Here is a 230,686-nt window from a genome sequence, read left to right as displayed (position 1 = left end):
ATACGGGTTTCGACGGTGATGGAGCGAGCGTCGGTTTTCCCGGCAATATGCTTAAACAACAGATCGCAGCTTTGCTCGCCGAGTTCACGTGTAGGGACGTCAATGCCGCCGGGCGGAGGGGTGAGAATAAAAGAGAGCATTTCGTTGCTGTAACCGACGACCGCCAGCTGCTGCGGAATGGCAATTTTTCTCTCCGACGCTGCGCGATACAAACTGAGGATCTTAATGCTGTCGGTGGCAAAAACAGCATCCGGTAAGGGGTGCTGGTTTAATAATGCTCTCGCCGCTTCCAGCGCACTTTCGTGCGTATAGCCACCATCAATAATCCAGCGTTTATTCTCTGCCAGTTGATGCGTCGCCAGACTGCGCTTATAGCCATTTACGCGATCAACAGAAACATGGTATTCCAGCGGTGCATGCAAACAGGCAATATTCTGATGGCCGCTGTCAATCAGGGCATCAGTCAGTGCAATACTGTCACGATAATTATCGGTATCGACTGAGTAAACGTGAGTGTATTGACCTTCTACCTTACCGATGACCACCACTGGAATATCATATTTATCCAGACGCTCGAAAAAAGTCTCATCTGCGGGCGAACTAAGCATGATAATGCCTTTGATCATCTTCTGCTTAATCTTGCTCTCGCACTTTTGCAGATCGTCTTCAGTACTACGTGACGTTTGTAGGATCACGTCGAAACCTTCCTCCTCTGCTTTTGCGGTAATGGCGTGCAAAACTTCAGAGAAGAAGGGGTTACCAGCAGTTGTTTTGGTCGAGCGTGTTGAAATCACCATGATGGCGTCAAACCCGGATGAGGTCAGGGCGCGGGCCAGTTTATTCGGCTGATACTGCAGTTCATCAATAGCGCGCTGCACTTTTTCCAGCGCTTCCGGTGAGATATTGGTTTGCTTGTTTAATACGCGCGAGACCGTCGACTTCGACACACCCGCCACGCGAGCGATATCATAAATAGTGGGGGTCATACTCCTGCAACTCCATCGGAGAGTTAATACCATACATCTTAGGGAGTTAGTCTGCGGTTGACAACACAGCGCGGTGGATTGTGCCGTGTAGCAATGAACTTCATGAATCAGCATTTCTGTGGCAGCCCGAACCTGGCGCGGCAGTTTGATTGCAGACCATTGCATGAAGTTATCGGGTTTGATAAAACCTGATATCCCATCCTTTAATAATGCGACGCTCATGATGCAAAGCCACTCTTTCCTGGTCCCTTTTCAGGGCGAAACGCTTTACGCTGAAAGTACGTTTGGCCGCAATGGACATGTCCTGATGCTACACGGCGGCGGGAAAGACAGAACCATTTTCCACAAGTATCGCGTTATGTTGGATGAGTCAGGTTTTGGAACGACGATATTCGATTTTTTAGGTCATGGAGAAACCGGCGGCGACATTCGCGATTCCTCGTTGTTGAGCCGCACCCAACAGGCAACGGCGGTGATGGATTTTCAGGGGCAGATTTTTACCGGTTGTGTGGGCGTCAGCATGGGGGCGTACAATGCGCTTCAACTCAGTAAAATGGTTCCGCTGCGCTCGTTGATTCTGATGGTGCCAGGTGTCTATGCCACGCCCGCGTATCCGGTTAAATTTGGCCCCGATTTTTCGGCCATCATACGCCAGGATCGCAGTTGGGACGCGACGGATGCGTGGGCCATCACCGCTGAATTTACCGGTGATTTGTTGGTTATCGCTGCCGAAAATGACACCATCATCCCTGCCGATATACCGAAAAAACTGGTCTCGTCGGCAGCGCAGGCCTGCCAAAAGACACTACTCACGATCGATGGGGCGGGTCATAACTCGATCTGGGAGCAGTTGATGCGTTCAAGAGCATGCTATGAAAGTGTTCGCTCGGCTTTTGAACGCTGCTTAGCTCATTAGCATACTTTTATTTCAGCCTGTCCTGTTTTCCCTTAACGGGGTCAGTCGGGTGAACATCCCACTCGACACAACCCGATTGAAAATCAACGACCTGCCCCTATATTAGAGGGATGCGTTATACTTTTTTCTGGTCTTCAGGCATAACGGGATGGCGATGAAGAGACTCACCAATGAACTCAATGCGCTGGTTAATCGCGGTGTAGACCGGCATTTGCGCCTCGCGGTCACCGGGCTGAGCCGGAGCGGAAAAACCGCATTTATCACGGCGATGGTTAATCAGTTGCTCAATATCCATGCCGGTGCGCGGCTGCCGCTGCTTAGCGCAGTACGCGAGGAGCGCCTGCTCGGGGTGAAACGTGTCCCCCAGCGAGATTTTGGCATTCCTCGCTTTACCTACGATGAAGGGCTGGCACAGCTGTATGGCGATCCGCCGACGTGGCCGACGCCCACCCGTGGGGTCAGCGAAATTCGCCTGGCGCTGCGCTATAAATCCAATGACTCTCTGCTACGTCACTTCAAAGAGACGTCGACGCTGTACCTGGAAATTGTCGATTATCCCGGCGAATGGCTGCTCGATCTACCGATGCTGGCGCAGGATTACCTGAGCTGGTCACGGCAAATGACCGGTCTGCTTACCGGGCAGCGAGCGGAATGGTCGGCGAAATGGCGACAGCTGACGCAAGGGCTGGATCCGCTGGCACCCGCCGATGAGAACCGCCTGGCCGACATTGCGGCAGCGTGGACGGACTATTTGCATCAATGTAAACAGCAGGGACTGCATTTCATCCAGCCGGGGCGGTTCGTCCTGCCTGGTGATATGGCCGGCGCGCCAGCGTTGCAGTTTTTCCCCTGGCCGGATGTGGACGCGTGGGGTGAATCAAAACTGGCTCAGGCAGACAAACAGACTAACGCCGGGATGCTGCGTGAACGCTTTAACTATTACTGCGAAAAGGTGGTGAAGGGGTTTTATAAGAACCATTTTCTGCGCTTCGATCGTCAGATTGTGCTGGTGGATTGCCTGCAACCGCTCAACAGCGGGCCGCAGGCGTTCAACGACATGCGTCTTGCCTTAACTCAACTGATGCAAAGTTTCCATTACGGTCAGCGTACGCTGTTCCGTCGGCTGTTTTCACCGGTGATCGACAAACTGCTGTTTGCTGCCACCAAAGCGGATCATGTGACGATCGATCAGCACGCCAATATGGTGTCGCTGCTGCAACAGTTGATTCAGGATGCCTGGCAGAACGCCGCGTTTGAAGGGATCAGCATGGATTGTCTGGGGTTGGCCTCCGTTCAGGCTACCACCAGCGGGCTGATTGACGTGAACGGTGAGAAGATCCCGGCGCTACGCGGGAATCGCTTAAGCGATGGCTCTCCGCTGACGGTCTACCCCGGTGAAGTGCCGGCACGTCTGCCGGGACAGGCGTTCTGGGACCGCCAGGGATTTCAGTTTGAAGCATTTCGACCGCAAAAAATGGACGTCGATAAGCCGCTGCCGCACATTCGCCTGGATGCCGCGCTGGAGTTTTTAATAGGAGATAAATTGCGATGAGCGAACCGATAAAACCGCGGATTGATTTCGCTGGTCCGCTTGACGTCGAGCAGAGCCCGGCTTTTAAAGCGCAACAAACGTTTAGCGAGACGCAAGCTCAGTCCTTTGCCCCGGCCACCGTTGATGAACCGCTGGAAGAAGAGGGACAAGCCGAAGCGGTGATTGACGCGGCGCTACGCCCGAAGCGCAGTCTGTGGCGCAAGATGGTGATGGGCGGCCTGGCGCTGTTCGGCGTAAGCGTGGTGGGACAAGGTGTTCAGTGGACAATGAACGCCTGGCAAACCCAGGACTGGGTGGCGCTCGGCGGTTGCGCGGCCGGGGCGCTGATTATTGGGGCGGGAGTCGGATCGGTGGCAACCGAATGGCGACGTCTGTGGCGTTTGCGTCAGCGTGCTCACGAGCGCGATGAAGCGCGTGACCTGCTGCACAGCCACGGTGCCGGCAAAGGACGGGCCTTCTGCGAGAAACTGGCCCAGCAGGCCGGAATCGACCAGTCGCATCCGGCGTTGCAGCGCTGGTATGCCTCGATCCACGAAACGCAGAACGATCGCGAAGTGGTCAGCCTTTACGCCCATCTGGTTCAGCCGGTGCTGGATGCTCAGGCGCGGCGAGAAATCAGCCGTTCGGCGGCGGAGTCGACGCTGATGATCGCAGTCAGTCCGCTGGCGCTGGTGGATATGGCATTTATTGCCTGGCGCAATTTGCGACTGATTAACCGCATCGCCACGCTGTACGGGATAGAGCTGGGCTATTACAGCCGTTTGCGTCTGTTCCGACTGGTGTTGCTCAACATCGCTTTTGCCGGAGCCAGCGAACTGGTACGGGAAGTGGGGATGGACTGGATGTCGCAGGATCTCGCGGCGCGCCTGTCGACCCGAGCCGCGCAGGGGATCGGCGCGGGGTTGTTAACCGCACGACTGGGGATCAAAGCGATGGAGCTTTGCCGCCCGTTGCCGTGGCTGGACGATGACAAACCGCGCCTGGGTGATTTCCGGCGTCAATTGATCGGGCAGCTCAAAGAGACGTTGCAGAAAAACGGCTCCCCGCGAGAAAAGTAATCTAATCACAGGCGTTGACCGCGTAACTTTACGCCGAACCGCCTGTTTTTCCGTCATGCTGTCAATATTTGTTGACAGAATCCTTCCTGGTTCCCCATTCCTGGCTTATCATCATATCTATAGCTCATTATTCAGTTGAAGGTTCCCCCATGCGTCTGGAAGTCTTTTGTGAAGACCGACTTGGTCTGACTCGCGAATTACTTGATTTACTGGTGCTACGCAGCATCGATTTGCGCGGTATAGAGATTGACCCCATCGGGCGAATCTACCTTAACTTTGCTGAACTGGAGTTCACTAACTTCAGCAGTTTAATGGCGGAAATTCGCCGCATTGCAGGCGTCACCGATGTACGCACTGTGCCATGGATGCCATCAGAGCGGGAGCACCTCGCGCTTAGCGCGCTGCTTGAGGCACTGCCTGAACCTGTTCTGTCGCTGGATCTGAAAAGCAAGATTGAGATAGCGAACCCGGCAAGCTGCCAGCTGTTTGCGCTTAACCCGGAGCGGATGCGCAACCATACCGCTGCGCAACTGATCAACGGTTTTAACTTCCAGCGCTGGCTGGAAGGCAATCCGCAGACGTCCCATAACGAATGGAAGGGACTTCCCCTGATTATGCGCCTGATTAACTCTTGTGCAATCATGGGGTACACATCGTCCCGGAGGAATTCGTTATGACTATCACGACTGTCGGTATCGATCTTGCTAAAAATGTGTTTGCTGTTCACGGTGTTGATCAAAATGGTAGAACTGTTCTGGTTAAGCCTAAAGTATCGCGTGCTGCACTTCCTGAGTTAATTGCAAGTTTGCCTCCCTGTGTTATCGGGATGGAAGCATGCTCCGGGGCTCACTACTGGGCAAGATTGTTTCGGCAGTATGGTCATGAGCCACGTCTGATGGCTGCTAAGTTTGTATCGCCTTATCGTATGGCCGGAAAATCAGGAAAAAATGATGCAGCTGATGCTCAGGCTATCTGTGAAGCTGTTCGTCGTCCGCATATGCGGTTCGTACCAGTGAAAGACGAAAGCCAGCAGGCCATGCAGTGTTTACATCGTACCCGTCAGGGTTTTATCGAAGAGAAAACAGCAACGTATAATCGTCTGCGAGGATTGATATCTGAATTCGGTGTCATCGCGCCACAAAGTGCTGATGCCCTGCGCCACATGGTTTCTGTGCAGAAGAGCTCTTTACCGCTTCAGGTTCAGCAATGTGTTGATGATTTGATGGAACACGTTGATCGCATTGAAGCTAACATCACTGAATATGACCGAATTTTGTCCCACATAGCCAAAACAGATCATCGCAGTCAGCGGCTGATGGAGCTAAAGGGCGTTGGTCCCACAACGGCCTGTGCACTGGTCGCCAGTATCGGTAATGCACATGATTTTAAAAATGGACGTCAACTGGCAGCCTGGCTGGGGCTGACGCCATCACAATACAGCAGCGGGGGAAAGTCGAAACTCGGCAGGATCACAAAAGCCGGTGATTCGTATCTGCGAACGCTTCTGGTTCAGGGGGCTCGTTCAGTGCTTATTGGCGCCGGGAAAAGGACTGACTCATTCAGCCGTTGGGTTTGTATGTTGGTTGAGCGCAGAGGGTACTGGCGGGCTGTTGTGGCCATCGCCGCCAAAAATGCGCGGCTGTGTTGGGCATCACTACATTACGGTGATGATTTCCGGCTGTACTCAGTCAACTAAAGCTCGAAGCTGTATAACCATCTGACCTGCAATTCGTTGATGATAAAGGGTTAGACCCCGTGAGGCCTATCTGGCTATTGTACAGGATATACGTATCCGCTTAACGAACAAGAACCTCACGCGCGTCTTTCATCAGGGCCCGAATCGATGACGATTCATCATGGCCGTTTATAGTACCGCAGTCTCTCCCCTTTATTTTTACTGAAGAGCAGACAGAAACCATAAATACCGGCTTTGACATGCCGGGGAAGTCCTTATAGTACATGTGGTGATCAACGGGCAGAATTTCCTGATGGAAATCACGCCGGTTTATCTGCAAGGGGAAACTGACGAAACCATGCTCACCGGTGCGGTGGTCATGCTGCGTTCAACACTCCGGATGGGACGTCAGTTGCAGAATCTGGCAACCCAGGATGTCAGCGCTTTTAGCCAAATCATCGCCGTCAGCGGCAAAATGAAGCATGTTGTCGAACAGGCGCGCAAACTGGCGATGCTGAGTGCGCCGCTGTTGATTACCGGCGATACCGGCACCGGTAAAGATCTGTTTGCGTATGCCTGTCACCAGGCCAGCCCGCGCGCGGGCAAACCGTATCTGGCGCTCAACTGCGCGTCGATCCCTGAAGATGCGGTGGAAAGCGAACTGTTTGGTCATGCGCCAGAAGGCAAAAAAGGCTTCTTCGAGCAGGCAAACGGCGGTTCGGTGCTGCTTGATGAGATTGGTGAAATGTCGCCGCGCATGCAGACCAAGCTACTGCGGTTCCTCAATGACGGTACGTTTCGTCGGGTGGGGGAAGATCATGAGGTACATGTCGATGTGCGCGTGATCTGTGCGACGCAAAAGAATCTCGTTGAACTGGTGCAGAAAGGGCTGTTTCGCGAAGATCTCTATTATCGCCTTAACGTGCTGACGCTGAATCTGCCGCCGCTGCGCGATTGTCCGCAGGACATCATGCCGCTGACTGAACTGTTTGTGGCGCGTTTCGCCGATGAGCAGGGCGTGCCGCGTCCTAAACTGGCTGCCGATCTCAGTACGGTATTGACCCGTTACGGCTGGCCCGGCAATGTGCGTCAACTGAAAAACGCCATCTACCGGGCGCTGACGCAGCTTCAAGGTTACGAACTGCGACCGCAGGATATTTTGCTGCCTGACTACGATGCGACGACGGTTGCGGTAGGTGAAGATGCGATGGAGGGGTCGCTGGATGATATCACCAGCCGTTTTGAGCGCTCAGTGTTAACCCAGCTTTACCGCAGTTATCCCAGTACCCGCAAGCTGGCGAAACGCCTGGGGGTTTCCCATACCGCGATTGCGAATAAGCTGCGTGAATATGGCCTGAATCAGAAGAAGGGCGAAGAGTAAAAAAATGCCTCCGAAATGGAGGCATTTTTGTATGACGGGGACCTTACGCTTTCAGGACTTCCAGCGCAGCGGCATAGTCAGGTTCGTTGGTAATTTCATTCACCAGTTGACTGAAGATGACGTTGTCATTTTCATCCAGAACGATGACCGCACGCGCAGCCAGACCTTTCAGCGGGCCTTCGGTGATTTCAACGCCGTAGTTTTTCAGGAATTCAGCGTTACGCAGCGTGGACAGCGTGATAACGTTGCTCAGACCTTCAGCGCCACAGAAGCGGGACTGGGCAAACGGCAGATCGGCAGAAACACACAGCACCACGGTATTGTCGATTTCGGTGGCCAGTTGGTTAAACTTACGTACCGATGCGGCGCAAACGCCGGTATCGATGCTCGGGAAAATGTTCAGGACTTTGCGTTTGCCAGCAAACTGGCTCAGTGCGACGTCAGACAGATCTTTTGCCACGAGGGTAAAAGGCTGCGCTTTGCTACCCGCTTGAGGAATGGAGTTGGCGACTGCAACCGGGTTGCCCTGGAAATGAACGGTTTGTGACATGGTTATCTTCCTGTTTACATATAGTTAACGTCACAGCTAGTTTATGCCAACAGCCGATAACACGGCAAACGCTATTTCGGTGAAGCGCACAAACCACCACGTCATTGCTTAAGGAGAAAAAATGCGTTCTGTGAAGGTATACGAGGAAGCCTGGCCGTTACATACCCCTTTTGTGATTGCCCGTGGCAGCCGCAGTGAGGCGCGTGTCGTGGTGGTTGAACTGGAAGAAGAGGGTGTGAAAGGGATTGGTGAGTGCACGCCCTATCCGCGTTACGGGGAAAGTGATGCCTCCGTAATGGCACAGATCATGAGCATTGTCCCGCAACTGGAAAAGGGGTTGACCCGGGAAGCGCTGCAAAAACTGCTCCCGGCAGGTGCGGCACGCAACGCGGTTGACTGTGCGCTGTGGGATCTCCAGGCACGCCAGCAGCAACAAACGCTGACGGAAACCCTTAACGTGGCGTTGCCGACGACAATTGCCACCGCACAGACCGTCGTGATTGGTAGCCCGGAACAAATGGCGGCCAGCGCAGCGGCGCTATGGGAAGCCGGAGCCAGGCTGCTGAAGGTGAAGCTGGACGATCGCCTGATCAGCGAACGTATGGTGGCGATTCGGTCGGCAGTACCGGAGGCGACCTTAATTGTCGATGCCAATGAGTCCTGGCGGGCGGAAGGGCTGGCGGCGCGCTGCCAGCTGTTAGCCGATTTGGGTGTCGCGATGCTGGAACAACCGCTTCCGGCGCAGGATGATGCCGCGCTGGAAAATTTTATCCATCCGCTGCCGATCTGCGCCGATGAGAGCTGTCATACCCGTAGCAGCCTGAAAGCGCTTCATGGGCGTTATGAAATGGTCAATATCAAGCTGGACAAAACCGGCGGACTGACCGAGGCGCTGGCGCTGGCTACCGATGCCCGCGAACAAGGATTTGCCCTGATGCTGGGCTGCATGCTTTGCACGTCACGGGCCATTTCTGCCGCATTACCGCTGACGCCGCAGGTCAGCTTTGCCGATCTTGATGGTCCTACCTGGCTGGCGGTCGATGTGGAGCCCGCATTGCACTTTACGACCGGACAACTGCATCTTTAGGATGCCAGCGCAGAAGCGTGGACATCGCCTGGAGATATTTCTCGCTGGCCTCATCTGATGAGATCGGTGGGAATTCCGCTGTGATGCAGTGTAAATTCAGATCCGCACACCAACTGCCGAAAGAGCCGGGCGTTTCGTAACCAACGCTTGTCACCAGCGGTAGTTCGAACGCTTGCGCCAGCCATTCACCGAGCTCGCTGCTTTTGGGATCTTCAATACAGGCCAGTGGGTCATGGAAAGAAACCACCCACGCGGGGTGAATGCGGTGAATGAGCTGACATAACGCCTGAGTTTCCGGTTCCGAACCCGGATGATCCCCTGTCAACAGCACCACGTCACGCGTTTCCGCAGCGCTGTTCCAGCGATAAACCGTCTCGCCGGCTTTCCAGTTTGCTGACGGAAAATTGCGATTAAGGTCGACGCCGTTAGCGTTCGCACGCAAACCGAGCTGACAGCCGTCCGGGTTCACTGCGAGGATCACATGGTGGCGGCGCAGTGAAGGCGTCAGCGTGCGCAGTGCGCAGGAGAGCGTGACCACCGATGCATTTTCGTCACCATGCGTTCCCGCGATAATCAAGCCACTGTCACGACTGGCGACGGCTGCCGGAAACCAGATCAGCGGTGCGCCCAACAGTGAACGACCATAATGTTCAGTTCCTGGCGGGAAGGCGCCGCGTTCGGCGCGAGGGCGGGTAACGGTCATAAGCGTCTCTGAATTCAGGGATTATTACTCGCAGTGTTGTGCAAATTGGGTCGATAATCAAATCGTTTTCGCATGGACGGATTTTTAGTCGTAATATCAATTTTCTGCAGGAAGATGTTTGCATTTCCTTCAGGCGAAACAAATAATTACGCCATCGTGAATAAGCCGGATTGAGGGGACTCTATGAAGCACGCTGTTTCAGTAACCTGTTGTGCGCTGTTGGTTAGCAGCATTTCTCTGTCATATGCTGCGGATGTTCCCAGCGGAACGGTACTGGCAGAGAAGCAGGAGCTGGTTCGCCATATAAAAGATGAACCGGCGACGCTTGATCCGGCAAAAGCGGTTGGCCTGCCGGAAATTCAGGTTATTCGCGATCTGTTTGAAGGACTGGTGAACCAGAACGAGAAGGGTGAAATCGTACCTGGCGTCGCCACGCAATGGAAAAGCAACGACAATCGCATCTGGACGTTTACGCTGCGGGATAATGCGCGTTGGTCAGATGGTACGCCGGTGACCGCCCAGGATTTTGTCTATAGCTGGCAACGCCTGGTGGATCCGAAAACGCTGTCGCCCTTTGCCTGGTTTGCCGCGCTGGCAGGGGTCAATAACGCCCAGGCGATCATTGATGGCAAAGTGACGCCCGATAAGCTCGGTGTGACCGCCATTGATGCCCGCACCCTGAGAGTGCAACTGGATAAGCCGCTGCCGTGGTTCGCCAACCTCACCGCCAGTTTTGCGTTCTATCCGGTGCAAAAAGCCAACGTGGCAAGCGGTAAAGACTGGACCAAACCGGGCAACCTGGTGGGGAATGGCGCCTACGTGTTGCAGGATCGCGTGGTGAATGAAAAGCTGGTGGTGGTGCCGAATACGCAGTACTGGGATAACGGAAAAACGGTGCTGCAAAAAGTGACTTTCCTGCCAATTAATCAAGAGTCATCGGCCACTAAACGTTACCTGGCGGGTGACATTGATATCACCGAATCATTCCCGAAAAATATGTACCAGAAGCTGTTAAAGGACATTCCAGGGCAGGTTTATACGCCACCGCAGTTGGGAACCTATTACTACGCCTTTAACACGCAAAAAGGGCCAACGGCGGATTCCCGCGTGCGTCTGGCGCTGAGCATGACCATTGACCGTCGCATTATGGCGGAGAAAGTATTGGGTACCGGGGAAAAACCGGCCTGGCACTTTACGCCGGACGTCACTGCCGGTTTTACGCCTGAACCGTCTCCGTTCGAACAGATGAGCCAGGAAGAGCTGAATGCCCAGGCGAAAACGCTGTTGCGTGCGGCGGGATACGGTCCGCAGAAACCGCTTAACCTGACGCTGTTATACAACACCTCTGAGAACCACCAGAAAATCGCCATCGCGGTGGCCTCGATGTGGAAGAAAAACTTAGGTGTGGATGTGAAGCTGCAAAACCAGGAGTGGAAAACTTACATCGACAGCCGTAATACCGGGAATTTCGATGTGATTCGTGCTTCCTGGGTGGGGGATTACAACGAGCCTTCGACCTTCCTGTCGCTGCTGACGTCGACGCACTCAGGCAATATTTCCCGTTTTAACAACCCGGCGTATGACAAAATCATCACTCAGGCGACGATGGAAAACACGGATAAAGCGCGTAATGCGGACTACAATGCGGCGGAAAAAATCCTCATGGAGCAGGCACCCATTGCGCCAATTTATCAGTACACCAACGGGCGCTTAATCAAACCGTGGCTGAAAGGGTACCCGATCATGAACCCGGAAGATGTGGCCTACAGCCGGACCATGTATATCATCAAGCACTAACCCTCCGTCAGCAGGCGCGGAAACGCGCCTGCCGTTCACACCGTATAAATGCGGATATCATGTTCGCGAAACGCCTCGCAATACGCCTTGCTGATATTCGCTTCAACTACCATGACATCGATCTCACTGCTCTGGGCGACGACATAGCGAGCCACCGCCGGGATCTTGTCCGCCGTCAGCGCGACAATGGTCTCATTACACTGTCGGATCACTGCGCGTTTGAATTCACAATCGGCGTAATCAAACCCGGTCAGACCGGATTCCGGCGCCATCGCGCAGCCGCCGATAAACCCCTGGTCGAATAACATCCCCTGAACCTGCGCAATCGCCGAAGCGCCGACGCAACCACCAGAAGAGCGCTGCAGCTGACCGCCGAGCATGATGACGTCATACAGGGGCTTTTTTAACAGTACGGCAGCGATTTCCGGCGAGTTGGTCACCACGGTCAGAGAAAGTTCTGCCGGAAGCGCCTCCGCCATCGCCAGGTTGGTCGTACCGGTATCGATAAAAATACAGCTACCGGATTTGACCAGTCGTGCACATTTTTTCGCGATGCTGCTCTTTTGGTCGGGCTTCTTCGTTTTGCGAATGGTATAGTCACCCGCTTCCGGCAGCATCATGACCGCGCCGCCATACACCTTCTTGCAGATGCCTTCCTTGCTGAGTTCATGGAGATCGCGGCGAATCGTGTGCTCCGAGACGTTCAGCCGGGAGGCGAGGTCACTGCATACCACGCGCCCATTCTCCTGCAGGATCTGCTGAATCAGGGCTTGTCGTTGTTCCGGGAAAGCTGCATAATCGAGCATGATAAATCCTGAAAACCATATCATCGAGCAATATAGCGCATGATCGGGCAAAACGGTCAGTGCTGTCAACATTCTGACGGGTTGAAACGAGGTGAAACATGAAAATCGCACATATGGCGTTATGGACCACAGAACTGGAAGCGCAGGCGCGCTTCTGGACCGGTTTTTTTGGCGGGACGCTTAATGAGAAATACATCAGCAAGAACAACCCCGGATTTGAGTCTTATTTTGTGCGTATCGGTGATGATATTGCGATTGAACTGATGACGAAACCCGTCCTGCGAGCCCTGCGCCCGGATAACCAGACGACCGGGTGGGTGCATCTGGCAATCGCGGTTGGCAGTGCTAAAAAAGTGGATGCGCTGGCAAAAAAAGCACGGGCGCTGGGGATCCTGGTTTCACCACCGCGCACGACCGGGGACGGTTATTATGAAGCGGTCATCAAAGACCCGGACGGGAATTTCATCGAAATTGTTGAATGAACATAAAATAACGCATTGTCTGAGTAAGGAGCCTCAGGTAAATATGTCCTGAGGCTATCACGAGTCGGGCAGGGGCGTTTTAAATTAACCCTGACTGCTATTATTGAGATAGAGTGTCTGGCTCGGGAAGGCGAAATCAGCGCCATGGCTCTGCACGATATCAATAATGTTAAGATAAACCTGTTGTTGAACCGCTAACCACTCTTCCCAGACCGTTGTTCGGGTAAAACAATACACCATAATATTTAATGAAGAGTCACCAAAGCCGTTAAAATAGACCAGCAGCGTTTGTTGCTGATCGATATCGGCATGGGTTTGTAGCATTTGTCGAATAGCATTGACGATCGTGCCCACTTTGCTGGCATCTTCGTAACGTAACCCGACAACCGTGTTGATTCGACGGTTACTCATCCGACCGGGATTCTCTACGCTAATCGAGGAAAATACAGAGTTTGGAACGTATAACGGACGGTGATCAAAGGTGGTGATTTTGGTCATCCGCCAGCCAATTTCCGCCACGGTGCCTTCGATATTGCGATCCGGGGAACGTACCCAGTCGCCGATACTGAAGGGGCGATCGAAATAAAGCATAATGCCGGAAAAGAAGTTACTCAGGATATCTTTCCCTGCCATGCCCACGGCGATGCCGCCGATGCCGCCAAAGGTGAGTAACCCCGACAGGCTCATGCCGAAGTGTTCACCATAAAGCAAAATAATGACGACAATGAGGGTGATTTTGATAATCCGCGATAAAATTCGCGCGCTGGTGACGTCTCGCCCTTTTTTAATTTGCGATTTTTCAAACTGATTAATCACCAGAAACAATTTAATAGTCAGAATCAGGGCGATCAACGACGTACAGACAAAGTCGATAATACTGGATGAAACCGCGCTGATATTATAGTAGCTAATAATGGTATTAGCGATTCGTCCTAATGTACCGATAATCAGCGCATAAATAAGAAACTGAGCCGTATGGAAGACAAACCCTTTCTTGCGTTTATGTGCATGACGAAAGAAAACATTCATCAGAATCAAGCTAAAGACGCTACTCAAAATAACCGTCAGATTGAAGATGTTTTTTACGAACAGCTCTGCAAACATATTTATCCCCGGCTTTCCGCTGCCACTGACATGAAAAAAATAAACTACAATTCGATAATGGTACTCAGGATAAACATTCAAGTCATCAATAAAAAGGGGGAATAAATAGCGCTTTTAGCGTTTTTACGCAAAGGCGCTTTCAATGTGACGGATTTGTCAGGGGAACTGATGCAGACTTTTTCATATTGTCATGGTATTGTTGCGCTAAGGTGACAAAAGTTTGGTGACAGAAGGACACTATGATGATAATGGAAAAGCTGAAGACGGCGAAGGGCAAAAAGTTTCTGCTCTGCCTGCTGGGTGTGTTTATTATTGCCGCATCGGTTGTCACGCGCGCCACGATCGGTGGGGTGATTGAACAGTATGATATTCCGCTTTCTGACTGGACGACGTCGATGTATGTCATTCAGTCATCAATGATTTTCGTCTATAGCCTGGTTTTCACTGTGCTGCTGGCCATCCCGTTAGGAATTTATTTCCTCGGCGGTGAGGACAAGCATTAAAAGAAAAGGCCCAAATCATTGGGCCTTTCGTTTTTTACACAACGCGTTAGTCGTCTTCCTCGTCGTCAAGCTCAACGGGCGTCTGGTACTGGTCGGGTTTGATGACCAGCAGGTCACAACGCAGATGATCGATGACCTGTTCTGCTGTATTCCCCAGGAAGGCAGCGGAAATGCCCGTGCGGCCCACTGTACCCAGAACCACAATCCCCGCCTGCAGATGTTCCGCTAAATCGGGGATTACCTCTTCCGGTAATCCTTTCTCAACGTGTGTAACTTTCTCGTCGATACTGAATTTTTGCCGCAGCGCTTTCATTGCCAGCAGGTGCTGACCGCGAATCGCATCGTTGTAGACGCTGGGATCAAATTCCGGCAGTTCAATCGCGATGTTGATCGGCGTGACAGGGTAGGCCCCGACCAGATGCACCTCTGTATGGTTGACCTGTTCGGCGAGTTGCAGCGTCTCTTTTACCAGCTTCTCATTCAACGCATTATGGTAGGGTTCTTCACTGGCCAGGTTTACCGCCACCAGCGCTTTACCGCCTTCCGGCCAGGGTTGATCTTTCACCATCCACACCGGACTTGGGCATTTACGCAGCAGATGCCAGTCGGTAGGAGTGAAGATCACTGCTTCCAGTCGGTCATGCTGGTGCGCCATTTTCAGCACCAGATCGTGTCCGCCGCTGATCACTTCCTGAATAATGGCTTCAAAAGGACGGTTGTGCCAGACCACTTTAATTTCAACAGGAACGCCTGCTTCAATATAGTATTTTGCTTGTTCGCGTATCCACGCCGTCCGCTGACTAATGACACCCTGACGCATTGCCGTACGCTCATCAGGCGACAACAGGGTGGTCATCTCGTAGGAAAAGTCATAGATCGGCAAAAAGGCTTTAATTTTGCCACCAATCCGTTGATGCAAATAAACCGCACGCCGTAACGCAGGTTGATCGTCCTGATTCGGATCGATAACCACCAGCATGTTTTGATACATAGCCATACAGGGTCTCCTTACAACTGTCATCGCAGTTTGTAACTAAAAGAGTAACCCAAGAATGTGAATTGAAACAGGGAAGAACCTTCTGTCAGATCAATAAATCAGGAAAATTTAACGATTCGACAGAAGGGTTTCAGAAGGGTTGCGGAAAGATTAAGCAACGTTGCGGGTGTGTCCGGCGAGAACCGCCAGCGCATCACTGTTTTCGATAGTGATGTATTTCCCTTTCACCGCCAGCATTCCGCTTTTCTGGAAACGACCCAACAAACGGCTGATTGTTTCAACAGTCAGGCCCAGGTAGTTACCGATATCGCCACGGGTCATGGTCAGACGGAATTCACGTGGAGAGAAGCCACGCTGCGCAAAGCGACGAGACAGGTTATAGATAAATGCCGCCAGACGCTCTTCCGCGTTTTTCTTCGACAGCAACAGGATCATATCCTGGTCACCTTTGATCTCACCACTCATCAGACGCATCATCTGCTGACGCAGATTAGGCATTTTGCCGGACAGATCATCAAGAGTCTCAAACGGGATTTCACAGACCATTGAGGTTTCCAGTGCCTGCGCAAAACTCGGATGATGGCCGCTACCAATCGCGTCGAAACCGACCAGGTCGCCCGCGAGATGGAAGCCGGTGATTTGCTCATCGCCTTGTTCAGTAATGGTATAGCTCTTGATCGTACCGGAACGAATGGCATAGAGCGATTTCAGCTCATCACCCGCTTTAAACAGCGTCTGGCCTTTCTGGATCGGCTTTTTACGCTCGATAATATTATCAAGCTGATCAAGCTCATGCTCGTTAAGTGTGAACGGGATGCAAAGCTGGCTGATACTGCAATCCTGGCAATGGATAGCACAACCGCCAGACTGAATGCGCCGTATAATTCGCTTTTCCGGGATCATAGGTCTGCTCAAGCCGTAATTGATATTTGTCAATTTTAACATCTTTTTGGTGAGCACGTAAGTCTGAGGTCACCCCAATAGCGGATAATTCCGACATGTGTGAATAAAATATTTCTATCCCTTTGAAAAACCTTACTTTCCCTGTGGCGTCTTTACGTAAAAGTGTGAGCAAGAAGGCACGAATTGCCTGGATACTACAGCAACAGGTAACCTTCATGGCGCAACAACCACTCTTTCCGCTGCACGCCACCGGCGTAACCGGTCATGGTGCCGTTACGTCCGATCACGCGGTGGCAGGGCACCACGATGCTGATCGGATTTGAACCGTTCGCCGCGCCAACCGCTCGCGCCGCACCAGGGCGTCCCAGTTGCTCAGCCAACTGACCGTAGTGCATCACCTGACCACAAGGAATAGTGCGTAAGGTTTGCCAGACTTCCCGCTGAAAAGGAGTGCCGCCGGTGGCGGTTGGCAGCGTATCGATCGCGCTGAGGTTACCGGCAAAATAGTCGGCAAGTTTGTCGCACAGACCGCCCGGATTGGTCGCACTAATACGGGTATAACCTTGTGCGCGGTAATGAATATCCAGCAGTTGCACCATGCGCTCACTGTACTGTTCCCACTCGATAGCGCGAAGTCTGAACTGCTCGTCGCAAATGACCCAAAGTGGGCCCAGCGGGGTCATCATTTTCTCTTCCAGTAGTGTCAGCATCGGTTGCCTCGTTGGCATGCAGTCGGTGGGGCATCAACGTATCATGGTCACTGCCAGCAGTGCTATACCCCTGATTTGGGATAAAAAAATAGAGCCTGTCGACATCCGCCAGACTCTACAGTACACACAGCAGTTTATCCTTCATCTATGCCCGTTATTTTTCCTGGTGGCGGGTAATGTCTTATAGCAAGAACCGTTTAACTATGCCAGCAAACTGGAGTGATTGATTTCACGAAAATCTAAGGTAAATCAACCAGATTAAACGGCACTGCTGCACTGTTTTACTCTGAGTAAAACCAGCGTTAATTAGTAAAGCAAAGGTATGTGACACGTGGATGTTTACTGGAAGCATCTGTAAACCGTTGTCGCCCTCCAGGGGGACGGCTATGATAGTAGCTGCCTTTAAAAAGCGGGAGGACACAGCATGAATCTTGACGACAAATCGTTATTTCTTGACGCCATGGAGGATGTTCAGCCGCTGAAACGTTGCGCCGACGTACACTGGCAGCCCGTGCGCAATGTGCGGACCCCGCAACGTATTGATACACTCCAGCTTGATAATTTTCTCACCACCGGTTTTCTGGAGATCGTCCCGCTGGCGCAACCTTTAGAGTTTCGCCGTGAGGGGCTGCAACAGGGCGTACTCGATAAGCTGCGTACGGGGAAATACAGCCAGCAGGCGAGCCTCAATCTGTTGCGTCAGCCGGTGGAAGCCTGTCGTCAACAGCTGTATAGCTTTCTGCTCCAGTCGTTACGCGATGGGCTGCGCAATGTGCTGATTATTCATGGTAAAGGGCGAGACGATAACTCACATGCCAACATCGTGCGCAGCTATCTGGCACGTTGGTTGACCGAATTCGACGAGGTTCAGGCCTACTGCACGGCTCTGCCACATCACGGCGGCAGCGGAGCGTGCTATGTGGCGTTGCGTAAATCCGCACAGGCGAAGCAGGAAAACTGGGAACGTCACGCCAAGCGCAGCCGTTAATGCAGTAAAAGCGACAACTCCTGCGCGGCTTTTTGCAGCTCGGGCAGTACGCGGCTGCGCAGTTCGTCCGCCGTCACCTGTCCGGCATGTACACCCACATTCAGCGCCGCCTGGACCTGACCCTGGCTGTTCATCAGTGGCACAGCAATGGACCGCAGCCCCATTTCCAGTTCCTGATCGTTGAGCGCATAGCCCTGCTGCCGGACTCTCTTCAGTTCGGCGCGCAGGGCGGGGACGGAATCCACAGTCTGCGAGGTGTAGCGGATCATGGTGATACGCCCGAGCATGTCGTTCAGCTTGTCCTCAGAAAGATGGCTAAGCAAAACGCGTCCCATTGAGGTGGACCACGCAGGCAGCCGACTGCCGATGTCCAGATCGATGGTCATAATGCGTGAGCTGGAGGCGCGGGCGATATACAAAATATCGTCACCGTCGAGGGTGGCGATGGAACAGGATTCATTGAGCATTTCGCTCAGATGTTTCAGAACCGGTTGAGTGGCGCGAGCCAGCGGAGTGGAGGCCAGATAGGCATGTCCCAGTGCCAGGATCCGCGGACGCAGTTCGAAATTTTTCCCATCTTCGGCATAAACGAAACCCAGTTTTCCCAGCGTATACAGACAGCGTCTGACTGCCGCGCGCGGGATCCCGGTTTTCTGGCTAATCTGCGATATCGACATAACCCGTCGCTGCGGCGTGAACGCCTGAATCACCTCCAGCCCGCGTGCCAGTGATGCCATATAGTTTGGATCGCCCTTAAACGGATCGGTCTCATTGTTCAGACGGTCATCAGGATGTTTTTCCACTGTTTTCCTCTCGTTGTTCGCCACGGATCACATTCTTCGTACAAACATAAACGATGTTCGATTATCGCACCATATTTCGATTATCGCCCTTGCCTGACTTCGTTAAGTGGGTCACATTTTGTGCGAACAACGCAAAAATGTGCGAAATCCGCACCACAAGGAGCGAGCTGATGATTGATAAAAGTGTGCCTTCGCTGGAGGAGGCCATCGCCGGGATCCCGGACGGTGCGACCATCATGATTGGTGGTTTTGGTACGGCCGGACAACCCACCACATTGATTGATGCGCTCATCGCGCAGGGGGCTCGCGACCTTACCATCATCAATAACAATGCGGGTAACGGTGAAGTCGGTCTGGCGGCACTGTTGAAGGCCAGACGCGTACGCAAAATGATCTGCTCTTTTCCGCGTCAGGTGGATTCACAGATTTTCGATGACCTGTATCGCCGTGGCGAGGTTGAACTGGAGCTGGTACCCCAGGGGAATCTGGCGGCGCGCATTCAGGCTGCCGGTGCTGGCCTGGGGGCTATCTATACGCCAACAGGCTACGGTACGCCGCTGGCTGAAGGCAAAGAAACCCGCCACATCGAAGGGAAAAACTATGTGCTCGAATACCCGATTAACGCCGATTTTGCCCTGATAAAGGCGGATCAGGCCGATCGCTGGGGGAATCTGGTGTACCGCAAAGCGGCACGAAACTTTGGTCCGATCATGGCGACCGCCGCGCAAACCACGGTGGTGGAGGTGAATCAGATTGTCCCTCTCGGCGAGCTTGATCCCGAGCACGTCATCACGCCGGGGATTTTTGTCCAGCGCGTATTTTCTCTGGAAAACCTCACCCACGCCGCGCTGCGCGCCTAAGGAGTAAACGATGAAGAAATTATCCCGTGACGAAATGGCCAGACGCGTAGCGCAGGATATCCCGGAAGGGGCATACGTCAATCTGGGGATTGGTTTACCAACCCGTATCGCCAACTACCTGCCTGCGGAAAAAGAGATTTTCCTGCACAGTGAAAATGGTCTGCTCGGGATGGGGCCAAAACCGGCGGAAGGGGAAGAAGATCCGGAGCTGATTAATGCCGGGAAAGAGTACGTCACGCTGTTGCAGGGCGGTTGCTATTTCCACCATGGTGACTCCTTCGCCATGATGCGCGGCGGGCACCTGGATATCTGCGTGCTGGGGGCGTATCAGGTCTCAGCCTCCGGGGATCTCGCCAACTGGAGCACCGGCGCGCCGGACGCCATTCCCGCTGTGGGCGGCGCGATGGATCTGGCGATCGGCGCGCGTCAGGTATTTGTGATGATGGACCATCTGACCCGCGACGGCGAGTGCAAACTGGTTGAACACTGTACCTATCCCTTAACCGGCATGGGCTGCGTCAGCCGCATTTATACCGACCTGGCGGTGATCGACATTACCGATTCGGGACCGGTTGTCCGGGAAATTTTTAATGGTCTGTCTTTTGAGGAACTGCAACGTCTGACGCCGGTGACTCTGAGCTGTGAACCGCTGGCGCAAAGCGCATAAGGAACTATGATGAATCAGGCATTTATCTGCGATGCAGTGCGCACACCGTTTGGTCGATTCGGCGGAACGCTGGCGAACATCAGGGCCGACGATCTGGCCGCTATTCCACTGAAAGCACTGCTTGAACGCAACCCAGGCCTTGATCCTGCGGCGATCGATGACGTGATTTACGGCTGTGCGAATCAGGCGGGAGAAGATAACCGCAACGTGGCGCGGATGGCGCTGCTGCTGGCCGGGTTGCCGGAAAGCGTCCCGGGCAGTACGGTAAACCGTCTGTGTGGTTCCAGCCTCGATGCCATTGGTATTGCCGCGAGAGCGATTAAAAGCGGCGAAACACAGCTGATGATCGCCGGTGGCGTGGAGAGCATGTCACGTGCGCCGTTTGTGATGGGCAAAGCGGAAAATGCGTTCAGCCGCAACATGAAAATCGAAGACACTACGATTGGCTGGCGCTTTATCAACGCGCAAATGAAAGCCCGCTATGGCGTGGATTCTATGCCGGAAACGGCAGAAAACGTGGCGCAGGAGTTTGGCATAACGCGCGCCGATCAGGATGCGTTTGCGCTGCGCAGCCAGTTGAGAACCGCTGCCGCTCAGGAGCAGGGGCTATTTGCACAAGAGTTAATTTCAGTGACAGTGTCACAAAAAAGAGGCGAGCCGCTGCTTTTTGGCAAAGATGAACATCCGCGTGCGACATCGCTGGAGGCGCTCGCCAGGCTGAAAGGGGTCGTCCGTCCTGACGGTACCGTGTCGGCGGGCAATGCGTCTGGCGTTAACGACGGTGCCTGTGCGCTCCTCATCGCCAGCGAGCAGGCGATGGCGCAGCAAAGTCTGCACCCACTGGCGCGGATTGTCGGCGTGGCAACTGCCGGCGTCGCCCCGCGAATTATGGGGTTTGGCCCGACGCCAGCGGTCCGTAAAGTACTGGCGCAGACGGGCTTAACGCTTGGCCAGATGGATGTTATCGAGCTTAACGAGGCGTTTGCCGCGCAGGCACTGGCGGTGATGCGTGATTTGGGGTTACCCGATGATGCCGCGCAGGTGAATCCTAACGGCGGTGCGATTGCCCTCGGTCACCCGTTGGGGGCATCAGGTGGGCGTCTGGCGATGACCGCCGCTTACCAGTTGCAGCGTACCGGCGGACGCTATGCACTCTGTACCATGTGCATTGGCGTCGGCCAGGGGATCGCATTGATTATTGAACGTGTGTAAGGAGCAGGAATGACCTTGCTAACCCCGTTGATGCGCGGAACGGCGCTCACGGCAGAATTTTCAGACATCCAGCTTCTTCAGGGGATGCTCGATTTTGAGGCCGCGCTTGCCCGTGCGCAGGCGGCCTGCGGCGTGATACCGGCAACGGCTGTCGGGCCTATCACCCAGGCTTGTCATGCGCAGGAGTTTGATCGACAAGCACTGGCAGAATCGGCGCGGGCGGCGGGCAATCTGGCCATTCCGTTGGTGCAACACTTAACCGCGCGGGTGAAGCGTGAGGATCCTGACGCCGCACGTTACGTACACTGGGGGGCAACCAGCCAGGATGTGATCGATACCGGACTGGTCCTGCAATTGCGAGTGGCGCTCAATCACACGCAATGTGCGCTGAGTCAATTGACGGCGGTCTTTGCTCAGCAGGCGCATCGCTATCAGCATACCGTCATGCCGGGTCGCACCTGGATGCAGCAGGCGCTGCCGGTGACCTGGGGGCTAAAACTGGCCGGTACGCTTGATGCGCTGCTGCGCTGGCAGGAACGCCTGCAATCGCTGTTGCCGCGTGTGCTGGTGCTGCAGTTTGGCGGTGCGGCGGGAACGCTGGCGTCACTTGGGCAGAACGCGCTACCGGTGGCAGAGCGACTCGCGCAGGAACTGGCGTTGACGTTGCCAGATACGCCCTGGCATACCCAGCGCGATCGGCTGCTGGAAGTGGGGGCATGGTACGCCGGTGTCGGCGGTACTCTCGGTAAGTTTGCTCAGGACTTCGCGCTGCTGATGCAGACCGAAGTGGCGGAAGTGAGCGAACCCGCCGTCGCGGGTCGGGGCGGATCGTCGGCGATGCCGCACAAGCGAAATCCGGTGAGCTGCGCGGCGATCCTCACTGCCATGCAGAAAACGCCGGGACTGATGGCCACACTCTACAACAGTCAGTTACAGCAGCATGAACGTGCGCTCGGCGGCTGGCAGGCAGAATGGGAAGTTCTGCCGGAGATCGTCATGCTGGTCGGGCACGCAATTGAGGAAACCCAATCGCTCGTCCTGAATATGCAGGTCTTCCCGCAAAAGATGCGTGACAATCTGGATATCACTCAGGGCCTGATGATGGCGGAATCGGTCACGCTGGCATTGGCGGCGTTTATCGGCAAGCAGGATGCCCATCATCTGATTGAAAGGCTGTGCCATCTCGCGGTGACAAGCGGTCATTCCCTGCATTCGGTACTCGTTGAGGAGCCGCAGGTGATGGCCCATCTTAATGAATCTCAACTGGTGGCGTTACTGGACCCAGGCACGGCAACGGGCTGCGCGGCGCAGTTTGTGCAACGCGTGCTTGCACGTTATGAGGAACAACAGCATGGAACTGAATTACCAGATTGATGGCCCGGACGACGCGCCGGTGGTAGTGCTATCCAATTCTCTCGGTACGACGCTTGCGATGTGGGCGCCACAGCTTGCGGCGCTGAGCGCGCAATATCGAGTGCTGCGTTATGACACCCACGGACATGGCGCGACGAACAATATGGGGCCAACCGATCTCGCCCGGCTGGGGCAGGATGTGATTGCGTTACTCGATCACCTGGATATCCCGGCAGCGCATTTTTGCGGGATCTCAATGGGAGGACTCACCGGGCTGTGGCTGGCCTGTCATCAGCCGCAACGAGTGCTGAGCGTAACAGTGATTAACAGCGCTGCACGTATAGGCGACGAGGCGAGTTGGCGCGCCCGCGCGCAAAGCGTTCGTCAGAATGGACTGCGCGAGATTGCCGCCAGCGCCCCGGAACGCTGGTTCAGCCCTGCTTTTCGTCAGTCGGCACCGCAAACGGTCGCTGCATTGTGTGAGCAACTCGCCGCGTCGTCAGCCGAAGGGTACGCCGCCTGCTGTGAAGCGCTGGCAACGGCCGATTTGCGTGAGCAAATTGCCGGGATCACACGGCCAGTGCTGCTGATTGCCGGTGAAAATGACCCCGTCACCACGGTGGACGACGCTCAGTTTATGCACCAGCGTATTGCCGGTTCTGTACTGGCTGTGGTGAAGGCGTCCCATTTATCCACTATTGAAGCGCCGGGTGCGGTGAACGCGGCGTTGTTATCGTTTCTGGGAGGACAATATGCAGGATGAAGAACGTTATCAGCAGGGAATGGCCGTACGCAGGGCGGTTCTGGGCGATGCGCATGTTGACAGGACGGTGGAAAACCTGACGCCGCTGAATGAAGAATTTCAACACTTTATTACCCGTTATGCCTGGGGCGATATCTGGAGCCGCCCCGGACTGGATCGGCATACGCGCAGTATGATAACCATTGCGATGCTGATTGCGTTAAACCGCGAAGCGGAGCTAAAAATGCATCTCAATGCCGCGTTCAACAACGGCGTGACGCGTGAGGAGTTGAAAGAGCTGATCATGCATTCGGCACTTTATTGCGGTCTGCCCGCCGCCAATGCGACATTGCATCTGGCACAGCAAGTTTTTGACCAGCGCGACGCCGACGGGAAGTAAATCAGGCCCCCGGCGGCGGTGCGTGTCGTCGGGGACGCTGTTTCTCAGGCGGCCAGTACCCGGTTTCTGCCATCATTTTTGGCCCGGTAAAGCGCAGCATCCATCCGCTTAAACAGTTCATCGATACTTTCGTTCGGTTCGCGGTGGGCCACGCCAATGCTCACGGTAAAGCGCGGTAGGCCGGGAAGCCCGATTTTCGCGACCGACGCGCGGATGGATTCGGCTAACTGCAACGCGGTCTCCAGCGGCGTGCGCGGTAACAACAGGACAAACTCCTCGCCGCCCCAGCGAAACACTAAATCCCCTTTGCGTGCGCAGGACTCCAGGTTTCGCGCCAGCTCGCAGAGAACCTCATCGCCTTTCAGGTGACCATACAGGTCATTAATGCTTTTAAACCGATCGGTATCAATGAGCAGCAGGCTGTAGTCCTGTGCCAGGGTGAGATGCTGCATCTGCCCCTGTTCGGTCAGTTGATAGAACTGGCGGCGATTGAGCAGTCCGGTGAGTGCGTCATGCAGGGCGGCGCGCTCCAGTTCCTGTTCAAGACGTTTCTGCTCGGTAATATCGTGAATGATGCACAACATCAGTCTGTCGCCGTAGATTTCAATCGGCCCGGCATAGGTTTGCACATGGCGGGTGGTGCCATCGGCAATTTTATGGACAAAATTCAGCGGCTTATGCCCACCCGGCAGTCGCGCAATTTCATGCATAACAGGCAGAACCTGGCGACCCAACATATTGATTTCCCATGTGTGTTTTTGGCACATCGCCTCCAGGCTGTAGCCGTAGAAATTGAGCGCCGCCAGGTTGGCGTCGACAATCAGACCATCTCTTGACGGATCGATCAGCAGCATAGGGGCGGAGTTCGTGAGAAAAAATCGGGCATAAAATCCCTGCTTTTTACGCTGATAGGTGGCAGACCGGCTGGCTTTCAACCCCTGTACCGCCGGGATATCAATGCCTTCGAACAGAATGACTTCACCGGTTCCTGGCAGATCGTTAATCGATAACCGACAGGTGAGTGCGGCCTGATGATTTTCACGGGGCACCGTCAGAATCTCGACAATATCCCGCTGGCGGCGAAGATCGGTAATATAGTTCGGCAACGTATTCTGCGCATGGGTGGAATACACCCCTTTACGCAGCTGGCTGAAGGTGTACCCTTGCATCACCTCTCTGGCGATACGATTGGCAAAAACTAATTCTTCGGTACAGGGGGAGACGATCCAGACCGGCTGTGTTAATAAATCCAGTGCATTCAGGTTGTGCGAAATCATCAGTAATCCTGTTCTTTTTATTAATTATTGTGCGACCATGCCGATGAAATGCTTTGACCAGATCCCCATACCAAGCGTAATACCGCCCGATAAGCGCCAGAATGCCGATTCTCGCCGCACAGAAATAGCCACTTTACACGCGCACGCTGTCGAGGGAGACAAATGCAGCGATGAACGCAACAAGAAACGAGATGCTGATTCAAACGGGCGCCCATGATACGTGCAACATCTGGCTTTCCATCGAATGTCTGTCGTGCAGTTAAATTTAGCAGGGATTCATCCATTCGCATGAGAAATGAAAGGTCAGCTACTGGAATTTTTGCCCACCTCATTAACGTCCAGAGGCGAAAAGCGGCAAGAGCACGAGTGCGCTTATTAACACGTTATGAAATCTAATCATTTAAGCCAGATTAAACGTTCATCAATGATGAGTGTCGTATCACTTAATTGTTAAGCAGTAGAATCGCTTGGGAGGGTAAGGGAAAGCGGCCTCACCTCATGATGAACAATAAGAATAAGGTAAACTTAATCGGCAATATCCTTCTTTAAGGTAAATTTTATGGATCTCTGCGTGAAGTTTGGACAGAGAGCGGAACGAGAAGAATATATGCTTTTCTGATGCTATATAAATATGACCTGCCATATTAACCTCTAACAGGTTTAAAATGTTAAAACACATTAGCGTCAGAACATTTATTATCGTATTTCTGCTATTTACCTTTGGCCTGATTAACACTGTGCAAATAATGTACTCGGTCAGGCTGCCGGTTATTATTTCAATGAACGTGATTTTTTTGTTGGCGTTATTCGCCTTATGGTGCTACATGACAATATATCTTGTCACGCCCATTAATACCGTAAAGAAAAGTATTGAACAGGTGACAGCGGGAAATCTCGCCGTTTATATTCCCGAATTTGGTAATAACTGTGCCGGGAGACTGATTCCGGGTATCAACAGCTTATCCGGCAGTATCGCGACGCTGGTACGTGAGATCCGACTTTCCTCGAAGACGGCGCTGTTGTTGTCAGAGCAACTGGCCGCCCGTAGCGCTGAATTATCCGTAAAAACGGAGCAGCAGTCTGCCTCTTTAATTCAGACGGCGGCCAGCATGGAACAGATGGCGGCCAGCACGCGTAACAACGCTGACCACACGCGACTTGCTAACCAGCAGGCCAATAGCGCGATGCAATGTGCATACAAAGGCAGCGAATTAATGGTTCAGGTTGCCAGCAACATGCATTCGATTACGACTTGTACCCAGCAAATGACAGAAATAATTACCCTGATTGATGATATTGCGTTTCAGACCAATATTCTGGCCCTGAATGCCGCAGTCGAAGCGGCGCGCGCCGGTGAGCAGGGAAAAGGATTTTCCGTGGTGGCGACGGAGGTGCGAAATCTGGCGCACAGAAGTGCCGAAGCCGCAAAAAATATTCGGGGGCTTATCGACGTCACCCATCAAAATGTGCAGCAAGGCGCAACGGTTGTGGGCGAGACAGAAAAGAATATGCAGGAAATCGTCCAGGGCGCTGGGCAGTTAAGTCAGTTGATGCATGAAATATCAACCACCACGGCGGAACAGGAAAAAGGAATAAATCAGATAACCCAGGCAATGAATGAACTGGAAAAAGTTACTCAAAGTAACGCGTTGATGGTGGATGAATTATCCGGATTGTCGGATGTACTGAAATCACAGGTTGTCGATCTCCAGTCGAAAACCCATCAGTTCCGTTTAAGTGATGCAACAGAAGCGATTTCTCCCTCAGCGCACAAGCGCTACGCTCGCGGGTTTTCATAAGCCCTGATAACACATTGGGAGAATGAGTGGTTGCTTAACATTCGTCGACAGCTAGACTAACCAGAAAAGCGCGAAGTATGGGAGGCAAAATGGAAGCCATTAAAGGGTCTCAAGTTAGTGTGCCGGATGCCGTATTTGCCTGGTTGCTGGATGGCAAGGGCGGTGTGAAACCGCTGGAAGATGATGATGTGATCAGCCGTGAGCATCCGTGCTGGCTGCATCTGAACTACACGCATCCGGACAGCGCGCAATGGCTGGCGACGACGCCGCTACTGCCGAATAATGTCAGGGATGCGCTGGCGGGGGAAAGCCTTCGTCCACGCGTCAGCCGTCTGGGTGAAGGGACGCTTATTACGTTACGCTGCATCAATGGCAGTACGGATGAGCGCCCGGACCAACTGGTGGCGATGCGTCTGTATATGGATGAACGGCTGATTGTCTCCACGCGTCAGCGGAAGGTGCTGGCGCTCGACGATGTCGTCAGCGATCTCCAGGAAGGCACCGGACCAGTTGACTGTGGCGGTTGGCTGGTGGACGTATGCGATGCGCTGACCGATCACGCCAGCGAATTTATCGAACAGTTACACGATAAAATCATCGATCTTGAAGACAATCTGCTCGATCAGCAAATCCCGCCGCGCGGCTTCCTCGCGTTATTACGAAAACAATTGATTGTGATGCGCCGCTATATGGCACCGCAGCGCGATGTCTATTCGCGACTGGCTAGCGAGCGTCTGGCGTGGATGACGGACGATCAGCGACGCCGGATGCAAGATATTGCCGACCGACTGGGCAGGGGGCTGGATGAAATTGATGCCTGTATCGCCCGCACGGGCGTTATGGCGGATGAAATTGCCCAGGTAATGCAGGAGTCGCTGGCAAGACGTACCTATACCATGTCATTGATGGCGATGGTTTTCCTTCCCAGCACGTTTCTGACCGGACTGTTCGGCGTCAATCTCGGCGGCATACCCGGTGGAGGGTGGCAATTTGGCTTTTCACTCTTTTGTATTCTGTTAGTGGTTCTGATTGGTGGTGTTACTTTATGGTTGCATCGTAGTAAATGGTTGTAAAAACGGGTGTTTTAAGAGATTTCTCTGCCTAAAAACGGCTTTAAGATTGAGCGAAGTCAATAAATAGCACGCCTGTTCGGGGCAATATCACTCTTGCAGGTGAATGCAACGTCAAGCGATGGGCGTTGCGCTCCATATTGTCTTACTTCCTTTTTTGAATTACTGCATAGCACAATTGATTCGTACGACGCCGACTTAAATAAGTCGGCTTTTTTTTGCCTGTACGTTTTCAGCGACTACCCTGAAAGGGAGCCAATGAAATCCCGGAGGCAAAAATGTTCCATCTGTTAACTCACCGCCAACAAGACATTCATTTCTCGGATCCCGTTCCCACCGATCCCGTTCCTGTGCCCGATCCAATCCCACGTCCACAGCCGATGCCCGACCCGCCGCCCGACGAAGTACCGATTAAGTTGTCGCATCACAGCCGCAGATCTGCGAGGATACGCGCCTGCCGACTGTGAGTCGTTTACCGTGAGATTAAATTGTGACTGCTTTTGCTACCCTGAATGTATTACCCGCCGCCCAGCTCGAGAATCTGAACGAGTTGGGGTATCTGTCCATGACCCCTGTCCAGGCGGCGGCGCTGCCAGCGATCCTTGCCGGGCAGGATGTGCGGGTGCAGGCAAAAACCGGCAGCGGTAAAACGGCAGCATTTGGTCTCGGTTTGTTACAGCATATTGATGCCACTCTGTTTCAGACGCAGTCGCTGGTTCTGTGCCCGACGCGCGAACTGGCGGATCAGGTGGCCGGTGAACTACGTCGTCTGGCGCGTTTCTTACCGAATACCAAAATCCTGACGCTTTGCGGTGGTCAACCCTTCGGAGCACAGCGCGATTCTCTTCAGCACGCGCCGCATATTATCGTCGCCACGCCTGGTCGTTTGCTCGACCATTTGCAAAAGGGCACCGTTTCGCTGGACGCGTTGACCACGCTGGTGATGGATGAAGCAGACCGGATGCTGGATATGGGATTCAGTGACGCAATCGACGAGGTGATCCGTTTCGCGCCCGCGTCGCGTCAGACGCTATTGTTTTCGGCCACCTGGCCGGAAGCGATTGCCGCAATCAGCGGTCGCGTGCAGCGAAATCCGCTCGCTATCGAAATTGACACGGTGGATGCGCTCCCCGCCGTCGAACAGCAATTCTATGAAATCTCTGCACACGGTAAGATACCGCTGTTGCAAACGTTGCTCAGTCAGCATCAGCCGGCTTCCTGCGTGGTGTTCTGTAATACTAAAAAGGATTGTCAGGCGGTGTGCGATGCGCTCAATGAGGCCGGGCAAAGCGCGCTGGCGCTTCATGGCGATCTGGAACAGCGAGACCGCGATCAGACGCTGGTGCGTTTTGCCAACGGCAGCGCGCGGGTGCTGGTGGCGACGGATGTTGCGGCCCGCGGGCTTGATATCAAATCGCTGGAGCTGGTGGTGAATTTCGAACTGGCGTGGGATCCGGAGGTGCACGTCCACCGGATTGGCCGTACCGCGCGCGCCGGGAACAGCGGTCTGGCTATCAGTTTTTGTGCTCCGGAAGAGGCGCAGCGGGCGAATATTCTCTCTGAAATGCTGCAGATCCGCCTTAACTGGGTCCCTGCGCCAACGCAACGCAGCGTTACGCCGCTGGTCGCTGAAATGATGACATTGTGTATCGACGGTGGCAAGAAAGCCAAAATGCGTCCAGGCGATGTGCTGGGGGCGTTAACCGGAGATATGGGGCTGGATGGCGCGGACATTGGCAAAATTACCGTGCATCCGGCGCATGTCTATGTGGCGGTCCGTCAGTCGGTCGCGCATAAGGCATGGAAACAACTGCAGAATGGGAAGATTAAAGGTAAAACCTGTCGGGTGCGTTTACTGAAATAAACCCGAGTTGGGCCGGAGATGAAAACGATCCGGCCCATGGCTATTACTTCACTTCGACAACGTTCAGGCGAAGTTCATCAAGCTGATTATCGTCTTCTTCCGGTTGCCAGCCTGCAGGCTGGAGCGGGATCTCTTCACGATCAAATGCCAGATCGCCGCCATCAATAACGTCAGAACCGTGCTTAATCCCTTTGAAGTCGAAAAGGTTAATGTCGCTCAGGTGTGAAGGCACCACGTTCTGCATGGCGCTGAACATGGTTTCAATACGGCCTGGATAACGCTTATCCCAGTCACGCAGCATATCGGCAATCACCTGACGTTGCAGGTTTGGTTGCGAACCGCACAGGTTGCAAGGGATGATCGGGAAGCCTTTGGCTTCAGCAAAGCGTTCGATATCCTTCTCACGGCAGTAAGCCAGTGGGCGGATCACGATATGTTTACCATCATCGCTCATCAGTTTCGGCGGCATCCCTTTCATTTTCCCGCCGTAGAACATATTCAGGAACAGGGTTTGCAGAATGTCGTCGCGATGGTGACCCAGCGCAATTTTAGTCGCACCCAGCTCCGTCGCCGTGCGATACAGAATACCGCGACGCAGGCGTGAACAAAGAGAGCAGGTGGTTTTGCCTTCCGGGATCTTATCTTTCACGATCCCATACGTGTTCTCTTCAACTATTTTGTACTCAACGCCCAGTTGCTCAAGATACTCAGGCAGAATGTGTTCAGGGAAACCGGGTTGTTTCTGATCCAGGTTAACGGCAACCAGCGAAAAGCTAATCGGGGCGCTTTGCTGTAGATTGCGCAAAATTTCCAGCATGGTGTAGCTGTCTTTACCACCGGACAGGCAGACCATGATCCGGTCGCCATCTTCAATCATATTGAAATCGGCAATCGCTTCGCCGACGTTACGGCGCAGACGTTTCTGCAATTTATTCAGGTTGTACTGTTCTTTCTTCGTCGCTTGTTGATTTTCTAACATTATTTACTGTCTCGAACACCGGAAAGGGGCATGTCACGACACGCGTATCACCGTGCCAGTTTTGCGTTTCGCCTGGCAGTCTGCTCGTCGTCAATACGTCGATTCAGGCTACGTCAATTTCATATACCACCTGCGCGCGTTTCATGCCCCATCGGGTTTGCAATAAAAGACGTGAACGCTTCGGTTGAGCGAAGCCTACAGGCAAAAGTATGTCGCGTATGGTACGGATTACGGCGACGAATACCAGCACCTTTTACACGTCCGACGGTAAACGGCTTAAACTTACTTCTGAAGTCTGGTCAGGCAATGATTTTCTGTCACTGGTGCGACGCTGACGATGATTAGCCTGGTCACGGTGCGACGGAATCAGGGCATTACGGAGCCCGCAAAAAGTCAATACGCCATTCTGGAGCGTAATGATCATATTTCCGTTATTCCTGATGAAAGCTAAGGAGAAGAAGGATGAATGAAGCAGCCTATAACGAAGCGAAAACCACCGGCGAACTCACGAAACAGCTAGCCAATGTGTTCATTGACCGAGGATTATCGTTAACCACCGCTGAGTCCTGCACCGGCGGTAATCTGGCGACGGCACTCTGTGCGGAATCCGATACCGCCGCCTTTTATGATATTGGCGTTATTACCTTTAGTGACAGGGCGAAGCAGACACTGCTCGGCGTACAGGCCAGTACGCTGGAAAAATATACCGCAGTGAGTGAACAGACGGTCAAAGAGATGTCCACGGGCATACGCGAGCGTGCCGGGACCGATATCAGCATTGCCATCAGTGGGTACGCCGGTCCGGACGGTGGGGAAGACGGAACGCCCGCCGGAACGGTCTGGTTTGCGTGGAATCTCCGCGGGGAGGTTGTCACAAAGCGCGAGCTTTTTTCTGGTGAGTGTCAGGATGTTATCGAAAAAGCAGTCCGTTTCAGCCTTGCAGTACTCCTGGAAGAGATCTCTGCCTGGGAGGGGCGTTGACCCCAGTGATCAATACGCTCTGCGATCTGACGCTCAATGATAGCCTTCACCCCCGGAAACCTTGCCACGGAAAACAAAGTAGCTCCAGGCGGTGTACATCAAAATGACCGGGATAATCAGCAGGGTCCCCACCAGCATAAACCGTTGACTGGCAGGCGGTGCTGCCGCCTCCCACAGCGTGATATGCGGTGGGATAATATGCGGCCATAAGCTGATGCCCAGCCCGCTGAAGCCGAGGAAAATCAAACCCAGCGTCAGAATAAAGGGGCGCGCATGGCTGTTCATCTCTGCGCTCAGTCGCCAAATCCACAGGCTCAATACCAGCACAAGAATGGGCACCGGGACAAACCAGAAGAAATTGGGCAGGGTAAACCACCGTTCGGCGATAGCGGGCCAGCCGAGCGGCGTCCAGACGCTCACCACCGCAATAACCCCCAACAGGGCGAGGAGGACTTTACGGGTCAGGACGCGCATTCGCGCTTGCAGCGAACCCTCGCTTTTCATAATCAGCCAACTGGTGCCGAGCAGCAGATAGGCGACGATCAGGCCGACGCCGCAAAAGAGGTTGAAGGGGGTGAGCCAGTCCAGTGCTGAGCCGGCAAAACGGCGTTCTGTCACCTCGAAGCCGTTAATCACCGCTCCCACCACAATGCCCTGGCTGAATGTCGCGAGCAGCGAACCGCCGGCAAAGGCGTAATCCCAGAATGGTCGGTGGGAAGGTGTCGCCTTAAAGCGAAACTCAAAGGCCACACCACGAAAAATCAGGCCGATGAGCATCATTGTCAGCGGAATCGCCAGTGCGTCGGTGATCACCGCATAGGCCAGCGGGAACGCGCCAAAGAGGCCCGCGCCGCCGAGCACCAGCCAGGTCTCATTACCGTCCCAGACGGGTGCCACGCTGTTTACCATTACGTCACGCTCACCAGCGTCGTGAACCACGCTGAACAACATCCCAATACCCAGATCGAAACCATCCATCACGATGTACATCAGCGTGGCAAAGATAATGATGACAAACCACATTACGGTGATATCGATACCCATTACGCCTTCTCCTCTTCATCCGTCACCGGTTCTGCCGCCGAGAGGGGGCGAGCCGGGGTGCCATCCGTTTGTGACGTCAGTTCACTGACAGGTTGCGGACCTTTGCGAATGAGCCTGAAAATGTAGTAATAACCCACGCCAAAAACAGCACAGTAGACGATGATAAAGACCAGCAAGCTGATGACCATTTGCATCGTGCTGTGTAATGACACCGCATCGCGGGTGCGTAAGAATCCGTAGATCACCCACGGTTGACGTCCTGCTTCCGTCGTGACCCAACCCGCCAACAGCGCCAGTAGTCCGGCAGGGCCCATTCCCAGCGCAAACCACAGGAACGGGCGAGACTGATACAGGCGCTGGCGCCAGCGCAGCCAGACGCTACAGAGACCCAGCGCAATCATGAGTAAACCTATGCCTACCATGATACGAAACGACCAGAAGACAACAGGGGAGTTAGGGCGATCTTCTTTGGGATAATCCTTCAGCGCAGGAACCTGTTTATCCAGACTGTGGGTCAGGATTAAACTACCCAGCGCCGGGATCTCCAGACCGTATTTTGTGCGCTCCTCTTCCATGTCCGGCATCCCAAACAGCAAGAGCGGTGTAGCCTCGCCGGGCGCGTTTTCCCAGTGGCCTTCGATAGCGGCAATTTTTACCGGCTGATGCTCAAGGGTATTGAGACCGTGCATATCGCCGACCACCGCCTGAATCGGCGCGACGATTAACGCCATCCACATCGCCATGGAAAACATTTTGCGGATGGCCGGCGTGTCGTTGCCGCGAAGTAAATGCCAGGCGGCAGAGGCTCCCACAAACATCGCGCTACTCAGGAAGGCGGCGATCGACATATGGAACAGACGATACGGAAAGGAGGGGTTGAAAATGATCGCCATCCAGTCCTGCGGGATCACATGACCGTTTTCAATGCTGAAACCTTGCGGCGTCTGCATCCAGCTGTTTGACGCGAGGATCCAGAAAGTGGACATCAGCGTTCCCAGTGCCACCATGCAGGTGGTGAAAAAATGCAGCGCTGGAGAAACTCTGTTCCAGCCAAACAGCATCACGCCCAGAAAACCCGCCTCCAGGAAGAAGGCGGTGAGCACTTCGTAAAGCAGCAGTGGGCCGGTAATACTGCCGGCAAACTGGGAAAATCCGCTCCAGTTTGTGCCGAACTGGTAGGCCATCACCAGACCGGAAACGACGCCCATGCCAAAATTGACGGCAAAGATTTTTAGCCAGAAGTTGTAAAGCGAACGCCAGAGGTTGTTGTGCGTGCGCAGCCACATTCCTTCCAGTACCACCAGATAGCTGGCCAGCCCGATGGTAATCGCCGGGAAAAGAATGTGAAAAGAGACAGTGAAGGCGAACTGAAAACGGGCCAGATGAAAAGCATCAAGTTCAGGCACGGTATGCTACCCCATGACAAAGCGCTGCCATAAGCAGAGCGCAACAAAACTGTTTTTTCTTACCAACCAATAACCTCGGGCGCGGTTATCGTTTCTCCGCACTTTTATTGATATTACCGACCGCCAGGTCAGTTAATTTCAAATCGGTTTCTTTTTCTTCTTCAAGCGTTTGCGCCAGAAGTTTTACCGCGGCGGGATAGCCCAACTGTTCGGCGAGGGTTGCCAGCGTGCCGTAACTGGCAATTTCATAGTGCTCAACTTTTTGGGCGGCCGCAATTAATGCAGCATCACGAACTTCATTTTTTTCTGTACTTTCGATGACCTCATTGGCTTCTTCAATTAAGCCTTCCATCGCTACGCATTTCATGCGTTTAATCTTAATCTTCGGTTCCTGTTCGATTATCTGGTCTATACGCGCAATTTGCCCTTGAGTTTCTTCCAGGTGCGCATTAAACGCGGCGCTGAGTTTTTCGTCAGAGGCCGCGCGGGCCAGTTTCGCCAGACCACGGGTTAATTGTTTTTCCGCGCTATAGGTGTCTGAAAGTAAATGGATGAAAACATCCTCGAGCGTTTTCATATTCATAACATCCTCTCCCGGTTCAAAAAAAATAACTGCGAGTCTACAGACAGACCCGCAGGACACTTTATTTATTAAAGGCTAAAGCAGTCTTACAATCAGGAGTTATCAGACTTACGTCCGCCACTATGGCTGTTCTGACCGCCTTTTTTTCCTGCTTCGGATGCACGCTGCGGATCGTTTTTGAAGTTCCCGCCGCTGTGCTGACCGCCTTTTTTACCCGCTTCAGATGCTTTATCACGGTCTTCTGCGAAATTACCGGAACCACCACGATGCTCTGCCATATCTCACCTCTTGTATATCGGTTATGTCAGTCAGATACAAAAATGTAATTTGTATCCGTCGTTGTTCAGGGCTTAAAGTTAGCGGCTATCCGCGAGGAGTCAAATTTCCACAAAAAATCAGAAAAAATTGACGGGTTACTTTTCAATATATTATCGAAAACACCCGCCTCGCTTATTTTATGGGGGTTTTGTAAATGTTGGTATGTAACTGTCTGAGCGCAGGGCGATTAAAAAAATAGTCTTCAGAATAAAACAGTATTCATTAAGAGGCGGCGTTTGAATGACCGAAAATTAATCACTCAGACGGCTTTGAGAACCTTCTCGCCAATTTTGTTCTACGCTTAAAAGTCCGTAGGAAAAATAACGAGAGGTAAACGCATGGCTGACCAGAATAATCAAAAGCAGATCACCAATAAAACGCATTCTGAGCATTTTCCGGCTCCGCCATTTCCGCACCAAAAACAACCTTTTCCAGGACTTGCCAGTAAAATGCAGCCCCGTCCCGATCATGGCGAAGAGAGCTATCAAGGGAGCGGCAGGCTTAACGGCAAGAAAGTCTTAATCACCGGGGGCGATTCCGGTATTGGTCGCGCGGTGGCGATTGCTTATGCGCGGGAAGGTGCCGATGTGGCAATTAATTATTTACCTGATGAAGAAGAAGATGCCCGTGAAGTGGTTGAACTGATTAAAAAAGCAGGCAGGAACGTGGCCGCGATTCCGGGTGATATCCGCGATGAAACCTTCTGCCAGACGCTGGTTAACCAGGCGGTAGATGCGTTAGGCGGGCTGGATATCCTGGTGAATAACGCGGGGCGCCAGCAATTCTGTGAGTCAATTGACGATCTCACTACCGAAGCGTTTGATGCCACGTTCAAGACCAATGTTTACGCGACATTCTGGATTACGAAGGCTGCACTTCGTCATCTCTCATCGGGCAGTGTGATCATTAACACCACCTCAGTCCAGGCGTACGAACCGAGCGATATCCTGTTGGATTATGCGCAAACCAAAGCGGCGATCGCCGTCTTCACCAAATCGCTGGCGAAACAACTGGCGCCGAAGGGGATTCGGGTTAACGCCGTCGCGCCGGGTCCCTACTGGACGGTGTTGCAGTGCTGCGGAGGTCAGCCACAGGAAAAAATCGAGAAATTTGGCGCGCAGTCCCCGCTTGGTCGACCCGGTCAACCGGCGGAGATCGCACCGCTGTATGTCACGCTGGCGGCACCAGAGAACAGCTACACGTCCGGTCAGGTCTGGTGTTCAGACGGTGGCACCGGGACCTTATAAAGCGCGGTTTGCCAGCCAACAGGAGAAATGTGAATGAAAGCACTCACTTATCATGGCCCGCATCACGTTAGCGTTGATTCTGTGCCCGATCCGGGCCTTGAGGCGCCGGACGATATTATTCTTCGCGTGACCGCCACCGCCATTTGCGGATCGGATTTGCATCTTTACCGCGGCAAAATCCCTGGTACGCATCATGGCGATATTTTTGGTCATGAGTTTATGGGCGAAGTGGTGGAGACCGGTCCGGAGGTGACGGCAGTCAGTAAAGGCGATCGGGTGGTGATACCTTTTGTCATCGCCTGTGGTGAGTGCTTTTTCTGTCATCTGCATCAATATGCCGCCTGCGAAAATACCAACAGCGGTAAAGGTGCAGCCCTGAACCGTAAAAACATCACGCCGCCCGCCGCGCTGTTTGGCTACAGCGATCTCTACGGCGGGATCCCTGGCGGGCAGGCAGAATTTGTCCGCGTCCCGAAGGCGAATGCCGGCCCCTTCAAAGTGCCGGATACATTGCCGGATGAAAAGGTGCTTTTTCTGTCAGATATTTTGCCAACAGCGTGGCAAGCGGTGAAGAATGCCGACATCAGGCAGGGTTCAAGCGTGGCTATCTTTGGCGCGGGCCCGGTGGGTTTACTCTGCGCCGCCTGTGCCCGGCTGAACGGTGCGGAGCATATTTTTATCATTGATCATAACGACTACCGGCTCGAGTTTGCGCATCAGCGTTACGGCGCGATCCCGATTAATTTTGATAAAAACGACGATCCGGCAGAATGGATCATTGATAACACGCCCGGACATCGCGGTGTGGATGCGGTGATTGATGCTGTCGGTTTTGAGGCGAAGGGCAGTCTGACAGAAACCGTGCTGAGCACGTTGAAAATTGAAGGCAGCAGCGGTAAAGCGCTCCGGCAATGTATCGCCGCTGTGCGCCGTGGTGGGATCGTCAGCGTCCCTGGCGTGTATGCCGGTTTTATTCATGGATTCATGTTTGGTGATGCCTTTGACAAAGGACTGACCTTCAAAATGGGTCAGACCCACGTGCATGCTTATCTGCCGGATCTGCTTAGTCTCATTGAACAGGGGCTACTGACACCGGAAGAAATCGTGACTCACCATATGCCACTCGAAGAGGCCGCGCGGGGTTACGAAATATTTGAAAAGCGTGAAGAGGCGTGTCGAAAAGTGATTCTGGTGCCTGGTCTGACGCAAGAAAAGGCCACCGTCTGAGGCGTGGATTGATCAGCAACACCGGTTATGGCACAACGAAAAGCCCGCAGCGATGTGCGGGCTGAAAATGTTAGCGTACGACCAGAACGGAACACTCTGCATGGCGTACCACGGCAGCGGCGTTCGACCCTAACAGATAGGTGGTAATGTCCGGACGGTGGGATGCGATAATCACCATATCCGCAGGCAGTGTTTTCGCCATTTCCAGAATCTTATCTTTTGGCGAGCCTTCAACGACATGGATCTGCACTCTGTCCGACGGGATAGTGAACTTCTTGATAATCTCTTCCAGTTGAGATTTCGCTTCGGCTTTCAGATCGTCCATGGCAGGCAACTCCGCAGAGTAGGCCAGGCCCAGTGCAGAATAGTAAGGCAGAGACGGAATGACGGTCAGGAAATGAACCTGAGCATCGTCAATTTTCGCCTCGGCTTCGACATGATTAATCACACGTTGAGTTAATTCTGAGTCTGAAATATCGATAGGTACAAGAATTGTTCTGTTCATTAAACCTCCTGTTTGAGTATCCCTATAAAGTGTAACGTCTTATCACCGATTCAGTACAATGACAAAGATCACAATTCAACATTATTTGCTTTTGATTTCCGGGTACTTTCCCTTAATAACCCCGTCATAAAATCGGCCTTTTGAGACCACAGAAAGAAAATTTCGGTATATATGCGCAGGAACTCCGCGATATTGCAGAACACCGGTCTGGTAGAAACGAATTTCAAGCGTAGAGGATTTCTCGTCATAGCCGACGGAGGCAATTCGTGATGATTTTACAGGCTGATGGTTCATGGCGGCATCCTCGACGGCAGGTCATACCATGAATATATCATTTAACCTACTGGGATTTTAGTCTTCGTGATATCGCATTTTGTTATAGGCAAAACGAATGGGTTATGACGGTGAGGGAAAGGGCAGAAGCCCGCCGTTACCAGCGGGCAGAAGGGCTTAGAACTGATAGACCATACCGAGTGCGACGACGTCATCGGTATTAATATTGTTACGAGAATAGAAGTTGTCGTCGTTATCCAGCAGGTTGATTTTATAATCAACATAGGTGGACATGTTTTTGTTGAAGTAGTAAGTCGCGCCAACATCCGCGTATTTCACCAGATCTTTGCTGTCGTCATTGCCCTGACCGGTCAGATCTTTACCTTTTGACATCAGGAAGGACACCGCCGGACGCAGACCGAAGTCGAACTGGTATTGCGCCGTCACTTCAAAGTTCTGGGTTTTGTTTGCTACGCCGTCATCACCGTACGGGGTCATGTTACGGGTTTCAGAGTACATGGTAGCCAGATAAATGTTGTTAGCGTCATATTTCAGACCCGCTGTCCAGGCATCTGCCTTATCGCCACCCGCGACGCGGCCACCCGCATTGACTTGCTCGTTGGTACGGTCGGAGGTGGTGTAGGCTGCACCGAAGCTAACGCCCATTCCGAAGTCATAGGTCGACGAGATACCGAAACCGTCGCCGTTGGAGTTCTGGACAGTACGATCGCCGCCGTTGCCAGTACCTTCCTGCTCATTGGTGATTTGATCTTCGTTGGCACCCTGATACTGCAGTGCGAAGTTCAGACCGTTAACCAGACCGAAGAAGTCCGTGTTACGGTAAGTGGCAACACCGTTGGTGCGACCTACCATAAAGTTATCGGAATAGGTGTAGGAGTCGCCGCCGAATTCAGGCAGCATATCGGTCCAGCCTTCCACGTCATACATCACGCCGTAGTTACGACCGTAGTCGAATGAACCGTATTCACCAAATTTCAGGCCAGCAAAAGCAAGACGCGTGAAGCTGTTGCCGTGGTCGCCTTCGGTGGTGTTGGCGTTAACCTGATATTCCCACTGACCGTAACCGGTCAGTTGATCATTAATTTGTGTTTCACCTTTAAAGCCCATACGAACATAAGTTTGATCGCCATCACTGTTGGCATTATCAGAGAAATAATGCAGACCATCAACTTTGCCATAAAGATCTAATTTGTTGCCGTCTTTATTATAAACTTCAGCAGCATGTGCTGCGCCTGCTGCTAACAGGGCAGGGATGACAAGGGCCAGTACTTTTCTTTTCATCGCAGTAATCCTTTAGTTTTATATTTAGCTTTCACTCCCTCTGTTGGGGAGTAAAAACATGCTAAAGGAGAAGTTCCGTAAAGAGATAAGTATCAATTGTTACGTCTTAAGTGAAACCTTAAATAAATAATTCCATCGAAATGACAATAATTGGTGTGAATATAATTGCATAAAGCATATAAAATAAAAATTATACAAAATAAATCCAGTGCGATATTCTTCGTTCGTTATATGCCTTTATTGTCACATACTGCTTTTTTGTTGGTCCAATGCAACGCGTACTGATTTGCCGACAAAGAAATTGACAAGCCCGAACAGATGTTCGGGCTTTTTTTTTGGCCGACGCGAACCCTCCGATCAGTCAGTACTGGTCTTCTCCGCTTTACCGGCCAGTTGCGCCAGGAAGTCATAGCGTTTTTGCAGATCGGCCGCGGCGTCCTTCCATAACTGCTCTGCCACTTCTGGTTGCTGCGCATTCAGGCGACGGAAACGCTGCTCGTTGAGTAATGTCTCTGCCAGCGCATCTGACGGTGGGCGAGAGTCCAGCGCCAGCGGCAATTTGCCTTCATCCGCACGACGTGGGTCAAAGCGGTAGAGTGGCCAGAAGCCGGTCGCCGTCAACTGACGCATCTGATCGTGACTCAGTGCGAGGTCATAGCCGTGTTCTTCACACGGGCTGTAGGCGATGATCAGCGACGGACCAGGATACGCTTCCGCTTCCTGAATCGCCTTCACGGTCTGGTTGAGTTGCGCCCCGAGCGAAATCTGTGCGACATAGACATGACCGTACATCATCATGCTGACGCCCAGATCTTTACGCGCCTTCCGTTTGCCGTGCTCTCCAAATTTCGTTACCGCGCCAAGCGGTGTGGCTTTCGAGGCCTGACCGCCCGTGTTGGAGTAGCACTGCGTATCCAGCACCAGAATATTGACGTTTTCAGTCAGGCTCATTACATGATCCAGCCCGCCGAAGCCAATATCGTAGGCCCAGCCATCGCCGCCGATCAGCCAGATGGATTTTTCAACCAGCGCATCGGCGTCGGTGAGCAGTTCACGTGCACCATCGACATCCTTCAGATGCTGACGCAGCGCGGCAACTTGCTCACGACGCACGTCAGGGGTCGCATCGGTATGTAAAGCGTCGTTCAGTTCAGCCGGGATCTGGTCGGCAAACTGTTCGAGCAGACGCAGCACGCGTAAGCGATGCTGATCGACCGTCAGACGAAAGCCCAGACCGAACTCTGCGTTATCCTCAAACAGCGAGTTTGCCCATGCGGGACCGCGCCCATTGGCATCGGTTGTGTACGGTGTGGAAGGCAGGTTCCCACCGTAAATTGACGAACAACCCGTGGCGTTGGCAATCAGCATTCTGTCGCCATAGAGTTGGGTCAGTAACTTGATATACGGCGTTTCGCCACAGCCGGAACAGGCACCGGAATATTCAAACAGCGGTGTAATCAACTGAGAGGTACGAATATCGATACGTTCGAGTTTATTGCGGTCAATTTCCGGCAGACTGAGGAAAAAGTCATAATTCACTTTCTCTTCTTCGACGTGCTCAAGGCGCGACAGCATATTGATGGCCTTGATTTCCGGATTCTGACGGTCTTTCGCCGGGCACACTTCCACACACAGATTACAGCCGGTGCAGTCTTCCGGCGCGACCTGCAGAACGTATTTCTGTCCGCGCATATCGCGTGATTTCACATCCAGCGAATGCAGGCTGGCGGGAGCATTCTCCATTGCTTCCGGCGAAACCACTTTGGCACGAATAGCCGAGTGCGGGCAGGCCGCAACGCAGTGGTTACACTGAGTGCAAAGCTCCTCTTTCCAGATGGGGATCGCTTCGGCGATGTTGCGTTTCTCCCAGCGGGTGGTACCCATAGGCCAGGTGCCGTCGGGCGGCAGCGCAGAGACGGGAAGGGCATCGCCGAGCCCCGCGAGCATTGCCGCGGTCACCGTCTTCACAAAATCAGGCGCGGCGTCAGACACCACCGGAGGACGGTGGGCGCTGTGCGGATCAACCGCCTGCAGCGGCACTTCAGCAACAGACTCGCGCGCCAGCGCCAGTGCCTGCCAGTTGCGTTCCACCAGGTCCTGACCTTTGCTGCTGTAACTTTTAGCGATTGCCCCCTGAAGTTCAGCCAGCGCGCTATCGCCCGGCAGAATTTGAGTCAGATGAAAAAACGCCATCTGCATGACGGTGTTAATCCGCGCCGCCAGGCCACATTCACGGGCGATTTTCGCCGCATTAATGACGTAGAAACGCGCTTTCTTCTGGTTCAGTACCGCCTGCACTTCCTGTGGCAAGCGTGACCAGACCTCATCTGCGGGATACGGCGTATTCAGCAGGAAAATACCACCAGGCTTCAGTCGTTCAGCCATCTGGTATTTATCGATAAACTGCAGCTGGTGACAGCCGACAAAATCGGCCTGTGAGATCAGGTAAGCAGAGCGGATCGGCTGTTCACTCACGCGCAGGTGAGACACCGTCAGACCGCCTGCCTTTTTGGAGTCATACACGAAGTAGCCCTGGGCATACCACGGCGTTGAATTACCGATGATCTTGATGTTGTTCTTGGTCGCCGAAACGCTGCCGTCACTGCCGAGACCGTAAAATAGTGCTTCCAGCTTCGCCGTCGTCGGCAAGGTGTTATCAGGCAGTGGCAACGACAGGTTGGTGACATCATCGTAGATACCAACGGTGAAGCGCGGTTTGGGTTTTGCCTGGCACAGTTCATTAAAGACCGCGAGCACGCAGTCCGGGCCAAACTCTTTTGACGAGAGACCATAACGGCCGCCAATCATGCGCGGCAACGTTTCACGCTCACCGCCGTTGAATGCTTCCGCCAGCGCGGTCATCACATCGAGATACAGGGGTTCGGCCTGGGCACCCGGTTCTTTGGTGCGATCGAGCACGGCAACCGCGCGGACGGATTCAGGCAAGGCCCGCAGCAGATGTTTAGCTGAGAAGGGGCGGAACAGGCGGACTTTCAGCACCCCGACTTTCTCGCCGCGCGTCAGCAGTTCGTCAACCACTTCTTCGCTGGTGCCGATAGCAGAACCCATCAGAATGATGACCCGTTCGGCCTGCGGATGACCGTAATATTCGAACGGCTGATACTGACGACCGGTTGCGGCAGCGAAATCATTCATCGCCTGTTCGACATGATCGTATACCGCGTCATACCACGGGTTGGTCGCCTCGCGGGACTGGAAATACGTATCGGGATTCGCTGAGGTGCCGCGGATCACCGGGTGCTCTGGGTTGAGCGCCCGGGCGCGATGTGCATCAATTTCAGCCTGCGGCATCAGGCCGCGTATCGTGTCATCTGCCAGCGGGATGATTTTGTTGATTTCATGCGAAGTGCGGAAACCATCAAAGAAGTGAATAAAGGGAACCCGGCTTTTCAGGGTCGCGATTTGCGAGATCAGCGCGAAGTCCTGCGCCTCCTGTACGCTTGCGGCGCACAGCATGGCGCAGCCGGTCTGGCGGACCGCCATGACGTCTGAATGATCGCCAAAAATCGACAACGCGTGGGTTGCCACGGTACGGGCGGCGACATGCAGTACAAAGGGGGTTAATTGTCCCGCCAGTTTGTACAGCGTGGGGATCATCAGCAGTAACCCCTGTGAAGAGGTAAAGGAGGTGGCAAGCGCGCCGGTTTGCAGCGCACCGTGAACGGTCGCTATTGCACCGCCTTCCGACTGCATTTCGACGACGCGCGGCGTATCTCCCCAGATGTTTTTCAGCCCGTTGCCTGCCCAGGCGTCAGCCTGTTCAGCCATCGTTGAACTGGGCGTAATGGGGTAGATGGCGATAACTTCACTGGTACGAAACGCCACCGAAGCGACTGCACCATTACCGTCAATAGTAATCATATGACACCCTTACATTGCGCAAAAAAGAGGGACGCAGGAAACCACTTAGCGTCCTGATAGTTATTTCTCTAGTATAGGACTTTCCTGTATTCCCTAGAAGTTGTGCCACTTTCGAGTGCACAAATTGACACAAAGCTCGCAAAAACAATGACAATTTTATTGCCCGGTAGGTAACACCGGGTTGTATATTTAATTGTGCTTTTTTGTTATGAGTTGGTTATTGCCTGCGAGGCAGGCGATATTAAAAACATATTGTCCAAAAGTGGAGTGAGATTTTCTTTAAGGATTTCCTTAATGAATTTATTATCCTCGCCATTATCGTCATGATGTGAATTTCTTAATAAGACTTTTTAAGTTCGGTGTCAGGCCGCCCGCGCCTATACTGAGCGCAATTCAGGACGGGAAGAGCCTGTAAACCTTTGCGTTATTGAAGGTCGATACTCTTGTTATCGTGAATAGACGTTAAAACAAAAATAACTCTTTTATTTATCATTATTGATAACTTTTTTCGTGCGCCAAAAGTATGGATGTGTTCAGGTATTTAATTGTTTTGATTAGGTTATGTTACGAATTTTATTACTTACTTTACTTATTTCCGCCTCATCGTCGTCATTTGCCTTTGTGAAAATTCAGACCAAAAACTGGGGAGCCAATACCTTTTCGCCACTCTCTTATTCTGAAGGGCACTTTTCACAAGCGCCTGTTCAGAATAAGAAAGCGCAGCTTAAGCATCGCATTATGAGTGAATTTGCGCAGTGGAGAGGAACCGATTACCGCTGGGGAGGTGACAGTCGCAATGGTATTGATTGTTCGGCGTTCACGCGCAGAATTATTGCCTCGGTTATCCATAGACGCTTGCCGCGTACCGCGCAGGAGCAAAGTCGTATGGGGCAGAGAGTCAGTCAGCGTGAGCTGAAAGTCGGCGATCTGGTGTTTTTTAAGACGGAGCCGAACGTGCATCACGTTGGCGTTTATATCGGCAATGACTCCTTTATACATGCCTCCAGCTCGCAAGGCGTGACAATGTCACATTTGTCGAATCAGTACTGGCAGGCGCACTATTTGACTGCTCGCCGGGTGAGCGCATAACGACAGAACAGGCCTATGGGATCCCAATCCAGGGGAAAAAGCGCAATAAAATGCGGCGAGGCCGCATAATTGCGCGTTTTGACTCTCGACGCGACGGATTCGGATGCCTATTATTAGTGCGGCTTGTTTACGCTTACAGAATATGAGGGGAGTCAAATGCGCGCAGCGTTTTGGGTAGGATGTGCCGCGTTATTGTTGTCGGCTTGCAGCAGTGACAATGAACCTGTTCAGCAGGCGACAGCAGCGCATGTCGCACCGGGTTTAAAAGCATCGATGACCAGTTCCGGTGAGGCAAATTGCGCCATGATAGGCGGTTCACTTTCCGTTGCCCGTCAGTTAGACGGTTCGGCAATTGGTATGTGCGCGCTTCCCAACGGCAAACGTTGCAGTGAACAATCCCTCGCCGCGGGAAGCTGTGGTAGCTATTAAGCACCCATTACTACATTAAATCGGCAAGCTTATAGCTTAACGTATGTTCCGCTGTGGCCAGGGTGAGCTGGTTGGCGGTCAGGTCTACTTGTGCGCCCTGTTTCAGCATGGTGCTGAGGGTATTGTCCAGCTCGTTGAGCTGGGGATCGGCGCACATCATTCGGGTCATCGCCATCTCTTTTACTTTCAATGCACCGTCAGAAAGTGATGCCTGACCGTTGAAGCGATTACACATATTGCCCGAAATCATCATCTTTTCGCCAAAACTCAGTTCAAGCGGATGACCCGTTGCATTGACCGGTTTACCGTCTACGCTCTCCAGCACAAAGCGGTGATGCTGTAATTGCTCACGGCTGACCGATACTTTTCCGTTGCTTACACAACCTGCAACCAGCAGGCTCAGCGCAACCAGCGCTATGACCTTCTTCATGTTAACTCTCTGCATTTAAACGTAATCGCCACCGACAGCATACCGATCTCATCGCCAGTGGCTTTGGGGAAATTCTGAAATGCCCTCCTGCGAACAGGAAGGCGGCGGATCAGAACAGGGCGTTAGGGCAGGTTTCTCCGTTCGCTAACTGTTGTAAATTTTGCAGCGTAGTCTCAGAAATACTGGTCAACGCTTCAGCGGTGAGGAAAGCCTGATGCCCGGTAAACAGGACGTTATGACAGGCCGACAGGCGACGGAAGACATCATCCTGGATAACGTCGTTCGACTTATCTTCGAAGAACAGATCGCGCTCGTTTTCGTAAACGTCCATCCCCAGTGAACCTATTTTCTGATTTTTCAGCGCTTCAATCGCCGCCTGAGAATCGATCAGGGCGCCACGACTGGTGTTGATGACCATCACGCCATTTTTCATCTGATCAAACGCGGCATGGTTCAGCAGGTGATAGTTTTCCGGCGTTAACGGGCAGTGCAGCGAAATCACATCGGATTCGGCGAACAGCGTCGGCAAATCAACATACTCCACGCCGAGTTCGAGCGCAGCTGCGCTGGGGTACGGATCAAACGCCAGCAGACGCATTCCAAAGCCTTTCAGAATACGCAGGGCCGCGATGCCGATCTTCCCGGTACCAATCACCCCCGCCGTTTTTCCGTGCATCGTGAAGCCGGTTAATCCTTCCAGTGAGAAGTTGGCATCACGGGTACGCTGATAAGCGCGGTGAATACGGCGGTTCAGCGTCATCATCATGCCCACCGCATGTTCCGCGACGGCTTCCGGAGAATAGGCCGGGACACGAACGACCTGCAGACCTAACTCTTTTGCCGCATCCAGATCGACGTTATTGAACCCCGCGCAACGCAAAGCAATGTACTTAACGCCATGATTTTTCAATTCTTCGAGCACCGGGCGACTGCCATCATCGTTCACGAAAATACAAACCGCCTCGCAGCCATGAGCGGTTTTAGCCGTTTTCTCCGTCAACAGAAAATCAAAGAATTCAAGTTCAAAACCAAAGGCTTCGTTAACCTGCTGCAGGTACTTTTTGTCGTACTGTTTTGTACTGTAGACGGCGAGTTTCATAAGTCTTTCTCCAGTGATATCGAATCACAATTATCGAATTCAAATTATTTTACAAAACATAAAATATTATTGAAAGTGATACCTATAATGAATAATTCTAGAGCATCAATAGATTGTTCGTTCAGTGTATCGATTGCAGATTTCAGCAGGTGACAGTGCTGCTCCACACCTCTGTTTCGGTGACACAAACAGCCCGCTGTTCGTCAGGATACGACTGATATGGCGTCAACATCGATTAATATCAATATGTTCCTGTGCAACAGTCTGCATTTCAACCGAACGATTTACTCACTTTCTACGGCCGTTGACTTTCACATTATCCGGGCCAGATTGCAGAATAGAGGGCAATAGTTTGTCGGCTATTGCCCGCTATTAATCTTTAGATTTATCTGATAAGTCTCTGTAATTTATCTGACTTTCTGATCTTAACGATGGTGAAAAGTTTGTGTGTCACCCTGGAGCATCTATTCTTAATCTGGGCATGGTTAACTAAACATGACACAATAACGGCCTAATTCGGCTTAATTTTTCGCTAAATCAGGATATTAACTGCCCATGAAGGGTAAATATAAAGCCGTTCTGGCGCTTCTCTTACTCGTGATCCTCGTGCCGTTGACTCTGGTGATGACGCTGGGGTGGTGGGTTCCGACGCTGGCGGGCATCTGGCTGCCAGTTGGAACGCGCATTGCACTGGATGATAGTCCCCGATTCACGCGCCACGGTTTACATATTCCTGAACTTCGCTATCTGGTTGATGATTGCCAGTTGGCCAGGGTCAGTCAGGCCTGGTTGTCGCATCCCAGCCGTTGGCAACTGGATATTGGCACACTGGAACTCGATTCTGCCTGTCTGGCAAAACTGCCGCAAACGGAACAATCTCCCGCGGCGCCGCGCACTCTCGCGGAATGGCAGTCCATGCTGCCCAATACCTGGATCACCATCGACAACGTTATTCTTTCACCCTGGCAGGTGTGGCAGGGCAAACTGAACGTTTCGCTGACCCCTTCGCTCCAGCAACTGCGTTATCAGGGCGATAAAGTGAAGTTTCAGGGGCAGTTGCGCGGTCAGGCGCTGACGGTGAGTGAGCTTGATGTCATGGCGTTTGAAGGCCAACCGCCGGTCAAACTGGTTGGTGAGTTCACGATGCCGCTGGTGCCGGATGGACTGCCGGTGAGCGGACACACCGTTGCCACGCTCAGTCTGCCGCAGGAGCCATTGTTGGTCGATGCGGAACTGGAGTGGCGTGAGAATGCCGGGCAGCTCATCGTAATGGCACGGGATAATGCCGATCCGCTGCTTGACCTGCCGTGGGAACTCACGCGTCAGCAGTTAACCATCAGCGACGGACGCTGGTCGTGGCCTTATCAGGGGTTTCCCCTCAGCGGGCGTCTGGGCGTGAAGGTGCAGAACTGGCAGGAAGGCACCGAGAACGCGGTGATCAGCGGACGGTTTAATGTGCTGACCCAGGGGGAGGCGGGGAAAGGGAACGCCGTGCTTTCGTTTGGGCCGGGAAAACTGAGCATGGACAACAGCGCGATGCCGCTGCAACTGACTGGCGAAGCCAAGCAGGATGATCTGATTTTCTATGCCAGATTACCTGCCCGGTTGACCGGCAGCCTGACCGATCCGGAGCTGGCGTTTGAACCAGGCGCGCTGCTGCGCTCGCGAGGACGGGTCATCGACTCACTGGATATTGACGAAATTCGCTGGCCGCTGGCGGGCGTGAAGGTCACGCAGCGTGGCGTGGACGGACGATTGCAGGCGATTCTGCGCGCCCATGAGAATCAGATGGGGGATTTCGTTCTGCATCTGGACGGGCTGGCGAATGATTTTCTGCCCGATGCGGGGCGCTGGCAGTGGCGCTACTGGGGCGAGGGCAGTTTTACCCCGATGCACGCAAAATGGGATGTGGCAGGCAAAGGTGAGTGGCATGACAACACCATCACGCTGACCGATTTGTCTACAGGATTTGACCAGCTTCAGTACGGCACCATGAAGGTTGAAACACCCCGTTTAATCATGGATAAACCGGTCGAATGGGTGCGTGATGCCGCACATCCCCGGTTCAGTGGGGCGCTCTCGTTCGATGCCGGAGAAACCCATTTCTCCGGCGGCAGCGTTTTGCCGCCCTCAACGCTCAAGTTCAGCGTGGAGGGGCGCGATCCAACTTTTTTCCAGTTCAAAGGCGATTTGCATGCCGGGGCGATCGGCCCCGTGCGGTTAAACGGTCGTTGGGATGGCTTACGTTTACGTGGCCAGGCCTGGTGGCCAAAACAGTCACTGGAGGTGTTCCAGCCGCTGGTGCCGCCAGAGTGGAAAATGAAATTACGTGAGGGCGAACTGTATGCTCAGGTGGCGTTTTCGGCAGCGGCAGAACAAGGATTCGAGGCCGGTGGTCACGGCGTCTTGAAAGGCGGCAGCGCCTGGATGCCGGATAACCAGATCAACGGCGTCGATTTTGTATTGCCGTTCCGCTTTAGTGAGGGCGCGTGGCAACTGGGCACGCGCGGACCGGTGTCGCTACGCATTGCCGAAGTTGTCAACCAGGTGACTGCTACCAATATCACCGCCGATCTGGAAGGTGCTTATCCGTGGAGTGAAGCCGAGCCGCTGCTACTGACTGACGTGAATGTGGATGTGTTGGGCGGTAAGGTTTCCATGCAACAACTGCGAATGCCGCAGCACGATCCGGCGCTGGTGCGGGTGCAAAATATCTCCTCAAGCGAACTTATCAGCGCAGTAAATCCGAAACAGTTTGCCATGTCCGGGCCGGTGAGCGGTGCGCTCCCTCTGTGGCTGAACGATGAGAAATGGATTATCAAAGATGGCTGGTTAACCAATCCGGGTCCGATGACGCTGCGCATCGATAAAGACACCGCCGATGCGGTGGTAAAAGACAACATGGCAGCAGGGGCGGCCATCAACTGGTTGCGGTATATGGAGATTGCCCATTCATGGACCAAAATCAATCTGGACAATCTGGGCGTATTGACGATGCAGGCGCAAATTCGTGGCAACAGCCATGTGGATGGCAAGGTCGGTACGGTGAATCTCAACTATACCCACGAAGAGAATGTCTTTACGCTGTGGCGCAGTCTGCGCTTTGGCGACAATCTCCAGGCATGGCTTGAACAAAACGCGGCGCTGCCGGAAAAAACCTGTCAACAAGGCAAGGAATGTGAGGAACCCCAATGAAAACAATGATAGCCGTGCTGGCGCTTCTCCCGCTGTGGTTCGTAACGGGCTGCACGCCGCGCATTGAAGTCGCGGCGCCAAAAGAGCCCATCACCATTAATATGAACGTCAAAATTGAGCATGAGATTCATATCAAAGTGGATAAGGACGTTGAAAGCCTGCTCAAATCCCGCAGCGACTTGTTCTGAGGTGATGATGAAAAGAACCTTTATTCTGGCGGCGCTCATTCTGAGTTTGCTGAGTAGCAGTGCCTTTGCGCTGACGTTAAATGAGGCCAGAACCCAGGGCCGGGTCGGTGAAACGTTCAATGGTTATCTGGTGGCGCTGAAACAGGATGCGCAGACGCTGGCGCTGGTCAGTGAGATCAACAAAGCACGCAGCGCCAGCTACCAACAGTTGGCCGAGAGTCATAACATCCCGGTCGATGAAGTGGCGAAAATGGCCGGACAGAAACTGGTCGAGCGGGCGAAACCAGGAGAATATGTCCAGGGCATTAACGGGAAGTGGTTGCGGAAATAATCATTTCACATTGCCGTCTGCGGTTTTTCCTTTTTGTTGGGTGACGCGTAATAATTTGCAGGGTAAGTTTCTATACTCTGTTTTCTTACGCGCTATTCAGCAGAAGGGGCAGTTATGGCAAGTCACGGCATCACAGAAACGCTTACTCTCGGTTCCCGGCAGGTCAAACGCATAGGGTATGGGGCGATGCAACTGGCGGGGCCTGGGGTTTTTGGTCCACCGCGCGATCGTCATGTTGCCTTGACGGTGCTTCGGGAAGCGATCGCGCTGGGCGTCAATCATATTGATACCAGCGATTTTTACGGTCCGCACGTTACCAATCAAATCATTCGCGAAGCGTTGCATCCTTATCCGGACGATCTGGTGATTGTCACGAAAATCGGTGCCCGCCGTGGAGACGATGCCTCCTGGCTACCGGCATTCTCGCCAGCGGAACTCAGGCAGGCGGTTCACGATAATCTGCGCAATCTGGGTCTGGATGTACTGGATGTCGTTAACTTACGCATTATGCTGGGCGAGGGGCACGGCCCGCATGAAGGTTCCATTGAAGAGAGTTTCAGCGTGCTGGCTGAGCTTCAGCAGCAGGGGCTGGTCAGACACATCGGTCTGAGCAATGTGACTGCCAGCCAGGTGGCGCAAGCGCGCAGTATCGCAGAGGTGGTCTGTGTGCAAAATGAGTACAATATCGCCCATCGTCAGGATGATGCGCTGATCGACGCGCTGGCGGAAGACGGCATTGCTTACGTTCCCTTTTTTCCGCTGGGCGGGTTTACGCCGCTACAGTCTTCAACGCTCTCCGACGTGGCCGCAAGCCTGAATGCAACGCCAATGCAGGTTGCGCTGGCATGGTTGCTCCATCGCTCACCGAATATTTTGCTGATACCGGGTACCTCTTCAGTGACGCATCTGCATGAAAACATGGCGGCAGGGGATCTGACACTTTCAGCGGAAGTGCTGGCGACCCTGGACAGTATTGCGCAAAAGGCATGAGGCGGAGGTTGACCATGACTGAAAAACGAAATGCACAATGTCACTGCGGGGCTGTCAAATTTACCGTTCAACTTAGCGATGGGTTTAATACCATCCGGCGTTGTAACTGTTCATTTTGTCGGATGCGCGGTGCGGTGGTTGTTTCTGCGCCGTTGATGGGGATAACGGTTCTCTCAGGGCAGGATAAACTGACGGAGTATCGTTTCAATACCGGCACAGCAAGGCACTTTTTCTGTTCAGTGTGTGGGATTTACACTTTCCACCAGCGACGTTCCAGTCCGGATCAGTATGGCGTGAACGTGGCATGCATTGAGAATGTGTCGCCGTTTGATTTTGCCTGCGTGGAAGTCACTGACGGGGTGAATCATCCGAGTGATGGTGCGAGTAATGGCGTGGTGGGATATTTGCGTTATCAGGCGAAGTGATAAAAAAACCTCCCGCCGGAGCGGGAGGGGGAGAACTTACGCTGCAACCACGCTATCGATGGCGGCTTTGGCGTCAGACTGCGCTTTAGACGCCACTTCCGGGCCGTAGGCAATCCCTTCTGCGAACACGAAGTTCACATCGGTGATGCCGATAAAGCCGAGGAAGACTTTCAGGTACGGCGCAATCAGGTCAGTTGGGGTGTCTTTGTGGATACCGCCACGGCTGGAGAGGATCACTGCACGTTTACCGGTCACCAGACCTTCCGGCCCTTTCTCGGTGTAGCGGAACGTCACGCCAGCACGTGCAATCAGGTCGAAATAGTTTTTCAGCTGCGTCGGGATGTTAAAGTTGTACATCGGCGCGGCGATAACGATCACGTCGTGTGCTTTCAGTTCAGCGATCAGCTCATCAGAGAGCGCCAGTGCGTCCTGTTGACGAGGCGTCAACGGCGCGTCGCTCGGGCGCAGGGCACCCACCAGTTCGCCATCCAGTACCGGGATCGGATTAGCAGCCAGGTCACGGACGGTGATTTCGTCAGCAGAGTGCTTTTCACGCCACTGTTCAACAAAATAATCAGACAACTGACCAGACTGAGAGTACCCTGCCAGAATACTGGATTTGAGAACTAATACCTTGCTCATGGGGGTTTCCTTATAGGTGTTTGAATGGGCTGTGCCCCGTTGCTTGTTGACACTTTATTCACAATCCTGTCGCAGAGAAAGCGCAATATATCGAATCCTATGTTCGAATTTATTGAACAACACACAAAATGTGCTGATGTGGTACTCTATACCTATCATTTAGAAGAGATTTAACCAGGCAGTGCTCTGCCTTTTAACGCTATGACAGAACAACAAAAATTATCCTTTCATGCCTTACAGCAGCAGTTAGATTCATTAATGCTGCGCGATCGGCAGCGCTTTTCGCGCCGCCTGCACGGTGTGAAGAAGGTTAAAAATCCTGATGCACAACAAGCCATTTACCAGGAGATGGCGAAAGAGATTGAACAGGCAGCAGGTAAAGTTGTGCTACGTGAAGCGGCGCGACCAGAGATTACTTACCCGGAAAACCTGCCCGTCAGTCAGAAAAAACAGGCGATCCTCGACGCCGTTCGCGACCATCAGGTGGTGATCGTGGCCGGGGAAACCGGCTCGGGGAAAACCACTCAGCTCCCGAAAATCTGTATGGAACTGGGGCGTGGGGTGAAAGGGCTGATTGGCCACACCCAGCCGCGTCGTCTGGCGGCGCGAACGGTGGCGAACCGTATCGCGGAAGAGCTGCAGACAGAGCCGGGCGGGTGCATTGGTTATAAGGTGCGCTTTAGCGATCACGTCAGCGATAACACGATGGTGAAGCTGATGACCGACGGTATCCTGCTGGCGGAAATTCAGCAGGACCGTCTGCTGATGCAGTATGACACCATCATTATCGATGAGGCGCATGAGCGTAGCCTGAATATCGATTTTCTGCTGGGCTATCTGAAAGAACTGCTGCCGCGCCGTCCGGATCTGAAAATTATCATCACCTCCGCGACCATCGATCCGGAGCGTTTTTCGAAGCATTTCAACAATGCGCCGATTATTGAAGTGTCTGGGCGCACCTTTCCGGTGGAAGTCCGCTATCGACCGATCGTTGAAGAGGCCGATGACACCGAACGCGACCAGTTGCAGGCCATTTTCGATGCGGTAGATGAGCTGGGGCGTGAAAGCCCCGGCGACATCCTGATCTTCATGAGCGGTGAGCGCGAGATCCGCGATACCGCCGACGCACTGAATAAACTCAACCTGCGCCATACGGAAGTGCTGCCGCTGTATGCGCGACTGTCGAATAGCGAACAGAACCGCGTCTTCCAGTCGCACAGCGGGCGGCGCATTGTGCTGGCGACCAACGTGGCGGAAACCTCGCTGACGGTACCGGGGATCAAATATGTGATCGACCCTGGTACGGCGCGTATCAGCCGCTACAGCTACCGCACCAAAGTACAGCGTTTGCCGATCGAGCCCGTATCGCAGGCCTCCGCCAACCAGCGTAAAGGGCGCTGCGGTCGTGTATCCGAAGGCATCTGCATTCGTCTTTATTCTGAAGATGATTTCCTGTCGCGTCCGGAGTTTACCGACCCGGAGATTCTGCGCACCAACCTGGCGTCGGTCATTTTGCAGATGACGGCGCTGGGGCTGGGCGATATCGCCGCGTTCCCGTTTGTCGAAGCGCCGGATAAGCGCAACATTCAGGACGGCGTGCGTTTGCTGGAAGAGTTGGGTGCGATTACCACTGATGAACAGGCGACGGTCTATAAACTGACGCCGTTGGGGCGCCAGTTGAGCCAGTTGCCGGTGGATCCGCGCCTGGCGCGCATGGTGCTGGAAGCGCAAAAACATGGCTGCGTGCGCGAGGCGATGATCATTACCTCGGCGCTGTCGATTCAGGATCCGCGCGAACGCCCGATGGACAAACAGCAGGCGTCTGATGAAAAACACCGTCGCTTCCACGATAAAGAGTCCGATTTCCTTGCCTTTGTGAATCTGTGGAATTACCTCGGCGAACAGCAAAAAGCGTTGTCGTCCAACGCGTTTCGTCGCCTGTGCCGGACCGACTATCTGAACTATCTGCGCGTGCGTGAGTGGCAGGATATCTACACCCAACTGCGTCAGGTGGTAAAAGAGCTGGGTATTCCGGTGAACAGCGAACCGGCGGAATACCGCGAGATCCATATTGCGCTACTGACCGGGCTGTTGTCGCATATTGGCATGAAAGATGCCGATAAGCAGGAATATACCGGCGCGCGTAATGCCCGTTTTTCGATTTTCCCCGGTTCCGGCTTGTTCAAAAAGCCGCCGAAGTGGGCAATGGTTGCGGAGCTGGTGGAAACCAGCCGTCTGTGGGGGCGCATTGCAGCACGCATCGATCCCGAGTGGGTGGAACCGGTCGCTCAGCATCTGATTAAACGCTCGTACAGTGAACCGCACTGGGAGCGGGCGCAGGGCGCGGTGATGGCGACGGAAAAGGTGACCGTCTACGGTCTGCCGATCGTCGCAGCGCGTAAGGTGAACTACAGCCAGATTGATCCTGCGCTGTGCCGTGAACTGTTTATCCGCCATGCGCTGGTGGAGGGCGACTGGCAGACGCGTCATGCTTTCTTCCGCGAAAACCTCAAACTGCGTGCCGAAGTGGAAGAACTGGAGCATAAATCGCGTCGCCGCGACATTCTGGTGGACGACGAGACGCTGTTCGAGTTCTACGACCAGCGCATCAGCCATGATGTCATTTCTGCCCGTCACTTTGATAACTGGTGGAAGAAGACCACCCGCGAGACGCCGGACCTGCTCAATTTTGAAAAGAGCATGTTGATCAAAGAGGGCGCGGACAACATCAGCAAGCTGGATTACCCGAACTTCTGGCATCAGGGCTCGCTGAAACTGCGGTTGAGCTATCAGTTTGAACCGGGGGCGGATGCGGACGGGGTGACGGTACATATTCCGCTGCCGTTGTTGAATCAGGTCGACGAAAATGGTTTTGAATGGCAGATCCCGGGCTTACGTCGCGAACTGGTGATTGCGCTGATTAAATCGCTGCCGAAGCCGGTGCGGCGTAACTTTGTTCCGGCCCCAAACTATGCCGAGGCGTTTTTAGGCCGCGTGACGCCACTGGAGCTGCCGCTACTGGACGCGCTGGAGCGTGAGCTGCGTCGGATGACAGGCGTGACGGTTGACCGCGAGGACTGGCACTGGGATCAGGTGCCCGATCATCTGAAAATCACCTTCCGGGTGGTGGATGATAAAAACAAGAAGCTGGAGGAAGGGCGCTCGCTACAGGAGCTAAAAGACCGGCTGAAAGGAAAAGTGCAGGAGACGCTCTCGGCGGTGGCCGATGATGGCATTGAACAGAGCGGGTTGCACATCTGGAGTTTTGGGCAACTGCCGGAAAGCTACGAGCAAAAACGTGGCAATTACAAAGTCAAAGCGTGGCCTGCGCTGGTGGATGAGCGCGACAGCGTGGCGATCAAACTGTTTGATAATCCGCTGGAGCAACAGCAGGCGATGTGGTCTGGCTTACGCCGTTTGTTGCTGTTGAACATCCCGTCGCCGATCAAATATCTGCACGAGAAGCTGCCGAATAAAGCCAAGCTGGGTCTGTACTTCAACCCGTACGGCAAAGTGCTGGAGCTGATTGACGACTGCATTTCCTGCGGCGTGGATAAGCTGATTGATGCTAACGGTGGTCCGGTCTGGACGGAAGAGGGTTTTGCCGCGCTGCATGAGAAGGTTCGTGCCGAGCTGAATGAGACGGTTGTGGAGATTGCGAAGCAGGTCGAACAGATCCTGACCGCCGTCTTTAATATCAATAAACGCCTGAAGGGGCGCGTGGACATGACGATGGCGTTGGGGCTTTCCGACATCAAAGCGCAGATGGGCGGACTGGTGTATCGCGGATTTGTCACCGGCAACGGCTTCCGTCGTCTTGGCGATACGCTGCGTTACTTGCAGGCGATTGAAAAACGTCTTGAGAAACTGGCGATTGATCCCCATCGCGATCGCGCGCAAATGCTGAAAGTCGAAAGCGTACAGCAGGCCTGGCAGCAGTGGTTCAACAAGCTGCCGCCGGCGCGACGCGAAGACGAGGAGGTGAAAGCGATCCGCTGGATGATTGAGGAGCTACGGGTTAGCTATTTTGCTCAACAGCTGGGAACGCCGTATCCCATTTCGGATAAACGTATCCTGCAGGCGATGGAACAGATTAGCGGGTAATTCAGTACCGGATGGCAATGTATTGTCCGTAGGCCCGATAAGCGCAGCGCCATCGGACGCAGGTGAGACGTTCGAGTCTGTACCGTATTGTTACAGAAGCGGCCAGAGGATCTGGCCGCGAAGAGATTACAATTCGTTAGGCTGAGCGTTGATCGCCGGGCTACGTTTCACCCGACTGGCAAAGAAAATGGCAACCAGGGATATCGCCACGGTGGTAAGCAGATACCACGCCACGGGCACCCAGTCACCGTCATATTTCGCCAGCAACCCGGTAGCGATGAGGGGAGCGGTACCGCCCGCCAGCGCTGCGCCAATCTGGTAACCGAGAGTGATGCCGGTGTAGCGAACGTTAGCGCTGAAAATTTCCGAGCACAGCGTCCCCAGCACGGCGGTGACCGGTGCCCACAGCACGCCGAACATCACGATGGTCGCCAGCATAATGCCCCAGGTGGTGCCGGTATTCAGCAGCAGGAACCATGGCACGATAAACAGGCCAAGCAGGGCGACGCTGATGGCATACATCCGTTTGCGGCCAATTTTGTCCGACAGCAGCCCCATCAGCGGGATCATCACCGTAGCAATCAGTGCACCCACGGTGACGGCTTCCAGCTCCTGGGACTTCTGATAACTCAGTGTGCTGGTGGCATAGCTGACCACAAAGGTCGAGAAAATATAGAACGGCGCGGTTTCCACCACCTTCAAACCTGCGGCAATCAGCACTTCACGCCAGTGATGAGTCAGCGTATCGCGCAGCGGTGCTTTGGCAACCTGACCCGTCGCTTTGACCTTTTTGAAGTCTGGCGTTTCATCGATATCCCGACGGATCCACAGTCCTAACAGCACCAGCACGGAGCTCAGCAGGAAGGGAATACGCCAGCCCCAGGAGAGGAAATCTTCCTCGCTAAACAGGGTCATCAGCGAGACGATAAACGTCGCCATCAGCATGCCAATAGTCACGCCCGCCTGTGGAATACTGCCGAAGAAGCCTTTGCGTTTTTCCGGCGCGTATTCATAGGCCAGCAGGAGTGCGCCACCCCATTCGCCACCAATGCCCATCCCCTGAATGATGCGCATCAGGATAAGCAGAATGGGGGCCCAGATACCGATCATCTCATAGGTGGGCAGTAGACCGATCATCACCGTCGCGCCGCCCATCAGGGAAAGCGTCAGCACCAGCGTTTTCTTACGCCCGATGCGATCGCCGATGTGGGCGAAAATTACCCCGCCAATCGGGCGAATAAAAAAGGTCAACGAGAAGGAGAGGTACGAGAGGATCAGACCGATTACCGGGTCAACCATCGGGAAGAAAATCTTGTTAAACACCAGCGCAGCCGCGGTGCCATACAGAAAGTAATCGAACCACTCAATCGCACTGCCGGTCAGACTGGCGACAAGTACCTTCTTATTTTTCTTCAGAATAACCGTACTGCTTTCATGGGTCGTCATTAACTGTAAACCTCCGCCAGAGAACAAAAAAGGTGTCACCTGGCAGTGCGGCAGGTGCAACCTGTTACGTTAAAAGGTTGTGAAATTGTTAATCAAACTAGGTGTGTTAGTAACATTTAACAAGAGGAGGCACGCCGTAATGGGCTAAAAAGAGAGCATTTTGCCAGGATTAATTTCTGTAATTTCAGAATAAATGACGTTAATTATTCATATTATGATAATTAAACAGGATAATGTGCAGGTGCAACCGCCCGATTTTTAGACGTTTTGTGTTATTTCACTGAGATGACAAAAAAAGCGTCGAAATATCAATCATCAGCCTTTCAGAGAGATCTACTGTTTATTCAGCGTGGGTGCGGTACTCTGCTGAAATAAGAGGAGGAGCTTAATGATGCAACCGTTCCCGAGACTTTCCGCCACCACCCTTGAGGCGATCAACACGGTGGGGCAGTGGCTGGCGCAGGATGATTTCTGCGGCGGGCCTGCTTACCCGGCAGACTGCGTGGTACTGGCGGGCAATGCCGTCATCCCGACAATTGACGCGGCCTGCCAGATAGCCCAACAGCAAGAGGTTCCGCTGCTGATCGCTGGTGGGATTGGTCACTCCACGACCTTCCTGTATGCCGCCGTTGCCCAACATCCCCGTTACAACACGATCCAGACGACCGGACGCGCCGAAGCCGCCATCCTGGCGGATATTGCCCGGCAGTTCTGGCACATTCCCGCAGACAAAATCTGGCTGGAAGATCAGTCAACTAACTGCGGAGAGAACGCCCGTTTTAGCGCGCAAATGATCGCGCAGGCCGCAACACCGATTAACACGGCCATTGTGGTACAGGATCCTACGATGCAACGGCGTACCGTAGCGACCTTTCGCCGGGTAACCCGTGACGATCCGGACGCACCGCGCTGGTTGAGCCATCCGGGATTTACGCCTGTCTTGTGTCAGCAGGAGGACGATATTGTATTTGCTAATGACCCTGGCGGCCTGTGGAGCATCGATCGCTATTTAGCGCTGGTGGTGGGCGAAATCCCGCGCTTGCGCAATGATGACACCGGCTATGGACCTCGGGGGCGTGACTTCATTGTGCATGTGGATTTTCCGCCGGAGGTCGAGGCCGCGTGGCAGATCCTGCAACAGGATGCGGCGTTGAATGAGGCGATGAACCACCGTTCGTTACGCTAACACCTGCCCGTTTGGGAGTGTTTTCTCTCAAACGGGCAAAACAAAAATGCCTGCGTTTTCGTTCTCCCCAGCCTGACCCCTCTCTTTTATGAAGCAGTTCACAGAATTACGACACCAGCCGGGATCGCTAAGGCATGATTGATATTTTTTAACAATAGTTTCACTTGTTAAAAACAATTCAATCACAGGAGTAGCGCATGTCAGTACCCGTACAACATCCTATGTATATCGATGGACAGTTTGTGACCTGGCACGAGGATGCCTGGATTGATGTCATCAACCCGGCGACGGAAGAGGTGATTTCGCGTATTCCTGATGGTCGTGCAGAAGACGCGCGCAAAGCCATTGCAGCGGCGGACCGTGCGCAGGCTGAGTGGGAAGCGCTGCCAGCGATCGTTCGTGCTGGCTGGCTGCGCAAAATTGCCGCCGGGATCCGTGAACGTGCTGGCGAAATCAGTGCCTTAATTGTGGCTGAAGGAGGAAAAATTCAGCAACTGGCCGAGGTGGAAGTCTCTTTTACTGCCGACTATCTCGACTATATGGCGGAGTGGGCTCGTCGCTATGAAGGCGAAATTCTGCAAAGCGATCGCCCTGGCGAGAATATCTTGCTGTTTAAGCGCGCGCTGGGGGTCACCACCGGGATCCTGCCGTGGAATTTTCCGTTCTTCCTGATCGCCCGTAAGCTGGCTCCGGCCCTGTTGACCGGGAACACCATCGTGATTAAACCCAGCGAATTCACGCCCAATAACGCGATTGCGTTTGCCAAAATTGTTGATGAGATTGGTCTGCCGCGTGGTGTGTTTAACCTGGTGCTGGGGCGTGGTGAAACCGTCGGCCAGGAACTGGCCGGTAACCCGAAAGTGGCGATGGTCAGCATGACCGGCAGCGTGGCAGCAGGTGAAAAGATTATGGCGACTGCGGCGAAAAATATCACCAAAGTGTGCCTGGAGTTGGGTGGCAAGGCGCCAGCGATTGTGATGGATGATGCCGATCTTGAACTGGCGGTCAAAGCGATTGTGGATTCCCGGGTCATCAATACCGGACAGGTTTGTAACTGCGCGGAGCGTGTCTACGTACAAAAAGGGATTTATGACCTGTTCGTGAACCGCCTGGGCGAAGCCCTGAAAGCGGTACAGTTCGGGAATCCAGGCGAGCGTAACGATATCGCCATGGGGCCGCTGATCAATGCCGCGGCCCTGCAACGTGTGGAGCAGAAAGTGGCGAGGGCGTTACAGGAGGGGGCGCGGGTGGCGCTCGGCGGCAAAGCCGTTGAGGGCAAAGGTTACTTCTATCCGCCAACATTGCTGTTGGATGTTCGCCAGGAGATGGCCATCATGCACGAAGAGACCTTTGGCCCTGTGCTGCCTGTGGTGGTCTTCAACACGCTGGAGGAGGCTATCGCGATGGCTAATGACAGTGATTACGGCCTGACATCGTCTATTTATACGCAGAATCTCAACGTCGCGATGAAAGCCATTAAAGGGCTGAAGTTTGGTGAGATTTATATTAATCGCGAGAACTTTGAAGCAATGCAGGGCTTCCACGCGGGATGGCGTAAGTCGGGGATTGGCGGCGCAGACGGCAAGCACGGGCTGAACGAGTATCTGCAAACCCAGGTGGTTTATTTGCAGTCCTGATCGGCAAAGCAGGGCGGAGGTTTCACTCCGCCTTTACGCTTAAAGTTTGACGAACTTATCAAGGGTACGGATCAGTTGCGTCACGAATCCGTATTCGTTGTCGTACCAGGCCACGGTTTTTACCAGTTGCAGATCACCCACCTCGGTAATTTCGGTCTGGGTGGCATCAAACACAGAACCAAAGTGCGAACCGATAACGTCTGAGGAGACAATTTCTTCATCGGTATAGCCGAAAGATTCATTGTTGTGCGTGGCTTTCTTCAGCGCGTTGTTAACCTCTTCCGCCGTCACTTTCTTAGCCAGAATCGACACCAGTTCAGTGACAGAACCGGTTTTCACCGGCACGCGCTGAGCATGACCTTTCAGCTTGCCGCTGAGATCCGGAATAACGAGACCAATTGCTTTTGCCGCGCCTGTGGTATGCGGAATGATGTTTTCAGCGGCCGCACGCGATGCGCGCAGATCTTTGCCACGCGGACCGTCCACCAGCGACTGCGTGCCGGTGTAGGCGTGAATGGTGGTCATGGTGCCCACTTTAATACCAAAGTTGTCGTGCAGCGCTTTCGCCATCGGCGCCAGGCAGTTGGTGGTGCAGGAAGCCACCGAAACAATCACATCACTGGCATTCAGCGTGTCATCGTTAACGTTGTAGACAATGGTCTTCATATCGCCAGCCGGCGCGGAGATCAGCACTTTTTTCGCGCCAGCATCAATATGCGCCTGAGACTTTTCAGTTGAGGTATAAAAGCCGGTGCATTCAATAATGACTTCCGCTCCTTTCGCTTTCCACGGGATATTTTTGGCGTCTTTTTCTGCATAAACCGCGATCGTTTTCCCGTCAACAATCAGCGCGTCTTCGGTAAAGTCCACGCTCCAGGGGAACGGACCATAGTTAGAGTCATGCTTTAGCAGATAGGCAAGGATTTTAGGGGAGGTGAGGTCGTTGATCGCGACCACATCAACATCGCTTTTGACTTCGAGTAACCGACGCAACACCAGGCGACCAATACGACCAAAACCGTTAATGCCAATTTTACTCATGATTAACTCCTGTGAGGATGTAGCGGACATTCTTTTTTCCCTACCAGGCATAGTCCAGGATGCCGGGGTGAGCAATCGCACATCTTGCCGTTAACCCTAACTGTCTGAAATGCGGCGTAGAAAAGTTAATGAATTTTTAAGGAAAGATCGCTATGTTGTCGCTTTATTGTTTTTTACTCAGGAAGTGTTATGGGCAATAAGTACTCAAGCCTGCAAATTGGCATCCACTGGCTGGTCTTTTTACTGGTGATTGTCGCTTACTGTGCGATGGAGTTTCGGGGCTTTTTTCCTCGCAGCGATCGTCCCCTCATTAATATGATTCACATTTCTAGCGGGATAGCGATTCTGGTGCTGATGGTGGCGCGTCTGCTGATCAGGCTGAAATATCCGGCTCCTCCTATCGTGCCCAAACCGAAGCCGATGATGACCGGACTGGCGCATCTGGGGCACCTGGTGATTTATCTGCTGTTCATCGCGCTGCCATTGATCGGTATGGTGATGATGTACAACCGAGGTAATCCGTGGATGGCCTTTGGTCTGGTGATGCCGCACGCGGCAGAAGGGAACTTTGACCTGGTGGATACGCTGAAATCCTGGCACATCACGCTGGCCAATCTGGGCTATTTTGTGATTGCGTTGCATGCCGCCGCCGCGCTACTGCACCACTATTTCTGGAAGGACAACACGCTGCTGCGCATGATGCCGCGTAAACGCTAGCGTGATTATACCGGCGCGGGGAACGCTTCCCGCGCCTGTATTCTGCGGGCGACTTTGCAAAGTTTAGCGGTAATAGGCAATGACCTGTATCACGGTACTGATCGGCCCAGGAATTTCGTCACCGGAGGTACGAATAGCGCGCGCCGCCATTTCGATGTTGTTACCAGACTCCCTGCTTTTATTCTTGTCAGCCTGCCAATATCGTCTCATTTATTCATTAATAGAGGTATAATGAATTAATTTTTAACGATGTCATTACAATATTAAACATGAGGATAATCTATATTAAAATTCCACCGCATTAACAATATTTACGAAATTATTTTTAGTTGGATACTTTACTGTGTCACTTTTGCAACCATCTTTTTACCGCGATAGACTTTCTCTGCTATCCTTGTGGCATGTGTACGTAGGTTGGTAAAAATAAAAAATGAAGAGCACATTCAATCCAGTAGAGATGGCGGGGCCCATAAGCACGCGCGTTGAATCGCCCTATTTGACGATATTGTTGGATACACTTGATTCGCACCTGCGCTATCAGCAGTGTCCTGTTGGTAAGCGCATTACCATCAGCGCTGCTCACCAGCCTAATTGTTATATTATTCGTAAGGGGGCGCTCTCACTTTACCGGCAGCCCGATGATATTCTTATCGAACTTATCGAAGCCCCGACACTACGTGGGATCATCCCGGTACATGAGTCCTCCCGATCAATACATATCCTTCGCGTTATTGAACCGGCTGAAATCGCCACGTTGAATAAAGAGGATTTATACGCGCTGCTGACAGAACACAACCTGTGGGAACCCTATGCCAGACATCTGCAACTGATCGCCAGCATGGCCGCAGAGGTACTGTTTAAGCTCGTCTCACCCACCGTATTTGAGCAGGTTCGCTATCAGCTTTTTGAGCTCATGAGCAAACCGCAAACACTGAGAGAGTCGATTACCGCCGAGAATTATATCCGCGGGAAAACCCGGCTTTCTCGTTCCGCAGTGATGAACGTGCTCTCGGCATTAAAAGCCGGAGGCTACATTACAATACTGAATGGGCATCTGAAGGAAATAAAACATATTCCAGCGCAGTTTTAGATATCTGCAAAATTGATATTTCTGACATGAGATAAATCTACATAACCCAAATTAAAACAGGGCTAAAGTATGGTTTTCGCCGGTGATAAACGAAAGGCACATAGGTAAACCCGCCTTTAAAGGCTGAAACAGTGAAATTTAACGCTCACTAAATAGAAAACGCTTTTTTTTCCTCCTGCGATTAAAACTCTGATAGTATACCCCCCTATAGTATTAAGGGGGGCCTATGCCGCATTCACCTGAAGATAAAAAACGTATTCTGACTCGCGTCCGACGCATTCGGGGGCAGGTGGATGCCCTGGAGCGTGCGCTGGAATCTGGCGAACCTTGCCTGGCTATCCTGCAACAAATCGCTGCGGTCCGCGGTGCGTCCAACGGTTTAATGGGCGAAATGGTTGAGATCCACCTGAAAGATGAGCTGGTGAGTGGTGAAACCACTCCTGACCAGCGCGCCGTGCGTATGGCTGAAATCGGCCACCTTCTTCGCGCTTATCTAAAATAAACCTATCACCTCGCAATAAAGGGAAGAGACAGATGAAATCACGTGCAGCAGTCGCGTTTGGCCCCGGTCAGCCGCTCAAAATTGTTGAGATTGACGTCGCAGCGCCGAAAAAAGGCGAAGTTCTGGTTAAAATTACCCACACCGGGGTTTGCCACACTGACGCGTTTACGCTGTCTGGTGACGATCCGGAAGGTGTGTTCCCGGCGGTTCTGGGACATGAAGGCGGCGGTGTAGTGGTCGACGTCGGCGAAGGCGTGACCAGTCTGAAGCCGGGCGACCATGTTATCCCGCTGTATACCGCCGAATGCGGAGAGTGCAAATTCTGTAAATCCGGGAAGACCAACCTCTGTCAGGCCGTGCGCGCCACTCAGGGAAAAGGTCTGATGCCGGATGGCACCACTCGTTTTTCTTACAATGGCGAACCAATCTATCACTACATGGGTACCAGTACCTTCAGCGAATACACCGTATGTGCGGAAATCTCACTGGCGAAAGTCAACCCGCAAGCCCCGCTGGATAAGGTTTGTCTGCTGGGGTGTGGCGTCACTACGGGCATAGGTGCCGTGCATAACACCGCGAAAGTCAAAGAGGGCGATACCGTTGCCGTGTTTGGCCTTGGCGGGATCGGCCTGGCGGTGATTCAGGGCGCTGTACAGGCGAAAGCGGGGCGTATTATTGCTGTCGATACCAACCCGGAAAAATTCAAACTGGCGGCTGAAATGGGCGCAACCGACTTCATTAATCCGAAAGATTATGACACACCGATCCAGGAGGTGATTGTTGAGCTCACCGACGGTGGTGTCGACTTTAGCTTCGAATGTATCGGTAACGTCGACGTGATGCGTGCGGCGCTGGAATGCTGCCATAAAGGATGGGGCGAGAGCATCATCATTGGTGTTGCCGGGGCGGGCCAGGAAATTAAAACTCGCCCGTTCCAGCTGGTGACAGGCCGGGTCTGGCGTGGTTCCGCGTTTGGCGGCGTCAAAGGGCGCACCCAGTTACCGGGCATGGTGGAAGAGGCAATGGCCGGGAAAATCCAGTTGGATCCGTTCATTACCCATCGTTTGCCGCTGGAGCAAATCAACGACGCGTTTGACCTGATGCACGAAGGTAAATCCATCCGTACCGTTATCCATTTTGGCGATAACTGATTCATCCGCCAGCGGAAATCACCGCTGGCGCTTTCCATTTTTTAACATAAATGTTGTCAAACTGTGACGAAAACGGCGCTTTTCCCGGTAAGTAAAATTCGCGGAATGCCGATGACTATCTTACGGGCGCGTATTACGCATTAATCCTACAAGAGAGTCGACGGTCATGGACAACATATCATCGATGCAAGCACCACATAAGCTGGGCTTTCTGCATCACATCAGGCTGGTTCCGCTGTTTTCCTCCATTCTCGGTGGCATCCTTTTACTGTTCGCGCTGAGCTCCGGTCTGGCGGGCTACTTTCTCATGCAGGCTGACCGCGATCAGCGGGATGTGACGGATGAGATCCAGGTCCGCATGGGATTATCGAACAGTTCGAACCACCTGCGTACCGCGCGAATCAACATGATTCATGCCGGCGCGGCGAGCCGAATTGCTGAAATGGATGACATGAAAGCCAACATTGCGGCGGCGGAAAAGCGTATTAAGCAGTCTGAAGAAGGGTTTACTATTTACATGGCGCGCAAGGTGAAAACCCCTGCGGATGAAGCGTTGGATGGCGAACTGGAGAGCAGTTTCAAAGCCTATATAGCGGGAATGCAACCGATGCTCAAGTACGCCAGAAACGGTATGTTTGAAGCGATCATCAACCACGAAAGCGAACACGCAAGACAACTGGATGCCAGTTACAATAAGGTCCTGCTGAAGGCGATTGAACTGCGCATGGCGCGCGCTAACCAGTTAAGCGAACAGGCTCATCAGCGCACCCAACTGGGCATGATATTCATGATTGGCGCTTTTGGTCTGGCACTGGCGCTGACGCTGATGACGTTTATTGTTCTGCGTCGTACCGTCATTCAGCCGTTGCAGCATGCCGCGCAGCGTATTGAGCAAATTGCCGCCGGTGATCTCACCATGCAGGATGAACCTACCGGGCGTAGCGAGATTGGGCGACTGAGCCGCCACCTGCAACAAATGCAGCGTTCGCTGGTGCAAACGGTCGGTTCGGTGCGTCAGGGGGCAGAAGAGATTTATCGCGGTACCAGCGAAATCTCGGCGGGCAATACCGATTTGTCGTCACGCACCGAAGAACAGGCGGCGGCGATCGAACAGACGGCGGCCAGCATGGAAGAGTTGACCGCGACGGTGAAGCAAAACGCCGATAATGCACACCACGCCAGCAAACTGGCGGAAGACGCGTCCGGCAAAGCCAGCCGTGGCGGGCAGATGGTTTCCGGCGTGGTCCAGACGATGGGCAATATTTCGACCAGTTCGAAGAAAATCTCTGAGATCACAGCGGTTATCAACAGCATCGCTTTCCAGACCAATATTCTGGCGCTGAACGCTGCGGTTGAAGCCGCGCGTGCCGGCGAGCAAGGACGTGGATTCGCCGTGGTCGCCAGTGAGGTCCGCACGCTGGCCAGCCGCAGTGCCCAGGCAGCGAAAGAGATTGAGGGGCTTATCAGCGAATCCGTCCGTCTCATCGATCAAGGTTCTGGTGAAGTGGTCGCGGCGGGGAACACGATGACCGACATCGTGGAGGCGGTAAAACGCGTCACCGATATCATGCTGGAAATCGCCGCGGCGTCGGACGAGCAGAGCCGCGGGATCGTGCAGGTCAGCCAGGCCATCTCTGAGATGGACAAAGTGACTCAGCAGAACGCTTCGCTGGTGGAAGAGGCCTCTGCGGCAGCGGCGTCGCTGGAAGAGCAGGCGGCACGACTGACGGAGGCGGTGGGGACGTTTCGCTTACAGGGTAGACCCACGAGCAAGCGCGTACCGACAACAAACACCCCCGTTCAGCCTCTGACACAGCCGGTTACCGATCACGGGGATAACTGGGAAACCTTCTAAGCGCCATTGCCGGGTGAAGGCGCAAAGGCGCCTCATCCGGCCTGTTATAACGGCATCGATTTACGGATAGCGGCAATTAAGCGTTGCGCGCCAGAAGAGAGCGGTGAATCCACACGGGTGAGAATACCGATCGGCTCGCCTGCGCCCTGTGTGGGCACGGGTAGCGAAACCAGCGTCGCCTGGCGCAAATCCTCTTTCACCGCGCCAGAGGGCACAAACCAGACGTAGTTATAATCAACCGTTAACTGGCGCGACAGCGAGGCGGAGAGCGTCTCAATGCAGCCGGTTGGCATCTTACAACCCTGGCTTTGCAACAGCGTCTCGGCATTTTGCCGTGGTACTGTGCCTTTGGGCGAAACAACCACGGGCCACTCCATCACGCGACTCAGCGTCACGTTTTCCTGCAATAGTGGGTGATTCGGACGCACGACCAGCTTTAATGACTCGAGAAACAGCAGCTCATAATTAAGGCCGCTCATCAATTCCGGATCGGACATCCGGCCAATGCCGATGTCGAGCTCGCCGGATTTCAGGCCCGCCAGCAGCATGGTATTGTTCATCGTTGCCACCTGCAGCGTGGTCTCTTTTTGCTGCTGATGAAACTGACCGATGACCGACGGAAGAATACCCAGCGCGGCGGTCGGTAGCGCGCCTATTCTTACCACATCATTGTTAAGACCTTCTTTACGGTTCAGCGCCTGCCCGGCGGTGTTGAGCGCATCTAGCACTTTCACCGCATGGGTTAAGAACTGCTCGCCAGGTAACGTCAGTTGCGCCCCGAGCCGTCCGCGCTCAAAGAGGCGGGTGCCGGTCAGTTGCTCCAGTTCGTTAAGCGTTTTGGAAAGCGCAGGCTGGCTGAGGTTAAGGGTTTCGGCTGCGCGCCCCAGGGTTCCTTGTTGAGCGACAGCGACAAATGTATGAAGATGGCGCAATCGGATGCGCTGACTGAACAGACTATTTTTTTCCATAAGCGATGTTAAGAACAGAGCGATGCCGGTGACAAGTAAAGTTGTTTGTTTTTGATAACTTGATTGCAAAATATTATTAACATTTAACTTATTTAAGTAACAGCACTTTCTCTTCGGAGGCGAAAATGATCCATGTCGTAGGCCACCTGAATCCGGACAGTGACGCCATTTGCACCGCTTTTATGGCTGCCCGCTGGTTGAACATGCGCGGACGTCAGGCCTCGGCCTGGCGCCTGGGTGAACCCAATCGCGAAACCCAATTTCTGTTTGAGCGTGCGGGGCTGGACATGCCGCCGTTACTGACGATGCCGCTGACAGACCTCGACGTCTGGCTGGTGGATTTCACCGAGCCAGCGCAGGGACCGGAAACCCTTATGGCGAGCAATATCGTGGGTATTATCGATCATCACCGTCTGGGTGGACTGGTGACCCGTTTGCCGCCAGAAGTGTGGATAAAGCCGGTGGGCAGCAGCGCCACGCTGCTATGGCAACTGATGAGCCCGGAGGACAGGGCGCAGATAACGTCTGCGCAGGCGTTATTACTATTGGGCGCAATATTGAGTGACACTGTCACGCTTCGCTCGCCAACCACCACGGCGGATGACCGTCAGGCCGTTGAAGCACTGACAACGCGTGCCGGGGTTGAGCTGGCGGCGTTCAGCGCTGACCTGCTGAGTGCTAAAACCAGCGTCGAAGGATTAAGCGCCAGTGAACTGCTGCAAAAAGATATCAAGCGTTTCACCATCAAGGGTCAGCAGGTGAGCGTTGCGCAGATCGAACTGTATGCATTGAGCCAGGTCGCTGACGTGATGGATGCCCTGCGTCAAGAGATGGCCGATTATGCGACCCGCAGCGGGGCGGATTTGGTGGTGCTGATGTTGACGGATATCAACGCTGGCAATTCGCAACTCTGGTTTGCCGGCCCGCGTCAACTGGAACTGGCACAACCGGTGACGGTAGAGGGAATGTTGAGCCGCAAGAAACAGATGCTGCCGTGGCTCGAAAGCCATGTTGCGAAAACAGACCAGGCCTGACAAAACGGGCTGAGAGATTCAGCCCGTTCTCTTCATCAGACGTCGAAAAAGACGGTTTCGTTTTCTCCCTGCAGGTGAATATCGAAGATATAGACGATCTCGCTACCACGCTGTTCGCGGCGGGCAATCAGTGTCTGACGGCGAACTTCCCATTCGATCAGATTGAGCACCGGATCGCGCTGATTGGCTTCTTGCTCATCCGCAAAATAGAGACGGGTGTTCAGGCCAATGTTGATGCCGCGCGCGACGATCCACAGATTAACGTGGGGGGCCATCAGGCGGTCATCGCGTCCCACAACACAGCCCGGCTTAATGGTATCGAAACGCCACACGCCGCTGTCGAAGTCTGAACAGGTTCGTCCCCAGCCGCGAAAGTCCGCGTCGAGCGGCTTATCTTCCTGGCGGTCAGCCGGATGGTTGTAGCGTCCATGGGCGTTGGCCTGCCAGATCTCCAGCAGCACATCGCGCACCGGCGTACCGGAACCATCAATTACCCGTCCCTCGATCACAATACGTTCGCCTTCGGTATGGCTATTGGTCAGCGTGGAGCTGAAGTTTTTCTCAAAGATGTGAAATCCAGCGGCGTCAGGCGCAAGCCCAATGTGCACATACGGTCCCGCCGTCTGCGAGGCGGTTTCCTGCAAATACTCTTTCATTGCGCGCCTCCCTGAGTGCGGTTTTCAAACAACGTAGCGCGCTGTCCGCGAAGTACGAGGTCAAAGCGATATGCCAGGCAGTCGAGCGGTACGGCGGCGTGGGTATCCAGTTCGGCAATCAATGTGCGGATCGCATCATCGTTATTGATAGTTTTCACAATTGGGCACTGTTTGATCAACGGGTCGCCTTCAAAATACATTTGCGTAATCAACCGTTGGGCAAAGGCCTCGCCGGAGAGTGAAAAGTGAATATGCGAGGGACGCCAGTCACTGACCTGATTGCGCCACGGGTAAGGGCCGGGTTTGATGGTACGGAAAAAGTAATAGCCGTTCTCATCGGTTAATACCCGTCCGCAGCCGCCAAAATTAGGATCAATCGGCGCGAGATACTGGTCTTTTTTATGACGATAGCGACCACCGGCATTGGCCTGCCAGACTTCGACCAGCGTATTTCTCATTGGGCGGCCAAAACCGTCGCGCACGTAACCGTGGACGATAATCCGTTCGCCAATCGGCAGGCCGTCTTTGGCGTAATTCATAATCAGGTCGTTATCCAGCGGGCCAAGATCGTTGTCGCTGAATACCGGCCCGGTGATTTCAGACAATGAATTCTGCAAAGAGATCAGCGCGTTGCGTGGCGAGCGCAGAACGCTGGTCTTATAGCCGGGGGCGAAGGCGGGCGGATGGCTGTTATAGTCGCGATGGATCACCTCGCGAGAGGACACTTTTTCACGCATAGCGGACTCCGGTACAGGGAAGAGATTTATTGTTTTATGATGACCTGAGGCAGTGTGTGTAAATGTGTTGTTAATTAAAAGTGAATTTACGTCGATTATTTCATAACCAGTGGCTATACCATGGCGCAAGGACTGATGCAGAGCGAATTCAGGTGAGATCACACTTTGTAAATTCTTCTCCCCAGAGTGAATGGTGTTTCCTACACTCCAGGTAACATTCACTGGAGGCATGACATTATGGCGAACACCATCACGGCAGATGAGATTCGGGAACATTTTTCGCAGGCAATGTCAGCAATGTACCAGCAGGAAGTTCCGCAATACGGCACGTTACTGGAACTTGTGGCTGACGTGAATCTGGCAGTTCTCGAAAATAACCCCACGCTGCATGAAAAACTGGCCAATGCAGATGAACTGGCGCGCCTCAACGTGGAGCGTCATGGCGCAATTCGTGTCGGAACGGCAGACGAACTGTCCACGCTGCGACGCATGTTTGCGATCATGGGGATGTTTCCGGTCAGCTATTACGATCTCTCTCAGGCCGGGGTGCCGGTACATTCAACGGCATTTCGTCCCATTGACGATGCATCGCTGTCGCGAAATCCGTTTCGCGTCTTTACCTCCTTACTGCGACTTGAACTGATTGAAAACGCGTCGCTCCGCCAGCGTGCGGCGGAGATCCTCGCGCAGCGCGATATCTTTACGCCACGCTGTCGCGAACTGCTCGACGTCTGGGAGAGTCAGAAGGGGTTTAACGCGACGCAGGCTCGCGAGTTCGTGAAAGAAGCGCTGGAAACGTTTCGCTGGCATCGCCACGCCACCGTGGATGAAAAAACCTATCATGCGCTGCATAACGAACATCGCCTGATCGCCGATGTGGTCTGTTTCCCGGGCTGTCACATTAATCATCTGACACCCAGAACGCTGGATATCGACCGGGTGCAGTCGATGATGCCGGAATGCGGCATTGAACCGAAAGTCCTTATCGAAGGCCCGCCGCGCCGTGAGGTGCCGATTCTGCTGCGCCAGACCAGCTTCAAAGCGCTGGAAGAACCTGTGCTGTTTGCGGGCGAAATGCAGGGGACACACACGGCCCGCTTCGGCGAGATTGAACAACGCGGCGTGGCGCTGACGATAAAAGGGCGTCAGCTATACGATGAATTACTGCGCCATGCCGGTACCGGGAAAGACAACCTGACGCATCAACTGCATTTGCAGGAGGTGTTTAACGCGTTTCCGGACAGCGAATTCCTGCTGCGCCAACAGGGACTGGCCTGGTTCCGCTATCGTCTGACGCCGTCAGGCGAAGCGCACCGCAATGCGATTCATCCTGGCGACGATCCGCAACCGCACATTGAACGTGGCTGGGTGCAGGCGCAGCCCATCACTTATGAAGATTTCCTGCCTGTCAGCGCGGCGGGGATTTTTCAGTCGAATCTCGGTAACGAAACGCAGGCGCGCAGTCATGGCAATGCCAGCCGCGAGGCCTTTGAACAGGCGCTGGGGTGTCCGGTGTTTGACGAGTTTGTGTTGTATCAGGAAGCGGAAGAACGCAGTAAACGGCGTTGCGGCCTGCTTTAATCCAGGTATCCTGTAGGGATCTGCGATTAACGGGTAAATATGGACATGATCAAACCTGGTATTCCACTGATTCAAACCGTACAGGGACAGCTAATGGGTGTCGTCCAGGACGACATCCACCTTTGGCGCGGTATTCCTTACGCCGCGCCACCAACGGGGAAATGGCGTTGGCGTGCGCCGCAGCCGGTTACTCCCTGGTCCGGGATTCGTGACGCCAATACCTTCTCCAGCGCCAGCTGGCAGGACATTGAGTACTGCAAAGAGTTGGGCGGCGGCGATCCCGGCGCATTTTCTGAAGACTGTCTCTATCTCAACGTCTGGTCTCCGGCGGAACGTCATCAGCCGCTTCCGGTGATGGTCTGGCTGCACGGCGGCGGCTACACCATTGGCGCGGGTAGTCTGCCGCCTTATGACGGCGTTGCGCTGGCAAAGCGCAACGTGGTTGTCGTGACCGTCAACTATCGTCTCGGTCACCTCGGCTTTTTTGCTCATCCGGCACTGGAAGGCGAAGAGGGCGAGGCTCTCAATAACTTTGCTTTGCTCGACCAGATAGCGGCGCTGCGCTGGGTACAGGAAAACATCGCTGCGTTCGGCGGCGATCCGCAAAACGTGACGCTGTTTGGTGAGTCGGCCGGGGCGCGCAGCGTACTCTCGCTGCTGGCTTCGCCGCGCGGAAAAGGGTTGTTTCATAAAGCGATTGTGCAGAGCGGCTACACGTTGCCGGACACGCCTCGTGAAATCGCGCTGGAAAACGGCGTTGCGCTGGCTGAACACTTTGGTTTGCAGAATGCAACGGCGGAACAGCTACGCGCGATTCCGGCCGAGGCCTTCTGGCCGTTGGGCGCACCGTACAAAATTGCGCCAACACCTGTCTCTGGCGATGCGGTACTGCCGGAGCCGATGCTGGACGTCTTTTTCGCCGCCAGACAGCACCCGATGCCGGTGATGATTGGTTCTAACAGCGATGAAGCCAGCGTGATGGCGGTTTTCGGCATCGATCTTGCCGGACAAATTCAGAAACTGCGTCGTGAACGCAGGCTGGGACTCGGCCTGATTAAGCTACTGTATCCGGGCGTGAAGGGCGATGAAGAACTGGGACGGCAGGTGTGTCGGGATATGGCGTTTACGGCATTAGGCTACGTGGTGATGCAGGCGCAACAGCGGGTCGGCGAGCCGTGCTGGCGGTACTGGTTTGATTACGTTGCGGAATCGGAGCATCACACCTATGCCAACGGCGCCTGGCATGGCAACGAAGTGCCTTACGTGTTTAATACTCTAACGCTCGCTGAACCTTCACGAAATTATGTGAACGAAAACGATCTCGCCTTTGCTGTCCACGTTGCGGATTACTGGGTCAATTTTGCCCGTCATGCCAGTCGGAGTTGCGATGTGCTGCACGGACCGGTCCGTTGGCCGGCCTGTATTCAGGGCCGCGATCGGTTGTTACGTATTGGGCTGAATAAGTTTGCTGGTTTTAAGGTGGAGAACCGGTTTATGCGGGCGCGACTTGCGCTCTTTAAACGGGTGATGACCCAGCACGTCAGTCTCGACTAGCTTTGCAAAAGTTGAAAGTTTGCGCGGGGAACTTTACGTGGGAATCAGGCTGTTCCCATCGACACAAAATATTTTCCATTTTGTTCAGATAATCTGCGGCCAACAATTGGATTATTAATCAATTTTGTCTAGAGTGAGCGGTCAGAATTATGCATCTTCTTGCCGCTGTCGAGCGCCAGCGCGGGACCCTTCACATGACCAGAAGGATTTACTTTCAGGTATGAATCGCAGACGATTTATTAAAGGTTCAATGGCAATGGCCGCCGTGTGCGGTACCAGTGGTATTGCATCACTTTTCACCCGTGCCGCGTATGCGGCGGAATCCGACATTGCGGACGGACAAACCGTCCGCTTTGATTTTTCCGTGCTGCAGTCCATGGCGCACGATCTTGCGCAGAAACCGTGGGGCGGTGCGCCGCGCGCATTGCCCAATACGCTGGCGAATCTGACGCCGCAGGCCTACAACAGCATTCAGTATGATGCCGCGCAATCGCTGTGGAACAACGTCGAAGGCCGTCAGTTGGACGCGCAGTTCTTTCACGTTGGGATGGGCTTCCGTCGTCGCGTGCGCATGTTCTCCGTCGATTCCAGCACCCATCTGGCGCGGGAGATTCACTTCCGCCCGGAACTGTTTAAATACAATGATGCCGGCGTTGATACCAGACAACTGGAAGGGCAAACCGATCTCGGTTTTGCCGGTTTCCGTGTCTTTAAAGCGCCTGAGCTGGCGCGTCGCGACGTGGTTTCTTTCCTCGGTGCAAGTTATTTCCGCGCCGTCGATGATACCTATCAGTACGGGCTTTCCGCGCGTGGTCTGGCGATAGACACCTACACCGACACCAAAGAAGAGTTCCCGGACTTCACCGCCTTCTGGTTCGATACGGTGAAACCCGGCGCCACCACCTTTACCGTGTACGCGCTGCTGGACAGTCCGAGCATCACCGGTGCCTATAAGTTTGTGATTCACTGTGAGAAGAGCCAGGTGATCATGGACGTTGAAAACCGTTTGTATGCTCGCAAAGACATCAAACAGTTGGGCATCGCGCCGATGACCAGCATGTTCAGCTGCGGCAATAACGAACGCCGCATGTGCGATACCATTCATCCGCAAATCCATGACTCCGATCGTCTGGCGATGTGGCGGGGCAACGGCGAGTGGATTTGCCGCCCACTGAATAACCCGCAAAAGCTGCAATTCAACGCCTATACCGATAACAACCCGAAAGGGTTCGGCCTGCTGCAACTGGATCGTGATTTCTCCCACTATCAGGACATCATGGGCTGGTACAACAAGCGCCCAAGCCTGTGGGTGGAACCTCGTAACAAGTGGGGCAAAGGCACCATCGGGCTGATGGAGATCCCGACAACCGGCGAAACGCTGGATAACGTGGTCTGCTTCTGGCAGCCGGAAAAGGCCATCGAAGCGGGTGATGAGCTGGAATATAAATACCGTCTGTACTGGAGCGCACAGCCGCCGGTCCGTTCGCCACTGGCGCGCGTGATGGCCACCCGCACCGGTATGGGAGGATTCCCGGAGGGCTGGGCGCCGGGCGAGCACTACCCAGAGAAATGGGCGCGACGTTTTGCAGTCGATTTCGTCGGTGGCGATCTGAAAGCGGCCGCACCGAAAGGCATTGAGCCGGTGATTACGCTGTCCAGCGGCGAAGCGAAGCAGATTGAAATTCTCTACGTTGAGCCGTTTGACGGTTACCGCATCCAGTTTGACTGGTATCCCACGTCGGACTCGACCGAACCGGTGGACATGCGTATGTTCCTGCGCTGCCAGGGAGACGCGATCAGTGAAACCTGGCTGTACCAGTATTTCCCGCCGGCGCCGGATAAACGGACCTACGTCGACGATCGCGTGATGCGTTAATCTGCGCCAACGCCCTTCGAAATGCGAAGGGCGTCAACAGCCAGGCATGCGAAATATCTGTTCAGGAATTAAACACGATCCTGTTCGCATTTTTCCCTAAGTCAAATGGGTAAGCTGATGGAGTGTATTTCTTATACACATGGTTTATCACTAACAGGGAGAGCGTATGTTTCCAGAATACAGAGATCTGATTTCCCGACTGAAATCCGAGAATCCTCGCTTTTTGTCACTTTTTGAAAAGCATAACAACCTTGATCATGAAATTGCCAGGCTGGAAGGTTCCGATGGTCGGGGATACAATCTCGAAGTCGTTCGGCTGAAAAAACAGAAACTTCAACTGAAGGACGATATGCTCAAAATACTGCAGAAAGAAAGTGTTGACGCGGGATAATCCGCATTTATGAGCCGCCAGCCCTGGCGGCTTGAGAGAGATGACAAACCTTATCCTGATACCGGATAAGAAGAGATCACCTCATTAAAAATCAGGAAAATCAATTTATTGATTTTCGGCTGATAATTACAGAGAAGGAAAAACCACGCTTTTTCCTTCTCTGTCAGCAATCTAAGCCGCCAGCCCTGGCGGCTTTTTTGTGCCTGAAACTCAGCGATGTGGTAAAACCAGGTGGCATCCCGCGTGGGTATAACGCTGAACAATATCATCCGCTAACGCGCTGTCGCTGATAATCGTTTTAATGCAAGAGAGCGTGGCGACGGCATGGGGTTCCACCGCATCAAACTTTGAATGATCGGCCATCAGTATCACTTCTCGTGAACGCTGAATAATCCGCGTCTTCACGCCGACTTCAAACAGGGTGGCGTTAGTGATCCCCGTGGCCAGCGACAGCGCATCGCAGGAGATAAAGGCCCGTTCCACTGAAAACGCATTGAGCATCTCCAGCGCCAGGCTTTCACCTACCGAAAAGTAACCCGGACGAATAAGCCCGCCGATAATGTAACTTTCGACGTGCGGAAAACAGCCCAGTTCATTGGCGATTTTGATGTCGTTGCAGATGACCTTCACACGTGCATCGGCCAGACATTTCGCCAGTTCGAGACAGGTAGAGCCGGAATCGAGAAAGAAACAGTCACCGTCTTTGATCATCGTGCGGGCAAGGGCAGCAATCTCTTTTTTTGCCTCGGATTGCAGTGTCCGCTTAACCTCAAAGACATACTCTTTGTCGTCCATACTGTCGTCGAAATCCAGACAGCCATGACCGCGAGTCATACCGGGATACTGGCTGGCGATATACTGGAAATCGCGACGGACGGTCGCCTCCGCATAACCAAACAGTTCCATGGCCTGTTGGGTGGAGAGATGACGATGTTGCCACAGATAGTGCAGCATCTGTTTGATACGGTCAGGGCGCTGTTGGCTCATCGAAGCAATCTCCTCTTACAGTCCTGCAAACCGGGATAACGTGGTGTGATAATTCTCTGATGAGAACAGTGCACGCCCCACGACAAGATGTTGTGCGCCCGCCGTCGCCAGGTGTTGTGCCGCAGAAAGCGTAATGCCGCCATCGGCCCAGCACGCGGCTTGTGGAAAATACTCACGCACCTGGCGGACTTTGGCGCACAGGGTGGGAATAAACTGTTGTCCGACCCCGTCTGGTTCGCTGGTCATCACCATTAGCGCATCCAGTTGCGGGGCCAGATAGCGATACCCGTCAATTGGTGTGGCGGGATTCACCGCCAGCCCGGCTTTTGCGCCGATTTCGCGAATTTCTGCCAGCGTCTCAGAAGGGTATGCCAGCGCTTCGGCATGAACAAAAATCCATGCCGGTTTGATCTCCGCCAGGATGGGAAACCAACTCTGCGGGCGGGCAATCATGAAATGAAACGAAAGGGGATGCGTCGTCTGTTGGGCGACAGCCTGTACGGTTTTGAGGCCAAAGGTGATGTTGTTAATAAAGCTGCTGTCTTCGATATCCAGATGCAGTGAGCCGATATCGGCATCGGCCAGCGCGCTCAACGTCGCCCCGTAGTGCAGTGGATCTGCCGATGCGAGAGAAGGGTGCAGAATCATATCGCCTCCGTTAACCGGTAATCTGCGCGAACAGCGCGGCGTCAGTTTGCGCGTGTCGGACTGCCGTGAGCCGTTCAGGCGAATCGATAAACTGGCTGATGCGCTGGATGGTGAGGATATGCGCATTGGCATCCGTCGCGCTGACGCACAGCAGCAGCCAGACCGGATCACACTCTTCATGCCCAAAAGCAACGGGTGTTTTTAACGTCGTGATGCTGACCTGATTATGGTTAGCGCCTTGTTCGGGCCGCGCATGCGGCAAGGCGATGCCGGGGGCAATGACATAGTACGGCCCCCAGTTCAGGGTGTTGTCGATAATACCGTCCACATAGTCTGGTTGCGCCGCGCCAAAGGTAATCAGTGGGCGAGCAGCGATTTCGACGGCCTGACGCCAGTCCCTGGCCTCTCGCTGTGCCTGTACCCACTTAACATCGTTAATCATCAGTCGTTGACTCCTTGCCGGTTAGGGTTACTCTGATAGCGATCCCCGTCGAGACTTTTGACGAAGGCGGCAGGGATCGCTGTTCTACCGGGGATAAGCGCGCTGCTTATCCCCTTTTTATTGCCGTATGTGATGCACTTTTTCCATAAAGCGACTGACCCGCGCCTGATCGACAAAGTTGGCGAATACGCCGTCCTTTTTAAAGGTGGTGGCGGTTACGCAACCGTCGGCGATGCTCAGTTGTTCCTCGACGTTTTCCAGACACACCCCGGTATTCGCCAGCACCACGGTATCCGGTACCGTTTCTTTGACCCGCTTCAGCAGGGCGCTGTCGGTGCGTGCGCCCGCCGTCAGACCAGAGACGCAAAGGGCGTCAGGATGGTTGTTAAAGACCGTGGATTTGGCAATGGAACAAATATCGCGATTACCCAGATACACCGCCGCTTCAGGCACAATGTTGAACAGCGTTTTGACTTCACCTGCGCCGATGCGGTGCTGATGACGAATGGTCTCGCCGACGTTCGTGTCCCAGACCCCAAAGTCGCTGGCGTAGGCACCGGTAAAAATCTCGCGAATGAATTTTGCGCCCGTCGCCATTGCCAGATCGAATGATGCGACCGGATCCCACAACACATTGACGCCAAACGGAATGCGGATTTCGCTCATCAACTGCCCAATCACCCTCGCCATTGCTGCCGTGGTTTCCGGGCGAACCTTCGTGAGATAGGGAAGACTAAACTCGTTGGAAAACATGACGGCATCCACGCCGCCATTCTGTAGCGCCAGCAGATCGTCCCGGGCGCGGTCGATAACCCAGTTCATCCCTTTCTGTGCATCAAAGCTCGGGTCGCCGGGCAATGCACGCAAATGGCACATGGCAATGACGGCTTTTTCCGTTCCAATAACCTCTTTCAGCCAACTCATGAAGGTACTCCTTATTCCGATAGTTCACGTTTACGTAAGAACAGCACGACGCTGGCGACGATACCCACCGCCACGACGACGCCAATAATGCCAAGCGACATCAGCTCCGAGATTGACCAGCCAAACATGTTGCCCACGGACAGCGCGGAGATTTGTGCGTTTTCACCGGCAAAACTAAAGCCGCCCTTAAGCGCCATGTCGGTGAAATACGGGGCAAACTGCGTGGCAATCAACAGGACGGTGACCATGACAATCACGCCGCTGATCAAGGTACGAATCAGGTCGCCGCGATGGATCACCGTCGCCATACAGATAAAGAACGGTGCGACGGGCAGATCGGCAAGCGGCAGCACTTTGTTGCCGGGTAAGATGCTGGCCAGAATCAGCATGATGGGGATCAGCAGCAGACCAACGGCAATCGTGGTGGGATGGCCCAGCGTGACGGCGGTATCCAGACCGATATACACCTCGCGCCCCTTGAAATATTTCTGGAAAAATTTCCGTGCGCCGTCGGAGATGGGGAGCAACCCTTCAACAATCAGGCGGATCATGCGCGGGAACAGCACCATAATCGCCGCGACGGTAATCATCAGGCTGGCGCATCCTTTAAAACCTTCACCTGCAGCGAGGCCAAAGATCAGGCCGAGCACGACGCCAATAATGACCGGATCGCCCACCATCCCGTAGCGTTTCTGGATCTCCTGGGCATCGATGTTGCGTCCCTTCATGAACGGGATTTTTTCGTAGATAGCATCCAGCAGAACGAACAGCGGCACGGAACTCGAACCATAACCTTGCGGGATCGAGATCCCCTCCAGACCGACAATGCTTTGCACGCGTTTTGCCGTCCAGTCGGCCATTTTTAGCGACAGCGCCGCGTGGCAAATGGCCCCCAGCACGCCATAAATCAGGTTACCGGTCATTAACTGGACCACGGTGCCGGTAATGGCGTAGTGCCAGTAGTTATAGATATCGACGTTCATGGTTTTGGTCAGACGAGTGACCAGCATCGCGACGTTGAGCAGAAAAATGATCGGGATAATCATTGCGCCAATGGCGGTGGCGTACCCGACGCCGGAAGCCGGCCCTGCGCCGACGTCAAACACATGCAGGGTCAGGCCGAAGCGTTCAATCATCACTTTGATGGGCGGGCTGAGGCTGTCGATCGCCATCACGATCACCAGTCCCATCCCGACAAAACCAATCCCTACCGTCACCCCGGCCTTGATCGCCTGCAGCCAGGGAATACGGAAGATCAACCCAATCACAATCATGATGATGGGGACAAAAACAGTACCGCCGAGAGACAGGATGTAGTCAAACATAGTGCCTCCTTGTTATTGCGTTAACAGTGCCTTGATTTCTTGTTTTAAGGCGTCGTCGTTAATTCCCGTTAGCAGGGCCGCGCCGTTTAACGTGGGAACACCGTAATCGTTGTTGGTGCGCATGGAGGTCACAATCAGGTCCATGCCGTTACAGTTCAGCGGGATCTCATTAAGACAGCACTGGGCGGTGCTTGCCGCAATGCCTTGCTCGGCAAGGAACTCCTGCAACTTGTGTGCAATCATGGTTGACGTCGACATGCCGGTACCGCATGCCACAAGGATCTTTTTCATAATGGATTTGCCTCTTGTGTAGTGCCTGAATCAGGCTCAACGGGAAAGTGCCCGGCTGGCAGGCCAGCCAGGGCGGTCAATAAGCGAATGCAGTCAGTCAAATCACGCAGACTGGCGACTTCCGCCGGAGAATGGGTATAACGACAAGGGATGGAAAGGCTGGCGCAGGGAATGCCGTCCTGCTCAACCTGGATATAACCGGTTTCAGTGATAACGCCAGGCGCCACTTCGCGCTGCACGGGAATATGGTGCGCAAGAGCCGTTTGCTCGAGCATCTGGATCAGCCGTGGTGGTGTAATTAATCCCGCCAGCGTGCCACGACCGTGGTAGTTCAGACAGGTGATGCCAACGCCCTGATTGACGCGAACCTCTGAGTAGTCCTGCAGATCCGGCGTATCGCAGGACGGCGTGATATCAATACCGATTGCAAGATCTGGTTTAACGCGACGTAAAACCGGGACAATGCCGCGGATGTTGAACTCTTCCTGCACCGAGGCCACCAGATACACCGCGATATCCAGCGACGCCGCACCGATGGCATCCGCGACGCCCAGTAGCGCGGTACATCCCAGACGATCGTCCAGCGCTTTGCTACACACCAGGTCGTTCGCCAGCAGTTGCGGCGGGTTATACAGCGTAACCGGTGTGCCAACCTGAATGCCCATCCGCTGGGCGTCGGCTTTATCTTTCGCGCCAATATCAATCCACAGTTTATCGACGGAAGGCGACTGCGTGCGTTCATCCCCCTTTGCGAAGTGGTACGCCTTAATGCCGATGCATCCCATCACCGGGCCGTTATCCCCGGCAAGCGTGACCATCGAGCCGGACATGGTGACCTGCGCCGGGCCGCCCACGCGTTCGAAGCGCAAAAAACCCGACGGCTCAATTTTGCGCACCATAAAGCCGACTTCATCCATATGGGCAAACATCATCAGGCGCAAGGCGTTTGGGTTATCACTGCCGTAGCGGGCGACGACATTTCCTAAGCGATCGCGCCAGACCTCTTTTGCCTGACGTGTAAATTCGCGTAGCATGACCTCAGCGACGCTGTTTTCATGCCCAGAAACCGCATTGAGATGCAAAAGCGAGAACAGTGTTTCCTGCACAGAAAATGACATAAGGATCTCCGTAGACGATAAAACAATCACTCGTTGAGCGTTTTATAGGCGCTGGCTGGGCGAATAATTGTGAGCTGCTTCACGTGGAAATAGCGAAAGCTGAGGAAATAAAAAATAATGTGAGGTGAGTGGAATAAAAACGCTCAATGCTGATGAAAGTCTGAACGTGGGAGGAAGGAACGGGTGAGTGAAATTATTGAGATCGATGACACGCTGCAGCTACGGGCGGTTGAAGAATGTCACGTTGCCGGGCTGTATCAACTGGTATGTAAAAACAAGGCCTGGCTAATGCAGTTCTTTGACTGGCCGCAGTACGTCAATACGGAAGAGGATACGCGCAAAACGGTGCAGGGTAATATGATGCTGCATCAGCGGGACTACGCCAAAATGTTCCTCATTTTTGCCGGCGAGGAGATGCTGGGCGTGCTGTCGTTCAATCAGATTGAGCCGTTGAACAAAGCGGCCTATATCGGTTACTGGATAGACGAAACGCAGCAGGGGAAAGGGATCCTGTCGCGGGCGTTGCAGGCATTTATTCACCACTATGCCGGGCGCGGCGAGATCCGTCGCTTTGTGATCAAATGCCGGGTAAAGAACCAGGCAAGCAATCAGGTTGCGCAGCGTAATGGCTTTGAACTGGAAGGCTGCCTGAAACAGGCGGAGTTTCTGAACGGGCACTATGACGATGTTAACCTGTATGCTCGCATCATTGATTCGACGCTACAGTGAGCCAATCAGCGGCGTGCGGGTGATATGCTGATCGCCGTTGAACACTTTCGGCCCGCGCAGGTGAATGGCGTCGTCTGTGGCGGCTTCCACGGTGGTATGTCCCCGGATATCAACGTGATTTTCAATCAGCACCTCACCAAGAATGCGCGCATCGCCTTCAATCAGGATATGATCGTCGAGTAAAATGGGACCGCCGCACAACACGGCGTTTCCGCCCACCAGAACGTGATGTTTAAGGACACAGTTACCTTCAATCCGCGCTTGTTCCGCCACCTGTGAACTGTAGCGTAGCGTGGGGATCGCATCGTCTCCCGTTCCGGCGATCACCTGCGCCCGTCCGTACACTTTCGCGCAATCGCAAATCCAGACGTCGTTTTCATCATTTCCTTTAATCAGCGCCTCATCAAAGACCTCTGCCCGATGCTCAATAAAGGCGTAACTGACGATGGCATCGCCATAGATTTGTGGCTGGTGGACAATGCGTGAATGGCTGACCGTGGCGCGGTCATAGATTTGCAGGATCTGATCGCGCTCGATGGTCAGGCCGCGTGCCGCGATGATTTCCGATTGCTGCAAAATTCGCGCATCGCCAAAGAGGTGGCAATGGCCACGGACCGTGGATGACTGAATAGTGACGTTGTCACTTATTCTGGCACCGTGACTGAGTTCAGCGCGGTCAATCCAGACATTATCGCTAATGTGAACGTTGTCGCGCAGAAGACAGGGTTGTGTGATACGCGAATTGCCCGAAATCGTACAGCCGGAAAAGGCCAGCGTATTTTCGTCGTAAATCCAGCAGTGTCCGGCGTGGTCCAGCACGCTTTCATCATCAATCCAGCCGCCGGCGTCACCGGCTTTCACATCATTAAAGTCAATGAGTGCAATAATCTGGCGTAGTAATACGCTCATTTTATTGCCATTATCCTGGTAGCTGAACGCGCGCGGTTCGTCGCTGAGTCGGTATTTACGCATGAAGGCATTCCGTTTAGTGGCTTACTCTAACCGTAGCAAATTCTGCGGCACTGGCTAAAACGGATGAAATTCCATAAAATGCATTTCAAATATACTTTATAAAATAAACAAAATGAGTAACAGCAAGCATAGCGATCGTGTTCTGAACCTTCCCGCCGGTTACTTTGGCATGGTGCTGGGAACGATTGGAATGGGGTTTGCCTGGCGTTATGCCAGCCAAATCTGGCCTGTCAGCCACTGGTTTGGTGATGGTCTGGTGATTCTGGCGATGATGATATGGGGGCTGCTGACGCTGGCGTTTATCACGCGTCTGATTCGTTTCCCGCACAGCGTGATTGCTGAAATTCGCCATCCGGTGATGAGCAGTTTTGTCAGCCTGTTTCCGGCCACCACAATGCTGGTGGCGATGGGTTTTGTACCGTGGTGTCGTCCGCTGGCGATGGGGTTGTTCAGCGTCGGGGTGGTTATTCAACTGGTTTACGCCGCGTGGCAAACCGCCGGGCTGTGGCGCGGCTCGCATCCGCAAGAGGCGACGACGCCCGGACTGTATTTACCGACGGTCGCCAACAACTTTATCAGTGCGATGGCCTGCGGCGCGTTAGGCTATACCGATGCCGGACTGGTCTTTTTAGGCGCCGGCGTCTTTTCCTGGCTGAGCCTGGAACCGGTTATTCTGCAACGTCTGCGCAGTGCCGGGGAATTACCCACTGCCATGCGGACTTCGCTGGGGATCCAGCTTGCGCCTGCGCTGGTGGCCTGTAGCGCCTGGCTGAGCGTCAACGGCGGCGAGAGCGACACGCTGGCGAAAATGCTGTTTGGCTACGGCCTGCTGCAACTGCTGTTTATGCTCCGCCTGATGCCCTGGTATTTGTCGCAGCCGTTTAACGCCTCATTCTGGAGTTTCTCGTTCGGCGTGTCGGCGCTGGCGACCACCGGATTACATCTTGGTCACGCCAGCCCGTCGGGCTTTTTTCACACGCTGGCGCTGCCGCTATTCATCTTTACCAATGTTATCATTGCATTATTGCTGGTACGCACATTCGCGCTGCTGATGCAGGGAAAACTGCTCATTCGCACAGAGCGCGCGGCATTACTGAAATCTGAGGATAAAAAATGACCCTTCGTGACGAAAATTACTTCACTGAAAAATACGACTTAACCCGCACCCACTCGGAAGTGCTGGAGGCGATGAAGGTCGTTAAACCGGGAAAAACGCTGGATTTGGGCTGTGGCAATGGGCGTAACAGTCTCTATCTGGCGGCGAAGGGCTTTGACGTGACCGCGTGGGATAAAAATCCGATGAGCATTGCCAACGTCGAGCGAATTAAGGCGGCAGAAGGGCTGGACAATCTCCAGGCCAACGTGGTGGATCTCAACGCGCTAACGTTTGAGGGCGAATATGATTTTATTCTCTCCACCGTGGTGATGATGTTCCTCGAAGCCAAAACGATTCCGGGTTTAATCGAGAATATGCAGCGCTGCACTAAACCTGGCGGTTATAACCTGATTGTTGCCGCCATGGATACCGCTGATTTTCCGTGCACCGTGGGTTTTCCCTTTGCGTTTAAAGAAGGAGAACTTCGTCGTTATTACGAAGGCTGGGATTTACTGAAATATAATGAAGATGTTGGTGAATTGCATCGTACTGACGCCAACGGTAACCGAATTAAACTGCGCTTTGCCACGCTGCTGGCACGTAAAACAGCCTAAGTCGATGTTCCGCTAACCCCCTCTGCGCCCAGCATTTTTCTTAAAAATGGGCGCTCTGAAAAAATTGTGCTTTGGTTACCATTTTTAATCCAACGCAGATGATTTCCCTTTGCTACTATTTCAACTGCATATCTGCATATCTGCATATTCTAAGGGATCGTTTCATGCGTACTCATACTTTATTTAAAGTTGCAGTGCTTACTGGTTTACTGGCGTTATCTGGCTGTGCCTCAAAAGTGACGCAGCCTGATAAATACTCGGGTTTTTTAAAAGACTACTCAGGTCTTAAGGAAACAAAATCTGCTACGGGGCATCCGGTATTGCGTTGGGTTGATCCCAACTTTAGTGATACCAAATATGACAACATCGTCTGGAACCCAATAACCTATTATCCGGTCCCGAAACCTTCCACACAGGTTGGACAGAATGTGCTGGATCAGTTGTTAAACTACACCAACACAAAAATGAAGACCTCTATTGGTCAACGTAAGCCGCTGGTGACCACGCCGGGACCGCGTAGCCTGATCTTCCGCGGGGCGATCACCGGGGTGGATACCAGCAAAGAAGGGCTGCAGTTCTATGAAGTGGTGCCTGTGGCGTTGGTGGTTGCCGGTACCCAAATGGCAACCGGTCACCGCACGATGGACACCCATCTCTACTTTGAAGGCGAGTTAATTGATGCGGCGACCAATAAGCCGGTGATTAAAGTCGTGCGTCAGGGTGAAGGCAAAGATCTGAATAACCAGAATACGCCGATGGCATTTGAGACGCTGAAACAAGTGGTTGATGACATGGCGACGGATGCCACTATGTTTGATGTAAACCAGAAATAATCGTGACGCGCCATCGTTTGATGGCGCGTTTCTTTATGCTGTCCGGCGGCGCAACAGCGCCGGTGGACGGGCAAACATCACCAGGTTTCCCACCAGAATCAGAAGCAGTCCCGCTACCGCATTCACCTGCCAGCTATAACCTTCATAAACCGTAGAAAATGACAGCGCAACCAGCGGAAAGAGCAATGTGCTGTACGCGGCATTACTCGCGCCAATTCTTCCTACCAGCGTAAAGTAGGCACCGAAGGCGATGACCGATCCGAATACTGCCAGATACAGCAGGGCGCCGATGTAGCTGAAGGTCCATTGCGGAGTGAAGTTATCCCCGCGCAGAAGGGCAATCGTTGCAATCAGCAGCGTGCCGTACAGCATGGCCCAACTGTTAGTAGTCATCACTTCCAGACCTTTTTTCTGATGGCGCAGGCTGATCATATTTCCCAGAGAGAAACCAAATGTCCCCAGCGCGCTCAGACCAATCCCCAGCAGCAGCGATCCGCTAAATCCGCTGTTCATCAGATCCTGCCAGAAGAGGGTGACGATACCCGTCAGTCCCAGCGCGGCGGCGCAGTAAAACCGCAGCGGAGGTTTTTGCCCAAAGAAGAAGAAGCTATTCACCGCGTTAAACAGCACCGCCATGGAAAAGATAACTGATTCTAGTCCGGTATTGATCCAGGCGGCCGCCGTGTAAAAACACCAGAAGTTAAAGCAAAAAACGCAACTGCCTTGCAGCAGACAAAACAGATGGTCACGTAACGACAGCGTCCGTAACTTTCCACGAATCTGCATAATCAACATCATCAACGCCGTCGCCACCGCAAAACGCCAGAAAATCGAGACGGGTGCGGCAACCGGACCTTGCTGTAAATAAATGGCGATCCACGTGGTACCCCAGATCACCACGACCAGACAATATAATAGTGCGTTCATTATTTTCTCCCTTCATACCTAATAATTCACTGTCGCAGATTGCACGGGCGACGCGCTTTCATCGGCTTGCGGGATACTTGCAAAATCTTGCGCTTTTTTCCGTCGGACGGGTGGTAACCGCAATGACCTGCGATAGACTGAATGCCTGAATAACAGTGTTTATGTGGTGGTATGACCCGGTCCTACGATGCCTTTGAAAAGTTGAGTCAGCACAATGCCGTGTTACACGAGTCGGTCGAGCTGCGCTCGGGCGTTCAGTTAGCTGCATGGTCGAATAAGCGCGATACCATCACGCAGTATTGCGATCATCACACGCTCAGTCTGTATGTGGCAGATGGCTACGAGAGCTATCAAAAAACGGCCTCAGGCTGGAAAAATGGGGGCGGCCCGGACCGGTTTTGCCTGTTGCCAAAAGAGAGTGAATCTACCTGGGATATCCGCGACGACCTCTCGTTCGTGCATCTTTACTGCACTGACGCGCATTTGCGTGAAGTCGGGGAAAAAGTCTGGGATAAAAGCCCTTACCGTTTTACGCTGGATGAACGGACGTTTGGCAACGATCCAGGGATTACAGCGGTTTACCGCCAGTTTTTACTGGGCAACGACTGGCACCAGCCTGCGAATCACCTGACGCTCAGCGCCGCGTCGTCATTGCTGATGACCCATCTTATTCAGCACTACAGCAACGTGCAGTGGCGATTGCCGACGGTAACGGGTGGACTCGCGCCGGTGACGCTGCGTAATGTGCTGGCTTATATCGACGCCCATCTGGCAGAACCACTGACGCTAGCCGATCTGGCGCATGAAGCTGCGCTGAGCGAATTTCATTTCGCCAGAATGTTCCGCCAGTCGATGAAAATGGCACCGCATCAGTACGTGATGCAGCGCCGGATGGCAGTGGCAAAGCAACTGGTCTGTCACTCACAGCGTCCGTTAACGGAGATTGCGCTGGCCTGCGGATTCAGTTCGCCAAGTCACTTCAGTAACCGTTTCAAGCAGGTGACCGGGAAGACGCCATCGCAGCTACGCGCGTCGCGCCAGCCTTAAGACGGTGTAACAGATCCCGCCCGCGATCAGCCCCCAGAACGCCGAACCAATTCCGTACAGCGTCAGCCCGCTGGCGGTGACCAGAAACGTCACCACGGCGGCATCACGTTCGTTTTCATGACTCAACGCCTGATACAGGCTACCCGAAATCGTCCCCAGCAGTGCCAGTCCTGCCAGCATCTGAATACCGCTCGTCGGCAGCGCCGCCAACATCCCGGTAATGGAACTGCCGAAAACGCCGGCTAACAGGTAGAACACGCCAGCGGCAGCGGCGGCCAGCCAGCGTTTTGCTGCATCCGGATGGGCCTCCGGACTCTGGCAAATCGCCGCGGTGATAGCGGCAATGCAGATGGAATAAACGCCGAAAGGAGATAACAGCAGCGCCAGTAATCCGGTGACAATGATCAGGGGCGAGACGGGGACATCGTAACCCGCAGCTTTCATGGTCGCCACACCGGGCGCATTCTGCGACGCCATCGTCACCAGAAAGAGCGGTACGGCAATCCCCAGACAGTGGGCCAGCGAAAACTGAGGGGCAATAAACGTGGGCAACACCGGGGTCATCGCTAACGAAGAGGTGGCAATGTCACCTTCAAATAACGCAATGACCGCACCCGCAATCAGCGCCGCAATCACCGCATAGCGCGGTGCAATACGCTTCAGAATCAACCACGCCAACAACATGCCGCCACAAAGCAGAAACTGATCATTGAGACTGGCAAATGCCTGCAGGCCAAAGCGGAGCAAAATCCCGGCCAGCATGGCTGCCGCCAGCGAATGGGGGATGACCTGCATCAGGCGGGCGAATAATCCGGTCACGCCGCACAACACGATCAGCGCGTTGGCGATGATGAACACGCCAATCGCCTCCGGCAGCGTCAGTCCCTGGAGTCCAGTCACCAACAGCGCCGCACCGGGTGTTGACCATGCCGTCAGTACAGGCGCACGATACCAGAGCGTCAGGATCAACGTACTGATCCCCATCGCGAGGCCCAGAGCGCTCATCCAGCCGGCAATTTGCGCGGTACTGGCACCCGCCGCCACGGCGGCCTGCCAGATGATGGCCGCTGAACTGGCATAGCCGACCAGTACGGCGACAAAGCCAGAAAGCAGCGTGGGTAATGGGAGGGAAAATGAACGCATAGGCATTCCTTGTGCGTTATAACGGTCATTTAATCTAGCATCTGGGCGTTATAACGTACAAGTGGTAAGCTGATGTTTTGGGAGGATATCAATGGACAACCTGACACACTATCTGGCGAACACCTTGAAAACATTGCGCAAACAGCGTGAGTGGAGTTTATCGCGCCTGGCCGAGGCCACCGGTGTGTCAAAAGCGATGCTCGGGCAAATTGAGCGCAACGAGTCCAGTCCCACGGTGGCGACGTTATGGAAGATTGCCACCGGGCTGAATGTCCCGTTCTCTACCTTTATTTCGCCGCCGGAATCTGAGCCACTGCCGACGTTTGATCCGCAAGAGCAGGCGATGGTCGTGACGCCGTTGTTCCCGTGGGATCCGGTGCTGTGTTTTGATCACTTTTCAATTTTGTTGGCACCCGGTGCGCTCAGCGAATCCACGCCGCACGAAGCGGGCGTGATTGAACATGTGGTGGTAATCGCAGGCGATCTGGAGATGTGCATTGACCAGCAATGGCGCGTCATCAGGGCCGGAGAAGGCATTCGTTTTGCCGGCGATAGCGCCCATGCTTATCGCAACAGCAGCGAACAGACCGTGCACTTTCATTCGCTCATCCATTACCCGCGCAGTTAAGCGGGAAAACTATTTCGCAAAGCGGCGCTTCTGACTACAATAGCCGCCATTTTGCTGCTACTGGATAAAAACAACGCTATGCGCCCGTCTCCACATCGCCTTGAATTGTTAAGCCCGGCACGTGATACCGCCATCGCCCGCGAAGCCATTTTACATGGTGCGGACGCCGTCTATATCGGTGGCCCCGGTTTTGGGGCGCGTCATAATGCCAGCAATAGCCTGCAAGATATCGCGGAGCTGGTGCCGTTCGCCCATCGCTATGGCGCAAAAATCTTTGTCACGCTGAACACGATCCTTCACGACGATGAACTGGAACCCGCACAGCGACTGATTACCGATCTCTACCAGACCGGCGTGGATGCGTTGATTGTGCAGGACATGGGGATTCTGGAACTCGACATTCCGCCGATCGAACTGCATGCCAGTACCCAATGCGATATTCGCAGCGTGGAGAAAGCCAAATTTCTCGCTGACGTGGGGTTCACGCAGATTGTGCTGGCGCGTGAACTGAGCCTTGAGCAGATTCAGGCCATTCATCAGGCGACCGATGCCACCATCGAATTTTTTGTCCACGGGGCGCTGTGCGTGGCGTATTCCGGGCAATGTTATATCTCGCATGCGCAAACAGGGCGTAGCGCCAACCGTGGCGACTGCTCGCAGGCGTGCCGTCTGCCATATACCCTGAAGGACGATCAGGGACGGGTGGTGTCGTATGAAAAACACCTGCTGTCGATGAAAGATAACGATCAGACCGCTAACCTTGGCGCGCTGATCGACGCCGGTGTGCGTTCCTTCAAGATTGAAGGGCGTTACAAAGACATGAGCTACGTGAAGAACATTACCGCGCACTATCGGCAGATGCTGGATGCCATCATTGAGGATCGCGGTGACCTGGCGCGGGCTTCAGCCGGACGCACGGAACATTTCTTTACCCCGTCAACGGACAAAACCTTTCATCGCGGCAGCACCGACTACTTTGTGAATGCGCGCAAAGGGGATATCGGCGCTTTTGATTCGCCAAAGTTTATCGGCCTGCCGGTGGGTAAAGTGCTGAACGTAGCGAAAGATCACCTCGACGTTGAGGTCAGCGAGCCGCTGGCGAACGGCGATGGCCTTAATGTCCTGATCAAACGTGATGTTGTCGGCTTTCGTGCCAATACGGTGGAAAAAACCGGACAAAATCGCTATCGCGTCTGGCCGAACGAAATGCCTGCCGAACTGCATAAATTGCGTCCACACCATCCGCTGAACCGCAATCTTGACCATAACTGGCAGCAGGCGTTAACCAAAACCTCGAGCGAGCGTCGGGTGGCGGTGGATATTGAGCTGGGCGGTTGGCGGGAACAACTGATCCTGACGCTGACCAGCGAAGAGGGCGTCAGTATCACCCATACGCTGGATGGACAGTTTGATGAGGCCAACAACGCGGAAAAAGCGCTGAATGGACTGAAGGACGGACTGGCAAAACTGGGGCAGACAATCTATTACGCCCGCGATATCGCAGTGAATTTGCCCGGCGCGCTGTTTGTGCCGAACAGCCTGCTTAATGCGTTCCGCCGGGAAGCGATAGAGATGCTGGATGCCGCGCGCCTTGCGAGCTACCAGCGCGGCGTTCGCAAGCCGGTGTCCGAGCCTGCGCCGGTTTATCCGCAATCACACCTGAGTTTTCTGGCCAACGTATACAACCATAAGGCGCGGGCGTTTTACCATCGTTATGGCGTGCAGTTGATTGATGCGGCGTATGAAGCGCATGAAGAAAAGGGCGAGGTGCCGGTGATGATCACCAAACACTGCCTGCGCTTTGCCTTTAATCTGTGTCCGAAGCAGGCGAAAGGCAATATCAAAAGCTGGAAGGCGACGCCGATGCAACTGGTGAACGGCGATGAGGTGCTAACGCTTAAATTTGACTGCCGTCCGTGCGAAATGCATGTGATTGGTAAAATCAAAAATCACATTCTGAAGATGCCGCTGCCTGGCAGCGTGGTGGCTTCCGTCAGCCCGGAAGAGCTGATGAAAACGCTGCCGAAGCGTAAAGGCTAACAAAGCTGCCGGATACGCATAGCGCTATCCGGCGCCCCATTAATGTGATTTAAATCCTGCCGCCGTCATGATCAGGCGAAAGAACATCCCTACGGCGGCCAGCGCCAGCACGCTGCCGCCCCACAAAATGACCAGCCACATCAGGCGTTTCCAGACAGAGTGTTGCATCAGTGATACCCCTCGCCATGTTGAACTTTGCCGCGAAACACGTAATAACTCCAGAAGGTGTAAACCAGAATAACAGGGATGATCAGTAACGCGCCGACCAGCATGAAACCCTGACTCTGCGCGGGTGCGGCTGCCTGCCAGAGCGTAATGGATGGCGGAATGATATGCGGCCAGATGCTGATCCCGAGTCCGCTAAAGCCGAGGAAAATCAGCCCGAGAGTCAACACAAAGGGCAGCGCGTGGCGGTGCGGTTGATGAAGCGTTCGCCATAGCCAGATGCTAATCACCGCAACCAGTAGCGGAACCGGCAGCAGGAACCACAGATTCGGCAGGCTAAACCAGCGTTCCGCTATCACCGGGTGTGCCAGCGGCGTCCACAGGCTGATCATCGCAATCACCAGCAGCATCAACAGCAGTAACTTTTTCGCCACGGCTCGCATTTTATCCTGCAACGGATTTTCACTTTTCATTACCAGCCAGGTGGCGCCCAACAGGGCGTAAGTGACCACCAGTCCCGCGCCGCAGAACAGGGTGAAAGGGGTGAGCCAGTCAAACGGCCCGCCGCTGAAACGACGCCCGGTGACGGCAAAACCATTGATCACCGCACCCACCACCACGCCCTGAGTGAACGTCGCGAGAATCGAACCGCAGAGAAAAGCTTTATCCCAGAACGGGCGATGCGCTGGCGTGGCTTTGAAGCGAAATTCAAAGGCGACACCGCGAAAAATCAGCCCGATAAGCATCAGCGTCAGCGGGATCGTCAGGGCGTCAATAATCACCGCATAGGCCAGCGGAAACGCGCCAAATAATCCCGCTCCGCCGAGGACCAGCCAGGTTTCATTACCATCCCAGACCGGAGCGACGCTGTTAACCATCACATCGCGATCGTCAGCGTCGCGAATGGCAGGAAACAAAATGCCAATACCCAAATCGAATCCATCCATCACGATGTACATCAGCGTGGCGAAAACGATGATAACGAACCAGATTACCGATAAATCAATACCCATTAGCGGTGTGCCTCATGTTGAGAATCGAGGACGGCAGCAGACAGTGGTCTGGCAGGCGTGCCGGTAGGCGGCGTCGGGGAAATCGTGTCCAGCGGTCCTTTGCGGATGAGGCGGATCATGTAGCTGTAGCCCACGCCGAAGACGGCGCTATAGACGACAAAGAACGCCAGCAGAGAAATACTCATGTGCAGGTCGCCGTGAGCGGAGACCGCATCCGCCGTGCGTTGCAACCCGTAGACGACCCACGGCTGGCGGCCCACCTCCGTCGTGACCCAGCCGGCCAGAATGGCTATCAATCCTGACGGTCCCATCCATAAAGCAAAGCGCAGGAACGCTCGCGAGGTATAAAGACGCTGCCGGTAGCGTAACCACAGAGCGCAAACACCTAGCAGGATCATGAGCATACCCAGCCCCGCCATAATACGAAACGACCAGAAGACCATCGTCGAATTGGGGCGATCCTCTTTCGCAAACTCTTTAAGCGCCGGGACCTGTTTATCCAGGCTGTGAGTCAGGATCAGGCTACCCAGCGCCGGGATCGCCAGACCATAGCGGGTTCGTTCCTGTTCCATATCCGGCCAGCCGAACAGCAGCAGCGGCGTCGGTTCTCCTGGCGGATTTTCCCAGTGGCCTTCAATGGCGGCAATTTTGGCTGGCTGGTGTTTGAGGGTATTCAGACCGTGCATGTCGCCAATGAGCGCCTGTAACGGTGCGACAATCAGCGTCATCCACAGCGCCATCGAAAACATGGCGCGAATAGCGGGCGTCGCGTTGCCACGCAGTAAATGCCAGGCCGCAGAGGCCCCAATAAATAACGCGCTACTGAGAAACGCCGCCACCGACATATGCAATAAGCGATAAGGGAACGACGGGTTGAAAATGACGGCGAACCAATCCACCGGCACGACCTGGCCGTTGACGATCTCATAGCCCTGCGGCGTCTGCATCCAGCTGTTGGAGGCGAGGATCCAGAAGGTGGAAATAATCGTGCCCAGAGCGACCATACAGGTGGAGAAAAAGTGTAATCCGGGGCCAACCTTGTTCCAGCCAAACAGCATCACACCGAGGAACCCGGCTTCGAGGAAGAAGGCGGTGAGCACCTCATAGGTCAGTAATGGCCCAGTGATACTGCCAGCGAACTCGGAAAACCCGCTCCAGTTGGTGCCAAACTGATAGGCCATCACCAGGCCAGACACCACGCCCATGCCAAAGTTAACGGCGAAAATTTTTGACCAGAACTGATATAGCGAGCGCCAGACAGGATTTTTGCTTTTCAGCCAAAGACCTTCCAGCACCGCAAGATAGCTGGCAAGACCAATGGTGATCGCCGGAAAAATAATGTGGAAGGAAACCGTAAAGGCGAACTGGATCCTTGCCAGATGAAACGCATCAAGACCAGACATGCATTGCTCCGCACTAAAAATTGATTCAGCGCAATTCTAGGCCGGTAAGGGTTTCAGTGGCAGAAACAGAACGGTTCTATTTAACCATAACAGTTGCGTGAATGTTACAAATTGCATCTGTTGATATAAATTCTGGAATCTGCCTTCCCGAATTGATACGAGCGGCTCTACACGACGGGCTTTTTTCTGTATTTTCCTTTTATCTGGCGAGAAAAGTAAGCATAAATGTTTACTTTTTATGTAGGATAGGGAACAGGGAGGCGCAGTGAAGCAGAGCGAATTCCGACGCTGTCTGGAATCTCAGGGAGCCGGGGTAACGAATGGTTCGCACCATTTGAAGCTGAGATATCGCGGAAAACGCAGCGTCATGCCCAGACATCCGGGTGATGAGATCAAAGAGGCCTTGCGTAAAGCCATTCTGAAGCAATTGGGCCTGTCGTCATCATCACTGATATGAGGTTGTTCAGATGAGAGAGTTTGAAATTATGCGCTATCCCGTTCGTCTCGTTCCTGCGCCAGAAGGTGGCTATGTGGTTTCGTTTCCGGATATTCCGGAAGCGCTCACCCAGGGTGAGACCCGCCAGCAATCCCTTGATACCGCTCTGGAAGCGTTAGTCACCGCTTTTGAATTCTATTTCGAAGATAGCCAGTCTGTTCCGTTACCTTCGCCGGTGAAGGAAGGTGACGACTTTGTTGAGGTCCCGCTCAGCGTCGCGTCAAAAGTCCTTTTGCTCAACGCTTTCCTGGCGTCAAAAATCAGCCAGCAGGAGCTGGCGAAACGCATTGGCAGACCGAAACAGGAAATTACCCGCCTGTTCGACTTACGACACGCAACAAAAATTGATGCGGTGCAGACGGCGGCGCGCGCGCTCGGCAAAGAACTGTCGCTTACGCTGTCGTAAACCATAACAGTTCTTAGGATGTTGAGTATTTAATTCACTGATATACACTGCAAGGATCACCTGCCACGGATCCACGAGTGAATAACAATGAAAAAGTACCAGCGTCTGGCTGAACAACTCTGCGAACAGATTGCCACTGGCGTCTGGCAACCTGGCGATCGCCTGCCGTCGCTGCGTGAGCAGGTGGTCAGCAGCGGGATGAGCTTTATGACCGTCGGGCATGCCTATCAGCTGCTGGAAAGTCAGGGGCGGATCATTGCGCGCCCGCAGTCTGGCTATTATGTCGCGCCGCGCCCGGTTCACCAGCCAACGGTGCAACCGGCCCAGGTGATGCGCGACGAAGCGGTGGATATCAACACTTATATTTTCGAGATGCTACAGGCCAGCCGGGATGCGTCGGTGATGCCGTTTGCTTCTGCATTTCCCGATCCGCGTTTATTTCCCCTCCAGCAACTGAACCGTTCTCTGGCACAGGTGAGCAGAACCGCAACCGCGATGAGCGTAATTGAGAATCTGCCGCCGGGTAACGCGGAACTACGCCACGCCATTGCCCGTCGCTACGCCTTACAGGGCATTACCGTCTCGCCGGATGAAATCGTCATCACCGCCGGGGCGCTGGAGGCGCTCAACCTGAGCCTGCAAGCGGTGACTAAACCCGGTGACTGGGTGATTGTCGAAAACCCCTGTTTTTATGGCGCGTTACAGGCGCTGGAGCGACTGCGGCTTAAAGCGCTGTCGGTTGCCACTGACGTGAAGGAGGGGATCGATCTCGCGGCGCTGGAGCAGGCGTTGCAGGCGTATCCGGTTAAAGCATGCTGGCTGATGACCAACAGCCAGAACCCGCTTGGCTTTACTCTCAGTCCGGAGAAAAAAGCGCGTCTGGTTGAAATACTCGATCGTCATAATGTGATGTTGATTGAAGATGACGTTTACAGCGAACTCTATTTTGGCCGGGAGAAACCGCTACCGGCCAAAGCGTGGGATCGGGCCGACAAGGTGCTGCATTGTTCGTCATTCTCCAAGTGTCTGGTACCGGGTTTTCGCATCGGTTGGGTCGCCGCAGGCAAACACGCCCGCCAAATCCAGCGTTTACAACTGATGAGCACACTTTCCACCAGTTCGCCGATGCAACTGGCGCTGGTCGATTATCTCTCAACGCGCCGTTATGACGCCCATTTGCGCCGCCTGCGTCGTCAACTGGCAGAACGTAAACAGCAGGCCTGGCAAACGCTGCTGCGCCATCTCCCTGCCGAAGTGAAAATACATCACAACAACAGCGGCTATTTTCTCTGGCTGGAACTGCCGGAATCACTGGATGCGGGCGAACTGACCGCACAGGCGTTGGCCCACCACATCAGCATCGCGCCGGGAAAAATGTTCTCGACCTCAGACACCTGGAAACGCTTTTTCCGCTTCAATACCGCATGGGGTTGGGGGGAACGTGAAGAAGCCGCGGTAAAACAACTGGGGCAACTCATTCGCGCGCAGATGAAATAAAACGTGCGCGCGATTCAATATAAAAGAATGGCGCGTTCTTATTTAGAAAATATCAGCAAAAACCGTACGACGTTATTTCCCGTAGACCATCATAGGAATTATCAATAGCTTTTGTTTTTCCTCCTCGTCAGCTAACCCCTTGTCTATACTCCAGAAGATAGCCACACAACGCCGCAGTCTGGGGCGTAATGCGCGTTATGTCACAACCTGATTAAATTTCCTCATGCCGGGAGGTGCGCTGACGGCGCGCCGACTACTTTTAGGAAAGGACATATATTTACGGCAAGGCTGCCGCTCAATATTTTGCGACAGGAGTAAGATCTTATGAGCAAGAAATTTGCCCGCAGCAGCCTGTGCGCGCTCAGTATGACGCTGATGACCGCGCACGCCGCCGAACCCCCCACCACGTTAGGTCAGACTGAAGGTCGCCTGGATATTATCGCCTGGCCGGGTTACATCGAACGCGGTCAGACCGATAAACAGTACGACTGGGTAACACAATTCGAAAAAGAGACCGGCTGTGCGGTTAACGTCAAAACGGCGGCGACATCGGATGAGATGGTCAGCCTGATGGCGAAAGGGGGCTACGATCTGGTCACGGCCTCAGGAGATGCCTCGCTGCGTCTGATCATGGGGAAACGCGTGCAGCCAATCAATACGGCGCTCATCCCGAACTGGAAAAACGTCGATCCTCGCGTGGTCAAAGGCGACTGGTTTAACGTGGCGGGCAAAGTCTACGGTACGCCGTATCAGTGGGGGCCGAACCTGCTGATGTACAACACGCAAACCTTCCCGACGCCACCAGATAGCTGGAGCGTGGTATTCGTCGAACAAAACCTTCCGGACGGAAAAACCAACAAAGGCCGCGTTCAGGCCTATGACGGACCGATTTACATTGCCGATGCGGCGCTGTTCGTGAAAGCCACCCAGCCACAACTGGGGATCTCGGACCCGTATCAACTCACCGAAGAACAGTACCAGGCGGTGCTGAAAGTGCTGCGCGCACAGCAACCGTTGATTCACCGCTACTGGCACGACACCACGGTGCAAATGAGCGATTTCAAAAATGAGGGCGTCGTGGCCTCGAGCGCCTGGCCGTATCAGGCGAACGCGTTGAAAGGTGAAGGACAACACATTGGCACAGTGTTCCCGAAAGAGGGCGTCACTGGTTGGGCTGATACCACCATGTTGCACAGTGAAGCCAAACACCCGGTTTGCGCCTATAAGTGGATGAACTGGTCGCTGACGCCAAAAGTTCAGGGTGATGTAGCCGCCTGGTTTGGATCGCTGCCGGTGGTCACCGAAGGCTGTAAAGCCAGTACGCTGCTGGGCGATAAAGGCTGCGAAACCAATGGTTACCGCTATTTTGACAAAATCGCCTTCTGGAAAACGCCTGTTGCTGAAGGCGGTAAATTCGTGCCGTACAGTCGCTGGACGCAGGATTACATCGCCATCATGGGCGGTCGTTAACGTCACTGGGGTGATTTATGACGTACGCAGTGGAGTTTGACAACGTCACGCGCCTGTATGGTGACGTGCGGGCGGTCGATGGCGTCAGTATTGCGATTAAAGACGGGGAATTTTTCTCTATGCTGGGGCCATCTGGCTCCGGCAAAACCACCTGCCTGCGCCTGATTGCCGGTTTTGAGCAGCTTTCGGGCGGATCGATTACTATCTTTGGCAAGCCTGCCAGCGATTTGCCGCCCTGGGAGCGGGATGTGAACACCGTGTTCCAGGACTATGCGTTGTTTCCGCACATGTCGATTCTCGACAATGTCGCCTATGGGCTGATGGTCAAAGGTATTGATAAAAAACGGCGACATGCCCAGGCTCGCGAGGCGCTGGAGAAGGTGGCGCTGGGGTTTGTCTTTGAGCGCAAGCCGTCACAGCTTTCCGGCGGTCAGCGTCAACGGGTGGCGATCGCCCGGGCGTTGGTCAACGAGCCGCGTGTGCTGTTGCTGGATGAACCGCTCGGTGCGCTGGATCTGAAACTGCGCGAGCAGATGCAACTGGAGCTGAAAAAACTCCAGCAGTCGCTGGGGATCACGTTTATCTTCGTCACGCACGATCAGGGCGAAGCGCTGTCGATGTCCGATCGTGTGGCGGTATTTAACAACGGACGCATTGAACAGGTGGATTCACCGCGTGAGTTATACATGCGACCACGCACGCCGTTTGTTGCGGGCTTCGTCGGGACAGCGAACGTTTTTGATCCGGCGATGGCCTCGAAGGTATGCGGGATGACGGGCAGCTTCTCGCTGCGCCCGGAGCATATCCGGCTCAATGTTCCTGGCGAGATCCAGGCGCAGGGGGTGATTCAGGCGGTGCAGTATCAGGGCGCCGCCACCCGTTTTGAGCTAAAGCTTACCGGCGGTGAAAAGCTGCTGGTCAGTCAGGCTAATCAGTCGGGAGAACCTTTTGCGACCCCGCTTGCGCCCGGTCAGCCGGTGATGGTCTCCTGGCCGCGCGAGGTCATGGTACCGCTGGTCGAGGAGAGGTGAATGGCAATGAACGTGCTCTCCACGCCTTCACGGCCCGGCGGCTTGAGTAAACTCACCGGTTTTTTCTGGCGTTATCCCGGGTTGGGACTGTTTTTGCTGTTGTTTGGTCCGCTGATGTGGTTTGGTATTGTCTACTTCGGCTCGCTACTGACGCTGTTGTGGCAGGGGTTTTACACCTTTGACGACTTCACCATGTCGGTAACGCCGGACCTGACGCTTGCCAATCTTCGTGCGCTGTTTAATCCCGCCAATTACGACATCATTTTACGCACGCTGACGATGGCGATCGCGGTGACGATAGCCAGTGCGATTCTGGCGTTTCCGATGGCGTGGTACATGGCGCGCTACACCCGCGGCAAGATGAAAGCATTTTTCTATATCGCGGTCATGCTGCCGATGTGGGCGAGTTATATCGTCAAAGCCTATGCATGGACCCTGCTGCTGGCAAAAGATGGCGTGGCGCAATGGTTTCTGAACCATCTTGGTTTAGAACCTTTACTGACCAGTCTGCTGACGCTGCCAGCCGTGGGAGGAAACACGCTCTCAACGTCGGGATTAGGGCGCTTTATGGTGTTCGTCTACATCTGGCTGCCGTTCATGATCCTGCCGGTTCAGGCCGCGCTGGAGCGGTTGCCGCCGTCGCTGTTACAGGCGTCTGCCGATTTGGGCGCGCGTCCACGACAGACCTTCCGTTATGTGGTTCTGCCGCTGGCGATCCCCGGAATTGCCGCCGGTTCGATCTTCACCTTTTCCCTGACGCTGGGCGATTTCATCGTGCCGCAGTTGGTGGGACCGCCGGGGTATTTCATCGGCAACATGGTCTATTCGCAGCAGGGGGCGATTGGCAACATGCCAATGGCGGCGGCGTTTACGCTGGTACCGATCGTGCTGATAGCCCTTTATCTGGCGTTCGTGAAACGTCTGGGAGCGTTTGATGCACTCTGAGCGCGCACCGTTTTTCCTCAAACTGGCGGCCTGGGGCGGGGTTGTTTTCCTGCACTTTCCCATTCTGATCATCGCCGCCTATGCGTTTAATAGCGAGGACGCGGCCTTTAGCTTTCCCCCGCAGGGACTGACGCTGCGCTGGTTTAGCGTTGCGGCACAGCGGAGCGATATTCTGGATGCCGTGACGTTGTCACTAAAAATCGCCGCGTTATCGACGGCGATTGCGTTGGTGCTTGGCACACTGGCAGCGGCGGCGCTCTGGCGGCGTGATTTCTTCGGCAAAAACGCCATCTCGCTGTTGCTGCTGTTACCGATCGCCTTACCGGGGATTGTCACCGGTCTGGCGCTATTGACCGCGTTTAAGACGGTCAATCTCGATCCGGGTTTTTTCACCATTGTGGTCGGTCACGCGACATTCTGCGTGGTGGTGGTGTTTAACAACGTGATAGCCCGCTTTCGCCGTACTTCATGGAGTCTGGTGGAGGCTTCTATGGATCTTGGCGCGAATGGCTGGCAAACCTTCCGCTATGTCGTTCTGCCGAATCTGGGTTCGGCGCTGCTGGCGGGGGGAATGCTGGCGTTCGCGCTGTCATTCGATGAAATCATCGTCACGACCTTTACTGCCGGTCATGAACGGACGCTGCCGCTGTGGTTGCTCAATCAGTTAGGGCGACCGCGTGACGTACCGGTGACAAACGTCGTGGCACTGCTGGTTATGCTGGTCACAACCATTCCGATTCTGGGGGCGTGGTGGCTTACGCGCGAAGGCGACAGCGTCGCCGGAAATGGTCAATAAACAACGATATGGGAAAATGCTATGCAACATCAATTACTGATTAACGGCGAGCTGGTCAAGGGTGAAGGTGAAAAGCAGCCCGTCTATAACCCTGCCACCGGCGAGGTGCTGCTGGAAATTGCAGAAGCGTCTCCCGCTCAGGTAGATGCGGCCGTCCTCGCCGCCGATCGTGCGTTTAGCGAATGGGGACAGACAACCCCGAAAGTGCGCAGTGAACTGCTGCTGAAGCTGGCGGATGTTATTGAGCAAAATGCGCATGAGTTTGCTGAACTGGAATCGCGCAACTGTGGTAAACCGCTGCATTGTGTGCTCAATGATGAGATCCCGGCGATTGTCGATGTGTTTCGCTTTTTCGCCGGTGCCGCCCGCTGTCTGAACGGTCTGGCGGCGGGGGAATATCTGGAGGGCCATACCTCGATGATTCGCCGCGACCCGGTTGGCGTGGTGGCCTCCATTGCGCCGTGGAACTATCCGCTGATGATGGCGGCATGGAAACTGGCCCCCGCGCTGGCTGCCGGTAATTGCGTGGTGATCAAACCTTCGGAAATCACACCGCTGACCGCGCTGAAGCTGGCGGAATATGCCAAAGATATCTTCCCGCCGGGTGTGCTCAATGTGCTGTTTGGCAGAGGCAAAACGGTTGGCGATCCGCTGACCGGGCACAAGAAGGTGCGTATGGTCTCGTTAACCGGCTCCATCGCGACCGGTGAGCACATCATCAGCCATACTGCGCCGTCGATTAAGCGCGCGCATATGGAACTGGGCGGTAAAGCGCCGGTGATTGTGTTTGATGATGCCGATGTGGATGCGGTGGTGGAAGGTGTGCGCACCTTCGGTTTTTACAATGCCGGTCAGGACTGTACCGCCGCCTGTCGCCTCTACGCGCAGAAGGGTATTTACGACGCGCTGGTGGAGAAACTGGGGGCCGCCGTAGCCAGCCTGAAAACCGGCGCACCGGAGGAGGAATCGACCGAACTGGGGCCGCTGAGTTCACTGGCGCATCTGGAGCGCGTCACTAAAGCCGTTGAAGAGGCCAAAGCGCTGGGACATATCAACGTGGTCACCGGTGGAAAAAAAGTAGAGGGGCCGGGCTATTACTTTGCCCCGACGCTGCTGGCAGCGGCTAAACAGGAAGATGCAATTGTCCAGCGAGAAGTGTTTGGTCCGGTGGTCAGTGTGACCCTCTTTGAGGATGAAGAGCAGGTGCTGGACTGGGCCAATGATTCGCAATATGGCCTCGCGTCATCGGTCTGGACGCGCGACGTCGGACGCGCTCACCGGGTCAGCGCGCGTCTGCAGTACGGTTGTACGTGGGTTAACACCCATTTCATGCTGGTGAGCGAAATGCCGCACGGCGGGCAGAAACTGTCCGGTTATGGCAAAGATATGTCACTTTATGGGCTGGAGGATTACACCGTGATCCGCCACGTAATGGTTAAACATTAAGGGTAATTTACGCCCGAAAGGTGGCGTGGGAAGATGATCACTCGAAGGCAGAGAGAAATATTCTCTCTGCCTGTCTGCGCCGCAAGCTCTCAAAAATTACATAAACCAGCCAAATCTCAATGAGATAAGAGCAAAAAGACCCACAGCAGCAAAGAGATTTATTAACACTACGGTTCTACTGGAAACATTCATATTTGCCACCTTGCGTTAGTGCCCCTTTGTGTATAGTCCGGCATCCTGTGATCCGCAATAGTACGAACCAGGGACTTAACGTAAGCGGTCATAAAAAATGGCAAATGGTTTGACCGAAGGGGATAAAACTTGATGTATGTCAAAAAATGGAGCATATTGCGCGCGATTTATTCTTCTGGCCGGATGCCCGTAAATGTCTTTGTACCAAAAAATGTTGATGTTCTATGCGGTGATGGCCGCGATTGCCTTTCTGATCACCTGGTTTCTCTCGCACGATAAAAAACGCATCCGCTTTCTGAGCGCCTTTCTGGTCGGGGCAACCTGGCCCATGAGTTTCCCGGTGGCACTGTTGTTTTCATTGTTTTGAGCAGACATCGCCGGCATCCATTCCGGCGGAACGCTCAAACCGTTGCCAGCAGCGCGTTTAGCGCCTTTCGGTCGGCTTCAGTCACTTCCTGCGGATGTTGATATCCCTTGTTTTCCGTTGCCCGGGTATACAGCGCAACCAGCCAGTCATAAACATAGCGGCTGGCGGCGTGCACCGGCTGTTCTTCCAGATGCGTCAGACGCGCCATCGGCTGGCGTTTGACCGCGCTGAAAATTGCCGTTCCTTTAGCGATTCGGCTGGCGGGTCGCTCTGTTTCTGCCACTTCGGCATAGCCGAGCCAGGCAATAAAGTTGGCGATGCAGGCGTGCAACTGAGCGCCGCAAACCTCTTCACGCTGCAATATTTGTTGCAGTTGCTGCGGCAGTTGCAGGCGATAGCTGGCGATCGCCAGGATGTCGACGACCTGACGCAGCGCAGCGGGCGTCAACCCTAAACGCTGCGCCTGACTGTCATCGCGACTCCACTGGCGAATATGGTTGAGCCACAGGCGGTGCGCCTGATAGCCCGTCTCCTTGTTCTCTGACGGCTGCGGCGTATCACGGACTTCGGCGAAAAGGTCAATGGTCTCATTGAATAAACCGCTGACCTGTTCTTCACGCGGTTGCTGAATACGGAGCAGGGTTTCAAACTGTTGAACCGCTGGTAACAAACCATCAAGCAGATCGCCGTGATGTGCCGCCTGTTGCTGTAGCTGGCGAACCACCGCTTCCGCACTGAGCGCTTCAGCAGGTTGCGCAAACATCAGTTCACGAACACGCTGCTGATGCTGTTCGCTCAGCGCCTCCAGGCGTGCCTGACGCTGCGGGGCTGAAGTGGCTTGCGACAGCCACTCGATCAGGCGCAGCAGACTGTGTTTGTCCAGCGCCTGCAGGGTGCCCCAGTGTTGGCCTGGTTTTCCCATAAGATGCTGGACCGCTTCGTCCAGATTCTGTTGTGTCGTAAAGCGTGCATCTTGCGGCGTAATGGCCCACACCACGCCGGGCAACGCGGTCTCGCGCGTCGGCTGTGTATCGTGCACCCAGTTGAGCAGTGTTCTGGCCGTAGACGGCGTTTGTGTGCGGGTGGCGGTGGCGTTACAGACGACCAGCACATCGGGCTGTAACTGCTGGCGGTAATGCTCCAACAACCAGCCGAGTTTGGCCTGCCAGAGCGGCTGCGGGTGACTGAGCGGCGCAAGCGGAATATCCAGCAGATCGACGTTATCGAGTACGCACTCTTCGACGCTCAGTACCATCTCGCGGGTCAGCATAGCCAGCGATGCCTGAGCCAGGCTGACGGCATTATGTAATTTCTCATCCACGATCGGATGGACAACCACATCGCTTTGCGCCTCCTGCGAGGCCAGAAATTCCTGGGTGATAAAATTTTCAGACGGTAAGCCAAACTGATCGACCAACAGGCTCAGCGGCGCGGCGACTTCGCCGGCATGACCCGTCTGCTGGAGGACCTGCGCCAGTTGCAGCCACTGCTGCGTCAGCTCTGGCTGTTCACCCCACAGCAACGACCAGGCGCTGGCACGGGTTGAGAGATCGACCATCGGCAGCAGCAGGGCAAACTGGTGCCACAGCGCGTCATCAATTTGCTGTTGTGAGGCGGGGATACAGCGCTGCCAGAAGCGGGCAATGGTCGCGACTTCCTGCGCCGTCACGCCCTGAACCGGGTGCAACTGACGCAGCGACTGCCACTTTTCAATACGCGATTCGATAATCGCTTTTTCCACCTGCCGGTACGCTGACTGCGCGCAGGCCTGGGTGATGAAAATCTGCACCAGTTCTGCTTCCGTAACCAGCCGCAAGCGTAACGGCCACTCGTCATCCGGCAGATTCTTTTGCCGTGTAAAGCGCAGCGCCATATTAGTTGGCGCGTGTCCGGGGTTGAGATGACTGAAATAGTCAAAGCTGCGGTCCGGGGTTATGACATTGACCTTACCGTTGCCGCTGCTGCACAGCGCGGTAAGGAGATGTGCTTTCGCCGCCTGCGAGTAGCCGTAAAGTCCAATGCTGGCGCGATCGTGTCGGGCGGCATTGAGCGCGGATTCGGTGGCGGCTGCGCGGTTGAGTTGGGCCAGTAGCGCATCCGCTTCGTCATCCAGCGTGACGGCATGCTGTCGGGTACGGTTAACCCACGCGATCGCGGCCTGAGTGGTATTCAACATCTTGCTCATTTCAGGTACACGCTCCCGCTGTCAATCCAGTAATGGCTGCCGCTGTGTCGGCGGTCAGCCAGGGTATTCAGTTTTAAAGTCAGGGCATTCGCCGCCACCGGCGTGCCGTCCTGTAACCACGCATCGCTCAGCACAAACGACTCGGGGCCGGTCTCTTTGTTGCCGCCGCGCAGTTGCAAACGCACGTTTAACACGCCGTCACCGGCGATATTCTTTGCCAGATCGGCGGCGTTAATGCTCAGCGTATACAGCGGCGTCGCGGGCCAACGACTGTTCGCCAGTTGGCGAAAACCGAGCGTAACGTTACCGCGGAGCGGGAAGTGCACGCGGGTGTCGAGCTTCGCCCCGGGTTTATCAAGATCGATATCCTGATACCAGACGTTTTCCTCACGCAACGTATTCACCGTATTGTCGAGGACGCCGAGGTAACGCACGGTCGAGTAGGCGCCAATATCAGCGGCTTTAAAGTTAAAGCGCGGCAGTCGCAGATCCAGCGCCAGGCTGCACAGCATCGCGCCGACTGCGGCGGTGGATTTCGGATTGCCGATGCGTCCCTGTTGGCTGAACGGATACCATTCATGGACGCGGTAGTTATCCATCCACACCATGCGGTTGACCGGAACCGGCTGCAGATGGCGGATCAGCGCCTGAACAGCCGGGATACAGGTCGGTCTGCCGGTGACCAGCAGAACATCACAACAGTAATGTGAAATGGCTTCGCAGACCGCATGCAGTGGGGACGTCAGGGTAAACTGACCTGCCAGCATTGCCTCCTGTAACTGGCTGAACTGCACCTGTAACGGGACGCTAAAGAGATCAAACGTCGGCGAGCCCGACGGTAGAGCGTGATCAATCGCCTGCTGAATGTAATTGAGCACGTTGCGGGTCGGACGATGGTTCAGCAGATCGCCAAAGGTAGCGTGCAGTCCGGCCAGCGGATCGTTAATGTCGCTCTTCTCCCACGCAGAAAGGATCGCGTGACCGAGCGGCATAAAGAGCTGAAGCGCCGTTTGTTGTCGCAAAACGGCCTGGGTGTCGATGCGTCCGGAATCGCCAAACAGCGTGGCGAGCAGGGCAGCGGCATCCGTCACTCCCGCCTGCTGTAGCCGGGTTTGCAAGGCCGGTAAAATGCATTTCTGGATCACATCCAGCAGCATGTCGTCGCCCGCGACCTTAAAACCTTCGCGGAACAGCAGATGCGGCGTGATTTTCACATTGGCGCCGACGCCGTCGTCCAGTTGATAGTGAACAATCGCCATATCGGTGGTGCCGCCGCCGATATCAATCGAGGCCACGCGCAGCGCCCGGCCTTTCGTTTCGCCAGGTTCAGGCAGGCGATCCGGGCGGGCAAGGGTGTTGAAGAATGCTTCGCTGCGTCCGGCGTAATGGGAAATGGCTTCGTTATACAGCCAGACCAGTTGACCACAGCTGGCCTCGTCCCACTCCATCTGAATTTCTGGCACCGGAACCACGCTTTTTTCCTGCTGCTTGCGGGTGCTGAAATCTTCATCCTGCGGGTGCCAGCCCATCGCTTTCCAGACAATCGCTATCGCTTCAAACATGCGCAGACGGAAGATCTCACGCTCCTGTTTCGGCATCGCCGAAGGGAGTGTGAGGATCAATGAGCGTAACTGACGTGGGGACGCCGGGAAACCCAGACGCAGTCGGGTTGCGACACTGTTAATTTGTCCCAGCGCCTGGGCGAGGATCTCACACAGCATGTGGGTCATCAGCGTACTGCGGCTGTACTGAGGCGAAAACACCGGCAGACGGTCATCCTGCGGCAGCGAGTAGAGCGGCTGTCCATCGTCGTTCATCAGGTTCATCAGCGGAAAGGCGGTGGCAAGCGGTTCGCGCTGGGTTTTGCTGTTCATCTGGCTGAAGCGCCAGTCATGCAGTACCGGCGTTTCATCCCACAGATAGCGGCGCGGACTGGAAATGCCGCTGTTACCGTCCGTCCCCGTACGCTGCATCGCCAGCTTGCGCGCTTCGTCACCGACCCGCACAATCGACGGCCAGATGAACGCATCCTCACGGCCGCTTTCGACCGAGAAATGCTGTTTACCAAAGCGGGCTTCTGAAAATTCAAGACGACTGGTGAACAGCGGATCGTTGAGATACTGCGGTTCGCTGAGCGAACGGACCTGCAGTTCCGCCGTCTGGCGCAGCCCGTCATTGGCGTCGCCGTGATCTTCAATCAAGACGCCGCAGGTATGGGTGTTACCGACATCCAGAATCAAATCAACCGGGATCGCCGGGGTACTGAGGGTGTGAGTCACCAGTTTGACTTCCGGTACGGCGAGCTGTTCACCCAGTAGCGTCAGCAGGTTCAGCCAGTGCGCCTGATACTCAAAGTTACGCAGCGCCAGGCTGATGGCCTGCTCAGTCCGGTTTTCCTGCTGGCTGACGTGGTTGAGGAACGCCTCGCGTAGCCAGCCGTCAATCCAGGTCTGATCGAGAAAATCGGCGATCTCATCATCGCGCCAGGCGAGGGCAAAACGGGTGCCGTTCAGCAGATCGTTTTCGCCGGGCGCAAGCGAGGCGGGGGCATTCTCGCTCAACTGGCTATCGAGCGCGAGCGTCACACGATGGGTGTTGCCCGCGCTGTCGGGTTCGGCAAGCTTACGTACCTGAACGCGCGCCCAGTTGTCTGGCCCTTCAACGAAGGTGCGCGGCGGATTAAAACGCAGGAACGGCAGCGGCAGCCAGATGCCGTCGAGAACCTCCAGGGAATAATGCAGCGTTTGCGTACTTTCCGGTTTTACCACTTCCGGCTGCGAGCCCGGTCGCGCAGGCAGGGTATAGCGACCATTCGCCAGGTCGTAATCCAGACGCAGCAGGGGACCGTTGGCCGTTTTACGCACGAAGCGACCATGATGCGCGGATTCCTGCGGCGTCAGCCCGAAATCGAGAAACTGCACGCCGCTGTTTGCGATGAGCGTGACGCTCTGTTTGTAATCACACAAATTCACCAGCATAAAATCAGGCCCCTGTCTTCTTGAACGTCAACGGGATCGCGGCTTTCGCATCGAAGCGGGCGGTACAAACGGCGACATCATGAGTCCCGGCTTTGCAGGTGATTTCCGGCATTGGATAGCGTGAACCGTCGGTGCAGCGCGCATTGCCGCGACTCTTAATCATTAATTCCCCGCTCTGATGCAGCCCTGAGAAGAGCTCCGCGCGGCAGACGATGTTATCGCTGTGAACCACGCGCGCCGTGCCTTTATTGTTCTGGATCTGGTAACGCAGAGACGGCGCTTTACCGGTGACGGGATCTTTCACGTCCACCATGACGCGCCAGTTACCGTTGAGAAAGCGCGTAGTACCAGCCTTCATCTGATTCGCATCCATCACCAGCGCGTCTTTCGGGATCGCGGCAATCACCACCGGCTCATCGGCAGGTTTCTCTTTTTTCACTGGTGCAATGACCTCTGCCTGATGCAGCGGCAGCGCGACGGTGAGCGTTGGCAGAGGCGCCATTTCCGGCTGCGGCGCATTGACCACTTCCGTTGCAATGGCGGGGGCCTGCGCTTTCCACAGCAGCGGGGCGGCAATGGCGGCAACGATCACTGCGGCGACGGGCAGACTCCAGAGCGGCAGGCGACGTGACGGTTTAACCGCAACAGGCATCACCTTTTCTTCCGCGAGCGCGGGAACCGGCTGCGGTGCAATCACGGGGTCAGGCTCGCTGACCGGTACGATCGGCGTAGAGAGCAGCGGTTCATCCGCCTGGGCAAACGTCACTTCAGGCGCGGACTCTTCGACAGGTTCTGGTTCAATGTGAATTTCCGGTTCGGGTTCTTCCTGGGTACGCAGGCATTCCAGTACCTCCTCACGGATGTTCTCATTGAGATTGATAAATCCCCAAAAGGTGATGACCGGCTTGCCATCTACCAGAAAAACGTGATTCTCACCAGGAAACTGGACGGCCTTTTCCAGCAGCGAACCAAACAGTTGCAGTGACGTCTTCCCGGACTGCAGGCTTTTGCGGCTCAGCGATGCAGCGCTTTCCAGCGTCGCGGAAAGGTAGCGCAGGGCGCGAAGGCGAGCCTCTTCATCGGCGGCTTTCCACGCGACGGCTACGCCTTCAAGGGGGGAATACCAGTCAACCCGATCGCCGCTGTCGTTGACTTGTGGAATGGCGAGACAATCTACCATCGCCTGCTGTTTACGCAGACGGAGCGTTTCACGAATTTGTAGTGCTGAATCAAAGACGGCCTGGCCGCCACCGCCGACGGCCTGATAATCATCCAGATTGCCGCTGCGCAAGAGTGTTTTTGCCACGATAAGGTCCCTAAGACTTTTTCACGCATCTACTTTACGGATTCGTGGCTCAGGCAAACGGTGGAAGAGAGGCAAAAAGGGGTGAATTTTCTGGGCATAGAGGCGTTGACGTTTTCGAAAAGCCTTAACGGAAATTCTGTGGCGAAAGATCCAACAAAAATGTGCGGATTCGCATAACCTGAGACGGATTTGTTATTTTTCAGTTTTCTTAATCTATGCTCCTATAACCCCCTCAATAATAACGATGAAGGTTCATATCATGTCCACAGGGAAAACGCTGCTCGCACTGGCGCTCAGTGCAGTGCTACCGACCGGAGCCGCGTTTGCGGCAAATAACGACACGATTGTTTATTGCTCGGAAGCCTCGCCAGAATCCTTTAATCCGCAAATTGCCAGCTCTGGCCCGTCGTTTGTCGCCAGTTCGCAGGTGCTCTACAACCGGCTGATCAATTTTGACCCGGTAAAAAACACGCCGGTACCGTCGCTGGCCACGGACTGGACCATTTCTGAGGATGGCAAAACTTACACCTTTACGCTGCGTCAGGGCGTGAAGTTCAACAGCAACAAGTTCTTCAAGCCGACCCGCGACTTCAACGCCGATGACGTCATTTTCTCAGTATTACGCCAGAAAGAGGCCACGCATCCGTACCACAATGTGTCGCAGGGCAGCTATGAGTATTTCAACGACGTCGGTTTCGATAAGCTGATTAAAGAGGTGAAAAAGGTCGATGATTACCATGTACAGTTTGTGCTGAGCGAGCCAAATGCGGCGTTTCTTGCCGACTGGGGCATGGATTTTGCCTCGATCCTCTCGGCGGAATACGCCGACGCGATGCTGAAAAAAGGGACACCGGAAAACGTCGATAACTGGCCGATTGGTACCGGGCCGTACGTGCTCCAGCAGTACAAGCAGGATTCGCAAATTCGCTATCTGGCAAATCCGAATTACTGGGACGGCGAGGTGCCGACAAAGCATCTGATCTTCTCCATCACGCCAAACGTGCAGACGCGAATGGCGAAACTGCAAACCAACGAATGTCAGATTATCCCGGCGCCATCGCCGGTACAGTTCGACGAAATCCAAAAGAATAAAGACCTGACGCTGCATGCAGTTGAGGCGCTCAACGTCGGTTATCTGGCCTTCAACACCGATAACAAGCCGTTTGATAACGTGCTGGTGCGTCAGGCGCTGAACTACGCCACCGATAAACAGGCGATTGTGAAGGCCGTTTTCCTCGATTCGGCGAAAGTGGCAAAATCCCCGATCCCGCCGAATATGATGGGTTTTAACCCGGAACTGAAGGATTACGCATACGACCCGGATAAAGCGAAAGAGCTGCTGAAACAGGCCGGGCAGGAAAATGGGTTTGAAGTCACCCTCTGGTCGATGCCGGTGCAGCGACCGTATAACCCCAACTCGCGACGCATTGCCGAGATGATTCAAAGCGACTGGGCAAAAGTGGGCGTGAAGGCGAAGATTGTCTCTTACGAGTGGGGCGAATACCTTTCCGGTATGCGTAAAGGCGAACATGACAGCGCGCTGTTTGGCTGGATGTCGGATAACGGCGACCCGGACAACTTTGCCGATGTGTTGCTGGGTTGCAACAGCATCAAAACCGGATCGAATGCCGCACGTTGGTGTGATAAGGAGTATGATTCACTGGTCCTGAAAGCGAAGCGGGTCAGCAAGCCGGAAGAGCGTGTGAAACTCTACCAGCAGGCGCAAGAGATCTATTATCAGCAGGTGCCGTGGATTGCGCTGGCAAACGGCAAAACGTTCTACGCCACGCGCAGCAACGTGACCGGTTATAGCGTCAGCCTGATGGGCAGTGATTTTTCGAAAGCAAAACTGAATTAAGGAGTTTTTATGTCGCACCTGGATGAGATCAGCGCCCGTGTCGATGCCGCTATTGATGAGGGCGTCATTACCCATATGAATGAACTGCTGATAGCCCTGAGCGATGATGCGCAGTTAAGCCGTGACGATCGCTACACGCAGCAGCAGCGGCTAAGAACCGCAATTGCGCATCACGGTCGTCAGCATAAGGAAGATATGGAAGCGCGTCGCGAACAACTCACGAAAGGCGGCACGATCCTTTGATTTAGTCTCTGTAGTGCCGGATGACGCTGCGCTGACTTGGCCTATGGCGATGGATATGTGTAGGCCTGATAAGCGTAGCGCCATCAGGCATTAAAACTGGCGTCTCGCCACCAGCCAGGCGCCGACCACCAGCATCACTGCGCCGCAGACCGGGCCGATCAAGGCTCTTAGCGGGACGCCGTGACTGCGCAAAATATCCAGTACGAGACCGCCAATGAGCTGGCTGGCGACCAGCACCGCAATCGTGGTCGCAGCCCCCACATGCTGATAGCCGCTAATGCTGGCGAAAACGAAAAACGAGCCCAGCAGACCCGGAATCAGCGTCCACCAGCGCACGCTGGCGGCCAGTTCACCAAATCCCGCCATTCCCTGTTTGAACCACAGAATGCTGACAAACAGCACAATTCCGACCAGCGAGTTCAGCAACATAGCGATCAGGATGGTCGATGAGGTCTGCGTAATCCGCACCATCAGAGTGTTTTGCACCACCAGGCCGATGCCAGCGGCGATCAGAAAGGTGAGGGTGAGCGACTGGTTCATCCGTGCGCGTCCGGTTCGTGGCGATCGTCAAGCTGCAACTGCATAAAGGTCAGATCCAGCCAGCGACCAAATTTGGTGCCTACCTGCGGCATCTGCGCTGTGGTGTTAAACCCGAGCGTTTCATGTAAATGCAATGAGGCGTGGTTTTGCGATTCGATACCGGCAACCATCACATGCTTACCACAGCGGCGAGCTTCTTCGATTAACCGGCTCAGTAACTGGCGTCCCAGCCCTTTTCCCTGATGATCCGGATGGACATAAACCGAATGTTCGACGGTATGGCGGAAGCCATCAAAGTTACGCCAGTCCCCAAAGGAGGCATATCCCGTGACAACGTCACCTTCTACGCTCACCAGTACCGGATAACCCAGCGCCTGTCGTGCCTCATACCATGCGATGCGGTTATCGGTATCGACCGTCTGGTCGTTCCAGATGGCCGCCGTGTGCAGCACCGCATGGTTATAGATCTCTGCGATGGCGGCGCAGTCCTCTTTGCTGGCGAATCGAATAGACATGTTGAACCTCAGGGGGTGTACACTATAGTATTACGATATGAATACTATTGAAGACAGCATAAATCAACGGATCAGCGCAAGAATTCGCCTTGAACGTGAATCCCGCAGCTGGTCGCTCACCGATCTGGCTGAACGGGCGGGTGTGTCGCGTGCGATGATCCACAAAATTGAACGCGGTGAAAGCAGTCCAACGGCGACGCTGCTTGGCAGGCTCTCCGGGGCGTTTGGCATCAGTATGTCCACGCTGATTGCCCGTGCTGAAATGCAGGAGGGCAAACTGTCCCGTTTCGCCGATCAGCCCGTCTGGCACGACCCGCAAAGCCACTATCTGCGCCGCCATGTGTCGCCGCGCAGCGATTTGCCGATCGATCTGGTGCAAATTGAATTGCCGGCGGGCAGCGATATCCCGATGCCTGCCTCATCGTATGTTCAGGCCCGGCAACTGATCTGGCTGCAGCAGGGCGAACTGGTGTTTATGGAAGGTGACACGCGCCACGAGATGAAGGCGGGTGACTGCCTGGAACTGGGGCCGCCGAATGACTGTCGTTTTATCAATGAGACGACGCAACCTTGTGTTTACCTCGTTGTGCGCTTAAACCAGGCCGGGAGTTAATGACCGCCGCGGCCTGCTACTATTGATGGATTCATGCTAAAAGCAGAGGAGAACATCATGGCTCAACAAACACACCGTAATCGTCGCTGGGTATTAGCATCCCGACCCCATGGCGCACCGGTGGCAGAGAATTTCCGTCTGGAAGAGGACGATGTCGCCACCCCTGGTGAAGGCCAGGTTTTACTGCGCACCATTTATCTGTCGCTCGATCCGTATATGCGTGGGCGCATGAGCGATGAGCCGTCATACTCGCCGCCGGTGGAGATTGGCGGAGTGATGGTGGGCGGCACCGTCAGTCGTGTGGTGGCGTCAAATCACCCCGATTATAAACCGGGTGAATGGGTGCTGAGTTACAGCGGCTGGCAGGATTACGATATTTCCGATGGCACGGGGCTGGTGAAGCTTGGAGACAATCCTGAAAATCCGTCGTGGGCGCTCGGCGTGCTGGGGATGCCTGGATTCACCGCCTATATGGGATTACTGGACATCGGCCAGCCAAAAGCGGGCGAGACGCTGGTCGTTGCGGCCGCCACGGGGCCTGTCGGCGCCACGGTTGGACAAATCGGTAAGCTGAAGGGTTGTCGTGTGGTGGGCGTGGCTGGCGGAGCGGAAAAATGCCGTCATGCTACCGAGGTGCTGGGCTTCGATCTCTGTCTGGATCATCATGCCAGCGATTTTGCTGAACAACTGGCGAAAGCCTGCCCGCAAGGCATTGATGTCTACTACGAAAACGTGGGCGGGAAAGTGTTTGATGCCGTGCTGCCGTTACTGAACACCTCGGCGCGAATTCCTCTTTGTGGTCTGGTCAGCGGTTATAACGCGACAAACTTACCGGCTGGGCCTGACAGACTGCCGCTGCTGATGGCGACCCTGCTGAAAAAACGGATCCGTATGCAGGGCTTTATCATCGGTCAGGATTACGGACATCGTCTTCACGAATTCCAGCAGGAGATGGGACGCTGGGTGAAAGAGGGGAAAATCCATTATCGTGAGCAGGTTACCGACGGACTGGAGAACGCGCCGCAAACCTTTATCGGCCTGTTGACCGGTAAAAACTTTGGTAAAGTAGTGATACGCCTCGCCGACGACGCGTAAACCATACCTGGCGGCGAGAGCCGCCATAAAAAAATGGGCAAATTTTTAAATTCCAGCTTTAATTATTTAGGGTATATATCACCGCGTAACCGACGAATAATCTGTCGGCGCTGTTAATAAAACGCGGGTAAATTGCTATTCATTACGTTTCACATTTTTTAAACCAGGCGATATTTATATCAATTAGGCGATTTAGCTTAATTGCGATTGGCTATGTTATGAGGTGAAGAAACAGAATGCCTGGTATGGAAAAAACGCAACATATAAGTTTGACCACGCAAGTTGAAAGAGGGCTAAAAGACAAATTAAGCATTGGCGCATTACGTCCTGGCACCAGGCTAATCACTAAAAATATCGCACAGGCGCTGGGGATCAGTATCACCCCGGTTCGGGAAGCGCTATTACGCCTGGTCTCCGCAAACGCATTGGCTATCGCGCCTGCACAAGCCTTTATGGTTCCGGATATTACGATGACGCGGTTTAGCGAAATCATACATATCCGCTGCGAGCTTGAAGGCATGGCGGTAATGACGGCGACGGGCGAGGTGACGGCGGAGCGGATGGAGATTCTGCAAGCGCTTCTGGCGGACTATCAGCTGGCCCATGAGAGCGGTACGGTCGAGGATCGCCTGCTGGCAAACCGGGCGCTGCGCTTCAAAATCTATCAGTTTGCGAATATGCCCACCCTGGTCGAAATGATCGAACAGCTTTGGGTACGCATGGGGCCGAGTCTGCATTTTCTCTATGACAGGGCGAAGCATGACGCTTATCAACACAACGTCGGGCATTATCAGGAATTACTGAATGCGATGGCGGCGGGAAATAAAGACGCCAGCCGCCATTGTTTAATTGACCTTATCAATAAAAATGTAGCGATAATTAAACAACAGTACCATCATTAAGCCTGGCTTAAATATAGCGGGGAATATCCCCGCTAGTACGTTATGAATAATCGATTTTACTCAAAACGCCAGGCCAGATTGACACCTACACCGTAGTTTCGTCCTGGCGCCGGTTCGTAGTAACGGCCATTCGATTCATTCACGATAACTGAGCCGACATACTCTTTGTCGAACAGATTATCGACACGACCGAACACGTCCACCGTCAGGCTGCTGACGGTGAATTTATAGCCGGTATTCAGGCCGACAACAGTATAAGACGGGGCTTTGGCGGTGTTCTCATCGTCAGCCATGATATCGCCCATATAGCGCGCTTCGGCTCCTGCGTACCAACCTTCATCAGGCACGTAGCCCAGCGAAGCAAACCCCATGTTCCGCGCGATGCCGGGCATTCGGTTGCCATTGCAGTTCTGGTCGCGACACACGTTACTGCGATAAGTGGCATCCAGCCAGGTCCAGGAAGCGTTGAACCGCCAGTTTCCGGCAAAGCGTTGATCCCAGGCGAGCTCCGCACCCTGGCGGCGCGTCTTCCCGGCATTCTTATAGGTCGTGCGTCCGCCGCTACTGGAATCAACCACCAGTTCATCGTCGGTATCGGTCTGGAAAAGCGCCGCCGTCAGCAATCCATCGCCGATCCGGGTTTTGCTGCCGATTTCCACCGTATCGTTGGTTGAGGGTTTGAGACCAAAATTCATCCCGCTTTGCCCGTCTGCACGGTAAGAAAGCTCGTTGATGGTCGGCGTTTCGAAGCCCCGGCCCGCAGCGAGATAGACGTTCCAGGCGTCGGTTAAGGCGTATTTCAGCGAACCGGCAGGTAACCACTGATGGTAACTGGCGTCACCGCTGTCATCGCCATTGCCTGGCGTGACGTAATGATCGTTGGAATCGAACCACACCGAACTGTAGCGCACGCCAGCATCCAGCGAGAGTTTGTCGGTCAGTTGCCACTGGGTTTGCAGATAGGGATCCACGTTCCACATCAGGTTACGTTCATCGCGGCGCAGATCGCCTTTCTGACCGTACTCCGGTACGCCATTATTCAGTCGATAGTTGTTATAGCCTTTGCGGTTTTCGCTCATGTTTTCGTAGTTCAAACCGGTGGTGAAGGTTACGGGGACGCCCAGTTCACCGCGATGCGTCCAGCGACTGTCGATACCCTGGTAATGGCGCTGCAAAGCGATCACGCCGCCCGCATGAGAGGGGCGACGCTGTGGCGCCATAGGTATCGACTGATACTGCGTGGTTTCGCGCTCTCCGGCGTACATCATGATGCTCATGTCATCCTGCGCGCTGAGCTGGCGCTCATAACGCAATCCGGCCTGGGTCTGCTTGATGGTTTTGCGCGTGTTGTATTGTTCAGCGCGGGGGGATTGTTGGGGATCCGCCCGCCATTCCGCTTCAGTCAGACCACCCGGATCGTCGGCTTTAATATCGACGCTATTGAAAATCAGACTCAGCTTGCTGGCGTCATCGATACGTACGCCCAGTTTTGCGTTGGCCAGATTTTTTTGCGCGCCGCTGCGATCGCGATAGCCGTGGGTGGTGAAACGGGTAGTGGAGACTGTGTAATCCACGTCACCCACCTGAGTACCATCACCCATCGCGCCCGTGGCTTTCAGCCCATAACGCCAGCTCCCGAAACTTCCGTAATAGCTGCTCGCTTCTATCGTCGGCGGCTGTTGACCGGTTTGGGTCGTGACATTCATCACGCCGCCGGAAGCATTACCGTATAGCGCAGAGAAGGGACCGCGCAGCACTTCAACGTTCTGTACGCTGCTGAGATCAATGTTCGATGTCTGCCCCTGACCGTCCGGCATCGTCGCCGGAATGCCGTCCACATACAGACGAATGCCGCGGATCCCATAGGTGGATCGGGAGCCGAACCCACGCATCGAGATCTGCAAATCCTGCGCATAGTTTTGCCGGTTTTGCACCTGAAGTCCCGGCACGCGGGTCAGTGATTCCGACAGGTTGATGCGCGGCGCGGCCAGACGCATATCTTCACCGTCAACGACGCTGACGGCTGCAGGGATATCCAGTTCTGATATCGCCTGGGGTGAAGCGCTGACGATCATTGTCTGGTCATCGCCAGCCTCATCTGCCATAACCGACGATGAGAACACAAGCGGGAGAAAAAGTGCGGGTACTGCGATATGTCGTGCGGAAATAATATTCATGAAAAAGGCCAGTTAAATTGAACGTACCCAGAGGTATGTAAGTTCTATGTTAATGGGTTTGTAAATATTTGAAAATTTTAACGGCACGATGCGTTAAAAATTAATGAGGAAATTAAGAAGATTGTAGCCAGAATGCGAATAAATGCTCCACATTCACATGAATAATGATTACCATTCCCATCTATAAACAAGAGCAATACCAGGATGTTGCTCGTTGAAGCGATGTGAAGCAGCAAAATAGCTATTTATCAAAGGGAGTCGTCATGCATTTTCGTCATCTGTTCTCGCTGCGTCTGCGGGGTTCATTGCTGTTAGGTTCACTGCTGGTTGCTTCTTCATTCAGCGCTCAGGCTGCAGAAGACCTGCTGCGTAAAGGTGTGGGCAAAGGCGCCTACGAAATGGCCTTCAGCCAGCAGGAAAACGCCCTGTGGCTGGCGACCTCGCAAAGCCGCAAACTGGACAAGGGCGGTATCGTCTATCGTCTTGATCCGGTGACGCTGGACGTCACGCAGGTTATCCACAACGATCTCAAACCGTTTGGTGCCACCATCAATAATGCGACCCAGACGCTGTGGTTTGGCAACACGGTCAACAGTGCGGTGACGGCCATTGATGCGAAAACGAGTGAAGTGAAAGGGCGACTGGTTCTCGACGCCCGTAAGCGCTCAGAAGAGGTACGTCCGCTGCAGCCGCGTGAGCTGGTTGTCGATGAAGCGACCAATACGGTCTATATCAGCGGTCTCGGTAAAGAGAGCGTGATTTGGGTGGTGGATGGCGAAAAAATTGCGCTGAAAGAGACGATCCAGAATACCGGTAAAATGGGCGCGGGCCTGGCGATCGACAGCCAGGCGAAACGTCTGTACACCACCAATGCCGATGGCGAATTCATTACTATCGATACTGCCACCAACAAGATCCTCAGCCGTAAAAAACTGTTGGAGGATGGCAAAGAGCACTTCTTCATCAACCTGAGCCTTGATACAGCAGGTCATCGCGCATTTGTGACCGACTCAAAAGCGGCTGAAGTGGTGGTTGTCGATACCCGCAACGGCAACGTGCTGGCGAAAGTCGCGGCGCCGGAGTCGCTGGCCGTTCTGTTCAACCCAACGCGTAACGAAGTGTACGTCACGCACCGTCAGGCGGGTAAAGTGAGCGTGATTGACGCGAAGAGTTACAACGTGGTGAAAACGTTTGATACGCCAACCTTCCCGAACAGCCTGGCGCTGTCCGCCGATGGCAAAACGCTGTACGTAAGCGTGAAGCAGAAATCTACGCGTGAGAAAGAAGCCACTGAACCGGATGATGTGATTCGCATCGCCCTGTAAAGTTAAAGGCCTGCACCGTGTGCAGGCCTTGTTGTTTATGGCGCGCTGCGGTGTATTTCCGCCACTCGCTTACGCACGCCGTACCAACCGGCGACCAGCAGGATGGCAATCAGCGGCAGGGAAGCAATGGTCCATGTCCCGTTCGGATAATCGAAGGCCATCAGGACCAGCACGCTCAACAGGAACAGCAGCGTTAACCACGAGGTAAACGGCGCGCCAGGCAGTTTGAAGCTGACATCGGCGGCTTTTCCTTCTTTGATTGCCTGACGCAGACGCAGCTGGCAGACCACAATAAAGCCCCATGAAGCGATGATCCCCAGTGACGCAAAGTTCAGCACGATTTCGAAGACCTGCGATGGCACCAGATAGTTGAGAAAAACTCCAACAACGTACACCGCCAGCGTCGCCAGAATTCCCGCGTAGGGCACATGCTGACGACTCATCTTACTCATGAATTTTGGCGCAGATCCGCCCATCGCCATCGAACGCAAAATGCGCCCGGTGCAATAGAGGCCGGAGTTCAGGCTGGAGAGGGCGGCAGTCAGCACGACGATGTTCATAATGCTGCCAATGTAAGGCACGCCGAGCTTCGAGAAGAAAGTCACAAACGGGCTTTGTCCCGCCTGATAGGCGTTCCATGGCAACAGCAGCACCAGCAGTACCACAGAACCGACGTAGAACAGGCCGATACGCCAGATCACGCTGTTGATGGCTTTAGGCACCATCGTCTGCGGATCTTTACATTCACCGGCGGCGGTTCCCACCAGTTCGATAGACGCAAAGGCAAAGACCACCCCTTGTACCAGCACCAGCGCCGGCAGCAGGCCGTGGGGGAAGAATCCGCCGTTATCGGTAATCAGATGAAAACCGGTGGCGTTACCGTCCAGCGGTTTACCCGAGCCGAGGAAAATCGTCCCGACCACCAGAAAGAGCACAATGGCCAGCACTTTGACCAGTGCAAACCAGAACTCCATCTCCGCAAACCACTTCACGCCAATCATGTTCATGGTGCCGACGATCGCCAGCGCGCCAAGGGCGAAAACCCACTGCGGAACATCACCAAACGCCCCCCAGTAATGCATATACAGCGCGACGGCGGTGATATCGACGATACCCGTCATTGCCCAGTTGATGAAGTACATCCATCCCGCGACGTAGGCGGCTTTCTCACCGAGAAATTCACGGGCATACGACACGAAACTGCCGCTGGAAGGGCGGTGTAAAACCAGTTCGCCCAATGCGCGCAAAATAAAGAATGAAAAGATCCCGCAGACCAGATAGACCAGCGCCAGCGCGGGGCCTGCCATTTGCAGGCGCGCACCGGCGCCCAAAAATAACCCGGTCCCAATGGCGCCGCCGATGGCGATCATCTGGACCTGACGGTTGCCCATCGCTTTGTGATACCCCTCTTCATGGGCATTCAACCAGCGTCGTTTCGCCGCGTGCTGCTCCGACACCGTTGTTTCTTGTGTATTCATTACGTTACCTGTTTACCTGTCTGATAAATCGAACCTTTTGCCGCAACTCCCCGGCGCGACGCCGGTGATGCTTCCCGTCATTCTGGGTAGGGATAACACCACCGGCGGAGCATCCTACCTGCAAATAATAAACGGTGCAAAATAGTCCATTTAAAATGATCAGATTGCGTAATAATCAACCAAAACTGAAGTGGAATCCCGCTCTGAACAGGCAGAGCGGGAGGGGGATTAGGCGGAGGTGCCGAAGACGCTCACCGCCTGTTGCAGGCGTGAGGAGCGCCTGGAAAGACTGCCGGCGGCATCCCTGACGCTTTCCACCATCGCGGCGTTGTTATCGGTCATGGTGCCGATGCGGGAGATCGAATCGTTGATCAGTTCCAGCGCCTGGGTTTGTTCACGCGTCGCAAGGCCAATTTCTCTGATCATGGTCGACATCTGGAACACGTCCTCGATCATCCCGGTCAGATGGGTTTCCGTCTGCTCAACCATGCTCACGCCGGCATTGACGTTGGCGACGTTCTTCTCAATCAGCGAGGTAATCTCTTTGGCTGCTGACGCGGAGTGTTGCGCCAGATTCCGCACCTCGGCGGCAACGACCGCAAACCCACGTCCGGACTCACCGGCGCGCGCGGCTTCGACCGCTGCGTTAAGCGCGAGGATATTGGTCTGGAAAGCAATACTGTCGATCACGCCAATGATGTCGACGATCTGCCCGTTATCACGGGAAATCGACTGCATCATGCCGATCGTCTGCTTCATAAAATCGCCCCCTTCGCTGGCGTTAGCGCTGGTTCTGTCCGCCATCGTCATGGTTTGTGCGGCGGTATCCGCCGTTTGCTGTACTGCGCTGCCAATCTCTTCAATGGCTGCCGCGGTTTGTTGTAGATTGGCCGAGGTCTCTTCGGAACGCTTATGCAACGCCGTGCCTTCCTGACTGACGCGCTTGCTGATTTCCTGAATCCCGGCAATTTGCGTACTCACATCATCCACCAGTGAATTCAGATTTAATCCGGCCTGATTAACCAGACGCATCATCATCCCCAGTTCATCGACACGATTTAAATGAATGCTGTCGGGCTTTCGCCCGGCGACCACTTTCTGCATCTGGGCCAGGATCTGTTTAACCGGATGACAAATTTGATACTTAAGGTAAATAGCCAGCAGCAAAAATAAGAGGGTAAATGCGCCTGCCTGAATAAGCGGATTAATGGCTAAGAAAATAATACCCAAGGCGAGAAACAGACTGATACCGATAGCATAATTGACACGTTGACGGATGGACAACCATTTAAATGCCGACAAACAAGCCAGTACGCCACGACGGATAATAATTCCCTTAAATAAACGATGCCCCTTGAAATTGTTATTATTTATCTTGTGATAAAGCTGCTCGCTTTGCTCAATTTCCTGTCGCGCGGGAACGGTGCGTACCGAGATGTATCCGGTTAATTGTTCGTTATGCCAGACGGGGGTGACGTTGGCGCGAACCCAGTAATGATCGCCGTTATGACGGCGGTTCTTGACCATGCCGGTCCAGCTGTCGCCCTGTTGCAGGGTAAACCACATATCGGCAAATGCAGCAGGCGGCATATCCGGGTGACGGATGATATTGTGCGGCTCGCCCATCAGTTGATTTTCGCCAAATCCGCTGGCGTCGATAAACGCTGAATTCGCATAGGTAATATGGCTTTGCGTATTCGTTGTCGATAACAGCGTCGTTTTCTCGTTAAGTAAATACTCTTTCTGTGTAACAGGGATGTTACTTCTCATGAAAGACTCCTGGTGATGCTGTGCGGAATAAACACAAAAGTCCGTCAGCCTGGGCTGACGGATAATAAAGATTGATGTATTTAGAATGCTGCATTCTCTACTAAACATAAGAATGGCGAAAGTATTTAAAATGAAATTTACAGGCTTTAATTAAACTGTGATGTCATTAAAATGAAAAATAAATACATCTGCGTAACCTGTGAAGGTAGGCGTGCTCCCTTAAGTAAAACCTGACCGATAAAAAAATGACAAAAAGACAATATGATTGTGCAATTACGGTTAACATCATAAGTTTTACAGACCTATTAATTTTCGTAGGGGGCAGACGGGAAGAACGGTGAGAAAGCCATGCCAGAAATGCAGGTTACTCTACACTTAGAGTTTTAACCTGCAGGAGGCAGTATGATAAAGGTTTATGGCGCGCCTGGGTGGGGGTCAGCGATCAGCGAATTAATGCTTACCCTGGCGGATATTCCGTATCGTTTTGTCGATGTCAGTGGCTTTGACAGCGAAGGGCCACAGCGAGATCTGTTGCAAAAAATCAATCCGCTGTGTCAGGTACCGACGCTAACGCTTGAAAATGGTGAGGTAATGAGTGAAACAGCCGCCATCGCGCTGATGGTCCTCGATCGTCGCCCCGATCTGGCACCGCCCATCGGACGCAGCGAGCGTCAGCAGTTTCAGCGTCTGTTGGTCTGGCTGGTGGCCAATATCTATCCGACATTTACGTATGCCGACTACCCGGAACGCTGGGCGCCTGATGCGCCCGCACAGTTGAAAAAGAACTGTATTGAATACCGTAAATCACTCTATCTCTGGCTCAACGATCGGCTCAGCGCGGAACCGTATGCCTTCGGCGAACAGTTAACGCTGCTCGACTGTTATCTGTGCGTGATGCGCACCTGGGGGCCGGGGCATGACTGGTTTCAGGATAATACGCCGAATATCAGCGCAATAGCGGACGCCGTGTGTCAGCGGGCAGAATTACGTCAGGTGTTGAAAAACAATGGGATCCTCTGAAAGCAACGGGAGTGGCGGGTAACCGCACACTAAACTCTTCAGCGAAGGGGAATTTGACGTGATTGTCTGCAGTTCCGATACCCTGGCGCAGGGGGCAATGATGGAAGCGGAAAGCCGTGGATGACGTATTCCGCAGGATTTGGCCGTCATCGGTTTTGGCGACCTCGATTTTGCCGCCAGCAATCGCCCGTCGATCACCACCGACAGCGTCGACCGCCGCGCCATTGGTCAGCGCGCCGCCACGCTGCTGGCGAATCGCATTGAACAAGCGGCAGTGGAAGAGGCCATTATCGATATCGGTTTTCACCTGATCGAGCGTGAATCCGCATAAACCGACACATGCATGTTGTCGAGTGTGCTAGCGTTAACGTCACACTGACAATAAGGAACCTGCTATGCCACACGTTGATATTAAATGTTTTCCGCGCGACCTGAATGATGAACAAAAAGCGGCGCTGGCCAATGATATAACTGAGGTGATCATCCGTCATCTGAAAAGCAAGGAGCGCTCAGTGAGCGTGGCGCTGACTGAAGTTTCGGAGGATCAGTGGCAGGGCGTCTGGGAGCGCGAGATTGGACCGCAAATGGACGTACTGATTAAAAAGCCAGGCTACAGCATGTAATACAAAAGCCCGGTCACGAAGGGTGACCGGGCCGCATCGGGTTATCGCGTGACGACATTGAACCAGAACTCAAATTTATCCCTTTCTCCAGGCGGCTCGCTCCTTTTTACCTGTTGTCTACCTTTCATCCGTTCTGTGGAATGTCATTGACTGAGGTATAAATTGTCAGTCCATGCTGGCGGGCGACCTCGATATCCATGTCGGCACCTTTAGATGCCCCTGCAATCCGGTAAATCGCGTCACAGCGGGTAATGAGTCGGTGGGCGACCGGGTAGAGCATCGCTTCGCTGATCTCATCATCTAACGACATGGAACCTGCCGCCTTTGCCAGCGGCAACGCGAGCCATTCGCCAATCAGCGGAATGTGTCCGCGTTGGTATACCTCCAGTGCAGCGGCTTCGAGACGATGAAGGTTGGCGTCGATCAGTGCCTGGTTTCCGTCGGTACCGCTGCGATAAGGGCCGGCGATTAAAATGAGTTGTGCTGTCATGATATCCTCACTCTTTGTTGTCGTAGGCAGAAATGCACATTTCTGCACGTTTTAGTTGCCTGAAGGCCGTTGTATTTGTAGAGTACGTATCATAAACAGCAAATTCGTGTACGATCAAGATCAATCGTGCACATTCAGGAATAACCCTATGCTTACCGATCAGCGAAAGAAATTGATCCTTGAACTGCTGGCCGCCGAAGGTCAGGTGTTATCGAAGGCGCTCAGTAACCGGTTCGCGGTTTCCGAAGACACGATCCGCCGCGATTTACGTGAACTTGCCGCGGAAGGATTTCTGCAGCGTGTACACGGCGGGGCGCTGCCATCGTCTGGTGCGACGGCGCCTTTTCTTGAACGAAAGTCATTGAAAACCGACGCCAAAAAGCGCGTGGCGCAAAAAGGGGCTACGCTGATTTCCCCCGGTCAGGTGGTAATCATTGATGGTGGGACGACAACAACAGAACTGATCGCCTGTCTGCCGGAAGATTTAAACATTACCGTGGTGACCCACAGTCCGGGCATCGCATTAGGGCTGGTCAATCATCCGCTTATCGAGATCATCCTCATCGGTGGCCGCGTGTATAAGCACTCCATTGTCACGGTAGGCGCGGCGACGGTTGAAGGAATGCGTAACATTCAGGCCGATCTCTTTTTCATGGGCGTGACGGGGATTCACCCGGAAGCGGGGTTAACCACGGGAGATTACGAAGAAGCGTGCATCAAACGTGCATTTTCCGCCAGAGCCGCAGAAACTATCGTCCTGGCGTCACCGGAGAAGATCAGCACCGCGTCTCCCTTTGCCATTGGCGACGTATCGCTGATTAATACGGTCGTCGTGGAAGAGAATACCGACGAAAGCTGGATCCGCGCGATGAACGCGAAGGGGATCACGGTGGTGAGGGCGTAGTTAGCCCGCCGTCACGCGTTTGCCGCTGGTGACAAATGTACCAGCGCCAAGATGATGCAGGGTGTTGAGTTTGTCGTCATCGAACTGCCAGCGGCCTTCGACAAACACCCGTTCATCGGCGGCGGCAGAAACCACTTCACCGAATAAGGTATCGTATTTCTCCTGCGCAGCGGTGGCGGGGAGGAGGCGGCATTCCATCCATGCCAGACATTTTTCTTCGACGACCGGCAGTCCCAGTACGGGGCCTTTGACCACCGGAATGCCGTAACAGTTGAATTTGTCTTCATCGCGCCCGGAAACGCTGCCAACGGCGTATGTCCAGTTAGTGGCGGCAACACCGGGAATGACAATACCGAACAGGCCGCTGCGCTCAATTAATTCCCGCGACCAGGCCGTTTTATCGACCACAATGGCGAGACGAGGCGGATCAAACTCAACGGGCATCGACCATGCGGCGGCCATGATATTGCGCCGGTTGCTGACCTCATCGCGGCTGGTGATAAGTATCGTGGGACCATGATTGAGCAGACGACTGGCGTGGCGTAATTCGACAGGACGAAATCGACTCATAGAATTGTCTCGCAAAGGGTTTTTCTCAGTATTATTGAAAACTGACGTTGCGCCAAGCGCCGAATAACACCTGCCTCACTCTTTGGCTCATCGTTTATACTCGGATAACGATTTAAGGCCCACGACAGGAAATCTGATGACACCGATCCTGAATGCTTATTTTGCTCGTCTGAACTGGTCAGGGCGTGCCGAAGTCAATATTGAGACGCTTCGGGCGCTACATTTGCAGCATAACTGTACTATCCCGTTTGAAAATCTCGACGTGCTGTTACCGCGAGAAATGCACCTTGATGACAGGTCGCTGGAAGAGAAACTGATTACCGCACGTCGCGGCGGCTATTGCTTTGAGCAAAATGGCGTATTTGAGCGCGTTCTGCGCGAACTGGGATTTACCGTGCGTAGCCTGTTGGGACGTGTGGTGCTGGCTAATCCTCCGAGCCTGCCACCGCGAACTCACCGTCTGCTGCTGGTTGAACTGGATGGCGAATCGTGGATCGCCGATGTGGGATTTGGTGGTCAGACGCTTACTGCCCCCATTCGTCTGCAAGCGGACATTATCCAGAAGACGCCACATGGAGAATACCGTTTGCAGCAGGAGGGGGACGACTGGATCCTGCAGTTTTGTCATCACGATCGCTGGCAATCGATGTACCGTTTTGATCGGGTGGTGCAGCAGCAAAGTGATTATGTGATGGGCAACTTTTGGTCTGCGCACTGGCCGCAATCGCATTTTCGTCATCATCTGCTGATGTGTCGTCATTTGCCGGACAGGGGAAAATTGACCCTCACTAACTTCCATTTCACGCATTACGAAGGTGACAGAGTGGCAGAACAGCGCAATTTACCGGATGTCGCTTCATTGTACTCGCTGCTACAGGAACGTTTTGGTCTGGGAGTGACAGATGCGAAGCATGGTTTTACGGAAACTGAGCTTGCCAGGGTGATGGCGGCGTTTGATACGCATCCCGAAGCGGGAAAATAATGAAAACCCGGTAGGCGCAGGCGCTTACCGGGCATAATTTTAAAAATCTATCGCCCATTCAGCGTGAAACAGAATCACCGCGTTACCCGTGATGGTGACTTTTTCCGGCTGGTTATTCTGAATCGTCACGTTAATTTCAACGGTGCCATCGCGACCCAATGCCCGTCCCTGATGTCCTTTTACCTGCAGCGATTTCCCGTCGTGTTCCAGTAAACCGTGATGCACCAGCCAGGCACCCATCGGGCCATTGGCATTGCCGGTCACCGGATCTTCAACAATACCAATTGCCGGTGAGAACATGCGCCCGTCAGTCTCATTTTTGCCCGGACGGATCTGGAATGGGAAAAAGCCATTGCAGCCAATTTGCTGACTGATGGTACAAAGCGCAGAAAGATCGGGAGCGAGGGCATCGATATCGACTTCAGGCTTAAGCGGAATCATCACTTTAGAATGGCCTGTCGACGCCACCTGAATCGGCAAGCCCGGCAGCATATCGCTTTCATTCAGGTGCAGCGCACGAAGAATAGCCGCGCGGATGTCACCTTCAATCGGCGCTTCAAAGGTTGGCGTGCCTTGTTCCAGCGAAATACGGTAATCACCGTCATCATGACGGATTGCCACCCGGTGTCGACCCGCCAGCGAGGTTTGCCAGACTGTGGTGTTGCCCAGTCCCAGCACCGTGGCGCGGACATAATGCGCCGCAACGGTGGCGTGCCCGCAAATCGGCACTTCTACGGTTGGCGTAAAGTAGCGAATGCGGACATCGCTGTCATCGCTTCGCAGCAGGAATGCGGTTTCGGAGTGGCGTAGTTCGCGGGCAATCAGTTGCATCTGTGTTTCGCTGAGGCCATCAGCATTCAGGACGACACCTGCGGAATTGCCGCGAAAGGGGGTTCTGGTGAAAGCATCAACGTGGTAAACCTGTGGTTTCATTAGCGTTCTCCCTGAGTGAGGGAAGCATCATAACGTGGAAAAGGCCGGATAGCGATGCATCTGTCAATCCGGCGTGTGAAAGAATAAAACCCGGCAGGCATTTACATGAGCCGGGTGTTTTATTATCAGAAGGAGGCTTTAATCCCCACCATTGCAGAGGTATCGCTGTAGCCGTTGTTACCAACCTGCTGAGCGACGTTGCCCCACAGGGCGACGTTCTTCGTCAACTGGCCTTCAACCCCGGCTTTCAGTTCGCCGATATTGCGGGCGCCTTTCAGATTCACATTTTCACCGTTCATTGCGACGCCAAAGTCTTTGCTGTTGTGGATCCAGTTGGCTTCGACAAACGGCTGGAAGGTGTGGTCTTTGCCGTCGTCCAGTGTGTTGTGGCCCTTGCCGAACAGACGGACGCCGACGCGGGTCTGGATGTTGCCATCGCCATTACCTTCAACGCGGGTACCGTTAACTTCTTTGTGCTCATCTGCCTTCACGCCCATCCAGGTGATCTGGGCTTTTGGCTGAATATACAGCGCGTTACGCTCGCTGAGTTCGGCCAGTTTCCAGGTGTAGCCGGATTCAACAGAGGCGGTGAAGCCCTTAGAATCATACTCTTCAGATTCGACGTCACGACCAGAAACGGTGTTATCAAACCAGCTGTACTGCGCCCAGGTATCGACATACGCGCCTTCATGCGTCGCGTTGTCCTGCAGCCAGGTGCCGTACAAACCAACGCTGTAACCACTGATGCGGCTGTCGGCCCGGTTACCGTTACGCTGGTTTTCGGCACGCGCTTTCTGGTTCGCATAACCGGCCATCAGACCCAGATGGTAGCGGTCAGTGTTGTCCGAAGACCACTGCGCAATGTCGCCGCCCAGTTGCATGACATAACGGTTGGCCTGCATATCCAGTTGACCACTGCTGTCTTTCTGACGGGTATGACCGCCCACGTTACGCAGCCACATACTGGTGACGGCTTCTTTGCCGGTCAGCGCGTCCACGTAATGCGTTTCGCCCAGACGATCCTGCAAACGGGTATTGAACAGCGTGTTCGCCGCCTGCAGGTTCATGCCGTACAGACCGGCTTCCGGACGCACCGCGTGTTCGCGCGGCGTCGGAGTTGGCGGCTGCGGATCGGTAGGATTCAGAGGATCCAGCGGAGTAACCGGAGACAGGGCGCTGCTCAGATACCAGTTTTTATTATTCTCGCCTTCACCACGATGCAGGGTGTAGTCATACGCACCGGCCACGATACGGCCATTTTGTTTAAACACACCGTCAGAATTGCCGCCAACGCTAATCAGTTCGATGCCCGACGTCGTCAGACCGCCCGCGCCCCCGGCGTTCAGTACTTTAACGTTCGTGCTGCCGGAGGTGTTGCCCGCAACGATCATCCGGTCCGTTGGCGAGCTGTCATCGCCCAGTTGGGTGTTCATCACGAGATTACCGTTAGTGCCTGTGTAATCACCGTCCACCGTCAGGGTTTTGAAGCTCGCGCTATCACGCGTCAGCATACGACGCTTTGTGGCGGCTGGCATAAAGGTCAGCGTGGAGTCATTTAGCGTCAGGTTGGTGAGCTGAGAACTTTTGGTCATGTTCCAGGCCGAGCCGTCGGCCAGCGACAGGTTATTCACTGCATTGCCGCTGGTGACCATCCCGCCGACGAAACGCGACTGGTTAATCGCATTCACATCAACCACGGCGGAATCCAGGGCTTCAATCGTCCCGACAACGTCGATTTTCTGCGGGTTAATCGTCACGCGGGAGTCGGCGTTTTCCGCCAGAATGGCAGTGGCATCCGGGTCGTTGTAGTTAACCCCCATCTGTACCCCACCGTTCAGCGTGATCTCGCCGCCTTTATTCGCCTGAACGTATTTCCAGCTCCCACTGCGGGTGGTATCGACAACATCAATGTTCAGACGACCATTAATGTCGATTTTACCCGCCGTGAGGGCATCTTCTTTACTGGCCATAATACCGGAACCGGTCGTCTGTTGATGCCCTTGAGTATCCAGGGTAATGGTCAGGTTATTACCGGTATATTGCGAGGAGCCCATTGAATCGACGCCTTCAAGAACCGTCTGATCCGCGCCTGATTTTAACAATACTGACGTCGTTCCATGAGTGGTGATGTACGAATCCAAATCGATGTCATCAATACCATCAGATAGCCAGATACCTGTAGCAACCGCCCCAACGCGATTGGCAGTGATATCGACCGCGGTATCACCAAAGGCTTCAATATAACCCGCGTTAGCATTAATACCGTCTGCAAACTCATCAGCAACGGATTTCACGGTGGCATTCTGATAACGAATAAGCGAGCGGTGAGTGGAATTTGTCGATTCTGAAACGATCCCCACGGAGTATTCCGTACTCTTGTTATTAACAATCAGGTTTTCAGCGTTGATGAGGGTTCCTTCTTTCGCATAAATGCCAAAAATGTGTCCCTTCGCTCCGGTGATGGTTGCATTCACCGTGGTGTCACCGGTCAGGGTAATCACGCCGTTATTCTTATCAGCGTAAATACCCATGATGTCCTTATTATCACGTTTGTGGCTGATGTTTATGGTTAAATCATCAGCAATAATCGCGCCTTTTTTCGCAAGATAGGCATCGCTTGATCCGCCGACATTGAGAATGCCAACCGCGAACATCGTGTGATAATCATTGTCCAGCGCCAGGTCAGGGCGTCCTTCAACCGTACCCGGAATGTAATCCCCGACAAGCTGATTAATGGTAGAACCTGACCCCAAATTGATTGTGCCGCTATTGGCAACAAAGACAGCGCCAGAGGCAAGTGAAAAATCGCCATCTTCAAACTCGCCCATGCCGCTAACAATCGGTGTTCCAGCCGGAGCCGTTACCGTAATCGCGCCATTGTTTTCCACGAAGAGGGTGTTGTCTTCCCCTGCGACGCTGATAATTTTATAGCTACCACCTGCAACCAGGGCACCACTGCCGGTGATAATGCCATCATCTTCATCATAAATTTTTGCATTTACGTTATTTGTCATTAACAGGCTGCCGATCAACAGCGCCATACTGGTTAATTTAAATTCTTTCATATCCCTATTCGCTTTTTTTAATAGACAAATACAGCACGGAATAAATTATATTTCTCAACGCTGCGTTTTGGTTTCCAGACAGAGCGAAAGCAATTTGAGTCAGACGATATCTGCCGAATTCCTTCCAGTAATTCATTCGTGCAACAGTGATTTATTTTTCATGTTGCTGAATGGATCACAAATGAATTGATCTTACGTAACTAAAGAAATCAGTTAAGTGTGAAGTGAAATAATGGATTACAGATGAAATGACGTTAATTTCGCAACAGGTATTGCATATAATAAAAGAGAGGGGTTGATGTCATCTTTATGATTTTTAAAGAGATAACATGTCTTAAATCCGATTTAAGATTTATTAAGATGTTTCATGGCGTAATTTAAACTCATCAGTATCATGACAGACAAATAAACCGCACGGGTAGGAATATTTCCTACCTGTGAATTTTTAAAAAACTATTACCCGCTGTGCGTGAAACAAGTTCGCCGCATTGACGAATATAGTCACTTTAAGCAGTTGGTTACCCTGAATGACTACTTCAATATCGACAATACCCTCGCGGACTAATACTCGCTCCTGATGTCTTTTCACCCGCAGCATTCTCCCTGAGGTGAAGAAGCGTCATAACGTGCAGCGTGTCGGATGGCATTACCATCCGACACCGAAATGCCTAACGACGGGAACGAACGATCTGGTAGCGTCGGGTAAAGTACTCAAACGGTGCGCTCCAGACGTGAACCAGACGGGTGAACGGGAAGAGCAGGAAGATGGTCATTCCCAGCACCAGATGCACGCGGAAGATAAACGCCACGCCGTCGAGGTGGGCAGAAGCCCCGCCACGGAAGGTGACAACCGACTGCGCCCATTCTACCAGTTTCAGCATTTCACTGCCGTCCGGGTGCTGGGCGGAGAACGGTATTGTGCTTAAGCCCAGAATGCACTGAATCAGCAGAATGCAGAGGATCAGGATATCTGCCGTGGACGAGGTGGCCCGGACGCGAGAGTTGGTCAGACGACGCACCAGCAAGCCCGCGCCGCCTACCAGCGTCAGTACGCCGCAGATCCCGCCGGCAATCATCGCCATCTGTTGTTTCACCGCAACAGGCAGGAACCAGGCGTACATCCAGTGTGGGGTTAACATGCCGAACAGGTGACCAAAGAAGATCCCCAGAATACCGATGTGGAACAAATTCGACCACAGGACCATCCCGCGCTTGTCCAGCATCTGACTGGAAGACGCCCGCCAGGTGTACTGGCCGTAGTCATAGCGCAGCCAACTGCCAAGGATAAACACCGTCCCGCAGAGATAGGGGTAGATGTCGTAAAAAAAGACGTTCAGGAACTGTATCATTTCGGGCCTCCCGCGCTGACGTCGACGTACTGTGGCGCCACGTCCTGGCTAAAGCGTCGTTGATATTGCTGTAACGGCGAACTGTCACAGGCCGTGGCGTTATCTTCGATAAATTTCACCTGTTCCTCTTCCCAGACGGCATCCAGCGCCTGTCGGGTATCATCACGGTCCTCGGCGTTCACCTGTTTCGTGACACTGTCACTTGATAGTGGGCTGCCCGCCAGAAAAAGCAGGGCATCAAACAGTTGATACCACGGCGTGTCGCGCTGCTTTAAGCGCCCGCCCAGCAGGGCCAGAATTGGAGCGACGTTCTGCAAACCTTCGCGCGCTTCCGCTTCCGGCAGTACGCTCAGGTATTCCAGATACAGTGGCAGATGGTCCGGCAGCTCGCGACAATCAAGCTGTAGCCCGACTTTCTCGTACTGCGCCAGCAAATCGACCATCGCCTGACCGCGATCGCGCGATTCAGCATGCACATGCTCGAACAACAGCAGCGAAGTGGCGCGCCCTCGATCAAACACTTCGCACCATTCGGCCTGTTTATCGAGCAGCGGCGCGCTGAGCAGGGTTTCGGTGAAGTCGGTGAGCATCGGCGCATCGTGTCGCACCAGCGCCAGCGCATCGTCCTTACACTCCCACAGTTGCTCATCCGGATACTCCATCAGCAGGCCAATCACCTTGAGGATTTGCATCATTCCCCCTCCGCTTTGTCACGTACTTCGGTGATGTTGATCGCGTCAATACGGCTACTGTTGAACAGATTAAATTTGGTATCGGAGCCGTGGCATCCATCACCGAAAGAGAAGCCGCAACCGTTGCGCTCAGGGAAGGCATCACGCGCCATTTCACGGTGGCTGGTCGGGATGACAAAACGGTCTTCGTAGTTGGCAATCGCCAGGTAGCGATACATCTCTTCAATCTGTTCCACGGTCAACCCGACTTCGTCAATCGCACGTGTGTCGGTGACGCCTTCCACGGTCTGCGAACGCATATAATGACGCATCGCCATCATGCGCTTCAGCGCCCGCAGCACCGGGCCGGTGTCGCCAGCGCTCAGCATATTGGCGAGGTACTGCACCGGAATACGCAGGCTTTCGATCGCCGGTAGTACGCCGTCGCTTTTCGGCAGTCCACCCGCATCGGCGTAAGACTGAATCGGCGACAGCGGCGGCACATACCAGACCATCGGCAGAGTGCGGTATTCCGGATGCAGCGGCAGCGCCAGCTTCCAGTCCATCGCCATTTTGTAAACTGGCGAACGCTGCGCCGCGTCGATCACGTTCTGTGGAATGCCCTGTTTAAGCGCTTCTTCTATCACCGCCGGGTCGTGCGGATTCAGAAACACGTCGCACTGACGCTCATAGAGATCGGTTTCATGCTCGGTGCTGGCCGCTTCTTCAATGCGGTCCGCATCGTAGAGCAGCACACCAAGATAACGGATGCGCCCGACGCAAGTTTCGGAACAGACCGTCGGCTGGCCCGATTCAATGCGCGGATAACAGAAAATGCATTTTTCGGATTTGCCGCTTTTCCAGTTGAAGTAGATTTTTTTGTATGGGCAGCCGCTGATGCACAGACGCCAGCCGCGGCATTTATCCTGATCGATCAGCACAATGCCGTCTTCTTCACGCTTGTAGATAGCGCCGCTCGGACAAGTGGCGACACAGCTTGGGTTCAGGCAGTGTTCACACAGACGCGGCAGATACATCATGAAGGTGTTTTCGAACTGGCCATACATCTCCTTCTGGATCTTGTCGAAGTTACGGTCTCGCGCGCGTTTTTCGAATTCGCCGCCGAGCAGCTCTTCCCAGTTCGGCCCCCAGATGATTTTGTCCATCCGCTTACCGTCAATCAACGAGCGGGGACGGGCGGTAGGTTGATGTTTGCCTTCCGGCGCGCTGTGCAAATGCTGATAGTCGTAGGTGAAGGGCTCGTAGTAATCATCGATTTGCGGAATGACCGGGTTGGCGAAGATTTTGGTGATGACGCCCATTTTGCCACCCAGACGTGGTCGGATTTTACCGTTCACGTCGCGAACCCAGCCGCCTTGCCACTCTTCCTGGTCTTCCCAGTTTTTCGGGTAGCCGATGCCGGGTTTCGTCTCAACGTTGTTAAACCACGCGTACTCCATTCCTTCACGTCCGGTCCAGACGTTTTTACAGGTGACGGAGCAGGTGTGGCAGCCAATGCATTTATCGAGGTTCAGTACCATGCCAACCTGTGAGCGTATCTTCATTTTTTCGCCTCCTGTACCTGATCCCGACCTTCATCATCCAGCCAGTCAATGTTTTTCATTTTTCTAATCATGATGAACTCGTCGCGGTTGGAGCCAACGGTACCGTAATAGTTAAAGCCGTAAGCAAGCTGCGCATAGCCACCAATCATGTGCGTCGGTTTCGGGCACACGCGGGTGACGGAGTTGTGGATCCCGCCGCGCATCCCGGTGACTTCCGAACCGGGGATATTCAGGATGCGTTCCTGGGCGTGGTACATCATCGTCATGCCGGGCGGCACGCGCTGGCTCACCACCGCACGGGCGGTGAGGGCGCCGTTGGCGTTGAAGGCTTCGATCCAGTCGTTATCCTCAATGCCGAGCTCTTTCGCATCCGTTTCACTGATCCAGACAATCGGCCCGCCGCGCGACAGCGTCAGCATTAGCAGGTTTTCGCTGTAGGTGGAGTGAATGCCCCATTTCTGATGCGGTGTCAGGAAGTTAAGCGCTTTCTCCGGGAAGCCGTTCGGTGGGATCTCCCGCATTTCGTTGACGCTGCGGGTGTCAATCGGCGGACGATAAGCCACGAGGCTTTCGCCGAATGCCCGCATCCATTGATGGTCCTGATACAGCTGTTGACGACCGGAGAGGGTACGCCACGGGATCAGTTCATGGACATTGGTATAGCCCGCGTTATAGGAGACATGCTCGCTTTCCAGTCCGGACCAGGTCGGGCTGGAGATGATTTTGCGTGGCTGTGCCTGAATATCACGAAAGCGAATCTTCTCGTCTTCTTTGTTGAGCGCCAGATGCGTATGTTCGCGACCAGTCATCGCGCCGAGCGCTTCCCATGCTTTCACGGCGACCTGACCGTTGGTTTCCGGGGCCAGAGCGAGGATCACTTCCGACGCGTCCAGCGCGGTTTCAATCAGCGGACGACCTTTCGCCGGGCCATCACGCTTGGTGTAGTTGAGCTTGCCGAGGAAATCGACCTCCGTCTGGGTGTTCCACGAAATGCCCTTGCCGCCGTTACCCAACTTGTCCATCAAGGGCCCGAGCGAGGTGAAACGCTCGTACGTCGCGGGGTAATCGCGCTCCACCACGGCAATGTTCGGCGCGGTTTTACCGGGGATTAACTCACATTCCCCTTTACGCCAGTCCTGGATGTCGAACGGCTGCGAAAGTTCTGCCGGTGAATCGTGCTGCAACGGCTGCAACACCACGTCGGTTTCTTGTCCCAGATGGCCGACACAGACCTCAGAAAAGACGCTGGCGATGCCTTTGTAGATTTCCCAGTCGCTTTTTGATTCCCACGCCGGATCCACCGCCGCAGACAGCGGATGAATAAACGGATGCATGTCCGAGGTATTCATGTCGTCTTTTTCATACCAGGTGGCAGTGGGCAGAACAATATCGGAGAACAGGCAGGTGCTGGACATGCGGAAGTCGAGCGTCACCAGCAGATCGAGCTTGCCTTCAATGGCGGGGGATTCCCATTCAACCTCTTCAGGTTTAATGCCTTCGCGGGAACCCAGCGCTTCCCCCTGAATGCCGCTCTCTGTTCCCAGTAAATATTTGAGCATGTACTCGTGGCCTTTACCGGAAGAACCAAGGAGGTTAGAGCGCCAGACAAACAGGTTACGCGGATGGTTCTTGCCGCTGTCGGGTTGTTCGCAGGCAAAACGAATATCGCCGGATTTCAACGCCTGAACGGTGTATTCCACGGGAGACAAGCCGGCTTTTTCGGCGCTGGCCTTCACCGTCAGCGGGTTGAGGTTGAGCTGCGGCGCAGAAGGCAACCAGCCCATGCGCTCGGCACGCACGTTGAAATCGATCAGATGACCGGTGAATTTCGAGGCATCCGCCAGCGGTGAGAGCAGTTCCTGGGCGGTGAGTTTTTCATAGCGCCACTGACTGGCGTGATTATAGAAAAACGAAGTGCTATTCATCTGGCGCGGCGGACGGTTCCAGTCGAGCGCAAAAGCCAGCGGTAGCCAGCCGGTTTGCGGACGCAGTTTTTCCTGGCCGACATAGTGCGCCCAGCCGCCGCCGCTCTGTCCGACACAGCCGCAGAACACGAGGATGTTGATCATTCCCCGGTAGTTCATGTCCATGTGATACCAGTGGTTGACACCGGCACCAAGGATAATCATCGAGCGACCGTGGGTTTTATGTGCGGTATCGGCAAACTCACGGGCGATGGTTTCAATCTGGAAACGCGGCACGCCGGTGATCTGCTCCGCCCACGCCGGGGTATAGGCCTTCACCTCGGCATAATCCTTCGCACCGTACATGTCATCCAGACCGCGATCGAGGCCGTAGTTGGCCAGCACCAGATCGTAAACGCTGACCACCGGACAACGGCGGCCATCGGCAAGCGTCAGTTGCTTTACTGGCAACTGGCGCACCAGTACCGGTTCCTGCTTCACGCTGCGAAAATGCGGGTTTTCGTTGCCGCCAAAATAGGGGAATGCGACGCCCAATACCTCATCATGCTGACCAAGCAATGACAGCGACAGCTCGGTTTCCGTACCCGCCGCCAGCGACTCAAGGTTCCATTTACCTTTTTCGCCCCAGCGGAAACCAATCGAGCCGTTAGGCACTACCAGTTCACCGGTGGTGTTGCAGGCGACCGTTTTCCACTCCGGATTATTACTTTCGCCCAGACCGTCGACCAGATCCGAGGCGCGCATCATTCGTCCTGGCACATAGCTGCCGTCTTCACGGGCGTCCAGTAATACCAGCATCGGCATATCGGTATAGCGACGGCAGTAGTTAAGGAAGTAGTCGCTGGGATTGTCGAGGTGGAACTCTTTTAAGATCACGTGGCCCATTGCCATCGCCAGCGCGCTGTCGGTACCTTGTTTTGGTGCCAGCCACTGATCGCTGAGTTTGGCGACTTCGGAGAAGTCAGGGGTAATGGCGACCGTTTTCGTCCCTTTGTAACGGACTTCGGTAAAGAAGTGTGCATCCGGAGTACGCGTTTGCGGTACGTTGGAGCCCCAGGCGATGATATAGCTGGAGTTGTACCAGTCGGCCGATTCCGGCACGTCAGTCTGCTCGCCCCAGGTCATCGGTGACGCGGGCGGTAAGTCGCAGTACCAGTCGTAAAAACTCAGGCAGGTACCGCCGAGCAGGGAAAGGTAGCGGGTCCCGGCGGCGTAGGAGACCATCGACATTGCCGGGATCGGCGAGAAACCGGCGACGCGGTCCGGTCCATAGGTTTTCACCGTCCAGACGTTGGCGGCGGCAATCAACTGGTTAAGCTCTTTCCAGCTGGAGCGGATGAATCCACCGCGTCCGCGTACCTGCTTGTAGCTCTGGCTCTTTAGCGGGTCGTTCATGATTGACTCCCACGCCAGCACCGGATCGGCATGGGTGGACAGCGCGTCACGCCACAGTTCGATCAGACGCTTACGCACCAGCGGGTATTTCAGGCGGTTGGCGCTGTACAGATACCAGGAGTAGCTGGCACCACGCGGGCAGCCGCGCGGTTCATGGTTAGGCAGATCCGGACGCGTCCGGGGATAGTCGGTCTGCTGGGTTTCCCAGGTCACCAGACCATTTTTGACGTAGATTTTCCAGCTACAGGAGCCGGTACAGTTCACCCCGTGGGTAGAACGGACAATCTTGTCAAACTGCCAGCGCTGACGATAGCTGTCTTCCCAGTCCCGGTTGGTATGCATCACCTGGCCGTGACCGTCAGCAAAGGTGTCACCCTTTTGTTTAAAGTAACGGAAGCGATCCAACAGTTTACTCATGACATTTCTCCTGCTCCATAGGGTCTTGTAGGCCGGATAAGTCCTGGAGACCTGATAAGACGCCGCGGCGTCGCTATCAGGCGTAAAATTCTTGCCGGATAGGCGCAAGCGCCTTATCCGACCTACAAAACATCGGTGAATATGTTGTTATTTTTGCTTCGGTTTACGGCGGCCATAGACCAGCCAGGTCACCAGCACGCAGACGATGTAAAACACCAGAAAGATTTTCATGGCACCGACGGGAGAACCGGTCATCGCCAGCGAACTGCCGAAGGCCTTAGGAATGAAAAAGCCGCCGACGGCGCCAATCGCGGAAATAAAGCCCAGCGCGGCGGCGGTGTCGGTCACCGCTTCACGCTGTGCCTGTTCGTCAGTGCCACCACGCAGTTTTACCCTGTAGATGGTGAGCTGGCGGAAGATGACGGCGATCATCTGGAAGGTAGAGCCGCTGCCCAGACCGGCGGTCAGGAACAGCCCCATAAAGACCAGATAGAAGGCAATAAAGCTGCCGGAACCGGAGCCGGGAAGTGTCAGGAAGAGCAGGGCCGAGAACAGCGCCATAAAGATGAAGTTAATCAGCGTCACCCGGACGCCGCCGAACTTATCAGAGATGACACCACCTGCAGAACGCGCCAGCGCGCCGATAAACGGGCCAAAAAACGCCAGATTGAGGATGTTCGCGTCAGGGAACTGCGTCTTCGCCAGCATGGCAAAACCCGCGGAAAAGCCGATGAACGATCCGAATGTGGCCAGATAGAGCAGGCTCAACAGCCAGAGGTGAAAGCGCTTGAGCACCGGTAACTGAGACGCAATAGAGGCTTTGGAACTAGCAATATCATTGGTGCCAACCCAGGCGGCAATCGTGGCAATCGCCAGCAGCGGCACCCAGATCCAGGCGGCGTTTGCCAGTGAGAGCAGTGACCCATCGGGTTGCGGTACGCCCTGAACGCCGAGGAAGGCGAAGATCGGCAGAAAGATCACCAGCGGCGCGACGAGTTGCATCACGCTGACGCCGAGATTACCCAGTCCACCGTTCACTCCCAGCGCGCTGCCTTGTTTCGATTTTGGGAAAAAGAAGCTGATGTTGCCCATGCTGGAAGCAAAATTTGCGCCAGCAAAACCGCACAGCAGCGCGATAATGATAAATACCTCGAAAGGGGTGGTGGTATTTTGCACCGCAAAGCCGAGCCAGACGCAAGGAATAATCAGGATTGCGGTACTAAACACCGTCCAACGGCGTCCGCCAAATATAGGCACCATAAAGGAGTAGGGAACACGTAATATTGCACCAGAAAGAGAAGGTAATGCGGTCAATAAAAAGAGTTGATCGGTGGTGAAATTAAAACCAATTTTATTAAGATTGACGGCAACGGCACTAAATAACATCCAGACGCAGAAGGCGAGTAAAAGGCAAGCAACTGAGATACAAAGGTTTCTTCGCGCTATGTGCTTTCCTTTATTTTCCCAAAATGCAGGATTTTCCGGCTTCCAGTCACTCAAAAGATAACGATTATTTTTCTCATTTTGTCGTGCCATATTACCCCTCACATGCACAGATCGTTCATAAAAAAAAAGAAATAGTCTGCGTAAAAGGGCGCCATACGCCCTTTTTAGAATTTATTAATGCTTTTAGGAATATTGATGAAAGGATAGATAAAAATGCGCAACCACGCGGAGCGAAGGGGGAATAACAGGTTGCTTAAGTGTTACCAAATGTAAATAAAAAGTATAAGTGATTAACCTTCATTCGTTCAGGAAAAAAGCTCCAGCTCAATCATGCGATCAAGATGGCGATCAAACGCCGGATCGGCCATCTCCTGAATGCCGAGAACGTACATGCCATCAAGGCCACAGACCAGCGCAATCAGGCGCCAGGCGATGTCGGCAGGGGCGGAGGCGGGGGTGAACTCTCCGGCGGCGAGTCCGCTTTCGATAATCGTGACCGTTTCCTCGTGCCACATGCGCATGGTGAGGAGATAAGCGCTTTTGATTTCCGGGTCTTTATCCGCAAGGATCTGCGCTTCGCGCCAGAGCTTAATGTAGGGCTCGAATCCGCGATCATCACTGCCCAGCGCGGCGTGCAGACGCGTGCGCCAGGTGGCATCTTCCGCGACCAGTTCCGCATCCAGCAAGGTGCGAATCAGACGAACAAAAGCCTGTGATTTCAGTTCGCCAGCGGAGGTGAAATGGTGGTGGACTTGCCCGGTGGCCACTTTTGCTTCTGTGGCTATCCGTCGGACGGTCATGGCCGAAAAACCGTCTTCGAGCGCCACGCGCATGGCGGCCTGCAATATCACTTCGCGACGCTCATCTTTGTTCAGATAGCTCATATCCCCTCCATTCTTTGCGGAGAGGCAGTGTATCAACAAGCTGGACAACCGTTCAATTGTTACACGCTACAACTGAAGCGAGAGTTCCATCGCGGAACGACGCAGGGGGGCCAGCGCTTTTTCCTTCAACGCGGCGGCGCTCATTGATGACGCCGGCACCCCGACATTGAGGGCCGCCACCACGTTGCCACTGCGGGAAAGCAGCGGAACGGCCAGGGAACAGAGTCCAACTTCGATCTGTCGGTCAGCCAACGCGTAGCCCTGGATACGTACCCGTGCGATCTCTTCCCGCAGCGCCGTCAGGTCGCAAATCGTATGCGGGGTATAGCGGAGGAGTTGAGCGCGTGACAATGTCACCTCTAACTGTTCTTCGGGAAGCGCGCTAAGCAGCACGCGACCCATCGACGTGGCCCATGCGGGCAGACGGCTACCGCGTCCAATGTCGACGCTGAGCAGGTTATTCACCGCCGCGCGGGCGATATACAGTACGTTATCGCCATCAAGCGTGGCAGCAGAACAGGATTCGCCGAGTGATTTACCCAGATTATCCAGCGCGGCCTGCGCCACTTTTGCCAACGGCGTACCGGCGAGATAGGCGTGACCCACGGCCAGTACGCGTGGCAGCAGTTCATAACTGCGGCCGTCGGGACTGTGCACCATGCCCAGTGCCGCCAGGGTATAGAGACAGCGACGCACAGCCGCACGGGAAATCTGCGTTTTCTGGCTGAGTTGTGAAATCGTCAGGCGCTGACGTTGAGGAGTAAACGCATTCAGGACTTCCAGACCCCGCGCCAGGGACAGCATAAAATTAGGGTCAGACTTAGCCGGCGGGCTATTGATAACTATCTGATTTTTATCGCTCATTGAGTCCTTCTCCTGTGCAACGCAAATCTTAAACCGCATCAACTATACCGCGCGAATGAACGCGAGCCCGGGAATATCCCCATTTTCCCACCGGGATCACACTATTAACCTCAACGTAACAATCACGCCGATAATCGCACAACATTTCGATTATCGCCGTTGACCACCTCCATAGCACACACCTATTGTCAAAAGCATCGTCACCGTGGGTTATCACCGGTGGCACGAAAAGTAATGATATTTATGCTCAGGAAGAAACGAATGACTGCGACCGTTGAACATATTGAAAGCTGGGTGGTTGATGTCCCGACGATTCGGCCTCACAAACTTTCCATGACCACGATGGGGTGCCAGACGCTGGTGATTGTCCGGATCACACGTTCAGACGGGATCTGCGGCATTGGCGAAGCCACTACTATTGGTGGTCTGAGCTATGGGGTGGAAAGTCCGGAGGCGATTCAGTCCGCGATTACGCACTATTTCACACCTCTGTTGAAAGGCCAGCCTGCCGGGAATCTGAATGCGCTGACGTCGCGTATTCGCAGTGCAATCAAAGGCAACACCTTTGCCAAATCGGCTATTGAAACCGCGCTGCTGGATGCCCAGGGAAAAGCGTTAGGACTGCCGGTTTCCGCACTGCTGGGCGGCGCGCTGAATACCGTCCTGCCGGTCTTATGGACGCTCGCCAGCGGCAACACGGACAACGATATTGCCGAGGGACAGCGGCTGCTGGATGCCGGGCGGCATCGGGCATTTAAGCTGAAGATCGGCGCCCGGGAGCTGGAAACCGACCTGCGTCATACCCGTGCCATTGTGGAGGCGCTGGGGGATCGCGCCAGCATCCGTGTTGACGTCAACCAGGCGTGGGATGCCACTTCAGCGGCAAAAGGATGTCGGGAACTGGCGGCCATGGGCGTTGACCTGATTGAGCAACCGGTGAGCGCCGAAGACAACAATGCGCTGGTACGCCTGAGTCATCGCAGTGACGCAGCGATCCTGGCGGATGAATCCGTTGCCAGCCATTTCGACGGTTATCGTCTGGCGCAGCAGGGGTTCAGCGGCGCCTATGCGCTGAAGATTGCCAAAGCCGGTGGACCGGCCAGCGTGCTGAAACTGGCGCACGTTGCACAGGCGGCAGGAATCGGACTGTACGGCGGCACGATGCTCGAAGGTACCGTGGGTACGGTGGCATCACTGCATGCATGGTCAACTCTGCCGTTGCAGTGGGGCACAGAGATGTTTGGCCCGCTGCTGTTAAAAGATGACATCGTCAGCTTTCCGCTCTCCTTCGCCGATGGTTGTGTCACGCTGCCGCAAGCACCGGGACTGGGAGTCGAACTGGATGAGGAAAAACTGCAGTTTTATGCCCGCAAGCGTCGGGAATAACAGGAGAGACAAATGTTATTTAAAGTGGATATGACCGTGAAGATTCCTTACGGAATGCCGGCGAATGAAATTGAAGAGATTAAATCACGGGAAAAAGCCTATTCCCAACAGTTACAACGAGACGGTAAATGGCGACATATCTGGCGCGTTGCAGGGCAGTACGCCAATGTCAGTATCTTTGATGTCGATGATCCCGAAGAATTACACCGGATATTAATGGCACTGCCGTTATATCCATTTATGGATATTCGCATCGAAGCGCTGTGCCGCCATCCATCGTCTATTCAGAATAACGACCGATAATATCAGTACCGCATGCCGGAAATGATCCGGCATAACCCTACAGACAATAATAAGCGAGACGCATTATGAGCCATTCTTTTATCCAACAAGATGACGTACAGAAATTATTGCGTGAAGGTGCCGGATTAAATGGGCCGGAAGGGAATGAACGTTTTAAATCGATTATTCATCGCCTGCTCGGTGATATTTGTACCCTTATTGATGATTATAATGTCACGCAGGAAGAATTCTGGCATGCGGTGAATTATCTGCATGAACTGGGCGGACGTCAGGAAGCGGCCCTGCTTGCTGCCGGTCTGGGTCTGGAACACTTCCTCGATCTGCGCCAGGAAGCGATCGAATCCCGCCAGTCATCAGAGACCGGTACCCCGCGTACCATCGAAGGGCCATTGTATGTGGCTAACGCACCGCTGGCTGATGGCTATGCCCGGATGGATGACGGCAAAGATGCTGGCGAAGTGATGTGGTTGCACGGTCAGGTCAAGGACGTACACGGACAACCGGTGGCCGGGGCGATTGTCGATATCTGGCATGCCAACACGCTGGGCAATTACTCTTTCTTCGATCAGAGCCAGAGCGACTACAACCTGCGCCGTCGCATTCGTACCGACGCTGAAGGGCGCTACAGCGTGCGCAGTATTCTGCCTTTGGGTTACGGTTGCCCGCCGGACGGCCCGACGCAGAAATTGCTCAATCAACTGGGCCGCCACGGCAACCGCCCGGCGCACATCCACTTCTTTGTCTCTGCGCCGGGCTTTAAGCACCTGACCAGTCAGATCAACCTGAACGGTGACCAGTATCTGTGGGATGATTTCGCCTTCGCTACCCGTGATGGTCTGATTGCCGACCCGGTGAAAATCAGCGATCCGGCGTTGATTCAGCAACGCGACCTTGCCGGTGAACATACAGAAGTCTGTTTCGACTTTACGCTGTGCGCGGCGCAACGTGCTGAAGAAGAGCAACGAATTACCCGACTGCGCGCTCAGGAATAATACGCGACGCCTGTCTGACCCATATCGTTTTATACCCTACATAATTTGAGCGCAGCCAACACAACTGCCACTTGAAGTATGACGGGTATATACATCCTGAATTATGCAGGAGGGATACACTCATGCAAAAAACGCTCTCGGCATTAAAAGATAAAATCACGCAGGCTCTGATTGTGGATCGTGATAATCATATTTATCGTTGCCATCGTTCTATATTTACCGATGAGCAGTTATTTAATCTGGAACTCAAACATATCTTCGAAGGGAACTGGGTATTTCTGGCGCATGAAAGTCAGATCCCGGAACCCGGTGATTATTTTACGCTGACCCTGGGACGTCAACCGATCATTATTACCCGCGATAAAAAGAACAAACTGCATGCGCTTATTAATAGCTGTGCACATCGTGGCGCGATGTTATGTCGACGAAAGACGGGAAACAAAAACTCCTTTACCTGTCCGTTTCACGGCTGGACCTTCAGTAATAACGGCAAACTGTTGAAGGCGAAAGATGAAAGTACCGGTGGTTATCCGGAGACATTCAGGCATGACGGGTCGCACGATCTGAAATCGCTTCCGCGCTTTGCCTCATATCGCGGATTTCTGTTCGGTAGTCTGAGTGAAGATGTGCTGCCGCTGGAAACCTACCTCGGCGAGACCAGCAAAATTATCGATCTGATGGTCGATCAGGCTCCCGAGGGGCTGGAAGTCCTGAAAGGTTCGTCCAGCTATGTCTATGAAGGCAACTGGAAACTGGGGGCGGAAAACGGGGCTGACGGCTATCACGTCAGCGTGGTGCACTGGAATTATGCCTCAACCATGTCGCGCCGTAATTACGAAGCGGAAGGCACGCGGGCGGTGGATGCCAACGGCTGGTCTAAGAGTCTCGGCGGTGGTTACGGGTTTGAACACGGTCATATGCTGCTGTGGACGCGGGCGATGAACCCTGAAGTCCGCCCGGTTTACGATCATCGTGAGCGGTTAAAGGCGGAATTTGGTGAAAATCGCGCCGACCAGATGGTCAATGAGACACGGAATTTGTGTCTCTATCCCAACGTGTACCTGATGGATCAGTTTTCCACGCAGATCCGCGTGATTCGCCCCATCGCGGTCGATAAAACCGAAGTGACGATCTGGTGCTTTGCGCCTAAAGGCGAATCTGACCAGGCTCGCGCGCTACGCATTCGCCAGTATGAGGATTTCTTTAACGTCAGTGGGATGGGAACCCCCGACGATCTGGAAGAGTTCAGCGCCTGCCAGCGCGGCTATCTGGGAGAAAATCTGGCGTGGAGCGATCTCAGTCGCGGCGCGCTGCACTGGGTAGATGGTCCGGATGAACATGCGCAACAGGCAGGATTCAGACCGCTGTTGAGTGGTGTGAAGTCCGAAGATGAGGCGCTCTACATCGCTCATCATCATCACTGGCAAAACCTGATGCTCGCAGCGGTGGAAAAAGAACAGCAGCAATATGAACAGTCGATTACGCAACGCGTGGAGGTGGGCGGATGTTAACGCTTGAACAGGTTCGCCAGTTTCTCTACTACGAAGCGCGGTTGCTGGACGATCGCCAGTGGGACGCGTGGCTCAACTGCTATAGCCCGAAGGTAGTCTTCTGGATGCCCGCCTGGGGCGATGATGATAAAACCACCCGCGACCCACAGCGGGAGATTTCGCTTATCTATTATCCCAACCGGGACGGACTGGAAGATCGGGTGTACCGCATCAAAACCGAACGTTCCGGCGCCAGCACCCCGGAGCCGCGTACCACGCATATGATCAGCAACGTCGAACTGCTGGGCGAGAAAGAAGGCGGCATCGAGGTGCGCTACAACTGGGTCACTTACAGCCACCGTTATCAGCATACCGATGCCTACTTCGGCACCACACACTGCACGCTGGTTGAACAGGACGGCCAGCCGCAAATCACGCGGAAAACCGTGCGACTCAATAACGACTATATCCGTCAGGTGATTGACGTTTACCATATTTAAGAGGTGCTTATGAGTTTTACAATTGCACTCAATTTTGAGGACGGCATCACCCGTTTTATTCAATGCAACGCCGGTGAAAAGGTACTGGATGCCGCTTACCGGCAGAAGGTGAACCTGCCGATGGATTGCTCCGACGGCGTTTGCGGCACCTGTAAATGCCACTGCGCCAGCGGCGATTACGCGCTGGGAGAGGACTTTCTGGAAGAGGCGCTGAGCGAGGATGAAGCCACTGCACGACAGGTGCTGACCTGCCAGATGATCCCCGCCAGCGACTGTGTCATTGACGTGCCGGTCGCAGCGGCACAGTGTAAAACCAGCATCACGACGACGCATGCAGATGTGCTGGCGATCAATGCGCTCTCGGACACCGCGATTGAACTGGTCGTACGCCCGGATACCGCGCTCCATTTTCTCTCCGGGCAGTACATCAACATTCAGGTTCCGGGGACGACGCAGCAGCGTGCCTACTCATTCAGTTCGCTGCCGGGCAGTAACGAAGGACACTTTCTGATCCGTAATGTGCCCGGTGGGTTGATGAGTCAGTGGCTGACCCAGCGCGGACAACCCGGTGATACCGTTACGCTTAGCGGTCCGATGGGCAGTTTTTATCTGCGCCACGGCGAACGCCCGGTGCTGATGCTGGCTGGCGGTACCGGACTGGCCCCGATGCTGTCCATGCTGGAAACGCTCGCTGCGCAGGGGAGCCAGCGTCAGATCTCGTTACTGTATGGCGTGACCTATGATGTCGACCTGGTCAAAACCGACGCGCTGGACGCCTTTCAGCAGAAACTGGCTGACTTCCGCTGGTTACCGGTTGTCGCTGACGCGCAAAGTGGTTGTCCACAGCGCGGGTTTGTCACCGATCATCTTAGCGAGGCGATGCTCAATCAGGGCGATGTGGATATTTATCTTTGTGGTCCGCCGCCGATGGTCAATGCCATCACCACGGCGTTACGCGAGCGGGGCATTACGCCAGCCGGATTCTGGTACGAAAAATTTATCGCCAGCCAGAGTGCGGCGGCGTAAGGAGCCTCTATGCGATTTAACGATAAAGTTGTGGCCATTACCGGCGCGGCGCAGGGAATTGGTCGCCAGACCGCTATTCAGGCCGCGCAAGAAGGGGCGCGGCTGTTGCTTATCGATCGTTCCCGCCACGTCCATGAACTGGCGGCAACGCTGGCGTCGGGTGGGTGTCAGGTGCTGGCGCTGGAAGCGGACCTGGAACAATGGGAAAGCACCGAACAGGTTTTTGCCGCAGGCGTCGCGCATTTTGGACAACTGGACGTGCTGGTCAATAACGTCGGCGGGACTATCTGGGCCCGACCGTTTGCCGAATACCAGCCGGATCAGATTGAGAAAGAGATCCGTCGTTCGCTGTTTCCGACACTGTGGGGCTGCCGCGCAGCGCTCCCGTGGATGCTGAAACAGGGGCGCGGCAGTATTGTGAATATCTCTTCTGTTGCCACAGGCGGGGTAAACCGCGTGCCATATTCAGCCGCGAAGGGCGGCGTCAACGCGCTAACACGATCGATTGCAATGGAATACAGCGGCTGCGGTATTCGCATCAATGCGGTGGCACCCGGAGGGACCGACGCCCCGGCGCGTCTCGTTCCGCGTAATGACGAAACGCCGTCCGCCCAGGAGCAGGCGTGGTATCAGCAGGTGATTGATCAGACCATCGACAGCAGTCTGATGCACCGCTATGGCACGCTGGCGGAGCAGGCGAATGCGATCCTGTTCCTCGCCAGCGATGACGCCAGCTATATTACCGGCATCATCTTACCGGTTGCCGGAGGCGATCTCGGCAAAGACATATGCTCGCCCCCCTTACGCCTTCTCGATGTTAACTAAAAACGCTTTGTACTCCGGCGTTTGCGAGTTTGAGTCACCGACGTTTGGCGTCAGGGTGTTGGCGATATAGCCTTTACGCGCCACCCCTTCAAAGCCCCAGTGCAGCGGGATCCCGACGGTTTCAACCTCCTGACCGTTGACGTGCAGCGTACGCAGACGACGTGTCACCACCGCAACCGCACGAATGAATCCGCGCTTGCTGCTTACCTTCACGTAGTCACCGTTGCCAATGCCTTTGGCGGCGGCCAGCGTTTCGCTGATCTCCACAAACTGTTCCGGCTGCGCGATAGCGTTCAACAGCGCGTGCTTGGTCCAGGTGTGGAAGTGTTCGGTCAGACGATAGGTCGTTCCGACATACGGGAACGCGTCCTTCTTCCCTAAGCGCAAGACGTCATCTTCATAGATGCGCACGACCGGGCTGGACACCACGTTCGGATGCAGCGGGTTAGTACCCAGCGGCGTTTCCATTGGTTCGTAGTGTTCAGGGAACGGGCCTTCCGCCAGTTTATCAAGGGCAAACAAGCGCCCCAGTCCTTCGGGCTGCATGATAAACGGGCCGGTTGCGCTGCCCGGAGGCGCGGTGTTGAAGTCCGGGATATCGTTACCCGTCCATTTCGCCCCGTCCCACTGGATCAGCATGCGTTTCGCATCCCACGGCTTACCGTTGATATCCGCTGAAGCGCGGTTATACAGCACGCGACGGTTCAGCGGCCATGCCCATGCCCAACCCAACGTGTTGCCCAGCCCTGATGGGTCGGCATTATCGCGGTTGGCCATCTGGTTGCCCTTCTCCGTCCAGCTACCGGTGTAGATCCAGCAGGAAGACGAGGTCGTTCCATCATCACGCAGTTGCGCGAAGCTGGTGAGCAGTTGCCCTTTCTTCGCAATCAGCACGCCGTTGGCGTCATAGAGATCGGCTAACGCGTAGCCGTTGTTCTCTTTCGCCACTTCTTCTGACTCTGGGTGATCCGGCTGTTTGTAGTCCCAGCGCATTTTCAGCAGCGGTTCCACACCTTTACCGCCTTCTGTGCGATACATTTCGCGCAGACGATGGTAAAGCCCGGCCAGAATTTCACCGTCGTTACGCGCTTCACCCGGTGCATCCTGACCTTTCCAGTGCCACTGTAGCCAGCGCCCGGAGTTGGCAATGGAGCCATCTTCTTCAGCAAAACAGGTGGATGGCAGGCGGAACACTTCCGTCTGAATGGACGCCGGATCGACATCGTTCGACTCGCCGTGGTTCTGCCAGAAGGTTGAGGTTTCAGTCACCAGCGGATCGATCACCACCATGTACTTCAGCTTGCTCAGGCTGCGAACCACTTTGTTTTTGTCCGGGAAGGACGCAACCGGGTTGAAGCCCTGACAGATGTAGCCGGTGACTTTCCCGCTATCCATCATGTTGAAGTATTTAATGACGTCGTAGGCCTGATCCCATTTCGGCAACCAGTTAAAGCCCCAGTCATTCTCTTTCTGCGCATCATCGCCGTAGAACGCTTTCATCAGGCTGACGGCAAACTTCGGATAGTTGCTCCAGTAGTTCACCTGATCCGCCAGCGTGGCTTTCGGCGTGTTGGCGTTCAGCCAGGTCTGCCAGTCGCTCTGCTTTTCCGACGGCAGCGTCAGATAACCAGGCAGACTGGTGGAAAGCAGTCCGAGGTCAGTCAGCCCCTGAATATTCGAGTGACCACGCAGGGCGTTCACGCCGCCGCCGGCCATCCCCATGTTGCCGAGCAACAGCTGGATCATCGCCATCGTGCGGATGTTCTGCGCCCCGACCGTATGTTGGGTCCAGCCCAGCGCATACAGGAACGTGGTTGTACGATCCGCCGCACTGGTGGAGGCCAGCACGTCACACACTTTCAGGAAGTCAGCCTTCGGCGTCCCGCAAATGTTCTCGACGACGTCCGGCGTATAGCGGGAAACGTGCTGTTTCAGCAAATTCCATACACAGCGCGGATGCGACAGAGTGTCATCGCGTTTGGCATAGCCGTTTTCATCGAACTGGTAGTTCCAGGACGACTTATCGTACTGCCGTTTTTTCGCGTCATAACCGCTGAATAAACCGTCATCAAAGGTAAAATCATCCCGTACCAGCAGGCTGGCATTGGTGTAATGCCTGACATATTCGGCGTTAATTTTGTTATTTTCAATCAGATACCGCAGCACACCGGACAGGAACGTAATGTCCGTGCCGGAGCGAATCGGCGCATAAATATCCGCAACCGAGGCGGTACGGGTAAAACGGGGATCGACAACAATCAGCGTGGCGTCATTGTTGTTCTTCGCTTCCATCGCCCAGCGGAAACCCACTGGATGGGCTTCAGCGGCGTTACCGCCCATCACCATCACGACGTTGGCGTTTTTGATATCAACCCAGTGGTTGGTCATCGCACCGCGACCAAATGTTGGAGCAAGACTTGCTACCGTTGGTCCGTGTCAGACGCGCGCCTGGTTGTCTACTGCCAGCATGCCAAGTGAGCGCACAAATTTTTGCGTCAGCATGCCGGTTTCATTACTGGCGGCGGAGGCGCAGAGCATCCCCGTGGAAAGCCAGTCTTTGGAAACGCAGGACATCATCAAACGGTCCGCAACAAACACGATTACGCCGCCACCGCAGGCGCGTGATTACAAAGCCGAGGTCGCCAAGCTCATTGACGTCTCCTCCTGTGTGGGCTGCAAAGCCTGCCAGGTGGCCTGCTCTGAGTGGAACGATATCCGTGACGAGGTAGGACATTGTGTCGGGGTGTACGACAACCCCGCCGATCTCAGCGCCAAGTCCTGGACGGTGATGCGTTTTAGCGAAACCGAACAGAACGGCAAACTGGAATGGCTGATTCGTAAAGACGGCTGCATGCACTGTGAAGATCCGGGCTGCCTGAAGGCCTGCCCGTCTGCAGGTGCAATCATCCAGTATGCCAACGGGATTGTCGATTTTCAGTCCGAGCACTGCATTGGCTGCGGCTACTGCATCGCCGGGTGTCCGTTTAATATTCCGCGCCTTAATAAAGAGGACAACCGCGTCTATAAATGTACACTCTGCGTCGATCGCGTCAGCGTGGGTCAGGAACCGGCCTGTGTCAAAACCTGTCCGACCGGGGCGATTCATTTCGGCACCAAACAAGAGATGCTGGAAATGGGCGAGCAGCGCGTCGCGAAGCTAAAAGCGCGCGGCTACGAACATGCTGGTGTCTATAACCCTCAGGGCGTTGGCGGTACGCATGTGATGTATGTCCTGCATCACGCGGATCAGCCGGAGCTCTACCACGGTTTACCGAACGAGCCGAAAGTCGACACCTCTATCAATCTGTGGAAAGGGGCGCTGAAGCCACTGGCGGCCGCCGGATTTATCGCCACCTTTGCCGGGCTGATCTATCACTACATCGGTATAGGTCCGAACAAAGAAGTGGACGATGACGAGGAGGACCATCATGAGTAAATCGAAAATGATTGTGCGCACGAAGTTCATCGATCGCGCCTGTCACTGGACGGTGGTGATTTGCTTCTTCCTGGTCGCGCTGTCGGGGATTTCATTTTTCTTCCCGACGCTGCAATGGCTGACGCAAACCTTCGGTACGCCGCAGATGGGACGCATTTTGCACCCGTTCTTTGGCGTGGCGATCTTTATCGCGCTGATGTTCATGTTTGTCCGCTTCGTTCACCACAACATCCCGGACAAGAAAGACATACCGTGGCTGAAAAACATTGTCGAAGTGCTGAAAGGCAACGAACACAAAGTGGCGGATGTCGGCAAATATAATGCCGGGCAGAAGATGATGTTCTGGTCGATCATGAGCATGATTTTTGTGCTGCTGGTGACCGGCGTGATTATCTGGCGTCCGTATTTCGCGCAGTATTTCCCGATGCAGGTGGTGCGTTACAGCCTGCTGATCCACGCAGCGGCAGGGATCATTTTGATCCACGCCATCCTCATTCATATGTACATGGCATTCTGGGTGAAGGGATCGATTAAAGGGATGGTTGAAGGGAAGGTGAGTCGCCGCTGGGCGAAGAAGCACCACCCGCGCTGGTACCGTGATATCGAGAAAGCAGAAGCGAAAAAAGAGAGTGAAGAAGGGCTAAACTAATTACTTTTTCAGCAGATGAAGGCGCTACGCAGGTAGCGCCTTTTTTTTGCCATAAAAACGTCATGATCCTGTCATTAGCTAAACGTAACGTGTTGTCTTCACAAATAACCGAAGAGTTAACCAACAATGCATCTGGTCAAAAAATTGCTCGCTGTGAGCGTACTTCTTTCCGCGTCAGTTCAGGCGCAGAACATTCTCGAATTCCCACAGCCGGAGAACAATCCGGAAGAATTTTACGCCGTGACGGAAATCCCGGCAGGCGGGATCATTAAATATGAAACCGACGCCAATACCGGCTTTATCGTTGCAGACCGCTTTCAGTCGATGCCGGTGGCCTATCCGGCAAACTACGGTTCGCTGACCCAGTCGCTGGCAGGTGATGGCGATCCACTGGATGTGATTTTCTATACCCGCGCGCCGATGGCTCCGGGTACGCTGATCAAACTGCGTGCGATTGGCGTACTGAAAATGATTGATGGCGGCGAGAAGGATGACAAAATTGTGGCGGTTCCCGCCAGCAAAATTGATCCTACGTATGACAATATCAAGGAACTGGCCGACCTGCCGAAAATCGAAGTTCAGCGCCTGGAATCGTTCTTCCGCGTCTACAAAGAATTACCGGAAGGACGCAAGAAAGTGGAGCTGAACGGCTTTAACGACGCGGCGACCGCAAAGCAGGAAATCAAACAGGCATGGGACGCCTGGAAAGCGAAAAAACCACAGCAATAAGCGATTTTGCCGGACGGGGTTTACCCGTCCGGCGGTCAACGCGATTACTGCACCGCCAGACGGCGCAAACGGGACACGTCCACGCTTTTTTGCGCTTGTGCCAGACTCCAGGTATTTTGCAGATTTAGCCACATTTCCGGGGAGCTGCCGATCACCACCGAGAGTTTGATCGCCATTTCCGGGGTGAGTGCCGCTTTGCCCGTGAGTAACCGACTGGCGGTTGAGGGCGCAATCTCCATTGCTCTGGCAAATTCACGCAAACTGACGTTCAGTTCGTCCAGCGCTTCCTGAATGATATCCCCTGGGCGGGGATGATTCGCCATTTTCATCAGTGATAATCCTCGTAATCCAGAATATACGCATCGCCATTGACGAATTCGAACGTCATACGCCAGTTGCCTGAAACCGATATTGACCAGACGCCATCACGATCGCCGCTCAGAGGATGCAGCCGATAACCGGGCATGTTGATATCGTTCACGCAGCCTGCGGCGTCAATCACGGCGAGGCGGTGTCGCAAACGTTTGACGTGCTTTGCCAGCACGCCTGACGTTTTACCGTGAAGAAACAGGTCGCGTAATCCCTTGTGCCTGAAATTCATGATCATCCTTTTCACCTCGTTCCTTCATGAGGAACATTAGCATTGTGTTCCGTTCGGCGCAACAATTTTCGCCATCGCGTGTGCGATTGTGTGGCGAAATGAAGAAAGAGAAAAGAAGAGGGGATGAATACTGGAAAGCGCTACGCAAATTGCCCGGCAAACCTCGCGTTGCCGGGCATTGAGGGTTAAAGACGTGCGGCGATATCGTCTATCTCTTTACGCCACTGAGCCTGCAACTGCGGCTTCTGGTGTCTGGGTTTACGGGCCAGATCCTCAGCCAGACGTTGCTCAAGCATCAGCAGCTTTTCCAGCAGACTGTCATCGTCACTGCGCTCCGCGATAAGTGGATCGTACTCTTTTACAACCGCCGACGAGTGTTCCAGTGTGGTTTGCCGAATACGGGCATAGACGGCGTCCAGATCGTGCCATTCGCTCAGCTCGCCGTCGTTAACAAACCAAAACCGATTACAGCTCTGGCTGATGAGTTGCCGATCGTGACTGACCAGCAGCACGCCGCCTTCAAAGCTTTGCAGCGTCTGCGCCAGCGCCTCTTTACCTTCCATATCCAGATGGTTGGTCGGTTCATCCAGCATCAGCAGGCTATAGCGCGCCAGCGACAGACCGACAAACAGCAGACGAGAGCGCTCGCCACCGCTTAACGTACTGACCGATTGCGCGTGGCGTATCCACGGGAATCCCGCGCTAATTAGCGCCATTTTACGGATATCCGGCTGCGGGGCGAACGGTTCCAGGGCGTCAAACAGCGACGCGTCATCCGGTAATTGATGCAGCGTTTGATCGTAGTAGCCCAGCGTCACGCGAGGGTGGAGGCGCAGCGAATCTGATTCCTGTTCGGTCTGATAATGTTGCCAGATCAGTTTTAACAGCGACGATTTACCGCAACCGTTGCGCCCGACAATCGCCACCCGATCGCCGCTCTTCAAACGGATGCCCGCAATGGTAAACAGCGTCGGCGCCTCCGTGGCAGGCGTGACCGACAACTGAGACAGTTCCAGCAGACGGTCTGCCCGCAGCGCGTCGCCGCGCAATGTTAGTGACCACTGACTTCCTGCCGTCAGATCCGTTTGCACCTCCTTCAGACGTAATACCTGCTTTTCCATTTGCTTCGCTTTGCGCGACAGATCTTCGTTATCATACACCCGGCCCCAGGTGGCCAGTCGTTTCGCACTGGCGGTGATGCGATCGATCTCTTTTTGTTCCGCCTTATGGCGCAACGCGTCGCTGGCGTCGCGTTCAAGCAGTGCCTGGCGTGCCGCGCGACAGGGCAATGCAAAGGCGTGTAGGGTACGATCGCGCAAGATCCACGTGCCGTTTGTGATCGCGTCGAGCAGTTGCGGATCGTGAGACACGACCACAAAACTGCCGGACCAGTTCTGTAGAAACTGCTCCAGCCACAATAACGTCGGTAAATCCAGGTGGTTTCCCGGTTCGTCAAGCAGCAGCAGATCAGGCTGGCGCATCAGCGCGCGGGCCAGCAGTAAACGTGTATGCTGACCGCCACTCAAGGTTTGTGCCGTTAATTGCCGATCCTGGACACTGAAGCCCATTTGCGCGAGTAACGCCTCGACCTGCCAGAGCTGGCTGGCCCGTTCATGTTCAGGAAGTTGTGCCAGAACGGCTTCCTGTAACGTCAGCGGCAGGATCTCGTCGGGCAGATGCTGTTCGACACGCGCAAGATGACAGTGGTTCGCCAGCGCCAGGCTGCCGCCAGTCGGGACAATCGAACCGTCGAGAACTTTCAGCAGCGTGCTTTTGCCGCAGCCGTTGTAGCCGATAAGCCCAATGCGATCGCCTTTTTTCAGGGTAAACGTCAGATCGTCGAAAAGCGTGCCGAACGCGGTATCAACGTACAGGGATTGGGCGGTTAGTAATGTGCTCATTGTTGCTTACTCAAGAGTTACAGGCGTCAAAACGCCTCGTCAAACATCGCTGACGATAACCCGGTAAGCCCGAGAGAAGGGGAATTCAGAAGTTAGCTTCGCTCAAGCAGAAGTTATCGCAGCACGATACCGATAACGCTTGAGCACTGGCGATCGCCAAAAGCATGTGAAGCGATGAAGCGTTCACAGTACAGCATAAGTATCCTCCTTTTATTTATCCGAATGTTAATCGATGGCGAAAGTGTAATCGCAAGTGATGAGACAGCGCAAGCCTGAAGGCCCGGCAGCGCGTGCTACCGGGCAGTTCGTCAGATAGACGTACGACGATAGTCGCGATATTCCGCCTGCCAGAAGTTCTCTTCGATAGCCTGCAACAGCGCTTCAGCGGAGGTTTTCACCGCCACACCCTGTTGCTGCGCCATCTTCCCGACGGCAAACGCAATGGCGCGCGAGACGGTCTGAATGTCTTTCAGTTCAGGCAACACCAGACCTTCACCGTTAAGCACCAGCGGCGAGTACTGGGCCAGCGTTTCACTGGCGGACATCAGCATCTCATCGGTAATGCGGGAGGCGCCGGAAGCAATCACACCCAGCCCAATCCCCGGGAAAATATAGGCATTGTTACACTGGGCGATGGGATAGACTTTGTCTTTCCAGACCACCGGCATAAACGGGCTACCGGTAGCGACCAGCGCGTTGCCTTCGGTCCAGGCGATGATGTCCTGCGGCGTCGCTTCCACACGCGAGGTGGGGTTAGACAGCGGCATCACGATCGGACGCGGGCAATGCTTGTGCATTTCGCGGATGATTTCTTCGGTGAACAGACCGGTTTGCCCGGAAACCCCAATCAGAATATCAGGCTTAACGTTACGGACCACATCAAGCAGCGACAGCACTTCGTTGTCGCTGTCCCACGCCTGCAGATTTTCACGCTTCTGCACCAGTTTGGTCTGGAAGGAGAGCAGATTCGGCATCTGGTCAGTCAGCAGGCCAAAGCGATCCACCATGAAGACTCTCTCACGCGCGGCCTCTTCACTTAATCCTTCCCGCTGGATTTGAGCAATGATCTGTTCGGCGATACCGCAACCAGCGGAACCCGCGCCAAGGAAAACAATTTTCTGTTCGCTAAGCTGGCTGCCTGCCGCCCGGCTGGCGGCGATCAGCGTACCGACGGTCACCGCGGCGGTGCCCTGAATGTCGTCGTTGAACGAACAGATTTCGTCGCGATAGCGGTTAAGCAGCGGCATGGCGTTTTTCTGCGCGAAGTCTTCAAACTGCAGCAGAACGTCCGGCCAGCGATGCTTAACGGCCTGAATGAATTCATCGACAAACGCATAGTATTCGTCGTCGGTGATGCGCGGATTGCGCCAGCCCATGTATAACGGATCGTTGAGCAGTTGCGGGTTGTTGGTTCCCACATCCAGCACGACGGGCAGGGTGTAGGCCGGGCTGATGCCGCCACAGGCGGTATACAGCGAAAGCTTACCGATGGGAATACCCATCCCGCCGATCCCCTGATCGCCAAGACCAAGAATCCGCTCACCGTCAGTGACCACAATCACTTTGATGTTGTGGTTGGGGACGTTTTGCAGGATGTCATCCATGTTGTGGCGGTTCTGGTAGGAGATGAACACGCCGCGCGCGCGACGATAAATCTCGGAGAAACGTTCACAGGCCGCACCTACCGTTGGGGTATAGATCACCGGCATCATCTCATCGAGATGGTTGTTAACCAGTCGGTAGAACAGGGTTTCGTTGGTATCCTGGATATTGCGCAGGTAGATATGCTTGTCGATTTCCGTTTTGAATCCCTGATACTGGATCCAGGCACGTTCTGCCTGTTCTTCAATCGACTCGACCACTTCCGGCAGTAACCCCAGCAGGTTGAAGTTACGGCGCTCTTCCATGCTGAATGCACTGCCTTTATTCAGTAAGGGGAATTCCAGCAATACAGGGCCAGCGTAAGGAATATAAAGGGAACGCAGTTTTTTACTTTTGGTTTCCATGTCACTCACTCTTTTTTTGAATATCCGTCCCTGGCACTTTTTATAATATGTTGCCATTCCGCCAGGGCATCGGGCACAGAGTATAAAGCATCGTGCATGAATTAAGGCTTTTGTAAGCAAAAACACCATCGCGTTTGCGATGGTGTTTATCGTCATATTCGGGCTGTGCGGTTACTTTTTGCTGTCTGCGTGGCGTTTTCTGCCGGTAGGGTTGTTCACCACGCTGGATTTATCACCTTCAGTCACCACTTTGCGCTGATTGGAGATTTTATGGTCCAGTCCAAGAATATGACGGGCCTGACGGTTCGATTTCATTCTAACTCCTTTATCCTGTTACTGGTTTCAAGGATGAGTCCATATGACTGCGGACGAAATATAACCCTTAAGGTCGACGGTACCGATGGATACCGACCTGATTGATAGTCGGACATTTAATCGGAAAGGTCAATGTGTAAGCAGGGAATTAAGAAGTCTCTGCTAACGGCCACGAAATCGGGTGAGCGTCCTATACTTGTTATCCCGACGACAATAAGGAGCGAACGATGACAATCCATAAGAAAGGTCAGGCACACTGGGAAGGCGACATCAAACGCGGAAAAGGCACCGTTTCGACGGAAAGCGGCGTGCTGAACCAGCAGCCTTATGGTTTCAATACCCGTTTTGAAGGGGCGAAAGGCACCAATCCGGAAGAGTTGATCGGCGCAGCGCATGCTGCCTGTTTCTCTATGGCGCTTTCATTGATGCTTGGTGAGGCGGGCTTTACGCCGGAGGCTATCGACACCACGGCTGACGTGTCGCTGGACAAAGTTGATGCCGGTTTTGCGATTACCAAAATCGCGCTGCACAGCGAAGTGAACGTGCCGGGAATCGATGCCGCCACCTTCGACGGTATTATTCAGAAAGCGAAAGCCGGCTGCCCGGTTTCGCAGGTGCTGAAAGCTGAAATCACCCTCGATTATCAACTGAAGTCGTAACGGCAGTATTGCCCGGTCGCGCGATGGTGACCGGGCATAAATACGTTGAATTCGGCCTACGATTCCCGGGCATTATCAGGCACACCAACAACGTACGTCAGTTCCCGCATCAAGCCTGCGCAGCGCCTGTCGAGTTTCGCAGCCGTGGGTCGCCAACGGGCACCGGTCGCGAAAAAAACAGCCCGTCGGCAGTACCCGGTTGCCAGGTAATTCCGTTTTGCGAATTACCCGTTCTTCAGCCAACGGCACGCCGGTTTTTGGCACGGAATCCAGCAGCAGACGGGTATAAGGATGTGCCGGGGTGGAGAGCACCTGCGCGGTATCGCCGAGTTCGACGATTTGCCCGAGGTACATCACTGCCACCCGGTCGCTCATATGGCGTACCACCGAGACGTTATGTGAGATCAGAATGTAGGTCAGATTGCGACTGGCCTGCAACGCGACCAGCAGATTCAGGATCTGCGCCTGGACGGAAATATCCAGCGCGGAGGTCGGCTCATCCAGCACGATCACATCCGGTTCTGACGACAGTGCTCGGGCAATCGCGATACGCTGGCGCTGTCCGCCAGAGAAAGCGTGCGGCAGACGATCGAGATATTCCGGACGTATCCCGACCTGGCTGGCTAAGGTTGCCGCCAGCGCCCGTCGCTCCCGTTCACTGCTGCGTGTTTGAATCCACACCGGTTCGGTGATAATTCGCCACACCGGCAGACGTGGATCCAGTGAGGAGAGCGGGTCCTGAAATACCATCTGCATTTCGGTCGACGATGAATCCTGTTGATACTGCCCCTGGCTGGGCTTTAGCATTCCCATAAGCAACTGTGCCAGTGTGCTTTTCCCACAGCCGGATTCACCGACAATCCCCAGCGTTTCGCCCCGGCGGATCTGTAAATCCATGCCGTTGAGCGCATGCACGCGTTCGGTGACCCGTCCCAGCCAGTTTTTCTTCGCCGGGAAATTGACGTGCACATCGTGTAAAGCCAGTAACGTTTCAGACATGAGGATTCTCCAGATGAGGATACCAGCAGGCCGAGTGCTGGTTGCCAGCGCCATGTGGGCTCATCGCGGGTACCGTTTCACAAAGCGGGCCCGCGGCAAAGCAGCGATCCCGGAACGCGCAGCCGCGCGGCAGACGGGTGAGATCCGGTACGGTGCCAGGGATCGCCGGCAGCGGCTGGCGTGCTTCTCCCTGCTCCGGAGCGCATTTCAGCAGGCCAATCGAATAGGGATGGGTAGGATGGTGGATCACGGCATCGGTCTGACCACTTTCAATCACGCTGCCGGCATACATCACGTACAGCCGATCGCACAGTTGCGATACCACCGCCATGTCATGACTGATAAATAGCACGGCCGTACCGCTGGCGCGGGCCTTGTGTTTCAGCAGGCGCAGCACCTGCAACTGTACGGTGACATCCAGCGCAGTGGTAGGTTCATCAGCGATGATCAGCGCCGGTTCGCAGGAGAAGGCAAGGGCGATCATTACCCGCTGACGCATGCCGCCTGAAAGCTCAAACGGAAAGCGGGTCATCACGCCGGCGGCGTCGGGGATCTGCATCTCCTCCAGCAGGGTAATCGCCTTTTCCCTGGCCTGCGCACGGCTCACCGTCTGATGATGGCGAATCACTTCCACCATCTGCTGGCCGATACGTCGCGTCGGGTTGAGGGCCGTCATCGGCTCCTGGAAGATCATCGCCACGCGCGCGCCGCGCCATTGACGCATTTGTTTCTCGCTGGCGTTCAGCACATCTTCGCCCAGTAGCGAGACGCGCCCCTGATGAATGCGGTAGCTGCCTTCCGGCAGCAGGCGCATGGTGAGCATTGCGGTGACTGACTTCCCTGAACCCGATTCACCCACCACGCCAACAATCTCGCCGCGTTGAATGCGCAGCGACACATGGCTCAGGGCGTGAACGTCGGCCTTGTATCCCGGAAAACTCAAGTGTAAATCGTCTATTTCCAGCACCGGTTGAGTCATTACTGTTTTCCTCCTGCTTTCGGATCTAACAAATCACGGATCCCATCACCGAACAGGTTAAAACCGACGGCCGTGATCAGGATGGCGGCGCCAGGGAAAGCGCAATACCACCACTGATCGAGAACGTAATTACGGCCAATCGCGACCATCGCGCCCCATTCGGCGCTCGGTTGCTGAGCGCCAAGCCCGATAAAGCCCAGCGTGGCCGCCATCAGAATGGCGCTGCCAATATCCAGCGATGCCTGCACAATCAGCGGCGGCAACGAGTTACGCAGGATGTGCCAGCTAATCAAATGCCAGCGGGAAGCGCCATACGTGCGGGCGGCCTGAACATAGGTAAACTGGCGCACGACCAGCGTTTGCCCCCGCGCCAGACGCACGTAAAAGGGAATACGTACAATGGCAATCGCCAGCATCGCGTTAAACAGACTCGGCCCGAGCGCTGCGGCCAGCGCCATCGTCAGCACCAGCGAGGGGATCGACAGCATAATATCCATCATCCGCATGATGATGGCGTCAGCGCGACCGCCCATGACGCCGGACAGGCAGCCGAGTAGTGAGCCAATACCGCCCGCAATCCCGACCACCACCAGCCCGGCGACAATCGACTGCTGGCTGCCCACCAGCACGCGGCTGAACAGGTCGCGTCCAACCTCATCGGTTCCGAACCAGTGCGCCGCCGTTGGCGGCAACAGCCGCGCACTTAAATCGATTGCATTCGGATCGTAAGGCGTAATCCACGGCGACAGCACCATCAGCAACAGCATCAGGACAATAATCACACCGCCAATCATCGTCAGCGGACTGCTTTTCATCAGCCAGAACAGTCTGGCCCAGTCAATGCGCCGACGCGTCACGCGTACCGGCGTCTCTTCGGTTAACATCATTCAGCACCTCCACGCCCAATGCGCGGGTCCACCCACAGATAGAGCAGATCCACCACCAGATTGACCAGTACATAGGCAAAAGAGACCACCACGGCGAAGCCCATCACAGCCGGGAAATCGAGCGCCTGAATAGAGGTCACCACCCAGGCGCCCATTCCGGGCCAGGCAAAGACGGTTTCGGTCAGTACCGCGCCATACAACAGATCGCCCAACGCCAGTCCAAGCACGGTAATTGACGGGATCAACGCGTTGGGCAGCGCATAACACAGCACGATGTACCAGCCGGGAAGACCGCTGGCTTTCGCCGTGCGGATATAATCTTCGCTGAGCTGTTCCAGCATCGCGGAGCGGATTTGCCGCGCCACAATTCCCAGGTGAACAAACGCCAGCGTCAACGACGGTAAAATCAGATGCTGTAAGGCATTAAAAAAGACCTCACCGTTGCCTTCCAGCAGGGCATCGATCAGATAAAACCCGGTCACATGCGTTGGCGGATCCAGCCAGTCATCCAGTCGTCCGCCACCCGGCAAAATTTGCAGATGGCCGTAAAACAGCACGATGACGCCCAGCCCCAGCCAGAAGGCTGGCGTCGAAATACCGGTGATTGCCATCAGACGTACCAGGTGATCCAGCCAGCGGTTACGCCAGACGGCGGAAAGAATGCCCAACGGAATACCGATGACCAGCGCCAGCAGCAGTGAACAAAAGGCCAGTTCCAGCGTTGCCGGGAAAAAGACGCGAAGTTCTTCCATCACCGGACGCCCGGTGCGAATGGAAATGCCTAAGTCCCCGTGGAAGACATCGCTCACGTAACGCGCGAACTGCACATATAGCGGTTGATTCAGCCCAAGCTGTTGGCGAATGTTTTCGACAATTTCGTCGCTTGCCCGGTCGCCCGCCAGCAGGCGCGCCGGATCGCCGGGGATCAGGTGCGAAATAATAAAGGTGATGACGCAAACGCCGGCCACCACAAGGACAAGTCCCCAGCAGCGCTGGCGCAAAATGCTCCAGAAAGTCATTGGCTTCCCCTTGCGGAGCCTGTACGGCTCCGCATTAACGTGGCTTATTTGCTCATGGTGCCGATATTAAAGACCTGTTCGAGCATCGGGTTGAACACGAAGCCTTTGACCTCTTTGTTCATCGCTAACTGGTAGTTCTTCTGGAACAGGTAGACGTAGGCCGCTTCATCAATGACGATTTTCTGCGCCTGCTGATAGTCCTTGGTTCTGGCGGCCTGGTCGGTGGTGCTTAGCGCTCTGCGCAACAGCTTGTCGACATCGGCGTTTTCATAGAACGAGCGGTTACCGGGGAGTCCTTTCTTGTCAGACTCGAACCAGTAGTTCATGAACATATAGGGGTCAGCGAAATCCGGGCTCCAGTTGCCGATGGCGATGTCATAATCACCTTTGCCTACACGGTCACGCATAGTGGCGTTCGCCAGTTTCTCCAGCTTGACGGTAATTCCCAGTTTGCTGAGGCTGGCCTGAGTGGCAAGGGCGATCGGCTCCCAGTTCGGATCGTTGTCGGAATAGAGGAAGCTCAGGCTGGTGGGTTTGCTGGCAACTTTTTCCCATTCCGCTTTCGCTTTGGCTTCATCAAAGTTGTATTGCAACGCAGAGGCGTCGTAACCCCACATGCCTTCCGGGATCGGCCCGCGCATCTGTTTGCCGTTGCCGCTGAGGATCCCTTTCACCATTCCCTGATAGTCGGTGGACCAGGAAATCGCCCGGCGCAGATCCGCCTGATTCAGCGGTGCTTTGCTGTTGTTCAGATAGAGATAGGTCACGCGCAGTGACGGATAGTCAGCTACGGCAACTTTGCCTTCCTGTTTTAACGCGTTAAGCTGATCCACCGGCAGGGCATCCGCGATGTCGATATCGCCGCGCGACAGTTGCAGACGACGCGACGCGCTCTCGCCGATAATTTTCACCGATACGCGTTTAAAGTTCGGTTTTGGACCGGCGTAATGCGGGTTCGGGACCAGCACCAGCTGTTGGCCTTTCTGCCAGCTTTTCAGCATAAACGGCCCGGAACCTGCGGTGTTTTGTGCCAGAAAACCACGGGCGTCATCTGCGGCATGCGTTTTCAGCACCGCCGGGTTGATGATGGACGCGCCGTCATTGGCCAGCGTGTAAAGGAACGGGGCGAACGGTTGACTGAGGGTAAATTTCACCGTGTGCGCATCGACCGCGTCTACCTTGAGATCTTTAGGAAACGCTTCTGCCGGCCCCTGGCTGATTTTCAGCAGGCGTTCGAAGGACTGTTTCACCGCCTCAGCGGTGACGGGGGAACCATCGGCAAATTTGGCCTGATCGTTAAGCGTAAAAGTCCACTCTTTCTGGTCATCAGAGGCTTTCCAGCCGCTTGCCAGGTCACCCTCCACCTCGGTTGAGCCTTTATCGCCTTCGGTTTTGTACTTCACCAGACGCTGATAGGACGGGTAGGTCACCGTCCAGTCGTTATTATCGATAGTCACCGCCGGATCAAGGGTTTGCGGATCAGCGGCTTTACCGATCACCAGCATGTCTTTCGGGACGGCAGCCTGGACCGCAGGCAGGGCCATCGCCAGGGAAACGGCAATCAACGCGGGACGAAACAACGAAGTTACTTTCATGACGACGCTCCGGAATCAAAAAGAGGTGTGTGTTGTTGTGGTTGTAACGGGAAAACAGGCAATACAGTCTTCCAGCAGCGGATAGCGACTCGCGGCGGGTAACTCAAAATGCCACCACTCGCTGCTGATGCCGACAAAGCCACCGCCAAACATAATGGCGTTGAGTAACAACCGGTTACGCTGTGCAGCGGCAGGAACAGAAGGGTGATATGCATGTGAACGGTCGTGCATTTCATCAAAACCCGCGCCCATATCGAGGATCTTGCCATTGGCGTCTTTCAGCGTGACGTCGATGGCCGTTCCGCGACTGTGGTTCGAGCCGATGGCTACATCGACCACGTACTGCGGATCGGGGCAGGCATCCCACAGGATTGACTGTGCCTGTTGCGGACGATAGGCGTCATACACCACCAGAGAAAGGCCCGCCAGTTGCGCAATGCTGATGCTTTTCGCCAGCGCGGTGACCGCATCCTGGTGCAGCAGGCAGCGCGATTCGCGATAAATCGGCGCGCCGGTCAGGTTATCGGCGGTCGCATATTTGAGGTCGATATCCAGCGTCGGAAAAATCACCGACAGATCGACCAGTTGCGGAGTTTCAGACATAGCACGTTTCCTGTTTATTGTTCGAATTGACCAAATTCTTGTTGTAACTGGCGGTTGGTCTGTAGCCGCCCGGTAAGTGAATCGCCCAGTTGTTCCGCCACGCCGGAAAGCAGCAGGTTGAACAGGCAGCTCACCGGCGCCAGCGAATCCCAGAAATGTCCGGTGTCCGTTTTCACCTGCAGTAAATCAATGGGGTAATCCCGCGCCCAGGGACACCAGACATCGGTGATCAGCGCCAGCGGAATGTGCCGCTCGCTGGCGACGCGACAGTACTGCCGGGCGATGGCGGAGTAAGCGCGGGTATCGGTCAGCACCACATACGGTTTCTCAAATCCGGAGTTGAGGGATTCCACCCAACTGCCGGAGAGCCCTTCGGAGTAGTTCACCCGAGGACGCAGATATTCGAGATGACTGAAGAAGGCATTGGCGATCCCCCGCGTCGACTGGATCCCCAGGACATACACCGCTTCCGCCTGCGCCAGTTGTCGGGTAATACGCTGGAAAGCGTCCCCTTGCGCCAGTTGATAAACATGGGCGATCGCGTCAATCTCCAGCGATAGCGACTGCCGCGCGCGGTCCGGCAACTGTTGCTGTTGTTGCCAGGAGTCCAGACGTTCGTTCATTCCCCAGGGCTGATAGGGGACAGAAGGCAGTTCACGCAGGCTGGCTTTAGCATCTTCCAGATTGCGATAGCCGATTTTGCGCAGATAGCGCCCAACGGTAATCCCGCTGGTGCCCGTTGCTTTGCCAATGCTGTCGGCGGTTTCAAACGGGATTTGCGCCACGTGGGTCAACAGCCAACTGGCAACCCGCTTTTCACTCGGCGTATGCAGGCTGAAGGTCTGTTCAATTCGGTTCAGTAACTCAGGTTTTGCTGTCATCACCGTCTCGCTGTTACCAGGCTGTCAAATGTCCACTGACTGTTAGTTCATTAACAATGCAGGACGCGTGCCATGTTCAAAAACGCCGCCGCGACGGGCGTTAATTGTTAAATTAATGCCGTATTAGTTAACTTATGATCAACATTTGTGCAGCGTAGTGCAGTTTTGGTGCAACGGTAAGGCGAAAGGGCGGTTATCTGCCGGATACGCAGGTGCGATCACACTCTCGCGACGAAATAAACGGCAAACATCAGGATCGGTACCGGGAAATATCAATAACAGCCATAACCAGTGTGGGTGTATTTATTTCTGTGAGGGGAAGGGTATTATTCTTTTCGTTCTACATTAACGGTTTAAAGCGCTCATGTAGAGGTTATTTATATCATTAACGGAGCCATCATAATGAACAAATTTTCCCTTTCTACAGCAGGTATTTTAGTGGCAGCGCTGTTAACCAGTGTCAGCGTCAATGCAGCAACCACTGACGCGAAAACCGACGTCACTCCTAAAAACATGAGCTGCCAGGAGTTCATTGACCTGAACCCGCAGACAATGGCGCCGGTTGCCTTCTGGGTATTAAACGAAGATGAAGACTTTAAAGGCGGCGACTACGTTACTTTCGATGAAACAGTAACAACGGCGGTTCCTCTGACCGTTGAAATCTGTAAAAAACATCCGCAGAGCGAACTGACTAAAATTAAAGACGAAATCAAAAAAGAATTAAGTAAATAAGATTAAGCATGTATTTAAACCCAGCCAGAGTGCTGGGTTTTGCTATTTGTGACAACGTCACATTATTAATTTAAGTCAATACGGAATTCTGTATAAAGCTCTAAAAATACGTGCCGATACTGAATATAAATTACCCTGAAAATAAAAGGATGTTTATATGGTCTGGTATCCGTCACGTATTTCGACTCGTTTGACACTCGGGGGGATCGCGTTACTTGCCGTAACGACGTTAGTGATTGTTGTCATTATGCTTTGGCGCGGGCAACCCCGCGTCGTTGAAGTCAATACGGCACTGATCGAGGAGACCGGGCATGGCCTGACGCGTCAACTCAGCAGCGTCCTGTCACGTATTGAGGGAGAAACCGTCAGTTTGTCGCGACTGGCTGAAGTCCTGCCAAATGATGAAGCGCTGTACCGCGCTGTCGTGCCGCATATTCTCGGCGAACAAAATAATTCGATCATCACCGGGGGCGGGATCTGGCCTGAGCCGGACGCGTTTACGCCTGGTGTTGCGCGGCGCAGCTTTTTCTGGGCGCGCGGTGCCGACGATAAGCTGGTGTATTCCGACGAATACAACGCAGCAGGTGGCAATGGCTACCACAACGAAAGCTGGTATCAGGGCGCGAAGGGCCATTCGCAAGAAAACTGTGTCTGGTCTGATGTTTATCAGGATGCCATTTCCGGAATCAACATGGTGACCTGCAGCATTCCCTATCAACTGGCGGGTAAATTCGCCGGTGTGGCAACCACCGATATTCGACTCGATAACGTCGCCAGCTTTATGCAGCAGCAGGGTGGACGCACCGGAGGATACGCCTTTGTGGTCGACAAACAGGGGCAAATTCTCTATTTCCCACAAAACGATCGGGATCACTACAAGACCGTCGGCGATCTGGTGAAGGCATCAGGCTGGCTGAGTCCTGTCGCTCAACGTTTGCAGAAACTGCGCACTGAAACCACCGATGTCACCTCCGTGGCGCTGGAAAATGATGGCATTCTGAACGCACCATCACGCGTGATGTTGTTCCCAATGGCCGATACCGGTTGGGTAGTGGGACTGGTAACACCGCAAGAACGCATCGTCGGGCTGGCAAAAGTCATGATGCGCGATGTTCTTGAAGTGCTGATCCCGGTCATGACGTTGCTGCTGGTGGGCTCCTGGCTGGTGGTTCGCCGGTTGATTGCCCGTCTGGACGACACGCGGCAGGCACTGGACGATATCGCGCAGGGAGACGGCGATCTGACCCGCCGCTTAGAAGTGAAGGGCAAGGACGAAATTTCAGCGATTGCGGAGGCGTTTAACCTCTTCGTGGACAAAATTGCCGCCATTTTGCTTACGGTGCGCAGCAGCAGTGAAGTGGTGGCGAATAACGCCGTTAGCCTTGCTGACAGTAATACTGAGCTGTCAACACGCGTTACCCAGCAGGCAGCTGCGCTGGAAGAGAGTGCGGCTGCGATGGAACAGCTTAATGCGACCGTTCATCAGAATGCGGGTAATACTCAACTGGCGGATGAACTGTCAGAAAGTACAGCGCAAACGGCCAACCGCTGCGGTGATGTTATGCATGGGGTGATTTCAACCATGGATAACGTCAGCGCCTCTTCGGGCCGCATGGTTGAGATTGTCTCGGTAATTGACAGCATTGCCTTCCAGACCAACATCCTGGCGCTCAATGCTGCTGTGGAAGCGGCTCGCGCCGGGGATGCCGGACGTGGATTTGCGGTGGTGGCGTCTGAAGTGAGAACGCTGGCGCAGCGTAGCGCGACCGCTGCTCAGGAAATCAAAGCGCTCATTGATGAGTCGGTGTCGCACGTCAATGACAGTAGCGAGCAAATTCATCATGCCGGCGATCGTCTACAGGAACTGGTGGGGCATGTTCGTCAGGTGCGTCAGTTAATGGGCGAAATTCGCGTCGCAGGGGAAGAACAGCGTAAAGGCGTAGCCGAAGTGACGCTCGCGGTTACGGAAATGGACAGCACGGTCCAGCAGAACGCGTCGTTGATTGATGATGCCGCGGCGCGGACGCAGATCTTAAAGGCGGAAGCAGAAGAGCTGGCCTTACAGGTGTCATCGTTTAAATTGCCGTAACGCCAGGAAGCCCGGTAAGCGCCAACGCCCCGGGCATTCCGTCACAATGAATCAGATTTTCAATGGCAGCGCCGTCTGCATCCAGGCGGCGATCTCATCAGCTGGTATGGGGCGAGAAAAATAATATCCCTGAATCACCGGGCAATTCATCGAGCGCAACAACTCAAATTGTTCTTTCGTTTCAACCCCTTCCGCAATGACAATCAGGTTCAGACTCTGCCCAATAGTGATAATCGCTTCCAGCAAGGACTGAATACGTTTCTCGGTCTGGCAGCGATCGACAAACGTTTTATCGATTTTCAATTCCGTCACGGGCAGGCTGACCAGGCGGGAGAGACCGGAAAAACCGGTGCCGAAGTCATCGATCGACAGTCCCACGCCCATGTTGCGTAAGATCTCAATGCGTCTGAAGATCTCTTCATCCTGCTCCATCATCATGCTTTCGGTGATTTCGACCGTCAGTTGATCGCCCGGAATAGCAAATTCCACCATGGCTTCCGACACCTGGTCCGGCAGTTGGTTGCTGCGAAAGTGCAGGGCAGAAAGGTTCACCGACAGGGTCGGAATGGTCAGCGACAGCTGGCGCCACTCCGACAACTGGCGACACGCTTCTCTGACCACCCAGCGACCAATATTCTCAATTTCACCCGTCTCTTCAGCGAGCGGAATAAAACGGTTCGGGGGAACGTGACCATGCACCGGATCGCTCCAGCGCGCAAGCGCTTCGAAACCATACAGTTCGCCGGTCTGGGCAAAGATCTGCGGCTGGTACACCAGTCGTAGCCGGTTATTGGCAATGGCGTTTTTCAATGCGGCGCCCAGTTGCAGACGCTCTTTCACCGCGAGGTTCATTTCCGGGTTGAAGAACTGCCAGCCATTGCCGCCCGCTTTACGAATAAAATCCATCGCGTTGTGCGCAGTGGACAGCAGATAGTCACGATTTTTTCCTGCTTCATAGCTAATTCCAATGCTGAGGGTCAGCGGGAAGGGTTTGTCGTCAAACAGGGTGGCTTCACTGCCGATATTGATCAGTTCATCGGCAAACTGGGTAATATTACTCATTTCATTGTCGTCACTGACCAGCACGAACTGCGTGCCTTCAATACGGCTTAAATACTGATCGGGTCTGAGCCGCTCGCGGATTTTATTGATGACCTGTTGCAAGACCTGATCGGCCACAGCATAGCCGAGACTGTCGATAACATCCTGGAAGTGATCGACGCTGATGAGAAACACCACTGGTGAAATCCCTTTCGCGCCGTGAATGAGATCATCGAGATAGGAGTGCAGATGATTGCGGTTGGGCAAACCGGTGAGCGGATCAAATTGCAGGAGATGCTCAATATGCTGTCGGCTTTTTTCCTGTTCGAGCGCCAGGGCCGCCATATGCTGACTGATGTCTGCCACGCGTTCAATAAAGGCGCTGGTCTCTTTTCCTTTCGCCGTTTTAATTAACAGCGTCCCGGCTGGCTCACCATCCCGTTGACGGATGGTGAGCGTCCAGACGTTCACCTCTTTTGCGTCAATCTCTTTCGATGACGACGCCCAGAACTGGCGGACGTTATCTTTTAAGGCATACAGTGAAACATGCGTATCCCGCAGCACCGCCTCAATATTGCGGCAAATAATATCGCCCATTTCGTGAAACGGCGGGCTACTGCACATCGCCGCCAGAATGTTGCCTTCGAGCTGACGAATCTGCCGCTCTTCGGTGATATCGGAAAACGTCATAACCAGATTTTGCAGTGCGTTTCGCCGGTCATAAACCTGACTGATAGACACTTTAATCCAGATCTTTTCACCCGCACGGGTGATTACCAGAAACTCATCCTGATCGCGGGTCGTTTTCCAGAGTAACTGTGTGAGTCGCAGGCCATTGTCCGACGGCTCTTCGGGGAGGTTGAGCAGGTTGTCCGGCTGTTGACCCTTTGCATCGGTAATGTCGTAACCAAACATCTCGGTAAAAGCGCGGTTGCACTGCACAACACGCCGCTCAGGGTCGAGTACGATTACCGGGCGGTCCAGGTGGTCTACCGCCAATACCAGGAGGCGTTTCTGTTCCTTTTGCTCCATCTCTACGCTAGCGTCACGCACAAAGGCAAGATAGAAAATTTTGCCTTCAACGTTGACCTTGGAAAGGGCGAAACGGGTCCAGACTTTGGTCCCGTCTTTTCTTTCCAGCAGCAATTCCCGGCTCATGCCTTCAACGCGGGGCTGACCCCCTTCACGGTTATGACGGATAAAATCGGGGTGCGCTGCGCGTAAATCATGCGGGATCAACATCGAAATCCCCTGACCAATCACCTCTTCACGACGGTATCCCCACAGTTTTTCCGCAGCAGAATTGAAAAATAAAACCTCGTCATTGTCATTGATTAGCACGGCACCCATCATGTTCTGCTCAAGAGCAGGAATGAAGATGCTGTCTCCGGTGCTTTTAACGTCGGATAGCTTCATTTATTACCTCTGCTTCCGTATACCCATTAAGAAGCGGGTTTCCACAGTTCAACACAATTTCTGCCCCGTCTTTTTGCGGTATATAACGCTTCGTCTGCTATCTGAATTAAACGTTCATAATCCGGATGACCATTAAACATCGCTGCCCCAATGGACAATGAAAGCGGAATAAAATCCCCCGCAGGCGATTTTATTTTTGTTTTCTCGACGCGACTGCGAATACGCTCCGCAATACGTAGCGTATCGGTTTGTGTCGCTTCAGTAAGAACAATAATAAATTCATCGCCACCGTAGCGAAAAACGTAATCACTGCTGCGAACGTTGTCATAAAAAGCCTGAGACACCCGACGAAGGATCTCATCACCGGTATTGTGCCCCCAGGTATCATTGATCTCTTTAAATTTATCGACATCAATAATAAGAATAGAGAGGGGGGTGCCGGCGCGATTAGCATGGGCGATTTCCCGCTTGAAGATGGTTGGCAGGAAACGTCGGTTGAGTAATTTGGTCAGTACATCCATCCCTACCTCATGGCGGGACACTTCCTCAAACAATTCACGTAGTAGCGTAATGATCTGCGAGACGGTATTGCGGATTTGCAGCAGGAATTTCACCCGTGATGCTTTATTGCTTAACGTTTTCGTTGTCCCACTGGTGTGGTGAAACACGCCGTCAAAGTCCTGAATCAGTCGTGAGATGTGACCGACTTCCGCAATACCACTGAAATAATGACGTCCTTTATGATTAAACCACAAACCAAAATCCGCCTGGCTTAACGGCAGGCTGTTGCCGAGATCGGAGTCGAGTAAGACCTTATAGATAATGTCCATTTCCCACGACAGTAACGCGGCGATTTGGCGCTCTTTCTCTTCTTCTGCGTTTTCCAGCAAAGAAAAAATACGGTAGTTTTCATCTTCTTTTGCTGCGGTACTTTCACTAAAGGAGAAGGCTCTGGACATGACTTCCATCGCCAGATCAATACTGTTAATGGAGAAGTGGTAAACAAGCAGCTTATGTGTCGCTTCATGGTGGCTGTCAATGATGATCGGATAGAGAATTTTCTTCAGTACGCGAAAACCCATTTCGACCAGTTCCACCGGAATACCGATACGCGCATGCACTTCAGCCACCGTATGCTGTATTTTTATCAGTTCATCAATATTGTCGACTTCACTGGAGAGCACATCCACAATCCACTTTTCAAGTGCGCTTTTGAGTTGGCGCTCAACCTGTTCATTACTCAAAAACTCCTCAGCATGCGGATCGGCGAGAACAATACGATAAAACTCAATGCTTAAAGCATGGGCATGGGCGATCGCTATCTCAGAAGCGAGTCTGCGAATGTGAGGGTCGGTCTGTTCAACCAGCGCGACCCATTCGTCTTTCATTCTTTTAAGATACATCTCCATGGTGAAGATCCTTACAGTGGTTAGCGAACAACATTTTGCCTGGCTCAAATGCACAATCTGGATAGTAAGATGAATCTAAAACATAAAACACCTGAAAGCGTGCAGGGTGACATTAATGAAATAGTGTAATGCCTTAAGCCATATTTTCATTCATTCCGGTGAAGTAAGCCTGAAACAATTATGGATATAGCCAAAAGTAGCAAGAAAAATCCTTTTTAAGCGACTTTTTAAACGTATTGACGTCTGAAAAGTATAGTCCATCCGTTTGATCGTTGAGAGGAATCATGTCCCCCTGTAAGGTAGCTCACACTCTCTTTTAATGTCAGCATTTTTTCAATTCATAAAATGATATGAGAGTTTTTTGAGCGATATGGCCATCATTACGTAATAAATCCCGTTTTGACTGCGGGTAATAATAATCACGTATCAGTGGAGGCTTGAATAATCTTTTTCTCTTAGATATCCCATTTAATCATTACACTATCCTGAAGCGTATCACTGGCATAAATAATGCTATCCCGCCTGTTGAGGCGTTAAATGATGACAATGGGCAATGACGGAGCGAGCGCGGGGACTGGAAACGGAACCTAAATGGCGACGTAAAGAGAGATCGATGTCTCTCTTTACGTTACGGTGTCACTTAGACCAGCGATTTCTCAGGTAACTGACAGCCTGCTGGGCCTGCGGTTGGTTGAGATTGTTTTCTCTGAACAAAATCGTGCCGCTGATTTGTGGCATTGATTCATTTAAATCGAGCTGTTTCTTCAGTTCCGGAACGCCGCCGTTGACCGTCCAGTCCGGTTCATTGCGAGAGGGCTCGCCGACCTTATACAACGCAACGCCAATATAGAGCCGTGTTTTTGTCGGTTTCACGACGTCCGCCCACCATTTTGCCAGCACATCATAACGTGCCGCATCACGAGAGAAGGGCCAGTAAATTTGCGGTGCGATATAGTCCAGCAGGCCTTGTTGAACCCAAAGCCGCGTGTCAGCATACGACTCATCATAAGCGGCAGCGCCACGGGTATCCGATCCGGCCGGATCGTGCGAACGGTTCCGCCAGACACCGGCTGGACTGACGCCAAACTCCACGTCCGGATTGATCTGTCTGATCGTCCGCGAAACCTGTTCAATTAATAGTTGAGTGTTATGCCGACGCCAGTCCGCCTTTGAGCTAAAGCCCTGGCCGTAGCGCCGGAAGGTCAGGTTGTCGTTCAGCGCGGAACCGGGGGATTCAGCGTAGAAATAGTCGTCAAACTGGACGCCATCCACCGGATACCGTTTCACCACTTCAGCCACGATACTGGTTATCCAGTCACGGGCCTCCGGGATCCCCGGGTCGAGAACATAGCGGTCACCGGCGGTACGGATCCAGTCGCGATGGAGGACAAACACGCTGGCTGGCTGAAGCGACACGGTACGGTTCAGTTCATTCACCGTTGACGGTTTCACATTGGTGGAGACGCGATAAGGGTTAAACCAGGCGTGAACGCGCATACCACGTTTGTGCGCTTCATCGAGCATGAACTGGAGCGGATCGTAGCCCGGATTTTCACCAATCTTCCCGGTGAGCATGTCCGACCACGGTAAAATGGATGACGGCCAAAGGGCAGTGCCGTCAGGTTTAACCTGGAAGAAGATCGTATTTATACCCAGTGACTGTAAATTATCGAGTTTGTCTGTTAGGGCTTTCTTTTGCATGGCGATCCGCGTGGTGGCGCTACTGACATTCACGGATGCAACCGGCGGCCAGTCAAGCCGGGAAACCGTCGCCAGCCACACGCCGCGAACAGGCACATTCAGTTTTTGCGTCTTATACGGCGATGTCGGCGTCGATTTTGGCGGCGTCACCAGTGAAACAGGCGGCTTTGATGAACAACTCGCCAGAAAGATCGTTGCGACAACCAACGTACTGATTTTTTTAACGCGAGACAGAGAGCAAACGGCACGAGAACAGATATCCATATAGGCCAGTCATCCGGTTAACACAAAAGAGAAATTATTTTGTTCCTAATCGACGTTAAGTCAAGCCGGAGAAGGGGCGAGGCGTACAATAAACAGGCTAGCGGAGAGGAATGATTTGTTCAACGGCTTAAAAATGTGTTTACGAATCACCAGAACGCATCTCGCTGAGTATGAGTGAAAACCAGAGCGGTTCTGAAGGCCAATACAGCAGAGAATGACTCAGACACCGGTACAGTGCGGTTGGTAATATTGTATTTAACATAATATACATTATGCGAACCAATAAAGATTAAGACAGAATCTGCCATTTCACGGTCGTCATTGTCCTGCTGATTACAAGCGTTCTCGCCAGTTCCTGATGCCTACAAACAGAATTCGCTGCAGCCTCTCCAATGAATTACATTCACCAGGCCTCTGGCTCTCTTAGCATATGGACGATGTTGCACGGATTCATGATCCAGCCGCCATTGAAACCGTTGGGTAACGGTTCAACTGCGTCACAACGGACTACGCCACATTGTTCAACATATTGTTCGGCAGCGCTGAAATTAGGCGTGAATAATTCCAGCCAGAGTTCAGCCTGACTGAGTCCCGGCGCTTCATCAATCCAGAGCCTGTTCGATCCGAATTCGAATCCGACTGCTGGCGGCTTATCGATAATTTCCGGTAATCCAATAACATTGCGATAAAAATCAATCGTCTGTTGATACTGATGTGATGGGACCTTCATCGCAATATCGATACCACCTTTGATATCTGGTTTATTCATAAGGAATTTCCTTCCCAGTCGCTGCCAATACTAAACTAGTATAGTTCATACCTTATGCACACTTAGTTGAACCATTGACAGGAGAATTACTGATGTCCGACTGGAATCCGGCGCTGTATATGCAGTATGGCGCAGAACGTTCAAGACCCGCCGCTGAACTGCTGGCCAGAATTCAACTTGAGCATGTCTCTTCCGTGGTTGATTTGGGATGCGGCCCCGGTAACAGTACGGCGTTACTCCAAAGCCGCTGGCCTGGAGCGAGTATTACCGGTGTAGATACCTCTCCCGCGATGCTGGACGAGGCTCGAACGGCTTTGCCAAATTGTCACTTTGTTGAAGCGGATATTCGTCAGTTTCAACCCGTCACTCCGCCCGATGTCATTTATGCCAATGCCTCTCTACAGTGGATCCCCGATCACTATGATCTGTTTCCCCGCCTGGTCACCCTGCTGAATGATAAAGGCATTCTGGCCGTGCAAATGCCGGATAACTGGCTGGAACCTACACACGTGCTGATGCGTGAAGTGGCTTATGAACAGGATTATCCGAATCGCGGTCGTGACGCCCTGCCCGGTGTTCACGCTTACTACGACATTCTGAGCGAAGCGGGATGTGAGGTGGATATCTGGCGCACAACCTATTATCACAGGATGCATTCCCATCAGGCGATTATTGACTGGGTCAGTGCGACAGGGTTGCGCCCCTGGCTGCAGGATCTCAATGAACACGAACAGCAACGGTTCCTGGAGCGTTATCATCAGCTTTTACAAGAGCAATACCCACTTCAGGAAGATGGCCAGATATTACTGGCGTTTCCGCGCTTGTTCGTGATTGCGCGTCGCCAGTCCTGATCTCACTCTCTCAGCGGACAGGCTGCTTTCCAGGCGGCCAGCTTCGCTTCATTATTCCCGGTTGGTCGTGATAATAGCCAGTGTGAAAGCTGACGATCGTCCGTTGCGGTACTCTTCTTTACCTGACGAGTTGCAGGTGCCGCTTTGGCAGGCGGTGCCGTTAAGTTCCCCGCCGTCGCCGGTGAATGTATTTTGACTAATAGCTGACAATGCCCGCCCCGTACTGCCGTTTTGCGAACGCTGAATTCGATGTCGTGTTTATCGTAGCGGTGACAAAGATAATGCAGTATCCCGCTGGCCCGGCGCAGGTCAATATGAAATGCCTGGCTTACTTCATTGCGTGAAAATTCTTTATTGCGCAGAAATCCCCACCAGGCAACGGCTCTGAACAGCGGCATTTCCCCTAAATGCCGGATTTCCTCGGGCATGTGAAAACGGTGCTCCGCGCGTCTTTTCGTGGTGGAGGACGATGAATTAATAAGCATCGCGTTCCCTTAATAACGATTGGCCTGAATATCAGGTGGATTAAAAGTGTCCAATACATTTATCACGCAAATAGAGTGGAATTATTTGATCTCAACGCGCCTGAGATAAATCGCTTTAATTACCTTGTAACGGAGGTTTCCTGCGTTATTCGTCAGGTAATAGAGTGATGCAGTCTATTAATTCACACTTTTCGTTAATAGTTCAGGGAGGTGTTGATGATAGAGACAACCCCGCACATCCTGCAGAATGCGCGGGGTTAAGCGTTAAAAGAGCAGCTTCAGACCAAGCACTGCCTGGGTATCGCTAAATCCCTCACTACCGATCTGCTGACCAATATTTCCCCACAAATGCAGGCGCGAATTTATTTTCGCCTCGACGCCCGTTCTAAGCTCTGCAATATTTTTCGCTCCATCGACTGAGCCACTGATCTCATTCATTGAGACCGTATCATTACGCGTATTATGCAGCCAGTTCAGCTCAACAAAAGGTTGAAAGAGTCGATCTTTACCTTCATCGCGAATAGGGTAACCCTGCATAAAGGCTTTTACCCCAAGACGACTTTGTAGATTACCCTTCCCTCTATCCCGCACCCATGTGCCGTTATCTTCACGGTGATCGTCAGCAGAGACGCCCATCCAGATAAGCTGCGCTTGCGGTTGCAACCAGTAACTCAGACGCGGTTGTTCAGCCAGTTTAATGGTATGTCCCATCTCAAGAGATGCGGTCATTCCTTTCGAACGATAGCGTTCTTCCGCCAGAGATTCTCCGCGTACCGTGTTTTCAAACCAGTTGTAGAGCACCCATGCGTCTATCCAGGTCCCCTGCTTCGCGGCATTATCGGCATACCAGGTCGCGTACAAGCCTGCGCTGTAACCTGAAACCGTGCTGTCCGCACGATAATGGGATAATGATGACCGGGTATTGCTCTGACTGTTGGCATAACCCGTCATGACACCAAGATGCCAGCGATCCTCCAGACCGGAACTCCACTGAGCCAGATCGCCACCAATCTGCACCACATAACGATTACTTTGGCTGCTTAGCTGGCCGGAACGGTCATGAAAACGAGTATGCCCGCCAACATTGCGTAACCACAGACTGGTGACACGCGTTTCCCCGGTGATCGGGTCGATATACTGCGTTTCACCTAACCGGTCGTGCAAACGGGTAACAAACAGGGTGTTAGCCGCCCTGCGGTTTGCCAGGTATGCCCCCATTTCCGGGCGCATCACCGCCGCGGATGAGCGCTCAACGCCTGAGGATGGCGTAGGCAAGGGAATCGGGTCATCCTCTTTCGGTTCAATAATCGGGTCATCTATAGGATCGATATCGTCGACGGGCGCCCAGGTATTGACCAGATACCAGTGGTTGGAATCCATGATCCCGTCGTCATTTTCACTTTCAACTCCGCGCAAAAGCGCGTAATCATACCCCCCGGCAACCAGACGGCTTTGGGCAACAAATTCACCCGCAGAATCCCCTGCAACCTGGACAACTCGCGCACCGTTCAGATCACCAACCGCGACATTGCCTAATTCCTTCAACACGACCCGGGTTGTTCCTGCGGTGTTTCCCAAGACATTAAGCTGGTTAACCACCGGTTTTTGTTGCACTTGATCCTGTGTGCTGTTCAGGCTCAGTAAGCCATTGTCACTGTTGTAATCGCCCCTGACCGTCAGAACACTACTTGACAGCGCCAGAGCATCGCGGTTGGCCAGCGGATCGCCAAAGCTCAGCCTCCCACCAAGCTGAAGTGACTGAATGGTCTGACTGTAGCCGTTCAGATCGAGTGTGGCGCCCTCCCCGACAGTAAAATCAGAATTCGGGCTAAAACCTGTGACACTTCCGGCGCTGAGCGTTCCGCGACTGATGTGAGTATTTCCGGTATAACGATTATCGCCGCTCAGTTGCGTCGTACCCGGTCCGCTATGGTTGACATTACCGTAGCCTTTTATCGCTGCATTAAGAGAATAATCTTCGCTGGTGTGGTTAAAGTTCAGTGTTGCAGTACTATTTTTCTGGTTTGTGTCACTCAGTATAATGAGCGGCGTCTCGATAGATCCTGCTTCTTGTGCAGTTTCACCGGGTTTGCCACCTATATTCAGTGTGGCGGTACTTCCTGTCCCTATGCCAAGCCAGATTCCCTCTCCTGTCTTAACTTTGCCGCCATTACTGATATTAAGTTCACCTTTGGCATCATTTGGCGTGGTTCCAAAGCCCCCTAAAATGAGTAATGTACCAACCTCTAAAAGAGAATTTTCGCCGTCGACATTCACGACGCCGTTTCCTTTAAGCGTTGAGTTTAACGTCTTTCCGACATAGCCAATATTCATATGTCTACTAACTGAAAGTTGACCACCGTTCAAAATATCCAGTCGGCCCTCTGCCTGATCGCCCACAACAGCCCAACCGGAACGGATCGACGAATTCTCACCTTCTACCGTGGTCAGTCCTTTTGCATCAGCATAAAATTCACCGATGCGCAGTTCGTTAATATTGGAGATCTGACTTCCCTCTTTAACGGTTAATGTTCCGTCGCCGTTATTTTTGCCGACAAACAGATTCTCGCCACTGAGATCCCATTGCGCACCTTCGGTTAACGTAACAATTCCGACAGCACCATTACCAATCGCGCTTGCAGAGGATTTAATGGTGCGTCCTCTTATTGTGAGTTCACCTTTTGTGCCCTGACCGACGGTCAGGGAGCCAAACTCACGCCAACCAGGCTCGTTATTCACTTCCGCAGATAAAATGACCTGGGCATTTTCGTTAATAAGAACACTACTGTTCGCCGTCGTGGGCGTCCAGGATGCTGTTAATGTCTTTGTCGCTTTGAGTTTTTTCTCAATACACTCTGCGGCCGTTTCACTTTCACAGCGTATTTCCTCTGCCAACAGACCTGTCGGGGCAAAAAGACCGGTGGTGGCAAGCAGCAGTCCTGGAATAACCGGCAACGGAGAGAGAGACTTTATTGATACCAGTGATGGCGTCGACGCCTTTGCATCGACACGCGGGGTGTCATTCATTCCTGATTGAATAGCGTTCATAGATAATCCTCCTGATCATCGTTTAACATCCTGATATGCACTGATGGCATGCCGATGTTTTAAGAACGCCTTACGACCCTTATCAAGAGTTATTTTTAATCGCGCAGAAAATATGCGGACATTATCTGAAATTCAATCATCGGTGATAAGTTAATCCTGAAAACCGATGTTAGCGCATTGACACACCCAGCCTGTCGTTCATTTACTGGAATGTTCCCTTCTTTTACGTCAACTGGTAGTGCTTATCCGGCATCAGTTTCGCTGGAATGGTCGATTCATCATTCATCTCCAGCAGGTCAATTTCGATGGCATTACAGATAGCATCCAGGGGCAAATCGTTATTCTCTGTTCCAAACGGATCCTCCAGTTCTTCTGCCAGTGCATCCAGAGAGATGAAGGTATAGGAGATGAGGACCGAAATAAAAGGCGTCATGTAATGCAGATCGACCACCAGGGCGAAAGGCAGCATGATGCAAAACAGATAAACGGTGCGATGGAGGATCAGCGTATAGGCAAACGGGACCGGCGTATTGGCGATTCTTTCGCAACCGGCAAGAACGGCGGACATGTCATTTAAGCGATTGTTTAAACTATGAAACAGGATATCCGAGAGTTGCCCGTCTCGACGACGTGTCGCCAGCCATTCACCCATTATCAGTAAAATGCGGTTTGCCGGAGAGTGAGAGGCAAATACACGTTGCAGATCTTTCGTGCAAAGATACTTCGCCAGCGGCTCAGCCTGTGGCTTACGCCGCAGCGTCATGCGCAGACAGTGAGCGAAGGCGATTTGCAGTCGGACAAACTGCCCTAACTCGCGGTCATCCGGTAAGACCGTTTTGACTTCCCGCAGCAGTGAACGAGAAGCGATCATCAATTGTCCCCAGAGTTGACGCGCCTCAACATAACGGGAATAACAGGCGTTATTACGAAAACCCAAAAAGATAGCGATTGCCACACCGAGGATGCTGAACGGTGCAAGGGTAAATTTGATACCCAGCATCGTATACCACGGCAGCAGGACGATCACGACAATAGACAGCAGAAAATTAAGCAGCAAGCGGGAAGAGATTTTTGCCAGTACAGAGCCGTGCCAGACGAATATCAGGCGTAACCAGTGCTGTTGCGGACGAACGATCATGACGGTTTTCTGGAAAGAAACGAATCCTGCTATTAAACGTGATCTGGATCAAACATTCAAGCATGTCCAACGTGACGTTGTCACCTGCCTTATGCTAAGAGACCTGTTCATGCACAAGGCTAACAGAGGGGAATAGTTATTATATACATTGTATGTTGTAACTATAGTGCTTGTATAAGAAACCCGGCCTTAGCCGGGTCACTGCTTTAGCAAAGCGGTTTCACCGCTTCTCGCATTCCTTTTGACAGAATGGCATCGAGATCGGCAGCCACCTGCTCAACCAGCCCCGCCACTTTCGTCAGGTCTTGCTCCCAGTGTTCTTCTACCGCCAGCACGTCACTCACCAGTTGCTGAGTCGTCATCTGGCGATCGCCATGCTGGCTCCAGAGTTGCTGAAAACGGGTGATCCAGTGCGCATCGTCCTGAACCGGGTAAGCTTCCCCATTACGCTCACCGCGATAGAACGCAATCAGGGCGGCTAACGCGAAGGTCAGACGAGCCGGGAGTTGGCCGTTCGCCTTCTGCCCTGCCAACAACTGGGGAAGAATGCGGGTGCGGAATTTAGTCATCCCGTTCAACGCAATCGACAGCAACTGGTGCTTAATATAGGGGTTACGGAAACGTCCGGTAACCGCACTGGCAAATGACTCCAGTTCATCACGCGGCAGATCGAGAACCGGGATGATCTCCTCATAAATCGCTTTTTCCACAAAGGCGCAGATTTCGGTGTCATTCATCGCCTCGCCGACCGTATCCAGTCCTGCCTGGAATGCCACCGGTACCAGCGCCGTGTGCGCACCGTTAAGGATGGCCACTTTACGCTCTTTGTACGGCTTAATATCCTCAACAATCAGAACGTTAAGCGGATATTTATCGAGACGCAGTTCTGCTGCCAGTGATTTCGGTCCCTGGATCACAAACAGATAAAAGTGTTCGGCTGTATCGAGGAAACCATCGTGATAGCCCAGTTCGCTCTCCAGTTGCGCCGCTTCATCGCGCGGATAACCCGTGACAATACGGTCCACCAGCGTGGAACAGAAGACGTTTGCCTGATCCAGCCAGGTGATAAATGCCGCTGGCAGTGACCACTCCTGCGCATAGCGCAGCACCAGCTCACGTAAGGCATCACCATTATAATCAATCAGTTCGCAAGGGATGATGATCCAGCCTTTATCCGACGCGCCGTTGAAATGGCTGTAGCGTTCAAACAGCAGACGCGTCAGCTTCGCCGGATAACTTACCGCTGGCGCATCATCAAATTTATCACCTGCGTGATAACTGATACCTGCTTCCGTGGTGTTAGAGAACACAAAACGCATCTCAGGATTGTGCGCCAGTTTCAGGAACGCATCGTAATCACCGTAAACGCTGATTTCACGATTCACCGAACGAATCAGACGAGCATCGCTGACGGCTTCTCCCTGTTCATTCAGACCGCGAATGATTGTCGTGTAAAGACCATCCTGGGTACTGAGTGAAGGTGGGAATGTACTTTCAATAGGTCGAACAATGACCACACCAGAATTCAGATCGGTATGTTCATTCAGCAGATCAACTTGCCAGTCAATAAAGGCGCGAAGGAAGTTACCTTCACCAAACTGAATGATGCGTTCAGGATAGTGAGCACCGGGAAAATCGCGACGGTTAAGTGTTTTCACAATGGGTTCCCTTTCGATTAGTCATACAACCTGATTAAATTGGTAGAACAGGTTAGCAAAACTTTACGACAGTAAAACCCTGTTTTGATCAATTCATGACAACTATTTATAGAGATTTATAGAAAAGCGTGGTGCCGGTCAGCTTTCCATCTGGCATCAGCGCATAATCAGGGATCTCACCGGCTTTGCGCCAGCCGCAAGAGTGGTAGAACAACTCAGCATCGCTTCCTGTAGCGGTATCCAGCACCAGCTGCGTTTTTTGCTGCTGTATTGCGCACGTTTCCAGCGCCGTCATTAACTGACGAGCAAATCCCTGACGACGTGCGCTGGAGTGAACTAAAAGTTTCGCCACGTCCGCGCGATGAGGTTGATTTTCCGGCTGCTGGAGAATGAGTTGCACGGTACCGACAATCACGCCTGAGGGGTTGTCGACCGCAAGAACGACGCGATCCCTCTGCCCGCGCTTTGCGCGACGTCATGCCAGAATGCACGTGCTTTTGAACAGGTAAACGGTAATACAAAACTGACTGATGCGCCGCGCGTCACACAGTCGGTCAGGACGTCACAGAGCTCATCAATTCTCGCCTCGATAGCTCCCGCATCCAACACATAACAGGATTTTGCCAGGGTCATGTTGCCTCCGTAATAGAGACAACACCATGCACTTAACATTGTGATAACACAACGGGGAGTTCCATAGGATATTGTTATGCCAGATCGCTTCCAGCAAAGACGGTCTTATCCGTCCGGCGATCGCTGGTCCGATTACGCCCTTCGTTCTTCGAGCGGTACAAACACTCGTCCGCTTCAACCATCAAGGTGTTGAAAACGTCCGTCAGCAAATGGGTGCCGATACTGCCATTCCCAAGGCCAATGCTGACTGTCAGATAGATATTCTGCTGGTTCCAGGTGAAGGGTTGCTGTGCGACCGCCGTACGAATATTTTCCGCCAGCAGCATTCCCTCATCAGGGTGCACTGAGGGAACCACCACGACAAATTCTTCCCCTCCCATACGCGCCACCAGCCCCCGGTCACCGATAATCTCGCGAATACGTTGTGCAAACACGCGGAGTACTACATCGCCGCATTCATGACCGAAGTTGTCATTAATGCTCTTGAAATAGTCGATATCCAACAGCATGACGGTGATATGCTGCGAGCGCGGATACTCCTGACGCTTCAGCGCTTCATAAAGTCCGGAACGAGAATAAACGTGGGTAAGAAAATCGAAATCGGCGCGCAGGGAAACCTGCTTCATCAGGGAATTAATCGCCGCCACGCTGACTGAAACCATAATGGGGCAAATTGCCATCGTGGCAATTCCCAGTCGGGCAGAGAACATCTGCGGCGTAGACAATGGTGACGCCACCGCGATATTGATTATCGAATTTGCCACCAGCACAATTTCAACGGCGCCGGTAAGAAAAGTCAGCAGACAAGTGACCTGCGGGGTATAGCGCACCGCACACCAGATCAGCGCCGGCAGCGGAAAGGCCAGGCTTCCGGCGCCGCCAATAATGACCGATGCCAGCACCGAGATAATTAACGCCGCCACCGGCATCAGTTGTTCGGGTTTAAAGCGTTTTACCGCGCCAGGAATACCCAGCGTCAGCATACAGGGCACAATCAGCACCCCGGTTGAGAATTGTTCGCTGAACCAGTCAGCCACCAGTGGCCAGAATGACAGTCGGTCTATACCCACAGATCCCATCGCGCCAATTATGGCGCAGAGCAGTGCCGCAATCAGACAGTAATTAAATAAGCGTAACGCACTGATAGGCTCATATTTATTTTTCCCCAGTCGCTTATCGCGGATCACCAGTTGGGCGACAACCACGATAAACACCATGTTGGAGAGATTAATAATCAGCGATACCCATCCCCACTCGGTGGTGATCGCATCATAACCCAGCATGGCGACGTAGCTAACAGCATAATAATGCAGCTTGTTTAACCAGACATAACGGGCAAAAATCCCGGCGATCACGCCGTTGAGCGGCCAGAACAGCGAGAGTTCATGCACCAGGCGCAGCTCGGCGCCAATAAAGTAGAACAGTGTGGTTAAAGCAAAAATAACGCTGGCGTTACGCAGTGAATGGCCTTCCTGAAACAGCCGGAAAGACGGAATGTGGAGTACGTGCATTAAATATCTATCCATATAATTGCCGTCGGCAATTATCTCTGCGTAATGGTTATAATATTTAAGAGAATAGCATGAATTATTCTCAAAGGTAGTCGTACTCCAGCTGCGTTAACATTCTTATTTGTTAAATCCGCCAGCAATAAACCATGCTTATTTTATGGGATTAACGTAACCATTTAATTATTACGGTGTATTCATTTGAAGCACTAACCAGTGATGGATAACAGCGACCACATACTGCTGTTGCTCATCGCTCAACGGCTGTCCCTGGGCGATATTATGCCATTTAGCAAGACAGCCGCGACAGCAGGTCGCCGTGGCATGTTGGGCGATAAATACCGGATGACCGCGCATCGGCGTTTGTTTGCCGTCATTGACCGGTGCGGCTGGCGCAAGTCGCTTCGCCACAAAATCCGCAGCATGTTGATCGATAACCTCTGCCCCTTTATCCCAGCAATACTGTCTCTCTTTCGTGCCCAGACGAAAACGGGAGCGAAACGGCGAGCGCGACAGACGGGCAAAAAGCGGATCAAACGTGTTCATCAGTAAACTGAACGTCCTAAGCGTTGAGTCAGTTGTTCCAGCGCAGCGATACCCGCGAGCGAATTCCCGGTCGGATCCAGTTCAGGACTCCACACGGCGATCGCCATCTCATGCGGCACTATCGCCACAATTCCCCCGCCTACACCTGATTTCGCGGGCAAGCCAACGCGCCACGCAAATTCCCCGGCGTTCTGATACATTCCGCTGGTCGCCATCAGCGCATTGATCTGTCGTGCCTGCATCGGCGTCACCACGGGCTCATCAAGATGAAACGCTTTCCCCTGGTTCGCCAGAAAGACAAACGTCTTCGCCAGTTCCACACAGCTCATTTTCAGCGCACAGTAATGAAAATAGTTTTGCAGGACCGTCGTCACGTCATGATGAAAATTACCGAAGGATTTCATCAGCCAGGCAATGGCGGCATTACGGGCGGAGTGTTCGAACTCTGAACGGGCCACCACCGCATCATAAGCGATATTCGGCACACCGCTCAGCGCACGAACCACTTCCAGCATACGCTGACGCGGTGCACTGAGTCGCCCCTGTAACATGTCACAGACAACCAGCGCCCCGGCATTAATAAACGGATTACGCGGAATGCCGTACTCCATTTCTAACTGCACCAGCGAATTAAACGGCGAACCGGACGGATCTTTCCCCACCCGTTGCCAGATCTCATCCTCTGAATAGTGACGCATTGCCACCACCAGACTGAGTACCTTTGAAATTGACTGAATAGAAAAGCGTTCAGTCGCATCCCCGGCCTGCCAGAGCTGACCTTCCACGGTGCAAATCGCAATACCCAGTCGGGACCCGTCAACCGAGGCCAGCGCGGGAATATAGTCCGCAACCTTGCCCTGACCTATCAGCGGGCGAACCTCCGCCAGAATGGCCTCTAAAATTGAATTGTCCAGAGTGATTGCCACACCACGCTCCTTGCCTGCCGGTCTGAAAAGGGCTGCGAGTATAACAGAGCGGAATACCCCACGTCAGGCCGGAAGTCGGAATCTCGCCACGGCGTGAATCAACTGGCGCGATTCATTATGCAACTGCTGCGAGGAAGCCGATGCCGTATCCACCAGTTCGCGGGTATCACGCGCGACCAGGTTCAGCGCTTGCAGCTGACGCGTCATTTGATGGATTCGGGCTCCCTGATGCAGCGTCGCGGCGGAGATATCATTCAGCGAGGCGCCCAGATTTTCCACCAGCGCGATCACCTGCTGTAAGTTCTCTTCCAGATGCGTCACTGCGCTTGACCCTTCTTCTATTCCTTGCAGAGAGTGATAGATCAGCGCCTGAATATCCTGCGTGGACTGACTGCTCTTGCGCGCCAGCAATCCCACTTCTCTTGCCACCACCGCAAAGCCGCGTCCCTGCTCACCGGCATGGGCGGCTTCGATAGCCGCGTTCAGCGCCAGAATATTAGTCTGGAAGGCGACGTTATCAATCAGCGCAATAATCCCGCGCATTTCCGCCGAGCGCGTCACAATCGCCTGCATTGAACGATTCACGGTATCCATCATTCGGTCACCGCCTGCCGCAATGGCGCGCGCTTCTTCCGCACGCTGATTCGCCAGTTGGGCATATCCGCTGTTATCTTCAACGTGCGTTTCCAGCACAGAAATATGCGAGGTGACGTTATGCAGTTCTTCACTCTGTTTCGCCGACTGCTGATACAAGCGCGTATTGTTCTGCGCCAGCCTTTCGATATTGTCAGCCATCGCCGTCGTTGCCTCACTGACCTGCTGGACCAGCTCACGTAGCCCCTGCTGCATCGCACCAATTCTTACGTGGAGCTGCGACACTTCCCGGTTAGACCCAGGTACGGCAGGAAGCGGCTGTGAGAGATCGCCTGCCGCCAGAATATCAATATGTGCGATCAGCCGACGCAGCGGAGAAATCACCCAGCGCGACATCCCCCACCAGACCGCGATCGCAATGGCCAGCAGCATTATCGGCAGGAGTAAGAACAGATGCTGAAGATTGAGTAGACGATCCAGCAGTTGTTGTCGTCCACTCTCCCGCTCCTGGGCAGTGACTTTTTGCACTCTGGCATAGTTATCATTGAAGTCAGCCTGAAACGCCTGAATGGGCACCGCAAAGAACGCGTCAATCGACTGCGTCTTACTTAGCCCTGTCACCTGTTCCTGGATACCGCCGCTAAAACGCTGATAGCTGTCGACCAGCCCGTCGTCCGCCTGCGGGTTCATTTCGCGCCATGCCTTCCACGCGGTTGTCGACTGAGTTAACGCCTGCCGGGCTTCGTCAATCAACGGCTGCCAGCTGCCTTCAGAACCCGTGGCGGCATCCTGCATAAAGTAAACACCCGCCCGATTGAGCAGATCGCTGGCGGTCAGAAGCGCAATCCGTGCCTCTTCAACTTTTGTCTGTTGACGCAACGCCTGTTGGTTACGCTGCTCGTTTTCCCGGGCCTGACTGACAGAAAACGACAGCATCAGTGACGACGTCATTTGCAGCACGGAAAACAGCGCAATGATGCAAAAAATCCCGGTTAACAGGCCAAACTGCTGCGGTAGAAAACGGCGCGCAACGCGACGTAAAATTTGAGTTAAGTTCATAATATTCTTCAGTATCAACACGTTAAGCGCGAGTCTACGAAGCGTAAATGACAAAACTATGGCAGAAATGTGACAAGGCGCCCCGCAGAGAGCCGGAAAGATTAGCGTCGGTTCTTCCAGACGGTCTGCACATTACAGAATTCACGCAGACCAAAGTGCGAGAGTTCGCGACCAAAGCCGCTCTTCTTCACGCCGCCAAACGCCACCCGGGCATCGCTGGCGCTAAAGCCGTTGATAAAGACACCGCCACATTCCAGACGTGCGGCTATCTCCAGTGCCCGGGCTTCATCGGCGGTAAAAAGGGTCGCCGACAGACCAAAGTCACTGTCGTTTGCGAGTTCCAGCGCATGCTCAGCACTCTTCGCTATGGCGATCGCCGCAACCGGCCCGAACAGTTCTTCGCGAAACGCCGTCATCTCAGGGGTTACGTTGGTCAGCACCGTGGCCGGATAAAAGTTACCGGCTCCGGAAGGCATCTCACCGCCAAGTCGTAACTCAGCGCCTTCGGCAATCGTCGCCTGCACCTGCTGATGCAACTCGTCACGCAGATCGGCACGCGCCATCGGTCCGAGTTCGCTCTCCTCCGCCAGCGGATCGCCCTGCTTCAGCGCGGCGGCAGCCGCCACAAAGCGCGCGATAAAGCACTCTGCGATCCCCTCTTCGAGAATAAAGCGTTTCGCCGCCGCACAAACCTGCCCACTATTTTGGTAGCGTCCGGCCACCGCCGCCTGCACTGCCAGATCCAGATCGGCATCGTTAAGCACAATAAACGGATCGGAACCTCCCAGTTCCAGCACACATTTTTTCAACGCGGCTCCGGCCTGAGCGCCAATGGCTGCCCCTGCACGCACGCTACCGGTCACCGTCACGGCCGCAATCCGCGCATCGTTTATCAATGTGCTGACGCCCTGATTATCCGCATTCAGCCAGCCGTAGACGCCGACGGGTATCGCTGCATCAGCAAAAACCTGGCGGATGATTTGCGCGCAGCCAATGACGTTCGGCGCAGGCTTAAGCAGATAGCCATTACCGGCCAGCAAAATCGGCACCGCTCCGCGCAGCACCTGCCACAGCGGAAAGTTCCACGGCATGACCGCCAGAATGGTACCTAACGGACGATACTCAATGACCGCCTGTTGGTTTTCCACCTGCGTGGGTTCAGCGTCCAGCATCGCCGGGCCGTGTTCTGCATACCAGTCACACAGTGCCGCCGATTTTGCCACTTCTGCACGCGCCTGTTTAATCGGTTTGCCCATCTCACGGGTAATGCACTGCGCCATCTCTTCGCCACGCACGCGTAAGGCCTGGCCGATGTCTCGTAATTTCTGCGCCCGATACGCCACCGTAGTCTGTTTCCAGTCACGAAATCCCACGGCCGCAAGCTGTAGCGCCTGTTCAATGTCCTGGGCCGTAGACCACGGCAATGCTGAAAGGCGTTCGCCATTGTACGGGTTGGTGGAAATGGCGTGGGTTGCCGGTGAAATCGTCATACAGTCTCTCCATCGTTCTTGATGCGATCATCATGGACGCATTTACTCTTTCCGAAAAATGAATAATATTAACCAAACTATTCACGATGAGAGAACATTATGGATCTGACCCAACTGGAGATGTTTAACGCGGTTGCCGAAACGGGCAGCATCACCCAGGCAGCGGCGAAGGTGCACCGTGTCCCCTCCAATCTCACCACCCGCATTCGCCAACTGGAGGCCGATCTCGGCGTCGATCTGTTTATTCGCGAGAATCAGCGCCTGCGCCTTTCCCCCGCCGGGCACAACTTTCTGCGCTACAGTCAGCAGATCCTCGCGCTGGTTGACGAGGCGCGAATGGTTGTCGCGGGTGATGAACCTCAGGGGCTGTTCTCACTGGGCGCGCTGGAAAGCACCGCCGCGGTACGCATACCGGCTACGCTTGCTCGCTACAATCAGCGCTACCCCAAAATCCAGTTCTCCCTGGCGACCGGGCCTTCTGGCAACATGCTGGACGGCGTGCTTCAGGGTCATCTCAATGCCGCCTTTGTGGACGGACCGATTACCCACCCCGGTCTTGAAGGGATGCCGGTGTATCAGGAAGAGATGATGGTGGTTACGCCGCACGGTCACCCGCCAGTGACACGCGCCAGCGAGGTCAACGGCAGTCACATTTACGCCTTTCGCGCCAATTGTTCCTATCGCCGCCATTTCGAAAGCTGGTTTCATGCCGATCGGGCAATGCCTGGCACGATCCACGAAATGGAGTCCTATCACGGCATGCTTGCCTGTGTGATTGCCGGTGCCGGTATCGCGTTAATCCCCCGTTCGATGCTGGAAAGTATGCCCGGACATCAGCAGGTTGAGGCCTGGCCGCTGTCCGGTAACTGGCGCTGGCTGACGACCTGGCTGGTCTGGCGGCGCGGGGCGAAGATGCGCCAACTGGAGGCGTTCATTGAGCTGCTGACGGAACAATGCTGAAAACGAGATCTGAATCACAAAACGGTTGTCTTTTCATCAGCAAACGTTTTAAGATCGCATCCTCTCCTTTTCGCAACGAACCGATGCACTCTTATGACAACTCAAACGGTTTCCCGCAAAGTCGCGTGGTTACGGGTCGTTACGCTGGCTATTGCTGCGTTTATTTTCAATACCACAGAATTTGTCCCCGTGGGTCTGCTTTCCGACATCGCACAGAGTTTTAGTATGCAGACCGCACAGGTCGGGATCATGCTGACGATCTACGCCTGGGTAGTCGCGCTGTTGTCCCTGCCGTTCATGTTGCTGACCAGTCAGGTTGAGCGGCGTAAGCTGCTGATATGCTTGTTTGTGCTGTTTATTGCCAGCCATGTGCTCTCGTTCCTGGCGTGGAACTTCACCGTGCTGGTGATTAGCCGCATCGGGATTGCCTTTGCGCACGCGATCTTCTGGTCGATTACCGCTTCACTGGCGATCCGCCTTGCTCCCGCGGGCAAACGCGCTCAGGCATTAAGTTTACTCGCCACCGGAACGGCGCTGGCGATGGTGCTGGGCTTACCGCTTGGTCGTATTGTTGGTCAGTATTTTGGCTGGCGAACCACCTTCTTCGCCATCGGGATGGGGGCATTCATCACCCTGATTTGCCTGATCAAGCTGCTGCCGAAATTACCAAGTGAACATTCCGGCTCGCTGAAAAGTCTGCCACTGCTGTTCCGCCGTCCGGCGCTGATGTGCCTCTATCTGTTGACGGTGGTGGTGGTGACGGCGCACTACACCGCGTACAGCTATATCGAACCGTTTGTGCAGACTGTTGCCGGGTTGAGCGCGAATTTCGCCACCGTACTGTTACTGGTGCTGGGCGGTGCAGGCATTATCGGCAGCATCATCTTTGGCAAGCTCGGCAATCACCATGCCTCGGCGCTCATCAGCATCGCCATCGCGCTGCTGCTGCTCTGCCTGGTATTGCTGTTACCTGCCGCTGACAGTGAATCTCATCTGGCTGTTCTGAGCGTTTTCTGGGGGATTGCCATCATGGTGATTGGCCTCGGGATGCAGGTGAAGGTGCTGGCGCTGGCTCCGGATGCCACGGATGTAGCGATGGCGCTGTTTTCCGGCATTTTCAATATTGGTATTGGCGCGGGCGCGCTGGTGGGAAATCAGGTGAGTCTGCACTGGTCGATGTCAACCATTGGCTACGTGGGGGCCGTTCCGGCACTTGCCGCGCTGATCTGGTCGGTGATTATCTTCCGTAAATGGCCGGTCTCATTAGAAGAACAACCACAGCATTCCTGACAGACAGCCCGGTCATCGCGACCGGGCTTTTTGATCAGTAGGTTTTAATAATTTCCAGCACGCCGTTAATAATAAACTGCACGCCCATACAGACCAGCAGAAAGCCCATCAGCCGGGAAATGGCTTCAATACCGCCCTTGCCCACCAGACGCATAATCGCCCCGGAACTGCGTAAGCATCCCCACAGGATCACCCCCACCAGGGCAAAGATGAGCGGCGGCGCGACGGTAATCACCCAGTCAGGAAAATCCGTGCCGTGACGCACCGTTGAGGCGGAGCTGATAATCATCGCAATGGTCCCCGGCCCCGCCGTGCTTGGCATTGCCAGCGGCACAAACGCGATATTGGCGGTCGGCTCATCTTCCAGCTCTTCCGACTTGCTCCGCGCCTCCGGCGATTCATGCGCTTTTTGCTGCGGAAACAGCATGCGGAAACCGATGAACGCCACAATTAACCCCCCGGCGATACGCAGGCCCGGAATGGAGATACCGAAAGTATTCATCACCAGTTGGCCCGCATAGTAGGCCACCATCATGATGGCAAACACGTAAACCGATGCCATTAACGACTGGTGATTCCGTTCTGCGCTGTTCATGTTCCCGGCAAGGCCGAGAAACAGCGCGACGGTCGTCAACGGATTCGCCAGAGGGAGAATCACTACCAGCCCCAGCCCTATTGCTTTAAACAAATCCATCATATTGGCCGTCATTCCTGTTTCACCCATGTATTAGCGGCAAGTATAAGTGGAAAACCATGAAGTTAGCCATTCTGGTGCTGTAAGCATTCGTTAGCGACCTGAGAGATAACCGCTAATTATCATTAACTAAATAAAATGTGACATAGCGCGTGTCTTTTCGCTTTTAGCAAAACGTGTGATCGGTAAATCCATTCGTTTGACTTATAGTTGCCTGGGCAATATTATCTGCCGTAACTAAATACTTGCCAGGGCAACCATTGTGAAAAGCACCAGTGACTTATTCAATGAAATCATTCCACTGGGGCGCTTGATCCACATGGTCAATCAGAAGAAAGATCGTCTGTTGAACGACTATCTCTCGCCGCTGGATATCACGGCAGCACAGTTTAAGGTGCTCTGCTCTATCCGCTGTGCGGGCTGCATTACCCCGGTTGAACTGAAAAAAGTGTTGTCTGTCGATCTCGGCGCCTTAACGCGCATGCTCGAGCGTCTGGTCTGCAAAGGCTGGATTGACAGACTGCCTAACCCACATGACAAACGCGGTGTGCTGGTGAAACTCACCGAACACGGCGCGGCAATTTGTGAGCAATGTCATCAATTAGTAGGACAAGACCTGCACCAGGAATTAACAAAAAACTTAACGGCGGACGAAGTGGCAACACTTGAGCATTTGCTTAAGAAAGTACTGCCGTAAAACAAGAAGAGGTATGACGATGTCCAGACGCAATACTGACGCTATCACCATTCATAGCATTTTGGACTGGATCGAAGATAACCTGGAATCGCCGCTCTCACTGGAAAAAGTGTCTGAGCGTTCAGGTTACTCCAAATGGCACCTGCAGCGGATGTTCAAAAAAGAGACCGGCCATTCATTAGGCCAGTACATCCGCAGCCGTAAAATGACCGAAATAGCGCAGAAATTAAAAGAGAGTAACGAGCCGATTTTATATCTGGCAGAACGTTACGGTTTCGAGTCGCAGCAGACGCTGACCCGGACATTCAAAAACTATTTCGACGTTCCGCCGCATAAATACCGTATTACCAATATGCGCGGCGAATCGCGGTATTTGCTACCACTGAACCATTGTAACTAACCATCGCCTGTAAACGACGTAATCGAGGAAATCATGAAACTGTTGTCTTCTGCAATGCTGGCCCTGCTGCTTGTTGTCTCAGGTCAGAGCGTTGCGGAGCAATCCGCGCAGCCCACCACGACAAACAGTCGTGACACGATGATTGTCCCCACTTCGCAGGAACAGTCGCCGTTTGATTTTAATCACATGGGCGCGGGAAGTGACAAGTCCGACGAACTGGGCGTGCCCTATTACAACCGGCACAGCCTGTGATTCGTTTTCGCCCTGCTGAAAAGCGGGGCTTTTTTTATCCCCCTGATCTTTATATTCTTAAAATTTCCCGCAGCGCCGTTTTCGCTCTTCTTTTACGTATTCATTTTATTCAATAGGCAAATTATGCTGCTTCAAGAAAGTTAGCTTATCCCAGTAGCCTCTTTGAAATAAAATTTTATTATTTACTATTTGGAAAAAACCGCAACCTCTCAGACCTAATGGGTCACGCCACTCTAAAATTGCCCATTGTCCATCTTCGAAAATGTTTTCAACGATACAAACCATATCCGTGTAAGAAAAATCTTGCTCAAACATTTTCTTTATCGCCTCTTTACCAATAACTGGCTCATTGGCAACCTGATGGTTTATTGCATTCTCATCATATAATTCTGAAATAGTTTCTATATCAGCATTATTAAATGCGTCAACCCATTGGCAAAGTATCTCTTTTGGCGTCATATAATTTACCTCCAACCTGTGAAATTCCCTCGTCGTAACATATCATCAAAAAATTATCAAGTTCAACATTTATTTAAAATATAGCCATTACTTAAAAATAGAGCAGCCTGTACATGGCTGCTCTATTAAAATATCTGTTACTATTTTTAAATTCACTTCTAAGTATTAAATGACAATTGATGATTGTGATAATATTAACGTCAGTTTTTACCTGCCAGGCCTGATCAGCGTAGCGACATCAGGCAATCCCTGCGCTATTCGCTTTTTCCGACCTACGATCCCCTCACCTGCGCCGTTCTGCGCCAGCGAAAACCAAACACGTTGATGTACAGACCGGCCATGATCAGCACCGCGCCAAACAGCTGTAATGCGCTCAGCGTTTCGTCGAGCAGCAGCGCCGCGCTGGCCAGTCCCACCACCGGCACCAGCAGGGAGAGCGGCGCAACACGCCAGGTTTCATAACGCCCGAGCAGCGTCCCCCAGATCCCGTAGCCGACTATCGTGGCAACAAAGGCCAGATAGACCAGCGATAAGATCGTGGTCAGATCGATGGCAATCAGGCTTTCAACGATTTGCGTCGCGCCGTCGAGCAACAGCGACGCTGCAAAGAACGGCAGTATCGGAATCAGTGCGCTCCAGACCACCAGCGACATTACCGGCGGGCGCGAGGCATGCCCCATTATTTTTTTATTGAAGATATTGCCGCAGGCCCAGCTAAATGCCGCCGCCAGCGTCAGCATAAAGCCGAGCATCCCGACATGCTGTCCGTTGAGGCTGCCTTCAATCAGCACCAGCACACCAAAAATTGCGAGCGCAATTCCGGCAATTTGTTTGCCCTGCAAACGTTCGCCAAAGGCAAATGCGCCCAGCACGATGGTGAAAAAGGCCTGAGCCTGCAATACCAGCGACGCCAGTCCAGCTGGCATGCCAAACTTGATCGCGCAAAACAGAAAGGCAAACTGACCGAAGCTGATTGTCAGGCCGTAACCGAGCAGCAGCGACAGCGGAATACGCGGACGCGCAACAAAAAATATCGCCGGAAACGCCACCAGCAAAAAGCGCAACCCCGCCAGCATCAGCGGTGGCATTGCATGCAGCCCCACCTTAATGACAACAAAGTTCAGCCCCCAAACCACCACCACCAGTAATGCCAACAGCCCGTCTTTGCGCGTCATACCACCGCTCCGCGAAGTTTAAATTTTTGTAAACAAGTTAAAGTAACGGAAATGAGTAGCCCGCAACAGATCATTAATTCTGGTAGGGATAGCAGTGCACAATAGAACAATTTATCCGCTATACATCACACTTTTGCCGTGTTATTTCTTTACATATCTAAAACAAATATAACGAAACGCACTGTCGGGCAGAGAAATGAACAAAACGCTGAGACGATCCACCCTTGCTTTACTCGCCTCCTCACTGTTACTGACGATCGGTCGTGGCGCAACGCTGCCCTTCATGACCATTTATCTGAGTCGCCAGTACGACCTGAGCGTGGATCTGATCGGCTATGCCATGACCATTGCGTTGACCATCGGCGTGGTCTTTAGCCTTGGCTTTGGCATTCTGGCGGACAAATTCGACAAGAAGCGCTACATGCTTCTGGCGATTTCCGCCTTTGCCTTTGGCTTTATCGCCATTCCGTTGGTTGATAGCGTGATGCTGGTGGTGCTGCTTTTTGCCCTGATCAACTGCGCTTATTCGGTGTTTGCCACCGTGCTGAAAGCCTGGTTTGCCGACCATCTTTCGCCCGGCGCGAAGGCAAAAATCTTTTCGCTCAACTATACGGTACTGAATATCGGCTGGACCGTTGGCCCGCCGCTCGGCACGCTGCTGGTGATGCAGAGCATCAACTTACCCTTCTGGCTCGCCGCCTTCTGCTCCGCCTTTCCGCTGGTGTTTATCCAGTTTCTGGTCAAGCGTTCTGCCGCCGCCGTTAATAGCGAAAACAGCGTCGCCTGGTCGCCTGCGGTACTGCTGCATGATAAAGCACTGTTCTGGTTTACGCTGTCGGCGTTTCTGGCCTCGTTTGTTTCCGGTGCGTTTGCGTCCTGTCTCTCTCAGTACGTGATGGTCGTCGCCGATGGCAATTTCGCTGAGAAAGTCGTGGCGGTGGTGTTGCCCGTCAACGCCGCGGTGGTCGTCAGCTTGCAGTATGCCGTGGGGCGCAGACTGACGCCGGCTAACATTCGTCCGCTGATGGGCTTTGGCACCGTCTGTTTTGTCATTGGTCTCGGCGGATTCATGATCTCCGGCAACAGCCTGCTACTCTGGGGCGTATCCGCCGCGATCTTTACGCTTGGCGAAGTGATCTACGCACCAGGTGAATACATGTTGATCGATAACATCGCCCCACCGGGTATGAAGGCCAGTTATTTCTCCGCGCAGTCGCTGGGTTGGTTGGGTGCAGCGTTTAACCCGTTGGCCAGCGGCGTCATTCTGACCTCTTTCCCCGCCTGGACGCTGTTTATCGTCCTGATAGTGGCGATTATTGTCGCGTGGGCGCTGATGCTTAAAGGCATGCGGGTCAGACCCTGGGGCCAACCGGCGTTGTGTTGAGCTGATGTCGTGCAGGTCCAAGGCCTGCACGTCTGTCAGATAGCCACTAAACCGCGTACCCCTTCCGATTCCATATTTTCGCCGCGTCCGCGTTGAATAATGCTACCGCGCGACATCAGCAAATAGTTATCCGCCAGTTCCGCTGCAAAGTCGTAGAACTGCTCAACCAGCAGAATCGCCATATCGCCACGCCGGGCGAGCTGAGCGATCACCTGTCCTATCTCTTTGATCACCGACGGCTGAATCCCCTCCGTCGGTTCATCGAGGATCAATAACTGCGGACGACTCGCCAGCGCGCGGCCAATCGCCAGTTGCTGCTGTTGACCACCGGAGAGATCGCCGCCGCGCCGCTGTTTCATCTCTTTCAGTACCGGGAATAGTGTGTAGATCTCTTCCGGAACCGCTTTCGCTTCGCGTGACGAAAAGCGCGACAGCCCCAGCAACAGGTTTTCTTCCACCGTCAGTCGCGGGAAAATTTCGCGGCCCTGCGGCACATACGCGATGCCCGCCTGTACCCGCTGATGCGGCTTGCGATGGGTGATGTTCTTTTCCTGCCAGGTCACCGTTCCGCTACGCGCCGGTATCAGCCCCATCAGACATTTCAGCAAGGTAGTTTTACCGACGCCGTTGCGACCCAGCAGGCAGGTCACTTCACCAGGGCTGGCGTCAAAGGTGACGCCGCGCAGAATATGGCTGCCACCATAATATTGATTCAGTTCATTTACCTGTAGCATCTGTACTCCTTAGCGCCCAAGATAGACGTCAATCACCTGCTCGTTGGCCTGCACCTCACGCAGACTGCCTTCCGCCAGTACGCTTCCCTGATGGAGCACCGTGACGTGGTCGGCGATGGTTTCTACAAAGCCCATATCATGCTCCACTACCATCAGCGAATGTTTGCCCGCCAGCGTACGAAACAGTTCTGCAGTATATTCCGTCTCAGCATCGGTCATGCCAGCGGCGGGTTCATCCAGCAATAGCAGGTGCGGCTCCTGCACCAACAGCATACCGATCTCGAGAAACTGCTTCTGTCCGTGTGACAACATTCCGGCGCGACGCCCTCTTTCGGTCCGCAGGCGCAGCAAGCCAAGCATCTCATCGATGCGGTCGCGCTGTTCGCTGTTTAACTTTGCGCGCAGTGACGCCCACACCGATTTATCGTTTTTCATCGCCAGCTCAAGGTTTTCTGCCACCGTCAGCGCTTCGAACACCGTCGGCTTTTGAAACTTACGGCCAATACCCTGACGGGCAATGGCGATCGGATCCAACGCGGTCAGATCGGTTGACTGGTCATACAGCGCCTTTCCGCTTTGCGGACGCGTCTTCCCGGTAATCACATCCATCAGCGTGGTTTTCCCCGCGCCGTTAGGACCAATGACGCAACGCAGTTCGCCAACGCCAATATTCAGCGTGAGATTGGTTAATGCCTGAAAACCGTCAAAGCTGACGTTGATGTTTTCCAGTTGCAGCACCGGGTCCGTCTGCTGGCGATAGCGATCGCCGGGAACCTGGCGGGTAAAAAGGCCTTCATCCGGCTGCATTATTTGTCTCCTTTACGAAACAGGCCAATCACGCCACGGGGTAAAAACAGCGTGACGCCGATGAAGATCAGCCCCAGAAACAGCTGCCAGTATTCCGGCATGATGACGGTAAAGAGGCTTTTGGCACCGTTTACCATCACCGCACCAATGACCGGGCCGATCAGCGAGCCACGCCCGCCGAGCGCCACCCAGATGGCGGCTTCGATAGAGTTAGTGGGCGACATTTCGCTGGGGTTAATGATCCCGACCTGCGGCACATACAGTGCGCCTGCCAACCCGCACAACACGGCAGAGAGCGTCCAGACCAGCAATTTGAAACCTTTCGGGTCATAGCCGCAAAACATCAGCCGGTTTTCCGCGTCGCGCACGGCGGTGAGGATCCGGCCAAACTTACTGCGCGCCAGCGCAAACCCCAGCCACAATGCCAGTACCAGCAACCCTAGCGTCGCCAGAAACAGTCCGATACGGGTGGTGGTGGCAGTGACCGACAGCCCCAGAAGCGTGGTAAAACCGGTAAACCCGTTGTTGCCGCCAAAACCGGTCTCATTACGAAAGAACAGCAACATACCGGCGAAGGTCAGCGCCTGCGTCATGATCGAAAAGTAGACGCCTTTAATCTTCGAGCGGAAAGCGAAGTAGCCAAAGATCAGCGCCAGTCCGCCGGGCACCAGTACCACCAGCGCCATTGCCCACGCAAAATGCTGGGTTCCCCACCAGAACCACGGCAACTCGCTCCAGGAGAGAAAGGACATAAACGCGGGCAGCCCTTCACCGGAGGCCTGGCGCATCAGATACATCCCCATTGCGTAACCGCCAAGCGCAAAGAAAAGCCCGTGTCCCAGCGACAGCATCCCGGCATACCCCCAGACCAGATCCAGTGCGACCGCCACCACCGCATAGCAGAGAATTTTCCCGGCAAGCGTCAACGTCCACACGGAAATCGCCAGCGGATGATCGGCGGGCAGCAAGGCAAGAAACGGCAGCACCATCAGCGCCAGCAGGATAATCCCCGCCAGCACCCGACTGATACGCGGCGCTTTACGCGCCAGTGTTAAGGCCATTGGCATGGTCATTATTCGGTGACTCTCCCTTTCAGAGCAAACAGTCCCTGGGGTCGCTTCTGGATAAACAGAATGATCAACACCAGAATGACAATCTTCCCGAGTACCGCACCCATCTGCGGTTCGAGGATTTTGTTGAATACGCCGAGACCGAACGCCGCCGCCACGCTACCGGCAAGTTGGCCGACGCCGCCCAGCACCACCACCAGAAAGGAGTCGATGATATAGCCCTGGCCCAGTTCCGGACCAACGTTACCCAATTGCGACAGGGCGACGCCGCCAAGTCCGGCAATACCTGAACCCAGACCAAAGGCCAGCATATCCACACGCCCCGTCGGAACACCGCAGCAGGCCGCCATACTGCGGTTCTGGGTCACGGCGCGTACCCGCATGCCCAGCCGCGTTTTATTCAGCAGCAGCCAGGTGAAGAACAGCACCAGAAGCGCGAACCCCAGCACCACAATGCGATTCCACGGTAGCACCAGACTGGCGTAAACCTGTACGCCACCCGACAGCCACGCCGGATTCGCCACCTCCAGGTTTTGTGCCCCGAAGGTCATCCGCACAAGCTGGATCAGCATCAGACTGATACCCCACGTCGCCAGCAGCGTTTCCAGTGGACGTCCGTAAAGATGGCGGATCACCCCGCGTTCCAGAATCATTCCCGCGCCTGCGGTAAACATAAAGGCAACCGGCAAGGCAACCAGCGGATAAAAGGCCAGCCACTGCGGGACAAACTGCGCCATCGCCTGTTGCACCATCCACGTACAGTAAGCCCCGAGCATCAGCATTTCGCCGTGCGCCATGTTGATCACTCCCAACAGGCCGTAGGTGATCGCCAACCCGAGCGCCGCCAGCAGCAGCACCGATCCAAGCGACAGCCCCATAAACGCCTGTCCAAGCAGATCGCCAATCGCCATTCGCTGTTGGATACGCGCCAGGCTGTCACTGGCCACCGCGCGCACGCTGGCATCCGGTTCATGCGCTTTGTCAGTAAACGGTTGCAGGCGTGCCTGCATTTCCGGATCGCTGGAGTCGCCCAACAGCATGATCGCCTGACGGCGAATCTCCGCCGATGGACTGGCCAGTTGCAGGTTAGCCAGAACGCGGGTCAGGCGTGATTTCACCTCCGCATCAGTTTCCTGTGCCAGGCGCTGTTGGATAAAAGGCAGCATGGACGGCTGTGCGTCGCGCTGTAGCGTACGGGTAGCCGCCAGCCTTTGTGTGACACTGTCACTAACAAGTTGATGCGTCGCCAGCGCGCCGGCAACAAGAATGCGCAGTCGGTTGGTCAGGCGTAGGGGTTTTAACGTTCCCGTTGGGCTACTGGCCGTTCCCAGAGGCACAACCTGCGTTCCCTCGCGGGTGAAAGCCTGTTTTGTGCTGTCGGTGAGCAGCGCCTCCCGGCTCAGCGACGTCAGCAGCGGCAAACGCTGAGGGTCAGGTGTTGCCGCCCACTGTTCGAGCAGTTGCGCCTGGACGGTACGGCTGGCGGCGACAAACGCGTCGGCATCGCTGGCCTGAACGAACCCTGGCAGAAGCCCGAACGCCAGCAACAAACCGCGAATAAAGCCCATGGCTTTCATGTCAAGATCTCCAGAAGTCACCCTCTGCGGGAGGGATAAGCACGTTGACAAACCTTGCGACGCTTTCGCCTTATCCGGCCTACATCTGCTTAACCCTGCTCGGTGTAGGCCCGATAAGCTTGCGCCATCGGGCATGTCGCCGTCTGCCCCCGCCGAAGCGGTTGATTTTAGTTGCTGGCGGTTTTCACTGGTTGTTCTGATTTCTTGTCATTACCGGCAATGAACGGGCTCCACGGCTGGGCGCGAACCGGTTCTTCAGTCTGCCAGACGACGTTGAACTGACCGTTGCCTTCAATCTCGCCAATCATCACCGGTTTATGCAGATGGTGGTTGGTGGCATCCATCGTCAGCGTAAAGCCCGACGGTGCCGGGAAGGACTGTCCGGCCATTGCCGCCCGGACTTTATCGACATCTGTCGTCCCGGCTTTTTCGACGGCCTGCGCCCACATATGCAGACCCACGTACGTGGCTTCCATCGGATCGTTTGTCACCACGGTGTCAGCATTTGGCAGCTTATGGGCTTTGGCGTACGCACGATAATCGGCAACAAATTTCTGGTTGGTGGCGTTATCGACCGATTCGAAGTAGTTCCAGGCGGCAAGGTTGCCAACCAGCGGTTTGGTATCAATCCCGCGCAGTTCTTCTTCACCCACCGAGAACGCGACCACCGGAACATCGGTGGCTTTCAGGCCCTGGTTTGCCAGCTCTTTATAAAACGGGACGTTGGAATCGCCGTTGATGGTTGAAACGACAGCCGTTTTGCCACCTGCGGAGAATTTTTTGATATTGGCGACAATGGTCTGGTAATCACTGTGACCAAACGGGGTGTAGACCTCTTCGATGTCTTTATCCGCAACCCCTTTCGAATGCAGGAACGCACGCAGGATCTTGTTGGTGGTGCGCGGATAAACATAGTCGGTGCCCAGCAGGAAGAAGCGTTTGGCGCTCCCACCATCCTCACTCAGCAGGTATTCAACCGCCGGGATCGCCTGCTGGTTGGGTGCCGCGCCAGTGTAGAAGACGTTCGGCGACATCTCTTCCCCTTCGTACTGTACAGGGTAGAACAGCAGGCCGTTCAGCTCCTCAAAAACCGGCAATACTGACTTACGCGACACGGAGGTCCAGCAGCCAAACACTACCGCCACCTTATCCTGGCTCAACAGCTGTCGGGCTTTCTCGGCGAACAGCGGCCAGTTCGAAGCCGGATCAACCACCACCGGTTCCAGCTTTTTGCCTAATACGCCCCCTTTGGCGTTGATCTCATCAATCGTCATCAGGGCCACATCTTTCAGCGGTGTTTCGGAGATCGCCATCGTGCCGGACAGTGAGTGCATAATGCCCACTTTAATGGTATCGGCGGCCTGAACGCTAAAACTGAGTCCCATCGCAGCCACCGAGGCCGAGAGGGCAAACGCTTTGAGTAAGGTACGACGCTGCATAATTTCACTCCTGAAAATAAAAATGCTGTGAGTTCTGGTGCTACCGACAAACAACACGGCGCAAAAAAGAGTTCAGGAGGAATAAGGCAAAAAGGATGCCAGGACGAAGGCAGAAAGGAAAAAGCGTTGGCGTGCGCGGCCTGCAAGGCTTCGCGCGGGGGATGCTCCACAATGTACCCGCGTTGCATTATTTATGTGCAACGCGGTGTGCATTATTGAGGCAACTTACCAGACCTGTTGAGCTATTTCGGTGATAAGTTTGATTTTGTTCCACTGCTGGGCTTCCGTGAGCGAATTCCCCTCTTCCGTTGAGGCAAAGCCGCACTGCGGGCTGAGACAAATTTGCGCGTGGTCGACATATTGTGCCGCTTCCTGCAGGCGTGCTTTTACGCCATCCGGGTTTTCCAGTTCACCATTTTTCGTCGTCACCAGTCCCAGAACCACCTGCTGATGGCCAGGACGGATAAAACGCAGCGGCGCAAAATCGCCAGAGCGATCGTTGTCGTACTCTAGGAAGAAAGCATCGACATTGACGCTGCCGAACAGGATCTCCGCAACCGGTTCATAGCCGCCTTCAGAGATCCAGGTTGAACGGAAGTTGCCGCGACATACGTGCAGTCCCACCGTCATGTCGGCGGGTTTTTCCGCCAGCGCCCGGTTGATCACATCGGCGTAAATTCGCGCCAGCGCATCAGGGTCGTCACCACGTTCGCGAATTTGCTGGCGCTGAGCATCGGAACAGAGGTAAGCCCACACCGTGTCATCCAGTTGCAAATAGCGACAACCTGCAGCATAGAAAGCGTGGATCGCATCGCGCCAGGTGGTCGCCAGATCGTCAAAATAGTCCTTTAGATCCGGATAGACCGTGGCATCGATATCTTTACGTCCGCCGCGAAAGTGCAACACGCTGGGGCTGGGAATCGTCATCTTCGGCTGGGCGTTACCGCTAATGCTCTTCAGATAGCGAAAATCTTCCAGCATCGGATGATCGCCGAACGCCAGTTTACCCGTGACCCGAACGCCATGTGCTTTGGTCTGTACGCCGTTAAACTGAATTCCCTGCTGTGAGTCATAACGTTCAACCCCTTGCAAACCATCGAAGAAATCAAAATGCCACCAGGCGCGACGGAACTCGCCGTCCGTCACTACATGCAGACCACAGGCGCACTGCTGTTCGACCACACGACGAATGGCGTCGTCTTCAATGGCGCGCAGCTGCGGTGCGCTTAACTCGCCGCGTGAAAACTGCTGACGAGCCACTTTGATATCGTCGGGACGTAAAAAGCTGCCTACGACTTCTGCGCGAAATGGGGCCTGTTGTCTTTGCATGTGATCTCCTTCGTCGTCAGGCAAAGGTTGCCTGACGTGATAGTTTCTTATTTGAACATTTAGACTTCTGGATGTCTATGCGTCCAAATTGACATACCCTTGTCGGACAGGCAAACGAGATAAATTCATGGCTTATGAAAAAAATTCATCTTCACTCCGCAAGACAGGAAAACGCGAACCCTTCATCTTCCCATCCGGTGATGCCGCCAATCATGACCTTTACCGGTATGCCCAGTCTGGCGAGCGTTAATGCCGCGCGGTCGGCACCGTTACAGTGAGGTCCGGCGCAGTAAACAACGAACAGCGTATCCGCAGGCCACTGCGCCATCCGTTCGGCGGTCATCATGGCGTGCGGCAGATGAATCGCCCCGGGAAGATGACGACGTGCAAACGCCTCCGGTTTTCCCACCACGTGAAGTAAGACGAAATCGGGTTCCCCCTTGCGCATACTCTCATGGACGTCGGCACAATCGGTTTCCAGACTCAGACGCGACAGGAAATGGTTGACCGCAACGGTGGATGCGGCGGCGGGAAACTCAGTGACATGACTCATTCTACTTTCTCCTCAGTGACGATTATGTTTACAATAATTTAACCATCTCTGAGCTGACGTACCGCCTTCGACCATGCCAAAAAACACCAGGATTCTGCCAAAATCGCCGCGCCCGCTTGTGGTCGTACTCGCCTATGACGGACTGTGCACCTTCGAGTTTGGCGTAGCGGTCGAAGTCTTTGGTCTGCCGCGCCCGGAACTGGGCGCGGACTGGTATCGTTTTGCCGTCGCGTCGGTCGATGCTGGTCCACTCCGCGCGACCGGCGGCGTGCGGTTGATGGTGGATGGGGGACTGGAACTGTTGGCTGAGGCCGATATCGTTGTGGTTCCCGGCTGGCGAGGCATCGACGCGCCGGTACCCGAAGCCTTGTGTACCGCGCTGCGTGCCGCGTGGGCGCGAGGTTGCCGTCTGTTGTCGATCTGTTCTGGCGTGTTTGTGCTGGCAGCGACAGGGTTGCTGGACGGGCGCAAGGCCACCACTCACTGGCGCTACACGGACACGCTCCGGCAGCGTTTTCCGGCTATCGAGGTGCTTGATGACGTTCTCTACCATGATGCCGGACTGTTGCTGACCTCGGCGGGCAGCGCAGCGGGGATCGATCTGTGTCTTTATCTGATCCGCGAGGACTATGGTCTTGAGGTTGCCAACAGCGTTGCCCGACGGCTGGTGGTGCAGCCCCATCGCGATGGCGCACAGCCACAGCAGCTTCTGCGCCCCGTTGCCCGGCAACGTGAAAGTCAGACGCTGGGCCAGTTGTTTGATTTTCTGCATCAGAATCTGACGGTGAATCACGATACCGCCTCGCTGGCCAAACGCGCCGGGATGAGTCCGCGGACGTTTTTGCGTCGTTTTACCGATTGTACCGGCACCACGCCTGCACGCTGGATCCTCAACGAACGCTTATTACGGGCGCGCGATTACCTGGAAAACTCACCGCTCAGCGTGGAATTGATCGCGGAACAAACTGGTTTTGGCAGCGCCGCGTTATTTCGCCACCATTTTCGCCACATGTATTGTCTGTCTCCTTCACAATATCGAAAGAAATTTACGCTTATCGCTAAATAATCACCTAATTCAGCTTTTGTTTAGGTTAAAGCTGCTATTATCTCTTTCACCAACCAAATTAAGGTAAGCGAGGAAACACACTACTCATTAAATGGAGGCAAACATGCTGGGTAATATGAACGTTTTTATGGCCGTTCTGGGAATTATTTTATTTTCTGGATTTCTGGCCGCGTATTTCAGCCACAAATGGGATGACTAATGAACGGAGAAAGTCCTGAACCGATAAGGCCCCTTGTCGCATCACTGCACAAGGGGCCATTTTTTATGGCTGACGGGCAAAAAAAACCGCCGGATAACCGACGGTGAATGCTTGCATGGATAGATTTGTATTTTACTTTTTCCACCGTCCCGCCACTCCCGGCAGCGACAATGGATCACTTACACCTTACCACGCCGATTCTCAATGAATGTTAAACGGCAGGCGCTAAGATTGAGGCGTTTCTCGTTTCCACTCTTTTTTACTCTGGCAAGATGCAGTACGGGAAGACCACGGCTCAACAGAGCGTGTATTCTGTAAGTCCTGCGTTTCGGGACGGGAATTCCAGCGTTTTCTCTGTAATTTCTTGCCCATGAACAGCTGCATATTACCTCCGGTTGTCACTGTTTTAATCCATTAATCAATTTGTTGGAGGGAATGTAGCATATCGAGCGCAGGTTAATGTCAATAAACCGCCTGTTTTGTAAAGGCAGTAACCCACCACCAATTATTGGCAGCGAAAACGTCAACTAGCGGTTTAATTTACCGCGGCGCTAACTGACTGAGAATGGTGTGCCCCAGATAATTACTCCAGTTAAAACTATTTTGCAGAACCACCACTGCATTCTGGTTCTTTTTATCAAAGCCAATATAACTGGAATAACCGCCAATATATCCGACCTGATATGTGATCTGACGATCGGCTAACGTATCGGTTACCCATGCAATATTTGCGGCTTCTTTCTGACGATAAAACTGGGTTCTGGCGACGTCCGCAAATGCACGGGCAAGCCCGGCGTTGTCTTGCGAGGCAAAATGCGCTCGCGCATAGCCCGCCAGATCGCGCGCACTGCTGTATAAACTCGCCGCCCCGACCATATTGTGGTTAAACGTCCAGTCAGGCGTCAGTTCACCGCGTCGAATAAGCTTGGGCTGATCTCCCGCGTGACCTAATGCGCGATACGGATAGGCGTTGAGCGTCATGGGCTCAAAACTGCTGTTGTTCATCTGTAATGGCTGGAAGATCAGACGATTCGCCAGCGACGGGATCGACTCGCCGGTACGATGCTGCACGATGAAACCGAGCAGCGCGTAACCGATATTGGAATAGTGCGGCACGCGTGCCTCGGGCGCGGTGAAGTCGGCAAGAGAAGTCAGCACCGTATCGTTATCCAGTTGGGTATAGAAATTCTCCCCCGAACTGAAATAGCGCAGGAGATTTTCCAGAGTCAGCAGATCCATCGGCTGTCTGGGCAGGCCGGAGGTATGCGTCGCCAGTTGCAGCAGGGTAATCTTTCTGGCGTCATCGCTCAGCGGCGTATCTGCTGGCAGAAGCTGCGCCAGCGTGTCGTTCCAGTGCAGCACACCCTGATTCACCAGCACGGTAGTGATTTCGGCCGTTACCCCTTTACTCAGCGACCCCAGCGCAAACAGCGTGTCTGGGGTGATCGGATATTGATGTCGGCTGTCGGTCACACCGTAACTGTGGAACTCAGCGGGTCCGTTATGTTGAATGACCGCAACCACCATTCCGCTCACCTGCTTTTCCTGCATATACTGGTGGATCATCGGATCGATACCGCGAGCATAGTACCCCACCACCGCCTGCGCACTCTGTTCGGCAGGCATATTCAACTGCGATAAGGTGCTGTTGCTACAACCAGTCAGCAGCAGAGCAGAAGAAAGAAGGAGTGGCGCGGACGCTTTCATGAGCAGAAAGTCGCCTGAAGGATATCAGCGCAGAAAGGCAGGAAAACAGACATGTACAATACGGACTCCGGAAAAAGGAGCCCGCATTGTACATCAAGTTGCTAATAATGAAGTGTCGATTGTGTTATCCCGCCAGGCCACGATGTTTGAGCATGTGCTCGATCTGTGGCTCACTACCCCGCCATGCCGGGTAAAGGCGTTCTAAATCTTCACTGTTGCCCCGTGATAAAATCGCGTCACGGAACCGCTGGCCGTTCTCACGCTTCAGTCCGCCCTGCTCCACAAACCACTGATAGCCGTCATCCGCCAGCATTTGCGTCCACAGATAGGCATAGTAGCCTGCCGCGTAACCGCCCCCAAAGATATGGGCAAAATAGCTGCTGCGATAGCGCGGCGGCACCGCCGGAAGATCGAGTTGCTCCGCCGCCAGCCGTTGTTTTTCAAATGTTTCAACGTCCTGAGGGGGTTCGTCAACAGACAGACGGTGCCAGCCCATATCCAGCAGCGCGGCGCTCAGCAGTTCGCTCATGTCATACCCCTTATTGAACAGGCTGGCCTTACGCATTTTGTCCTGTAACGCCTCTGGCATTTTTTCGCCGGTGACCGCATGGCGGGCATAGCGGTCAAACACCGTCGGATGGCTCGCCCAGTGTTCATTGATTTGCGATGGAAACTCGACGAAATCACGCGGCGTATTGGTTCCCGACAGCGACGCATAGCGCTGTGATGCAAACAGTCCGTGCAGGGTATGGCCGAACTCATGGAACAACGTGATGACATCATCCCAGAGTAACAGCGCGGGCTGTCCTGAGGCGGGCTTCTGATAATTACAGACGTTGTAAATAACCGGCTGGGTTTCGTTGAGCGTCGACTGCTCGACGAAATTGCCCATCCAGGCACCGCCGCTTTTCGAATCCCGGGCAAAGAAATCGCCGTAAAAAAGCGCCAGCCCAACACCGTTATGATCGAAGATTTCCCAGACGCGCACATCCGGATGGTAGACCGGAATATCAAAGCGCTCGATGAATTTGATGCCGAACAGCTGGTTGGCGGTCCAGAACACCCCTTCGTGCAGAACGGTATTCAGTTCGAAATACGGCTTGAGCTGTGATTCATCTAACGCATATTTCGCACGCCGCACCTGCCCGGCATAAAAAGACCAGTCCCAGGCCTGCGCGGTAAACCCACCCTGTTCATCGTCAATTACCTGTTGGATATCGGTCAGTTCACCCAGCGCCCGTTGGCGCGCAGCAGGGACGATCGCGCGCATAAAGGCCAGTGCGGCCTCCGGCGTTTTTGCCATCTGATCGGCGATTTTCCACGATGCATAATCGGCAAACCCCAGCAGTTGCGCCTGGCGGGCGCGCAGGGCTACCAGCCGCTGAATCAGCGCACGCGTGTCATTGTCATCGCCTTTTTCGGCACGACGCCACCCGGCGTTAAACAGATTCTCCCGGGTCTGGCGATCGCGCAGTGCACATAATGCCGGCTGTTGCGTGGTATTCAGCAGTGGTATCAGCCATCCCTCGGCGAGCCCTTTTTCGCTCGCCGCCTGTCGCGCGCTGGCGATCTCTTCCGCGCTGAGCCCCTCCAGTTGATGGGCGTAATCGACTACCAGTCCGCCAGATTTATTCGCCGCCAGCAGGCGCTGGTTAAACTGGCTGGTGAGCGTCGCGGCTTCGGTATTGAGCGCCCGGAGTTGCGCTTTATCGGCATCGCTCAGTTGGGCCCCGGCGAGAACAAAACGCTGGTGTGTCACCTCGATCAGACGCACGGATTCATCGTCGAGCCCCAGCGCATCACGTTGTTGCCAGACGCAATCAACGCGGGAAAACAACGCGCGGTTCAACCAGATATCATTCGCCAGTTCCGCGAGCTCGGCAGAAAACGCCTCATCGAGACGCTGAAGTTCATCATGCGTATGTGCCGCGGTCATGGCGAAGAAGACGCTGGTGACGCGGGTTAACAGCTCACCACTTTTCTCCAGGGCGAGAACCGTATTGGCAAAATCCGGGGGCGCGCTATTAGCAATTATGGCGGCGATGTCCGCGCGCTTTTGCTTGATCCCTTCGTCAAAGGCGGGACGATAGTGTTCCGTTTTAATCAAATCAAAACGGGGCGCCTGATACGGTAACAGGCTGTGGCTAAAGAACGGATTCGTTAACGACATCTTTCACTCCTGAAAACGATTTGTTCAATAGAGTAGGCTTCAGGGTAAAAGACCGCAATCCTGTAAAACCAGGGTTACCCGTGAGAGCGGATCACATGCTATGGTAGTCAAACGTAAAAAGCGTTGAGGAACAGTGAGATGATCGTTTTAGTAACCGGAGCAACCGCAGGTTTTGGTGAATGCATTACACGTCGTTTTGTTGAGAACGGGCATAAAGTCATTGCCACTGGCCGTCGCCAGGAACGCCTGCAAGAGTTAAAAGAGTCGCTGGGTGATAACGTGCTGATCGCGCAACTGGATGTGCGTAACCGCGCAGCCATTGAAGAGATGCTGGCATCGTTACCTGCCGAGTGGCGTGACATCGACCTGCTGGTCAACAACGCCGGGCTGGCGCTGGGTCTGGAGCCTGCGCATAAAGCCAGCGTGGAAGACTGGGAAACCATGATCGATACCAACAACAAAGGGCTGATTTACATGACCCGCGCCGTCCTGCCGGGCATGGTCGAGCGTAACCGTGGGCATATCATCAACATCGGCTCTACCGCAGGCAGTTGGCCTTATGCTGGCGGCAACGTGTATGGCGCGACCAAGGCGTTTGTACGTCAGTTCAGTCTGAACCTGCGTACCGACCTGCACGGCACGGCCGTTCGCGTCACGGATATCGAGCCGGGTCTGGTGGGCGGCACCGAATTTTCTAACGTGCGCTTTAAAGGCGATGACAATAAAGCGGGAAAAACCTATGAGAACACCACGGCGCTGACGCCGGAAGATGTGACCGAAGCGGTCTGGTGGGTCGCCACCCTGCCTGCCCATGTGAACATCAATACGGTAGAAATGATGCCAGTGACGCAATCTTTTGCCGGACTGAGCGTTCATCGCGGTTAATTTGTCTCCCGGCCCGCGGGCCGGGTATAGCTCGCGACAAAAAAGTGGTAGAATTTGTGGGTTAATTTTCTAAAAAGTAAGAGCGAATGACCGTCGAAACGCAACTCAATCCTACACAGCCCGTAAATCAGCAGATTTATCGCATTCTTCGCCGTGACATCGTGCACTGCCTCATTGCGCCAGGCACGCCGCTGTCCGAAAAAGAGGTGTCTGTTCGCTTCGATGTGTCTCGCCAACCGGTGCGTGAAGCGTTTATTAAGCTCGCGGAAAACGGCTTGATTCAGATCCGTCCGCAGCGCGGCAGCTACGTCAACAAGATCTCCCTCTCGCAGGTGCGAAACGGCTGTTTTGTCCGTCAGGCTATCGAATGCGCGGTGGCGCGGCGGGCCGCAGCCCAAATCACCGACAGTCAGTGCTATCAGCTTGAACAGAATCTTAATCAGCAGCGGATTGCGATTGAGCGCAAACAGCTGAATGATTTCTTCGAGCTGGATGACAATTTTCACCAGAAGCTGGCAACCATTGCGGACTGCCAACTGGCATGGGACACCATCGAAAATATCAAGGCCACCATCGACCGTGTGCGTTATATGAGTCTTGATCACGTCTCTCCACCAGAAATGTTGCTTCGCCAGCATCTCGATATTTTTTCAGCCCTGGAAAAACATGACGCCGATGCTGTCGAGAAAGCCATGACTCAACATCTGCAAGAAATCGGCGAGTCGGTCCTGCTGATCCGCCAGGAAAACAGCGATTGGTTCAGCGAAGAGTAATTCCCCTGCCTCATCTCTCGTGAGATGAGGTCTCTCCGTCCCCCCTGCATGTCCACATCAAAAAAGATGTGAGATTGATCAAAAACAAAAAAAATCCTGACTGATAAGCGTATTTATATAGCACCCGTTACGTGGGACCTGAGCCCACGGGCTTTGACGGTAAGTTAGAAAGGAGAAAATACCATGATGACATACGATCGTAACCGTAACGCAATCACCACAGGCAGCCGTGTGATGATCAGTGGCACCGGCCATACCGGTCGCATTAAAGCGATTGAGACCGAAGGCCTGGATGCGGCGCAAATTCGTCGTGAAAAAACAGTCGAAGTGGAAGGCTGTGAAGGCAAATTTGCCCCGGTAGAACTGATTCGTCTCGGCATGAACTAATGGTGTGAGTGCCGGATAATGCCTTGATTATCCGGCAGTCCTGAGGCATTTACTTCACGTTTGCTGCATACTTTGCCACGGTGGCTTTCGCCCCTTCCGCCAGCAGCGTCTGATACGCGTCTTTCACGGCCTGCGTGAATAACGCGACCTGCGGCAGTTCGTTACCAAAGATTGCCTCAATAGCCAGCAGCGCTTCAACACGGCTTGCGCCTTCCGCACTGTTTTGTACCGCCTGTTGGATCACTGGCAGAAGCGGATCGTTGACTTCAATGGCATTTCCCTGTTCATCCACGCCGCCGACATAGCGCATCCAGCCCGCCACGCCCAGCGCCAGCAAATCAAAACGACTGTTATGTGCCAGATGCCAGCGTACTGAATCGAGCATCCGCTGAGGTAATTTCTGGCTACCGTCCATCGCAATCTGCCAGGTACGGTGACGCAGCGCCGGGTTGCTGTAGCGTTCAATAAGCAGGTCTGCATAGCGAGTGAGATCCACCCCCTGCACTTTCAGCGTGGGCGCCTGCTCGTTGAGCATCAGTGCGCGGGCAGCCACCCGATAATTTTCATCACCCATGCAGTCGTTGATATGCTGATACCCGGCGAGATAGCCCAGATACGCGAGGAATGAGTGGCTGCCGTTGAGCATCCGCAGTTTCATCTCTTCAAACGGGATCACGTCAGAGACCAGTTCTGCCCCGGCTTTTTCCCACTGCGGACGGCCGGCAACAAAGTTATCTTCAATCACCCACTGACGGAATGGCTCGCAGGCCACACCGGCCGGATCGCGCACGCCGGTCAGGTTTTCAATTTTATCCAGCGTGTCAGTGGTGACGGCCGGAACAATGCGGTCAACCATCGTCGACGGGAACGTGACGTGTTGTTCGATCCATGCGGCCAGTTCGGCGTCCACGGCACGCGCGTAAGCGGTGACCACGTTACGCATCACGTGACCGTTTTCCGGCATGTTGTCGCAGGACATCACGGTGAAGGCGGCTAAGCCCGCCGCTTTACGGCGCGCCAGCGCTTCAACCACCACACCCGGCGCAGATTTCGGCTGATGTGGGTTTTGCAGATCGGCTGCGATCATCGGGTGATCCAGCATCAGTTGTCCTGTCGCCGGGGAATGGCAATACCCTTTCTCAGTAATCGTCAGTGAAACAATCGCAACCTGTGGTTCACACATCGCCGCCAGCACGCTCTCCAGCCCGTCAACCTGAGCATGCAGCGCCTTTTTCACCACCCCCACGACTCTCGCGGTCCAGGCATCGGCAGACATTTCCGCCACGGTATAGAGATTATCCTGCTGTTTGAGATCGGCGATCTGCTGTTCCCCGCCGATCAGGTTCACTTCGCAATATCCCCAGTCGCTGTTATGCTCCGCCGCCAGGATATCGGTATAGACGCCCTGGTGCGCACGGTGGAAAGCACCAAAACCAAGATGAACAATACGCGGGAACAGTCGGTTGCGATCGTAGTCAGGAAGCGTCGCTTTTGCCGTTAAGAGCTTGTTTTGCATTGTATGACCTACTTTGAATGAAATCAGGACGGTTCCAGAGTAACGCCTGTATGGTTGTATGTTTTGATTTGAATTAATCTTTTGCCAATTGGTATAACATCATTTGAAAGTTATGTGACAGGATGCAATTCCTGATGCTGAGCCTGACGCCCAGGGCAGGCTCCCTGGGCTGAGTGATGGCTGCATCCCTGCAGCCATTAGGTGACAATCCTCTTAATCGTGCTTGCGCCACTCCTGGTATTCACGCTTGAGTCGCTGTGGCGCCGTTTCAGGCATCATGAGCAAGCCGATAACAGAAATGATGCCGAGAACAATCACATAGCTTGCTAACCCGTAGTAATGCCCACCGGTCATCTGCAAAATCTTCACTGCCACCAGCCCCAGTACCCCGCTGCCAATCAGTGAACCCAATTGCCAGATTAAAGCGATGCCGCTGCAGCGAATATGCGTCGGGAACAGCTCCGGGAAGAACGATGCCTGCGGTGCGTAGCACATGCTATGGCCAAAGCTAATGACGATAATCATCACCAGCTGCGTCAACCAGAAATTGTCCTGATTAATGGCCAGGAAGAACGGAATAATCATTATGACCTGAATCAGCGCGCCCATGATATACACCGGCTTACGACCAATTTTGTCACAGAGCGCCCCCATCATGGGTATGGCAAGCACTTCGATCACCACAGCGATAATCATGGTTTCCATTAAGATATTGGCATCCAGATTATTGGCTTTGCCGTACGCCAGGACGATTACCGTGAACATGGCAAACGTACAGGCTTCAATCAGTTTTGCGCAGACGCCTTTTACCACGATGCCAGGAAAATCGCGGATGACTTCTATGAGTGGACGGGACTCTTCTGCTTTCGTCTCACGAATCTGCGCAAAGACAGGAGACTCATCGATTCTCAGGCGAATAAACAGGCCAACGATCACCAGCAGCAGACTAAGCAGGAACGGAATACGCCAGCCGTAATCCATCATTGCTTCAGGAGATAAGGTGGCATTGAGCAGTGCAAACAGTGCCATCGGTAACAAAAAGCCGACCGGCGCACCAATTTGTACCCAACTGGCAAAGAATCCACGCCGTTTAGGTTCGGCATATTCTGCCGTCATCAAGACCGCCCCGGCCTGTTCACCCCCGACACCAAACCCCTGGAGTACGCGAATGAAGATCAACAGAACGGGTGCCCAGACACCGATTTTTTCGTACGTTGGCAATAAGCCAATGCAGAATGTCCCGAGCCCGACAATCAGTATCGTGATAACCAGCGCTTTTTTACGCCCCACTTTATCGCCGATATGTCCAAAGACAATGCCGCCCAAAGGTCTTGCCAGGAAGCCCACCGCATAAGTGGCAAATGCGGCCAGCGTACTGATTAACGGATCGTCACTGGGGAAAAACAGGTGACCAAAGAACAGCACTGCCGCAGTGCCATAGGCAAAAAAGTCATAGTATTCAGCAGCCGTACCAATCGCTGAAGCAGAAGCGACGCGACGAACTACGGGTTTGCTATCAACATCATTTTTAATATCAACGGAACTAACCATAAATAATTACCTTCGTTGGTTCAGAGGTGAACAACATCCGTGTCGTATAAATGTTAACTTACCAGTTCCACAAGGTGCCATCTTCAAGCCGGGCAACCGGCAGATAGGCGGGGTCATAGGGATATTTCGCCGCCAGTTTTTCATCGAACTCGATACCCAGTCCCGGCTTCTCGCCCGGATGCATATAGCCGTTGTCAAAGGTCCAGTTGTGCGGGAAGACTTCCAGCATCTGTTCGGAATAGCCCATGTATTCCTGCACGCCAAAGTTCGGTACCCACAGGTCAAAATGCAGCGCAGCGGCCATACAAACCGGAGAAAGATCGGACGGTCCGTGTGAACCGGTACGCACCTGGTAGAGCGAGGCGAAGTCGGCGATGCGACGCATGCCGGTGATCCCCCCTGCATGGGTGATCGTGGTGCGAATATAATCGATGAGCTGTTCTTCAATAAGCTGCTTGCAGTCCCAGATGCTGTTGAAGACTTCACCGACGGCAATCGGGGTCACCGTGTGCTGACGGATCAATCGGAAGCACTCCTGGTTCTCGGCAGGCGTCGGATCTTCCATCCAGAAAAGGCGATAATCTTCAATGCTTTTACCAAAGCGCGCCGCTTCTATGGGCGTCAGGCGGTGGTGCATGTCGTGAAGGAGATGCTCGTTAAAGCCGAACGTATTGCGCACCGCCTCGAACAGTTTCGGCGTGAAATCAAGATACTTTTCCGTCGACCACAGTTGCTCTTCCGGCCACTGTCCTTTCGTGGCGGGTTCATAGGCCTGCCCTTTTCCCTTTGCCATGCCGTAGGTGGTTTTCATACCTGGCACGCCGCACTGAACGCGAATGGCTTTGAAACCCATCTCTTTATGGCGTGCATAGTCTTCCAGCACATCATCCACGGTGTGACCGGTGGTGTGGCAGTAAACCATCACCCCTTCGCGTGATGCGCCGCCAAGCAGTTGATACAGCGGCATGTTGGCGGCTTTCGCTTTGATATCCCATAGCGCCATGTCGACGGCGGAGATAGCAGACATGGTCACCGGGCCACGACGCCAGTACGCGCCTTTATAAAAGAACTGCCAGATATCTTCGATGCGGTGCGCATCCCGACCGATCAACTGTGGGCAAAGATGATCTTTCAGGTAAGACGCGACGGATAACTCACGTCCATTCAGCGTGGCGTCTCCAAGACCGGTGATACCGTCCTCGGTCGTAATCTTCAGTGTGACAAAGTTACGTCCCGGACAGGTGACAAAAACCTCAGCCCCTACAATCTTCATTTTTTCTTCCTGGTTCTGTGTGGTGATGGTGAGAATCTACGCAATACACATACTACCATACAAGTATGAGCGGTTTATTTTTCAATCTTGATCACAAAAAATCACGGGCTATAAAAAGGAGGCTTTTCAGGGAAAACGTCTGGCGGATGCCTGCACAGAGAAACAGCAGACACCTTAATCCATTGAATTTAAATAAGAATAAAGAGGGATTTACGAGAAATGACACATGTCATACGCCAAGAGCATGACACATCTTGCGCAGGTAACGCTTAGCCGCGCCCCCATCCCGCTACGATAATCAGCATTCCGCACAGTGCGATGAGCGCCCCGCTCCAGTCATACAGGCTGAGTTTGACGCCATCGACCACGCGCAGCCAGATCAGTGCGGTACAGACATAAACGCCACCGTACGCGGCATACACCCGACCGCTGGCGGCAGGATGCAGCGTCAGCAGCCAGACGAAAAGCGCCAGCGCAACGCCTGCGGGTAACAACAACCAGACGGTGGCTCCCCGCTTCAGCCAGAGCCAGGGAAGAAAGCAACCGATAATTTCGCAAAGCGCAGTGGCAAAAAAAAGCAGCGTGGTTTTAAGCATCTGAATCGTTCATTGACCTGAGGTTCAGGCATGATACGCCATAATCCTCCGATCTTATCCATAACCTTGCGGCGGGTATGCCCTGCGCAAGGAATGGTGTAGAATTTGCCTGCAAATGATGCTTTTTGCGTCGCTCATAAAAGGAACTTGCCATGAACATTACGCTTCGCAAACGCCTGTGCCTGACGGCAATGCTGCTGCTGGGTGCTGTCGTCTACACCGCGACCGCGCAGGCTGAGACCAGCCGACTGGTGATTGAATCAGGCGATAGCGCCCTGAGCCGTCAACAGGCGGCCATGCAAAAAGAACAGTGGGATGACACGCGCAGTCTGCGTCAGAAAGTGAACAAACGCGCGGAAAAAGAGTGGGATAAAGCGGATGCCGCCTTTGATAACCGCGACAACTGCGAACAGAGTGCCAACCTGAATGCGTACTGGGAACCAAACACCCTGCGCTGTCTGGATCGTCGCACCGGTCGCGTGATTGCCCCTTAATATAACGCGTTAAAAAGACATTAAGGATTAGGTATGACAAGCGCCCTCAGTGTTAAGCTGCGCCCGCTGGAGCGTGAAGATTTACGTTTTGTCCATCAGCTTGACAACAACGCCAGCGTGATGCGCTACTGGTTTGAAGAGCCTTACGAAGCGTTCGTCGAGTTGTCCGATCTCTACGATAAGCACATTCACGATCAAAGTGAACGCCGTTTCGTCGTGGAATGTGATGGCGAAAAAGCGGGCCTGGTCGAACTGGTTGAAATTAACCATGTCCACCGTCGGGCTGAATTTCAGATCATTATTTCCCCGGAATACCAGGGAAAAGGTCTCGCCTCACGGGCCGCTAAACTGGCGATGGACTACGGATTTACCGTACTTAACCTCTATAAGCTGTACCTCATCGTTGATAAAGAGAACGAGAAGGCGATCCACATCTACCGTAAGCTGGGCTTTATGGTCGAAGGCGAGCTGATTCATGAATTCTTTATCAACGGGGAATACCGCAATACGATCCGGATGTGTATCTTCCAGCATCAGTACCTGGCAGAGCATCGCTCGCCGGGATCGACGATGCTAAAACCTACCGCGCAGTAACCGCTGCGCGGTCCTCTCAATAGTAATCGATGGTATTTTTGATCGTGTAGTTGTGCTCGACCGCGGGTTTGACGCTTTCATCAACGATCACCAGCGTACAGTCGGTGGGATTGGCATGACGGTCATAGTCGCAGGTCTGTTTAACGTTCCCCAAAGGGTGATCGTTAAGCAGACTCACCGCCGTGTAATCCAGCTTCTTGCGCGGATCGGTCGAGGGTTTCGCGCTGACGGATAACGTCTGGTCCTTGCTGATCGTGGTCTTGCCGAGCGGATACCCTTCCGCATCATAGCGGTACTGGACTTTCATCTCTTTTCCCGTTGCCGCAACGACAAAACCATTATCATCGGTATCCCAGACGACGCCCGCTGACGGCAGTTCCGCCAACTGACATTTCCCCTGCAAACGCACCTTTTTCTCCAGCGTTTCGGCATCGCGATAATAGTTCGCGTCCAGCACCAGCGCTACAGCGGTATTGTTTTCGAGATCGTGTAACTCAAGCGAGTCAAAACAACCTTCTTCAGACAACGTACCGTTGACGCGCTTCGTCACTTCTCCCTTCTCATTAAGCAACGTCTGGCTGAAATCTTTTACCGGCCCGCGTAAGGGATCAAAGTCAAATTCATTAGAAAAGCTGGCCATTTCCGGCGTAAAGGAGAGCGGCGTTGCGCTGTTGTCACATCCCACCAGCGCAACACCAAGCGACAAAAGAAATATCTGTTTTTTCACAGGTTCCCCAAGAGAAAAAGATGATCTTCAGTCATAGTAGCAAAGACTGTCGTTTACTGTATACCTGCGCGAAAGTGGCATAAACAAGGGTAAATCGTGAGCAGAATTCACGGTTTCCTCTCACGTTAATTGATCAAGATCAAACTAATGTGTATCTGTTATTTACAGTATTCCTAAAAAATACGCCTCGTGGCATTTAAGTAATGATTACCCGTCAAATGACTAGCCGATGAGTCATTCCTTTGACAATGAAAATGACTCATCCTGCCTATCCATTATCTCATTGTATAAGGATAATTATTTGTACAATTCCTATTATTTTAAATAGCCTTAATAAGATATATTACTTGCAAAAAAAAACATATAAGATCTTATATAAGAAAATAAACATTATATTAAATAGATAAAACCTATTAAAGATTCCAATAATTCAAAGATAAAACCATTTCGTTATTTTCAATGATGCAAATAAAATATGCCTTAGATAAACAATATTTATTTACACATATTATATCGCGTTCAACATAAAAGCATTAAGAGATTGTTTTAAAGACGAAATGTTATTTTCAACACCAGGCACTCTCTTATGGAAGAGACAATTATGAAAATTAAATACTTGCACCACCCAAAATCAATGCTCGCAATCGCTGTGGCACTGGCTGTACAAACTGCCGCCGCAGCGAATGTGGATAATATCAATCTGTTAGCTGTTACCCCTCCGACCGGAGGCAACAGTATTGTCCTTGTTAATAATAATGACACACTCACCCTTTCTAACACAGAAAATACTGAGAGTTACTGGAATAACTTCAGTACATTACGTGTTGGAGACGCTAGCGCCGGATCAATGATCATTGACGGGCGGGATATTCTGACAACAACAGGGGCGGAAATTGGCCGTGCGGCAACAGGCTCTGTGACATTAACCAATGGCGCAACCTGGGAACTGAATAATTCGTTAATTCAAATTGGTCTGGAGGGCGGTACCGGCATACTGAATGTACATAACGGTAGCAAAATCACCGGTATTGCTGGATTACGCGTTGGTGAATTTTACGAAACGGGAGAGGGTCTACTTTCCATCGACGGTGCTAATTCATCCGTTGCGACCAACCATATTATCGTTGGGGATCAGAATCACGGTAAATTATTGATTACCAATGGAGGTAAACTCTCAACGACGGAGCACATGAACATTGGCTACGTCGGCAATACGAGTAACACCAGTCGTAATGGCTACGGTGTCGCCCTCGTGGACGGTGAAAACTCACTGCTGGATGTGACGGAAGGTATTTACCTCGGGGGGTTCGCAACAACGCCCAATGACGCCACCGGGATCCTCACCGTCAGCAACGGAGCAACGGTCCGCTCGGATAACTTAATCTGGCTGGCAGTGGGAGAAGGCAGTACCGGCATCCTGAATATTGGCGGCGCAAAGGGCGAAGCACAACAGGCTGCGGGAACACTGGACCTGCCGTGGATCTACCTTGGCAACACCAGCGGTATGAGCACGGCAGAGCTCAACTTTAATCACAACAGCGACGACTTCGTGCTGGCATCACGAATCTACGGTAATGGTGAAGTCAATCATGTTGGGTCCGGTATCACCACGCTCACAGGAGCCAATACCTACAGCGGCAACACGCTTGTCTCCAGAGGTACGCTGCGCGCAGGTGCGGAGAATACGTTTAGCGCCGCGTCAGATTACACCGTCAGCGAAGGCGCCAGTCTGGATCTCAATGGTTATTCGCAAACCCTGAACTCGCTGGATCTGGCAGGTACAGCAACGCTCTCCTCCCCATCACAAGCCAGAGCGGCCTTTACGCCGACCACGTTAACCATCGCGGGCAACTACGCGGGTAACAACGGTCTGCTGGCCTTGCGTACCGTACTGGGTGATGACCTTTCCGCGACTGATAAAATGATTGTCCGTGGTGACACCAGTGGCACTACACGTGTCAGCGTCACCAACGCTGGCGGCGGCGGTTCGCAGACGGTAGAAGGCATCCCCATTGTGGAAGTCGAGGGTGCTTCTAACGGGACCTTCGTCAAAGAAGGTCGTATCGTCGCGGGTGCTTACGATTACAACATCATTAAAAAGAACAACCAGAACTGGCATCTGACCAGCGAGGCGATTCCGACTCCGTTACCGCCAGATGAACCCGCGCCAGCCTCACCGGAAACGCCAGAGCAGCCTATTCCCCAGCCTGGTGAACACCAGTATCGCCCGGAAACCGGCAGCTATCTGGCGAACACCCTTGCGGCCAACACGCTGTTCACGACGCGTCTGCACGATCGTCTGGGTGAAACCCAGTACACTGACGTCTTTACCGGCGAGCAGAAGGTTACCAGCCTGTGGATGCGTCATGTCGGTGGGCATAACCGCTTCAAAGACAGTTCCGGGCAGATCAGCACCCAGAGTAACCGCTACGTGATGCAACTGGGCGGTGATATCGCACAATGGAGCACCGACGGTCTGGATCGCTGGCATCTGGGTCTGATGGCCGGTTACGCCAACAGCAAGAGCCGCAGCCACTCCAGCCTGACCGGATACACCTCTCGCGGGGAAATCAGCGGCTACAGCGCCGGTCTGTACGGCACCTGGTATGCCAACGACGCCGATAAAACCGGTGCGTATGTCGATGGCTGGCTGCTCTATAACTGGTTTGATAACACCGTGTCCGGACAGGGTCTGGCGTCTGAAAAGTATGACTCGGACGGCATCACCGCCTCTGTCGAAACAGGCTACACCTGGAAACTGGCCGAATTCAGCGAGCGTAATGCGCTGTACATCCAGCCTAAAGCGCAAATCACCTGGATGGACGTGCAGGCTGATACGCACGTTGAGAAAAACGGCACCCGGGTGGTGGATAAAACCGACGGCAACCTGCAAACGCGTCTTGGCGTCAAAGCCTATCTGCAAGGCCATAACGCCATGGATGACGGCAAAGACCGCACCTTCCAGCCGTTCGTCGAAGTCAACTGGATCCACAACACGCAGAATTACAGCGTGCAGATGGACGACATCAGCAACGACGTGAAAGGCAGCCGCAATATCGGTGAGCTGAAAGCCGGTGTTGAAGGCCAACTGACGAAGAACGTCACCCTGTGGGGTAACGTTGCCCAACAGATTGGTGATAACGGATACAAAGATACGCAAGGTATGCTGGGGCTGAAATACAGCTTCTAATCCCTTCCCCCATGGCGACATGGAGATTTATCACAAACCCTGACCTTGTCAGGGTTTGTGTTTTTAGGGAGCAAAGCGATCTTTCAGATTCATCAACAGGTTGGCGGCCATGACAAATGCTTACACTCGCAATGCTATGCTTATTATGAGCATCTCAACAATGGAGCTGATGATGAAATTATCCCGAGGACTACTGACAGGCATTCTGCTGACCGCCTCCCCGCTGGTTTTTGCCGCCCCTGACTCCTGCGAACGCGTCAAGAGTGATATTGAGCAGCGCATCATCAATAACGGCGTGCCGGAGGCCAACTTCACCCTGAGCATTGTGCCAAACGATCAGGCTGACCAACCGGATTCACAGGTTGTCGGACACTGCGCCAACGACACCCATAAAATTCTCTACACCCGAACCAGCAGTGGTAATGCCCCTGCCAGCACCACGCCTTCTCAGGAAGGCGCCAACGCCGAACCCCAGTAATTCCGCCTGTTTTTTCCCCTCCGGCAACGGAGGGTTCCCCTCACTTTGATATGGATTAATAACCCCTACCCATTAAGGGGTAAAATTCATTTCTGTTTAGCATGTCTCTGATATCGATATAGAAAATATTATACAGCGATCTGTTTTGAAGGTGCGGCATCTGCACAACGCCCTCCACACCACGTTGATTAAAACAGAAAAAATGCGAATGGCTGTTCCCCGGACAAGGAAGCAACCAGGCCAGTTTTTGACATTAGCAAAGTGAGCAACCATGAAAATCACCACGCCTGAGGCCCTCATGAAGGCCAATATCAGCCGCCGTAGTCTGGTGAAATCATCCGCTATTGGCAGCCTTGCGCTTGCCAGTAGTGCTTTCACCCTTCCTTTCACCCGTATCGCCCGCGCCGCCGACGGCATGACGCCAGCGCCGGTCGAAGAAAAAGCGGTCTGGAGTTCCTGTACCGTCAACTGCGGAAGTCGCTGCCTGCTGCGTCTGCATGTTAAAGATGACACCGTTTACTGGGTTGAATCTGACACTACCGGCAACGATGAGTACGGAAACCACCAGGTTCGCGCCTGTCTGCGCGGTCGCTCAATACGTCGCCGCATGAACCATCCGGACCGTTTGAAATATCCAATGAAACGTGTTGGTAAACGCGGCGAAGGGAAATTTGAGCGTATCTCCTGGGATGAAGCGCTGGATACCATCGGCGACAACCTGAAGCGGATCCTGAAAGCGTATGGCAATGAGGCGGTTCACGTACTGTACGGCACCGGCGTCGACGGCGGCAACATTACCAACTCCAACGTCCCTTACCGTCTGATGAACTCCTGTGGTGGCTATCTTAGCCGTTATGGCAGTTACAGTACCGCGCAAATCAGCGCCGCCATGAGCTACATGTTTGGCAGTAACGATGGCAACAGCCCGGATGACATTGCCAACACGAAACTGGTGGTGATGTTTGGCAACAACCCAGCGGAAACCCGCATGAGTGGCGGCGGCGTCACTTATTATGTTGAACAGGCTCGCGAACGTTCAAATGCGCGAATGATAGTGATCGATCCACGCTATAACGACACCGCCGCCGGACGTGAAGACGAATGGCTGCCCATCCGCCCCGGTACGGATGGCGCACTGGCGGCTGCGATTGCCTGGGTGCTGATTACGGAAGATCTGGTCGATAAACCGTTCCTCGACAAATATTGCGTCGGCTACGATGAAACCACCCTGCCTGCCGACGCGCCGCGTAACGCGCATTACAAGGCCTATATCCTCGGTGAAGGCCCGGACGGCGTTGCCAAAACCCCGGAATGGGCTTCTCATATCACCAGTATTCCGGCGGATAAAATCATTCAACTGGCACGTGAAATTGGTTCGGCGAAGCCGGCCTATATTTGCCAGGGCTGGGGACCTCAGCGTCACTCCAACGGCGAGCAAACCGCGCGGGCGATCGCCATGCTGTCGGTGCTCACCGGTAACGTCGGTATCAACGGCGGCAACTCAGGCGTCCGTGAAGGCACCTGGGATCTCGGTGTGGAATGGTTTTCGATGCTTGATAACCCGGTGAAAACGCAAATCTCCGTCTTCACCTGGACCGACGCTATCGATCACGGCACCGAAATGACCGCCACACGCGACGGCGTGCGTGGTAAAGACAAGCTGGATGTTCCTATCAAATTCATGTGGTGTTACGCCAGTAATACGCTGATTAACCAGCATGGCAATATCGCCCACACTCATGACGTGCTACAGGACGACAGCAAGTGCGAAATGATTGTCGGCATCGAACATTTCATGACGGCATCGGCGAAGTACTGCGACATTCTGCTACCGGATTTAATGCCGACCGAGCAGGAAGACCTGATTTCTCACGAATCCGCCGGCAACATGGGCTATGTGATCCTCGGTCAGCCCGCGACTTCAGCGAAGTTTGAAAGAAAACCGATCTACTGGATGCTCAGTGAAATCGCCCGCCGACTCGGCCCGGACGTCTACCAGACATTCACTGAAGGACGCTCGCAGCATGAATGGGTGAAATACCTGCATGCGAAGACCAAAGAACGCAATCCAGAAATGCCGGATTACGAAGAGATGAAGCAAACCGGTATCTTCAAGAAAAAATGCCCGGAAGAACATTACGTCGCCTTCCGTGCCTTCCGTGAAGACCCCAGTGCTAACCCGCTGAAAACGCCGTCAGGGAAAATTGAAATTTACTCTGCGCGACTGGCCACTATCGCCAATACCTGGGAACTGAAACAGGATGAGATAATCCATCCTTTGCCCGCCTATGCACCCGGTTTTGACGGCTGGGACGATCCGATCCGCAAAACGTACCCGCTGCAGCTCACCGGATTCCATTACAAGGCGCGCACTCACTCCAGTTACGGCAACATTGATGTCCTGCAACAAGCTTGCCCACAGGAGATCTGGATTAACCCGATCGATGCCAGTGCGCGTGGGATTCAACACGGCGACACCGTCCGGGTGTTTAACAATAACGGTCAGATGCTGATCCCTGCCAAAGTGACCCCACGCATTCTGCCCGGCGTCACGGCCATCGGTCAGGGTGCGTGGCTCAAAGCCGACATGTTTGGTGATCAAATAGACCACGGCGGCTCCATTAACATCCTGACGTCGCACCGCCCTTCGCCGCTCGCCAAAGGCAATCCTTCGCACAGTAATCTTGTTCAGGTTGAAAAGGTCTAAGGAGTAACCGATGACAACTCAGTATGGATTTTTTATTGATTCCAGCCGTTGCACCGGGTGCAAAACCTGCGAACTGGCCTGCAAGGACTACAAGGATTTAACCCCGGACGTCAGCTTCCGTCGCATTTATGAATATGCGGGCGGAGACTGGCAGGAAGACAACGGCGTTTGGCACCAGAACGTGTTTGCCTATTATCTCTCTATTGCCTGTAACCACTGTGAAGATCCGGCCTGTACCAAGGTCTGCCCGAGCGGGGCGATGCACAAACGGGAAGACGGCTTTGTGGTGGTGGATGAAGATGTCTGCATCGGCTGTCGTTATTGCCATATGGCCTGTCCGTACGGCGCGCCGCAGTACAACGCGGCAAAAGGTCACATGACCAAATGCGACGGCTGTCATGACCGGGTGGCGGAAGGCAAGAAACCGATCTGTGTCGAGTCTTGTCCGCTGCGTGCGCTGGATTTCGGTCCTGTCGACGAACTGCGTCAGAAACACGGCGATCTGGCGGCGGTTGCTCCGCTGCCTGGCGCGCACTTTACGAAGCCAAGTATTGTGATCAAACCGAATGCCAACAGCCGTCCTACCGGGGATACCACCGGTTATCTGGCGAATCCGAAGGAGGTGTAAAATGGGAAGTGGATGGCATGAATGGCCGCTGGTGTTGTTTACCGTACTCGGCCAGTGCGTCGTAGGTGCGCTGATTGTCAGTGGACTTGGCTGGTTGGCAATGAAAGACGATGCCGCCGCCCGGCAACGTCTGGTTCGCAGCATGTTTTTCCTCTGGCTGGTGATGGGGCTGGGATTCCTGGCGTCAATCATGCACCTGGGGTCGCCGATGCGGGCATTCAACTCCCTCAATCGCATTGGCGCATCCGGGTTGAGCAATGAAATTGCCGCAGGCTCCGTCTTTTTCGCCGTGGGTGGAATCTGGTGGCTGGTCGCCGTTCTGGGTAAAATGCCGCTCGCGCTGGGGAAATTCTGGCTGCTGGTCAGCATGGTACTGGGGATCGTCTTCGTCTGGGCGATGACCCGCGTTTACCTGATTGATACCGTGCCGACCTGGTATACTGGCTATACGACGCTGGCGTTCTTCTTGACGGCGTTGCTCAGCGGCCCGCTGTTCGCAGCATTGCTGCTGCGGGCGTCCCGCGTCACCTTTAATGGTACCCTGTTTGCCAGTATCAGCGTGCTGGCCTTGCTGGTCAGCGTGGCGGTCATCGTCCTGCAGGGAATGTCGCTGGCGACCATTCACAGTTCGGTTCAGCAGGCTTCCGCGCTGGTGCCGGATTACGCCTCTCTGCAGGTATGGCGCGTGGTGCTGGGGGCGCTGTTTTACTACGCCCCCGACAGCGCCGAAGCCGCGCCTCTGGTGTCTGCGTTAACCGCTGATGACTGGCAGACACAATGGCCGCTGGCAGCGGAAACCCTGTCCCCGCTGGCAACGGACTTTACACGCGTCAGCGATGAGTCACTTCCCGAGGCATTCCAGCGCCTGTTCGTGGGACCCTACGCGTTACCGTCGCCGCCCTGGGGATCGGTCTGGCTAGATCGTGAAAATGTCCTGTTTGGCGAATCGACGCTGGCCCTGCGTCAGTGGATGCGCGACAACGGTATTCACGTCGAGACAGAGCAGAACGAACCCGAAGATCATTTCGGCTCGTTGTTACTGATGACGGCGTGGCTGGCGGAAAGTGGCCGACACAGCGAATGCGAACAACTGCTGGCGTGGCATCTGTTCCCCTGGTCATTCCGCTTTCTCGACGTGTTCATTGAGAACGCCGGACATCCTTTTTATCAGGCGCTTGGTGAACTGGCCCGCCATACTCTGGCACAGTGGCAGTCTCAGTTATTGATGCCGATCGCGGAAAAAACGCTGTTCCGCTAACGTTTATAAGGCAGGTTTTTCCTGCCTTTTCTGAGACCTGCATTATTTTTAATTGTTACAGTGTCACTTTTCATCAGCGTTTTTAAGACAATTCTTTACATACCCTGCTTATCCTTTACGGCATAAGGCCAAATCGCGTTTGGCGATTAATCGTCTGCGTATCTAATTCACCTTCCCGCTGGAATCCTTCCCACCCTGTTGCTATAGCTCAAAACACCCTGCCAAACCATGGCATAACAACATGCGACGATTTTTCGCCGCCATAACGCATGCAAACAGGGAGACACACTGCAATGCACACATCCACGTTAACCCGCGTGCTGGGCTTTAGTATTGCCATCATTCTGCTACTGGCGCTGCTGGTATGGGGAATTGGCATCGATACCCTCAAAGCGCGTCAGGTTGATTTGCTTTATCTCGGTCAACAGCACCTGATTTTAGTCCTTACCTCGATGTTTTTTGCCCTGCTGGTCGGTATTCCAAGCGGTATTTTGCTTAGTCGCCCCGCCGCCCGCGGTATTGCCGAATATGTCATGCAGATCTTCAATATTGGCAATACCTTGCCCCCGCTGGCCGTTCTCGCGCTGGCGATGGTGATTATCGGCATTGGTGACATGCCTGCCATCGTTGCGCTGTTTCTGGCGTCGTTGCTGCCGATTGTGCGTAACACCTGGGCAGGATTGAGTTCTGTACCGTCGTCGCTGATTGAAGCGGCAAACGGCATCGGTATGACGAAATGGCAACGGTTGCGTCAGGTAGAAATCCCCAACGCCTGGCCGGTAATACTTTCCGGGATCCGCATTGCCACGGCGATCAACGTCGGTACTGCCCCGCTGGCGTTTCTGATTGGCGCCAGCAGCTACGGCGAACTGATTTTCCCTGGCATCTATCTTAACGACTTCCCGACATTGATTCTGGGAGCCACCGCCACCGCGCTATTCGCCCTGATCCTCGACAGTCTGCTCGCCTGGCTTGGGCGCGTCCTGAGCCCACATACGGCCTGATGGCAATGATAAGAACAAGGAGCGCTAAATGAATCTCAAGAAAAAATGGCTGGGATGGTTCGCCGCCGCGCTGTTCATCAGCACCCAGGCTCAGGCGGCCCCGATTATTCTCGCCACCAAAAGTTTTACCGAGCAGCACATTCTCTCGGCAATGACCGTTCAGTATCTGCAAAAAAAGGGATTTCAGGTTCAGCCGCAGACCAATATCGCCACAGTGATTTCGCGTAATGCGATGATCAATAAACAGATTGATATGACATGGGAATACACCGGCACTTCACTGATTATTTTCAACCACATCAATAAGCGAATGAGCCCGCAGGAGTCATACGACACGGTAAAACGCCTTGATGCCAAACTGGGACTGGTATGGCTGAAACCGGCAGATATGAACAACACCTACGCCTTCGCCATGCAGCGCAAACGTGCCGAAGCGGAGAACATCAACACCATGTCGGAGATGGTGGCGAAAATTGAACACATTCGCCAGACCGATCCCGATAACAACTGGCTGCTGGGTCTCGACCTGGAATTTGCCGGACGTAGCGACGGAATGAAGCCGTTGCAACAGGCTTACCAGATGGATCTCGACCGGCCGCAAATCCGCCAGATGGACCCCGGACTGGTTTACAACGCCATTCGTGATGGCTTTGTTGACGCCGGTCTCATCTACACCACTGACGGCCGTGTGAAAGGGTTTGATCTCAAAGTACTGGAGGATGATAAGGGCTTCTTCCCAAGTTACGCTGTCACGCCGGTGGTGCGTAAAGAGACGCTGGAAGCCCATCCGGGACTTGCTGAGGCGCTCAATACCCTCTCGGCCCAGTTGAACAATGACGTGATCAGTTCGCTGAATGCGAAGGTCGATATCGATCACCAGTCACCTCAGCAGGTTGCTCGTGAATTCCTGCAACAAAAGAACCTGCTGTAAGGAGCGCATATGGATACGATTCACTACATGATGGATAACGCGGGTTATCTGGCGATGCTCACCTATCAGCATCTGTGGCTAGTGGCGCTGGCGGTTGGGTTGGCGATTGTGATTGGCGTGCCGCTGGGGATCCTGATTGTCCGCCACAAATGGCTGGCAACGCCGGTGTTAAGCGTTGCGACGCTGCTGCTGACAATTCCCTCTATCGCCCTGTTCGGGTTGATGATCCCCCTGTTTTCGCTGATCGGTCACGGAATTGGCGCACTGCCCGCCATTACCGCCGTGTTTCTTTACTCGCTGCTGCCTATCGTGCGTAACACCCATACCGCGCTGGACAACCTCCCGCCGGGCTTACGCGAAGCGGGTCGCGGTATCGGCATGACCTTCTGGCAGCGCCTGCGTTGGGTGGAGATCCCGATGGCATTACCGGTGATTTTCGGCGGTATCCGCACCGCCGTGGTCATGAATATCGGCGTCATGGCAATTGCCGCGGTGATCGGCGCAGGCGGCCTGGGATTACTGTTACTGAACGGTATCGGCGGCAGCGACATTCGCATGCTGATTGCCGGTGCATTGATGATTTGTTTTTTAGCGATTGTGCTCGACTGGCTGTTACACCGCCTGCAAGTCGTTCTGACACCTAAGGGGATACGATAATGATAAAACTGGAAAACCTCACCAAACAATTTTCACAGAAAAAGGGTCAGCCGCTGAAGGCCGTCGATAACGTTAATCTGAACGTGCCGGAGGGAGAAATGTGTGTTCTGCTGGGGCCGTCGGGCTGCGGTAAGACCACCACCCTGAAGATGATTAACCGTCTGATTACCCCGAGCAGTGGCAACATCCTGATAAACGGTGAAAATACCAATGAGATGGATACCGTGACCCTGCGCCGTAATATTGGCTATGTGATCCAGCAGATTGGCCTGTTTCCCAATATGACGATTGAAGAGAACATCACGGTCGTCCCCCGCATGCTGGGCTGGGACAAAGCCCGCTGTAAAAGCCGCGCCGAAGAATTAATGGAGATGGTGGCGATGGATGCCAAAAAGTTTCTGCATCGCTATCCAAAAGAAATGTCCGGCGGTCAGCAACAGCGTATTGGCGTGATTCGCGCCCTGGCGGCGGATCCGCCGGTCCTGCTGATGGACGAGCCGTTTGGCGCCGTCGACCCCATCAACCGCGAAGTGATCCAGAATCAGTTCCTTGAGATGCAACGTGCGCTGAAAAAAACCGTGATGCTGGTGAGTCATGATATTGATGAGGCGCTGAAACTTGGCGATCGCATTGCCGTGTTCCGTCAGGGACGGATTGTCCAGTGCGCCAGCCCCGATGAACTGCTGGCCAAACCGGCCAACGATTTTGTCGGTTCATTCGTCGGTCAGGACCGCACGCTTAAGCGTCTGCTGCTGGTTTCGGCGGGCGATGTGACCGATCAACAACCGACGCTGACTGCTCAGCCATCCACGTCGCTGAAGGAAGCCTTTGGCATTATGGATGACAACGATATTCGCGCCATTACGGTGGTGGATGGCGAAGGAAAACCACTGGGCTTTGTGAAACGTCGCGAGGCGCGCCAGGCCAGCGGCACCTGCGCAGATATCATTCATCCCTTCCGTATTACCGGTAAAGCCGAAGATAACCTGCGGATTGTGCTCTCCAAACTGTATGAAAGTAATACCAGTTGGATGCCGATCGTTGACGAGGAAGGACGCTACAACGGTGAGATCTCACAGGATTACATCGCCGATTATCTCAGTTCCGGACGTACCCGCCGGGCGTTGAACATTCACGAAGAGTGAGGGTTTGTGAAATGACCGGGGAGTATCGTCTGCTCCCCGGTTTATTGAAGGCCTTGGTGTTTGCGTCTGTCCTGTCTGGGACGTTACGCCATGATTCTGTCGACCGACAGGACGCTACCCAGCATTGACAGGCGAATGTACTGTCCGAGTTCACGCTGCTCGGCACGCGGTAAATAAGGCAGTTCGCCAATCAGCGGTGCTGGCAGTTTTTTGCTCAGTACATCGATAATCTCTGCGTAATGTGCCAGACCCGGATTAATACGGTTAGCGACCCAACCGATCAGCGGTAAACCGTCATTGGCGATCGCCTGAGCCGTCAGCAGCGCATGGTTAATACAGCCTTCCTGAATACCGACCACCATCAACACCGGTAACTGCTCCTGCACCACCCATTCGGACAGTGGACGCAGATCGTTCATCAGGCTGCGCCAGCCACCCGTGCCTTCAACCACGACATGATCAACCTTTTCGCTCAGGCTAGCCAGCCCGTTAGAAAGCAAGGTGTAATTGATTGGGCCACTGTGGGCCACGCTGCTTTCATCTTCGCTCAGGGCGATGGGGTTAACCGCCTCATAGGGTAATTCCAACGTCGACACGCTTTGCAGCACCAGCGCATCCCGGTTGCGCAACCCTTCGGGCGTCTCTTTACTGCTCTTCGCAACCGGTTTATATCCTGCAACGCTTTTCCCCCCCGACGCTAACGCTTGTAGCAATGCGCGGGAAACAACCGTCTTCCCAACAGAAGTGTCTGTACCTGTAATAAAGAAACGCTTCAGCATCACCAACTCCACCGTTATGCTTCGAAAATATAAGCCAGGAAAATAATACAGTGGAGAAAGTCTAAGGTATGCCCGGTGGAATCAGCTTGAGTTAGCGCAATTTTTGGTAGAACAGTTAAAAAATGTTAACCCTGTAATAGACGAATCAACAAAGAACCATTATACATCGCGTCTTTTACCAGCGCGGCTCCCGCCATTGTCCCCTGATTAGAGAACTGTGTGCTCTCAACGACCATATTTTTGCTGTAGGCCGGTAGCGCCTGCTGGCGGATGCTGTCCGCAATCGCCGGAAACAACACGTCTGCAGCTTTACTGAGCGGCGATCCAATCAGTATTTTTTGCGGATTGAACAGATTGACCATAATGGCAAGGATACGGCCAACGTGGGTCCCCACGCCGCTGATAATGTCTTTTGCCAGCAAATCGCCCTGCAACGCCGCCTGACACAGCGAATCGACCGTCAACGGCTGGCCGTGAAGCGAAGAGCTCATGGATTGCGCCAGTCGCAGTTGCGCCAGCTCCAGCACACTTTCCACGCTGGCGATGGTTTCCAGACAGCCGTGGTTGCCGCAGTAGCAGCGTTTTCCGTAAGGATCGA

The 230,686-nt window shown here is 53.9% G+C and carries 209 protein-coding genes and 8 pseudogenes (2 of these 217 running past the window's edge); 109 read left to right on the top strand and 108 right to left on the bottom strand.

Annotated features, from left to right (window positions below; all coding sequences use genetic code 11):
• A protein-coding gene (locus C2U53_RS22920; protein ID WP_043000568.1) for a LacI family DNA-binding transcriptional regulator crosses the window boundary here: on the bottom strand, window positions 1-986 show its 5' portion. 25 nt of this gene lie to the left of the window's left edge; the window shows 986 of its 1,011 coding nt (coding positions 1-986); it begins with the start codon at window positions 984-986; the stop codon falls past the left edge of the window.
• Window positions 987-1,206: 220 nt separating this feature from the next.
• Between C2U53_RS22920 and C2U53_RS22915 the strand changes: the two genes are divergently transcribed.
• The 6 genes and pseudogenes from C2U53_RS22915 to tyrR form a co-directional block, all read left to right on the top strand.
• On the top strand, window positions 1,207-1,902 hold the full coding sequence (locus C2U53_RS22915) for an alpha/beta fold hydrolase (RefSeq protein WP_161220226.1): 696 nt from the start codon (window positions 1,207-1,209) through the stop codon (window positions 1,900-1,902).
• A 154-nt stretch (window positions 1,903-2,056) separates the two neighbouring features.
• Window positions 2,057-3,454: a YcjX family protein gene (locus tag C2U53_RS22910; RefSeq protein ID WP_043001924.1), complete on the top strand. Its 1,398-nt coding sequence runs from the start codon at window positions 2,057-2,059 to the stop codon at window positions 3,452-3,454.
• Window positions 3,451-4,512, top strand: a complete 1,062-nt coding sequence (locus tag C2U53_RS22905; RefSeq protein ID WP_044267155.1) for a YcjF family protein — start codon at window positions 3,451-3,453, stop codon at window positions 4,510-4,512. Before C2U53_RS22910 ends, C2U53_RS22905 begins: the two co-directional genes overlap by 4 nt.
• A gap of 149 nt (window positions 4,513-4,661) precedes the next feature.
• Window positions 4,662-5,105 (top strand): annotated as a pseudogene (locus C2U53_RS22900) (transcriptional regulator TyrR); the annotation flags it as partial.
• 80 nt (window positions 5,106-5,185) lie between these two features.
• Window positions 5,186-6,208 (top strand): IS110 family transposase, encoded by a 1,023-nt coding sequence (locus C2U53_RS22895; protein WP_000156887.1) that lies wholly within the window; start codon window positions 5,186-5,188, stop codon window positions 6,206-6,208.
• Between the two features lie 262 nt (window positions 6,209-6,470).
• Window positions 6,471-7,568 (top strand): annotated as a pseudogene (gene tyrR, locus C2U53_RS22890) (transcriptional regulator TyrR); the annotation flags it as partial.
• A gap of 43 nt (window positions 7,569-7,611) precedes the next feature.
• Here tyrR and tpx read toward each other — a convergent pair.
• Window positions 7,612-8,118 (bottom strand): thiol peroxidase, encoded by a 507-nt coding sequence (tpx, locus tag C2U53_RS22885; RefSeq protein WP_104446494.1) that lies wholly within the window; start codon window positions 8,116-8,118, stop codon window positions 7,612-7,614.
• 121 nt (window positions 8,119-8,239) lie between these two features.
• Here tpx and ycjG point away from each other — a divergent pair, with 121 nt between their 5' ends.
• Window positions 8,240-9,205 (top strand): L-Ala-D/L-Glu epimerase, encoded by a 966-nt coding sequence (gene ycjG / locus C2U53_RS22880; protein WP_043000572.1) that lies wholly within the window; start codon window positions 8,240-8,242, stop codon window positions 9,203-9,205.
• On the opposite strand, the gene mpaA is transcribed toward ycjG, so the two are convergent.
• Window positions 9,180-9,908, bottom strand: a complete 729-nt coding sequence (mpaA, locus tag C2U53_RS22875) for a murein tripeptide amidase MpaA (protein ID WP_043000573.1) — start codon at window positions 9,906-9,908, stop codon at window positions 9,180-9,182. The genes ycjG and mpaA overlap by 26 nt on opposite strands.
• A gap of 183 nt (window positions 9,909-10,091) precedes the next feature.
• On the opposite strand from mpaA, the gene C2U53_RS22870 reads away from it, so the two are divergent.
• Window positions 10,092-11,705 carry an ABC transporter substrate-binding protein gene (locus C2U53_RS22870; protein WP_044257762.1) on the top strand — a complete coding sequence of 538 codons (1,614 nt, stop codon included), beginning with the start codon at window positions 10,092-10,094 and terminating at the stop codon, window positions 11,703-11,705.
• Between the two features lie 35 nt (window positions 11,706-11,740).
• Here the strand turns inward: C2U53_RS22870 and C2U53_RS22865 are convergent, their stop codons facing one another.
• Window positions 11,741-12,511 carry a DeoR/GlpR family DNA-binding transcription regulator gene (locus C2U53_RS22865; RefSeq protein ID WP_104446493.1) on the bottom strand — a complete coding sequence of 257 codons (771 nt, stop codon included), beginning with the start codon at window positions 12,509-12,511 and terminating at the stop codon, window positions 11,741-11,743.
• A gap of 98 nt (window positions 12,512-12,609) precedes the next feature.
• Between C2U53_RS22865 and C2U53_RS22860 the strand changes: the two genes are divergently transcribed.
• Window positions 12,610-12,993: a VOC family protein gene (locus tag C2U53_RS22860; RefSeq protein WP_104446492.1), complete on the top strand. Its 384-nt coding sequence runs from the start codon at window positions 12,610-12,612 to the stop codon at window positions 12,991-12,993.
• A gap of 84 nt (window positions 12,994-13,077) precedes the next feature.
• On the opposite strand, the gene C2U53_RS22855 is transcribed toward C2U53_RS22860, so the two are convergent.
• On the bottom strand, window positions 13,078-14,097 hold the full coding sequence (locus C2U53_RS22855; RefSeq protein ID WP_104446491.1) for a mechanosensitive ion channel family protein: 1,020 nt from the start codon (window positions 14,095-14,097) through the stop codon (window positions 13,078-13,080).
• Window positions 14,098-14,339: 242 nt separating this feature from the next.
• Here C2U53_RS22855 and C2U53_RS22850 point away from each other — a divergent pair, with 242 nt between their 5' ends.
• Complete coding sequence (locus C2U53_RS22850; RefSeq protein ID WP_043001925.1) at window positions 14,340-14,600, top strand: DUF2534 family protein; 261 nt, start codon at window positions 14,340-14,342, stop codon at window positions 14,598-14,600.
• A 46-nt stretch (window positions 14,601-14,646) separates the two neighbouring features.
• On the opposite strand, the gene uspE is transcribed toward C2U53_RS22850, so the two are convergent.
• From uspE to ogt, 3 genes are all read right to left on the bottom strand, one after another.
• Window positions 14,647-15,597 carry a universal stress protein UspE gene (gene uspE, locus C2U53_RS22845; protein ID WP_043000578.1) on the bottom strand — a complete coding sequence of 317 codons (951 nt, stop codon included), beginning with the start codon at window positions 15,595-15,597 and terminating at the stop codon, window positions 14,647-14,649.
• 150 nt (window positions 15,598-15,747) lie between these two features.
• Window positions 15,748-16,500: a fumarate/nitrate reduction transcriptional regulator Fnr gene (gene fnr / locus C2U53_RS22840; protein ID WP_003020397.1), complete on the bottom strand. Its 753-nt coding sequence runs from the start codon at window positions 16,498-16,500 to the stop codon at window positions 15,748-15,750.
• Window positions 16,501-16,694: 194 nt separating this feature from the next.
• The gene (gene ogt / locus C2U53_RS22835) at window positions 16,695-17,210 is read right to left on the bottom strand and encodes a methylated-DNA--[protein]-cysteine S-methyltransferase (protein ID WP_043000579.1); all 516 of its coding nucleotides are present in this window, start codon (window positions 17,208-17,210) and stop codon (window positions 16,695-16,697) included.
• Window positions 17,211-17,634: 424 nt separating this feature from the next.
• Here ogt and smrA point away from each other — a divergent pair, with 424 nt between their 5' ends.
• The gene (gene smrA, locus C2U53_RS22830; protein ID WP_043000580.1) at window positions 17,635-18,198 is read left to right on the top strand and encodes a DNA endonuclease SmrA; all 564 of its coding nucleotides are present in this window, start codon (window positions 17,635-17,637) and stop codon (window positions 18,196-18,198) included.
• On the opposite strand, the gene C2U53_RS22825 is transcribed toward smrA, so the two are convergent.
• Window positions 18,195-19,001: an IclR family transcriptional regulator C-terminal domain-containing protein gene (locus C2U53_RS22825; protein ID WP_043000581.1), complete on the bottom strand. Its 807-nt coding sequence runs from the start codon at window positions 18,999-19,001 to the stop codon at window positions 18,195-18,197. The two genes, smrA and C2U53_RS22825, sit on opposite strands and share 4 nt — an antisense overlap.
• Window positions 19,002-19,171: 170 nt before the next feature.
• Between C2U53_RS22825 and C2U53_RS22820 the strand changes: the two genes are divergently transcribed.
• Genes C2U53_RS22820 through pcaC form a run of 6 tightly spaced genes read left to right on the top strand, consistent with a single transcriptional unit; the run spans window position 19,172 to window position 24,235 of the window.
• Window positions 19,172-19,861: a 3-oxoacid CoA-transferase subunit A gene (locus C2U53_RS22820; protein WP_043000582.1), complete on the top strand. Its 690-nt coding sequence runs from the start codon at window positions 19,172-19,174 to the stop codon at window positions 19,859-19,861.
• A 10-nt stretch (window positions 19,862-19,871) separates the two neighbouring features.
• Window positions 19,872-20,528 carry a 3-oxoacid CoA-transferase subunit B gene (locus tag C2U53_RS22815; protein ID WP_043000583.1) on the top strand — a complete coding sequence of 219 codons (657 nt, stop codon included), beginning with the start codon at window positions 19,872-19,874 and terminating at the stop codon, window positions 20,526-20,528.
• 9 nt (window positions 20,529-20,537) lie between these two features.
• Complete coding sequence (gene pcaF, locus C2U53_RS22810) at window positions 20,538-21,740, top strand: 3-oxoadipyl-CoA thiolase (RefSeq protein ID WP_043000584.1); 1,203 nt, start codon at window positions 20,538-20,540, stop codon at window positions 21,738-21,740.
• A gap of 9 nt (window positions 21,741-21,749) precedes the next feature.
• Window positions 21,750-23,114, top strand: coding sequence for a 3-carboxy-cis,cis-muconate cycloisomerase (locus tag C2U53_RS22805; RefSeq protein ID WP_104446490.1), 1,365 nt, complete (start codon window positions 21,750-21,752; stop codon window positions 23,112-23,114).
• Window positions 23,092-23,856 carry a 3-oxoadipate enol-lactonase gene (gene pcaD, locus C2U53_RS22800; RefSeq protein ID WP_043000586.1) on the top strand — a complete coding sequence of 255 codons (765 nt, stop codon included), beginning with the start codon at window positions 23,092-23,094 and terminating at the stop codon, window positions 23,854-23,856. Before C2U53_RS22805 ends, pcaD begins: the two co-directional genes overlap by 23 nt.
• Window positions 23,846-24,235: a 4-carboxymuconolactone decarboxylase gene (gene pcaC, locus C2U53_RS22795; protein ID WP_043000587.1), complete on the top strand. Its 390-nt coding sequence runs from the start codon at window positions 23,846-23,848 to the stop codon at window positions 24,233-24,235. Before pcaD ends, pcaC begins: the two co-directional genes overlap by 11 nt.
• 44 nt (window positions 24,236-24,279) lie before the next feature.
• Here the strand turns inward: pcaC and C2U53_RS22790 are convergent, their stop codons facing one another.
• Window positions 24,280-25,512, bottom strand: a complete 1,233-nt coding sequence (locus tag C2U53_RS22790) for a sensor domain-containing diguanylate cyclase (RefSeq protein WP_104446489.1) — start codon at window positions 25,510-25,512, stop codon at window positions 24,280-24,282.
• Between the two features lie 665 nt (window positions 25,513-26,177).
• Here C2U53_RS22790 and C2U53_RS22785 point away from each other — a divergent pair.
• From C2U53_RS22785 to dbpA, 4 genes are all read left to right on the top strand, one after another.
• Window positions 26,178-27,311 (top strand): methyl-accepting chemotaxis protein, encoded by a 1,134-nt coding sequence (locus C2U53_RS22785; protein WP_104446488.1) that lies wholly within the window; start codon window positions 26,178-26,180, stop codon window positions 27,309-27,311.
• A gap of 89 nt (window positions 27,312-27,400) precedes the next feature.
• The gene (zntB, locus tag C2U53_RS22780; protein ID WP_043000590.1) at window positions 27,401-28,384 is read left to right on the top strand and encodes a zinc transporter ZntB; all 984 of its coding nucleotides are present in this window, start codon (window positions 27,401-27,403) and stop codon (window positions 28,382-28,384) included.
• 284 nt (window positions 28,385-28,668) lie between these two features.
• Window positions 28,669-28,848, top strand: a complete 180-nt coding sequence (locus C2U53_RS30620; protein ID WP_305764052.1) for a hypothetical protein — start codon at window positions 28,669-28,671, stop codon at window positions 28,846-28,848.
• 23 nt (window positions 28,849-28,871) lie between these two features.
• Complete coding sequence (gene dbpA / locus C2U53_RS22770) at window positions 28,872-30,245, top strand: ATP-dependent RNA helicase DbpA (RefSeq protein WP_104446487.1); 1,374 nt, start codon at window positions 28,872-28,874, stop codon at window positions 30,243-30,245.
• Between the two features lie 43 nt (window positions 30,246-30,288).
• Here the strand turns inward: dbpA and ttcA are convergent, their stop codons facing one another.
• Together ttcA and C2U53_RS30440 are read right to left on the bottom strand one after the other, a co-directional pair.
• On the bottom strand, window positions 30,289-31,224 hold the full coding sequence (gene ttcA / locus C2U53_RS22765) for a tRNA 2-thiocytidine(32) synthetase TtcA (protein ID WP_043000592.1): 936 nt from the start codon (window positions 31,222-31,224) through the stop codon (window positions 30,289-30,291).
• Between the two features lie 47 nt (window positions 31,225-31,271).
• Window positions 31,272-31,481: pseudogene (locus tag C2U53_RS30440) on the bottom strand (site-specific integrase); the annotation flags it as partial.
• A gap of 89 nt (window positions 31,482-31,570) precedes the next feature.
• On the opposite strand from C2U53_RS30440, the pseudogene C2U53_RS30435 reads away from it, so the two are divergent.
• Window positions 31,571-31,675: pseudogene (locus C2U53_RS30435) on the top strand (DUF421 domain-containing protein); the annotation flags it as partial.
• Window positions 31,676-31,686: 11 nt separating this feature from the next.
• Window positions 31,687-32,205, top strand: a complete 519-nt coding sequence (locus tag C2U53_RS22755; RefSeq protein ID WP_044267134.1) for a 2-oxo-tetronate isomerase — start codon at window positions 31,687-31,689, stop codon at window positions 32,203-32,205.
• 33 nt (window positions 32,206-32,238) lie between these two features.
• Here the strand turns inward: C2U53_RS22755 and cydB (C2U53_RS22750) are convergent, their stop codons facing one another.
• The 4 genes from cydB (C2U53_RS22750) to C2U53_RS22735 form a co-directional block, all read right to left on the bottom strand.
• Entirely contained in the window at window positions 32,239-33,249 is a 1,011-nt protein-coding gene (gene cydB / locus C2U53_RS22750) for a cytochrome d ubiquinol oxidase subunit II (protein WP_044257787.1), read from the bottom strand.
• Window positions 33,249-34,655: a cytochrome ubiquinol oxidase subunit I gene (locus C2U53_RS22745; protein ID WP_044257789.1), complete on the bottom strand. Its 1,407-nt coding sequence runs from the start codon at window positions 34,653-34,655 to the stop codon at window positions 33,249-33,251. The genes cydB (C2U53_RS22750) and C2U53_RS22745 overlap by 1 nt, the downstream gene beginning before the upstream one ends.
• An 85-nt stretch (window positions 34,656-34,740) precedes the next feature.
• The gene (locus C2U53_RS22740; RefSeq protein ID WP_043000596.1) at window positions 34,741-35,238 is read right to left on the bottom strand and encodes a ferritin-like domain-containing protein; all 498 of its coding nucleotides are present in this window, start codon (window positions 35,236-35,238) and stop codon (window positions 34,741-34,743) included.
• A gap of 92 nt (window positions 35,239-35,330) precedes the next feature.
• Complete coding sequence (locus C2U53_RS22735) at window positions 35,331-35,516, bottom strand: general stress protein (protein WP_043000597.1); 186 nt, start codon at window positions 35,514-35,516, stop codon at window positions 35,331-35,333.
• 378 nt (window positions 35,517-35,894) lie between these two features.
• On the opposite strand from C2U53_RS22735, the gene C2U53_RS22730 reads away from it, so the two are divergent.
• Window positions 35,895-36,803: an SDR family oxidoreductase gene (locus tag C2U53_RS22730; RefSeq protein WP_043000598.1), complete on the top strand. Its 909-nt coding sequence runs from the start codon at window positions 35,895-35,897 to the stop codon at window positions 36,801-36,803.
• Between the two features lie 33 nt (window positions 36,804-36,836).
• Window positions 36,837-38,030 (top strand): zinc-dependent alcohol dehydrogenase, encoded by a 1,194-nt coding sequence (locus tag C2U53_RS22725; RefSeq protein ID WP_054176221.1) that lies wholly within the window; start codon window positions 36,837-36,839, stop codon window positions 38,028-38,030.
• Between the two features lie 70 nt (window positions 38,031-38,100).
• Here C2U53_RS22725 and uspF read toward each other — a convergent pair whose 3' ends face one another.
• The 4 genes from uspF to nifJ form a co-directional block, all read right to left on the bottom strand.
• A complete protein-coding gene (gene uspF / locus C2U53_RS22720; protein WP_043000600.1) occupies window positions 38,101-38,535 on the bottom strand; it encodes a universal stress protein UspF in 435 nt (144 codons plus the stop codon).
• Window positions 38,536-38,616: 81 nt separating this feature from the next.
• Window positions 38,617-38,829: a KTSC domain-containing protein gene (locus tag C2U53_RS22715; RefSeq protein WP_043000601.1), complete on the bottom strand. Its 213-nt coding sequence runs from the start codon at window positions 38,827-38,829 to the stop codon at window positions 38,617-38,619.
• Window positions 38,830-38,985: 156 nt separating this feature from the next.
• Window positions 38,986-40,110, bottom strand: coding sequence for a porin OmpC (gene ompC, locus C2U53_RS22710; RefSeq protein WP_043000602.1), 1,125 nt, complete (start codon window positions 40,108-40,110; stop codon window positions 38,986-38,988).
• Window positions 40,111-40,467: 357 nt separating this feature from the next.
• Window positions 40,468-43,992 (bottom strand): pyruvate:ferredoxin (flavodoxin) oxidoreductase, encoded by a 3,525-nt coding sequence (nifJ, locus tag C2U53_RS22705; protein ID WP_104446486.1) that lies wholly within the window; start codon window positions 43,990-43,992, stop codon window positions 40,468-40,470.
• 738 nt (window positions 43,993-44,730) lie between these two features.
• Here nifJ and C2U53_RS22700 point away from each other — a divergent pair.
• Both C2U53_RS22700 and C2U53_RS22695 read left to right on the top strand, forming a co-directional pair.
• Complete coding sequence (locus C2U53_RS22700) at window positions 44,731-45,081, top strand: C40 family peptidase (protein ID WP_225738872.1); 351 nt, start codon at window positions 44,731-44,733, stop codon at window positions 45,079-45,081.
• Window positions 45,082-45,237: 156 nt separating this feature from the next.
• Entirely contained in the window at window positions 45,238-45,510 is a 273-nt protein-coding gene (locus C2U53_RS22695; RefSeq protein WP_043000605.1) for a DUF333 domain-containing protein, read from the top strand.
• A gap of 10 nt (window positions 45,511-45,520) precedes the next feature.
• On the opposite strand, the gene hslJ is transcribed toward C2U53_RS22695, so the two are convergent.
• Window positions 45,521-45,940: a heat shock protein HslJ gene (gene hslJ / locus C2U53_RS22690; RefSeq protein ID WP_044257796.1), complete on the bottom strand. Its 420-nt coding sequence runs from the start codon at window positions 45,938-45,940 to the stop codon at window positions 45,521-45,523.
• A gap of 109 nt (window positions 45,941-46,049) precedes the next feature.
• A complete protein-coding gene (locus C2U53_RS22685; RefSeq protein WP_042318863.1) occupies window positions 46,050-47,039 on the bottom strand; it encodes a 2-hydroxyacid dehydrogenase in 990 nt (329 codons plus the stop codon).
• Window positions 47,040-47,594: 555 nt separating this feature from the next.
• On the opposite strand from C2U53_RS22685, the gene C2U53_RS22680 reads away from it, so the two are divergent.
• The 5 genes from C2U53_RS22680 (at window position 47,595) to C2U53_RS22660 (ending at window position 52,168) form a co-directional block, all read left to right on the top strand.
• Entirely contained in the window at window positions 47,595-50,234 is a 2,640-nt protein-coding gene (locus tag C2U53_RS22680) for a YdbH family protein (protein ID WP_104446485.1), read from the top strand.
• Window positions 50,231-50,422 (top strand): YnbE family lipoprotein, encoded by a 192-nt coding sequence (locus C2U53_RS22675; protein ID WP_043000609.1) that lies wholly within the window; start codon window positions 50,231-50,233, stop codon window positions 50,420-50,422. The genes C2U53_RS22680 and C2U53_RS22675 overlap by 4 nt, the downstream gene beginning before the upstream one ends.
• 7 nt (window positions 50,423-50,429) lie before the next feature.
• Window positions 50,430-50,753: a YdbL family protein gene (locus C2U53_RS22670; protein WP_104446484.1), complete on the top strand. Its 324-nt coding sequence runs from the start codon at window positions 50,430-50,432 to the stop codon at window positions 50,751-50,753.
• 114 nt (window positions 50,754-50,867) lie between these two features.
• Window positions 50,868-51,743 carry an aldo/keto reductase family oxidoreductase gene (locus tag C2U53_RS22665; RefSeq protein ID WP_104446483.1) on the top strand — a complete coding sequence of 292 codons (876 nt, stop codon included), beginning with the start codon at window positions 50,868-50,870 and terminating at the stop codon, window positions 51,741-51,743.
• Window positions 51,744-51,757: 14 nt separating this feature from the next.
• Entirely contained in the window at window positions 51,758-52,168 is a 411-nt protein-coding gene (locus C2U53_RS22660; protein WP_043000612.1) for a GFA family protein, read from the top strand.
• A 36-nt stretch (window positions 52,169-52,204) separates the two neighbouring features.
• On the opposite strand, the gene azoR is transcribed toward C2U53_RS22660, so the two are convergent.
• On the bottom strand, window positions 52,205-52,810 hold the full coding sequence (gene azoR, locus C2U53_RS22655; protein ID WP_043000613.1) for an FMN-dependent NADH-azoreductase: 606 nt from the start codon (window positions 52,808-52,810) through the stop codon (window positions 52,205-52,207).
• 201 nt (window positions 52,811-53,011) lie between these two features.
• On the opposite strand from azoR, the gene hrpA reads away from it, so the two are divergent.
• Entirely contained in the window at window positions 53,012-56,914 is a 3,903-nt protein-coding gene (gene hrpA, locus C2U53_RS22650; protein WP_044257842.1) for an ATP-dependent RNA helicase HrpA, read from the top strand.
• Window positions 56,915-57,040: 126 nt separating this feature from the next.
• Here hrpA and C2U53_RS22645 read toward each other — a convergent pair whose 3' ends face one another.
• Window positions 57,041-58,360: an MFS transporter gene (locus C2U53_RS22645; protein WP_104446482.1), complete on the bottom strand. Its 1,320-nt coding sequence runs from the start codon at window positions 58,358-58,360 to the stop codon at window positions 57,041-57,043.
• A gap of 391 nt (window positions 58,361-58,751) precedes the next feature.
• On the opposite strand from C2U53_RS22645, the gene C2U53_RS22640 reads away from it, so the two are divergent.
• Together C2U53_RS22640 and aldA are read left to right on the top strand one after the other, a co-directional pair.
• Window positions 58,752-59,546 (top strand): YdcF family protein, encoded by a 795-nt coding sequence (locus C2U53_RS22640; RefSeq protein WP_044257960.1) that lies wholly within the window; start codon window positions 58,752-58,754, stop codon window positions 59,544-59,546.
• A 197-nt stretch (window positions 59,547-59,743) separates the two neighbouring features.
• Complete coding sequence (gene aldA / locus C2U53_RS22635) at window positions 59,744-61,183, top strand: aldehyde dehydrogenase (RefSeq protein WP_104446481.1); 1,440 nt, start codon at window positions 59,744-59,746, stop codon at window positions 61,181-61,183.
• A gap of 39 nt (window positions 61,184-61,222) precedes the next feature.
• Here the strand turns inward: aldA and gap are convergent, their stop codons facing one another.
• Window positions 61,223-62,224: a type I glyceraldehyde-3-phosphate dehydrogenase gene (gene gap / locus C2U53_RS22630; protein WP_054176214.1), complete on the bottom strand. Its 1,002-nt coding sequence runs from the start codon at window positions 62,222-62,224 to the stop codon at window positions 61,223-61,225.
• A 189-nt stretch (window positions 62,225-62,413) separates the two neighbouring features.
• Here gap and cybB point away from each other — a divergent pair, with 189 nt between their 5' ends.
• Complete coding sequence (cybB, locus tag C2U53_RS22625; protein WP_104446480.1) at window positions 62,414-62,941, top strand: cytochrome b561; 528 nt, start codon at window positions 62,414-62,416, stop codon at window positions 62,939-62,941.
• Between the two features lie 63 nt (window positions 62,942-63,004).
• On the opposite strand, the gene C2U53_RS30000 is transcribed toward cybB, so the two are convergent.
• A complete protein-coding gene (locus C2U53_RS30000) occupies window positions 63,005-63,151 on the bottom strand; it encodes a hypothetical protein (protein WP_155273634.1) in 147 nt (48 codons plus the stop codon).
• A gap of 298 nt (window positions 63,152-63,449) precedes the next feature.
• Between C2U53_RS30000 and C2U53_RS22620 the strand changes: the two genes are divergently transcribed.
• The 4 genes from C2U53_RS22620 to C2U53_RS22600 all read left to right on the top strand — a co-directional run bounded on the left by C2U53_RS22620 (window position 63,450) and on the right by C2U53_RS22600 (window position 67,539).
• Window positions 63,450-64,031: a helix-turn-helix domain-containing protein gene (locus tag C2U53_RS22620; protein ID WP_161804577.1), complete on the top strand. Its 582-nt coding sequence runs from the start codon at window positions 63,450-63,452 to the stop codon at window positions 64,029-64,031.
• 226 nt (window positions 64,032-64,257) lie between these two features.
• A complete protein-coding gene (locus C2U53_RS22615) occupies window positions 64,258-64,533 on the top strand; it encodes a metal/formaldehyde-sensitive transcriptional repressor (protein ID WP_003833178.1) in 276 nt (91 codons plus the stop codon).
• A 32-nt stretch (window positions 64,534-64,565) separates the two neighbouring features.
• Complete coding sequence (locus C2U53_RS22610; RefSeq protein WP_104446479.1) at window positions 64,566-65,684, top strand: S-(hydroxymethyl)glutathione dehydrogenase/class III alcohol dehydrogenase; 1,119 nt, start codon at window positions 64,566-64,568, stop codon at window positions 65,682-65,684.
• A gap of 166 nt (window positions 65,685-65,850) precedes the next feature.
• A complete protein-coding gene (locus C2U53_RS22600; protein WP_104446478.1) occupies window positions 65,851-67,539 on the top strand; it encodes a methyl-accepting chemotaxis protein in 1,689 nt (562 codons plus the stop codon).
• A gap of 44 nt (window positions 67,540-67,583) precedes the next feature.
• On the opposite strand, the gene C2U53_RS22595 is transcribed toward C2U53_RS22600, so the two are convergent.
• The gene (locus C2U53_RS22595; RefSeq protein WP_043000621.1) at window positions 67,584-68,507 is read right to left on the bottom strand and encodes a LysR substrate-binding domain-containing protein; all 924 of its coding nucleotides are present in this window, start codon (window positions 68,505-68,507) and stop codon (window positions 67,584-67,586) included.
• A gap of 125 nt (window positions 68,508-68,632) precedes the next feature.
• Between C2U53_RS22595 and C2U53_RS22590 the strand changes: the two genes are divergently transcribed.
• On the top strand, window positions 68,633-69,541 hold the full coding sequence (locus tag C2U53_RS22590; protein WP_104446477.1) for a manganese-dependent inorganic pyrophosphatase: 909 nt from the start codon (window positions 68,633-68,635) through the stop codon (window positions 69,539-69,541).
• Window positions 69,542-69,576: 35 nt separating this feature from the next.
• Here C2U53_RS22590 and pcaG read toward each other — a convergent pair whose 3' ends face one another.
• Together pcaG and pcaH are read right to left on the bottom strand one after the other, a co-directional pair.
• Window positions 69,577-70,197, bottom strand: coding sequence for a protocatechuate 3,4-dioxygenase subunit alpha (gene pcaG / locus C2U53_RS22585; protein WP_104446476.1), 621 nt, complete (start codon window positions 70,195-70,197; stop codon window positions 69,577-69,579).
• Window positions 70,194-70,934: a protocatechuate 3,4-dioxygenase subunit beta gene (gene pcaH, locus C2U53_RS22580; RefSeq protein ID WP_043000624.1), complete on the bottom strand. Its 741-nt coding sequence runs from the start codon at window positions 70,932-70,934 to the stop codon at window positions 70,194-70,196. Before pcaH ends, pcaG begins: the two co-directional genes overlap by 4 nt.
• Window positions 70,935-71,171: 237 nt before the next feature.
• On the opposite strand from pcaH, the gene C2U53_RS22575 reads away from it, so the two are divergent.
• The 4 genes from C2U53_RS22575 (at window position 71,172) to C2U53_RS22560 (ending at window position 76,336) form a co-directional block, all read left to right on the top strand.
• Window positions 71,172-72,515: a VOC family protein gene (locus C2U53_RS22575; RefSeq protein ID WP_044257856.1), complete on the top strand. Its 1,344-nt coding sequence runs from the start codon at window positions 71,172-71,174 to the stop codon at window positions 72,513-72,515.
• A gap of 45 nt (window positions 72,516-72,560) precedes the next feature.
• On the top strand, window positions 72,561-74,069 hold the full coding sequence (locus tag C2U53_RS22570) for a carboxylesterase/lipase family protein (RefSeq protein ID WP_104446909.1): 1,509 nt from the start codon (window positions 72,561-72,563) through the stop codon (window positions 74,067-74,069).
• A gap of 220 nt (window positions 74,070-74,289) precedes the next feature.
• Complete coding sequence (locus C2U53_RS22565) at window positions 74,290-75,945, top strand: glucan biosynthesis protein D (RefSeq protein WP_044327040.1); 1,656 nt, start codon at window positions 74,290-74,292, stop codon at window positions 75,943-75,945.
• A 166-nt stretch (window positions 75,946-76,111) separates the two neighbouring features.
• Window positions 76,112-76,336, top strand: a complete 225-nt coding sequence (locus C2U53_RS22560; RefSeq protein WP_042318909.1) for a YdcH family protein — start codon at window positions 76,112-76,114, stop codon at window positions 76,334-76,336.
• Between the two features lie 210 nt (window positions 76,337-76,546).
• Here the strand turns inward: C2U53_RS22560 and C2U53_RS22555 are convergent, their stop codons facing one another.
• The 7 genes from C2U53_RS22555 to C2U53_RS22525 form a co-directional block, all read right to left on the bottom strand.
• Entirely contained in the window at window positions 76,547-77,323 is a 777-nt protein-coding gene (locus tag C2U53_RS22555; protein WP_043000627.1) for a DeoR/GlpR family DNA-binding transcription regulator, read from the bottom strand.
• A 15-nt stretch (window positions 77,324-77,338) separates the two neighbouring features.
• Window positions 77,339-77,971 (bottom strand): ribulose-phosphate 3 epimerase family protein, encoded by a 633-nt coding sequence (locus C2U53_RS22550; RefSeq protein WP_044327039.1) that lies wholly within the window; start codon window positions 77,969-77,971, stop codon window positions 77,339-77,341.
• A 10-nt stretch (window positions 77,972-77,981) separates the two neighbouring features.
• A complete protein-coding gene (sgcA, locus tag C2U53_RS22545; protein ID WP_104446475.1) occupies window positions 77,982-78,413 on the bottom strand; it encodes an SgcA family PTS sugar transporter subunit IIA in 432 nt (143 codons plus the stop codon).
• Window positions 78,414-78,530: 117 nt separating this feature from the next.
• The gene (gene sgcQ / locus C2U53_RS22540) at window positions 78,531-79,337 is read right to left on the bottom strand and encodes a BtpA family protein SgcQ (protein WP_044267104.1); all 807 of its coding nucleotides are present in this window, start codon (window positions 79,335-79,337) and stop codon (window positions 78,531-78,533) included.
• 11 nt (window positions 79,338-79,348) lie between these two features.
• Window positions 79,349-80,662: a PTS sugar transporter subunit IIC SgcC gene (gene sgcC, locus C2U53_RS22535; protein ID WP_104446474.1), complete on the bottom strand. Its 1,314-nt coding sequence runs from the start codon at window positions 80,660-80,662 to the stop codon at window positions 79,349-79,351.
• Between the two features lie 12 nt (window positions 80,663-80,674).
• Window positions 80,675-80,953: a PTS sugar transporter subunit IIB SgcB gene (gene sgcB, locus C2U53_RS22530; protein WP_086512595.1), complete on the bottom strand. Its 279-nt coding sequence runs from the start codon at window positions 80,951-80,953 to the stop codon at window positions 80,675-80,677.
• Window positions 80,950-82,071, bottom strand: a complete 1,122-nt coding sequence (locus tag C2U53_RS22525) for a M42 family metallopeptidase (protein WP_043000632.1) — start codon at window positions 82,069-82,071, stop codon at window positions 80,950-80,952. The genes sgcB and C2U53_RS22525 overlap by 4 nt, the downstream gene beginning before the upstream one ends.
• Before the next feature lie 183 nt (window positions 82,072-82,254).
• Between C2U53_RS22525 and rimL the strand changes: the two genes are divergently transcribed.
• Entirely contained in the window at window positions 82,255-82,800 is a 546-nt protein-coding gene (rimL, locus tag C2U53_RS22520; RefSeq protein WP_044327416.1) for a 50S ribosomal protein L7/L12-serine acetyltransferase, read from the top strand.
• Here the strand turns inward: rimL and ydcK are convergent.
• Complete coding sequence (gene ydcK / locus C2U53_RS22515) at window positions 82,792-83,772, bottom strand: YdcK family protein (protein ID WP_104446473.1); 981 nt, start codon at window positions 83,770-83,772, stop codon at window positions 82,792-82,794. The two genes, rimL and ydcK, sit on opposite strands and share 9 nt — an antisense overlap.
• A gap of 112 nt (window positions 83,773-83,884) precedes the next feature.
• On the opposite strand from ydcK, the gene tehA reads away from it, so the two are divergent.
• From tehA to C2U53_RS22500, 3 genes are all read left to right on the top strand, one after another.
• Window positions 83,885-84,889, top strand: coding sequence for a dicarboxylate transporter/tellurite-resistance protein TehA (gene tehA, locus C2U53_RS22510; RefSeq protein ID WP_044257870.1), 1,005 nt, complete (start codon window positions 83,885-83,887; stop codon window positions 84,887-84,889).
• The gene (gene tehB / locus C2U53_RS22505; protein ID WP_044257871.1) at window positions 84,886-85,482 is read left to right on the top strand and encodes a tellurite resistance methyltransferase TehB; all 597 of its coding nucleotides are present in this window, start codon (window positions 84,886-84,888) and stop codon (window positions 85,480-85,482) included. Before tehA ends, tehB begins: the two co-directional genes overlap by 4 nt.
• A 164-nt stretch (window positions 85,483-85,646) precedes the next feature.
• Window positions 85,647-86,315, top strand: coding sequence for a DUF3313 domain-containing protein (locus tag C2U53_RS22500; RefSeq protein WP_043000637.1), 669 nt, complete (start codon window positions 85,647-85,649; stop codon window positions 86,313-86,315).
• A gap of 33 nt (window positions 86,316-86,348) precedes the next feature.
• On the opposite strand, the gene C2U53_RS22495 is transcribed toward C2U53_RS22500, so the two are convergent.
• The gene (locus C2U53_RS22495) at window positions 86,349-87,242 is read right to left on the bottom strand and encodes a DMT family transporter (protein ID WP_044267098.1); all 894 of its coding nucleotides are present in this window, start codon (window positions 87,240-87,242) and stop codon (window positions 86,349-86,351) included.
• Between the two features lie 171 nt (window positions 87,243-87,413).
• On the opposite strand from C2U53_RS22495, the gene C2U53_RS22490 reads away from it, so the two are divergent.
• On the top strand, window positions 87,414-88,289 hold the full coding sequence (locus C2U53_RS22490; protein ID WP_043000639.1) for a helix-turn-helix domain-containing protein: 876 nt from the start codon (window positions 87,414-87,416) through the stop codon (window positions 88,287-88,289).
• Here the strand turns inward: C2U53_RS22490 and C2U53_RS22485 are convergent.
• On the bottom strand, window positions 88,266-89,432 hold the full coding sequence (locus C2U53_RS22485; RefSeq protein WP_104446472.1) for a benzoate/H(+) symporter BenE family transporter: 1,167 nt from the start codon (window positions 89,430-89,432) through the stop codon (window positions 88,266-88,268). The genes C2U53_RS22490 and C2U53_RS22485 overlap by 24 nt on opposite strands.
• Before the next feature lie 91 nt (window positions 89,433-89,523).
• Between C2U53_RS22485 and C2U53_RS22480 the strand changes: the two genes are divergently transcribed.
• Window positions 89,524-90,060 (top strand): helix-turn-helix domain-containing protein, encoded by a 537-nt coding sequence (locus C2U53_RS22480; RefSeq protein ID WP_043000641.1) that lies wholly within the window; start codon window positions 89,524-89,526, stop codon window positions 90,058-90,060.
• Between the two features lie 78 nt (window positions 90,061-90,138).
• Entirely contained in the window at window positions 90,139-92,100 is a 1,962-nt protein-coding gene (locus tag C2U53_RS22475; RefSeq protein ID WP_104446471.1) for a U32 family peptidase, read from the top strand.
• A gap of 39 nt (window positions 92,101-92,139) precedes the next feature.
• On the opposite strand, the gene C2U53_RS22470 is transcribed toward C2U53_RS22475, so the two are convergent.
• The 3 genes from C2U53_RS22470 to C2U53_RS22460 are packed head-to-tail and all read right to left on the bottom strand — an operon-like array spanning window position 92,140 to window position 94,681.
• Window positions 92,140-92,268: a DUF2474 domain-containing protein gene (locus C2U53_RS22470; RefSeq protein ID WP_071888398.1), complete on the bottom strand. Its 129-nt coding sequence runs from the start codon at window positions 92,266-92,268 to the stop codon at window positions 92,140-92,142.
• The gene (cydB, locus tag C2U53_RS22465) at window positions 92,268-93,278 is read right to left on the bottom strand and encodes a cytochrome d ubiquinol oxidase subunit II (RefSeq protein ID WP_043000643.1); all 1,011 of its coding nucleotides are present in this window, start codon (window positions 93,276-93,278) and stop codon (window positions 92,268-92,270) included. The genes C2U53_RS22470 and cydB (C2U53_RS22465) overlap by 1 nt, the downstream gene beginning before the upstream one ends.
• Window positions 93,278-94,681, bottom strand: coding sequence for a cytochrome ubiquinol oxidase subunit I (locus tag C2U53_RS22460; RefSeq protein WP_104446470.1), 1,404 nt, complete (start codon window positions 94,679-94,681; stop codon window positions 93,278-93,280). Before C2U53_RS22460 ends, cydB (C2U53_RS22465) begins: the two co-directional genes overlap by 1 nt.
• Before the next feature lie 265 nt (window positions 94,682-94,946).
• Between C2U53_RS22460 and C2U53_RS22455 the strand changes: the two genes are divergently transcribed.
• The 8 genes from C2U53_RS22455 to patD all read left to right on the top strand — a co-directional run bounded on the left by C2U53_RS22455 (window position 94,947) and on the right by patD (window position 102,768).
• Window positions 94,947-95,138, top strand: a complete 192-nt coding sequence (locus C2U53_RS22455) for a type II toxin-antitoxin system HicA family toxin (protein ID WP_104446469.1) — start codon at window positions 94,947-94,949, stop codon at window positions 95,136-95,138.
• Window positions 95,139-95,166: 28 nt separating this feature from the next.
• A complete protein-coding gene (locus C2U53_RS22450) occupies window positions 95,167-95,583 on the top strand; it encodes a type II toxin-antitoxin system HicB family antitoxin (RefSeq protein WP_172740616.1) in 417 nt (138 codons plus the stop codon).
• An 87-nt stretch (window positions 95,584-95,670) separates the two neighbouring features.
• Entirely contained in the window at window positions 95,671-97,080 is a 1,410-nt protein-coding gene (locus tag C2U53_RS22445; protein ID WP_099433027.1) for a PLP-dependent aminotransferase family protein, read from the top strand.
• A 324-nt stretch (window positions 97,081-97,404) separates the two neighbouring features.
• Window positions 97,405-98,550: a putative ABC transporter substrate-binding protein YdcS gene (gene ydcS / locus C2U53_RS22440; RefSeq protein WP_090050444.1), complete on the top strand. Its 1,146-nt coding sequence runs from the start codon at window positions 97,405-97,407 to the stop codon at window positions 98,548-98,550.
• A gap of 17 nt (window positions 98,551-98,567) precedes the next feature.
• Window positions 98,568-99,581 carry an ABC transporter ATP-binding protein gene (locus C2U53_RS22435; protein WP_104446467.1) on the top strand — a complete coding sequence of 338 codons (1,014 nt, stop codon included), beginning with the start codon at window positions 98,568-98,570 and terminating at the stop codon, window positions 99,579-99,581.
• Window positions 99,582-100,526 (top strand): ABC transporter permease, encoded by a 945-nt coding sequence (locus C2U53_RS22430; protein ID WP_104446466.1) that lies wholly within the window; start codon window positions 99,582-99,584, stop codon window positions 100,524-100,526.
• Window positions 100,516-101,322, top strand: coding sequence for an ABC transporter permease (locus tag C2U53_RS22425; protein WP_043000649.1), 807 nt, complete (start codon window positions 100,516-100,518; stop codon window positions 101,320-101,322). Before C2U53_RS22430 ends, C2U53_RS22425 begins: the two co-directional genes overlap by 11 nt.
• Window positions 101,323-101,343: 21 nt before the next feature.
• Window positions 101,344-102,768 carry an aminobutyraldehyde dehydrogenase gene (gene patD, locus C2U53_RS22420; protein ID WP_104446465.1) on the top strand — a complete coding sequence of 475 codons (1,425 nt, stop codon included), beginning with the start codon at window positions 101,344-101,346 and terminating at the stop codon, window positions 102,766-102,768.
• 96 nt (window positions 102,769-102,864) lie between these two features.
• Here the strand turns inward: patD and yncL are convergent, their stop codons facing one another.
• Complete coding sequence (yncL, locus tag C2U53_RS22415) at window positions 102,865-102,960, bottom strand: stress response membrane protein YncL (protein ID WP_071887673.1); 96 nt, start codon at window positions 102,958-102,960, stop codon at window positions 102,865-102,867.
• A 193-nt stretch (window positions 102,961-103,153) separates the two neighbouring features.
• On the opposite strand from yncL, the gene ortT reads away from it, so the two are divergent.
• Window positions 103,154-103,327 (top strand): orphan toxin OrtT, encoded by a 174-nt coding sequence (gene ortT / locus C2U53_RS22410; RefSeq protein WP_042318948.1) that lies wholly within the window; start codon window positions 103,154-103,156, stop codon window positions 103,325-103,327.
• Between the two features lie 34 nt (window positions 103,328-103,361).
• Here ortT and C2U53_RS22405 read toward each other — a convergent pair whose 3' ends face one another.
• Genes C2U53_RS22405 through C2U53_RS22395 form a run of 3 tightly spaced genes read right to left on the bottom strand, consistent with a single transcriptional unit; the run spans window position 103,362 to window position 109,796 of the window.
• Window positions 103,362-105,512 (bottom strand): virulence factor SrfC family protein, encoded by a 2,151-nt coding sequence (locus tag C2U53_RS22405; protein WP_104446464.1) that lies wholly within the window; start codon window positions 105,510-105,512, stop codon window positions 103,362-103,364.
• On the bottom strand, window positions 105,509-108,490 hold the full coding sequence (locus C2U53_RS22400) for a virulence factor SrfB (RefSeq protein WP_104446463.1): 2,982 nt from the start codon (window positions 108,488-108,490) through the stop codon (window positions 105,509-105,511). The genes C2U53_RS22405 and C2U53_RS22400 overlap by 4 nt, the downstream gene beginning before the upstream one ends.
• A gap of 4 nt (window positions 108,491-108,494) precedes the next feature.
• A complete protein-coding gene (locus tag C2U53_RS22395) occupies window positions 108,495-109,796 on the bottom strand; it encodes an SrfA family protein (protein ID WP_104446462.1) in 1,302 nt (433 codons plus the stop codon).
• A 259-nt stretch (window positions 109,797-110,055) separates the two neighbouring features.
• Here C2U53_RS22395 and C2U53_RS22390 point away from each other — a divergent pair, with 259 nt between their 5' ends.
• A complete protein-coding gene (locus tag C2U53_RS22390) occupies window positions 110,056-111,654 on the top strand; it encodes an ABC transporter substrate-binding protein (RefSeq protein WP_104446461.1) in 1,599 nt (532 codons plus the stop codon).
• Window positions 111,655-111,663: 9 nt separating this feature from the next.
• Complete coding sequence (locus C2U53_RS22385; protein WP_043000655.1) at window positions 111,664-111,897, top strand: YdcY family protein; 234 nt, start codon at window positions 111,664-111,666, stop codon at window positions 111,895-111,897.
• A gap of 90 nt (window positions 111,898-111,987) precedes the next feature.
• On the opposite strand, the gene C2U53_RS22380 is transcribed toward C2U53_RS22385, so the two are convergent.
• Complete coding sequence (locus C2U53_RS22380; protein WP_043000656.1) at window positions 111,988-112,437, bottom strand: DMT family transporter; 450 nt, start codon at window positions 112,435-112,437, stop codon at window positions 111,988-111,990.
• On the bottom strand, window positions 112,434-112,952 hold the full coding sequence (gene mddA / locus C2U53_RS22375) for an L-methionine sulfoximine/L-methionine sulfone acetyltransferase (protein ID WP_043000657.1): 519 nt from the start codon (window positions 112,950-112,952) through the stop codon (window positions 112,434-112,436). The genes C2U53_RS22380 and mddA overlap by 4 nt, the downstream gene beginning before the upstream one ends.
• A 37-nt stretch (window positions 112,953-112,989) precedes the next feature.
• On the opposite strand from mddA, the gene C2U53_RS22370 reads away from it, so the two are divergent.
• The 3 genes from C2U53_RS22370 to C2U53_RS22360 all read left to right on the top strand — a co-directional run bounded on the left by C2U53_RS22370 (window position 112,990) and on the right by C2U53_RS22360 (window position 115,562).
• The gene (locus tag C2U53_RS22370; RefSeq protein ID WP_043000658.1) at window positions 112,990-113,565 is read left to right on the top strand and encodes an XRE family transcriptional regulator; all 576 of its coding nucleotides are present in this window, start codon (window positions 112,990-112,992) and stop codon (window positions 113,563-113,565) included.
• Window positions 113,566-113,622: 57 nt separating this feature from the next.
• On the top strand, window positions 113,623-114,660 hold the full coding sequence (locus C2U53_RS22365) for an NADP-dependent oxidoreductase (protein WP_044257903.1): 1,038 nt from the start codon (window positions 113,623-113,625) through the stop codon (window positions 114,658-114,660).
• 236 nt (window positions 114,661-114,896) lie between these two features.
• Window positions 114,897-115,562, top strand: a complete 666-nt coding sequence (locus C2U53_RS22360; protein WP_043000660.1) for a GntR family transcriptional regulator — start codon at window positions 114,897-114,899, stop codon at window positions 115,560-115,562.
• Window positions 115,563-115,618: 56 nt separating this feature from the next.
• Here C2U53_RS22360 and pqqU read toward each other — a convergent pair whose 3' ends face one another.
• Window positions 115,619-117,739: a TonB-dependent receptor PqqU gene (gene pqqU / locus C2U53_RS22355; protein WP_104446460.1), complete on the bottom strand. Its 2,121-nt coding sequence runs from the start codon at window positions 117,737-117,739 to the stop codon at window positions 115,619-115,621.
• Between the two features lie 263 nt (window positions 117,740-118,002).
• On the opposite strand from pqqU, the gene C2U53_RS22350 reads away from it, so the two are divergent.
• A complete protein-coding gene (locus tag C2U53_RS22350; RefSeq protein ID WP_104446459.1) occupies window positions 118,003-119,064 on the top strand; it encodes a YncE family protein in 1,062 nt (353 codons plus the stop codon).
• 35 nt (window positions 119,065-119,099) lie between these two features.
• Here the strand turns inward: C2U53_RS22350 and ansP are convergent, their stop codons facing one another.
• Both ansP and C2U53_RS22340 read right to left on the bottom strand, forming a co-directional pair.
• Window positions 119,100-120,542, bottom strand: coding sequence for an L-asparagine permease (gene ansP, locus C2U53_RS22345; protein WP_044267069.1), 1,443 nt, complete (start codon window positions 120,540-120,542; stop codon window positions 119,100-119,102).
• A gap of 228 nt (window positions 120,543-120,770) precedes the next feature.
• On the bottom strand, window positions 120,771-122,312 hold the full coding sequence (locus C2U53_RS22340; RefSeq protein ID WP_044267068.1) for a PAS domain-containing methyl-accepting chemotaxis protein: 1,542 nt from the start codon (window positions 122,310-122,312) through the stop codon (window positions 120,771-120,773).
• A 402-nt stretch (window positions 122,313-122,714) separates the two neighbouring features.
• Between C2U53_RS22340 and C2U53_RS22335 the strand changes: the two genes are divergently transcribed.
• The 3 genes and pseudogenes from C2U53_RS22335 to pptA all read left to right on the top strand — a co-directional run bounded on the left by C2U53_RS22335 (window position 122,715) and on the right by pptA (window position 123,955).
• Entirely contained in the window at window positions 122,715-123,332 is a 618-nt protein-coding gene (locus tag C2U53_RS22335) for a glutathione S-transferase family protein (protein ID WP_044328487.1), read from the top strand.
• Window positions 123,333-123,360: 28 nt separating this feature from the next.
• Window positions 123,361-123,663 (top strand): annotated as a pseudogene (locus C2U53_RS22330) (substrate-binding domain-containing protein); the annotation flags it as partial.
• 64 nt (window positions 123,664-123,727) lie between these two features.
• Complete coding sequence (gene pptA, locus C2U53_RS22325) at window positions 123,728-123,955, top strand: tautomerase PptA (protein ID WP_054176189.1); 228 nt, start codon at window positions 123,728-123,730, stop codon at window positions 123,953-123,955.
• A gap of 124 nt (window positions 123,956-124,079) precedes the next feature.
• On the opposite strand, the gene C2U53_RS22320 is transcribed toward pptA, so the two are convergent.
• Window positions 124,080-124,445 (bottom strand): DUF4406 domain-containing protein, encoded by a 366-nt coding sequence (locus C2U53_RS22320; RefSeq protein WP_043000668.1) that lies wholly within the window; start codon window positions 124,443-124,445, stop codon window positions 124,080-124,082.
• 148 nt (window positions 124,446-124,593) lie between these two features.
• Here C2U53_RS22320 and C2U53_RS22315 point away from each other — a divergent pair, with 148 nt between their 5' ends.
• A complete protein-coding gene (locus C2U53_RS22315; protein WP_054176188.1) occupies window positions 124,594-125,349 on the top strand; it encodes a DeoR/GlpR family DNA-binding transcription regulator in 756 nt (251 codons plus the stop codon).
• Here the strand turns inward: C2U53_RS22315 and C2U53_RS22310 are convergent, their stop codons facing one another.
• Window positions 125,350-125,919, bottom strand: coding sequence for a flavin reductase family protein (locus tag C2U53_RS22310; RefSeq protein WP_054176187.1), 570 nt, complete (start codon window positions 125,917-125,919; stop codon window positions 125,350-125,352).
• A 136-nt stretch (window positions 125,920-126,055) separates the two neighbouring features.
• Here C2U53_RS22310 and nhoA point away from each other — a divergent pair, with 136 nt between their 5' ends.
• Window positions 126,056-126,901, top strand: coding sequence for an N-hydroxyarylamine O-acetyltransferase (gene nhoA / locus C2U53_RS22305; RefSeq protein WP_054176186.1), 846 nt, complete (start codon window positions 126,056-126,058; stop codon window positions 126,899-126,901).
• A gap of 39 nt (window positions 126,902-126,940) precedes the next feature.
• On the opposite strand, the gene C2U53_RS22300 is transcribed toward nhoA, so the two are convergent.
• The 9 genes from C2U53_RS22300 to C2U53_RS22260 form a co-directional block, all read right to left on the bottom strand.
• The gene (locus tag C2U53_RS22300) at window positions 126,941-127,834 is read right to left on the bottom strand and encodes a PhzF family isomerase (RefSeq protein WP_061070107.1); all 894 of its coding nucleotides are present in this window, start codon (window positions 127,832-127,834) and stop codon (window positions 126,941-126,943) included.
• Between the two features lie 125 nt (window positions 127,835-127,959).
• On the bottom strand, window positions 127,960-130,899 hold the full coding sequence (locus tag C2U53_RS29995; protein WP_172740586.1) for an autotransporter outer membrane beta-barrel domain-containing protein: 2,940 nt from the start codon (window positions 130,897-130,899) through the stop codon (window positions 127,960-127,962).
• 668 nt (window positions 130,900-131,567) lie between these two features.
• Window positions 131,568-132,248: a respiratory nitrate reductase subunit gamma gene (narI, locus tag C2U53_RS22290; protein WP_043000673.1), complete on the bottom strand. Its 681-nt coding sequence runs from the start codon at window positions 132,246-132,248 to the stop codon at window positions 131,568-131,570.
• Window positions 132,245-132,940: a nitrate reductase molybdenum cofactor assembly chaperone gene (gene narW / locus C2U53_RS22285; protein WP_044257968.1), complete on the bottom strand. Its 696-nt coding sequence runs from the start codon at window positions 132,938-132,940 to the stop codon at window positions 132,245-132,247. Before narW ends, narI begins: the two co-directional genes overlap by 4 nt.
• A complete protein-coding gene (gene narH / locus C2U53_RS22280) occupies window positions 132,940-134,484 on the bottom strand; it encodes a nitrate reductase subunit beta (RefSeq protein ID WP_043000675.1) in 1,545 nt (514 codons plus the stop codon). Before narH ends, narW begins: the two co-directional genes overlap by 1 nt.
• The gene (locus C2U53_RS22275) at window positions 134,481-138,221 is read right to left on the bottom strand and encodes a nitrate reductase subunit alpha (RefSeq protein WP_104446458.1); all 3,741 of its coding nucleotides are present in this window, start codon (window positions 138,219-138,221) and stop codon (window positions 134,481-134,483) included. The genes narH and C2U53_RS22275 overlap by 4 nt, the downstream gene beginning before the upstream one ends.
• Before the next feature lie 147 nt (window positions 138,222-138,368).
• Entirely contained in the window at window positions 138,369-139,757 is a 1,389-nt protein-coding gene (locus C2U53_RS22270; RefSeq protein ID WP_104446457.1) for a NarK family nitrate/nitrite MFS transporter, read from the bottom strand.
• A 215-nt stretch (window positions 139,758-139,972) separates the two neighbouring features.
• On the bottom strand, window positions 139,973-140,551 hold the full coding sequence (locus tag C2U53_RS22265; protein ID WP_090050132.1) for a TetR family transcriptional regulator: 579 nt from the start codon (window positions 140,549-140,551) through the stop codon (window positions 139,973-139,975).
• Window positions 140,552-140,617: 66 nt separating this feature from the next.
• Window positions 140,618-141,454, bottom strand: a complete 837-nt coding sequence (locus C2U53_RS22260; protein ID WP_161215637.1) for an IclR family transcriptional regulator C-terminal domain-containing protein — start codon at window positions 141,452-141,454, stop codon at window positions 140,618-140,620.
• A 195-nt stretch (window positions 141,455-141,649) separates the two neighbouring features.
• Between C2U53_RS22260 and C2U53_RS22255 the strand changes: the two genes are divergently transcribed.
• From C2U53_RS22255 to C2U53_RS22225, 7 genes are all read left to right on the top strand, one after another.
• Window positions 141,650-142,801, top strand: coding sequence for a muconate cycloisomerase family protein (locus tag C2U53_RS22255; protein WP_224267579.1), 1,152 nt, complete (start codon window positions 141,650-141,652; stop codon window positions 142,799-142,801).
• Between the two features lie 12 nt (window positions 142,802-142,813).
• Complete coding sequence (gene catC / locus C2U53_RS22250; protein WP_043000680.1) at window positions 142,814-143,104, top strand: muconolactone Delta-isomerase; 291 nt, start codon at window positions 142,814-142,816, stop codon at window positions 143,102-143,104.
• 65 nt (window positions 143,105-143,169) lie between these two features.
• Window positions 143,170-144,096 (top strand): catechol 1,2-dioxygenase, encoded by a 927-nt coding sequence (gene catA / locus C2U53_RS22245; protein ID WP_104446456.1) that lies wholly within the window; start codon window positions 143,170-143,172, stop codon window positions 144,094-144,096.
• Between the two features lie 122 nt (window positions 144,097-144,218).
• Window positions 144,219-145,607, top strand: coding sequence for a Rieske 2Fe-2S domain-containing protein (locus tag C2U53_RS22240; RefSeq protein WP_043000682.1), 1,389 nt, complete (start codon window positions 144,219-144,221; stop codon window positions 145,605-145,607).
• Window positions 145,601-146,086: a benzoate 1,2-dioxygenase small subunit gene (benB, locus tag C2U53_RS22235; protein ID WP_043000683.1), complete on the top strand. Its 486-nt coding sequence runs from the start codon at window positions 145,601-145,603 to the stop codon at window positions 146,084-146,086. The genes C2U53_RS22240 and benB overlap by 7 nt, the downstream gene beginning before the upstream one ends.
• A gap of 9 nt (window positions 146,087-146,095) precedes the next feature.
• Window positions 146,096-147,112, top strand: a complete 1,017-nt coding sequence (gene benC / locus C2U53_RS22230; protein ID WP_043000684.1) for a benzoate 1,2-dioxygenase electron transfer component BenC — start codon at window positions 146,096-146,098, stop codon at window positions 147,110-147,112.
• 9 nt (window positions 147,113-147,121) lie between these two features.
• Window positions 147,122-147,937, top strand: a complete 816-nt coding sequence (locus C2U53_RS22225; RefSeq protein WP_104446455.1) for a 1,6-dihydroxycyclohexa-2,4-diene-1-carboxylate dehydrogenase — start codon at window positions 147,122-147,124, stop codon at window positions 147,935-147,937.
• Here C2U53_RS22225 and fdnG read toward each other — a convergent pair.
• Window positions 147,914-150,490 (bottom strand): annotated as a pseudogene (gene fdnG, locus C2U53_RS22220) (formate dehydrogenase-N subunit alpha); the annotation flags it as partial. The gene C2U53_RS22225 and the pseudogene fdnG sit on opposite strands and share 24 nt — an antisense overlap.
• Between fdnG and fdxH the strand changes: the two are divergent.
• The 3 genes from fdxH to C2U53_RS22200 all read left to right on the top strand — a co-directional run bounded on the left by fdxH (window position 150,438) and on the right by C2U53_RS22200 (window position 152,751).
• Complete coding sequence (fdxH, locus tag C2U53_RS22210; protein WP_104446453.1) at window positions 150,438-151,373, top strand: formate dehydrogenase subunit beta; 936 nt, start codon at window positions 150,438-150,440, stop codon at window positions 151,371-151,373. The pseudogene fdnG and the gene fdxH sit on opposite strands and share 53 nt — an antisense overlap.
• The gene (gene fdnI / locus C2U53_RS22205) at window positions 151,366-152,022 is read left to right on the top strand and encodes a formate dehydrogenase-N subunit gamma (protein WP_043000691.1); all 657 of its coding nucleotides are present in this window, start codon (window positions 151,366-151,368) and stop codon (window positions 152,020-152,022) included. Before fdxH ends, fdnI begins: the two co-directional genes overlap by 8 nt.
• A 126-nt stretch (window positions 152,023-152,148) precedes the next feature.
• The gene (locus C2U53_RS22200; protein WP_044257938.1) at window positions 152,149-152,751 is read left to right on the top strand and encodes an inorganic diphosphatase; all 603 of its coding nucleotides are present in this window, start codon (window positions 152,149-152,151) and stop codon (window positions 152,749-152,751) included.
• A gap of 44 nt (window positions 152,752-152,795) precedes the next feature.
• Here the strand turns inward: C2U53_RS22200 and C2U53_RS22195 are convergent, their stop codons facing one another.
• The 5 genes from C2U53_RS22195 to sra all read right to left on the bottom strand — a co-directional run bounded on the left by C2U53_RS22195 (window position 152,796) and on the right by sra (window position 157,574).
• Complete coding sequence (locus C2U53_RS22195; protein ID WP_043000693.1) at window positions 152,796-153,080, bottom strand: HigA family addiction module antitoxin; 285 nt, start codon at window positions 153,078-153,080, stop codon at window positions 152,796-152,798.
• Complete coding sequence (locus tag C2U53_RS22190; protein WP_043000694.1) at window positions 153,080-153,358, bottom strand: type II toxin-antitoxin system RelE/ParE family toxin; 279 nt, start codon at window positions 153,356-153,358, stop codon at window positions 153,080-153,082. Before C2U53_RS22190 ends, C2U53_RS22195 begins: the two co-directional genes overlap by 1 nt.
• 179 nt (window positions 153,359-153,537) lie before the next feature.
• Window positions 153,538-155,253 carry an ABC-F family ATP-binding cassette domain-containing protein gene (locus C2U53_RS22185; RefSeq protein WP_104446452.1) on the bottom strand — a complete coding sequence of 572 codons (1,716 nt, stop codon included), beginning with the start codon at window positions 155,251-155,253 and terminating at the stop codon, window positions 153,538-153,540.
• Window positions 155,254-155,561: 308 nt separating this feature from the next.
• Window positions 155,562-157,259, bottom strand: a complete 1,698-nt coding sequence (gene maeA / locus C2U53_RS22180) for a malate dehydrogenase (protein ID WP_044257943.1) — start codon at window positions 157,257-157,259, stop codon at window positions 155,562-155,564.
• Between the two features lie 171 nt (window positions 157,260-157,430).
• Window positions 157,431-157,574 (bottom strand): stationary-phase-induced ribosome-associated protein, encoded by a 144-nt coding sequence (gene sra / locus C2U53_RS22175; protein WP_042319017.1) that lies wholly within the window; start codon window positions 157,572-157,574, stop codon window positions 157,431-157,433.
• 227 nt (window positions 157,575-157,801) lie between these two features.
• On the opposite strand from sra, the gene osmC reads away from it, so the two are divergent.
• The gene (gene osmC / locus C2U53_RS22170) at window positions 157,802-158,233 is read left to right on the top strand and encodes a peroxiredoxin OsmC (RefSeq protein ID WP_043000697.1); all 432 of its coding nucleotides are present in this window, start codon (window positions 157,802-157,804) and stop codon (window positions 158,231-158,233) included.
• Between the two features lie 75 nt (window positions 158,234-158,308).
• Here osmC and C2U53_RS22165 read toward each other — a convergent pair whose 3' ends face one another.
• The 7 genes from C2U53_RS22165 to C2U53_RS22135 are packed head-to-tail and all read right to left on the bottom strand — an operon-like array spanning window position 158,309 to window position 165,196.
• Window positions 158,309-159,232, bottom strand: coding sequence for an ABC transporter ATP-binding protein (locus tag C2U53_RS22165; RefSeq protein WP_104446451.1), 924 nt, complete (start codon window positions 159,230-159,232; stop codon window positions 158,309-158,311).
• Window positions 159,225-160,211 carry an ABC transporter ATP-binding protein gene (locus C2U53_RS22160; RefSeq protein WP_099434146.1) on the bottom strand — a complete coding sequence of 329 codons (987 nt, stop codon included), beginning with the start codon at window positions 160,209-160,211 and terminating at the stop codon, window positions 159,225-159,227. Before C2U53_RS22160 ends, C2U53_RS22165 begins: the two co-directional genes overlap by 8 nt.
• Window positions 160,211-161,098, bottom strand: coding sequence for a D,D-dipeptide ABC transporter permease (gene ddpC, locus C2U53_RS22155; protein ID WP_104446450.1), 888 nt, complete (start codon window positions 161,096-161,098; stop codon window positions 160,211-160,213). The genes C2U53_RS22160 and ddpC overlap by 1 nt, the downstream gene beginning before the upstream one ends.
• Complete coding sequence (locus C2U53_RS22150) at window positions 161,095-162,117, bottom strand: ABC transporter permease (RefSeq protein WP_054177023.1); 1,023 nt, start codon at window positions 162,115-162,117, stop codon at window positions 161,095-161,097. Before C2U53_RS22150 ends, ddpC begins: the two co-directional genes overlap by 4 nt.
• 44 nt (window positions 162,118-162,161) lie before the next feature.
• Window positions 162,162-163,712: an ABC transporter substrate-binding protein gene (locus C2U53_RS22145; protein ID WP_104446449.1), complete on the bottom strand. Its 1,551-nt coding sequence runs from the start codon at window positions 163,710-163,712 to the stop codon at window positions 162,162-162,164.
• A 15-nt stretch (window positions 163,713-163,727) separates the two neighbouring features.
• Window positions 163,728-164,315, bottom strand: coding sequence for a D-alanyl-D-alanine dipeptidase (ddpX, locus tag C2U53_RS22140; protein WP_044267621.1), 588 nt, complete (start codon window positions 164,313-164,315; stop codon window positions 163,728-163,730).
• A 14-nt stretch (window positions 164,316-164,329) separates the two neighbouring features.
• Entirely contained in the window at window positions 164,330-165,196 is an 867-nt protein-coding gene (locus C2U53_RS22135) for a MurR/RpiR family transcriptional regulator (protein WP_044267623.1), read from the bottom strand.
• Between the two features lie 402 nt (window positions 165,197-165,598).
• On the opposite strand from C2U53_RS22135, the gene hdeB reads away from it, so the two are divergent.
• Both hdeB and C2U53_RS22125 read left to right on the top strand, forming a co-directional pair.
• Complete coding sequence (gene hdeB / locus C2U53_RS22130) at window positions 165,599-165,928, top strand: acid-activated periplasmic chaperone HdeB (RefSeq protein WP_043000705.1); 330 nt, start codon at window positions 165,599-165,601, stop codon at window positions 165,926-165,928.
• Window positions 165,929-166,085: 157 nt separating this feature from the next.
• Entirely contained in the window at window positions 166,086-168,017 is a 1,932-nt protein-coding gene (locus C2U53_RS22125) for a methyl-accepting chemotaxis protein (protein WP_044257953.1), read from the top strand.
• A gap of 51 nt (window positions 168,018-168,068) precedes the next feature.
• Here the strand turns inward: C2U53_RS22125 and dosP are convergent, their stop codons facing one another.
• From dosP to C2U53_RS22105, 4 genes are all read right to left on the bottom strand, one after another.
• On the bottom strand, window positions 168,069-170,474 hold the full coding sequence (gene dosP / locus C2U53_RS22120; RefSeq protein WP_043000707.1) for an oxygen-sensing cyclic-di-GMP phosphodiesterase DosP: 2,406 nt from the start codon (window positions 170,472-170,474) through the stop codon (window positions 168,069-168,071).
• A 26-nt stretch (window positions 170,475-170,500) separates the two neighbouring features.
• The gene (locus tag C2U53_RS22115) at window positions 170,501-171,883 is read right to left on the bottom strand and encodes a diguanylate cyclase (RefSeq protein WP_044268086.1); all 1,383 of its coding nucleotides are present in this window, start codon (window positions 171,881-171,883) and stop codon (window positions 170,501-170,503) included.
• Between the two features lie 636 nt (window positions 171,884-172,519).
• The gene (locus C2U53_RS22110; protein WP_104446448.1) at window positions 172,520-173,848 is read right to left on the bottom strand and encodes a glycoside hydrolase family 10 protein; all 1,329 of its coding nucleotides are present in this window, start codon (window positions 173,846-173,848) and stop codon (window positions 172,520-172,522) included.
• A gap of 403 nt (window positions 173,849-174,251) precedes the next feature.
• Window positions 174,252-174,617, bottom strand: a complete 366-nt coding sequence (locus C2U53_RS22105; RefSeq protein WP_104446447.1) for a hypothetical protein — start codon at window positions 174,615-174,617, stop codon at window positions 174,252-174,254.
• 92 nt (window positions 174,618-174,709) lie between these two features.
• Between C2U53_RS22105 and tam the strand changes: the two genes are divergently transcribed.
• Window positions 174,710-175,468, top strand: a complete 759-nt coding sequence (gene tam, locus C2U53_RS22100; protein ID WP_104446446.1) for a trans-aconitate 2-methyltransferase — start codon at window positions 174,710-174,712, stop codon at window positions 175,466-175,468.
• 2 nt (window positions 175,469-175,470) lie between these two features.
• On the opposite strand, the gene C2U53_RS22095 is transcribed toward tam, so the two are convergent.
• The 10 genes and pseudogenes from C2U53_RS22095 to sad all read right to left on the bottom strand — a co-directional run bounded on the left by C2U53_RS22095 (window position 175,471) and on the right by sad (window position 188,553).
• On the bottom strand, window positions 175,471-175,953 hold the full coding sequence (locus C2U53_RS22095; RefSeq protein ID WP_104446445.1) for a CaiF/GrlA family transcriptional regulator: 483 nt from the start codon (window positions 175,951-175,953) through the stop codon (window positions 175,471-175,473).
• 264 nt (window positions 175,954-176,217) lie between these two features.
• Window positions 176,218-179,001 carry an autotransporter outer membrane beta-barrel domain-containing protein gene (locus C2U53_RS22090; protein ID WP_104446444.1) on the bottom strand — a complete coding sequence of 928 codons (2,784 nt, stop codon included), beginning with the start codon at window positions 178,999-179,001 and terminating at the stop codon, window positions 176,218-176,220.
• Between the two features lie 223 nt (window positions 179,002-179,224).
• Window positions 179,225-180,139, bottom strand: coding sequence for a bestrophin family protein (locus C2U53_RS22085; protein ID WP_104446443.1), 915 nt, complete (start codon window positions 180,137-180,139; stop codon window positions 179,225-179,227).
• Window positions 180,140-180,345: 206 nt separating this feature from the next.
• On the bottom strand, window positions 180,346-181,797 hold the full coding sequence (locus tag C2U53_RS22080) for a tagaturonate reductase (RefSeq protein WP_054177032.1): 1,452 nt from the start codon (window positions 181,795-181,797) through the stop codon (window positions 180,346-180,348).
• Between the two features lie 106 nt (window positions 181,798-181,903).
• Window positions 181,904-182,430: pseudogene (locus C2U53_RS22075) on the bottom strand (N-acetyltransferase family protein).
• Window positions 182,431-182,504: 74 nt separating this feature from the next.
• The gene (locus tag C2U53_RS22070; RefSeq protein WP_044258890.1) at window positions 182,505-183,941 is read right to left on the bottom strand and encodes a diguanylate cyclase; all 1,437 of its coding nucleotides are present in this window, start codon (window positions 183,939-183,941) and stop codon (window positions 182,505-182,507) included.
• A gap of 183 nt (window positions 183,942-184,124) precedes the next feature.
• The gene (locus C2U53_RS22065) at window positions 184,125-184,484 is read right to left on the bottom strand and encodes a DUF4186 domain-containing protein (protein WP_043000716.1); all 360 of its coding nucleotides are present in this window, start codon (window positions 184,482-184,484) and stop codon (window positions 184,125-184,127) included.
• On the bottom strand, window positions 184,484-185,410 hold the full coding sequence (glsB, locus tag C2U53_RS22060) for a glutaminase B (protein ID WP_090050099.1): 927 nt from the start codon (window positions 185,408-185,410) through the stop codon (window positions 184,484-184,486). Before glsB ends, C2U53_RS22065 begins: the two co-directional genes overlap by 1 nt.
• A gap of 63 nt (window positions 185,411-185,473) precedes the next feature.
• Window positions 185,474-187,063 carry a methyl-accepting chemotaxis protein gene (locus C2U53_RS22055; protein ID WP_104446442.1) on the bottom strand — a complete coding sequence of 530 codons (1,590 nt, stop codon included), beginning with the start codon at window positions 187,061-187,063 and terminating at the stop codon, window positions 185,474-185,476.
• Between the two features lie 101 nt (window positions 187,064-187,164).
• On the bottom strand, window positions 187,165-188,553 hold the full coding sequence (gene sad / locus C2U53_RS22050; protein ID WP_104446441.1) for a succinate-semialdehyde dehydrogenase: 1,389 nt from the start codon (window positions 188,551-188,553) through the stop codon (window positions 187,165-187,167).
• Between the two features lie 99 nt (window positions 188,554-188,652).
• Here sad and C2U53_RS22045 point away from each other — a divergent pair, with 99 nt between their 5' ends.
• Entirely contained in the window at window positions 188,653-189,513 is an 861-nt protein-coding gene (locus C2U53_RS22045; RefSeq protein WP_044258879.1) for a LysR family transcriptional regulator, read from the top strand.
• A 93-nt stretch (window positions 189,514-189,606) separates the two neighbouring features.
• A complete protein-coding gene (locus tag C2U53_RS22040; RefSeq protein WP_043000721.1) occupies window positions 189,607-190,803 on the top strand; it encodes a sugar transporter in 1,197 nt (398 codons plus the stop codon).
• Window positions 190,804-190,837: 34 nt separating this feature from the next.
• Here the strand turns inward: C2U53_RS22040 and C2U53_RS22035 are convergent, their stop codons facing one another.
• Window positions 190,838-191,500 carry a MarC family NAAT transporter gene (locus tag C2U53_RS22035; RefSeq protein WP_043000722.1) on the bottom strand — a complete coding sequence of 221 codons (663 nt, stop codon included), beginning with the start codon at window positions 191,498-191,500 and terminating at the stop codon, window positions 190,838-190,840.
• 259 nt (window positions 191,501-191,759) lie between these two features.
• Between C2U53_RS22035 and marR the strand changes: the two genes are divergently transcribed.
• The 3 genes from marR to marB are packed head-to-tail and all read left to right on the top strand — an operon-like array spanning window position 191,760 to window position 192,846.
• Entirely contained in the window at window positions 191,760-192,194 is a 435-nt protein-coding gene (gene marR / locus C2U53_RS22030; protein WP_043000723.1) for a multiple antibiotic resistance transcriptional regulator MarR, read from the top strand.
• Between the two features lie 19 nt (window positions 192,195-192,213).
• Window positions 192,214-192,594 carry an MDR efflux pump AcrAB transcriptional activator MarA gene (gene marA, locus C2U53_RS22025; RefSeq protein ID WP_139155862.1) on the top strand — a complete coding sequence of 127 codons (381 nt, stop codon included), beginning with the start codon at window positions 192,214-192,216 and terminating at the stop codon, window positions 192,592-192,594.
• A gap of 33 nt (window positions 192,595-192,627) precedes the next feature.
• Window positions 192,628-192,846: a multiple antibiotic resistance protein MarB gene (marB, locus tag C2U53_RS22020; RefSeq protein ID WP_043000725.1), complete on the top strand. Its 219-nt coding sequence runs from the start codon at window positions 192,628-192,630 to the stop codon at window positions 192,844-192,846.
• A gap of 105 nt (window positions 192,847-192,951) precedes the next feature.
• Here the strand turns inward: marB and C2U53_RS22015 are convergent, their stop codons facing one another.
• Entirely contained in the window at window positions 192,952-193,305 is a 354-nt protein-coding gene (locus C2U53_RS22015) for a nuclear transport factor 2 family protein (protein ID WP_044258874.1), read from the bottom strand.
• A 272-nt stretch (window positions 193,306-193,577) separates the two neighbouring features.
• Complete coding sequence (gene eamA / locus C2U53_RS22010; RefSeq protein WP_043000727.1) at window positions 193,578-194,480, bottom strand: O-acetylserine/cysteine exporter; 903 nt, start codon at window positions 194,478-194,480, stop codon at window positions 193,578-193,580.
• 196 nt (window positions 194,481-194,676) lie between these two features.
• Here eamA and ydeE point away from each other — a divergent pair, with 196 nt between their 5' ends.
• Window positions 194,677-195,864 (top strand): efflux MFS transporter YdeE, encoded by a 1,188-nt coding sequence (gene ydeE / locus C2U53_RS22005; RefSeq protein WP_104446440.1) that lies wholly within the window; start codon window positions 194,677-194,679, stop codon window positions 195,862-195,864.
• Window positions 195,865-195,899: 35 nt separating this feature from the next.
• Here ydeE and urtE read toward each other — a convergent pair whose 3' ends face one another.
• The 7 genes from urtE to C2U53_RS21970 all read right to left on the bottom strand — a co-directional run bounded on the left by urtE (window position 195,900) and on the right by C2U53_RS21970 (window position 203,373).
• Window positions 195,900-196,598: an urea ABC transporter ATP-binding subunit UrtE gene (gene urtE / locus C2U53_RS22000; RefSeq protein ID WP_043000729.1), complete on the bottom strand. Its 699-nt coding sequence runs from the start codon at window positions 196,596-196,598 to the stop codon at window positions 195,900-195,902.
• A 9-nt stretch (window positions 196,599-196,607) separates the two neighbouring features.
• Window positions 196,608-197,405, bottom strand: a complete 798-nt coding sequence (gene urtD, locus C2U53_RS21995; RefSeq protein WP_044268069.1) for an urea ABC transporter ATP-binding protein UrtD — start codon at window positions 197,403-197,405, stop codon at window positions 196,608-196,610.
• On the bottom strand, window positions 197,405-198,478 hold the full coding sequence (urtC, locus tag C2U53_RS21990; RefSeq protein ID WP_099434135.1) for an urea ABC transporter permease subunit UrtC: 1,074 nt from the start codon (window positions 198,476-198,478) through the stop codon (window positions 197,405-197,407). The genes urtD and urtC overlap by 1 nt, the downstream gene beginning before the upstream one ends.
• Window positions 198,478-200,052 carry an urea ABC transporter permease subunit UrtB gene (gene urtB / locus C2U53_RS21985; protein ID WP_104446439.1) on the bottom strand — a complete coding sequence of 525 codons (1,575 nt, stop codon included), beginning with the start codon at window positions 200,050-200,052 and terminating at the stop codon, window positions 198,478-198,480. Before urtB ends, urtC begins: the two co-directional genes overlap by 1 nt.
• Before the next feature lie 167 nt (window positions 200,053-200,219).
• Window positions 200,220-201,491, bottom strand: a complete 1,272-nt coding sequence (urtA, locus tag C2U53_RS21980) for an urea ABC transporter substrate-binding protein (RefSeq protein ID WP_043000733.1) — start codon at window positions 201,489-201,491, stop codon at window positions 200,220-200,222.
• A 225-nt stretch (window positions 201,492-201,716) separates the two neighbouring features.
• Window positions 201,717-202,820 (bottom strand): cobalamin-independent methionine synthase II family protein, encoded by a 1,104-nt coding sequence (locus C2U53_RS21975; RefSeq protein WP_054177040.1) that lies wholly within the window; start codon window positions 202,818-202,820, stop codon window positions 201,717-201,719.
• A gap of 151 nt (window positions 202,821-202,971) precedes the next feature.
• Window positions 202,972-203,373, bottom strand: coding sequence for a rhodanese-like domain-containing protein (locus C2U53_RS21970; protein WP_044258864.1), 402 nt, complete (start codon window positions 203,371-203,373; stop codon window positions 202,972-202,974).
• A 73-nt stretch (window positions 203,374-203,446) separates the two neighbouring features.
• On the opposite strand from C2U53_RS21970, the gene ftrA reads away from it, so the two are divergent.
• The gene (gene ftrA / locus C2U53_RS21965; protein ID WP_061070145.1) at window positions 203,447-204,439 is read left to right on the top strand and encodes a transcriptional regulator FtrA; all 993 of its coding nucleotides are present in this window, start codon (window positions 203,447-203,449) and stop codon (window positions 204,437-204,439) included.
• Window positions 204,440-204,542: 103 nt separating this feature from the next.
• Window positions 204,543-204,638 (top strand): protein MgtS, encoded by a 96-nt coding sequence (mgtS, locus tag C2U53_RS21960; protein WP_000901367.1) that lies wholly within the window; start codon window positions 204,543-204,545, stop codon window positions 204,636-204,638.
• A gap of 540 nt (window positions 204,639-205,178) precedes the next feature.
• Here mgtS and C2U53_RS21955 read toward each other — a convergent pair.
• On the bottom strand, window positions 205,179-206,345 hold the full coding sequence (locus C2U53_RS21955; protein WP_054177041.1) for a serine hydrolase: 1,167 nt from the start codon (window positions 206,343-206,345) through the stop codon (window positions 205,179-205,181).
• 124 nt (window positions 206,346-206,469) lie between these two features.
• Window positions 206,470-208,515 carry a peptidyl-dipeptidase Dcp gene (dcp, locus tag C2U53_RS21950; RefSeq protein ID WP_104446438.1) on the bottom strand — a complete coding sequence of 682 codons (2,046 nt, stop codon included), beginning with the start codon at window positions 208,513-208,515 and terminating at the stop codon, window positions 206,470-206,472.
• A 138-nt stretch (window positions 208,516-208,653) separates the two neighbouring features.
• On the opposite strand from dcp, the gene ydfG reads away from it, so the two are divergent.
• From ydfG to ydfZ, 3 genes are all read left to right on the top strand, one after another.
• Window positions 208,654-209,400, top strand: coding sequence for a bifunctional NADP-dependent 3-hydroxy acid dehydrogenase/3-hydroxypropionate dehydrogenase YdfG (ydfG, locus tag C2U53_RS21945; protein ID WP_043000738.1), 747 nt, complete (start codon window positions 208,654-208,656; stop codon window positions 209,398-209,400).
• 86 nt (window positions 209,401-209,486) lie between these two features.
• Window positions 209,487-210,173 (top strand): GntR family transcriptional regulator, encoded by a 687-nt coding sequence (locus tag C2U53_RS21940; RefSeq protein WP_043000739.1) that lies wholly within the window; start codon window positions 209,487-209,489, stop codon window positions 210,171-210,173.
• A 183-nt stretch (window positions 210,174-210,356) separates the two neighbouring features.
• On the top strand, window positions 210,357-210,560 hold the full coding sequence (gene ydfZ, locus C2U53_RS21935) for a putative selenium delivery protein YdfZ (RefSeq protein ID WP_042319125.1): 204 nt from the start codon (window positions 210,357-210,359) through the stop codon (window positions 210,558-210,560).
• 49 nt (window positions 210,561-210,609) lie between these two features.
• On the opposite strand, the gene C2U53_RS21930 is transcribed toward ydfZ, so the two are convergent.
• The 4 genes from C2U53_RS21930 to C2U53_RS21915 form a co-directional block, all read right to left on the bottom strand.
• Window positions 210,610-212,076, bottom strand: coding sequence for a mannitol dehydrogenase family protein (locus C2U53_RS21930; RefSeq protein ID WP_043000740.1), 1,467 nt, complete (start codon window positions 212,074-212,076; stop codon window positions 210,610-210,612).
• 213 nt (window positions 212,077-212,289) lie between these two features.
• Complete coding sequence (locus C2U53_RS21925; RefSeq protein ID WP_043000741.1) at window positions 212,290-213,627, bottom strand: MFS transporter; 1,338 nt, start codon at window positions 213,625-213,627, stop codon at window positions 212,290-212,292.
• Between the two features lie 58 nt (window positions 213,628-213,685).
• Window positions 213,686-214,900 carry a starvation-sensing protein RspA gene (gene rspA, locus C2U53_RS21920; RefSeq protein WP_043000742.1) on the bottom strand — a complete coding sequence of 405 codons (1,215 nt, stop codon included), beginning with the start codon at window positions 214,898-214,900 and terminating at the stop codon, window positions 213,686-213,688.
• Window positions 214,901-215,169: 269 nt separating this feature from the next.
• Complete coding sequence (locus C2U53_RS21915) at window positions 215,170-215,496, bottom strand: YnfA family protein (RefSeq protein ID WP_043000743.1); 327 nt, start codon at window positions 215,494-215,496, stop codon at window positions 215,170-215,172.
• Window positions 215,497-215,648: 152 nt separating this feature from the next.
• Here C2U53_RS21915 and C2U53_RS21910 point away from each other — a divergent pair, with 152 nt between their 5' ends.
• Together C2U53_RS21910 and speG are read left to right on the top strand one after the other, a co-directional pair.
• Entirely contained in the window at window positions 215,649-215,990 is a 342-nt protein-coding gene (locus C2U53_RS21910) for a DUF1283 family protein (RefSeq protein ID WP_043000744.1), read from the top strand.
• Window positions 215,991-216,023: 33 nt separating this feature from the next.
• Window positions 216,024-216,584 carry a spermidine N1-acetyltransferase gene (gene speG / locus C2U53_RS21905; RefSeq protein ID WP_043000745.1) on the top strand — a complete coding sequence of 187 codons (561 nt, stop codon included), beginning with the start codon at window positions 216,024-216,026 and terminating at the stop codon, window positions 216,582-216,584.
• Between the two features lie 16 nt (window positions 216,585-216,600).
• Here the strand turns inward: speG and C2U53_RS21900 are convergent, their stop codons facing one another.
• Window positions 216,601-217,311 carry a YnfC family lipoprotein gene (locus tag C2U53_RS21900; RefSeq protein WP_043000746.1) on the bottom strand — a complete coding sequence of 237 codons (711 nt, stop codon included), beginning with the start codon at window positions 217,309-217,311 and terminating at the stop codon, window positions 216,601-216,603.
• 601 nt (window positions 217,312-217,912) lie between these two features.
• Between C2U53_RS21900 and C2U53_RS21895 the strand changes: the two genes are divergently transcribed.
• The 10 genes and pseudogenes from C2U53_RS21895 to C2U53_RS30415 all read left to right on the top strand — a co-directional run.
• Window positions 217,913-220,501: an autotransporter outer membrane beta-barrel domain-containing protein gene (locus C2U53_RS21895; protein WP_104446908.1), complete on the top strand. Its 2,589-nt coding sequence runs from the start codon at window positions 217,913-217,915 to the stop codon at window positions 220,499-220,501.
• 169 nt (window positions 220,502-220,670) lie between these two features.
• Window positions 220,671-220,979: a DUF1161 domain-containing protein gene (locus C2U53_RS21890; protein WP_080343316.1), complete on the top strand. Its 309-nt coding sequence runs from the start codon at window positions 220,671-220,673 to the stop codon at window positions 220,977-220,979.
• A gap of 271 nt (window positions 220,980-221,250) precedes the next feature.
• On the top strand, window positions 221,251-223,686 hold the full coding sequence (ynfF, locus tag C2U53_RS21885) for a selenate/tellurate reductase subunit YnfF (RefSeq protein ID WP_104446437.1): 2,436 nt from the start codon (window positions 221,251-221,253) through the stop codon (window positions 223,684-223,686).
• A 10-nt stretch (window positions 223,687-223,696) separates the two neighbouring features.
• Entirely contained in the window at window positions 223,697-224,314 is a 618-nt protein-coding gene (gene dmsB, locus C2U53_RS21880) for a dimethylsulfoxide reductase iron-sulfur subunit DmsB (protein ID WP_043000749.1), read from the top strand.
• A complete protein-coding gene (dmsD, locus tag C2U53_RS30590) occupies window positions 224,253-225,572 on the top strand; it encodes a Tat proofreading chaperone DmsD (RefSeq protein WP_371415045.1) in 1,320 nt (439 codons plus the stop codon). Before dmsB ends, dmsD begins: the two co-directional genes overlap by 62 nt.
• A 293-nt stretch (window positions 225,573-225,865) precedes the next feature.
• Window positions 225,866-226,576: an osmoprotectant ABC transporter permease OsmY gene (osmY, locus tag C2U53_RS21870; RefSeq protein WP_104446435.1), complete on the top strand. Its 711-nt coding sequence runs from the start codon at window positions 225,866-225,868 to the stop codon at window positions 226,574-226,576.
• Window positions 226,577-226,604: 28 nt separating this feature from the next.
• On the top strand, window positions 226,605-227,507 hold the full coding sequence (gene osmX, locus C2U53_RS21865) for an osmoprotectant ABC transporter substrate-binding protein OsmX (RefSeq protein ID WP_058588038.1): 903 nt from the start codon (window positions 226,605-226,607) through the stop codon (window positions 227,505-227,507).
• A 9-nt stretch (window positions 227,508-227,516) separates the two neighbouring features.
• Window positions 227,517-228,164, top strand: a complete 648-nt coding sequence (gene osmW, locus C2U53_RS21860; protein WP_043000754.1) for an osmoprotectant ABC transporter permease OsmW — start codon at window positions 227,517-227,519, stop codon at window positions 228,162-228,164.
• Window positions 228,164-229,309, top strand: a complete 1,146-nt coding sequence (gene osmV, locus C2U53_RS21855; RefSeq protein ID WP_061070154.1) for an osmoprotectant ABC transporter ATP-binding protein OsmV — start codon at window positions 228,164-228,166, stop codon at window positions 229,307-229,309. Before osmW ends, osmV begins: the two co-directional genes overlap by 1 nt.
• 2 nt (window positions 229,310-229,311) lie before the next feature.
• Window positions 229,312-229,437, top strand: a pseudogene (locus C2U53_RS30415) (hypothetical protein); the annotation flags it as partial.
• On the opposite strand, the gene bioD reads toward C2U53_RS30415, so the two are convergent.
• Window positions 229,393-230,088: a dethiobiotin synthase gene (gene bioD, locus C2U53_RS21850; protein ID WP_043000756.1), complete on the bottom strand. Its 696-nt coding sequence runs from the start codon at window positions 230,086-230,088 to the stop codon at window positions 229,393-229,395. The pseudogene C2U53_RS30415 and the gene bioD sit on opposite strands and share 45 nt — an antisense overlap.
• A 125-nt stretch (window positions 230,089-230,213) precedes the next feature.
• On the bottom strand, window positions 230,214-230,686 hold the 3' portion of the coding sequence (gene mlc, locus C2U53_RS21845; protein WP_043000757.1) for a sugar metabolism global transcriptional regulator Mlc. The gene runs 748 nt beyond the window's last position; the window shows 473 of its 1,221 coding nt (coding positions 749-1,221); its start codon lies beyond the right edge, outside the window — the gene reads right to left on this strand; its stop codon occupies window positions 230,214-230,216.

Origin of the sequence: Citrobacter sp. CFNIH10 (genome assembly GCF_002934585.1) — a bacterium.
Taxonomy (GTDB): domain Bacteria; phylum Pseudomonadota; class Gammaproteobacteria; order Enterobacterales; family Enterobacteriaceae; genus Citrobacter_A; species Citrobacter_A amalonaticus.
This window is presented reverse-complemented; position numbering and strand designations above follow the sequence as displayed.

Bases quoted from the DNA above. Each gene is read 5' to 3' on its own strand.
- C2U53_RS22915 (WP_161220226.1), top strand. From the start codon at position 1,207: ATGATGCAAAGCCACTCTTTCCTGGTCCCTTTTCAGGGCGAAACGCTT.
- C2U53_RS22910 (WP_043001924.1), top strand. From the start codon at position 2,057: ATGAAGAGACTCACCAATGAACTCAATGCGCTGGTTAATCGCGGTGTA.
- C2U53_RS22905 (WP_044267155.1), top strand. From the start codon at position 3,451: ATGAGCGAACCGATAAAACCGCGGATTGATTTCGCTGGTCCGCTTGAC.
- C2U53_RS22895 (WP_000156887.1), top strand. From the start codon at position 5,186: ATGACTATCACGACTGTCGGTATCGATCTTGCTAAAAATGTGTTTGCT.
- tpx (WP_104446494.1), bottom strand. From the start codon at position 8,118: ATGTCACAAACCGTTCATTTCCAGGGCAACCCGGTTGCAGTCGCCAAC.
- ycjG (WP_043000572.1), top strand. From the start codon at position 8,240: ATGCGTTCTGTGAAGGTATACGAGGAAGCCTGGCCGTTACATACCCCT.
- mpaA (WP_043000573.1), bottom strand. From the start codon at position 9,908: ATGACCGTTACCCGCCCTCGCGCCGAACGCGGCGCCTTCCCGCCAGGA.
- C2U53_RS22870 (WP_044257762.1), top strand. From the start codon at position 10,092: ATGAAGCACGCTGTTTCAGTAACCTGTTGTGCGCTGTTGGTTAGCAGC.
- C2U53_RS22865 (WP_104446493.1), bottom strand. From the start codon at position 12,511: ATGCTCGATTATGCAGCTTTCCCGGAACAACGACAAGCCCTGATTCAG.
- C2U53_RS22860 (WP_104446492.1), top strand. From the start codon at position 12,610: ATGAAAATCGCACATATGGCGTTATGGACCACAGAACTGGAAGCGCAG.
- C2U53_RS22855 (WP_104446491.1), bottom strand. From the start codon at position 14,097: ATGTTTGCAGAGCTGTTCGTAAAAAACATCTTCAATCTGACGGTTATT.
- C2U53_RS22850 (WP_043001925.1), top strand. From the start codon at position 14,340: ATGATAATGGAAAAGCTGAAGACGGCGAAGGGCAAAAAGTTTCTGCTC.
- uspE (WP_043000578.1), bottom strand. From the start codon at position 15,597: ATGGCTATGTATCAAAACATGCTGGTGGTTATCGATCCGAATCAGGAC.
- fnr (WP_003020397.1), bottom strand. From the start codon at position 16,500: ATGATCCCGGAAAAGCGAATTATACGGCGCATTCAGTCTGGCGGTTGT.
- ogt (WP_043000579.1), bottom strand. From the start codon at position 17,210: ATGCTGACACTACTGGAAGAGAAAATGATGACCCCGCTGGGCCCACTT.
- smrA (WP_043000580.1), top strand. From the start codon at position 17,635: ATGAATCTTGACGACAAATCGTTATTTCTTGACGCCATGGAGGATGTT.
- C2U53_RS22820 (WP_043000582.1), top strand. From the start codon at position 19,172: ATGATTGATAAAAGTGTGCCTTCGCTGGAGGAGGCCATCGCCGGGATC.
- C2U53_RS22815 (WP_043000583.1), top strand. From the start codon at position 19,872: ATGAAGAAATTATCCCGTGACGAAATGGCCAGACGCGTAGCGCAGGAT.
- pcaF (WP_043000584.1), top strand. From the start codon at position 20,538: ATGAATCAGGCATTTATCTGCGATGCAGTGCGCACACCGTTTGGTCGA.
- C2U53_RS22805 (WP_104446490.1), top strand. From the start codon at position 21,750: ATGACCTTGCTAACCCCGTTGATGCGCGGAACGGCGCTCACGGCAGAA.
- pcaD (WP_043000586.1), top strand. From the start codon at position 23,092: ATGGAACTGAATTACCAGATTGATGGCCCGGACGACGCGCCGGTGGTA.
- pcaC (WP_043000587.1), top strand. From the start codon at position 23,846: ATGCAGGATGAAGAACGTTATCAGCAGGGAATGGCCGTACGCAGGGCG.
- C2U53_RS22790 (WP_104446489.1), bottom strand. From the start codon at position 25,512: ATGATTTCGCACAACCTGAATGCACTGGATTTATTAACACAGCCGGTC.
- C2U53_RS22785 (WP_104446488.1), top strand. From the start codon at position 26,178: ATGTTAAAACACATTAGCGTCAGAACATTTATTATCGTATTTCTGCTA.
- zntB (WP_043000590.1), top strand. From the start codon at position 27,401: ATGGAAGCCATTAAAGGGTCTCAAGTTAGTGTGCCGGATGCCGTATTT.
- ttcA (WP_043000592.1), bottom strand. From the start codon at position 31,224: ATGTTAGAAAATCAACAAGCGACGAAGAAAGAACAGTACAACCTGAAT.
- C2U53_RS22755 (WP_044267134.1), top strand. From the start codon at position 31,687: ATGAATGAAGCAGCCTATAACGAAGCGAAAACCACCGGCGAACTCACG.
- cydB (WP_044257787.1), bottom strand. From the start codon at position 33,249: ATGGGTATCGATATCACCGTAATGTGGTTTGTCATCATTATCTTTGCC.
- C2U53_RS22740 (WP_043000596.1), bottom strand. From the start codon at position 35,238: ATGAATATGAAAACGCTCGAGGATGTTTTCATCCATTTACTTTCAGAC.
- C2U53_RS22735 (WP_043000597.1), bottom strand. From the start codon at position 35,516: ATGGCAGAGCATCGTGGTGGTTCCGGTAATTTCGCAGAAGACCGTGAT.
- C2U53_RS22730 (WP_043000598.1), top strand. From the start codon at position 35,895: ATGGCTGACCAGAATAATCAAAAGCAGATCACCAATAAAACGCATTCT.
- C2U53_RS22725 (WP_054176221.1), top strand. From the start codon at position 36,837: ATGAAAGCACTCACTTATCATGGCCCGCATCACGTTAGCGTTGATTCT.
- uspF (WP_043000600.1), bottom strand. From the start codon at position 38,535: ATGAACAGAACAATTCTTGTACCTATCGATATTTCAGACTCAGAATTA.
- C2U53_RS22715 (WP_043000601.1), bottom strand. From the start codon at position 38,829: ATGAACCATCAGCCTGTAAAATCATCACGAATTGCCTCCGTCGGCTAT.
- ompC (WP_043000602.1), bottom strand. From the start codon at position 40,110: ATGAAAAGAAAAGTACTGGCCCTTGTCATCCCTGCCCTGTTAGCAGCA.
- nifJ (WP_104446486.1), bottom strand. From the start codon at position 43,992: ATGATTACTATTGACGGTAATGGTGCAGTCGCTTCGGTGGCGTTTCGT.
- C2U53_RS22700 (WP_225738872.1), top strand. From the start codon at position 44,731: ATGAGTGAATTTGCGCAGTGGAGAGGAACCGATTACCGCTGGGGAGGT.
- C2U53_RS22695 (WP_043000605.1), top strand. From the start codon at position 45,238: ATGCGCGCAGCGTTTTGGGTAGGATGTGCCGCGTTATTGTTGTCGGCT.
- hslJ (WP_044257796.1), bottom strand. From the start codon at position 45,940: ATGAAGAAGGTCATAGCGCTGGTTGCGCTGAGCCTGCTGGTTGCAGGT.
- C2U53_RS22685 (WP_042318863.1), bottom strand. From the start codon at position 47,039: ATGAAACTCGCCGTCTACAGTACAAAACAGTACGACAAAAAGTACCTG.
- C2U53_RS22680 (WP_104446485.1), top strand. From the start codon at position 47,595: ATGAAGGGTAAATATAAAGCCGTTCTGGCGCTTCTCTTACTCGTGATC.
- C2U53_RS22675 (WP_043000609.1), top strand. From the start codon at position 50,231: ATGAAAACAATGATAGCCGTGCTGGCGCTTCTCCCGCTGTGGTTCGTA.
- C2U53_RS22670 (WP_104446484.1), top strand. From the start codon at position 50,430: ATGAAAAGAACCTTTATTCTGGCGGCGCTCATTCTGAGTTTGCTGAGT.
- C2U53_RS22665 (WP_104446483.1), top strand. From the start codon at position 50,868: ATGGCAAGTCACGGCATCACAGAAACGCTTACTCTCGGTTCCCGGCAG.
- C2U53_RS22660 (WP_043000612.1), top strand. From the start codon at position 51,758: ATGACTGAAAAACGAAATGCACAATGTCACTGCGGGGCTGTCAAATTT.
- azoR (WP_043000613.1), bottom strand. From the start codon at position 52,810: ATGAGCAAGGTATTAGTTCTCAAATCCAGTATTCTGGCAGGGTACTCT.
- hrpA (WP_044257842.1), top strand. From the start codon at position 53,012: ATGACAGAACAACAAAAATTATCCTTTCATGCCTTACAGCAGCAGTTA.
- C2U53_RS22645 (WP_104446482.1), bottom strand. From the start codon at position 58,360: ATGACGACCCATGAAAGCAGTACGGTTATTCTGAAGAAAAATAAGAAG.
- C2U53_RS22640 (WP_044257960.1), top strand. From the start codon at position 58,752: ATGCAACCGTTCCCGAGACTTTCCGCCACCACCCTTGAGGCGATCAAC.
- aldA (WP_104446481.1), top strand. From the start codon at position 59,744: ATGTCAGTACCCGTACAACATCCTATGTATATCGATGGACAGTTTGTG.
- gap (WP_054176214.1), bottom strand. From the start codon at position 62,224: ATGAGTAAAATTGGCATTAACGGTTTTGGTCGTATTGGTCGCCTGGTG.
- cybB (WP_104446480.1), top strand. From the start codon at position 62,414: ATGGGCAATAAGTACTCAAGCCTGCAAATTGGCATCCACTGGCTGGTC.
- C2U53_RS30000 (WP_155273634.1), bottom strand. From the start codon at position 63,151: ATGAGACGATATTGGCAGGCTGACAAGAATAAAAGCAGGGAGTCTGGT.
- C2U53_RS22615 (WP_003833178.1), top strand. From the start codon at position 64,258: ATGCCGCATTCACCTGAAGATAAAAAACGTATTCTGACTCGCGTCCGA.
- C2U53_RS22610 (WP_104446479.1), top strand. From the start codon at position 64,566: ATGAAATCACGTGCAGCAGTCGCGTTTGGCCCCGGTCAGCCGCTCAAA.
- C2U53_RS22600 (WP_104446478.1), top strand. From the start codon at position 65,851: ATGGACAACATATCATCGATGCAAGCACCACATAAGCTGGGCTTTCTG.
- C2U53_RS22595 (WP_043000621.1), bottom strand. From the start codon at position 68,507: ATGGAAAAAAATAGTCTGTTCAGTCAGCGCATCCGATTGCGCCATCTT.
- C2U53_RS22590 (WP_104446477.1), top strand. From the start codon at position 68,633: ATGATCCATGTCGTAGGCCACCTGAATCCGGACAGTGACGCCATTTGC.
- pcaG (WP_104446476.1), bottom strand. From the start codon at position 70,197: ATGAAAGAGTATTTGCAGGAAACCGCCTCGCAGACGGCGGGACCGTAT.
- pcaH (WP_043000624.1), bottom strand. From the start codon at position 70,934: ATGCGTGAAAAAGTGTCCTCTCGCGAGGTGATCCATCGCGACTATAAC.
- C2U53_RS22575 (WP_044257856.1), top strand. From the start codon at position 71,172: ATGGCGAACACCATCACGGCAGATGAGATTCGGGAACATTTTTCGCAG.
- C2U53_RS22570 (WP_104446909.1), top strand. From the start codon at position 72,561: ATGATCAAACCTGGTATTCCACTGATTCAAACCGTACAGGGACAGCTA.
- C2U53_RS22565 (WP_044327040.1), top strand. From the start codon at position 74,290: ATGAATCGCAGACGATTTATTAAAGGTTCAATGGCAATGGCCGCCGTG.
- C2U53_RS22560 (WP_042318909.1), top strand. From the start codon at position 76,112: ATGTTTCCAGAATACAGAGATCTGATTTCCCGACTGAAATCCGAGAAT.
- C2U53_RS22555 (WP_043000627.1), bottom strand. From the start codon at position 77,323: ATGAGCCAACAGCGCCCTGACCGTATCAAACAGATGCTGCACTATCTG.
- C2U53_RS22550 (WP_044327039.1), bottom strand. From the start codon at position 77,971: ATGATTCTGCACCCTTCTCTCGCATCGGCAGATCCACTGCACTACGGG.
- sgcA (WP_104446475.1), bottom strand. From the start codon at position 78,413: ATGATTAACGATGTTAAGTGGGTACAGGCACAGCGAGAGGCCAGGGAC.
- sgcQ (WP_044267104.1), bottom strand. From the start codon at position 79,337: ATGAGTTGGCTGAAAGAGGTTATTGGAACGGAAAAAGCCGTCATTGCC.
- sgcC (WP_104446474.1), bottom strand. From the start codon at position 80,662: ATGTTTGACTACATCCTGTCTCTCGGCGGTACTGTTTTTGTCCCCATC.
- sgcB (WP_086512595.1), bottom strand. From the start codon at position 80,953: ATGAAAAAGATCCTTGTGGCATGCGGTACCGGCATGTCGACGTCAACC.
- C2U53_RS22525 (WP_043000632.1), bottom strand. From the start codon at position 82,071: ATGTCATTTTCTGTGCAGGAAACACTGTTCTCGCTTTTGCATCTCAAT.
- ydcK (WP_104446473.1), bottom strand. From the start codon at position 83,772: ATGCGTAAATACCGACTCAGCGACGAACCGCGCGCGTTCAGCTACCAG.
- tehA (WP_044257870.1), top strand. From the start codon at position 83,885: ATGAGTAACAGCAAGCATAGCGATCGTGTTCTGAACCTTCCCGCCGGT.
- tehB (WP_044257871.1), top strand. From the start codon at position 84,886: ATGACCCTTCGTGACGAAAATTACTTCACTGAAAAATACGACTTAACC.
- C2U53_RS22500 (WP_043000637.1), top strand. From the start codon at position 85,647: ATGCGTACTCATACTTTATTTAAAGTTGCAGTGCTTACTGGTTTACTG.
- C2U53_RS22495 (WP_044267098.1), bottom strand. From the start codon at position 87,242: ATGAACGCACTATTATATTGTCTGGTCGTGGTGATCTGGGGTACCACG.
- C2U53_RS22490 (WP_043000639.1), top strand. From the start codon at position 87,414: ATGACCCGGTCCTACGATGCCTTTGAAAAGTTGAGTCAGCACAATGCC.
- C2U53_RS22485 (WP_104446472.1), bottom strand. From the start codon at position 89,432: ATGCGTTCATTTTCCCTCCCATTACCCACGCTGCTTTCTGGCTTTGTC.
- C2U53_RS22480 (WP_043000641.1), top strand. From the start codon at position 89,524: ATGGACAACCTGACACACTATCTGGCGAACACCTTGAAAACATTGCGC.
- C2U53_RS22475 (WP_104446471.1), top strand. From the start codon at position 90,139: ATGCGCCCGTCTCCACATCGCCTTGAATTGTTAAGCCCGGCACGTGAT.
- C2U53_RS22470 (WP_071888398.1), bottom strand. From the start codon at position 92,268: ATGCAACACTCTGTCTGGAAACGCCTGATGTGGCTGGTCATTTTGTGG.
- cydB (WP_043000643.1), bottom strand. From the start codon at position 93,278: ATGGGTATTGATTTATCGGTAATCTGGTTCGTTATCATCGTTTTCGCC.
- C2U53_RS22460 (WP_104446470.1), bottom strand. From the start codon at position 94,681: ATGTCTGGTCTTGATGCGTTTCATCTGGCAAGGATCCAGTTCGCCTTT.
- C2U53_RS22450 (WP_172740616.1), top strand. From the start codon at position 95,167: ATGCGCTATCCCGTTCGTCTCGTTCCTGCGCCAGAAGGTGGCTATGTG.
- C2U53_RS22445 (WP_099433027.1), top strand. From the start codon at position 95,671: ATGAAAAAGTACCAGCGTCTGGCTGAACAACTCTGCGAACAGATTGCC.
- ydcS (WP_090050444.1), top strand. From the start codon at position 97,405: ATGAGCAAGAAATTTGCCCGCAGCAGCCTGTGCGCGCTCAGTATGACG.
- C2U53_RS22435 (WP_104446467.1), top strand. From the start codon at position 98,568: ATGACGTACGCAGTGGAGTTTGACAACGTCACGCGCCTGTATGGTGAC.
- C2U53_RS22430 (WP_104446466.1), top strand. From the start codon at position 99,582: ATGGCAATGAACGTGCTCTCCACGCCTTCACGGCCCGGCGGCTTGAGT.
- C2U53_RS22425 (WP_043000649.1), top strand. From the start codon at position 100,516: ATGCACTCTGAGCGCGCACCGTTTTTCCTCAAACTGGCGGCCTGGGGC.
- patD (WP_104446465.1), top strand. From the start codon at position 101,344: ATGCAACATCAATTACTGATTAACGGCGAGCTGGTCAAGGGTGAAGGT.
- yncL (WP_071887673.1), bottom strand. From the start codon at position 102,960: ATGAATGTTTCCAGTAGAACCGTAGTGTTAATAAATCTCTTTGCTGCT.
- ortT (WP_042318948.1), top strand. From the start codon at position 103,154: ATGTCTTTGTACCAAAAAATGTTGATGTTCTATGCGGTGATGGCCGCG.
- C2U53_RS22405 (WP_104446464.1), bottom strand. From the start codon at position 105,512: ATGAGCAAGATGTTGAATACCACTCAGGCCGCGATCGCGTGGGTTAAC.
- C2U53_RS22400 (WP_104446463.1), bottom strand. From the start codon at position 108,490: ATGCTGGTGAATTTGTGTGATTACAAACAGAGCGTCACGCTCATCGCA.
- C2U53_RS22390 (WP_104446461.1), top strand. From the start codon at position 110,056: ATGTCCACAGGGAAAACGCTGCTCGCACTGGCGCTCAGTGCAGTGCTA.
- C2U53_RS22385 (WP_043000655.1), top strand. From the start codon at position 111,664: ATGTCGCACCTGGATGAGATCAGCGCCCGTGTCGATGCCGCTATTGAT.
- C2U53_RS22380 (WP_043000656.1), bottom strand. From the start codon at position 112,437: ATGAACCAGTCGCTCACCCTCACCTTTCTGATCGCCGCTGGCATCGGC.
- mddA (WP_043000657.1), bottom strand. From the start codon at position 112,952: ATGTCTATTCGATTCGCCAGCAAAGAGGACTGCGCCGCCATCGCAGAG.
- C2U53_RS22370 (WP_043000658.1), top strand. From the start codon at position 112,990: ATGAATACTATTGAAGACAGCATAAATCAACGGATCAGCGCAAGAATT.
- C2U53_RS22365 (WP_044257903.1), top strand. From the start codon at position 113,623: ATGGCTCAACAAACACACCGTAATCGTCGCTGGGTATTAGCATCCCGA.
- C2U53_RS22360 (WP_043000660.1), top strand. From the start codon at position 114,897: ATGCCTGGTATGGAAAAAACGCAACATATAAGTTTGACCACGCAAGTT.
- pqqU (WP_104446460.1), bottom strand. From the start codon at position 117,739: ATGAATATTATTTCCGCACGACATATCGCAGTACCCGCACTTTTTCTC.
- C2U53_RS22350 (WP_104446459.1), top strand. From the start codon at position 118,003: ATGCATTTTCGTCATCTGTTCTCGCTGCGTCTGCGGGGTTCATTGCTG.
- ansP (WP_044267069.1), bottom strand. From the start codon at position 120,542: ATGAATACACAAGAAACAACGGTGTCGGAGCAGCACGCGGCGAAACGA.
- C2U53_RS22340 (WP_044267068.1), bottom strand. From the start codon at position 122,312: ATGAGAAGTAACATCCCTGTTACACAGAAAGAGTATTTACTTAACGAG.
- C2U53_RS22335 (WP_044328487.1), top strand. From the start codon at position 122,715: ATGATAAAGGTTTATGGCGCGCCTGGGTGGGGGTCAGCGATCAGCGAA.
- pptA (WP_054176189.1), top strand. From the start codon at position 123,728: ATGCCACACGTTGATATTAAATGTTTTCCGCGCGACCTGAATGATGAA.
- C2U53_RS22320 (WP_043000668.1), bottom strand. From the start codon at position 124,445: ATGACAGCACAACTCATTTTAATCGCCGGCCCTTATCGCAGCGGTACC.
- C2U53_RS22315 (WP_054176188.1), top strand. From the start codon at position 124,594: ATGCTTACCGATCAGCGAAAGAAATTGATCCTTGAACTGCTGGCCGCC.
- C2U53_RS22310 (WP_054176187.1), bottom strand. From the start codon at position 125,919: ATGAGTCGATTTCGTCCTGTCGAATTACGCCACGCCAGTCGTCTGCTC.
- nhoA (WP_054176186.1), top strand. From the start codon at position 126,056: ATGACACCGATCCTGAATGCTTATTTTGCTCGTCTGAACTGGTCAGGG.
- C2U53_RS22300 (WP_061070107.1), bottom strand. From the start codon at position 127,834: ATGAAACCACAGGTTTACCACGTTGATGCTTTCACCAGAACCCCCTTT.
- C2U53_RS29995 (WP_172740586.1), bottom strand. From the start codon at position 130,899: ATGAAAGAATTTAAATTAACCAGTATGGCGCTGTTGATCGGCAGCCTG.
- narI (WP_043000673.1), bottom strand. From the start codon at position 132,248: ATGATACAGTTCCTGAACGTCTTTTTTTACGACATCTACCCCTATCTC.
- narW (WP_044257968.1), bottom strand. From the start codon at position 132,940: ATGCAAATCCTCAAGGTGATTGGCCTGCTGATGGAGTATCCGGATGAG.
- narH (WP_043000675.1), bottom strand. From the start codon at position 134,484: ATGAAGATACGCTCACAGGTTGGCATGGTACTGAACCTCGATAAATGC.
- C2U53_RS22275 (WP_104446458.1), bottom strand. From the start codon at position 138,221: ATGAGTAAACTGTTGGATCGCTTCCGTTACTTTAAACAAAAGGGTGAC.
- C2U53_RS22270 (WP_104446457.1), bottom strand. From the start codon at position 139,757: ATGGCACGACAAAATGAGAAAAATAATCGTTATCTTTTGAGTGACTGG.
- C2U53_RS22265 (WP_090050132.1), bottom strand. From the start codon at position 140,551: ATGAGCTATCTGAACAAAGATGAGCGTCGCGAAGTGATATTGCAGGCC.
- C2U53_RS22260 (WP_161215637.1), bottom strand. From the start codon at position 141,454: ATGCGGTTTAAGATTTGCGTTGCACAGGAGAAGGACTCAATGAGCGAT.
- C2U53_RS22255 (WP_224267579.1), top strand. From the start codon at position 141,650: ATGATATTTATGCTCAGGAAGAAACGAATGACTGCGACCGTTGAACAT.
- catC (WP_043000680.1), top strand. From the start codon at position 142,814: ATGTTATTTAAAGTGGATATGACCGTGAAGATTCCTTACGGAATGCCG.
- catA (WP_104446456.1), top strand. From the start codon at position 143,170: ATGAGCCATTCTTTTATCCAACAAGATGACGTACAGAAATTATTGCGT.
- C2U53_RS22240 (WP_043000682.1), top strand. From the start codon at position 144,219: ATGCAAAAAACGCTCTCGGCATTAAAAGATAAAATCACGCAGGCTCTG.
- benB (WP_043000683.1), top strand. From the start codon at position 145,601: ATGTTAACGCTTGAACAGGTTCGCCAGTTTCTCTACTACGAAGCGCGG.
- benC (WP_043000684.1), top strand. From the start codon at position 146,096: ATGAGTTTTACAATTGCACTCAATTTTGAGGACGGCATCACCCGTTTT.
- C2U53_RS22225 (WP_104446455.1), top strand. From the start codon at position 147,122: ATGCGATTTAACGATAAAGTTGTGGCCATTACCGGCGCGGCGCAGGGA.
- fdxH (WP_104446453.1), top strand. From the start codon at position 150,438: ATGCCGGTTTCATTACTGGCGGCGGAGGCGCAGAGCATCCCCGTGGAA.
- fdnI (WP_043000691.1), top strand. From the start codon at position 151,366: ATGAGTAAATCGAAAATGATTGTGCGCACGAAGTTCATCGATCGCGCC.
- C2U53_RS22200 (WP_044257938.1), top strand. From the start codon at position 152,149: ATGCATCTGGTCAAAAAATTGCTCGCTGTGAGCGTACTTCTTTCCGCG.
- C2U53_RS22195 (WP_043000693.1), bottom strand. From the start codon at position 153,080: ATGAAAATGGCGAATCATCCCCGCCCAGGGGATATCATTCAGGAAGCG.
- C2U53_RS22190 (WP_043000694.1), bottom strand. From the start codon at position 153,358: ATGATCATGAATTTCAGGCACAAGGGATTACGCGACCTGTTTCTTCAC.
- C2U53_RS22185 (WP_104446452.1), bottom strand. From the start codon at position 155,253: ATGAGCACATTACTAACCGCCCAATCCCTGTACGTTGATACCGCGTTC.
- maeA (WP_044257943.1), bottom strand. From the start codon at position 157,259: ATGGAAACCAAAAGTAAAAAACTGCGTTCCCTTTATATTCCTTACGCT.
- sra (WP_042319017.1), bottom strand. From the start codon at position 157,574: ATGAAATCGAACCGTCAGGCCCGTCATATTCTTGGACTGGACCATAAA.
- osmC (WP_043000697.1), top strand. From the start codon at position 157,802: ATGACAATCCATAAGAAAGGTCAGGCACACTGGGAAGGCGACATCAAA.
- C2U53_RS22165 (WP_104446451.1), bottom strand. From the start codon at position 159,232: ATGTCTGAAACGTTACTGGCTTTACACGATGTGCACGTCAATTTCCCG.
- C2U53_RS22160 (WP_099434146.1), bottom strand. From the start codon at position 160,211: ATGACTCAACCGGTGCTGGAAATAGACGATTTACACTTGAGTTTTCCG.
- ddpC (WP_104446450.1), bottom strand. From the start codon at position 161,098: ATGATGTTAACCGAAGAGACGCCGGTACGCGTGACGCGTCGGCGCATT.
- C2U53_RS22150 (WP_054177023.1), bottom strand. From the start codon at position 162,117: ATGACTTTCTGGAGCATTTTGCGCCAGCGCTGCTGGGGACTTGTCCTT.
- C2U53_RS22145 (WP_104446449.1), bottom strand. From the start codon at position 163,712: ATGAAAGTAACTTCGTTGTTTCGTCCCGCGTTGATTGCCGTTTCCCTG.
- ddpX (WP_044267621.1), bottom strand. From the start codon at position 164,315: ATGTCTGAAACTCCGCAACTGGTCGATCTGTCGGTGATTTTTCCGACG.
- C2U53_RS22135 (WP_044267623.1), bottom strand. From the start codon at position 165,196: ATGACAGCAAAACCTGAGTTACTGAACCGAATTGAACAGACCTTCAGC.
- hdeB (WP_043000705.1), top strand. From the start codon at position 165,599: ATGAACAAATTTTCCCTTTCTACAGCAGGTATTTTAGTGGCAGCGCTG.
- C2U53_RS22125 (WP_044257953.1), top strand. From the start codon at position 166,086: ATGGTCTGGTATCCGTCACGTATTTCGACTCGTTTGACACTCGGGGGG.
- dosP (WP_043000707.1), bottom strand. From the start codon at position 170,474: ATGAAGCTATCCGACGTTAAAAGCACCGGAGACAGCATCTTCATTCCT.
- C2U53_RS22115 (WP_044268086.1), bottom strand. From the start codon at position 171,883: ATGGAGATGTATCTTAAAAGAATGAAAGACGAATGGGTCGCGCTGGTT.
- C2U53_RS22110 (WP_104446448.1), bottom strand. From the start codon at position 173,848: ATGGATATCTGTTCTCGTGCCGTTTGCTCTCTGTCTCGCGTTAAAAAA.
- C2U53_RS22105 (WP_104446447.1), bottom strand. From the start codon at position 174,617: ATGAATAAACCAGATATCAAAGGTGGTATCGATATTGCGATGAAGGTC.
- tam (WP_104446446.1), top strand. From the start codon at position 174,710: ATGTCCGACTGGAATCCGGCGCTGTATATGCAGTATGGCGCAGAACGT.
- C2U53_RS22095 (WP_104446445.1), bottom strand. From the start codon at position 175,953: ATGCTTATTAATTCATCGTCCTCCACCACGAAAAGACGCGCGGAGCAC.
- C2U53_RS22090 (WP_104446444.1), bottom strand. From the start codon at position 179,001: ATGAACGCTATTCAATCAGGAATGAATGACACCCCGCGTGTCGATGCA.
- C2U53_RS22085 (WP_104446443.1), bottom strand. From the start codon at position 180,139: ATGATCGTTCGTCCGCAACAGCACTGGTTACGCCTGATATTCGTCTGG.
- C2U53_RS22070 (WP_044258890.1), bottom strand. From the start codon at position 183,941: ATGCACGTACTCCACATTCCGTCTTTCCGGCTGTTTCAGGAAGGCCAT.
- C2U53_RS22065 (WP_043000716.1), bottom strand. From the start codon at position 184,484: ATGAACACGTTTGATCCGCTTTTTGCCCGTCTGTCGCGCTCGCCGTTT.
- C2U53_RS22055 (WP_104446442.1), bottom strand. From the start codon at position 187,063: ATGAACTTAACTCAAATTTTACGTCGCGTTGCGCGCCGTTTTCTACCG.
- sad (WP_104446441.1), bottom strand. From the start codon at position 188,553: ATGACGATTTCACCGGCAACCCACGCCATTTCCACCAACCCGTACAAT.
- C2U53_RS22045 (WP_044258879.1), top strand. From the start codon at position 188,653: ATGGATCTGACCCAACTGGAGATGTTTAACGCGGTTGCCGAAACGGGC.
- C2U53_RS22040 (WP_043000721.1), top strand. From the start codon at position 189,607: ATGACAACTCAAACGGTTTCCCGCAAAGTCGCGTGGTTACGGGTCGTT.
- C2U53_RS22035 (WP_043000722.1), bottom strand. From the start codon at position 191,500: ATGATGGATTTGTTTAAAGCAATAGGGCTGGGGCTGGTAGTGATTCTC.
- marA (WP_139155862.1), top strand. From the start codon at position 192,214: ATGTCCAGACGCAATACTGACGCTATCACCATTCATAGCATTTTGGAC.
- marB (WP_043000725.1), top strand. From the start codon at position 192,628: ATGAAACTGTTGTCTTCTGCAATGCTGGCCCTGCTGCTTGTTGTCTCA.
- C2U53_RS22015 (WP_044258874.1), bottom strand. From the start codon at position 193,305: ATGACGCCAAAAGAGATACTTTGCCAATGGGTTGACGCATTTAATAAT.
- eamA (WP_043000727.1), bottom strand. From the start codon at position 194,480: ATGACGCGCAAAGACGGGCTGTTGGCATTACTGGTGGTGGTGGTTTGG.
- ydeE (WP_104446440.1), top strand. From the start codon at position 194,677: ATGAACAAAACGCTGAGACGATCCACCCTTGCTTTACTCGCCTCCTCA.
- urtE (WP_043000729.1), bottom strand. From the start codon at position 196,598: ATGCTACAGGTAAATGAACTGAATCAATATTATGGTGGCAGCCATATT.
- urtD (WP_044268069.1), bottom strand. From the start codon at position 197,405: ATGCAGCCGGATGAAGGCCTTTTTACCCGCCAGGTTCCCGGCGATCGC.
- urtC (WP_099434135.1), bottom strand. From the start codon at position 198,478: ATGACCATGCCAATGGCCTTAACACTGGCGCGTAAAGCGCCGCGTATC.
- urtB (WP_104446439.1), bottom strand. From the start codon at position 200,052: ATGAAAGCCATGGGCTTTATTCGCGGTTTGTTGCTGGCGTTCGGGCTT.
- urtA (WP_043000733.1), bottom strand. From the start codon at position 201,491: ATGCAGCGTCGTACCTTACTCAAAGCGTTTGCCCTCTCGGCCTCGGTG.
- C2U53_RS21975 (WP_054177040.1), bottom strand. From the start codon at position 202,820: ATGCAAAGACAACAGGCCCCATTTCGCGCAGAAGTCGTAGGCAGCTTT.
- C2U53_RS21970 (WP_044258864.1), bottom strand. From the start codon at position 203,373: ATGAGTCATGTCACTGAGTTTCCCGCCGCCGCATCCACCGTTGCGGTC.
- ftrA (WP_061070145.1), top strand. From the start codon at position 203,447: ATGCCAAAAAACACCAGGATTCTGCCAAAATCGCCGCGCCCGCTTGTG.
- mgtS (WP_000901367.1), top strand. From the start codon at position 204,543: ATGCTGGGTAATATGAACGTTTTTATGGCCGTTCTGGGAATTATTTTA.
- C2U53_RS21955 (WP_054177041.1), bottom strand. From the start codon at position 206,345: ATGAAAGCGTCCGCGCCACTCCTTCTTTCTTCTGCTCTGCTGCTGACT.
- dcp (WP_104446438.1), bottom strand. From the start codon at position 208,515: ATGTCGTTAACGAATCCGTTCTTTAGCCACAGCCTGTTACCGTATCAG.
- ydfG (WP_043000738.1), top strand. From the start codon at position 208,654: ATGATCGTTTTAGTAACCGGAGCAACCGCAGGTTTTGGTGAATGCATT.
- C2U53_RS21940 (WP_043000739.1), top strand. From the start codon at position 209,487: ATGACCGTCGAAACGCAACTCAATCCTACACAGCCCGTAAATCAGCAG.
- ydfZ (WP_042319125.1), top strand. From the start codon at position 210,357: ATGATGACATACGATCGTAACCGTAACGCAATCACCACAGGCAGCCGT.
- C2U53_RS21930 (WP_043000740.1), bottom strand. From the start codon at position 212,076: ATGCAAAACAAGCTCTTAACGGCAAAAGCGACGCTTCCTGACTACGAT.
- C2U53_RS21925 (WP_043000741.1), bottom strand. From the start codon at position 213,627: ATGGTTAGTTCCGTTGATATTAAAAATGATGTTGATAGCAAACCCGTA.
- rspA (WP_043000742.1), bottom strand. From the start codon at position 214,900: ATGAAGATTGTAGGGGCTGAGGTTTTTGTCACCTGTCCGGGACGTAAC.
- C2U53_RS21915 (WP_043000743.1), bottom strand. From the start codon at position 215,496: ATGCTTAAAACCACGCTGCTTTTTTTTGCCACTGCGCTTTGCGAAATT.
- C2U53_RS21910 (WP_043000744.1), top strand. From the start codon at position 215,649: ATGAACATTACGCTTCGCAAACGCCTGTGCCTGACGGCAATGCTGCTG.
- speG (WP_043000745.1), top strand. From the start codon at position 216,024: ATGACAAGCGCCCTCAGTGTTAAGCTGCGCCCGCTGGAGCGTGAAGAT.
- C2U53_RS21895 (WP_104446908.1), top strand. From the start codon at position 217,913: ATGAAAATTAAATACTTGCACCACCCAAAATCAATGCTCGCAATCGCT.
- C2U53_RS21890 (WP_080343316.1), top strand. From the start codon at position 220,671: ATGATGAAATTATCCCGAGGACTACTGACAGGCATTCTGCTGACCGCC.
- ynfF (WP_104446437.1), top strand. From the start codon at position 221,251: ATGAAAATCACCACGCCTGAGGCCCTCATGAAGGCCAATATCAGCCGC.
- dmsB (WP_043000749.1), top strand. From the start codon at position 223,697: ATGACAACTCAGTATGGATTTTTTATTGATTCCAGCCGTTGCACCGGG.
- dmsD (WP_371415045.1), top strand. From the start codon at position 224,253: ATGCCAACAGCCGTCCTACCGGGGATACCACCGGTTATCTGGCGAATC.
- osmY (WP_104446435.1), top strand. From the start codon at position 225,866: ATGCACACATCCACGTTAACCCGCGTGCTGGGCTTTAGTATTGCCATC.
- osmX (WP_058588038.1), top strand. From the start codon at position 226,605: ATGAATCTCAAGAAAAAATGGCTGGGATGGTTCGCCGCCGCGCTGTTC.
- osmW (WP_043000754.1), top strand. From the start codon at position 227,517: ATGGATACGATTCACTACATGATGGATAACGCGGGTTATCTGGCGATG.
- osmV (WP_061070154.1), top strand. From the start codon at position 228,164: ATGATAAAACTGGAAAACCTCACCAAACAATTTTCACAGAAAAAGGGT.
- bioD (WP_043000756.1), bottom strand. From the start codon at position 230,088: ATGCTGAAGCGTTTCTTTATTACAGGTACAGACACTTCTGTTGGGAAG.